Source organism: Alcaligenes sp. EGD-AK7, assembly GCF_000465875.3.
GTDB lineage: Bacteria > Pseudomonadota > Gammaproteobacteria > Burkholderiales > Burkholderiaceae_B > Alcaligenes > Alcaligenes phenolicus.
This window is the reverse complement of record NZ_AVOG02000034.1, coordinates 113,046-301,352: the sequence shown is the minus strand read 5'-3', so window position 1 is coordinate 301,352 and position 188,307 is coordinate 113,046. Positions and strand designations below refer to the sequence as shown.

The window sequence follows — 188,307 nt, the reverse complement described above, 5'->3', positions numbered from 1 at the left end:
GCCTTTAGCCATGGCAGACTCCTGAAGGGATAGAACGATATAGAGAAGAGAGATGTGGTGCCCATGACGCGGATCGAACGCGTGACCTCTCCCTTACCAAGGGAGTGCTCTACCACTGAGCCACATGGGCATTCAACTTCAGCCGAGAGTGGCTAAAGATTTTTACCTGGAGCGGGTGAAGGGGATCGAACCCTCGTCTTAAGCTTGGAAGGCTTCTGCTCTACCATTGAGCTACACCCGCAGACTTTTCTTCACCCTCTCCTAAAGTCGCCTTGCTGGCTGACTCTAGAAAAGTGCTGGTGGTGGGAGTTGGATTCGAACCAACGTAGGCGCAGGGCCAACAGATTTACAGTCTGCCTCCTTTAACCACTCGGACATCCCACCCGAAGCGAAAATCGAATTATGGACATGTTTTAAGAGGTCGTCAAGCCTTTTGGGAAGAAAACTGAATAATTCGATGAATTTTTTAAAAAAACTGGATTTTGGGTGCTTTTCTTACTGGTTTTGTCACTGTTTTCAGGCGTCAGACATGCCGCTTTTGAATGCTTTCAAAACTGGGAAATCACGGTGAAATACGGGTAAACACATAGATTTTTTTCTGTTTTCAGCGCTTATTTTTGTAAGCAAAAGATACGAAACCGGATTTTTCACTTTTAATCCGGCTCTCGGACGTCTTCCCTGCTCTGTTCCCTGACTTGCTTGGAGTTCCTCTTGCTGTTTTCCACTGGCCGGGGCACAAGCACCATGCAGCCATGAACTACCTCCAGAAAGAAGCTTGGATTGCTGATGAACTTTACTTAGGAAGGAGCAATCCATCATTCCAGAAGTTGTTCCAGTTCAGCTCCCACCAACTGCTTCTTTTTTTTTCAGCCAAATACTGCTCAGTAGCAGAACACGGGGCATGGCAAAGAAAAAGCCGACCTCAGGTCGGCTTTCTACATCAACTGCATCGCTTTCAGCGTGGCGCGGGCCTGACTTAATCGTCCGTTTGCTCCAACAAAGACGACAGCCCCTGCTTTTCCAGCAAAGCATTCAAATGCTCCCAGCCATGGAAAGCAATCTGCAACTGGCCCTTGTCCTTGGCACCGACCTTCAAGGTCACCTTGGTACCCAGGTGGTCAGACAGCACCTTTTCAAAGCGCTGTACGTCGCCATTGCGGTTCGCCTTGCTCTGGGCCTGCTTGCTGGCAGGCTCGTCATCCTCGTGCAAAGCACGGGCGACCAGCTTCTCGGTTTCACGCACCGACAGACGGCGGGCAATCACCTCGTTGGCCAACATGATCTGACGGGCAGCGTCCACAGCCAGCAAGGCACGAGCGTGACCCATATCGATGTCGCCGGCCAGCAGCATGATCTGCACAGGCTCTGCCAGGTTGATCAGACGCAGCAGGTTGCTGGTAGTCGAACGCGAGCGGCCAATCGCCTGAGCCGCCTGCTCATGAGTCAGACCGAACTCGTCCAGTAAACGCTTCACACCTTGCGCCTCTTCCAGCGGATTCAGATCTTCACGCTGGATGTTCTCGATCAGTGCCATGATGGCGGCGTTCTCGTCGCCTACCTCGCGCACCAGAACGGGCACTTCTTCCAGACCAGCAATTTGCGACGCACGGAAACGACGTTCACCGGCGATGATTTCGTATTTGCCCTTGTCCTTACCAGACAGAGGACGCACCAGAATAGGCTGCATCACGCCTTGTGCGCGAATGGACTCGGCCAGCTCGTTCAAGGCGCCCTCGTCCATGCGAGTACGCGGCTGATACACCCCAGCCTTGAGCAGTTTGACGGGCAGGTTGGAAGGTGGGCCATCGCTCACCGTCGCTTCGCCCTTTTTCCCGATGGTTGCGATAGCGCCTGCGTCTGCGCCGAGCAAGGCATCCAAGCCTCGACCTAGACCTTTTGGTTTTCGTGTAGCCATGCTTACATTCCTATTGATTCTTGTGTGCCTTATGCCTTGTCGCTGCGGGATTCTTTCTTCAAGCGCTTGATCAGCTCTTTACCAAAGTCCATATAGGCCTTGGCACCCCGGGAGTTCTTGTCATACACAATACCTGGCATACCGTGGCTTGGCGCTTCAGCCAAACGTACGTTACGTGGCACCACCGTCTTGAACACCTTATCGCCAAAGTGTGTCTCGATCTGATTGGAGACTTGCTGCTGCAAAGTTACGCGGCCATCAAACATCACCCGCAGCAAACCAATCAACTCCAAATCCGGGTTGATATTGCGATAGACCCGTTTAACCGTGTTGACCAGATCCGACAGCCCTTCCAGCGCAAAGTACTCGCACTGCATGGGGATGATGACCCCGTGAGCACTGGCCAAACCATTTAACGTCAGTAAGGACAAGGTAGGCGGGCAGTCGATCAGCACAAAATCGTAATCGTCCAACACCTGAGCCAGAGCCTGTTTAAGTTGTTGCTCACGCTCTTGCATCTGGATCAGGTCGATTTCTGCGCCCGACAGCTCCCTATTGGAAGGCAGGACGTCATAGCCACCTGTTTCTGAATGTATCTTTACGTTAGCAATGCTTTCGTCGCCAATCAGGACTTGGTACAAATTACCAGACAGGCTGTTTTTATCAATACCACTACCCATGGTGGCATTGCCCTGAGGATCCAGGTCAATCAATAAAACCTTTTTCTTCAGCACAGCAAGAGCAGCTGCCAAATTAATTGCTGTGGTCGTCTTGCCTACCCCGCCCTTTTGATTCGCAATACAAAACACATAGGCACGGGGAGATTTATCGTCTTTTTTACTCATGATTATCCTTGCTGCACCAACCACACTAGACAACGCTGTGCCTCTAGCTCCGGTACGGTTAATGATTCTATTCGTTCGACCCGCCAGTTACTTTCAGATTGCAATGCCGCTATTTCTTGATCAGGTTCTTTACCCTTCATAGCCGCAATGCGTCCACCTGGACGAACATGCTTGCCTGCCAAATTTACGAAATCAAGCAGCGAAGAAAAAGCTCGGGAAACCACAATATCTGCCTGCATGGGTTCCAGCTGCTCTACACGCACATGCATCGCCGACAAATTGGGCAAGGCCAAAGCACCAACCATTTGTCGAACAAATGCCATTTTTTTCTCGACAGCATCGATACAGGTAATGTTCCACGTGGAACATGATGCTGCCAAAACAACTCCCGGCAAACCTGCCCCTGAACCTACATCCACAATCTTTACCGATTCTTGCCCCTGTGTATTGTTGCCGGCCAGATAGTTCTGAAACGGACGGACAATCGACAGGCTATCAAAAATGTGTTGCACCAGCATTTGATCTGGGTCACGCAGGGCGGTCAGATTATAAGTACGGTTCCAACGCTGCAACTGATTTATGTAATCCAGTAGCTGGCGTACCAGGACAGGGTCCTGATCCAGACCCAAATCCAGCAGGGCCTGATTCAGGCGTTTTGAAAAAATATCGCTCATGCCGTTTGTTTGTTCTTTTGCTTGCGCTTCAGGTGTACCAACAATAAAGAAACCGCCGCAGGTGTCACACCTTGAACACGCCCGGCCTGGCCAATGGTTAAAGGCTTGGCAGCCTTCAAGCGTTGGCGCACCTCAATCGACAATCCCTTGATGTCGTCGTAATCCAGGTCCTCTGGAATGGCTTGCTCTTCCAGTGCTGCCTGACGAGTCACCTCATCCTGCTGACGCGCCACATAGCCCGCATACTTCACCTGAATTTCCACCTGCTCCACATGCACCGGATCTGCCAGACCTGGGCCTGCTACAGGCATGCCTTGGTCATTCAGCACAGCCATCAACTTGGCGTAGTCCACTTCGGGACGCTTGAGCAAATCGAAGAAGGAGTACTCCCGTTCGATATTTTTACCTAACAGTGCATTTGCTTGTTCGGCAGGCAAATTGCGGGGGTTCACCCAAGTACCCTTCAAGCGTTCAATTTCACGTGCAACCGCATCGCGTTTGCGATTGAAATGATCCCAACGGGCATCATCCACCAGGCCCAACTCCCGACCAATTTCAGTCAATCGTTGGTCGGCATTATCCTCCCGCAGACTCAAACGGTATTCGGCACGAGACGTGAACATACGGTAAGGCTCGGTCACCCCACGGGTAATCAAATCGTCTACCAACACACCCAGATAGGCTTCGTTGCGACGTGGATACCACTGCTCTTTCTCTTGTGCCAAACGCGCTGCGTTCACCCCGGCCAACAAGCCCTGAGCGGCGGCTTCTTCGTAACCTGTCGTGCCATTGATCTGACCGGCAAAGAACAAGCCACGAATCTGTTTGGTTTCCAGCGTGGGGTACAGGGATCGAGGGTCAAAATAATCGTATTCAATCGCGTAACCTGGACGCATGATGCGGGCATTTTCCAAACCAGGCAGGCTGCGCACCATAGCCAACTGGATATCGAAAGGCAAGCTGGTCGAGACACCATTGGGGTAGATCTCGGTCGTGCTCAAGCCTTCAGGTTCCAAAAACACTTGATGGCTGCTCTTGTCCGCAAAGCGATGAATCTTGTCTTCGATAGACGGGCAGTAACGCGGACCAATGCCCTCGATAGTGCCTTGGTCGCTATACATAGGCGAGCGATCCAGCCCGGAACGGATGATGTCGTGGGTACGCTCGTTGGTGTGCGTAATCCAGCACGGCATCTGCTGAGGATGCATGGAAACATCGCCCATATAAGAGAACACCGGAATCGGGTCGCTATCGCCAGGTTGGACTTCCAGGCGGGAGAAATCGATGGTGTTGGCATCAATGCGCGGAGGGGTCCCTGTCTTCAACCGCCCTTGCGGTAACTGCAGTTCCCGCAAACGATGCGCCAAGCTGATGGACGGCGGATCCCCTGCCCGGCCCGCAGAATAATTATTCAGGCCTACATGGACCAGACCATTCAAAAAAGTTCCTGCTGTCAGAACCACAGATTTGGCTTTGAATTCCAAGCCAATCTTGGTCACAGCACCCACAACCCGATCACCTTCCACAATCAAGTCTTCGACTGATTGCTGGAACACCATCAGGTTGGCTTGGTTTTGTAGAACCTCGCGAATAGCCTTGCGGTACAAAGAGCGGTCCGCCTGAGCACGAGTGGCGCGCACGGCCGGGCCTTTGGAGCTATTCAGAGTACGGAATTGAATACCGGCGTGGTCGGTAGCCAACGCCATTGCCCCGCCCAGCGCATCCACTTCCTTGACCAAATGCCCCTTCCCAATCCCCCCAATAGAAGGGTTGCAGGACATCTGCCCCAAGGTATCCATATTATGGGTTAACAATAAGGTAGACACGCCGGTTCGAGCTGCCGCTAAAGCCGCTTCGGTACCAGCATGTCCGCCGCCTATGACAATAACGTCAAACTCTTCGGGATAAATCATGTCAGAACAGCTAAAAAATAAAAATCAATTATACGATTACCAGCGGAGTATGTTCCACGTGAAACACATGGAACCAATATCTGTTCCACGTGGAACACAGTTTTTTGCGTAAATACCACTGTGGATAACTTTGTGGAGAAAGGGACGCTTTTTTATCCCCAGGCCACCTTGGGAAGCACAGGCAGCGCTTGCAAAGATTTTCTTCAGCCAGAACTCCCCACGGAGCGAAGCCATAAAAGGCGCGCTTATCACTCTTAAATCCCCTAAAAGGGGCTATCTAAGCCAGTACCTCACAACAGGTGGATAAAAGCAGCCCAAGCAGGCAGCAAAATTGTGGATAACAGAGCAATAAAAAGAAATACTGCCCGAAGACCACATCCACCGTTCTACAGTGTGGCGATAAGGAAATTTCCGCTGGCCTGCGGAGAATATAAGGTGTCGATTATGTAATCCGACTACCTTGGCTACAAGAAAAAAGTGTCCTATGCGCAAAAAGACAGCTACCCAGATAGAACAGGATTTACTTGAGACGACAGATACTTTGAAGAAACAACAGCAGCACCTTTAACGCCTAGCTTAAAACCTGGGACTTAATCGAGAGGCCGAAGTTAAGACACAGGTCTAGCCAGAAAACTCCCGCAGCTACAACACGAACCTGCAGCGCGAGAGCTGAGAAAGGAAAACAGCAGGAGAAGCCGGGCTCGGAACCTATATAGGCAATAGCTATATCAATGTAAGAAACCGATCCTGAGTGCTCAGTTCCACGATCAACAGATACGCGCAGAATCTATGGTATTTTCGACAAGAATTTGTCTGATACTTCGCCACCCAACTTTTTACTCAAATCTGAAGCGCGGGTGCATTTTTATTATTCATATCAGTAGACCCATGCAGATCACATCCAAGCTCCCTTCTGTGGGCACCACCATCTTTACAACCATGAGCCAGCTGGCTCTGGAGCATAAGGCCATTAACCTGGGACAGGGCTTTCCAGACTTCAATCCGGATCCAGCCCTGATTGAGGCTGTGCACCAGGCCATGCTGGATGGCATCAACCAATACCCTGCCATGGCTGGTTACCCTGCCCTGCGAGCCGCCATTGCAAGCAAGACGCAGGCTCGGTATGGCCGCCTTTACAACGTGGATACGGAAATCACCGTCACCAGTGGCGCTACTGAGGCCTTAATGGCCAGTTTCCAGGCCTTTGTGCACACAGGCGATGAGGTCGTCGTAATCGAGCCCTTCTACGATCTGTATATCCCCGCCATCGAGCTGGCCGGAGGTACCCCTGTTGCTGTCCCCATGACAGCACCTAGCGAGGCTGTACCCTACTACCGCGTCGACTGGGACCGTGTGGAACAAGCCATCACCAGCAAGACCCGTATGCTGGTAATCAATTTCCCACACAACCCAACCTGCACCATCTTGCAGCCCCAGGATCTGGACGCGTTAGAGCAGATTGTAGAAAAGCATCCTTCCTTGATCATCTTGTCCGATGAGGTCTATGAACACCTGACCTTCGATCAGAAAGAGCATCTGAGCCTTGCTACCCGCCCTCTCCTGGCAGAACGAGCAGTAATCGTTTCTTCCTTTGGCAAAACCTTCCACGCCACAGGTTGGAAAGTAGGCTACTGCTGTGCTCCTGCCAGTCTCAGCACGGAAATTCGCAAGGTCCACCAATACACCGTCTTTACCGTTCCTAGCCCCTTACAGGCTGGTTTAGCCACCTATATGCAGGATCCAGCCACCTGGGAGAGTCTGCCCGCGTTCTACCAGGAAAAACGCGATCATTTGCATCAAGGTCTGCAGAACACCCGTTTCACTCCTATGCCCAGTGAAGGGACTTTCTTCTTGCTAGCCAGCTACGAACACATTTCGGAGCTGTCCGAGCTGGATTTTGCCAAGCATCTGAACCAGAACTATGGCGTAGGCGCGATCCCCGTGTCTGCCTTCTACCTGAATCCCAATTCTGAGCAGGCTAACCATCGTTTGCTGCGTTTTTGCTTTGCCAAGCAGCTCAACACCCTGGACCAGGCTATTGAACGCCTGAAAAAGGTCTAAAGGCTCTTTTCCCTACCTTCATCAAACCGCCGTCAGGCGGTTTTTTTGTGTCCTGATTTTTGTGGACAAGTGCAGTCGTCGCAATCTTGCCTAAATCTGTCACACAAGCCCTGCAACGGCGACGTAAAACAGCAAGCATTGTCCGAAGCACAAACCATCTGTCGTAAACCACAAAACCCGCATCTTGTGCCCCACAGAACACCAAACGTGAAACAGGCAATACAGCCTTCCAGCGCTGTCCTGTTGATAACTTTGGGGGTAAACCTGATTTTTTGCCCAGTTATCGCTTCTTTTCCTTTAAGAAAAGTAAAAATCAGCCAGCTCGCAGGCCTTCCTGTTTCAGTTCATGTTGCTTGCAAAAAAACAGGCCTCAAAGTTAAAACCACAAAAAATATAGATATAAAACAAGGACTTATTTCAATATCACAAGCTTCGAACAGACTTTGCAACTGTGAAAATACACAGGTCACCAAGCCTCTTCGAGCACCACAAGATACGAGCAAGCACAAACCAACGCTTTACCCACAAAATGTGGATAAGTCAAAAATTCAAACAAGATTGACCTAGTACAAGCTCCAGGCGCAACAATCCCTGCAGCCATAGCAAACTCTTGGCCAAACATGTCGTCCAGGTAGAACACCCCTCTTTTGCCACCCCGTTCCTTTGTTTGAGTTTTTCTCATGTTGAAAGAAAACTCTGAGAACAGACGACAAAGTCGATCTTGTATGGTTCTGAAAATAAATTTTCAGCCTTTACCGCTCATATTTCTGTATGCAAAAGCCGCATAAGCCAGCTTTGAGCGAGATCGTGATTTTTGTTCATGGACTGCATCTTAGTCGAGAACTTTTAGCTTGCAAAGGGCATGGAGCTGGCCTGCAGAGACTTGAACTTATCTTATATAACAAGCACTTAAATCTTTTATTGGAATTATTAGATGGAGCCCTGTTGATAAGTCGAACAAGTGTCTTTAGCAGCGTTAAAACAAGAGCTTAGCGCTTTTTTTTCCGGGGATAGATCTAACGCTTACCGGTGGATGGTTTAGGTACAACTTTTAGACTTCACAAAGAAGTACCTACTTATGCCTTATGTATCCACACCCTGTTCACAATGCTCTTCCTAGAGCTTATCCACAGCAAAGAAAATTGTAACAGCGGAATATAAAGTGAATTTATCGGGTTGCTTGGGTAAATCCGGTGTCTGTCATGATGATTTTCTCTGGCCAACGCAAAGCGGCCAGGTGAAAAGCGGAGCCTTCAGGTGCCTGGTCCTTGCGGCGATCGCGCCAACGAGCCCCTACGGAAAAATCCACGCAAAACGTGTTTTTCTTTGCTCCATGCCAGGAAAATGGATCTATATCCTTGAATAATAAGGAATATTTAGACATTTTCGCTGTTGGTTGAGGGAAAAGCTGGCGCCAATAGTGGCCAAAAACGACAGGAATATCGTCCTGGTAGCTGTTCCACCAAGGAGTTCGGTCGGAAAAACGCCAACGGTTGCCAGCAAAAAACGGACGATCTGCGGGTCCTTCAGTGCCGGAAGTCAGCAAACGGATGGGGTTGAAGTCATTTTTGACCAAATCGTAGTCAATGTAGGCCTGCAACAAAGGCATCAAGGCCTTTGGGTCTTCAATTTTTTCTTTCCATTCTTGTTTTGCCGCTAGATATTTATTCAGAATTCCTTTTTTTTCTGCATACGTATCAGCTTTACGCTCACATTCAAAGAAAAAATCAAGAAAATCTTCGCTTTTAACCGATCTAATTGCATCAATAGCAGGATTATTCCAGGCTGCATGCACAATTCTCAGATCATTTCTTTCCAATACAATGGGTAGTGAGCTTAAAAACTTCCGGATTTTATCTCTATTTTGAGGTTTTGCACGCGTAAATGGAGAGTAATTCTTTAAATCTGATTGATAACGCTGATCAAAATACCAACCTGATCCATCTTTTGCATCGTCTATCAGTAGATTGATTTCATGATTACCTAATATTCCTTTTGCTTTATTATTATTTATCAAGTACTTAAGGTATTCAATTACAGCAGGGCTATCAGGACCTCGGTCACAATAATCTCCCACAAATATCAGGCTACGTTTCTCTGGATGAGAGCCATCTTCCTGGTAACCCAAATTTTGGATCAGTTGTTGCAAGGCCTGGAGCTCTCCGTGTACATCACCGATGATGTCTAAAGAACCAGCAGGTAAAGGCTGTACAAGAAAGTTGGGCATGGGTGAAGAGATCTTTATTTAATAATAACTATATATATAACTGGTAATGGATAATGGGTGTCTGTGGATAAGTGGCATAGATAGAAATTAACCTTTAATTTCAGCAACTTATTGATTACTTCTGCCTGTGCACCACCCCGATGGAGTCGGTGGACCGAAACTGGACAAGATTTGAGGCCTGGCCAGACAGGCAACTTATCCCCCTTTCATCCACAGCAGGTCCACAGCAGGCCTTCTTGGAGCTTATCCACAGGGGCCCAGAGCCAGTAGCTGCCTCAAATATAGCTTTTTTGCCCAGTCCCTGACCGATTTTCTGGCCGGATCTCGCCCGCCTGGAGCATCTGGATGAGCGGATGTCGGTGTTTGCACCAACATCATGTTGAAGTGCGAATTAAGCCCTTATAATATCCACAAATTATTCACTTTCTTATTAACCGCTGATTTCACCAGATTTTATATTTCCATTTCTGGTTTAATCTATTTTGTTAATAAAATTGTGGATTTCTTTGTTATCCAAACCCTGTGGATAAGTTCGATTATCACGATTGTTATTTGCTTTCTCGATCTAAACAAAACCCTGTTTTTGTAATTCAATATCGTGGTTTTGTTTTTATTTCAGTTTTTATTTCTTTTTTCAAAAAATAAAAAATTATCAATCCGAATTTTTAATTTTTGTCTGGATTGCTTTCTCCTTATTTATCTATCTTTTATTTGGAATGGCCTCTTTTTTTATTAATGGGCTTCCTTAGAAAAAACAGAAACTAATCAATCATTTGAGTCTGTTTATCTCTATTCTCCAGTCGCTTTATTTAAGTGTTTCTTGATTCCTTCCCGAGTTTTTTTAGATAAAGTTTGCTTATTTTTAATAAAAAATGACTTCAAGCAGAGTAATAAGTATTGAATGATCGGGTTTAGCGGTGGAACCTATCTGCCGACCCGACCCGACCCGACCCGACCCGACCCGACCCGACCCGACCCGACCCGACTGCGGCGGCCAGGCTGTCTTATGGAAGTCTGGGTATTTGCTCAGTATTGGATATAAACCCAGTCCTATGTGCCTGTTTCCCGGCACTCCCTCCCCTGCCCAAGCACTAGCACGCTTTATTGATCGTTCTCTGTCCGTATGCCAAACGTGGCTTTTTGGCGATAGTGGGCAATTCGTTTTGTCAGCTATCGACTTTGATAGGACAATCTGCTCACCGTGGAACTTTCGGGGCGTTTAGGTCGACAAAGCCATGGGTTTGAATCGCAAACTGCTGTCAAAGTGAGGCGAAACCGGCACTTGCTTCAGTACATGGACAACGTAATTCTGCCTTGGCCCGTGGAATCACCCACTTATCTTCAAGGGGTATGTTTTTTCCTTGTGGGCAGCAAGGGTATTCTCCTGCTAGCCCGTGGCTTGTATCGCTATAAGAAATAGCGCGAAATCTCCCCTCATGTAACAATTGCCGCCAAGGCTGTTTAATCCTTAAGTATCGTCTCGCTACTCTCCCTGTACTTCATGTCTCAACCGAATATCGAAGAAGCCGCTCAGGACTGGCACGGCTTGCTCCAGAAAGTGCCCCTGGCGGTCCGTGCTCATGTGCTGACTATCACTCAAGATAATCAGGACGAGCTTGCGACCCACTTTTATACGCATATGCTCAAGCACCCTGCCGCACAGGTGTATCTCTCGCATGATCAGGTACACAAGCGTTTGCATCGCTCCTTGCGCAGTTGGTTGGTACAGCTGTTTTCGGTGGATGAGCACAGTGATATGCAAGATCAGGTCAAGCTGCAAAATCAGGTTGGCGAGGTCCATGCTCGGGTTGGGGTGCCGGTTCACCTGGTGCTGCGTGGTGCACGCTTGCTCAAGGGGCGTTACGCCCGCTTCCTGTTTGAATCTTCGACTATTAGTTCCGAGCAGGCCTGGGAGTGCTATCGCTACATTCAGAACTTCATTGATCTGGCGATGGAGCTGATGAGCCATGCCTATGCCAATTCGCGTGAGCGTAAATCCCGTGCTGAAGAGTCCTATCGCCTGTTTGCCATTGTGCAGAACGTAGCGGCCGAGCGTGGTCGACAGCGAGCCGCGCTGCTGGATTGGGAAAATCTCTTCATGTTTGCGATGGCGGTCAACAATGGTGTGACGCCTGCCCCGCGAATCGGAGATTCGGACTTCGGTATCTGGTTCAAGCACAAGGGCGCGCATGCCTTCCAGGGCACGGTAGAGAGTCGTGAGATCCTGGACTTGATGAACCTGATTGATACCGAGCTGATGCCGGCTTTCGAGCAAGGGGACGCGAAAGGACAGGTTCTACGCTTGCATGAGCTGCGTGATCGAACCCGAGCCATTGGTTTGCACCTGGATCGCTTGTTCGAGCAGCAAAACGAGCTGGAGTCGGGCCGGGACGTGCTGACCCGCCTGTTAAGCCGTAAATACCTGCCTGTCGTGCTTAGCCGTGAAGTGGGCTATGCCCAGCAGCGGGGATCGCGTTTTGCGCTGCTGGCCGTGGATATAGACTTCTTCAAGCGGGTTAATGATACCCATGGCCATGATGCCGGTGATCGTATCCTGCGTCAGTTTGCTGAACTGCTCAGCAATAGCGCACGTGCCGGTGACTACGTGTTCCGCCTTGGGGGCGAAGAGTTCCTTCTGGTCTTGGTCGACGTGGATGCGGATGGTGCGATGCGTGCCGCCCGTAATTTGCGTCTACGTATTCATGCGGAGACCTTCCGGGTTGTGGATGGCGAAAGCATGAGTATCACCGCCAGTATTGGTGTGGCCTTGTACGACGGACACCCGGATTACGAGCGTACGCTGCGCCGGGTTGATCGCGCTTTGTATCAGGCCAAAGAAGAAGGCCGCGACCGGGTTGTATACGTCTGATGGGACGGGCTTGCCCGCCCTTTTATGTCGTATGGCGGCAACCTGTGCTACAAGTGCGTATTGTTTTGTTCCTGCCAGTGTTTGGTGCCTGATTCCTGACAGTTGCGCGGCCTTTGAAGTGGTGGCCCCGGCCGGATGTGGCGCGTGAAACACAATTACATTGAATGGCATAAACGCTTTGGCCCCAGGCTGAAGCAGGATTTGTTTGCGAGCTGATTTTATGCATCCCCGTTTGGCTGTTCTTCCCCAGTACCTGCTCCCTAAACAGGCTCTGACCCAGTTTCTAGGCGGTTTGGCCTCCAAGCCCATGGGCGGGCGCACGACCTGGGCTATCAAGCGTTTTATCGACCGTTATCAGGTCGACATGAGCGAGGCAGAAAACTCCGACCCAGCCAGCTACGCCACCTTTAACGAGTTTTTTGGTCGTGCCTTGCGTCCTGGTGCCCGCCCTATCGCGGAGACGGCCTTGGTCAGCCCGGTTGATGGTGCCATCAGCCAGTTGGGGCCTATCCAGGGTGCCGAGGTGTTCCAGGCGAAGGGGCATAGTTACTCGACGACGGCTTTGGTAGGCGGAGACGCTCAGGAGGCTGCCCGCTATCAGGATGGGCTGTTTGCGACCCTGTACTTGAGTCCTAGCGACTATCACCGGGTACATATGCCTTGTGCGGGTGTGCTCAAGCGCATGATTCATGTACCGGGCGATTTATTCTCGGTCAATCCGACGACGGCGCGCGGTGTTCCCGGCCTGTTTGCCCGTAATGAACGTGTGGTCTGCTTTTTTGACTCCGAGCAAGGCCCGTTCGTGTTGGTGCTGGTGGGGGCGACGGTGGTGGGCAGTATGGTCACGGTTTGGCATGGTGTGGTAAATGCCTCGCGTGACGGCAAGATCCACGAGTGGAACTACGAAGGTCAGAATATCGCCTTGCAAAAGGGGCAGGAAATGGGCCGATTTCTGCTGGGTTCCACGGTGGTGATGCTGTTCCCCAAAGAAAGCGCCTATCGTTTTGATCCGAGCTGGCAGCCGCAAGGCGTAATCCGCCAAGGTCAAGCGATGGGCTATCAGGGCTAAACCCTGTTTTCTAATGAATAAAACCTGTGTTCAAGTGGACACAGGTTTTTTTTTGTCGTCGGGTCGCCTAAAGGCTCGGCGCCTCCGGCAAAAATTCCCCCTTTTTTTTGGGGGGGGGCAGCAAGCCGAAGGCGTTGTGTGGGGCTTTTTTTGACGGTTCAGCGCTTAAAAGTAATCTGTATTCAAGAGGTCTGTGGAGTGAGTATGAAAAGGTGGGGGGCGATAGTGATCAAGATTTTGGTCCTGTTATTGGTCTTGGCGGTAGCGGCCTGGGGCGCGCTGGCACTACAGTTTCAGTTGTCAGCAGGTCTGGGGCGCTGGCTGGCATTGGCTGGCTGGGTAGCGGTGGCTGGATTGAGCCTGTATGCCTTGAGCAAGGGCAAGAGCTGGCTCTTTGCACCCCAGGCGTTGGGCTTTCTGGTGTTGGTAGTCTGGTGGAGCAGTATTGCGCCCAGCAACGACCGGGAATGGGCGCCTGATGTGGCCAGAATGAGTTACGGCGAGGTAAATGGTTCCGTGGTGACTCTGCACAATGTGCGTGACTTTAACTGGCGCAGCGAGACCGATTTTGATGAGCATTGGATTAGCCAGGACTACGATCTGCAGACGCTCAAATCGGTAGATATGTTCCTTTCGTACTGGATGGGCCCGGTGATCGCTCATACCCTGGTGTCTTTCGGGTTTGAGGATGGCCGCCATGTGGTGTTTTCGGTAGAAATACGCAAGGAAAAGCACGAGGCATTTTCTGCGATAGGCGGTTTTTTCAAAGAGTTTGAGTTGAGCTTGATTGCGGCAACAGAGCAGGACATTGTGCGTACCCGTAGCAATGCGCGCGGCGAAGACGTGTATATGTACAGCGTGGAGTTGGCGAAACCTGCCATGCAGGCCTTGTTCTTGTCTTATGTGGAGCAGGGCCAGCAATTGCAGACTACTCCCCGTTTCTACAACACCTTGACGGCTAATTGCACCACCATTGTTTACGACATGGTCTCCAGGATCGTGGACGGGATACCGTGGGACTGGCGTGTGCTGGCTTCGGGCTATTTGGCCGAGTATGTGTATGGTCTGAATGCTTTGGCGCCAGGCCATAGTTTCCAGGAACTGAAGCAACTGGGCTACATCAACCCGAGAGCCTTGTCGCAGCAGGAGGGGCAGGATTTTTCTGCTTTGATTCGACAGGATTTGCCTCTCGTAAAGCCTTTTTAAGGCTGCTTTAGGCGCTTTTGTTCCACGTGAAACATATGTTTTACTTTATACGATCTGAAAATTAGAGCGTATCAGGAATAAAAATAATAAATAAAAACCCCATCATATGAAAATCATGTGATGGGGTTTTTTAATCCCTGTACCCTGTTTTTCAGATTGCAGATGCGATAGAAAATAATTATTTTTGCCAAATGCGTCAGGGCCGTTCATGGACAGCTTAAGGAGTGGCCCGCCACTGCACCAACTGCTCCAGCGTCGTGGTGTTGCCACCACACACAACGACCAGAATGTTGCTGTACGGAGCCAGGGCCTCATGATCCAGGTAGAGAGTCGACAAAGCCGCGCCACATGCGGGTTCCACCAGAACGCGATGATCGGTCAGAAAGCGCAGGCATGCGCTGACGGCCTGAGCATCGCTGACCTGAACGCAGGTGGTGGGATGAGATTGGCTAATGGCGTAGGCCTGATCGCAGACGCGTGGTGCAGCCAAGGAGGTGGCAACCCCACTGACTTCGCCAAGTGTGATGTGCTGGCGCTGCCTTACCGACTCGCCCAGGCTGGCGGTGCCCTGGGTTTCTACCGCAATAATCGGGGTTTTGTCCCAACCCTGCTCCCGCAGGCCTTGGGCCATCCCGCATAGCAAGCCACCTCCGCCTACAGCCAGCAAGACGGCATCCGGCTGTACGCCCATTTGGGCCACTTCTGCGATCAGGCTGGCGTGGCCTTCCCAAAGCAAGGGGTCATCAAATGGGTGAATCAGGGCGTCGTCTTCTTGCACCAGGGTCAGCGCATACTCATGAGCTTCCTGCCAGTTCTTGCCGATTACGTGCAGCTCGGCTTTTTCCCGTTGAATCAAGCGTCTGGCGTGTTCGCTAGTGGTTTCGGGGACGACAACAAGGGTGGGCATGGTCAGGCGGCGTCCGGCATAGGCAACGGCAATTCCGGCATTGCCTCCCGAAGAAATGATAAAGCGCTTCTTTCCTTGCTGGGCATGGTGCTGACACAAGTGGCCAATACCGCGAATTTTGAATGATCCGCTAGGTTGCAGCGCATCCATTTTTAACCAGATTTGTTTGCCAAGCTGCTCGCTCAAGGCGTGTGAAAAAATGAGCGGTGTCTCAAGGTGAAGAATCATTTCTTATCGTTCCAGATTTTATAGTGATCTGAGGGAGCGCGTTAGGCGCTCCGAGCGCTGTTCACCACATTTTATCGGTCTGAAACACGTGTGGCTAAAGATCCTGGGCACGGTTTTGTGACGACCAGGACAAGCGGGCGGAAAATTGTTTGGAAAGGATGCTTATATCATCGGGCCTGGATTTTGTAACTGTTCTTGTTCTCTGCGCTAAGTCCCTTTATTAGCGTTTAATGTGAGGCAGCTTACTAACTAACTACGTGTCTGCACCTACTTACAATTTTGCTTCGTCTGGACTGTAGTGTTCAAGCTAAATCAAGGGCTTATCTGATAAAATTCCAGATAAATCGCCCGACTCAAGACCCCTTTCCGTAGGGAATTCAGGCCCGGTCTTAAGCGTTTAATTTTAAGTGCATGATAAGCACCGAAACTCATTCCAATCACTCGGGCCATAAAGCAGTGTTGTTTTTTGCTTTGCCTGGGCGGAATAAAAACAATAATAACCAGAACTTATTTCTAGAAAGGACGCTGTGGTAGCGGTTCTTAAAGGAATAAAGATTTTGTTATGAAAACTGCCACCAGACCTGCTGATATTTATATGCGTTTTTTGCAGCTCGCCGATTCGCTGCATACCCTGCCTTGCTTGCCTTGCCTGGACCCTCTTGAAGAGCGGATCCTGGTGCTGGTTGCCAAGGCATCGAAAGACTGTTTGCGTTTGTCGGTGCGCGATGTCATGGCCGTAGAACGGCTGGGATCGCCCGCGACTATTCATACCCGCCTCAAATCCATGCGCGAGAAAGGCTGGATCGTCCTTAGTGATACGGAGGACACTCGCCGCAAACAAGTGGATTTGAGCCAGGCTGCCCTGCTGCATTTTGATCGTCTTTCTGCCTGTCTTTTAGAGGCGGCAAATGTTTGATTGATCAAATGGCGCGGCCTTGCACCCGTTGTAATTGCTGAACCCGCAAAAAGAAGCGTTTGGCATCAGGTAAATAAGCGGGAAGCGCTCGGGTCCAACTAATGGAATGCAAACAGGCGTTTGCAAAAAGCGCTCGCGTGTCTGGTGCTTTAAAAATGGAAAAGATAGGCGGCATTAAAACAATGCCCTGTTCCGCGGATTTACCTGCCTTCAAAGAGTCTATTTTTCTATACTGGGGACTCACCTTGAATTCCATGCCTGGAGGCAGAATGCGCTTACCCATCTATCAGCTTGATGCCTTTACTGACACCTTGTTTGCAGGCAATCCTGCCGCCGTGGTGTTGTTGCCCGAGTTCCCTGACGATGCCTTGATGCAGTCGATTGCGCAGGAGAACAATCTTGCCGAAACCGCCTTTCTGGTGCCACAAGGCCAGGACTTTCGCCTGCGCTGGTTCACCCCTACGGTAGAAGTGCCCTTGTGTGGACACGCAACATTGGCCAGCGCCGCCGTTGTGCTGCAGCATGTGCGTCCCCAGGACAGCCAGGTGGTGTTCCATACGCTAAGTGGTGCTTTGACGGTGCGTCGTGACCAAGACAGCTATGTCATGGATTTGCCTGTGCGCCCGGTTCACCGTGTGGATGACAATCCTTTGCTGGAGCAAGCCTTGGGCACCAAGATTACGCAACTGTGGCGTAATGACTTCACCCATCTGGCTGTATTGGAAACGCAAGAGCAAGTGCGACAGCTGCAGGTGGATGCGGCAGCCATGCTGGCCAGTGGCTGTGACGGATGCATTGTGACAGCGCCGGGCTCGGGCCAGTTTGATATTGTCAGCCGCTTTTTTGCTCCTGGTCACGGTATTGAGGAAGATCCGGTTACGGGCTCGGCCCATTGTGCTTTGCTGCCGTACTGGGCTCCTATCCTGGGCAAAACTCATTTGCTGGCGTATCAGGCTTCTGCCCGTGGTGGTGTATTGGATTGCACCTTAACGGGTGACCGCGTGTTCTTGAAAGGCCAGGCCGTCCTGTATATGGAAGGACACATCCAGATCGCCTGAGACGATGCCAAGCGGTTTAAATGGGCATGGCGGTGCCGTGCCTGTATTGGTAACTCCCTTCCCTTGTTTTTGGCCGATCAGCGCAGTAGTCAGCAAGACAGGCTGTACATTTTTCTGGCCTTCTTTATTGCGACTTTTTATGGTTTTTTGATCTCTTATGATTCCTGTCGCTCCATTTTCTTTGCTGTTTCTGCTGATTATTACGCTCGGGCCGCTTGCCTTGATTATTGTGCTGGTCTGGGTGGTTTTGCTTTTAGTACAGCCACAGAGCCGGGCAAACTTTAAGAAAAAACCCTGGCCACGCGTACTTGTTTTGCTTCCTTTGCTTGTATTGGCGCTCTATTACAGTTATTTCCAATGGGAGGTCTATCAGTTCGATAAACGTCAGGCACAGGAGCTGGCTAGTCGGCAGCATGTTTTAAAAGAGCCTGGCCGTTTTGCCGGAATTGATATGCCAGCCGGAACAGAGCTGGAGTTGAGTGTGTGGGGCGACCCGGACAGCGTGTCCTGGGCTCGTTTCCCGGAGGCGGTCATGGTAGGCAATGCTCCAGTCCTGTCTTTCAAGCGCCTCCGGCCCGATTTGCAGAACTCCAGCTGGAAGCTGCATCTGGCAGGCGATACGGAATTGGAGGGCTGGCAATGTGATGGCAGCCAAGTGCTTGAAATGGAACAAGATCCCATGGCAGAGCACGGTTTTCGTTTTGTCAGCTGCTTTTTGGCTAAAGGGAATCAGATCAGGGGCTGGAGTCCCTATGCGGCGGCTTCCAATATGAACACAGCCCCGGATTTTGTTCTGGATCTACCTGCCGGCACTTTGGTTCAGGCAAGGCCGGATGGGACTTTGTATGTCAACGGTGAGCGGGATCAGGACCGTTGGATGGTACGTGTAGAGGAAGAGGGTTTACAGGTTCAGGCATGGAATCTGCCTTTGGAGCGTGCTTATTTCTCAGTCGATAAAAATAAAGGTCTACTTTATCTCTCGCATGCTCAATTGGCTCGAGAATTTCAATTCGGCGGATTTAGTTATCCAGCCGGTACGCGTGTGTCGACGCCCAACTATCGCTTTTACCCGCAGTGGCCACTTTTATTGAGAATGGTATTGCCTGCGGATGACGAATCGGATCAAAGAAAAGAACAGGTTCATGACCTGCTTAGTGGCCAAGTTTTGGACGGTTTTCACTAGTTAACGACCTGATTCCGGCTTTTTTTACCTGTAATCTGCAGTTTTTCTGTGGTGAGTGTAATTAAATAAGGCGAATTTGTTTGGAATGGGTCAATTTGAGTTAATGTAAGCATTTGAAGCGAATGTATAAAATAAAAACGTATCGTTTTCAAAGGTGGAATTTAGAGGGTTGGTGGCTGCTGGTTTCGTTTTTTAAGGTTTTGGCCTTGAGCGGAAGGGACAATCCGTCGGACTGAAACCGCCCTATTGCTGGCTTAACTGAACAAGGTTAGATGCCGCTATGACGACATATCAAGGGGAACTGCTGGAGCATACGCAGGCCCACGCACAGGCTGCTTACTGGTTTACTCGCTTGAACTCGGGCGAGGCTACCGCAGCTGAATTACGGGAATTTGAGGATTGGCGCCGTGACAATCCTGAAAACGAACGTTCATATCGATATATTTGCTATTTTTGTGACGCCAGCCTGGATGCGTCCGAGCATGAGATACGCCGTTTATTGGCTGGCTCGGGGGAAAAGCCAGCGTTGCTCAAGCCCTATCACCGTGGTTTGCTGGCGGGTTTACTGGTGTTGGCCTTGGCGCTGACCGTGTTTTTCTCCTGGCCCGAGCCGATATTGCGAGAAGAGCACCTGGTATCGGGGGCTCAAATGCTGGAGCAACGGTTTGTTGATGGGGCCGTGCTGCGCTTGGGCCCGGATTCAGCCCTTGAAATCCGTGAATACGAGGACAGATTGAATCTGCAGCTTTTACGTGGACAGGTCACGCTGTTGCTGGCTGATCCCACACCAAAGAGTGTGACGGTCTTTTCCAGCTTTGCGCAGGCTCGCAGTAACAAGGGGCAGTTTTCGGCTTTTCTGGACAGCGATCAAATGAAATTTGCTGTGGATACTGGATCGGTCGAAGTATCTAGCGGGACATGGTGGCGTCGACAGACTCGGGTCTTGATTCCCGGTCAACATATTGATGTGGATCGATGGTCTGGAATGAAACGGGTTCAACCCGCTCCTGTATCTCCGAATGAGGCCGACTAACAGTCGGCCTCTTACGTTTCAGAGCGTTTAGAACATCCAGTTCAGGAATAATTTACCGTTTATATCGGCACGGCTCTCCCCTAATAAACGGGTACTGGCCGACAGACCTAAACGCAGACGCTCGGATTGCTGCAAGCTGATGCTGGTGCCCAGCGCCAAAGCATGGCTATCTACCCGCGCGTAGCGACCATCAAAACTCACGGATGGGGCACTGGCAAAGGCCGCTTCCTGGGTCTGGTTACGGCTTAGCAAAGCCTGCTCCCAAGCAATCGATAAGGACGTTTGCAGTTGGCGATCCTGGCTTAAATTCCAGTTTTGACGCAGGGCCAGGCCAATGGAAGCCTGCAAGGCATTTTGGCGGCTGGCGCCCAGGCGCAGACGGCTGGCGGCATCGCCACTCTCTTCCAGTCCAGGGCGCCGGTAATGGAGGTAATCCAGAGCCAGAACCGGCCCGATGCTGCCGTTCTCGCCCAGCGTCCAGTTGTAGCCAGTCTGTACACCGAGCGAGAAGGTATGCCCTGTCCAATCCGAGGAGGGACGTGCTTGATAGCCCGCAAAGCTGATGTTGCGGTTCATCTTGCCCTGTTCGATACCCACACGTAGTTGGGCCAAGCCATTCCAGCCTTCCTGGCTGTAGCCACGGTAGCGGGCATGCACCCCCAGGCCCAGACCGGTCAGCTTGCTCTTGGCCTGGAAGGGGGCGTCTACGTTGACACGCTGCTCGTTGGCATTACCATGCACCCCCAGGCTCCAGTCACTGCCTTCAGCCCGGTGTTCCGCCCCCAGCATTACCCCATAGGTCTCGCTGCGGTGGTCAACATCGTTGTTACCCAGTTGCCAGTGGTAGCGGCCCCCATAGGTCTGGATGAAGCTTTGCCAGCCGCTCTTGTTGATACCGTCGGTTTGGCGCAATTGTTCGGATACCAGTTGTTCGCGACGCAAGGCGGCAGCGGTTTGGGCAGCGTAAGATCCTCCACTTAATTGGTCCAAAGCCAGGCCAATATCGCTGCCATCAGTCCGAGAGAAGTCCATGGCCTGATACACCGCTGCCAGGGACTGATTGCCCGAGGAGGCTTGTGCCAGGCTGGTACCTACCGAGGCTGCATTGGGTGAAGCAGCATATTGCGCATAAGCGTCCTGATTACGGCTGACGGACCAGCCATTGCCGGTACTTTCTACATTCAGGGTGGGGGATGCCAGCGTGGCATTGAGCGCAGCAAACTGCCCTTGTGTCTGGCTGGCAGTGAACACCTTGTCCTGATTCAGTGTCCAGCCGTTCTGATACCAGTCTGGCTGCAAGTCCACGTGCAGTTCACCATCCAGCTGCGCCAAACCTTGCACATCAATATGATCGTTCTGCGTGGTCGAGGCCTCCACCAGAATCCGGCCATCGGCACCTTGGACAAAGTTGCCCTTGATCGTCATGTTCCCGTAGGAATTCCCAGGGCTGAGTGTGCCGTTATTGGTGAAGTTGTATTCAGGGTTGATCGTGAATTCGCTATTGCCGTACAGGGTGGCACCCCGATCTACTCGCAAGCCATACAACTCGTGTTGTCCATTCAAAGAGGTTGCGCCCCCGGCAATGACAACAGCCAGATTGTTTTGACCTTTGATATTGCCGTCATAACGCATCTGGAAGTTAGGATCAGCCGCCTTGGTGGCACGACCGTTTTCATCGGCCTTTTGACCGAAGCTGATGCGGGTCAGGAGCAGTTGCTGGTCAGAGTCGCGACGGTTGTAGTCCGAGGTGATGTCACCAGTAATTTGCGCGCCCTGCAAGATATTGATGTTCTGCACCCAGGCATTGTCTGCGATATGGATGGCTGCTTTCTGGCCCGACAAGGTGCCGGACAGATCGTAATTGCTGATCAAGGCACCTTGCAAAATGGTCGGTACAGCTTGTAGCTGGCCATCCACTACGACTAGCCAGGAGCCGTGATACTCATCGTCGCTACCCATGGCGTTCTGGCCGAAGTCAAACAGGGCTCCGATGCCAGCTTGGCCATCTGCCCGGACCTCACCTTGCTGAACAATATTGTGATGACGTCCATAGCTGAATTGCAGGCCGCGGCCATACCAGCCCTGGGCATGAATACGCGTGGCTTCGGGGATAAGGAGAGTGTTTTCGCTACCATCCACACGTACGCCTACGCCTCCCGGCCCGGCTGTCAGTAAATCCGCCGCCTGGGTAATGATGTTGCGTTCGCCATAAATGTGCAGCCCCAAGCCTTGCGTGGCCATATTGTATTGACCGGGCAGGTAGGCCGTGCCGTTTGCATTGCGGGCAAAGTAGCCATTGGTATTGTTCAGGGTGACACCGTCCCCATAGACCGAATAGCCAAAGAAGTTGCGACGATCAATGCTCAGCCCAATATCCTGCAGGGTGGCAAGCTCGGCTTCCATCAGATTCACATAGTTGCGATAGGTCTGATGGCTCATCAAGCTGTTGCGCAGCTCGGTGTGGCTCATGTAGTTGCGATCCACTCCGTATCGCGGTTGGTCATGAACGTTCAGGATGCTGACGGGGATGCCCGGCATGGCGCCATTCAGGACTTCCTGTACATGATCTCCAGTGAAGTAGCCCTTGTCTTCGCGCAGGTCAAAAGCGGCAGGATCATATGGGTTGGTGCAGACCGAGCACAGGATTTTCTGTCCGGGGCTGGGGGCTCGACCCTGGTCATCGCGCAAGCCCAAGGCCCAGGGGCTAAGGTCATTCAGGAAAAAGGGATCGGGTGGATCAAAGCTGTTTTCAGGCAGGTTGTCGGTGACTGTATTGCTGATGCCCAAAGCATGCGCCAACTCGTGGAAAATGACTGCGTTGTAGTCCGCCTTGCCAGTTAAGGGCAGTTGGCTTGGATTGACGGGGGCGGTATCCAGATCCAGCTTTCCGACGCTGATAACCGCATCGGGGTTGTTTGGGTCACCCTGGAAGATTCCGTGCAAGCGTGCTTGCAAGGCCGACAGGACGAAGTTGGGATGATCAGGGTTACTTAGTTGGGCACCATAGGCATTGGCGTTCTTGTCATTCATGGTGCCCAAGTTGATCACAGCCGGTGTGTAGCCCGCCGGCAGGTCAAGGATTTCGGCCCAGCGCTCCAGTGCGGCACGAATTTTCAGCCGACCATTCTCGTCAATATTCCAGGGGGAAACGCGTGGATTGGATTGATCCGACGTATCGTAACCGCCATCATCCGGCCCATAGATCCGCAACTCAAAGGCTTGTTGACCTTGTTTGTTCAGAATGAATTCTGTCTCGTAGGCATAAGCGCTGCCGGCCCAGCTCAAGGCCAACAGGGTGTGGCCTAGTAGTGCTTTGATTTTGAAGTCCATGGGGTTCAGATAAAGAGAAGACAATGGTTAGGAGGCACTTTTCGTATAAAAGTAAATAAAAGTGTCTTTTCTTGCTACTTATTTCTGAGCTGTGCCGAACAGCTGAGTAAAAGGCGCAACACTTGGTGAACACATCACGGTAAAGAACTACCGGGTTTCAGCCGTAACCCTCTAGGGGATGATGTGTACAAGAGAGGAAAGTATGACCATAGAGATCAGTGGACAGGGTTTAATGCATAGACAAACTATGCCTGTGGCCGAACCATTAAACGCGTCGGCCATGACGCCCCCTGTGGTGCCCGAGCAGGAAGAGTCTGGTTCCATAGACTCATCGGGACGTATCAAGGTGCACCTGTCTCCCATGGGCAAAGATCTGTCGTTGACCAGTCAGCAAGCTCAGAAAAAAGGCCGCGACAAGGACATTGATGACAGCTCTTTGCCTGACGGAGTCAAGGACATACTTAAACGTATCCGCGACCTGAAAGAGCAAATTCAGCAAAAACTGATGGAGTTGCAACGTATCCAGGCCAGCGACAAAGGTAGTGAAGCCGAAAAGAAACAGGAGCTGGAGCGCGTGCAAGGCGAGCTAACCAGCTTGAACGGTGCTCTGTCCAGTGCCCACGCCATGTTGAACAAGGTTATGGACGACGTTGAGCTGGATGGAGATAGCCGTATGGAAGTGGCAGATTTGTTGATGAAGTAAGAAGCCGTTCGACTGGCTTCGGGAGTCCTTGGGGGCGCGGGTGGTTTGTTCGGGCGCAAGCCTGTATGAACCATTGACTGCGCCCTTTTTTGACTCTGGACAGCCAGGGGCTGCCGTCACTGATGCTCAGGGCTGGTTTGCCACCGTCAAGGCCTGCGTAATTTTGTGGTTGAGCTGATGTGGAGACATCAAATCCGCCGTGACCTGTGCTTTGGTACGAATGATGTAGGCAGTCGAAGGATTCAAATCAATGCAATACACCACCAGCGATCCGCCCCCTAGGGGAGCCGCACCAATATAAACCCCTAACTGTTCGCTGGCTGCCGGGTCATTGCGCTGCTGGTAGCCTTCGCCCGCGGCGGTTTGCTGAACGGTATCCAGGCACTGGGCCACGCTGAGACGGGAGATGGAGCGCTGTTCCGCCTCCAATTCCAGAGGCATCCATTCTTGAGCTTGTACTGCCCAAGCGCCATGAAGCAAAGCTGCCATCAAAACCCACTTGTTGAGTGTGTGCATGATGTCCTCCCGCAGGAGACGATGGAATACCCAGCATAGTCCTGATCGATGAGGACGAGCTTTGATAGGGCTTAATTCAGGGATGAATTTCGGGTTTTTACTGAGGTGGGGGCCTGCTCGCAGTAGTAGGGGTAGGCAAGTATCCGGCAGTCGGCTTGAAGAAGGTTCCAGGCCTTCTTCCTTTAGCTGCTAGTGTGGCTCTTGGTCTTTCTGCTTGTGGGCTGGAAGTTTCCCTGTTTGTTTCAGCAGTTTCTTTTCTTCTGTTTTGACGCGACGTTCCAGCTTTTTAATATCTTCCTCGGCAGGGAGCTGCTCAGGCTGGATACCGCGCTGACCCAGCATATCGCGCACGCTGCGGTTGTTCTGTTCATGCTCGCGGGTGATCGACGTCTCGCCATGTAGCTGCTCTTGCGTGACGTTGTGATTCGTCATTTCCGTGGCGAGGTTCTTGGCGGCAATGGTTAGCGTAGGCAGAAAGTCAGCCAAGGGGCGGGTTTGAATAATGCCGTAGCGGTCTTTCATCATCTGGGTGGTGTGCCCACCAAATAGCGCCGCATCCCCTTTTGATCGGATGCGGCCAAAGCCTTTGTCGTCTACCCCATGTTCATAGAGGTTTTGCGATAGTGTCCTTTCGGACTCGCGAAGGCGTTCGCGGGCATCCAGTCTGGCTTGCAGACGCATGCGATCTTCAATCAGCTCCTGCTTGCGGGTCTGGATGGCGAAGTAGCTTTGAGCAAAGGCAATCGCCGGCTTGCGTGGGTCGCCGTTCTGGGCGATGAGGTAACAGGCATAGCGGGTGAGCATGATGTCTTCTATCGAACGATCTGCTCCGCTGCCAATCTGGACCATTTTCGTGACGCCACGAAAATGGTCCCCTTCTTCGTAACCCGTTGTTTTACAAGACTCTACCGCCCGGTCGATCGCCGTCTTGAAGTTCTCCCAACGCACATAGCCTAAAGGCTCCATCAAGTCGCGGGCGAACCAGAACTCCACGCCCTCTTCTGGGATGGTGTGGCTCAAGCCGTCGAACTGGTTTGTTAGCTGCGTAATGTCTTGAGATTCCACTTGATGTCTCCGGGTTGTATGACACTTGCCATCACGTCGCCAAAAGCCTTGTCTGGTTCTGGGGCCAGTGCGATGAGACACCGAGGACGTTCAGGCCTGCATCACTTCCCAATACAAAAACTGGAGAAAATCTCCCCCAGCAAATCATCGCTGCTGAACTCGCCGGTAATCGAGCACAGATCCAGATGTGCCAGGCGGAGCTCTTCTGCAAACAGATCCAATACCTGATCGCTGTGTGTGGCGTGTTCCGCAGCCAGGCCCAGGTGGTACTCCGCGCGCTCCAAGGCCCGCAGGTGTCGTTCTCGTGCCAGCCAGGGGGACTCACTGCCGGGGTTCCAGCCTGCGATATCCAGCAAGGTGCGGCGCAGCGTGTCCAGACCGATGTCCTTACGGGCAGAAATCGGCAGCACGGTGGCGCCGCTTTCTTGTGCCGGCAAGGCCGCCTGTTGCTCAGCTGTCAGCAAGTCTATCTTGTTATAGACGCGCAGCACGGGTACGTGTGATGGCAGGCGAGTGGTAATGGCACTATCGAGCTCGTCTTGCGGGTTGCGAGCATCGAGCAGGTGCACGATCACGTTCGCCTTGGCGATTTCGTCCCAGGTTCGGGCGATACCGATGCGCTCTACGGTGTCCTCGGTTTCACGCAGACCAGCGGTGTCCACGATATGTAGCGGGATGCCATCGATGTGGATCAGCTGCATGACGCGGTCGCGGGTGGTGCCGGCGATGTCGGTCACGATGGCCACATCTTCACCGGCCAGGGCGTTGAGCAGGCTGGATTTACCCACATTGGGCTGGCCTGCCAGTACAACGTGCAGGCCCTCGCGCAGGATCGCCCCTTGACGCGAATGCTGCAGGATGCGTTCCAGCTCGTCCTGTATGCCTTGCAGGGTGGCCGCCGCCTGATACTTTTCCAGGAAGTCGATTTCTTCTTCGGGGAAATCCAGCGTAGCTTCTACCAGCATGCGCAGGTGAATGATACGGTCGGCCAGGGCGTTGACGTTGTTGGAAAACACGCCGGATAGGGACGCGACGGCACTGCGGGCCGCGGCTTCCGATGAAGCGTCAATCAAGTCGGCCACGGCCTCGGCCTGGGCCAGGTCCAGTCTGTCATTCAAGAAGGCGCGCTGGGTGAACTCGCCAGGCTCGGCCAGGCGCAGGCCCTGATCTTTACCCGCTTCCAGGCAGCGATCCAGCAGGCGGCGCAGAACAGCCGGGCCGCCGTGGCCCTGCAGCTCCAGCACATCTTCGCCGGTATAAGAATGCGGGCCTTTAAAGAACAGCGCGATGCCCTCGTCGATTGCCTCGCCTTGTGCGTCCTTGAAGGGCAAAAAGTGCGCATGACGCGCTTGCAGCGTACGGCCAAACAGGGTCTGGATCAGAGCATCAAGCTCCTTGCCGGACACACGGATGACACCAATACCACCCCGGCCGGGGGCGGTGGCAATAGCCACAATAGGGGAAGAACTGGACATGGGCAGATCGATCAAAGAGGCAGAACAGAGCCGTATTGTAATGGAGCAGGTGGATGGTTCGGGCTTGGAGCGTTAGCCCTTGTTGGTATCTGAAATGCTTGCTTTTATGTACTTGTGGCCCAGGCTCTTGAGAATCAGGCAATCAGGCAATCAGGCAATCAGGCAATCAGGCAATCAGGCAATCAGGCAATCAGGCAATCAGGCAATCAGGCAATCAGGCAATCAGGTAATCAGGCAATCCAGCAGACATCTGGGCTATCTAATCGGGGACAAAGCAAATAAACGAGCTCTTTGGTATGCCACCAAAGCGTCAAAAGCTAACTGTCTACGCCTCTTGAGTCTAATGATTGTTCACACAAACCACCAAGATCTCCACGCTTTCCCCGTGTTCGCACAGGTACAAGTGGCCCAGATTGCTTTTGAAGTAGATGCTGTCGCGCGCCTGCAGCACGTGGCGGCGCCCGTCCTGAAACTGCATGGTCAACTGCCCTTCGATCACAAAAATAAATTCTTCGCCTTCGTGCTGGCTGAAGTCGCTGGCATCGCGTGGTTTACCGGCCAGGACACGCCCGTGCATGGGCGTCATTTTCTTGTTGATCCATTCCGATGCCAGCATGCCGTATTCATAACGATGCGCATGGTAGGTCACGGTACGTGAAGCCCGTCCCACCAGAATATCCATGCCGGATTCATTTTGATCGCGAGGTGTCTTGAACAGGTCGGACAAATCCATCTTCAAGGCCCGGCTGACGGCCAGAAATTTTTCGTAGCTCAGGCCAATCAGGCCGCGCTCTGCCTTGGACAGGGTGGACAAAGACACATTGGATAAGCGTGCCAACATCAGCAGGGTCAGGCCCTGTCGTTTGCGTTCATCACGTATGCGCGCCCCCATGGCTGTTTTGCTCAATAAGTTGGGGGCGGTGTTGGCTAAGTCTTTTGTCATAACCTAAAGAAGTAAAAAACCATCTTCTTATAAATAATATTAATTTTCTTATAGGAAAACTCTGTCCTATTGTATAGAACTACACGTTTTACGCTGGGAGAAAGAAGGCATGACTGCGTTGTTTGATCCTACTGCTTATCCCTCTACCTCGGTGGAATGGATACAGAAACTGATTGCTTATGATACGACAAGCCGGGAATCCAACCTGGAACTGATTCATGACGTGCAGGCCTATTTGCAGCAGCAAGGGCTGGAAACTGTGCTGACGCATGACGCCAGCGGCCGCAAGGCCAATCTGTTCGCTACGATTCCGGCTGCCGATGGCACGCGTACTGGTGGCATTGTTTTGTCGGGCCATACCGATGTGGTGCCTGTCGATGGCCAGAACTGGAGCAGTGACCCTTTCAAAGCCGAGATTCGCGACGACCGCCTGTATGGCCGCGGTACTTGCGACATGAAAGGCTTTGTCGGTGTGACCTTGCAATTGGTTCCTGAAATGCTGGCGACCAAGCTGTCCAAACCCATCCACCTTGCCTACTCCTACGACGAAGAAGTGGGATGTGTGGGCGCGCCAGTCATGATTGATGACTTGGTCCGCCGTGGCGTGAAACCGGAAGGTTGCGTGGTGGGTGAACCCACCAGCATGCGCACTATCGTGGCGCATAAAGGCATTAACGCCTATCGCTGCCGGGTGCACGGTCATGCCGCGCACTCCTCGCTGACCCCCAAGGGTGTGAACGCGATTGAGCATGCCGCCCGCATCATTACCGCCATCCGTGATCTGGCCGACGACTACAAGAGCATGGGCCCTTATGACCATGATTTTGACGTGCCCTTCACCACTTTGCAGACCAGTATGATTCGTGGCGGTATCGCCTTGAATACCGTACCTGACCTTTGCGAGTTTGAATTTGAATACCGCAATCTGCCCGGCGTGGACCCTGAGCCGATCTTGCAGGAAATCCGTGAGTTCATTGACCTGAAAGTCCTGCCTGCCATGCGCCGCGAGCATCCGGATGCTTTGGTGGAGCTGGAGAAACTGGCCAGCGCTCCCGGCCTGAATCCTGAAGAACAAGCAGCCATTACCAAGCTGGTGCGTGAACTGACGCGGGACGACACGGTGCGCAAAGTGGCCTATGGCACCGAGGCAGGTCTGTTCCAGCAAGCCGGTATCCCTTCGATTATCTGTGGTCCCGGCAATATCGAGCAGGCCCATCGTCCCGACGAGTACGTAGAACTGGCGCAAGTGGAGCAGTGCGAGCAGTTCTTGCGCGCTCTGATTCGCAGCCAGGCTGTGGCCTCTTAAAAATAGACAAACAGGTTTCAAGGCAAACCCATGACAACAGAAAAAGTTACCAAGGAAAATGTGGTGCAGGCGCATGAGCGTCTGCGTCCCTATGTGCACCAGACGCCCGTGTTCGATTACCAGACCGGGCGTCTGGACAGCGCCGTCAATTTCAAGTTCGAGCATTTGCAGGCCTCGGGCACGTTCAAGGTACGCGGTGCTTTCAACAACTTGTTGAGCTTGTCCGAAGATGCACGCCAGCAAGGGGTGACTTGCGTTTCTGCAGGTAACCACGCCGTGGCCGTGGCCTATGCCGCCCATCAAATCGGGGTGAAAGCCAAGACAGTGATGATCAAGACGGCCAGCCCGGCGCGCGTAGCCCTGTGCCGCGAATATGGGGCCGAGATCGTCTTTGCTGACAATGGCGAGCAGGCGTTTGAACTGGTGCGTCAGATAGAGAAGGACGAACAGAAGACCTTCATTCATCCGTTCAGCACCTACCCCACCGTGTTGGGAACCGCCACGCTGGGCTACGAATGGTTGCAGCAAGCGGGCAAGCTGGACGCGGTGCTGGTGCCCATTGGGGGCGGTGGCTTGGCCGCCGGTGTGTCGGCTGCTGTCAAGCTGTGGCAGCCTGATTGCGTGGTCTATGGCATCGAGCCTGTGGGAGCAAACGTCATGGCGCTTAGCCGCCAGGCTGGCGAGCCGCAAAAAATCGGCGCCATGCAGTCCATCGCAGACAGTCTGATGGCTCCGCATACTGACGAGTTCAGCTTCCGTGTGTGTCAGGACAATATCGATACGCTGGTGACCGTCAACGACGACCAGATCCGTGCTGGGATGCACTTCCTGTTCAACGAATTCAAGATGGCTACTGAACCGGCTTGCGCTGTAGCCACAGCCGCCTTGATGTTCCCCTTGCGCAAACATCTGGCTGGGCAACGAGTGGGCGTGCTGTTCTGCGGCTCCAATACGGATACCGACACCTTTATCCGCCATATCACCACGCCACTGGCGCAAGGCTAATTATGCAGCTAAGCGTCTATGTAGCAAAAGCTCAGGAAGTGTATGAAGGGCTGGATATGGGGGCGGCGATTGATCTGATGCGCCAGGGTTTTGTCGCCATGCAGCAAGGGCGTATTGACCAGCCCTTGCGTACGATTGTGCGCAGCCATTTGTCCAGCGGCTTTCTGGGCATGATGCCTGCCTGCATCAACATGCCGGAGATTTATCCCGAGCCTTTGTACGGTGCCAAGATGGGCACCCTGTTTCCAGACAATGTGCGCCTGGGTAAGGACCCCCATCAAGGCTGCGTGCTCTTGATGAGCGGCTTGACCGGCGAAACACGTGCCATTCTGGATGCCAGCAGCGTGACGGCCTTGCGTACCGCAGCGGTCAGTGGCCTGGCCACCGACATGCTGGCGCGCCCGGATGCCAGTGTGCTGACCTTGTTTGGTGGCGGGCATCAGGCCTTGTGGCAGTTGCGTGCCGTGGCGCAAGTGCGTCGCTTGAGCAACGTATTTGTGATTACCCGCTCCGCACAGTCGGCTCAGCATTTTATTGAGGAAGCCCAGGCGTATCTGGATTGCCCCTTGATAGCTGGAGTCTCGGCCCAGGAAGCCGTGTCTCAATCGGATATGGTACTGACGGCCACCAGCTCTGCCACGCCTGTCTTGCAGCGCGAATGGCTGCGCCCTGGCACGCACATCACTGCCATGGGTTCCAGCACACCCGCCAGCAGTGAACTGGATGGCCCCACCATGACGGCAGGCCGTTTGTTTGTGGACCGTGCGCAATCCACTCGTAACGAGTCGGGCGAGTTCTTGAATGCGTGCAAGCAGGGCTACTTGTCGGCGGATACCGAGTTGAACGAGCTGGGCGCCGTTCTGGAGGGGCAATCCGCAGGCCGCATCAACAATGAAGAAATCACGATTTTTAAATCCTTGGGCTTGGCATTCGAGGACGTATTGACGGCTGCCGCCTTGTTAAGCCGTCATGCCGCACAAGGAAATGGACGAGTAGTAGAACTTTAATAGCGTCATCAAGAGGTAGGGAGACAAGTAATGAAAAAGAAATGGGCGCAGGTGTTGCTGGGAACGGCGTTGGCCTTGGCAACAGGCATGTCTGTTGCCAGCAAGTTGCCGGACACCATACGTTTGGTCGTAGGTTATCCGGCCGGAGGAACAGCGGATGCCGTCGCGCGGGTGTATGCCGAGCAATTACGTGAAAAGCTGGGTGTGAATGTGGTGGTGGATAACCGCGCAGGCGCGGGCGGGCAGGTTGCCGCTCAAGGCTTTTTGCGCTCGCCTACCGATGGCTCGGTGCTGTTGGTCGCCAATAATCACATGATGACCACCCTGCCCCTGACCGTAAAAACGGTCAGCTACGATCCAATAAAAGATTTTGCGCCGGTAGCCGTGATCGCCAAGTTCGAACATATCTTTGTGGTCGGTAAAACCACGCCTGCCAATACCTTGCAGGAGTACGTGAAGCTGGTGCGCAAAGAACCGGAAAAGTACGGCCACTATGGCATTCCCGCCCCCGGCAGTGCCCCTCAGTTCATTGGCTACAGCATCGCCAAGAAGAACGATATCCAGATGTCCCCCGTGCCTTATAAAGGGGGTGCCCCTTTGATCAACGACCTGCTGGGTGACCATATACCCGCTGGCGTGGATGCGGTGGGCATGATTACCGAACACGTTGCCGCCGGTTCGGTGCGGGTGCTGGGGATTACCGGCGCGGAACGCCTGCCTATCTTGAAAGACGTGCCCACCTTTGCAGAAATGGGCTATGGCGACCTGAAAGCGTCGGGCTGGATGGGGATTTTTGCCCCGCTGGGCATGGAGCCGGAGATGGTCAAACAGTTCCAGGACGCCTTCAATGAAGTGTCCAAGCTGCCACGCATTGAAAGCGCGATTGTGCCCATCGGCTTCCGACCCGAGTCGGGCGATGCGCAGGAGCTATCGCGCATTGTTCAGAACGACCTGGACACTTGGGGACCCATCATCAAGGAGTCGGGGTATTTGCAGCAGTAAAACTCAAGGATGTGGAAAAACGCCCCGCAAGTTTGAGTGTGGGGCGTTTTTGCTTCTACGTGTAGTGTTCTAACCGCTCTGAACAAGTCGATGTTAGCAAGACCCGGACACGCCCCTGTCAGATTGCGCTTGAGGTGCACGGAATGCATATCCCGAATCCAGCACAAACTTAATTAACCGGCGTACACAACTCCACCACAATGCGCTCCGGTGTTTGCACATAAGACACCACCTGTCCCCAAGGCTTGTCCTGCGGCGGCGCCAGTTCCGTGCCCCCTTCTGCCAGCGCCTTGGCATGAGCGGCAGGTACATCATCGCAGACCAGGGCAATTTCGATGCCCAGCGGCACTTCTGACGCGTGCGGTGACAAATGGCCTTTTGGGTAGTTCATGTAGGCCAGCATTTCCCCCGCAAAGGCCAAGGTGGTTTGGCCGGTTTCCAGCTCGCCGTACAAGCCGGTTTCATGCAGCATTTTGGTGGTCAAGCCAAACGCGCGGTTGAAGTAATCCAGTGCCTGGCCGACGTCGGGAACGTAGATGATGGTGTAGCCAAATTTCATGGTGGGGCTCGGTAGGAAAACGCAGGGCCAGTGCAAAAAAAAATCGGCTCCCCGATTGTAGATGGGGAGCCGATTCTTTGATGGCTTAAACAGCCCGGTCAGGGTTTAAAGCTGACCGCGTTTTGTCAGTTCTGCTTTGACACCTGCACCGTAGGCAGGATCTGCCTTGGTGAAGTGACCCAGCTGACGCTCGATGATTTCCTTGGGAACACCGGCCATGGCGTCGGCAATATTGCTGAACAGACGCTGCTTTTCTTCGTCGTTGAACAGGCGGAACAGATTGCCGGGCTGCGAGTAGTAATCATCATCCACGCGGTGATCCCAGTGATCTGCCGGCTGGCCGTCCAGCGCCAGAGGCGGTTCGCTACGGGGAGCCTGTTGCCATTCGCCCTGGCTGTTGGGCTCGTAGTTGATCGTGCCGCCGTTATTGTCGCCAGTACGCATGGCGCCATCGCGGTGGTAGCTGTGGAACGGGCAACGCGGTGCGTTCACTGGCAGCAGCCCGTGGTTCACGCCCAGACGGTAACGCTGGGTGTCGCCGTAGGAAAAGATACGACCTTGCAGCATGCGGTCGGGCGAGTGACCAATGCCGGGCACCAGGTTGGCAGGCGTAAAGGCGGCTTGCTCCACTTGGGCAAAGTAGTTGGTGGGGTTCTCGTTCAACTCCAGCATGCCCACATCGATCAGCGGGAAGTCGCCATGTGGCCAGACCTTGGTCACGTCAAAGGGGTTGATGTGGTAGGTGCGTGCCTGCTCTTCGGTCATGATCTGAATGCGCAGAGCCCAGCGTGGGAAGTTGCCCTTTTCAATGTTCTCGTATAGATCGCGCTGCGAACTCTCGCGGTCCTGGCCCACGACTTTGGCGGCTTCTTCATTGGTGTAGTTGGCAATGCCCTGCTGGGATTTGAAGTGGAACTTCACCCAGTGGCGCTCGCCCTTGTCGTTGATCAGGCTGTAGGTGTGCGAACCGAAGCCGTGCTGCTGACGAAGGTTACAGGGCAAACCGCGGTCGCTCATCAAGATGGTGACCTGGTGCAAGGACTCGGGCGACAAGGACCAGAAATCCCAGGCGGCGCTCATGTTGCGCAGGTGGCTGCGCGGGTCGCGTTTCTGTGTGTGGATGAAGTCGGGGAACTTCAGTGGATCCCGTATAAAGAAGACAGGAGTGTTATTGCCCACGAGGTCCCAGTTTCCGTCTTCTGTATAGAATTTGAGGGCAAATCCTCGAACGTCGCGTTCTGCATCGGCGGCTCCTGCTTCACCTGCTACGGTGGAAAAACGTAAGAAAACGGGTGTCTTGCTGCCTGGCTTGAAGACCTTGGCCATGCTGTACTTCGTGATGTCGTGCGTGACGGTAAAGGTACCGAAAGCGCCCGAGCCTTTGGCGTGTACGACACGCTCCGGGATGCGTTCTCGGTCAAAGTGAGCCAGCTTCTCCAGCAGCCAATAATCCTGCATCAGGACGGGACCACGAGGGCCTGCCGTCATGGAGTTCTGGTTCTCCTCAACCGGGCGGCCAGCGGCGGTTGTCAGGGTTTTGTTGCTCATTGTGTTTCTCCGTTGAAGCTGACCCGAACCGAGGGGGGCGGGTCGTTTTAAGAAGTTGAGATCAGTCTACTTGCCTTGGTCGAAATAGTTAAATCAAATGATTTTAGTGAACAAATAGCTTTTTGCTATCAAGACGGTTTTCATCCCGATCATAGCGGTAAGTAGAAACGCTGCGCATGAATTTTCTATGAGCAGAATCTGAAAAGTTAATCAATGTTTGTAAATACGGGCCTTTAGCGAGGTTGGGCAGGATCGTTCCGAGTGATCTGGCATGGGTAGCAGGCAAAAAAAAACCCCGCTAAACGTAGCGAGGTTTTTTGTGTCAGAGCGAATTAGCTGTTGGCTGCTTTCGCGCTGTTCTTTTCGATCTGCACCATGATGTAGCGCTGCTGGGCAATGGACAGGATGTTGTTCACGCACCAGTACAGAACCAGACCGGCGGGGAAGAAGAACATCATGCCACCAAAGACCAGAGGCATCAGCATCATGACTTTGGCTTGCATTGGATCAGGCGGGGTGGGGTTCAGCTTGATCTGCAGGAACATGGTACCCATCATGATGGCGGGCAGAATCATCCATGGGTCGCGTGCGGCCAAGTCGTGAATCCACAGAATCCAGGGTGCACCGCGCATCTCGACGCTGCCCAGCAGCACCCAGTACAGCGCAATGAACACAGGGATCTGAACCAGCATGGGTAAACAGCCACCCAGCGGGTTGATCTTCTCGGTGCGGTACATCTCCATCATGGCGGCGTTCAGCTTGGCCTTGTCGTCACCGAACTTCTCGCGCAGGGCTTGCATGCGTGGCGCAAATTGCTTCATCTTGGCCATGGAGCGGTAGCTGGCGGCCGACAGCGGGAAGAACACCAGCTTGATCAGCACGGTCAGCGCCACAATGGCCCAGCCCCAGTTACCCAGCAGGGAATGCAGCCAGGTCAGCAGCTTGAACAGCGGCTTGGAGATGATGGTCAGCCAGCCGTAGTCCACCACCAGATCCAGACCGGTAGCCAGTTGCGACATGGCTTTCTGGTCTTGCGGGCCTACCCACAGGGAGGCGTCCACAGCCTTGCTTTGGCCAGCGGCGATAGAGCCGACCGATTCCAGCGTGCGCACGGCGTACAGATTGTTGCCCAGCTTCAGGATTTCGTTGGTGCGTTGCAGATCCTGGGCAGGAACCCAGGCGGTTGCAAAGTAGTGCTGCACCATGCCGATCCAGCCGTTATCCACGCTGCGCGCGTAGGTGGCCTTGTTCTTGTCGATGTCCGAGAAGGTGATCTTCTGGAATTTGTCGCCGCTGGAGTAAACCACAGGACCGGTAAAGGTGCTGTACAGGCGGGAAGAGTCGGGTGGGTTGTTGCCGTCGCGAGTCAGTTGCAGGTACAGGCGTGGGTCAATCGCGGCGCCGGTATTGTTCTGGATGTCGTGACGAACCTGGATGTCGTAGCGACCCTTGTGCAGCGTGTAGGTCTTGGTGACTTTCACGTCGTCCGAAGTCGCTTCAAACACCACGTCCAGCGTATCGCCCGTCATGCTGCGCTGGCTCGAGACCAGGGTGAACGGGGTCAGGTGGTTGGGCAGGTTCTGGCCAGAGGCACCCACAATACCGGACTGGGCCAGGTAGGTGGAGGCGGGCGAGTTATCCAGCAGCACCATGGGCTGCTCGGGGTTCTCGGGCGAACCGTACTTCAACAGCTCGGCCTTGATCAGCTGGGCACCTTCGGTGCTAAAGCCCAGCTTGTAGACGTCTGTCGTGATGTCGATAGTTTGCGCTGTGGCAGACACCGCGCTGTTGCTCGAAGGCAAGGCAGCAGACGCAGTCGGCTCTTGAGCAGCGGGAACACCACCGTTTGCGGCAGGTTCGTCGGAGGCTGCTGGCGCTTGTGTGGTGGCTGGGGTGGAAGCGAACAGCGATGGTTTGCCGTTGTATTCCTGCCAGTTGTTCCACAGCAGCAGCAGTGCAAAGGAGAAGATCATCCATAGGATGGTGCGTCGGATATCCATAGCGCCTGTATCACATTTATAAAGCTGAGCAAAAGCTTAGCAGTTTAACGTAGCTGGTCAGCAAACAGGGGGTTGCCTTGAAAAACAAGGCGCAGACCAGGACGATTTCAGAAAGTGTTGCGGTCTTCGGGCGTGCGAGCGGGCACAGGATCATGCCCTCCCTTGCACCAGGGATTGCAGCGGCAGATGCGTACACCACCGAGCCATAGCCCTTTGAGCGGGCCATGAATTTCAATGGCCTGCAAGGCATAGTTGGAGCAGCTGGGAGTAAAGCGGCAGTTTCTACCGATCCAGGGACTCAGAAAAAACTGGTAAAAGCGGATCGGTGCCGAAGCCAGTTTGCGCATCATGGCCGTACCTTGGAGAACAAGGTGTCGGCCTCGGTGCGAACCAGTTGCTTCAGGGCAGTCAGCGACACCTGGGGTACCTTGCTGTGCAGCCTGAAGACATAGGCGGCATTGGGCAAGCCTTCACGTTTGTGGCGGAAGGTTTCGCGCAAGATACGCTTGATGGTGTTGCGGGTGACGGCGCGGTTGGCAAAGCGCTTGGGGACGATCAGTCCCAGACGGGCGCCTTCGGTCTGGTGTGGATCTTCGCCACGAGAGCGAGTGACCACGAACAAAGCCCCGCGACCTACGCGTTGCCCTTTAAGAGACTGTGCGTATTCGGTGGGGCTATGTAAGCGAGCCGTAGCTGGAAAGGAGGCACGCATGATGCGTATCGTGGGAGTCGGGCTTTAGATAATAGATCCATCACCCTGGGCCCCGCATCCCGACATGGCTTATACAGCCAGACGTTTGCGACCTTTAGCGCGACGTGCGTTCAAAACAGCGCGGCCACCGCGAGTTTTCATGCGAACGCGAAAACCGTGGGTACGCTTGCGACGGGTAACAGAGGGTTGGTAGGTGCGTTTCATGGTGTATCCAAAAAAATGAGCCGCCAGAAATCGCAGAAAATCTCCACCCCGACAGCGCAAACGCTTGGGATCTGGCAACAGAAAATCGTGTTAAGCCCGTCATTTCAGCAAATTCTTTCTGTTGTGTCAATTATTTAGCCCGATATTACGCAACTAAATTTGTTAGCCTGTGGATAACTTGGCACAGCTCAGGGTAGAATCGAGGTTTACAGAAGTGATGACCGATGAATGAATTCTGGCAGTCCTGCGTTCAGAAATTGGAGCAGGAGCTTCCCCCCCAACAAATAAGTGCGTGGATACGTCCACTGGTTCCCCTGGACTTCGACAGCGAAGCCGGGGTGTTGCGCGTTTCTGCTCCTAATCGTTTCAAACTGGATTGGGTCCGCAAGAATTTCGCCACTCGCATAGAGGAACTGGCTTCGGATTTCTACGAATGTCCCGTAACGGTTCAGTTCGAGCTGCCCTCGGCCAGCGCGGCGCCTCGTCGCGCCCTGGCCGATCGTGCCGCTCCTGCGCCTGCAGGCAGCCCCGCCGGTGAAAACCTGGCCCCTCCTGTTGCCAACCCGGCCATGACGGCGGTGGTGGATGCGGTACAGGATCGTTCGCGCCTGAACGCCGAACTGACTTTCGACAACTTCGTGACGGGTAAAGCCAACCAGCTGGCACGCGCAGCGGCCTTGCAGGTGGCCGAGAACCCCGGTGTCTCCTATAACCCACTCTTTCTGTATGGCGGTGTGGGTTTGGGCAAGACCCACCTGATTCACGCGATCGGCAATGCGCTGGTCGCCAACGGCAATGGTGTGCGGGTACGTTACGTCCATGCCGACCAATACGTGTCGGACGTGGTCAAGGCATACCAGCGCAAGGCGTTTGACGAGTTCAAGCGCTACTACCATTCGCTGGACTTGCTGCTGATTGACGATATTCAGTTTTTCGCCGGCAAGAACCGTACGCAGGAAGAGTTTTTCTACGCCTTTGAAGCGATGGTGGCTCAGCGCAAGCAGATCATCATCACCTCGGATACCTATCCCAAAGAGCTGGCCAATATTGATAGCCGCCTGATCTCGCGCTTTGACTCCGGCCTGACCGTGGCCATCGAGCCGCCCGAGCTGGAAATGCGCGTGGCAATCTTGTTGCGCAAGGCTCAGGCCGAAGGCATTGCCATGCCCGAAGAAGTGGCCTTCTTCATTGCCAAGCATCTGCGCAGCAACGTGCGCGAGCTGGAAGGGGCGCTGCGCAAGGTTTCGGCCTACGCGCGTTTCCATGGCCGCGATGTCTTGACGGTGGAGGTGTGCAAGGATGCACTGAAGGATTTGCTGTCGGTCTCCAATGGGCAGATCACAGTGGAAAATATTCAGAAAACCGTGGCCGATTTTTATAAAATCAAGGTCGCGGATATGTACTCCAAGCGCCGCCCCGCCAATATCGCCATGCCGCGCCAGGTGGCCATGTATCTGGCCAAGGAACTGACCCAAAAGAGTTTGCCGGAAATTGGCGATCTTTTCGGTGGTAGGGACCACACTACGGTGCTGCACGCGGTGCGCAAAATCTCGGATGCACGCACCAAGCAAGCCGAACTGAATCACGCATTACACGTACTGGAACAAACTCTCAAAGGATGACCATGCAACTCGTTCAAGCTACTCGCGACGCATTGCTAAAGCCCTTATCCACAGTAGTTGGCATTGTGGAGCGCCGCCATACTTTGCCGATTCTGGCCAACATCCTGCTGCGTAAAAACGGCTCTGATGTCTCTTTCCTGGCAACCGACCTGGAAGTGCAGATCACCACCAATGCCGACTTTGGCGTGGGTGAGGACAATGCAGCCACCACGGTGGCGGCCCGCAAGCTGCTGGACATTCTGAAAGCCCTGCCCGACTTTGGCGATGTGCGCCTGGGCCTGGACAGCGGCAAGCTGACCATCCAGTCCGGCAAGAGCCGCTTTCAGTTGCAGACTCTGGAAGCCGCTGATTTTCCAGTGCTGAACCTGCCAGAGCAGTGGGACGTGTCCTTGAGCATGCCCCAGCGCACTTTGAAGCACCTGTTCAATACGGTGCACTTTGCCATGGCGCAGCAAGACATTCGCTACTACCTGAACGGTATGTTGCTGGTGTTTGAACCCGGCCTGGTACGTACGGTTACCACGGACGGTCACCGTCTGGCTCATAATGCCACCGCAATTGACGGCGTGCAGGAGCGTCACGACATCATCGTGCCGCGCAAGACGGTGCTGGAAATGCAGCGTTTGCTGGGCGATACCGACGATCTGGTCAACATTGATGTGTCCAGCCGTCAGATTCGTTTCCGCTTTGGCGATGTGGAGTTGGTCTCCAAACTGGTTGAAGGCAAATTCCCCGACTTTGCTCGTGTGATTCCTTCCAACTACACCCGCCACTTCGATGTCAGCCGTGAAGTGCTGCAAGGCAGTTTGCAACGTGCTGCCATTCTGACCACCGACAAACTGCGTGGCGTGCGACTGCAACTGTCGCAAAACCAGCTGAAGATTTCTGCTTCCAACGCTGAACAGGAAGAAGCCGTCGAAGAGCTGGATATTGATTATGAACACGAAAGTCTGGACGTTGGCTTTAACGTCAGCTACCTGCTCGATGTGTTGGCCAGCATCAAGGACGAAACGGTCCGCTGGTCTGTGCAGCCCGATGCCAACGCCTCTGTGTTGATGACGCTGCCCGAGCAAGAAGACTTCAAGTACGTGGTCATGCCGATGCGCATTTAATGCAGCATGTTTGACCGGTATGGCCCGCCGGGCCATACCCGCTTGAAGCAGACAGGCTATTACAAGGTTTTATGCTATGACCGATCAAACCACGACCACCCAGCCAGCCGATTACGGCGCTGATTCCATCAAAATGCTCAAAGGCCTGGAGGCCGTGCGCAAGCGTCCAGGCATGTACATCGGGGACACCTCCGATGGCACCGGCCTGCACCACATGGTTTTCGAGGTGGTGGATAACGCGATTGATGAGGCCTTGGCCGGTCATTGCGACGATATCGTCGTCACCATCCACTCCGACAACAGCATTTCGGTGTGCGATAACGGCCGCGGTATTCCAACCGATATCCACAAGGACGACGAACACCAGCGCAGCGCCGCTGAAATCGTCATGACCGAACTGCACGCCGGCGGTAAATTCGACCAGAACTCCTACAAGGTGTCTGGCGGTTTGCACGGTGTGGGTGTGTCTTGTGTGAACGCCCTGTCCGAATGGCTGTTGCTGACCATCTGGCGCAATGGCAACGAACACCAGGTCGAGTTCCGCCGTGGCGAGCGCACTGCGCCCCTGGCGGTGACCGGTCCTGCAGAAGGCCGCACGGGTACTTGCGTGCGTTACCTGGCCGACGTGGAAATTTTCAGCAATATCGAATACCACCACGAGATCCTGGCCAAGCGCCTGCGCGAGCTGTCCTTCCTGAACAATGGCGTGAAGATTCGCCTGGTTGACGAGATTCAGGGCAAGGAAGAAGACTTTGCCTTCCTGGGCGGCGTCAAAGGCTTTGTGGACTTCATCAACCGCAACAAGACCCCGCTGCACCCTAACGTGTTCAGCGTGGCAACCGAGTCCAATGCTGGCGGTACGCCAGTATCGGTTGAAGTGGCCATGCAGTGGAATGATAGCTACGCTGAAACCGTGCTGTGTTTCACCAACAATATTCCCCAGCGCGACGGTGGTTCCCACCTGACCGGTCTGCGTGCGGCCATGACCCGCGTGCTGAACAAGTACATTGCCGACAACGAACTGGCCAAGAAAGCCAAGGTCGACACCTCCGGTGACGACATGCGCGAAGGCCTGGTCTGCGTGCTGTCGGTGAAGGTGCCCGAGCCCAAGTTCAGCAGCCAGACCAAAGACAAGCTGGTGTCCAGCGAAGTGCGTCCCGCCGTGGAAGAAGCCGTGGCCCGCACCCTGGAAACTTGGCTGTTGGAAAATCCGAACGACGCCAAGGCCTTGTGCGGCAAGATCGTGGAAGCAGCCCGTGCCCGTGAAGCGGCCCGTAAAGCCCGCGAAATGACCCGTCGCAAGAGCGTGCTGGAAGGCGCTGGCCTGCCCGGCAAGCTGGCCGACTGTCAGGAAAAAGATCCCGCCCTGTGCGAACTGTACATTGTGGAGGGTGACTCCGCAGGCGGCTCGGCCAAGCAAGGCCGGGACCGTAAATTCCAGGCCATTCTGCCGTTGCGCGGCAAGGTGCTGAACGTAGAAAAAGCCCGTTTCGATCGTCTGATTTCCAGCGAGCAGATCACCACCCTGATCACCGCCCTGGGTACCAGCATCGGCCCGGACTTTGATATTGACAAGCTGCGTTACCACCGCATCATCATCATGACTGACGCGGACGTGGACGGTGCTCACATTCGTACCCTGCTGCTGACACTGCTGTATCGTCAGATGCCCGAGCTGATCGAGCGTGGCTATGTGTACATCGCGCAGCCGCCCTTGTTCAAGGTTAAGGTTGGGCGTGAAGAGATGTACCTGAAGGACGAGGCCGAGGAAGCGGAATTCATGTTGAAGCTGGCCCTGCGCGATGCAGTGCTGACGCCATCTGAAGGTGCAGCTCCCATCACAGGCGAAGCCTTGTCCGACTACGCTCATCGCTACGTGAAGGCCAAGGCCGTGATTGAGCGCCTGTCGCGTCATATGGACGGCGATGCCCTGTCAGCATTGGCTGAAGGCGTGAAGTTGAACTTGGACTCGCAGGAAGCCGCCGAACAAACTGCTAAGGATTTGGAGAAGGCCCTGTTCGACGAAGCTGCCCCCACCGTCGTCAAAGTCTTTGCCGCCTTTGATGAAGGGAGCGAATCCTGGCGTGTGGTGGTGCAGCGTCTGCACCATGGCAACATCCGTGTCACGGTGTTTGACCGCAACTTCGTGCGTGGTGGCGATCACCAAACTCTGGCCCGCGCTGGCGAGACCTTTGCCGGTCTGATCGGTGATGGCGCCATGGTGGCTCGTGGTGAAGGCGAGAAGCGTCGTGAGACCGCCGTGGATGACTTCCGTGAAGTCATGCAATGGCTGTTGACCGAAGCCGAACGCGGGCTTAGCAAGCAGCGCTACAAAGGTTTGGGTGAGATGAACCCCAGCCAGCTATGGGAAACGACCATGGACCCCACTGTACGTCGTTTGCTGCGTGTGCAGATTGCTGATGCTATCGATGCGGATCAGATCTTCACCACGCTGATGGGTGATCACGTTGAGCCACGTCGTGCCTTTATCGAGTCCCATGCCTTGCAGGCGGGGAACCTGGATATTTAAGGCTGTCGGTGTTCACAGTTCCTGAAAGCTGTTCGGTTTGATGAAAACTGATCTCAGAAATTTGTGGAAAACCTCGCAGTGATGCGGATAAGAAAAATGGGCTCCGGCGTTCTTGCTGGGGCTCATTTTTTTGGTGATGACGGATGAGCTCTGAGTCTTAAAGATTCAGCGTCTTTCGGCAGGCTTAATTAATTTTTGTCAGTAGACACTGACTGATCAATTGCCAGGTGGGTTGGTGGCAATGGCGTCACGCGCCAGGAATGGAAAGGTGCGGAATCAAGCTGATGTGGTCTACTTGCAGTGATACACCCTGCTTCAGAACGAACTAAAAGAAGAGGCGTGGGGATCTGATGGTGGCACCTGACGTCGGCCTTGCAAGGCCTCTTGATCGATCGTAAAGACGCTGTAAATTATTCAATAATTCTTTGTTTGGAAATGGAATGCGACTGGACAAGTTTCTTGGTGAGAGCACGGATCTGAGTCGCTCAGATGCGCGTAAAGTGCTTAAAAGCGGAGAAATCACCGTCAATGGCGAGGTAGTGACCAAAGGCACTCACGTTGTACAAGAGGGTGATGTAGTGTGCTGGGATGATGAGCCGCTTGCCCTGATTGGCCTGCGTTACATCATGCTCAACAAGCCCGCCGGTTACGAGTGCAGCCTAAAAAATAGTGCTTACCCGTCTGTGATGATGCTGATCGATGTAGAAAAGCGCGAGCGCTTGCACACCGTCGGTCGATTGGATGTGGATACCACCGGGCTGATTTTGATTACGGATGATGGCCAGTGGACGCATCGTATTATCTCGCCCCGCCATCAATGCGATAAGGTCTACGTGGCGACCTTGGCAGAGCCTTTGCCTGATAATGCAGAAGAACTGTTCAAGGCCGGTATCTTGTTGAATGGCGAGGACAAGCCGACGCTGCCAGCCGTGCTGGAACGCATTGATGAACGTACCGCAAGGCTAACCATCCAGGAAGGGAAATACCATCAGGTGAAGCGTATGTTTGCTTCTCTGGGGAATCTGGTTCAAACCCTGCATCGTGAGCGTATTGGCTCTCTTTCTTTGGACGACAGTCTGGAGCCGGGAGAGTCGCGTTACTTGACCCCCGCCGAGGTGCAGCAGTTTGTAGAAGAGGGTTAAGCTCCCGGCCCTTGGTTCTGCTTGGGACCATTCAAAGGCCCAGGCCTTGACGTCCTGACTCTGGGAAGCCAGTCATGAAAAAGCGCTCAAACATCGTTTGTTTGAGCGCTTTTTTGTGCTCGCATCCATCGTCAAAGGAGCTGGTGCACTGCCTTACTTAAGCGTCTTGCGCATGATGCTGGTGCTGTGCTCAAAGCCCAGCTGTTCATACAGTGCAATGGCCCCCAGATTATTGCTCAGGACACCCAGCTCGATATAGTCCAGCTTGCGCACCTGCGACCATTCCTGGGCCGCCTGCATCAGCTGTTTGCCCACTCCCATTCCCCGTGCTGATTTCGTCACGACAAGATCAATGATGTAGGCAAAGTCATGCGGTGTGATGCAGTTGTACGGCGGTGTCTTTTGCTGCTGAACAATGATGAAGCCCAGAATCTGGCTGTCCTTGTCCGCCACAAACAAGGCGGTTTGATCCGACTCGATCATGGTCTGGATGAAGCCTTCGTCTTGCCGTGCCTGCAGGTAGTAGCCTGGCTGCAGCGTATGCATATGGGCAAACAGCTCGGCGTACACATCTCCGATGGCGCCAATGTCAGCAAGTTGGGCGGGGCGTATTTGAGGCATGGTTCGGGCTCTTGAGAAGTAGTAAAAGACAGGCGTGTCTCAATGCTAGGTCGGCCAGGAAAGAGAGGCAAATCTTATGGTCATGGATGACCCCGCAGGGATCAAGGATAATCAATGTTGCCCCTGTACTGCTTGCCTTTGGGCTGGCGTTTGACAGCCTGGTCTTTGCAGCCATCTTTAAAGCGGTGCTTTAGCATGTTGCTTGTTTTGTACGAATCTACTTGGCGTGAAGTTGACCATGACTGAAAGCACGACCGATGCCCGTCTTGTTTACAAGGCCGCCTGCCATTGCGGTACGGTCCGTTTTGCGGTGAAGTTAAGTGATGGATTACGTTCCGCACGCCGTTGTAATTGCTCGTATTGCCGCATGCGCGGTGCCGTGGCGGTATCGGCTGATTTGGCGGATATTCAGGTCGAGCAAGGCCAGGATGCGCTGACGCTTTATCAATTCAACACAGCGCAGGCCAAGCATTTTTTCTGTTCGCATTGCGGCATTTACACCTTTCATCAGCGTCGCTCAAATCCTGAGCAATACGGTGTCAATGTGGCCTGCATTGAAGGTATGAGTCCTTTTGATTTTGCAGAGGTGCCTGTCAATGAAGGGTGCAGTCACCCTAAGGATCGTCCGGGCGGTGGCAGCCTGATCGCAGGGTGGTTGCGCTATGAGGCCAACCCGGACCTGCCCGAAGGCTGATTACCCCCCCTACATGTGCGGGTGTTTCGTCGCGGCATAGGTCTTTCAGGCCGCAGGCAAATCCATCTGCTGCCTACGCAAGAAATACGAAGCCTCCGCCAGCTTCAAGAATCCCACCATTTCAGTACGCGCGTACTCAGGGTCCCCGCTGGTCAGGGCTTTGCCTCACTATCCAGCTAAATACATGCCCAGGCCATGACTTTTCCATATAAATACATAGGCTAAAGTCCGTACAAATAAACCGACAGGTCACGTCGGTGTTTTCCCTTAAATTCAGGCGTATTCCCCTGTGGGCGCTGGTTATAAGGTCATTATCAATCCATATTTCCATAGACAAGTATCGGCTCCTTATTATATTGTTCGTATCAAAAAACAATTATGTCCGGTCAATTAATAGGAGCAGGTCCATGAAAAACGGGATACGGGGTGTACTGGCAGCAGCAGGGATGGTGGCCGCGCTGGGCGCGCAGGCTCAAACGCTCAAGCTGGGTGTGGTAGGAGGCATGACAGGTCCAGGCGCGCCCTGGGGGCTGGCTATTGATGGTGGCGTGAAAATCGCCGTGGATGAAATCAATCAGGCCGGTGGCCTGGAAGTGGGCGACAAGAAGTACAAGGTTGAAGTGCTGACTTACGACGACCACTACAAGGCAGCAGATGCAGTAACCGCCACCAACCGTCTGATCGATCAGGATGAAGTGAAATACATTATCGGTCCTATTGGCTCGGCCTCGGTCATGGCCATGAAGCCGATTACCGAGCGCAACAAGGTCATCATGCTGTCCAACAGCTACTCGACCGAAGTGCTGGATGCAAACACGCAATACATGTTCCGCGTGCTGCCTACGCAGTACGAATACAACCGTCAGCTGATCGGCTGGTTGAAGCAGGAACGCCCCGAGCTGAAGCGTCTGGCGATCCTGTCGCCTAACGATGCCACCGGCTGGAGCACGCAAAAGATCCAGACCGCTGCATACAAGGACGCCGGTTACGACGTGGCTGAAACCAAGTTCTTCGAGCGCTCGCAAAACGATTTCCGCACCTTGCTGACCAGCATTCTGGCCAAGAATGTGGACTTCATCGAGCTGGACACCGTGCCACCTGGCCCGGCCGGGATCGTGATACGTCAGGCACGTGAAATGGGCTTCAAAGGCCAGTTCACCAAGTTTGGTGGCAATAACGTGGCTGAAACCGTGAAGTCTGCCGGTGCGGACAATGCGGAAGGAACCTTGGTGTATTTGTCTGCCGATCCGTCCAGCGAACCGTACCAGAAGCTGAGCCAGGCTTACGCCAAGGTCCACAGCAACAGCATGGATGACTTCGTTTTCTACTTCTACGATGCCACCCGCCTGCTGTTCAAGGCCATTAACGAAGCTGGCACCGTGGACGATACCGATGCCGTGCGTGCCCGCATTGAAGCCAATAGCAGCTTTGATGGTATTCAAGGCGCGATTGTGTGGGGCGGCAAGGATGTCTATGGAGTGAACCACCAGATCGCCACCCCGGCCTACCTGGGTGTGATCGAGGGCGGCAAGGCCAAGGTCATCAACAAGTTCGACGCCCGCTAATTACCGGTTTTGTTTCAGTACGCACTCCGCCACGGCGGTGGAGTGCACCTTGATACGGTTAGCAATTATGCAGATCGCAATGCAAATCGCCATCATCGCCCTGATGTCCACGTTCGTGTACGCCCTGGTAGCCCTGGGTTTCACGCTGGTGTTTGGCATCTTGCGGGTGGTGAACTTCGCTCACGGCGAGTTCTACATGCTGGGCGCTTACGCCATGTATGTGTTTTATGGTCAGTTTGGCTGGCCCTACCTGCCCTCTATCGCGGCCGCTGCCGTGCTGGTGGGGTTCCTGGGTTTACTGGCTGAACGTGGCCTGTTCCGTCGCTTTGTGGGCGACGAGATGGGCGGCATGATCATGTCCCTGGCTTTGGCGATTACCTTGCAGGCGGGGATCTCGCTGCTGTTCTCGGTGGACGAGCAATCGGTACGCCGTCCGGTGGAAGGTGCATGGCAAATTGGCCAAGCCTTTTTCGCCAAGGATCAATTGCTGATCGTAGGCATGAGTGTGCTGGCGCTGGCCGCCTTCTATTTTCTGATCGAGCGCACCCGTATCGGCATGACGATACGTGCGGTGGCGCAGGACCGGGAAGTGGCACGTCTGCAAGGCGTCAGTTCCTGGAAGATCATGGCCTTCACCTTTGCCTTGAGCTGCGGCCTGGCCGGTTTGTCGGGTGCCCTGATGGCGCCGGTCTACACCGTGCACCCCTATATGGGTGAAGCCGTGGTGGTGAAAGCCTTCATTATTGTGGTTCTGGGTGGTCTGGGCAGCTTGCCCGGTGCAGTGGTTGCCGCCCTGATTCTGAGTGTCACCGAGGCCGTGGCGTCCACCTTCTATAACGCGACCGTGGCCACCATGCTGTCCTTCCTGATCGTGATGGCCGTGTTGCTGGTCAAACCCAGCGGTTTGATGGGGAAATCGTCATGAGCGCGATCAAAACTGCTTCTTTCTATCCGCGTGATGGCGCCCTGCAATGGGTCTGGCATGCCGTTGTGGTCGCGGTGCTGCTGGGCTGGCCCGTGTGGGCCGGACAGCCTCGCTTTGCCCTGCATCTGGCCATCATGGTGTCGCTGTACGCCTGTCTGGCTATGAGCATGAATCTGGTTTTGCGCATCGGCCAGCTTTCGCTGGCGCATGGCGCCTTGTTCGGGCTGGGGGCGTATGCCTCGGCCATTTTGAGTCGGGATTATGGCTGGTCCTTTCCAGCCGCGTTTTTGGGCGCCGGAGTGCTGACGGCAGCATTAGCTGTGATCACCGGCCCTATTTTTATGCGTATCAAGGGTGTGCATTTCGCACTCTTGACCTTCGCCCTGGGCGAAGCCGTGGTGCTGTGCTTTATCGAGTTCCACGAACTGTTTGGCGGCAATAACGGCTTTGGCCAGATTCCGGCCCTGCAAGCCAGCTTGCCGATTCCTGAAGGGCGTTACGGGGTTTATCTGGTGACGGTCAGCTTTGCCTTGGTGGTGTATTTCGTGCTGCGGGCCTTGTACCGCCGCGAATGGGGCATGGTGGCGGACTCCCTGCATCAGAACGAGCAACTGGTGCGTTCCGGTGGTTTGAATGTGCTGCGCTTTCGGGTCAGTGTGTTTGTCCTCAGCGCCTTGATTGCCGGTTGGACGGGCAGCTTGTACGCCCACTATCAAGGCTATATCTCGCCCGATTCCTTCGGGTTCTGGACAGCGGTGAATGCCGTCATCATGAATGTGCTGGGTGGTGTGGGTGCTCTGGCTGGAGCCGTGGTGGGGGCTGCAATCCTGATCCCCCTGCCCGAGTTGCTGCGCGACTTGCAGCAGTACCAGCGCCTGATCTATGGCCTGACTTTGATTTTGCTGCTCTTGTTCATGCCGCAAGGTTTGGCGGGTCTGTGGCGTAAGTGGCGCGGCGCGCGCAAGGAGGCAGCATGAGCGTGCAATTGAATGTTCAGGGTCTTAGCCGACATTTTGGTGGGATCCGCGCGGTGGACGAGGTGTCCTTCAGCACGGCTCCCGGTCAGATTACCGGCGTGATCGGCCCCAACGGCGCCGGTAAAACCACGCTGTTCAATCTGATTGCCGGTACGACCAAGCCCAGCGCGGGTGCTGTCACCATGGATGGTGCCGCGATTACGGGTCGCCCGGCCGCGTCCTTGGCGCGCCAGGGTCTGGTGCGTACCTTCCAGATGACGCATGTATTTGCAGGCCACACGGTATTTGAAAACCTGTATCGCGCGGCTCTGTTCCGTCAGTTTCCTTCGCCCTGGTCGCTGTTCAACCCTTGGGGTGTGCGTCGTGGCCGCGAAGAGGCCGCGCGACAGGCAGAACAAGCCTTGGCCTTGATTGGCCTGGAGTCTGTAGCCGATGAGCAGGCCGATTCGTTGGCCTACGGTTTACAGAAGATTTTGGGTGTGGGTATGGCCCTGACAGCCATGCCCCGCCTTCTTTTAATGGATGAGCCCGCTGCTGGTTTGAACCCGGTGGAAACCGTGGCTATGGCCGACCTGATTGAACGCATCCACGCCAGTGGCATTGATGTGGTGGTGGTCGAGCACGATATGGGCCTGGTGATGCGCCTGTGCCAAAAGCTGGTGGTGCTGGTTAACGGTCGTTTGCTGGCCGAAGGCCCGACCGCACAAGTGCGTCAGGACCCGCGGGTGATTGAAGCCTATCTGGGTGCGGATCTGGATAAGGAACCTGGTCTGGAACCAGCCGTGGAGGTCCGCGCTGCGCAAAACGGGAAGGGACACTCGGCTTCGGTCTCTACGACTGGTCAGGGAGCTGCCAAGGTCAGCAAGCCTGTGCCCATGTTGGAAATCAAGGACTTGAGCGTGTCCTATGGCGCAGTACGGGCCTTGGACAAGGTCAGTTTTGCGGTGGAAGAAGCCAGTGTGTGCGCCGTGATCGGAGCCAATGGAGCGGGTAAATCGACCCTGATGAAAGCCATTAGCGGTCTGGTGCCGGTTGCTGGGGGAGAAATCCTGCTGGAAGGCCAGCCTATCCAGAACTTGAGTGCAGAACGCCGTGTGAATCTGGGTATTGCCCTGTCTCCTGAAGGCCGTCGCCTGTTCCCGGAACTGACGGTACGCGAGAACCTCTTGATGGGGGCCTATCTGCGTCGCGATCAGGTCGACATTACGGTGGATCTGGAACGTATTTATGGCTACTTCCCGCGTCTGCTGGAGCGCGAGCAAAGCCAGGGTCGCCACCTCTCGGGTGGCGAGCAGCAAATGTGTGCGATTGGCCGAGCCCTGATGTCCCGGCCCCGCCTGCTCTTGCTGGATGAACCCTCCCTGGGTCTGGCCCCGGCGGTCACCTTGGAAGTGGCCCGTGCGATTCGTCAGATCAGCCAGGACGGCACCACAATTGTGCTGGTGGAGCAGAACGCTCGCCTGGCGCTGAAGTTGTCGAATCACGCCGTTGTGCTGGAAACCGGGCGCTTGAGTCTGGCGGGCGACAGCAAAGACATCATGAATAACCCACAAATTGCAGCAGCCTATCTGGGCCACGCCGCAGAGGCTTCGCATCATGCCTAATATTTACCAGGTCGCCATGTTTAATGCCGAGCGCTACCCCGACAAGGTAGCGGTTTCGGACGAGCGCCAGGCCTTGTCCTTTGCTCAGTTCTGCGCCCGTGCGCGCGCCTTGTCGGCCTATTTGAAAGGTTTGGGCGTACAGCCGGGGGATCGGGTGGCCATCATGACGCCCAATTCCATCGATTATCTGGCCTTGCTGCATGCCACAGCCGTAGGCGGTTTTTCTCTGGTGCCGGTGAACACCCGTTACGGCGCCGCCGAACTGCGTTACTTGCTGGATGATGCCCAGCCTACCGTGTGCATTGTGGACCCGGCCTACCGTCCCTTGCGCGAGCAGATCGAGTCTGAAGGCGGCTTGAACAGCGCCGTGCAGTGGCTGGAGCATTTGCCTGAGTCCTTGCCCGATCACCGTGCGGATGATCCGGTGCAGCACCGCTTTGGCCGTGTGGGGGATGAAGATGTAGCCATCATCATGTACACCTCGGGTACGACCTCGGCCCCCAAGGGAGCCATGCTGACACACGGCAATCTGTCGGCCAATGCGGTGAACTACATCATGGAGCTGGGCATTGATGCCAACAGCCGCTCCTTGCTGGCGACACCCTTGTTTCACATTGGCGGCTTCGGAGTGGTGAATGGCCCCATTCTGTATGCCGGTGGCAGCTTGCATGTGGTTCCGCGTTTTGAGGCCGACGCCGTCATGGACGCACTGCGTCTGTACCAGCCTACGCATGTGTTCCTGTTGTCGGCCATGTGGGTGGGCTTGACCGATCACCCTGAGTTTAAAGAGCTGTCCTTGCCCGGTGCCCAGTTTGTGCAAACTGCGGCTGCGCCTTTGGGCCAGTGGCGTCAGGATTTGATCCGCACCGTGTTTCCCAATGCTGAATTCAGCTGGGGCTTTGGCATGACGGAAAGCTGTGTCACCACCATCAAGAATCGCTACACGCAGGAGATTCTGGAGCATCCCGGTTCCATCGGTTACCTGTGGCGGCATGTGCAGTATCGACTGGTTGATGCCGACGGCAAGGTGCTGCCCGATCAGCGCGGGCCGGGCGAAATGCAGGTGCGTGGCCCGACCGTGTTCAAAGGCTATTGGCGACAGCCCGAGCTGACTGCCCAGGTGCTGGATGCCGATGGCTGGCTGCACACGGGCGATTTGATTCGGGTGGACGATGAAGGCTTTGCCTATTTCATGGGCCGCAGCAAAGATATGATCAAGACGGGCGGCGAAAACGTGGCCGCGCTGGAAGTGGAAAACTGTCTGGCCAGCCACACCGATGTGCGCGAGGCCGCCGCCTTTGGCCTGCCCCACGAGTATTCGGGCGAAGAGCTGGTTGCTGCGATTGTGCCTGCCAATGGCCGTGAGCCGGATGTGGAAGTCTTGCGCGAGTTTTGCCGGGAAAAATTGTCCGGCTTTAAAGTACCCAAACGCATCTTTATTGTGGATTCCCTGCCCCAGTCCTCTTCGGGCAAAGTGCAGAAGTTCCTTCTTCGACAAAGGTATGTCTGATGCTGACGTCTTTATCTCTGTTTGACCCTGCTGTGCTGGCTGCCTGGGCCAAGCGCGCCCGCGCCGATGATTTTGTACGGCAGCACAGTGTTCTGGCCGATGTTTGCGTGGCGCTGCGCAATACCGACACCGGCGAGCATAGTTGGCTGGCCGTGTCCGAACAGGATGTGCAGGCGGGCACCGGCCCGCGCGAGGTGCCGTTCTGGCTGGAAGGCGATAGTGCTGCTTTTGCGGATCTGGCCCAAGGCTTTCCATTTAACCGCTTGGTGCGCCAGCACCGTCTGGTTGTGGGAGGCGATTTGCGCGCCTGTGTGCAGAACTGGATGTTGTTGTACGCCCTGACCCGTCTGACGGGCGAGCTGGAGGTCTGAGCATGCCTTATGTGACAACTGCGGATGGTATCCGCGCCTATTACGATCTGGCCGGTTCCGGTCCGGCCTTGGTGATGGTGCACGGCGCCAGTCAGGACAGTCTGTCCTGGCAATATGTGCTGGACCACTTTGCGCCCTTTTATACGGTGTATGCCCTGGATTTGCCCGGTCACGGCAAGAGCGGCATGCCATTGGGTGGACCTCATACCGCCACCCCGCAAAACGCTCAGTATCTGCTGCAATTTCTGGATGCGGCAGGTATCCAGAATCCGGTCTTGATGGGACACTCCATGGGCGGGGGTGTTGTCGCCCAGGCCGCTGCCATGGCGCCCGAGCGTATTCGTGGCCTGGTGCTGGTCGATGGCGCTTCGGTGAACGTAGTGAAATCTTCCGGCTATAACCCGCGCATTCTGGAGATGGCGCGTATCAATCCGGGCGACTGGTTTGAAGTGACCTTTCGCACCTTGATGGGCACCCTGTCCGACCCGGCCCGTGCGCTGGAAGTGGTGACGGATGCCCGTCGTTGCATTCCGGCGGTGGCCTTTGCGGATATCTGCGCTTTTGGTGGTTTTCGCATGGAACAGATTCTGGACGATATCCGCTGCCCGGTGGTGATTGTGGAAGGCAGCGAGGACTGGTCCGTGCCGCCAGAGTCCGCCAGAGAGGTCGAACGCCTGCTGCGAGAAGGCAAAGTTCCGGTGGAATATATAGAATGGCCGGGCATCGGGCATTTTCCCCAAAGTGAATGTCCTGAGCAGTTCACCCGCGACACCCTGGCTGCGATGCGCCGCCTGTCTCTTTAAGCTGAAAACCGTATGGCAAACACCGAATCCCAGTCCAGCGCCAAGCCAACCCTGTATCAGAACATGAGCGATCGCTTGTTGGAGCTGATCCGTTCGGGCCATTACCCCGTCGGTTCCAAGCTGCCCACCGAGATGGAGCTGTGCGAGATGTACGGGGTCGGTCGGCACACGGCGCGTGAAGCCATACGCAAGCTGACTGATCTGGGTTTGATCGAGCGGCGTCGCCGTGCCGGTACCACAGTAATACGTCAGCATCCCAAGCCGCAGTTTGGTCTGGCGCTGGATACCACGGACCAGTTGCAGCGCTATCTGGAATTTACCGATTTGCACGTGCATAAAAAGGCGGTTTGTGTGGATAAGCAGCCACCTGAAACCGCGCTGGACGGTGAGCCGGCAGATTGGGTGAAGGTGGAAACCTACCGCAGTGTGCCGGGCAGCAAGCGCGGCATTTCCTGGACAGATATTTATCTGCGCAAGGAATACCAGGCGGTAGCTGACCTGATTTCCACCCAGCCCGGTGGTGTGTATCCGCTGTTGGAGGAGCACTGTGGCGAAGTGGTGGAAACCATCGAGATGGAAATCTCCGCCTCGCGCTTTCCCCCGCATGTCGCGCGCTTTCTGGGCTACGAGGACTCCGATCCGGCGCTGCTGATTATCCGTACCTTCCGCAATCTGGCGGGCAAGGTCATGGAAGTGGCCGTCAGCTTTTACCCACCTTATGAATTCCGCTACGTCACGCGCTTGTCGCGCAGTGATGGGAGCCATCGCTCGCAGAGCTGATTTTTCCGAACCTTTGGGGAGACATTCATGAAACGCAAATATGGCCGTAGTGTGACGGTCAAGGTGACGGGCGACCATGCGCTGGTGCGCTTTGATCGCGGCGTGAACCGTAATGCTATTGATCAGGACACCTTGCTGGCCTTGACGCAGGTGGCGCAGGATCTGGCCTTGTCGCTGGAGATTCACACCGTGGTGCTGACCGGGGCCAAGGATATTTTCTCGGCCGGGATTGATCTGAAAGACCCGCAAAAGTGGAACGACGAGCAGGCAGGCTTGCTGGAACGCCGTGATGTGGCCCAGCGTGGTGCGCGTTTGTGCCGTTTGTGGGAAGAACTGCCACAGCTGACCATTGCCGCCATTGAAGGCGCCGCCGTGGGTGGTTCGGTTGCTCTGGCGCTGGCGTGTGATTGGCGTGTGGCATCGCAGTCATCCTTTTTGTATTTACCTGAAGCCAAGGTGGGCCTGAACATGGGCTGGGGCGCCATTCCACGCATGGTGAACATGCTGGGTGCCGCTCGTACTAAACGTGCCATCTTGCTGGCCGAACGCTTCGGTGCTGAACAGGCGCTGGACTGGGGTCTGCTGGATGAGGTCTGCGAACCCGGTCAGGCCGTGGCGGTGGCACAGTCTTTGGCCAAGCGGGCTTCGGAGTCGCCTGCGGCGATTATCCGCATGACCAAGGAGTCGGTGAATCAGGTCGCCAATGCCATGAACCGTCTGGGCATTTATATGGATGCCGATCAGGCGCTGGTGTGTCGCGACAGTGTAGAAGGAGCCCAGGCGCGTGCGGGTTTTTTGTCCGCTGGTCGAGCCTAGATAAAACGGCTCTGCTTGGGGGCGGTCAGCGGACCGGCGACCAGGGCGGGAGAAGGTATTTTGTCGGACCGCGCTTGAGTGCGCTGCGGGCGCATCGCTTTTGATGTTGCAGAGGTCTGAACAATAAGTCCCACACCCAGCTTGGCTTGCAACCCAGAAGTTGGAGACTGCTCCAACCTTTGGGGGGGCATGACTACGTATGATGAGCAACATAAGCTGGACGTGGCCCAGCCCGAGCCTTGGTGAGACAGCCCTTTGCCTTGTTTTGATGCCAAACAGGTCACGTCGGCCTGTGGGGCGGCACAATCTGCGTGGCGTTACTGTGCGCAAATAGTGTGTTACGTGCCCCTATCCGCGTTTGCGGACAAGGGGCTATCTACATCGAGGTATCAGGCGGTTTGACGCTCTTGTGCCAGTCGTCCCATCCCTTGCGGAAATAAATCCAGGCCAGCTGTCGCCACCAGATCCCAGAAGCCAGCAGGCGAGCTGGACACGACAGTGACGCCCAGTTTGTCCTCGACCTGACGTACGGCTTCCAGCGATACCAGGCCTCCGCAAGACAGCAGCAAACCTTGTGCCTGACCGGGGGCCTGCTCTTGGGCGATGTCCCACGTCTTCAGACACAGGTCTACCAGCTCCTGCGTGCTGATTTTCGACATGGCCGTGACGTCGTTAACGCCTAGTCCATAAGCGCAGACGGCCTGGATCTGGTTCTGGCCCAGAAATCGGACCAGGCGCTGGTTTACGTCATCAATATAGGACGAGGCCACCGCTACCCGTTCGATGCCGCTGACACGCAGACCGCGCAAGATGGCATGGCTCATGGTGGAGCATGGCAAGCCGGTGGATTCATGCAGGCGGGCCACCAGTTCTTCGTTAAAGTCCGAGCCACGGTAAAAGCTCAGCGATGTTCCCATCAAGGACACGGCCTGGGCGCCACGGGCAGCCAGTTTCTGGGCTGCTTCCACCACCTGGTCAATAACCTGGTCATAGCCTTCCTTGTCCACCGAACTGAGCGCCAGACCTTGGGCGATGAAATCGATTTCCGGGTACATTTCCGGACCTTCCGGAGGCACCAGACCGGCGGCTGGCGGCACGATCAGGCCAAGTACGGGGCGCTGGGCGCCAGAGTTGTCAGTCGTCATAACAGTAGCTGCTTGTTTCATTGTTTAAAGTCGAGTTGGGCGGTCTTGATGACATTGGCCCAGCGTTCTGTTTCTTCACCCAGCCATTTTTCGGTGGCCTGGGCATCTTGATAACCGGCTACCGAACCTTGGGCCAGAAAGGCATCCTGTACTTGCTTTTGCTGCATGCTGTTTTCCAAGGCCTTGCTGACGGTGGCGATCAAGGCCGGGTCCACGTTTTGTGGGGCCAGCATGAACAGTGACGGTGTCACGCTATAGCCAGGAATGGTTTCCGAGACGCTGGGCAGATCGGGCATGCCGGGGAAGCGGCGCTCGGACAAGGTGGCCAGCAGACGAATGCGGCCGGAGTTGGCCAGGCCAATCGAGGAAGCCAGGCTGGCAAAGGACATGGACACTTCACCGGAGGCCAGAGCCTGACTGGCGGGAGCGCCACCGCGGTAAGGAACGTGCACCAGTTCGGTTTTGGTCTGCAAGGCGAACAGTTCACCACCCAGATGGTGCACCGAGCCTACGCCCACCGAGGCGAAGGTTTCTGTTTGAGGGGGCGCTTTGCGAATGGCCTCGATCAATTCGGCCACGGTTTTGACAGGGCTGTCGCCCGGAACGGCCAGCGCCAGATCAGACTGGCCCACCATACCGATAGGGGCGAAGTCACGCTGCAAGTCGTAGCGCAGAGCCGGGTAAATATACGGGGCGACCAGCAAGGAGGTATCGGCAAACAGTAGCGTGTTGCCATCGGCCTGGGATTTGGATACGTAGTCGGCAGAAATGGTGCCGCCTGCGCCGGATTTGTTTTCCACAATTACGGTGCGGTCTAGCTCCTTGCTTAGCGCCTGAGCGGTGACGCGGGCCAGGGTGTCGACCCCGCCGCCAGGGGCAAAACCCACGACAAGGCGAATGGGTTCGGCAGCGTGTAAAGCGGCCACAGGGCTTAATGTCAGGGCGAGCGCAGCCAGCGCACGCCGTGTGAAACGGCTTGCAAACATGAGAAAGTCTCCTCGGTATGAGTGGTAGTTTTTTTAGCTAATTATTAATTCAGTGCCGCATATAAAACCCGGCTAAAGGGTTGAGCTGGGCGTTTAGCCAGCTATAGCGCTCGCGCTTGTCGAACTCCCATTTCTCGGGATGGGCTTGGGCGACACGACGCAGGGATTCGGCCCCGGACAGCACATGGCTGGCCGCTGCCTGCATGGCGCTGGGGCCGTCACGTTGGGCCAGGGCCTGGGTCAGTGCCTGATGTTCATGCCAGGACTGCTCCATGCGGTTTTCCTGATCCAGATGGCGGTGGCGGTAAGGGTTGGTCAGACGGCGCAGATGTTCAATTTGCTGCACCATGAAGGTATTGCCGGCAATGCTGTGAATCAGGGCGTGCAATTCGGCGTTGTACGTGGCGTAGTCAGCCAGGCTTTTGTCCTGCAGGGCCTTGGCACCGCGCTTTTGCAAACGCTCCAGTTCGCGAATCTGGGCATTGCTGATGCGGTAGGCCGCCAGTTGCGTACAGGCACCTTCCAGCAAGGCCAGGGTTTCCAGCATTTCTTCCAGTTCTTCAATGGTGTGCTGGGTGACAAAAATCCCGGCGCGTGGGGCGATGCGCACTTGCCCGGTGGCCGCCAGTTGCAGCAAGGCTTCGCGCACCGGGGTGCGTGATACCCGGAAAAACGTGCACAGCAAGGATTCATCAATGGCGCTGCCCGGCGGCAGATCACCGCTGGCAATGCGGTGCTCCAGTTCGATTCGTACCCGGTCGGTATTGCTAAGCGTCATGTCTGTCTCCCAAGCCTTTTCCTGTTTTTTAGGCTTAAATGATTCTAGGGAGGGGTTTTTGATATATCAATTAAGGCTTATCCGAGGGTAAAGAAAGTTTTGCCCCGTTTTGATTCGGGAAAATTTCACGGATAATCATTTTTTGCCCCCCCCTCTGCCCCTGTTCGGTCATAGGGGAAAGCACGCTATTTTTCGGATAAAAAAACCATGAGCGAAGAACGTAAACCGCTGGATGCGTTGGCCAGCGGCGCCATGCTGGTCCTGTGCCTGATCTGGAGCTTTCAGCAGATTTTGCTCAAGGCCACGGCCAATGACATGGCGCCTATTTTTCAGATCGGTTTGCGCTCGGGTGTGGCCTGTGTGCTGGTGGCTTTGCTGGTTCTGGTGCGCACGCACAAGCTGGCCTTCACCGAAGGGGCCTGGAAGCCGGGGCTGATGGCCGGTTTGCTGTTTGCGCTGGAGTATTTGCTGCTGGGTGAGAGCCTGCGTTTTACCTCCGCAGCGCACGTGGTGGTGTTTTTATATACCGCGCCCGTGTTTGCGGCTTTGGGCCTGCATATTCTCTTGCCGTCCGAGCGTCTGGCCCGCTTGCAATGGGTAGGGATCGGGCTGGCGGTGGCGGGTATCGCCATTACCTTTTTGGGCCCGGCCAGCATGGACGGGGCTGATCTGGGACGCATGTTGATCGGGGACTTGATGGCCTTGGCAGCCGGAGCCTTGTGGGGCTTTACCACCGTACTGATCCGCAGCACGCGCCTGTCTGCTGTGCCGCCTTCGGAAGCCTTGCTGTATCAGCTATTCAGCGCTTTTGTGATTTTGATGGTGGCCGCTGTCGTGACCGGGCAAACCGATATTCATTGGTCAGGCCTGTTGGGTGCCAGCCTGGTGTTCCAGTCTGTGGTGGTGGCGTTCTTGAGTTTTCTGGTCTGGTTCTGGTTGCTGCGTAATTATCAGGCGTCGCGCCTGGGGGTGTTTTCCTTCGCAACCCCTTTGTTCGGTGTTTTATTCGGCGCTTTCCTGCTGGGCGAGGCCATAGAACCCCGTTTTGTGATGGGCGCTTTACTGGTGTTGATGGGCATTACCCTGGTCAGTGCCTATAGCTGGATCAGTCAACTGCGACGTCGCAGAGCCTGATTGAAGCAGCGAAATGATGCGAACGGTCTCAAGGCGCAATGCGTTGTCGCAAGCTGCTCTTTAACCATCGGCAAAACTGGCGGGCCTCACTTTGCTGTGGTGATTGTGCGTTGACATAGGCCATGTAGCTTGCGCCCGTGGCCACCTGGCCAGGGCCGAATTCTCGCAGGACGCCATCGCGTAGATGATCCATCACCAGTAAACGCGGCACAACCAGAAATCCGGAACCGGCAATGGCCCCGGCAATCGCGAAAAACAGGTGATCGTAGGTGGCGCTCATCAGTAGCCGCGAAGGCTCAATACCCTGATCCAAAGCCCATAAACCCAACATGTCCGGTCGTGAGCGCGCGGTCACCATAGGCCAGTGTTCCCAGGCCTGCCCGCTGTGCTGCTGGATCAAGGCAGGTGCTGCCACGCATACCAGCTCTTCGCGTATGAGCTCCCAGCTTTCGCTGTCGGGCAGGCTCAAGTCACGGCTGATCAACACATCAAACTCTTCATTAGGACGGGGTGGCGACAGATTGGTGATCAGATCAATTTGCATATGGTGCTGGGCGGTGAACTGGCCAAGCATGGGCACCAGCACCGTCATTGAAAAGCTGGGCATGGAGGTGCGGACTCGCAGCCTTTCATGCTGATCCTGTTGATGGGTGATTTGCTGAATGGCCATCTCCAGGGTAGCCATGGCATCTTTGACCGTGTCATACAGCTGCAGGCCGGCTGCCGTCAGCTCAATATAGGGGCCGCGCCGAATGAACAGAGCCTGTTTGCTGACTTTTTCCAAGGTGGCGATATGTCGGCTAACTGCGCTTTGGGTGATCCCCAGGCTTTGGGCCGCTCGGGTGAAATTGCCTTGTCGGCCCACCGCGACAAATACGCGCAAGGGAACCAGAGGAACATTCTCAAGCATGATTAAAACTCATGATAGGGTCACGGTTAGCAGGGGGTGGAAGTAGGGTGTAACAGAACGGTCATCTAAGATAAATACCATGATTTTCATGCAATTTTATTGAAATTACAGGAAATAATCATGCAAAACCGTTTCCCTTATCTATCCGCTTTGCTCATGCTTTCCTGCTTGGGTACGGGGGCTGCCAAGGCGGATGAAGTGGTGTTGTACTCCTCCAATAACATCGATGTGGTGAACACGGTGATCGAGCAGTTCCGTCAGGTTCACCCCGAGATATCGGTGTCCGTGGTGCGGGCTGGTTCCGGTGCCTTGATGCAGCGTATCAAGGCCGAAGCAGAGCAACCCTTGGGCGATTTGTTCTGGTCCGGTGGGTTTTCCACCTTGTCGCAGTATGCCGAGTACCTGGCGCCCTATTCGTCGCCCGAGGCCAGTGCTGTAGGTGCCCAGTATCAGGGAGCTGAGCAACGTTGGTTGGGTACCAATACCCATGTCACGGTGTTGATGCTTAACGAGCGGCAGTTGGGCAAACTCAAGGCGCCTGACAGCTGGGCGGATCTGGCTGATCCGGCCTGGAAGGGCAAGATCGTGATTCCAGATCCGGAGCGCAGCAGCTCTTCTTATGTTGCCTTGTATGGCCTGCAGGATTTGATGGGCCAGGAGGTGTTTGAGAAGGTTGTGCGCAATGCAGTGGTGGTCGGAACCACCTCCGGTGCCTACGAGGGCGTTGCCAATGGCGAGTTCGCGGTTGCGGTAACGATGGAATATGCCGCCTATCAATATGTGGCCGGTGGTCTGGATACGATTGACCTGGTCTACCCCAAAGAGGGCACTTTCCTGTCGCCGGAAGGCATGGCCTTGATCAAGGGCGGGCGTAATCCCGAATCCGCTCGCAAGCTGTATGACTTCCTTGCCTCCCGCCCTGCGCAGGAAGAGGTGTTCAAAAGCGCGTTCCGTCGCCCTTTGCGCAGCGATATTGCCGTCAATACGCTGACAAGCTTGCCTGCCATGGATCAGATCCGTGTGCATGCGCTGGATGATGATCGTATGGGTGCGGATCGTGAAGACTTCCTGGCACGTTGGCGTGCACTGGTTTCCCAACGCTAGGCGGGACTGGTATGCAGATACATCTATCAGGTATTGAGCAAAGCTACGGCTCGCAAACTTTGTTTCACGGCTTGGATCTGGACATCCCCAGTGGCTCCTTGTTTACCCTGCTGGGGCCATCGGGTTGTGGCAAGACGACCTTGCTGCGCATGCTGGCCGGGTTTGTGCGCCCTGATCATGGCAAGGTGCTGTTCGGCCAAACAGACATGACGCGAGTGCCTGTGCATAAACGCAATGTGGGCATGGTGTTTCAGGATTACGCGCTGTTTCCGGATCGCAGCGTGCTGGATAACGTCAGCTACGGTTTGCTGGCGCGTGGCCAGTCTCGCTCCCAGGCTCGTGTCCCCGCTTTGGAAATGCTGGCGCGCGTGGGTTTGAAGGACAAGGCAGATGCTTTGCCGTCGGCCTTGTCCGGTGGGCAGCGACAGCGAGTGGCCATGGCACGCGCTTTGGTGATCAAGCCCGATCTGCTCTTGCTGGATGAGCCCTTGTCTGCCCTGGATGCAAAGCTGCGCACCGATCTGCGCGAGATGCTGCGGGACCTGCAGCAGGAAGCCGGCATTACTACCGTGTTTGTGACGCATGATCAGGAAGAAGCGCTGAGCGTGTCTGATTACATTGCCGTCATGGATAGAGGCTGCGTCCGCCAGGTCGGGACGCCCGAGCAGATCTACCGCTGCCCTGACAACAGTTTTGTGGCTGATTTTGTGGGAGGGGCCAATCTGATCGAGCTGCAGGAGGAGCTCGGCCAGGCTGCAGATGGCTGCCGCCGGTTCCGTACGGCGGGGGGCATTGTGCGTATTCAGTCTGTCGGACGTTTTACCGAGCGGACGATGTTGGCCTTGCGGCCTGAAACTCTGAGTGTGGATGCTGTGCGCCCGCTGGGCGAGGGTGACATTGCGGCGCGGATTGAGAGCGTGGATTACCGGGGTCCCAGCACGGCTTATCAATTGCGCACGGAGTTCGGTTTCCTGAGGGCAGTGGTCTGGAATACCGGTGTCAGTCAGAGTTGGGCCCGGGGCGATGCGGTGGTATTGCGCGTTCCCGAATCGGCTCTCTTGGTGGAGCGCACATGATGCTGGGTTCTTTGCGACGCGATCCAGCCTGGCTGATGCTGGCCCTGGGTGCAGTGGCTTTGCTGGGCTACTTTTTGCTATGGCCGGTCCTGTCCATGCTGACCAGCTCCCTGTTCAACAAGGATGGTCAGTTTGGTTTGCACGGCTACGTGCAGTTTTTCTCCGAGCCTGCTTATCGGGAGAGTTTGTTCAACACCTTGTGGCTGGGTGGGGCCGTAACCGTGTTTAGCCTGGTGCTGGGCGCTGGTTTGGCTCTGGCTGCGGCTCGTTTTTCCTTCCCCTTGGCTACTTGCCTGGGCGTCTTGCCTTTGCTGACCTTGGTCATTCCGGACGTGGTGGTTGCAGCAGCCTGGATTGTGGTGCTGGGTAAACAAGGCGTGCTCAATAGCGTGCTGGCTCCTTTGGGCCTGGAGCTGCCTTCTTTGTATTCGTGGTGGGGTCTGGTGTTTGTGATGACCTTGAACAACTACGTGTACGCCTATGTCGCTGTGCTGGTAGGGTTGAAGTCCATGGACCGCAACCTGGAAGAGGCGGGGCTTAGTCTGGGTAGCTCCCCGGCTCGCACCTTGCGCACGGTGACCTTTCCTTTGATGATGCCGGCTTTATGCGGTGCAGCGGTGCTGGTCTTCATGCACGTTATTGGGGATTTTGGCGTTCCGGCCATTCTGGGAGCCCGTACCCCCGTGCTGGCGGTCAAGACTTATAACGAATTTGTCAGCGAAATGGGCGGTAACCCGCAAATGCAGACCACCATGGCTTCTTTGCTGGTGTTTCTGGGTTTGGCCTTGCTGCTGATTCAAAAGTGGGTTGTAGCCCGACGCACCTACCAGATGGAGTCTGGACGAGCTCCGGAGCGCGTGCCCTTGCGTGCCTGGCAGGCCGCTGTGTGCGCCTCTTTGGTATCGATCCTGATTTTGCTGTCAGTGCTACCCGTGATGGTGGTGATTGTTACCGCATTTACGCCCTCTATTGGACCGGTGCTGAAGTATGGCGGCTTTACCTTGAGCCATATGCAGCAAGCTTTGGTGCAGGCACCCGGGCCTTTGTACAACTCCTTGTTGCTGGGCGCCGCAGCGACCAGTGCCGGTGCCGTATTTTCCATCGTGGCCGCCTATCTGATCGTAAAGCGTCCTTCCGGTCTGAGTACAGGTCTGGATGTGCTGGTCATGTTGCCCTTGACGATTGCGGGCACCGTATTGGGCATTGCCTTGATCAATGTGTTTAACAGTGGCTGGCTGGTGCTGACCGGCAGTTGGGTCATTATGGCGCTGGCTTACTTTTTACGCCGGGTGCCCACCAGTGTGCGGGCGGCCATGGGGCCTTTGCATAACTTGCGTAGCTCCATCGAAGAGGCTTCCATCAGCCTGGGCGTAGCGCCGATGCCAACCTTTGCGAAGGTCGTTTTGCCGGTGGTATGGCCTGCCGTGATTGCCGCCACGGTGTTGATGTGGATCACGACCCTGTCGGAATTATCCGCCACGGTGGTTCTGTATTTTGGCGGGATGAGCACCCTGCCTATCGAGGTTTTTCAATTGGTGGACAGTGGGCGTTTGGCACAGGCCAGTGCATATAGCCTGGTGCTGTTGATGGCGATCTTTTTGCCGTTGCTGCTGACCCGTTTCATTTTCAAAGTAAAAGTAGGATGGACACAATGAGCTCTGTGCAATGTCAGGAAGAGATCGCGCTAGCCCAGCGCGTGTTGGGAGCCAAGGCATCGGCCACCAAAGAGATGACGCGTCTGGCCAATCAAATGCGGCAACAGGGGCAGTCTGTGATTACCCTCAGTCAAGGCGAGCCGGACTTTGCGACCCCCGAGCATGTGCGTCAGGCGGCTAAAGAAGCAATTGATCGTAATGAGTCCCGCTATACCGAGGTCGCTGGCACCCTGGCCCTGCGTGAGGCCGTAGTGCGCAAGTTCGAGCGTGACAATGGCCTGCACTTCAGCCCCGATCAGATCCAGGTGGGCTGCGGGGCCAAGCAAGCCTTGTATAACGCCTTGCAGGCCACGGTGCAGGACGGGGATGAGGTCATTATCCCTACCCCTGCCTGGGTTTCTTATCCTGAAATGGTCTTGTTGGCAGGTGGCCAGCCGGTCATTGTGCGTTGCAGTGCACAAGCCGGTTTCAAGCTGCAAGCCGATCAGCTTGAACGCGCCATCACCCCCCGTACCAAATGGCTGATGCTCAATTCTCCGTCCAATCCCAGTGGTGCCGTGTATTCACGCCACGAACTGGAAGCGCTGGAGCAAGTGCTGTTGCGCCATCCGCATGTCTGGGTGATGGCTGATGATGTATACGAAAAAATCCGCTATAGCGACGAACCCTTTGCGACGCCTGCCGCCTTGTCCCCGTATATGGCAGCGCGCACATTGACCATCAATGGTGTCTCCAAGGCCTATGCAATGACCGGCTGGCGGGTAGGGTTCGCCGCTGGTCCGCTGCCTTTGATCAAGGCCATGAATCTGGTGCAGTCGCAAGCGACCTCCCATACCAGCTCCATCAGCCAGGCAGCGGCCGTGGCCGCATTGGATGGCCCCATGGATTTTCTGCCCGAGTTTGTGGAAGCGTTCCGCCGTCGCCGTGACAAGGTGGTAGCCGCGCTCAATGCCATGCCGGGCATTGAATGCGATCTTCCCATGGGCGCGTTTTACGTGTTTCCCAGTTGTCAGGGCGTATTGGGTTTGCGAGACCCTTCCGGTCAGTTGATCAGTACCGACAAGGACCTGTGCATGTACTTCCTGCGCAGTGCAGGGGTGGCTGTGGTACCAGGGTCGGCATTTGAACTACCCGGTCACTTCCGGGTGTCTTATGCCTCCAGCGATCAGGAGCTGGAGGAGGCGATGAGCCGCATTGCCCAGGCCATTGCTCGACTGAGCTGATCCCCTTACGGAGAAATAGTGTGAATAGCAAAAAAAATCAGGTGTTGAAAGAAGCCTTCTCCCAAGGGCGTTTGATGACAGCGATGGCCGCACATAACCCGCTGTCTGCTCGGCTGGCGCAGGATGCCGGTTTCGGAGCGATTTGGGGTAGTGGTTTTGAGTTGTCAGCCAGTTATGCCGTGCCCGATGCCAATATTCTTTCGATGGGAACTCACCTGGAGATGATGCGGGCGATTGCCTCAAGCGTGGATATTCCTTTGATTGCCGACATTGATACCGGCTTTGGCAATGCGGTGAATGTCAGTTATATCATCCCGCTGTATGAAGCGGCGGGTGCCAGTGCCATTGTGATGGAGGATAAAACCTTCCCTAAAGACACCAGCTTGCGAGCGGACGGGCGTCAGGAGCTGGTACGGATTGAAGAGTTCCAGGGCAAGATTGAAGCGGCTTGTGCTGCGCGCCATGACCCTGATTTCTTGATTATTGCGCGAGTCGAGGCCCTGATCGCTGGCCTGGGGCAGGAGGAGGCCCTGACGCGGGGGCTGGCTTACGAGCAGGCGGGTGCAGATGCCATTCTGATTCACTCCAAACAAGCTACGCCAGATCAGATTCTGTCTTTTGTTCAGGCCTGGACCGGCAAGGTGCCGTTGGTGCTGGTGCCAACAGCCTACCCTCAACTGACCGAGGCGGACATTGCACAACTGGGCAAAGTGGGCGTGGTGATTTACGGCAATCATGCGATTCGTGCGGCTGTAGGGGCCATGCAAGCGGTGTTTGCCCAAATTCGTCAGGATGGCGGCATTCAGAATGTGGATTCCGGCCTGCCTTCCGTCAAGACCATTATTGGCTTGCAAGGCGATGCCCATATGCGGCAGATCGAGGCTCGGTTTCTGCGCTAGAAGGGACAGTATTGGGCTTCGTATAATGGCTAATGGCCCGACGGCGGGCCATTAGCCGGATGAATACGATGCCCAAATCTGCACAAGGCCCTATCCCGGTCACATTGTTGACCGGTTTTCTGGGCAGCGGGAAAACGACTTTGATCAATCGCGCTTTGCGAGAAGCGCAGATGGCCGACACCCTGGTCATCATCAATGAGTTTGGGCAGACGGCGCTGGACCATCATCTGGTGGCGCATAGCCAGGAAAATGTGATCGAGGCTATGGGTAGTGGTTGCTTGTGCTGCACCATACGGCGCGATCTGGTACAGACCTTGCGCGACATTACCTGGCGTTTTTCGCGGGCAGGCCAGAGACAGTTCCGACGGGTTCTGATTGAAACGACCGGGCTGGCCAATCCTGCCCCTATCTTGCATACCTTGTTAAGCGATCCGCAACTGACCGGGAAGTACAGCCTGGCGGGTGTGGTGACGGTGGTGGATCTGGAGCATGGGCTGGAAACGCTGGCGCGCCATGCCGAAGCGCGACGGCAGGTGGCCGTGGCAGACCTGCTGCTGTTCAGCAAGCGCGACCGGGTGGATGCAGGGGCGGAAACGGCGCTGCGTGAATACGTGTGCGGTTTGAATCCTTTGGCGCAGCAGCAGATTTTGTCGGCCGCGCAGCCCGTTGCGCCCAGTTTGTTGGGCTTGGGCGAGCAAGCCGGACAAGGTCGGGCCTGGAGCTTGGAAGCGTTCGAGGCATTGGGGCAAGATACTGGCGATCACGATCACGATCACGATCACGATCACGATCACGATCACGATCACGATCACGATCACGATCACGATCACGATCACGATCACGATCACGATCACGATCACGATCATGTGCATAGCCATAGCCATAGCCATAGCCATAGCCATAGCCATAGCCATAGCCACGGCACGTGTACCCTGGCTGGCAACGGCAACGGCAACGGCAACGGCAACGGCAACAGTCAGCCCAGCAGTCTTGAGTCTGCTCACTTGCATGGAGCAAGCTCCAACGAGTCCGCGGTCGGCCTGCCTGATGTTTCCCGCCATGGAGATTCCATCTACTCGTTAAGCGCCCTGTTCCCCCAAGCTCTGCCCGCCGACAAACTGCAATCCTGGTTGTCGGATCTGTGCCAGTGGGCAGGCCCTCGCCTATTGCGCCTTAAAGCTGTTCTGCCCGTCCAGGGCATGGACCAGCCGCAGGTGATTCATGCCGTGCAACATCAGTCCTATCCTTGGCAGGCCGTGCCGCAGTGGCCCTGGCCGGATCAACAAGGGCGCATGGTAGTGATCACACAGGATCTGGATTTCCAGGAGCTTTGGGCGCGGTTGCAGGCTTTGGATACGGCGGTTCGAAAGACGGATTGATACTCGCAGAGTCCGAGCCTGTCTTGGCCGGATTTTCTCTAGTCGTTGACTTCGAGCCTTTTTTGATCGGATTTTCCTGAGTCGCCGGGAGCTTGCTGGAGCATTGTCTCCTGGTTATCCGAACCGGCTTTCCACCGCTGCGGCAGACAGCACCCCAAAGCCGAAAAAAAGGACGCCTAAGCGTCCTTTTCAAAAGCCTTTGGGCTAACAGAGTTTATTGGGGCTCTACGCCCACTTTCTTGAACAATGCGGCCCACTGGGGCACTTGTTGCTCCACCTTGGCTTGCAAGGCAGCCGGGTTGGCTTCTTTGTCCATGACCGTTGCGCCCAGGGTGGCCATGCGGCTTTGGAAGTCCTTGTCGGCCATGCCGGCTTGAAGCGCTTTTACCAGGGTATCCACGACAGGCTGGGGTGTATCTTTTGGTGCCCACATGCCGTGCCAGATGCCTACTTCAAAGTCCTTGAAACCAGACTCCTGCATGGTGGGCACGTCCGGGAAGGTCGGGACGCGCTCGCGGCTGGTGACAGCATAGACCTTCACCTTGCCGGATTTGATTTGCTGGGTGGTGTTGGTGGTTTGGTCACACATGATGTCCACCTGCTTGCCCATCAAATCCGCGATGGCCGGGGCGGTGCCTTTGTAGGGCACGGTCAGCAGTTCAATACCCAGTGCCTCGGTGAACATGGTGCCGCACAGGTGGCTGGCCGCGCCAATCCCGGCGTTGGCCAGGGAAACCTTGTCCTGGTTGTCCTTCAGGTACTGCACCAGCTCCTGAATGTTGTTGGGTGGGAAGTCCTCACGGGCAATGATGGTCATGGGAACGTCAACGACCAGACCGATGGGAGACATGCCGTTGATGGCGTCATAACCGGGCTTTTTGTACAGCGAAGGGGCGGTGGAAAAGCCGATGTGCATCAGCAGTATGTTGTAGCCATCCGGCTTGGCGCGGGCGACCTGGGAAGTGCCAATGGAGCCACCTGCCCCGCCTTTGTTTTCCACCACAATGGTTTCACCCAGAACTGGGCGCATGGCTTCGGCCAGAGCGCGTGCCACGTTGTCCGTGGGACCGCCCGCCGCAAAAGGTACCACCATATTGATGGGGTGGTCCGGATAACCGGCTGCCTGTGCGGTAACCGAGCAGGCCAAGGCCGCGCCCAGACTGACAAACAGCTTGTTTAATGCAACAGCCATAATGCCTCCTTGATAAGGATTACTTATTCTTTTGGGAGATACTTGGGTCCGGTCGCTCTGTGTTGCGAAGCGTTGCAGGAGTGGCTTTATTCTACTGAGGGTGGACGTGTTTCTTTTTCAGGTCTAACCCTAGTAAGGGGCCTGAATGGACTAGGGGAATATACGGGGGCTCGCATGGCGAGCAAGCCACAGCCAGAGCTTGTGGCTTGCCAAGGTGCCTGCTCAGGCAGAGGCTGGTTTATGCAGTACCGGCGTCAGATAGGCGATGATGGAAACAGTCAGTGCGGCGGTGGCGATCAGACTGCAGAAGATCATCAGGCCCTGGTCCAGACCCAAATGGTCGGCCAGCCAGCCCAGACCCAGAATAGGCAGGATGGCACCCAGATAGCCGGTGATCAGGTAGGTAGACGTCAGGCCGGCACGCTGATGCGGGGGCGAGACACGCTGCACGATGGACATGCCGCCGTACATGCACAGGCCGTGGCCAAAGGCGGTCAGCAGCACGCACAGGATGAATAACAACGAGGAACTGGCCCACAGATTGATCAGCAAGGCGATACAGGCCAGGGTAAAGGACAGCAGACCCACGATGACGCTGCGCTTGGCGGGCCAGCGGCGGATCAGCAGCTGGAAGCCCGAGGACAGGAACAGAATAATCCCGATGGAAAAGCCGCTGGTGGCCGGGCCGTGCCAAGGCACCATTTGTGCCATGAAGCTGGGGGCCAGAGAGGCGAACAGGCTGAACATGGCAAAGGCGCAACAGGCGGACAAACAGCCAATCAGATAAGGGCGGCGCAGATGGGTGGCGGGCAGTGTCAGGCGCGGCATCCAGGTGCGCCAGTTGGTCTTTTGCGGTACCGGCTGTTTGCTGGCAATGGGTTTGATCTGAAACAGGGCATAGATGGCCAGCACGCCCAGGGCCATGGAGGGGATATAGCTGGAGAACAGTGGATTTGGCACCCACTGTGCAATCAGGCCGCCTACGACCGGGCCCAGGCCAAAACCAAAGGCCAGCATCAGTGAGGTGGTAGCGGCAGCACGTTGCACGTCTCCGCCCCGGTTAAATTGCCCCAGACCGATGGAGGCTGAAGTCACAATCATGCTGGAGGCCATCCCGATCATGATGCGGCTGAACACAAAGCTGCCTACATCCCAGGCAAAGGCGGACAGGGTTACGCCGCTGGTCACCAGAATCAGGCCGGTACGCAGCACGGGCATAAAGCCTTTCATGTCGCTCAAGCGGCCCAGAAACAGCAGGCCCGTCAAACCAGCGGCCATATAGGCCACGTACAGTTGGGTAATGTGACTGGCGTTCAGGTCCCAGCGGTCCTGATACAGCGGGTATAGCGGGCTGGCCAGGGCCGTGCCCATCACCCCGATACACATGGCGATACTGATCCACACGTAGGGGTCCCACTTGCTCTTCTTGCACGCCGGGCGCGCAGCCGCAGGCTTGTCAGCAGCCTTTTGCTGGGCTGGATGGTTCAGGTTCTGTTCGACCCGTGCTTTTTGCAGGGTCCGAGCGGGGGCGCTGGCGTGAAAGTCCTTGCAGCTTTGGGAGTCTCGCCAGCTTTCATGCAGCACCCATTGTCCTGGGGGCTGGTCTTTGCGCAATACATCGAAGCGTAAACAGGCGCTGTTGGCCCGGGCTTGTCCAGCCAGCGAGTCTACATAAGCGGCCTGTGCCTGAGGGTCCAGATCGGTGAAATGGTAGTTTGTAGTGCGAAAGTACGTATCGCCCATACGGCGCAATCCTTGACAGCGAAATCATTCGGGACCATCAAGGATACTCTTTCGTGTCTGCACTGACATGGCAATTCGCTGACACTAGGCTGGCTGGCGTAAATCCAGATGTATATCAGCTACACGCACAATTTCGGCTTCGTGGTCCGGGTCGCGCCAGGTGTCCTGACAGGCCATCTGGTGCCAGCGCTGCATGGCAGGCAATTCCAGTATGCGATTCATGTAGTCCTGACAGGTTTCGTCCAGTTTCAGACCATAGGTTTGCAGGCGAAATACCACGGGAGCGTAAAAGGCATCGACGGCGCTAAAGCGCTCTCCGGCCAGGAAAGGGCCGCCAAAACGGCTCAAGCCTTCTTGCCAGATGGTTTGCAGGCGTTCCAGCTCGCCTTGCAGACGCATGTCCTGCTGATGGTGGTGGGCGCGCAGGGCGACGGCAAAGGGGCAGAGATTTCGCAAGGAAGAAAAGTTGGCGTGCATTTCTGCACTGGCGCTGCGCGCCCAGGCGCGGGCAATGGGGTCTATGGGCCAGACGCCGGGATGCTGTTCGGCCAGGTATTCGGCAATAGCCAGACTGTCCCAAATGATCTGCCCATTGGTATGTAGCACAGGTACTTGGCCCGCCGGTGCCATTTCATGGAAAGCCAGGGTGCTGAAGGAGGGGCCAAAATTGAACCAGCGTGCGTCAAAGTCTATGCCCAAGTGGCTCATTAATAACCAGGGGCGCAAGGACCAGGACGAATAATGGGGATTGCCCAGAACAAGGGTATAGCTTTTTGAGGGTTGCATGGCGGCAAGCTTTCACGAAGGTGATGGTGTTTGCACTTTAGTAGGCTTTGTTCTGCTTGGGTAGTACCAGTGCCGGCTGAGCGTTTTGGTATGCTGGTTTTTTTTGCGGATTTGGGGAGCGGTGTGCATGGCGTATGACCTGGAGAAACGGCTGGTGATTGGGCTGGCTTCCAGCGCTTTGTTTGATCTGAGCCAGTCCCATCAGGTCTTTCTGGAGCAAGGTGAGGCGGCGTATCGTGATTACCAGCTGGCGCGCGAGCATGAGCCCCTGAAGCCGGGCGTGGCTTTTTCCTTCATTCGGCGCTTGCTGGCCCTGAATGATCTATCGCCCGACGATCCCTTGGTCGAGGTCGTGCTGCTGTCTCGTAATGACCCCAATACGGGTTTGCGGGTGATGAATTCCATTCGCCATCATGATCTGGACATTACGCGGGCGGTGTTTCTGCAAGGGGGCGACCCCAGCCCTTACATCCAGCCGCTGTCCATCAGCCTGTTCCTGTCGGCCAATCAGGAAGACGTGCATCGGGCGGTGCAGCAAGGCTATCCCGCAGGTCAGGTTCTCAATTCTTCTTACGAGGATGCTTATGACGACCAGCCCATTCGAGTGGCTTTCGACTTTGACGGAGTGATCGCGGACGACGAGTCCGAGCGCGTGTATCAGCAGGAAGGTGGTTTGCCGGCCTTTTTCGAGCATGAAGTGCGTTTGGTGCAAAAACCGCATAATCCCGGCCTGTTACAGGCGTTTTTGCTGAAATTAGCGCACATTCAGGAAGTGGAGCAATTGCGTCAGGAGCAGGATGCCAGCTATGTGCCGCGTCTGCGGATTGCGATTGTGACGGCACGCAATGCACCGGCTCACGAGCGTGTCATCAATACCATCCGCAGCTGGGGTATTGAAGTGAACGAGGCCTTCTTTCTGGGTGGCATTGAAAAACGTCGGGTGCTGGAGGTTTTGCAGCCCCATATTTTCTTTGATGACCAGACCACCCACCTGATTCCCACCGCGCAGACTTTGCCGTCCGTGCATATTCCGTTTGGGGTGGTGAACCATCCGCCAGTGAAAGTGGTGGTGCCGGAGAAAAAGAAAGGGCGGAAACAGGCCAGGACAAAGCCGCGAACTGATGCTTGATCAGGCGCGGCTTGGTTCTTGGGGGCACCCAGTCCTCAGACTTGGGCCAGGGCGCGGCTAACGGCGCGTGCAGCGGGCTGGATCAGGCTGGCTAGCGCTTCGGGGCTGATCGCCTCAAAGCGTTCCAGCGTACCCAACAAGGTCAGGCTGCCGAAGATACGCTTGGCATCATCAAAAATAGGCGCGGAAATACCGCCTATGCCCGGATTGATCTGCTCTTTGGTGATGCAATAGCCTGCACGGCGCAGTTCCTGCATATGGGCGGAAAATGCCGGCCACTCCCTGCCCAGGCGCTGTACATAATCAATTTCCTGGTTTTTCTCGTACAAGCGGCGCAGATGGCGGGTGGGCAGGTAAGCCGTGACGATACGGGCTGTGGAGCTGCGGAACATATCCATGGTGCGGCCCCGGCCAAACAGCAGCTCGAAACGCTCTGGCCCGGTTTCCTGATGGGTGGTCAATATGCGTTCGCCATATTGCTGGCCGATCAGGACGTCCAGTCCGGTCTGCTCGACCAGCGAACGCAGCAAGGGGCGGCAACGGCTGACCAGCGGATCAAATTCGCGGATCAGCAGATCCATTTCTATAAACCGGGGCCCCGGCGCGTAACCTTCGGGACTGCGTATCAGCAGGCCGCTAGTGCATAACTCTTTCAGGTAGCGATAGGTTGTCGCGGGAGGGTAATTCAAGCGAGCGCAGATGGTTTCCACATCCAGAACCGGAGTGTCTGCACCGTACAAGTCCAGAATTTGCAGCATGCGTCTTAGACTATTCATGTGCCCTCGTAGAAGCGGAGTTGTTGGTTCTCTATTCTAACCATGCTGCGGCGTGTCAGTGGAGCGCAACATCGGGCATTGGCCGGGTCTACTGGTTTATACCTAAACCATCAGATTATTCGAAAATTATTCTCAGACTGCGGTAATAATCTGAGGCATAAGCGGGTCTGTTATGCATTTGCTTACACATGGCCTACTCCTTTTGTGGCGTCGGGTTCTACGCGGGCCCGGACCCGGTTTTTTTGAGGCGGACATGGATCAGGCTCAGCCCAGTCAGGTGTCTTTAGAGATCAAGAATGTGCTGTTCATCATGTGTGACCAGTTACGTGCAGACCACCTGTCCTGTTATGCCCCTGGGGGCGCATTAAAGACCCCCAATCTGGATCGTCTGGCCGCCATGGGTGTGCGCTTTGATCGTGCCTATGTGAACTCTGCCGTCTGTGGCCCGTCGCGGGCCTCGTATTACACCGGCCGCTATCCCTTGTCGCACCGGGTCACCTGGAATCGCGTTCCCCACCCCATCGACGAGCTGTATCTGGGCGATTATCTGGCCCAGTCCGGGCGAGACTGCCATCTGCTGGGCAAGACCCATCACGTGCCGGACCCGGCCGGTGCCAATGCCCGACGCTTCCAGGTTCAGCCCGAGGCGGCCGAGCGCTTCTGGCAAGGCGGCTTTACGGCGATTGAACGCTATGACGGTCACTTTGAAATGGGCCCGGATAGTGAATACCGCCAGTATTTGCAGGCTCAGGGTTACGACAGCGAGCGTCCCTGGGAAGACTATGTGATTGGCAGCCAGGATGCCCAGGGTCAGTTTGCCTCCGGTTGGTACATGCGTAATGCCAGCCTGCCAGCACGGGTACAGGCGCAGGACTCTGAAACCGCCTACTTCACCCAGCGGGCCATGGATTTCATCACGGCCAAAGGCGAAGAGCCCTGGGCCTTGCATCTGTCTTTCATCAAACCGCACTGGCCTTATAAAGCGCCAGCGCCCTACCACGATCGCTTTGGCGCGGAAGACGCCTGTACGCCCTTGCGTGCAGGGCACGAGCGCCAGAATGCACACCCCGTGCATGCGGCCTATCAGCAGCATGAAGAATCCCTGTCTTTTGCTCAGGACGAGGTCTGGCGCACGATCAAGCCTGTCTATATGGGCCTGGTTCAACAGATTGATGATGAAGTCGGCCGTTTGCTGGACATGCTGGAACAGCAAGACCGCCTGAAAGACACCCTGATTATTTTCAGTTCTGATCATGGTGATTTGCTGGGCGACCATTGGCTGGGCGAGAAAGAGTATTTCTTTGAAAACGCCATACGCGTTCCGCTGATCGTGGTTGATCCACGGACTTCAGCGAATGTCACACGTGGTCAAAGCAGTGATGCTTTTGTCGAGTGCGTGGATGTCACCCCTACGATTCTGGATGCCTTGCACCTGCCCGCCCAGGAACACCGGGTGGAAGGCCGTTCGCTGATTCCCTTGTTGCACGGCCAGTCCGACTGGGCACGTGAGTACACCGTGGCCAGCCTGGATTACGCCTATCGGGAAGCCCGCCAGATTCTGGGCCGTGGCGTGGATGAATGTCGTGGCCTGATGCTGCGCGATAGCGACTATAAATACATACATTGGCAAGGCTATCGGCCACAATTATTCGACTTGAAGCAAGACCCTGACGAGCTGCACGACCTGGGCGCAGACCCGGCGTATGCAGCGGTTTGTCGGCGGATGAAAGAAGGCCTGCTGGACTGGCATGACACCCTGAAAGGGCGTGCCAGCGAGAGCTGGGCTGCGGTAGAGGATCGTACCAATGCGCATGAGCGCATGATGAATATCTTGATTGGACGATGGTAAATGCGCTGCGGGGGGCTACCAGTCGGTGGCGGGCCGCAATCAATAACGATAAGGAGTGGACAATGAAGCAGCTTAAAAATACGACGCTGGCCCTGTTGTTGGCAGGTGTGGGTGCTTTGGCCCCGATGATGGCTCAAGCCGCCTGGCCGACTACGGACCAGGTGCGTATTGTGGTCCCCTACCCACCCGGCACCGAGCCTGACATTCTGGCCCGCGATCTGGGTGTGCATCTGAACAAGGCCACCGGCAAGGTCTTTGTGATTGAAAACCGTCCGGGCGCCAACGCCATTATCGGTACTGACAATATCGCCAAAGCCAAGGGGGACGGCTCGGCCCTGCTGATGGTCGATAGCCTGGCGGTATCGACCAACCCGCTGCTTTACAGCAACCTGCCCTACAAATGGGAAAAGGACCTGAAGCCGGTCACCACAGTCGCTGGCGTGAACCTGTACCTGCTGGTGCGTAATGATTTCCCGGCCAAGGACTACAAGGAATTCATCGCCCAGGCCAAGAAAGCCAATGGTGATACCAATGTGGGCACCGGTGGCCGTGGGCACGTCACGCACCTGGGTATGGGCTTGCTAGCCCGAGAAGAAGGGGTGAACTTCACCTACATTCCCTACAAGGGCATGGCCCCGGCGACAAACGCCATTCTGGGCGGTGAGACAGATGCCATGCTGGTCGGTGGCATTCTGGCATCCCAGCACGTAGATGGCGGCAAGGTGCGAGTCTTGGCGGTAGGCGCTGACAAGCGTACTGAACTGCTGCCAAATGTGCCGACGGTGCAGGAAGCAGGTGGCCATGCCAACAGCATTCCGACGACGACTTTTGCGCTGTTTGCCCCCGGCACCACGCCGGATGACACCGTGAAAGAAATTCAGGAAAAGGTGGATGCTGCCCTGAAGACCCCCGAAATGCAGGCTGCCTTCAAGAGCCGTGGTCTGGCCCAGTTCTTCACCACCCCGGCCCAGACGCTGGAGCGCGTGCAGAACGACTCCAAGGTCTATTCCGAGCTGATCCCTACCCTGGGCATTCAGCCTGAGTAATGGGCTATCTGGCAGAGCCATACATCTGATCAGTAGCCTGGCTGCTGACGGTTATGGCTCTGTGAAGCCTCAAGGTTGGAAAGGATAAAAAAACACCACACACGCCCCGTTCAGGTGAGGCGTGTGTGGTGTCTCTTGAATCTGGAAGTCGCTACAGACCAGGTTCAGAACGCCAAGCCCGCGCCATGCAGGGTTAGAACCGATAGTGTGGCCGGGCGGGCTGCGTTTTACTGATCGTTGTAGTCGTGCTGCTCGGAGATCAGACGCCGCAAGGTGGTTTTGAGGGCGCCGACATCCAGCGGTTGCAGGCGCTGCACCACTTCCTGCTCGTGCAGGCGAGCCTTGGCAATCAGGCCGGAGATCAGCGTCTGGCCTTCTTCGGTGATGCGTACCAAGGTGATGCGTCGGTCCACATCGTGGGCCACGCGGCGCAGCAAACCTTGCTTTTCCAGGCGATCGAGCAAGCGCGTGACGGTGGGTTGCTTGGTGGTGGCAATACGAGCCAGATGGCCGATGCTCACTTCGCCCGCGCCGGACAGGGTGGACAGCACACGCCATTCGGAAATGGACAAACCGTTGCTTAGCACCACTTCATGGAATTCGGCAGAGATCAGCTGGCTTGCCTGGGCCAACAAGGCGGGCAGGTAGTTTTCGACAAAGACGGTGTCGTGTTCGGTGGGGCTCATGGTGCTTATTGTCATTACAGGCTAATGGGTGCCGCAAGGCAGCAACAGGGCTCACTATAACCAAGCTGTCCGCTCGCGTGTCGCAAATAATTTAGCTACTTTACTAGGGAAAACCATGAGAATGGATATGTTGAGATATAAACATATTCCGATGAAAATAAATACCATGTTCACAATGAGCGGTAAGTAAGGAAAGAAAAATGGCTGAGCGATCGTTTGTCGAAGAAGTCAAAAAGCTGCGCCTGGGTGATGGAGACGTATTCAGTGGCGAAGGCATCCTGGCGGTGACCAAGGCCCTGCTGGAATCGGGCGTGTCCTACGTGGCCGGTTACCAGGGTGCGCCTATCTCGCACTTGATGGACGTGCTGGCCGATGCCCAGGACATCCTGCAAGAGAACGGAATCCGTTTTGAAAACAGTGCCAGCGAGGCAACGGCGGCGGCAACGCTGGCTGCGTCGGTTAACTACCCGCTGCGTGGCGCCATCACTTTTAAAGCAACCGTGGGTACCAACGTGGCCTCGGACGCGCTGGCCAACCTGGCCTCCGGCGGGGTCAAGGGCGGTGCGCTGATCATTGTGGGGGAAGACTACGGCGAAGGCTCGTCCATCATGCAGGAGCGCAGCCACGCTTTTGCCATGAAATCGCAAATGTGGATGCTGGACCCCCGTCCCAACCTGCCCTGTATTGTGCAAGCAGTTAAAGACGGCTTTGATCTGTCCGAAGCGTCCAACACCCCCGTGATGTTGCAGCTGCGTATTCGCGCCTGTCACGTGCATGGTCAGTTTGTGGCCTCGGATAACCGCCGCGCCAAGTTCACTATCAAAGAAGCCATGGAGCAGCCCACACGCGACATCAATCGCATTGTGTTGCCGCCTGCCAGCTTCCTGCATGAAAAAGAAAAGATCGAACAGCGCTGGCCTAATGCCGTCAAGTTCATCGAAGAGCGTCAGTTGAATGAATTCTTTGCTGATGGCGCCGATGACGTCGGTCTGATCGTTCAGGGCGGTGGCTACAACACCGTGATCCGTGCTCTGGAACACCTGGATATGGCCGACGTGTTCGGCGAATCCAAAGTGCCGATGTACGTGATGAACGTGGCCTACCCGCTGATCGAATCTGAAATCGTCCGCTTCTGTGAAGGCAAGCGTGCGGTGCTGGTGCTGGAAGAAGGTCAGCCCAACTTTGTTGAACAGAACATCTCCGACATCGTGCGCCGTCACAATGTGGATGTGACCTTGCACGGCAAGGATCTGTTGCCTCTGGCCGGTGAATACAACACCGCCACCATGTTGAAAGGCCTGCGTGCCTTCATGGAAAAATACGAGCGCATCGAGCCCCTGCCAGCCCGCAAACCACGCGTGATCCCGATGAAAGTCGAGACCGTGGAGCGTCCCAAAGCTGAGCAAGCCAGCCTGGTGGAAGTGGAAGCGGCTGAAGTCAAACCCTTGGGCAGCCTGGACGAGAACGTTCACGCCCGTCCGCCAGGGTTTTGTACCGGCTGTCCCGAGCGTCCTATCTTTACCGCTTTGAAGCTGGTGGAGCGCGAGCTGGGCGAGCACCACGTGTCGGCTGACATTGGCTGTCACCTGTTTTCCATTCTGCCGCCCTTCAACCTGGGTAACACCACCATGGGTTACGGCCTGGGTGGCGCCGGCTCGGCTGCCTTGAACGTGGATTCGGACAAGCGTGCGATCTCGGTCATGGGTGACGGTGGTTTCTGGCACAACGGTTTGACCAGTGGTATTGCCAACGCCGTGTTCAACCGCAGCGACAACCTGACCATTGTGATCGACAACAGCTACACCGCGGCTACCGGTGGTCAGGACATTCTGTCCTCCAAGGCCAAGAACGAAACGCGCAGTACCGGTCACCTGATCGAGAAAGCCGCGCGTGGCGTGGGTGTGGAATGGCTGCGCATGATACGTCGTACCTACGACTTGAAGACCATGACGGCAACCCTGCGTGAAGCCCTGACGACCAAGGAAAAAGGTCCCAAGGTGCTGGTGGCGCAAAGCGAATGTATGTTGAACCGTCAGCGCCGCGAGAAAGGCCAGGTGCGTAAAGCCGTGGCGGCGGGCGAACGCGTAGTGCGCGAGCGTTTTGGTGTGGATCCGGATACGTGTACCGGCGATCACTCCTGCATCCGCTTGTCCGGTTGCCCGTCGTTGTCGATCCGCCCCAATCCGGACGCCCTGCGTCAGGACCCAGTGGCGAACGTGATGAACAGTTGTGTGGGTTGCGGTCTGTGTGGTGAGGTTTCCCACGCCGCGATTCTGTGCCCGTCTTTCTACCGTGCACAAGTAGTCAGCAACCCGACTGGCTGGGACAAGTTCCGCGAAAAAACCCGCCGTAGCTTTATCGGCTGGTTGCAGCGTCGTGACGCTGCCCGTCGTGAACGTCTGGCCTTCTAAGCACACCCGTAGAGATTTTTATCATGCAGATCAAACCAATCAAGATTGCTATTTTGGCCATGGGTGGCGAAGGCGGCGGCGTGTTGGCCGACTGGATCGTCAACCTGGGCGAACAAAACGGCTACTTTGCACAGACCACCTCGGTGCCGGGCGTGGCCCAGCGTACCGGCGCCACGATTTACTACGTGGAACTGTTCCCGCACTCGGCCGCCGTGGATGGCAAAAAGCCTGTGCTGGCCCTGATGCCCATGCCCGGTGACGTGGATGTGGTGCTGGCTTCCGAGCTGATGGAAGCCGGTCGCGCCGTACAACGTGGCCTGGTCACAGAGGACCGCACCACGCTGATCGCTTCGACTCACCGTGTCTATTCCATTGCCGAAAAATCGGCCATGGGTGATGGCCGTGTGGACGACAATGCCCTGATTGCGCACGCAACCCAGGCTGCCAAGCGTTTTGTGTATTTCAATATGGAAAAAGCGGCCGAGGATTCGGGCAGCGTAATTTCCGCCGTGCTGTTTGGCGCATTGGCCAGCACTGGCGTGCTGCCCTTTAGCCGCTCGCAGTTTGAACAGACCATCGAACGCGGTGGCGTGGGCGTCAAACCCAGTCTGAAGGCTTTTGGTGCAGCTTACGCCCGTGTCGCTGAAGGCGATGCTGGCAAGGCCGATTCGGAAAACAAGCCGGTTGATATGGCGACGCTGGCCCCCCGCGACCCTGCAGTGGCCAAGCTGATTGACCGCGTCCGTGCCGAAGTGCCCGAGCAGGCCCAGCCTATCGTGGTGGAAGGTGTGCGCCGTGTGCTGGATTTTCAGGACGTGGCCTACGCCAATCTGTACCTGGACCGCCTGAAAAAGATCAGCCAGTTTGCCCGCCCTGACGATGTGGCCCTCATTCGCGAAACCGGCCGCTACCTGGCGCTGTGGATGTCCTACGAGGACGCCATTCGCGTGGCCGAACTGAAAACCCGCTCCAGCCGTTTTGACCGTGTGCATAAAGAAGTGCGCGCTGCCGACGGCCAGATCGTGGCGATCAACGAATACATGCACCCCCGCGTGGAAGAAATCAGCGAGATCCTACCGTTTGCCAGCGTTGGCCGTTGGTTGATGCGTCCTACCTGGGGCAACAAGCTGGTGAAATCGCAGACCAAATCCGGTCGCGTGATTCAAACCAGCTCGGTGCGCGGCTTCATTCCTTTGTACCTGCTCTCGGGCTTCAAGCGCTGGCGTCGTCGTACGCTGCGCTACCAGGCTGAGCAGCAGCGTATTGAAGGCTGGTTGAAGCAGATCGAACAGGCTGCCGATGCTCATCCGGCCCTGGCTCTGGAAATTGCTCAGTGCCAGCGTTTGGTCAAAGGGTATGGTGATACCCATGCCCGTGGCTTGCGTAACTACCAGACCGTGATGTCGGCTCTGGAGCGCAACCCCAGCACCCTGTCACCTGCCATTTTGGGAGCCTTGCGCGATGCGGCTTTGGCCGACGAGCATGGCGTCAAGCTGGAGGCTGCACTGCGCCAGTATGCACTGGTGTAAGGGCGACACCGGGCCGCTTTCGGGCGGCCTTGGTGAAAACCCTTGAGGAAGCGTTTTTATCCCGCCAAATACTTTATTTCTAAAATATTCATAGTAGAATATAAATTCGGATTGGCACTGCGACCAAGGCCCTGAAAGCCAGACATCCCGTGTCTACTTGGCCACTTGTTCAAGCAAGAATATCCCGCCTGTTGGTCAAACTGAATTAGCCAAAGCTTGGGGGAAAAAAATATGAATCAAAGCGAAGCAGCACTCGAATTTTTGGTAGAACCGGCCGATGCCGGCTTTGAAGGCCGCGTCGGTCCCAAGGACCCCGCCAGCCTGAAATTGTGGTTGCGCATGCTGACCTGCACCAAGCAGATCGAAGACGAAATTCGTCGCCGCTTGCGCCAGAATTTTGATATTTCGCTGGCCCGTTTCGACTATATGGCCCAGCTGTATCGTTACCCGCAGGGCCTGAAGATGGGCGAATTGTCGCGCTATCTGATGGTAACCGGCGGCAATATTACCGGACTGACTGATGAGCTGGCCCGCGAGGGCATGGTGTCTCGCCAGAGCAGCCCCACCGACCGACGTGCTTGGGTGTTGCGTCTCACCCCCAAGGGCAAGAGCAGTTTCGAGGCGATGGCCCAGGCCCACAGCGACTGGATTGCGGAAATGTTTGAAGGTCTGGGCACGGAAGAGGTCGTGCACATCCATCAGCATCTGGGCCTGTTGCGGGTCCATCTGCAAAGCGCTGCTGGCTAGCATAAGGTGTATCCTGCCAGGCCTGTAAGCCAGGCAGGATGCGGATAGCGTCACGAACAGGCGCACAAAACACTTGCTAAAAAGGTGTCTACAACATGGTTTCCAAGCTGTACGAACAAGAACATCGCATCCGTTTTTCGGAATGCGATCCAGCGGGTATCGTTTTTTATCCGCAGTACTTTGTGATGTTTAACGACCTGATGGAAGCATGGATCGACTCCATGACCCCCGAGGGTTTTCACAACATGATCGCCAGCAAACGGGTGGGCATGCCCTCGGTGCATATCGAAGCCGAGTTCAAGTCCATCAGCCGTATGGGTGATGATGTGGTGATGAGCCTGGGTGTGGAACGCATTGGCAATAGCTCCTTGACGCTGCTGTTGCGCTGCATCGGTAAAGACGGTGTGTTGCGTATGCAAGTGCGCCAGACCGTGGTGACCACCTCGCTGGAGACGCACTTGGGTATTCCTATCCCTGATTTCCTGCGCAACCCCATGCAAGAGTATGTGATTGCCCAGCCAGAAAGCAGCAAGGCTTGATCTAGTTTGAAGTAGTAGCAGGCAGTGTGCAGGTCAGGTATTTTTTTTGATTTAAATAGTTGACTTGTATAATATTTATTAATAAATATACTATGCTCAGAAGCATGTATTCAGACCATACGGACATATCATGAATATCGTATGTATTGGCGGAGGCCCAGCCGGCTTGTATTTCGGTTTGCTGATGAAGTTGCAAAACCCTCAGAACGAGGTTTTTGTCATCGAGCGCAACCGACCGTACGACACCTTTGGCTGGGGTGTGGTGTTCTCGGACGCGACCATGGAAAACCTGCGTGAAGCTGACCCTGTGTCCGCGCAGACCATCGGTGATGCGTTCAACCACTGGGACGACATTGAGTGCCATTTCAAAGGTAGCGCCGTGCGCTCCAGCGGTCATGGCTTTATCGGGATTGGTCGCAAGAAATTGCTGAACATCCTGCAGGCTCGCTGTGAAGAAGTGGGCGTCAAGCTGGTGTTCGAGACCGTGGTCACGGACGAAGCTGAACTGGCCCGCAAGTACAACGCAGATATCCTGATTGCTTCTGACGGCATCAACAGCGCCATTCGTACCCGCTACGAAGACGTGTACCAGCCCGATATCGACACCCGTAACTGCCGCTTTGTGTGGCTGGGTACGGAAAAAGTGTTCGACGCCTTCAACTTCATTTTTGTTGAAACCGAACACGGCTGGTTCCAGGCTCACGCCTACCGCTTCCAGGATGGCCTGTCCACGTTCATCGTGGAAACGCCTGAAGAGACCTGGCAGAAAGCCGGTATTGGCGAAATGTCGCAGGAAGAGGCCATTGCCTACTGCGAGAAGCTGTTTGCCGACCACCTGGATGGCAACAAGCTGATCAGTAACGCGACTCACCTGCGCGGTTCAGCCATCTGGATCCGCTTCCCACGCGTTATCTGCAACAAGTGGGTGCACTGGCAAGATTACGGCACCGGCAAGAAGGTTCCTGTGGTGCTGATGGGCGATGCCGCTCACACCGCTCACTTCTCCATCGGTTCCGGCACCAAGCTGGCTCTGGAAGATGCCATTACGCTGGCCCAGCACATGGACCACGAGTCCATGGAAGAGGCCCTGAAAGATTACGAAGCCGCTCGTAGCGTGGACGTATTGCGCATTCAGAACGCCGCCCGCAACTCGACCGAATGGTTCGAGAACGTGGCCCGTTACGCCAATATGAAGCCCGAGCAGTTCACCTACTCCATGCTGACCCGTTCGCAGCGCATCTCGCACGAGAACATGCGTATGCGTGACGCGGCCTGGCTGGAAAAATACGAGCGCTGGATGGCGACCGAAGCTGGCATGAAGCTGGCCGACGGTGAAAAGGCTCCCTCGCCCATGTTCACGCCCTTCAAGCTGCGCGACATGCAGTTGAAGAACCGTGTCGTGCTCTCGCCCACGCTGATGTACAGCGCCAAGGACGGCATGCCCGGTGCCACACACCAGGTGCATTACGGCAGCCGCGCCATGGGTGGCGCTGGCCTGATCATGGCTGAAATGACGGCCGTGACGCCTGAAGGTCGTGTCACTCCCGGTTGTACCGGTCTGTGGAACGATGAGCAGGCCAATGCCTGGAAACCTGTGGTGGCTTTCGCCCACGAACAGGGTGCCAAGATCGGTGTGCAACTGGGCCACGCTGGCCGTCGCGGTTCGACGCAGCTGGGTTGGGAAAAAGCCAATCAGCCGCTGGCTGAAGGCAACTGGCCTTTGGTGTCGGCCTCCGCCCTGCCTTACCAGGCTGGCGTCACTGCCGTGCCTGCCGAGATCACTCGTGCCCAGATGGACGAAATTCGTGACGCCTTTGTGGCCGCCGCCAAGCGCGCTGACCAGGCTGGCTTTGACTGCATTGAATTGCAAGCCGCCCACGGTTACCTCTTGTCCAGCTTCATCTCGCCACTGACTAATCAGCGTAGTGACGAATTTGGTGGTAGTCTGGAAAATCGCATGGCTTACCCGCTGGAAGTGTTTGCCGCTATCCGTGCCGTCTGGCCAGAGAACAAGCCCATCCTGGTGCGTATCTCGGCAACAGACTGGGCCGAAGGTGGCAACACGGCGGACGACGGTGTGGAAATTGCCCGCCTGTTCAAGCAAGCCGGTGCCGATCTGATCGACGTGTCCTCGGGTGAAGTGGTGCTGGAGCAGCAGCCAATTTACGGCCGCATGTACCAGACGCCATTCTCCGACCGTATCCGTAACGAAGCCGGTATCGCCACCATGGCGGTGGGTTCGATCATGGAAGCGGATCACGCCAACAGCATTATTGCTGCAGGCCGTGCTGACCTGTGCGCCCTGTCGCGAGGCTTTCTGGCCGATGCGAACTGGCCACAACGTCAGGCTGCGGAGCTGGGTTACACCGACCTGGCCTGGCCCGTTCAGTACGAATGGGGCAAGGACTGGTTGCAGCGCCAAATCAAACGTGCGCCAGTGGCCCAGGACGGCCCTGCCAAGTCATAAAACACGAAAGGAGACAGCATCATGTCGGAAGAACGTTTTGACACCCACCGCGAAAGCGTGCTCGGTCGTGCAGATGTTGAGGACACGCCCGAACTGGTGAAGTACTACCAGGATTTGACTCAGTTTGAGGCCGGTGCCCTGTGGACCGTGGCCAACAAGATCGAGCCCTGGGAGCCCAAGTCCGAATCCGTGCCTGTGGTCTGGCGCTACCGCGACCTGCGCGATTACGTGTTGCGTTCGGTGGATCTGGTCAGCCCTGAAAAGGCCGGTCGTCGTGTGATTTACCTGAACAACCCCGGTCGCCAGGAAGTCTCGGCGGCGGTGGGCTGGCTGTACTCCGGTTTGCAGGTCATGAAACCGGGTGAAGCGGCTTCCGCACATGCGCACTCCTCCTCGGCCCTGCGTTTCATCATGGAAGGCCGCGGTGCCTACACCATCGTGGACGGCCACAAGATGACCTTGGGCGCCAACGACTTCGTGCTGACGCCTAACGGTTGCTGGCACGAGCACGGTGTGGAAGCTGACGGCCTGCCTTGCATCTGGCAAGACGGTCTGGACATTCCGCTGGTCAACGCCCTGGAAGCCGGTTTCTACGCGGTTCACCCGGATCTGACCCAGGCCATTACGCACCCCGTCAACGACGCGGTGGGTATCTGGGGTGGTCGTGGTCTGAAGCCCACCTTGCACGACTGGCAAAAACCGTACTCGCCCCTGCTCAAGTACGAGTGGGAGCCCACCTACGAAGCCTTGTCGGCCTACGCCAAGGTAACGGACGGCAGCCCCTTTGATGGCGTCATCATGGACTACATCAACCCGCTGACCGGCGGCCCTGTCATGGCCACCATTGGTGCCAGCATGCAGATGCTGCGCCCCGGTGAACACACCAAGGCCCACCGTCACACCGGCAGCATTATTTACCAATGCGCCAAGGGTGAAGGTTATTCGATCATCAATGGCAAACGCTTTGACTGGCGCGAACGCGACATTTTCTGCGTACCATCCTGGATGTTCCATGAGCACGTGAACGGCTCCTCGTCTGATGACGCTTGCCTGTTCTCGTTCCATGACCTGCCCGTGATGCGTGCCCTGAATCTGTACCGCGAAGAAGCGCTGGCAGAGAACGGCGGCCATCAGGTCCTGCTGTAAGACTACTTGTTTAACTTATTTGGACGGCCTGCCAAGGCGGGTCGACCCGATTTATTCAAGCCATCTGCACAAGATGGCCCAATCTGGAGATAGAAATGCGTCTTGTAACGTACCGTAGTGAAGTTGCTGCCGCTGGCCGCTTGGGTGCCATTGTGGGTGATTTGGTGGTTGACCTGGGTTACCTGGGCGACGCCACAGGCCACATGCTGCCTGACAATATGCTCGATTTCATCGACCTGGGCCCAGCCGCTGTGACTTCCACGGCTCGCTTGCTGGAAACCTACGCCGACGATATGCCTTTCGGTGTGGCGCTGCCCCTGGCCAACGTCAAGCTGTTGGCTCCTATCCCACGCCCACGCAAGAACATCTTTGGTATCGGCCTGAACTACGTGGAACACGTAGCCGAATCCAGCCGTACTCTGGACACCTCCAAAGAGCTGCCCAAGCAGCCCGTGATTTTCTCCAAGCCACCAACCACTGTGGTTGGCCCTGGCGATGCCATCGAGCACAACAAGAACATCACTCAGCAAATGGACTGGGAAGTGGAACTGGCCGTGATCATGGGCACCCGTGCTCAGCGCGTGGCCAAAGAAGACGCCCTGAAGTACGTGTTCGGTTACTCCGTCATGATCGACGTGAGCGCCCGCGACTGCCGTCGTGCCGGTCAGTGGATCTACTCCAAAGGCCAGGACACCTACGCTCCTTTCGGCCCCGTGATCGTGACCGCTGACGAGCTGACCGACCCGCACAACCTGAACCTGAGCCTGACTCTGAACGGTGTGACCAAGCAAAGCTCCAACACCAAGCACATGCTGTTCAACGTGAACGACCTGATCGCTGACATCAGTGCCGGTATCACGCTGGAACCCGGTGACATCATTGCTACCGGTACCCCAGAAGGCGTGGGCGCTGGCCGTGATCCTCAAGAGTGGATGTGGCCTGGTGACGTAGTGCACGCTGTGGTTGAAGGCATTGGCGAACTGCGCCACCCCATCGTGGACGTCACCCCCCAAAACTAAGTAAAGGAGAGCATGATGCTGGAATTGCGTCAGTTCAAGGCCGCCGCCGTTCAGGCAGCGCCCGTGTTCCTGGATACGAATGCGACTATTGAAAAAGTATGTCGCCTGATCAACGAAGCGGCCGATAACGGTGCCGAGCTGATCGCCTTCCCCGAGGTGTTCGTCTCCGGTTACCCCTACTGGAGCTGGGTGATGAACCCGATCGACGGTAGCCCGTGGTTCGAGCGCCTGTGCAAATCGGCCATCGAAGTGCCCGGTCCCGAGATCCAGAAGGTTGCGCAGGTTTGTCGCCAGCGCAAGGTCAACGTGGTGTTGGGTGTGAACGAGCGCAGTCCCGTTGGCATCGGCACCATTTACAACACGCTGGTCACCATCGGCGCTGACGGTCGCATTCTGGGCCGTCACCGCAAACTGGTTCCCACCTGGGCTGAAAAGCTGACCTGGGCCAACGGCGATGCGTCCTCGATGCGCGTGCATGACACCACTATTGGCCCTCTGGGTGCCTTGGCTTGCGGTGAAAACACCAACACGCTGGCTCGTTTCAGCCTGTTGTCGCAAGGTGAACTGGTACACGTTGCCAGCTACATCGCCTTGCCCGTGGCACCGAAAGACTACGACATGGCGGAAGCGATTCGCCTGCGTGCTGCTGCTCACTGCTTTGAAGGCAAGGTGTTTACGGTTGTGGCTTGCTCGACGGTTTCCGAGGAAATCATCGAAGCCATGTCGGCCAGCCACCCTGAAGCACGTGATCTGCTGGCTCGTCCCAACAGCGCGTTCTCGGGCATTATTGGCCCCGATGGCCGCGTTCAGGGCGAAGCACTGATCGACAAGGAAGGCATTGCCTACGCCGACATCGATCTGTCGCGCTGCATCCAGCCGCGTCAAATGCACGATATCACTGGTCACTACAACCGTTTTGACGTGTTTGACCTGCGTGTGAACCGCAAGGCTTTGACTCCTGCCCGCTTTTACGAAGGCGACGCAGCGTCCCAGCCAGACCTGAATCCTGCCGAGTTCTCCGTTCTGGACGACAAGGAAGCGTAAGAAGGTTCAAGACGGTCCCTTTCCCTGTGTGGATCGGGACCGTTTTTTGACAGGTCTCTTTGCTCAAGCGACCTGCTCAAAAAAAACCGTCGTGGCTTTGCCGCAGCGGTCCAAGATGCAAGCTGCCTTTGTAAGGAAGGCGGTGCCGGGCCTGAAGGAGCGGGCTGTTTTAACGGCTGGTCCCTATCCTGCGCCATGCAGGGCAGGCAACGATAACGACGACATAAGACCCAAGTAGGAGATGAAATGAGCGACAAGAACCCATTGGCAGCCTTTATCCAGGCGATCGACAGCAAGCAGGTCCGTTTTGTGGATCTGACCCAGACTCTGTCTCCCAGCTTCCCCGCCTTGCAACTGCCCCCCCAATTTGGCCAGACTGCCGGTTTCTCGATTGAGCGCATCAGCCAATACGACGAGAACGGCCCAGGCTGGTACTGGAACAACTTCACCTGTGGCGAACACACCGGTACCCACTTTGACGCGCCTGCGCACTGGATTTCCGGCAAGGACCATCCAGACAACACGGTCGACACTATTCCAGTGGACAACTTCCTGCGCCCTGCCGTGGTAGTTGATGCTTCTGCTGAAGTGGCCCAGAACGAAGACTTCATCCTGACCTCCGAGTTCCTGTTGAACTGGGAAGCCAAGCATGGCCGTATCCCTGAAGGCGCCTGGGTGCTGTTTCGCACCGACTGGTCTAAACGCGTGAACGACGCCGAGGCCTTCCTGAACATGCGTGAAGACGGTGCTCACACGCCTGGCCCAGCTCAGGAAGCGGTAGAGTGGATGATTCACGAGCGCAAGGTTCACGGTTTTGGCGTTGAAACCATCAACACCGATGCTGGCCAATCCTACTCCTGGCCTATTGGCTACCCTTGCCACACTCTGATGCACGGTGCCAACCGTTACGGTCTGCAGTGCCTGTGCAACCTGGATCAGCTGCCCCCTCAAGGTGCACTGATCATGTCGGCCCCGTTGAAGATTGAAGGCGGTTCCGGCAGCCCATTGCGCGTGGTCGCACTGGTTGCTCAGTAAGTAGAAAACGGTGGGGAAGTGGCAGAACTGTGTACCATGCGGTTCTGCTGTTTTCTCACCTAGTGGTTTTCCATTATATTCGGCAGTATATATTTATCCGTAAACTATTCATCAATAAAATAAATTCACAAAAGAATGAATAGAGATCCAGCCATACAGCCAGTCTTGGTGTCAGGCAGCCGGTTTTAGCGGAGACAGTAGACGAGCCTTACGCAGCCTTTTTCAGGTTACGCGATACCGTCCCATTGCCCCCTGCGGCGCTACATCATGCCACGGCTTGGCCTTTTTGGCTGGGTAATTGATGTAGTCATGCTCAATGGTAGGCACATGATGGATACTTTTGAACTCGTTATCCGGGACATCCAGAACGCATCCCCGCTGATTCGCAGTTTTACGCTAGAGCCTGCCCAGGCCGGTTCCCTGCCCGCGTTTGCGCCGGGTTCGCACCTGCAGGTACAGATTCCTGATCTGAACGATCACCGCTGCTATTCCCTGATTTCGCTGGACGCCGACACGGCACAGGGTCCGACCTGTTATCGTCTGGGCGTGCGCCTGGAAGACAACAGCTCGGGTGGTTCGCGCTTCATGCACAGCCTGAAAGTAGGCGATACGCTGCGCGTGGCTGGCCCCAAGAATGATTTCCCCTTGCATGCTGCCGCTGAAGGCGAAACCGAAACCGTGCTGATTGCCGGTGGTATCGGTATCACCCCCATTGCCAGCATGGCCGCTGCCTTGCATCACCAGGGCCGCCCTTATCAGCTGCACTATGCCGGTCGCAGCGTGGAACAACTGGCCTTTCTGGATGAGCTGAGCGCCCTGTCCGGCCCGGCTCTGCGTCACTACGCGGACGACAGCGAAGGCCGTTTCTGCCTGAATACCCTGCTCGACGGTCTGTCCAAAGACCAGCACATCTACGTCTGCGGCCCCAAAGGCATGATTGATGCCGTGATTGAAGCCTGCAAGCAACGTGGCTGGCCTGGCGACCATGTGCACTTCGAGCTGTTTGTGACGGCTGCTCCCCAGGAAGGCGACCAGCCTTTTGAAGTGGAACTGCGCCAAAGCGGCGTGACCCTGCAAATTCCCGCGGACAAGACCATTGTGGACGTGATGGAAGAGCAGGGCCTGGACCCCATGATCGACTGCAAACGCGGCGAGTGCGGCGTCTGTACCTGTGATGTGATCGAAGGCGAGGTTGACCACCGCGACTACTTCCTGAGCGACTCGGAAAAAGCCAGCAACAAGGTCATCCAGATCTGTATTTCCCGCGCCAAGACCCCGCGTCTGGTGCTGGATCTATAAGCCCAAGGGCGACGGAGAACATGATGGAAAAGTATCGTGATAATCCCCAGGCCATCCGCGAATTGGTACGCGAGGCCGAGGTCCACAAGGATTTGTACATCAACCAGGAGCTGTTTGAACTGGAGATGGAGCAGTTGTTCGTCAATACCTGGGTCTACGTTGGCCATGCCAGCCAGGTGCCCAATAAAGGCGACTTCTACACCACGACGGTCGGTACTGAATCGGTCATAATGGTGCGCCATACCGATGACAGCATCCGCGTGCTCTACAACCGTTGCCCGCACAAAGGTGTGCAAGTGGCGGGCGAGACCTGTGGCAACACGGGTAAATTCTTCCGTTGCCCCTACCACGCCTGGACGTTCAAGACGGACGGCTCCCTGTTGTCCATCCCTTTGAAGAAAGGCTACGAGAACACCGGCTTTGAATGCACCGAAGGCAGCAAGGGCATGGCCGCAGTACAGAACGTCAAGGTGTACCGCGATTTCGTGTTCTGTCGCCTGGCCGATGAAGGCATTGGCTTTGAGGAATTCTTTGGCGAGTCCCTGAGCACCATCGACAATATGGTGGATCGCTCCCCCGAAGGCCGTCTGGAAGTGGCCGGTGGCGTGATGCGTTACATGCACCAGTGCAACTGGAAAATGCTGGTCGATAACCAGACCGATACCTGTCACCCCATGGTGGCGCACGAGTCCTCGGCGGGTACTGCTGTGAAAGCCTGGGAAGCGGCCCCTCCGGGTACGCCCAAGCCCATGGCCGTTGAATTGTTTGCCCCCTTCATGTCGCCTTACGAGTTCTACGAAGGCATGGGCATTCGCGTGTGGGAAAACGGTCACGGCCATACCGGCGTGAGCAATTCCATTCACGCTGATTACTCCGAAATTCCGGGTTACTGGGACCAGATGGTCGAAGCCTACGGTGAGGAGCGCGCCAAAGCCATTTTGGGCGATACGCGTCACAACACTTGCTACTTCCCCAACATCATGGTCAAGGGCCCGATCCAGACCTTGCGTTTGTTCAAGCCGCTGGCCGCTGACAAAACCCTGGTGGAATCCTGGACCTTCCGCCTGGTGGGTGCACCCGACACCTTCCTGGAACGCACCCTGATGTACAACCGCCTGATCAACGCCCCGACCTCCATGGTCGGTCACGATGACCTGGAAATGTACGAGCGTGCCCAGCACGGTTTGCAGTCGCGTGGTCGCGACTGGATGAACCTGGCCCGTCTGGTGGAAAAAGATGAAGACCAGCAAAAGAACGTGGTGATCAACGGCACCAGCGAAATGCAGATGCGCGCCCAGTTCCGCGCCTGGTTGAAGTTCATGCTGCCCGAGCAGCAGGCCAAGAAAGAAGAGGAATAACCATGAGCGAAATCAGCCGTCAGGCCCTTATCGATTTTGTGTATGCGGAAGCCCGCCTGCTGGATGAGCAGCGCTACGAGCAATGGCTCGACCTGTTCACCGAGGATGGCTACTACTGGATGCCGCTGGTGCACGATCAGCAGGACGCCCGTTTGCACGCGTCCCTGATGCACGAGGACAAGCTCTTGCTGCGTATCCGTGTGGAACGTCTGGCAGGCCGCCGTACCTTTTCCCAGCAGCCCAAGAGCCGCAGCCATCACCTGCTCCAGCAACCCACTGTGGAAAGCATGGACGAGGAAAAAGGCGAATACACCGTGCGTTGCGCCTTCCATTACACGGAAACGCGTGGCGACAACCAAGATATCTATGTGGGTTGGAATACCTACACCCTGGTGCGCCAGGACGACGCCTTGAAGATCCGTCTGAAACGGGTGGATCTGCTCAATTGCGACGCGCCTTTCGGCAATATCCAGTTGTTTATGTGACAGGACAGGAGAATTTTTGATGGCCAACACCACGGTCTACCAGGCTTTTCGAGACACCGCCCAGAAATGGGGCGACAAGCCCTTTGTATGTACCCTGCCTGAGACCGCCGAGATCTACGGTATTGAAGCGGGCGAGCTGACTTATGGTCAGGCGCTGGAGCGTATCGACGCCTTGCGCGCCGGCTACGCCGCTGCTGGCTACGGCCACGGCCACCGCGTCGGCATCCTGCTGGAGAACCGCCCCGTGTTCTTCCTGCACTGGTTCGCGCTGAACAGCCTGGGCGTGTCGATTGTGCCAATCAATCCTGATTTGCGCGCTGCCGAGCTGGAATACCTGATCGGCCATTCGGAAATGATCATGGCCATTGCCCTGCCCAGCCGTCACCAGGATCTGGTGGAAGCAGCTCAGCGTGCAGGCCAGCCCTTTGCCATCATGGCCGACGGCGATGTGCCACCCATGGTAAGCCGCGCCGCCGCCCGTTCCTGTGACATTCCTGACGAACACAGTGAATGTGCTCTGTTGTACACCTCCGGCACCACAGGCCGCCCCAAGGGCTGCATGCTGTCCAACCAGTACTTCCATTACGCCGGTGAGTGGTACCGCGACATTGGTGGTCTGGCTTCGCTGGAGCATGGCAAAGAGCGCATGCTGACTCCGCTGCCCCTGTTCCACATGAATGCCATGGCCTGCTCGACCATGGCCATGGTCAAGACCGGCGGTTGCCTGATCTCCCTGGACCGTTTTCACCCACGCAGCTGGTGGGATTCGGTGCGCGAATCCGGCGCAACCGTGGTGCATTACCTGGGTGTGATGCCTGCCATCCTGATGAAGGCCGAGGCCAGCGAAAAAGACCGTCAACACAATGTGCGCTTTGGTTTTGGCGCTGGTGTGGACCGTGGTCTGCATCCTATCTTTGAAGAACGCTTTGGTTTCCCCCTGCTGGAAGCCTGGGCCATGACGGAAACCGGCGCGGGTGCCAGCATCATCGCCAATCACGAGCCCCGCTTTATCGGCACCTCCTGCTTTGGCAAGGAAATGCCCGTGGTGGAAGTGCTGTTGCGCAAGGACGATGGCGAACCCGCTCAAGCCGGTGAAAACGGCGAATTGCTGGTGCGCTCGGCCGGTGACAACCCACGCTACGGCTTTTTCTCCGGCTACTGGAAAGACCCGGCAGCAACCGACGAAGCCTGGGAAGGCGGCTGGTTCCACACGGGCGACATTGTTTGCCGCGACGAACAAGGCTATCTGCACTTTGTGGACCGCAAAAAGAACGTGATCCGTCGCAGTGGCGAGAACATCGCTGCCGTGGAAGTGGAAAACATCATGCAGCAGCACCCGCTGGTGCGCTCCATTGCCGTGGCCGCCGTGCCCGACGCCATCCGTGGCGACGAAGTGATGGCGCTGGTGGTGCCGCACAACCCAATTGAAACCCAGGAACAGCGCGAACAGGCTGCCCAGGAAATGGTGCAGTGGGGCCTGACCCAGCTGGCCTACTTCAAGGTGCCCGGCTACGTTCTGTTTGTGGATGCTTTGCCGCTGACTTCGACCAACAAGATCCAGCGCGGTGAACTGAAAACGGTTGCTCTGGCTGCGCTGGAAAACCCGGCCTGCGTGAACACGAATCACCTGAAAAAACGTCAGGAGGCCTAAGCCCATGGCCTTGCCGCAAGCAGCCCGCCAGGGCTATGACGATGTGGTGCTGGTCGCCCCGGTGACCATCCCCTACGAGCGCCATTCCGAGCAGACCGCGCATTGGTGGCTGGGTGCGGCATTGGGCCAGTTGCTGGCCCAATCCGGCCTGAAAAAAGCCGATGTCGATGGTGTGTGTGTATCCAGCTTCACGCTGGGTTCGGACACTGCCGTAGGCGTGATGCAGCATTTTCAGATGAGCCCACGCTGGCTGGACCATATCCCCATGGGTGGGGCCAGCGGTGTGGTGGCCATGCGTCGTGCGGCCCGCGCCGTGCAGTGTGGCGATGCGTCCATCGTGGCGTGTATTGCGGGTGATACCAACCACCGTGAATCCTTCAAGAACACGGTGTCGGGCTTTTCCCGTTTCTCGCAGGATGCCGTCTACCCATATGGTGCCGGTGGCCCCAACGCCAGCTTTGCGCTGCTGACGGACTACTACATGCGTCACTACGGTGCCACGCGTGAAGATTTCGGCAAGCTGTGCGTCGCCCAGCGCGATAATGCGCTGCGCAACCCGCATGCCCTGATGAAAAAACCGCTGACGCTGGAACAGTACATGGAGGCGCGCGTCATTGCCGATCCCATCCACTTGTTTGACTGCGTGATGCCGTGTGCCGGAGCCGAAGGCTATCTGGTCATGCGCCGTGAACAGGCCGAAGCACTGGGCCTGCCTTATGTCCGTATCCGTTCTACCATCGAGCGTCACAACGCTTTCCCTGAAGACCCTGTGCAGCATCGCGGTGGCTGGGCCATGGACAAGGATGCGTTCTACGAACATGCGGGCCTCACCCCGGCAGACGTGGATTTCATGGAAACCTACGATGACTACCCCGTCATCAACGTCCTGCAGTTTGAAGACCTGGGATTCTGCGCCAAGGGCGAAGGCCCGGAGTTCATCCGCAAGAACACTTTTACGGTGGACGGCAGCTTTCCCTTCAATACCAGTGGCGGACAGCTATCGGTAGGCCAGGCCGGTGCAGCAGGCGGCTACCTGGGTCTGGTTCAGGCCTTGCGCCAATTGACGGATACCGCAGGCGACACGCAAGTGGCCAATGCCCGCATCGGCCTGGTGTCCGGCTTTGGCATGATCAATTACGACCGCGGCATTTGTACTGCTGCGGCCTTGCTGGAACGGGGGCAGTGATGAGCGATACCCAAATCTTGCCACCGGGTGCACGCAGCGCCACGGCAGCCGGACTGACCGAAGCCGCCCAACGCGGCAAATTCGCCCTGCAAGTGTGCCCGTCCTGCGGCACGGTGCAGTATCCCGCCCGCGATGTGTGCGGCCATTGCTTGCACACGACGCTGAACTGGCAGGCCGTTGCCGACACGGGTGTTCTGCAGGCCACGACCACCTTGCATCACAGCAATGAACCCTACTTTCAGGCACGACTGCCCTGGCATATCGGCACAGTTGCCCTGGATTGCGGCCCTTTTGCCATCGCCCACTTGCCCGAAGGCGGGCAGGCGGACGAGAAAGTGCGCCTGAGTCTGGAGCTGGATGCTGGCGGCGTAGCCGTGCTGGTGGCGCGCCCTGCGCCCTGAATTTGCCTGGAGACAATCAAGATGACACAAGCTCAATACACCGCCATTGTGACGGGCGGCAGCACCGGTATTGGTGAAGACATTTGCCGCAAGATGCTGGATCAGGGTTACACCGTGATCAGCATGGCGCGCAATGTCCTGCCCTGGACGCACGAGCGTCTGCACTGCGTGCAGGTGGATTTGCTGGATGCAGCAGCAACCGAGAAAGCCGCCAAGGATATTGCCGAACGTTTTGAAGTGACCCACTTCATCCACAATGCGGGTGTGATCTGGCCCGCCTTGCTGGACGAGGTCAAGCTGGAAGACTTGCAGGGTCTGACACAGATTCACCTGGGTGCAGCCTTGCAGATTACCCAGGCGGTGGTGCCTGGCATGCGCGAGCGCCACTTTGGCCGCATTGTGCTGATGTCTTCGCGGGGTGCGCTGGGTCTGCAAACCCGTACCGCCTACGCTGCTACCAAGGCAGGCATGTTGGGCATGGCCCGTACCTGGGCGCTGGAACTGGCGGACCAAGGCATTACCGTCAACGTGATTGCCCCCGGCCCCATCACCACCAATATGTTCTACGACGTGGTCGAAGCCGGTAGCGAACGTGAAGCCAAACTGGCAGCCGCGATTCCTGTGAAGCGTCTAGGCCGTGCGGATGACATCAGTCGCGCCACCATGTTCTTCTCGGACCCTGAAAACAGCTTCATCACCGGCCAGACCCTGTATGTCTGCGGTGGTGCCAGCGTGGGTACGCTGACGATTTAATGTCGATGGGAGCATTGTAGCCTCGCTCCGATTTGGTGTTTTAGTATTCATTGTGAGCTAGCTGCCTTTTAGGCAGCTAGCTTTTTTTTGTAAGTTGTATTTGGATTTCAATGGAATATTGCTTGATATTATCCGTTCAAAGGTTCTCATTTTTAGTAATAATTATCAGATAAGAAAATCAATTTATCTAATTTTTTCATATTTGATTTCCCCTTTATTTCTTGAAATAATTTGTCCTAGGTCAAAAAATATATTTTACGGATATGTTTCAGAGTGAGGGAGTAATGAGTGTTGATTTAAATTTTAGGCTGCAAAAACATAGATTCAGCCCAGATATACTATTAGATATCAAAAAATTGTATAAATTAGATAATTATCACTCTATTTTTGCTCTGTTTTCTAACTATTTTTTTGTGGTGCTATCTTTTTTTTAGCCGAAAAATGGTTTTTTTTAGCTCCTTTGTCTATTTTAGTTATAGGGGCTAGGCAGAGGGCTTTAGCAACGCTGCTTCATGAATCTAGTCATCTTGTTCTTGCTAAAAATAGAATATTAAATAGAGCTATAGGTAGTTTTTTTCTGGTTGTTTGGTTTTTCAAACATGGGATTCTTATAAAAAATCACATGTCCTGGATCATCATATTTTTCTTGGTAATAAGCATAGGGATCCTGATTATTCTTATTATATTTCTTCTGGTGTTTACAACAAGCAGACTAGATTAGGTTTTTACTTAAATTTTTTTATAAAACCTATTTTTCAAATTAATTTTTTTGAAAATTTACGATATTTAATTGGGCATAGATTATTAAAGAATTTAAGTGGTTTTGATCTATTCTCTATGCTTCTTTCTTTGTTCGTTTTTGGGGCCATTGGTGCATATTTTGTAGGCTGGTATTTTTTCTTATTATATTGGCTTCTCCCCTATTTAACTGTTTTTCAAACTATTAGTTGGTTTATTGAAACTGCTGAGCATTATCCTCTTGTAGGTAAGGCTGAAGTTGATTTGTATGCTTCTAGAAACAGGTTTGGTAATGTAGTAGAGAATTTTTTTACTGGCATTCATAATGAGCGATTTCATCTCGTACACCATCTTTTTCCAGCTATTCCTTTTTGGAATATGAGGAAAGCGCATTCTATTTTGCTCAGAGATGGTAGCTATTTTTCTGTTAACTCTAGATTTGGTGGAATTTTTTCTTCTACTACTCACTCTCCACCCTTATGGTTAAGTAATTCATTTCAGGTTAATAAAAAGGATTAGTTTTGTTTTCCTTGAGATCAGGTATATTTTTTGCATTTCTAGCTGCATTTCTTAATTCTACCATTGCTATTTTTAGCAAATTCTTATTGCTTGAGATGGATGGTGCGTTGATTGCATTTTATCGAGCATTGCTAGGGGTGGTGGTTTTATGGGTTTTTTTTCCAAGGCGTTCTAATTTTCCTTCCGATTGGCGCGTAGTTCTGATTTGCGCATTTTTTGGTATTTTTTGTTTGTTTTTTTTTGAAACAAACGCTTATCAACATGACTCTGCTGCTAATGTGGTTTTTTCTATGATGGCTTGTGCGGCATTGAGTGCGTTTGCTCTGGAGTCCTGGTTTGCTCGTCGCTTGCCTTCGAGGGGGCAGTTGCTTGGCATCGTTTTATGTTTGCTCGGGCTTACCTTTTTGTTTGATTTGGCTAATCCCCAAGGTCTTCAAGGGATTGGTATGGCTGCGCTGGCTGGTTTGGGCTACGGCTTGTTTACGGTATTGGCGAAGCGTTGGGGTTTAGGTAGTGGTATTTTTGTTACGCGATCACTGTTAATGGCCGGATCTATATTTTTATTTTTTCCTGCTGCTCAAGTAGGCTTTGTACTACCTAGCCAAGAGGCTTGGGTGTTGATCGCCTTATTGGCAGTTGTGCCGTCTATGCTGGGCTTTTATTGCACAATACGAGCTGTTTCATTGACGTCCGCCTCTAAGGTCCAGGTATGTGAATTATCCGAACCTGTTTTTGTGATGATTGCTTCATTACTGATCTTTCACGAGCAGCCCACGGTAATGAGCTTGTTAGGGGCCGCGGTCATTTTGATCGGTATTTATCAGTTCGCGCGCTCGTAGAGCGGGCGGGGATAGCGACTGCCTTAACAGGCGGAATCTATCAACTCCGTCCTTCAATGTCTGGATCTATGCCTGATATTGTGGGGGGGCTGTTCCATTAAATGGCCTTTTTATGCCCCCAGGCGTACTTCGAGCAGACTGGTTGGAGAGGGGGCTGCATGAAGCCAAACGGACCTTCCGGTGGCCACTTTTTTCCCCTCCGTAAAGCCAATGTTTGCCTGCCCTCCGTAGAGTAGAGTCAGTCGTCACGGCTGCTGCGGCAGAGTTCCGCTGCTCCTGCACAGGACAAGTGCACTTGTTGCTGGCCATATTTCTTGCCATGTGAGATAGAAACCACGAATCCATGATTTTGGATGGAATTAAGGGTTTCTTTCTATTTACCTGGATTTGTTCATCTATAAACTATTTAGAACAGAAATATAACAATGCGCGTCGATTTTTCGAGGTGCATGATGACCCAAAAAACGGGCCTTCGCCGGCCAAAAAGAGTGGAGCTGTAATGAACGACGATCTGCCAGGAATGGAGCTGGTGCGTTCACGTGGAGTAGTACGAGTTGTAGAGACAATTCTGGATGCTGCCTGTGTGGTCATCTTGATCCTGATGACAGGGATCACTACCGTGGACGTGATAGGCCGGTACGTATTTCACGCCCCTTTGCTGGGCGCTTATGAAGCCAGCGAACTCTTGCTGGGTGTGCTGATTTTTGCGGCCTTGCCGCGTGTTACCTGGCACCAGCAACACTTGACCGTCAGTTTGATTGACGCCTGGCTAGGTCCAGTGGCGCGTCGTATCCAGCAATTCGTGATCAATGTGGTCTCTACCGTCATGTTGGCCGTGTTGACTGTCTACCTGTGGAGTCACGCCAACGAGCTGGCCGACTACGGCGATATGAGCAACGCCTTGCAAGTGCCCATTGCCCCGTTTGCCTACATCATCGCCACCATGACCGGCATTGCCACTGTGGCTTCCCTGTTCAAGATTTTTAGCTCTCCAAGCCGATAAAGACGGAGTTTTTTCATGTTGATTTCTATTATCGGACTGGCTGTCCTGCTGGGTAGCTTATTTCTGGGTTTGCCCATTGCCTGGGGCATGTTGCTGGTTGGTACGCTGGGTTTTGCCTTCTTTACCGGCATGGAAGCGGCCTTGACCATGGCGGCGCAGACCAGCTACGACACGGCCATGAGCTACAGCTTTACCGTGCTGCCGCTGTTCATCTTGATGGGTAATCTGGTCAATGCCTCGGGCTTGTCCAAGGACCTGTACAAAGCCGCTCACGCCTTTATTGGTCACCTGCGTGGTGGTCTGGCGATGGCCACGATTGTTGCCTGTGGTGCCTTTAGTGCACTCTGTGGCTCCAGTATGGCCACCACAGCGGCCATGGGTCGTGTGGCCATGCCCAATATGCGCAAGTACAACTATGACGATCGTCTGGCTACCGGCAGTATTGCGGCAGGCGGCACCCTGGGCATTCTGATTCCGCCCAGCGTGATGATGGTGGTCTACGGGATCTTGACCGAAACCGACATTGGCAAGCTGTTTGCCGCCGGCTTCCTGCCCGGCATGATTGCCATGCTGATGTACCTGATCACGGTGATGATCATTACCGCGATCAACCCGAATCTGGGCCGTCCTGGCGAAAAAGCTAGCTGGCGCGAGCGCTTTGAGGCGACCAAAGGCGTGATGGCCATTACCGTGCTGTTCATCGTCATCATGGGCGGTATTTACGGGGGTGTCTTCACCCCGACAGAAGCGGCGGGTATTGGCGCTGCAGCGACCTTCTTGCTGACCCTGAAGCGTCGTGGCTGGCAGCCTCGCATGTACCTGACGGTGCTGATTGAAGCCGCTCAAACCACGGCCATCATGTTTGCTTTGGTGATTGGTGCGCTGGTCTTTACCAACTTCCTGACCGTGGCTGGTTTGCCTAATCAGTTGCTGGGTTTCATCCAGGGCATTGATGTGTCGCCCATTGTGGTGATTCTGATCATCTGCGCGATTTACCTGGTTCTGGGTTGTTTCCTGGAAACCATGTCCATGGTCATGCTGACGGTGCCTATCTTCTACCCGATTGTGGCCTCTCTGGGCTTTGATCTGGTGTGGTTCGGCATCATCGTGGTGGTGGCTGCTGAAATCAGTCTGATTACCCCTCCGTTGGGTCTGAACATTTTCATGATCAAGAACGTGATGCCCGATGTTCCTTTGGGCACCATTATTCGGGGTGTGACTCCCTTTGTAATGATGGATATCGTGCGTTTGCTCTTGCTGGTGTTTGTCCCCTGGATTGTTCTGGTTGTCCCGAACAGTATGTAAACCCGGCCCGGATGCAGTTGTGATCCGGGCAGCAGTAAAGCCGCTGGGTGTGCAGGTCCAGGACCTGTTTACTGTCCCATCAAGTGGCCTGGACGCCGGGCTGTAGTGGCCCGGCAGCAAAATAATTTACGAGGAGTCGAGATGCGTGTTTTCAAAAAATTGGCCTTGAGCCTGGGCCTGGCTGCAGCAGCCCTGGCACCGACCATGCCTTCGGTTGCGGCTGAAGTTACCACCCTGCGTTTTTCCCAGTGGATGCCTCCAGGCCACTTTATTGTGACCAATATGTTTGAGCCCTGGGCTCAGGAAGTGGAAAAAGCTACCGAAGGCCGCGTGAAGGTGGAGTTCATCAACGCGCTGGGCAAGCCGCAAGCTCACCTGGATCTGGTGCGTAACGGTATTGCTGATATGGGCATGTCGGTACACAGCTACACGGCTAACCGCTTCCCGCTGATCGAGTTTGCCGAACTGCCCTTCACCACTGATGACGGCGGCGTGAACTCGGTGGCTTACTGGCGCACTTACGAAAAATTCATGATGGGTGCCAACGAGCACAAGGGCGTGAAACTGTTGGGTATGTGGACCAGCCCTGCCACCGTGATCTTCACCAGTCAGGACAATGTGCAAAGCATTGATGATCTGAAAGGCAAGAAGCTGCGCTCGCCTAGCCCTTTGTTTGATGCGATTGGCAAGGCCCTGGGCATTGTGACCGTGAACGCGCCTGCTTCGGACAGCTACGAAATGCTGTCGCGTGGTGTGATCGACGGTATGTACTTCCAGTATGATCAATTGGATAACTGGAAACTGGACAAGCTGGTCAAGACTGCCGTGTCGGTGCCCGGTGGCTTTGGCAAATCCAGCCAGTACATGTTCATGAACGAGCGCAAATGGAACAGCCTGTCTGAAGCCGACCGCGCTGCTATCGAGAAGATCAGCGGCGAATGGATTGCCAACGACTTTGGTTCCAAATGGCAGGCTGCCGAACAGCAAGCCATTGAGAAGCACACCGCAGCTGGCCTGAAAACACTGCGCATCCAGGGTGAAGCAGCAGACCAGATGAAAGAGCGTCTGGCCTTTGTTGAAGAAGACTGGATCAAAGCGGCCGACAAGAAGGGCATTGACGGTAAAGCCGCTCTGGCCTACTTCCGCGAGCAGATCAAAGAGCTGAGCGCTGCCAAGTAATACGCAGCAAGAGACACACTACAGTCTTGGCCCCGCTTTCCTTTGGGAGAGCGGGGTTTTTTTATGTTTTTGGGAGGGGCTGTTGTGAGGGCAAAGGATAGGCAGCCGGGTTGCTGCTGTAGTCATTGTGGACGCTTCTCCCTGTAAAACGCCGCTTCAGGCCCTGGGGGGCTGGCAGGGCTGAACACTTGCCGGTGCTGCGCACCGGTGCCCTGGTCAAGAGAGAGCTACGGGCGCATCCTGAACTCGCCGGGTACTTGGTCCCCCGGACCAAGTACAAGCGTCCGGCTCAAACAGCAGGATGCTTGCATCCCTACGCTCTCCCTTGCCTGCGGCAAGTAGTCTGACTCGCCCTGCCAGTCCCCCAGGGCCTGAATCGGCTTGCAGCGGAGGAAATGCACAAGTCCTCAAGCTTTAAGGCGTGGGCGGTGGTGCCCCCGTCTCCAGGTCATAGTGCTGATTGACGGCATATTCATTGATCACCGCCTTGCTGCGGAAGTATCGGGCCATGGCCTTGGGGTCGAGGTGCATATCGAAGCGATCCCGCGAACGCAACGTGGGCAGGAAAAAATACTTGGGTAGCTTTACGTGATGACGCTGATGCTTGTGGGCATCGGCCAAGATAGTGCGTCGTACCTGATCCTGCTCCCAGGTGCCGTGATAGCTGCGCAACATTAATCCGCTGGATACCAGCCATAGCGTGCCGCAGGCCCCCAAGGTTACTAACAGGTTGCGCTGCATGGGTATAACGCGTTGCCCTTGCGCCAATAAATTATGTCCGTAAATAGACAAGGCCACCAGCAGATACATCAAGCCGCCATTCAAGGCTCGCTTGGGGATATTAGGTGCCAGAACCAGAATGGCATTGGCCAGAAGCGATGCGCCAATGAGCAGCCACATTGCCCGGCGTACAGATTCAGAAGACGCAGGCCCTATGGCAAAACGCCAAACCAGCATCACTAGAATCACCCCCCAGTACCGCAATAGGGCGTCCGGGAAACGGCGACCAAAATGCTCCCCAATGCGCCATAACAAAGGCTGGTCATACCAATGAGCAAAGACCTCTGCGCGTACTTGATTGCCCGGCGCCAGGACCAATACGGCGACTCCCAGCCCCATACAGAGCAACCAAACCAGATGCCATGAACCGAGCGAACCTGTGCGCTGAAAGTGCCTTAGGCCCAGATACGCCAGCAAACACCAGCTGATAATGCCGGTGTTTTCATTGGAACAACCGGCCAGCAGGCCCAGAAGGCAGAGCGCCAAGCCTGTGATCACAGAGGGCTTGCCCCCCTTTTGCAAGTAGTAAATAAAGGCCAGCACAAAACCAAAGTTGAACAGATTGGGCCACAGGTAGTTGGCGGCGCCTACCAACCAGAATGTGGTTTGCCCCAGATGGGGGTTGACCAGCCAATACAAGGTGAACACCAGCAGCAGTAAAGACGGGCGCAAGGCTCGTCCGGCCAGTTGGGCCCCCAGTGCTGTCAGTACCGTGACCAGGCCAAACAGGGCCGCTGTATTCAGTGTGGCTTTCAGCCATCCCGGAGCCAGCGTGAGCATGGCGCTGGAGAGCGTATCCGAGACCAGACGACCGCTCCATTGCAGGTAATGTTGCTTGATCGACGTCCATGCAATGCCTTTGTTGGCGTAGTTGAAGTCGTCCGAGATCATGGGGGTGAGCCAATAAATGGCCCACGTAGCCATCACGGCCAGCACCGCAAAAGTAATAAAGGCCCAGGCACCAAAACGGTGGCCGAGCAGGGCCTGGCTGAATCGGGATTCAGCAAAAGAGAGAGTTGGGCTCATCGAGATGAAGCGGCGTGTTTGTGGCCAGGCCAATGACGACGGTATTACACATCGCTCGCCGTCCTGGGTGTTCAGGCCCAGGTGATATTGATTATTCACTGGGCGGGAAGCGAAGAATTATCTCAGATACCCGTTGAAACACAGCGTTTAACCACTTTGCTGATCGTCATCCTTTAAATCTAAACCAAATCGGGGTTTTCCCTGCTTTTGCGGCTTCTTGCGCTTATTGGCTAGGCGCTGCGCAAAGTGGATATACCGACAAAAAGAGCACTTCTACCATTGGCTCCATCGTCATACCTAAAAAACAAAAGGAGAACGGACGTGGGGGACATCAATAAAAAAATAGCAGCAGTGGTTCTGGGTGCAGGGGTATTGGGCGCCGGCCCGGCCTGTGCCATTGAAGGTAATGGTCTGCCTATTTATCCCGATGGTTTGGAAAACTTCATGAGTGGCGCCCTGCCGCCGCCCGGTGTGCACTTGCTGATGTACGGCGGTGCCATGCGTTACGACTCGGTGCGTGACAAGAATGGCGACAAGTTGCCTATTCCTGACTTCAAGGTCGATGTGGCAATGGTTGCGCCGCGTCTGGTCTGGGTGACGGACCAGCAGGTGTTTGGTGGCCAGTTGGCATTTCATGCTCTGGCTCCCCTGCTGACCGTCAAGGCACAGGCCGCTGGTCAGTCCCAGCGCCGTAGCGGTCTGGGTGACGTGGTGTTTGGTCCGGCCTTGGGCTTTCACCCCAGCGAGAAAATGCACTACATCCTGGGAGTGGATTTTGTCGCCCCGACTGGTCGCTACAAAGTGACCGACAGCGCCAACCTGGGCCGCAACTACTGGGCCATTCAGCCCGCCGCTGCCTTCAGCTACATGCAGCCCAGCGGCATCAACTGGGATTTGAAGATGATGGTGGACTTCAACTTCCGCAACAGCGACACCGAAACCCGTACGGGTAAAGCCATTCACGCCGACTACGCCGTGGGTTGGGGTTTTGGCAATGGCCTGGTGCTGGGGGTGGGTGGTTACGCCTATCAACAGATTGAAAGCGACCGTGGCCCCATGGCCGGTGACAGCAAGGCTCGTGCCTTCGCCATTGGTCCCAGCCTGCGTTACGCCAATGACAAAGGTCTGCTGATTACGGCCAAGTACCAGCAGGATCTGGGTGTGCGTGGCCGTCCTGAAGGAAAACAATTTTTTGTAAAAGTAGCGGTTCCGTTCTAAGGGCCCGCGGCAGGAGAGCGAGATGAAAGGATTGAAAGACAAGGTAGTCATCGTCACCGGCGGCGCAACACGTGTTGGCGCAGGCGTGGTCGAGGTGCTGATGGGCTATGGCGCACGTGTGGCCGTGTTTGATATTGATGCCGCAGGTGGTCAGAAAGCCGTAGGCAACGATGCTGCCAAAGCCAAATTCTGGGAAGTGGACATTACCAGCGATCAAAGCCTGAATGCCTCCATCGAGCAGGTGAAGGCGCATTTTGGCCGTGTGGATGGTCTGGTCAATCTGGCTTGTTCCTATCTGGATGAAGGCATGGCTTCCAGCCGTGAAGATTGGCTCAAGGCCTTGGATATCAACCTGGTCAGCGCGGTGCAGGCTGCCAAGGCTGTGCGTCCCTTGCTGCCGCGTGGCGGCTCCATCGTCAATTTCACATCCATTTCCTCCTCGATTGCTCAAACCGGGCGCTGGTTGTACCCGGTCTCCAAGGCCGCCTTGTTGCAACTGACACGCAGCATGGCGCTGGACTTTGCGCCTGACGGTATCCGTGTGAACTCGGTCTCGCCCGGCTGGATCTGGTCGCGTGTGATGGACGAGCTGACTGGCGGCGATCGCGCCAAAACCGACCGCGTGGCCTCGGCATTTCACATGCTGGGCCGCGTGGGCGATCCCCAGGAAGTGGGCGAAGTCGTGTCCTTCCTGCTCTCGGATTCCGCCAGTTTCGTGACCGGTGCCGATTACGCCGTTGATGGCGGCTACTCGGCCATGGGACCCGAGCAAGGTGTACCCGCCATTCCCAAGTTGGCTGAATAAGAAAAACCGGGACGCCGCCGGGGTGGCGTCCTTAGCTCCCTCAGAAGGAAAAAATCATGCGTAAAGTTGCTATTGTGGGCGCTGGCCAGGCTGGCATGCCCGTTGCATTCGGTCTTTTGGCCAAGGGCTACGACGTAGCCGTTTTCACCAACCGCAGCCCCGACGATGTTCGTGGTGGCCGCGTGATGTCCAGCCAGTGCATGTTTGCCGAGGCGCTGGACGTAGAGCGTCGCCTGGGCCTGAATTTCTGGGACGACGAGTGCCCGCCTGTACAAGGCATCGGCTTTGCCCTGCCCAACCCTGAACAGCCTGACACCAAAGCCGTGGACTGGAGCGGCCGTCTGGATCGTGAAGCGCAGGCAACTGACCAGCGCGTGAAAATGCCTTACTGGCTGGAGCTGTTCGAGCAGCGTGGCGGCAAGCTGATCATGGAAGACGTGGGCGTGGCCGAACTGGAGCGCATCACCCAGGAGTACGACCTGACCATGCTGGCTGCCGGTAAAGGCGAAGTGGTCAAGCTGTTCGAGCGTGACGATCAGCGCTCCATGTACGACAAACCTCAGCGCGCCCTGGCCCTGACCTATGTACATGGTCTGGAGCCTACGCCTGAGTACTCGCGCGTGTCCTTTAACTTCATCCCCGGTGTGGGCGAATACTTTGTGTTCCCCTCGCTGACCCTGTCCGGTCCCTGCGACATCATGGTGTTCGAAGGCGTGCCCGGTGGCCCACTGGATCGTTTCCGCGATGCCAAGACGCCCGAAGCTCATTTGGAGCAAAGCGTTTCTTTCCTGCGCGAATTCCTGCCTTGGGAAGGCGACCGAGCCCGTAATGTGGAACTGACCGACGCCCAAGGTTACCTGTCCGGTGCTTTCCCTCCCACAGTTCGCAAACCTGTGCTGACGCTGCCTTCGGGCCGCATGGTGCTGGGTCTGGGTGATGCCGTGGTCGTGAACGACCCTATTACCGGCCAAGGTTCCAACAACGCCGCCAAAGCCGCCCAGGTGTATCTGGACAGCATTTTGCAACGTGGCGAAGGCGCGTTTGACCGTAACTGGATGCAGGAAACGTTCGAGCGTTACTGGGATTACGCCAATCTGGTGGTGCGCTGGACCAACTCCATGTTGAAGCCACCAACCGACTCTTCTTTTGCCTTGTTGACCTCGGCTCAGCAATCGCCCGCCCTGGCTCATTTCCTGGCCAACAGTTTCAACCACCCGCCGGTTCTGTTCCCGGCCTGGGAAGATCTGAGTGCCGCTCAGGCATTGATCGAGAAGACTCGCAGCCAATCTGTGGCTGCCTGATAGATAGTATTCAAGGAGACGTATCATGACCCCCACCGCAACGCTGCAAGACTCCTCGTCCCAAACCGCTGCCCAGCGGCAGGCCGTGTCTGCCCAAGCGTTGGCAGCCGCTGACGCCAAACCCACACCGTCCAATCTGAATGTGGTCGATAGCCGTGCGTTTCGCCAGGCACTGGGCCATTTTCCAACGGGTGTGGCCATTGTCACGACTCGTTGTCCCGATGGCCGGGCGGTGGGTCTGACCATCAACTCCTTTACGTCCCTGTCGCTGGAGCCGCCCCTGGTGATGTGGAGCCTGGTGAATCACTCGCCCAGCCTGGAAATTTTCGAGAAGTGCAGCCACTTTGCGATCAACGTGATCAGCCAGGAACAAGTGCCCGTGGCCCTGGGGTTTGCCAACTCCCAGGTCAAGGACAAGTTTGCCCTGGTCTCGCATGTGGATGGTGAAGAAGGCGTGCCACTGCTGGACGACTGTGTGGCGACCTTTGTGTGCGAGAACTACCGTCAGCACGAGGGTGGTGACCATACCTTGTTTATTGGCCGTGTGGTGCGCCACACCACGCTGACCGAACACGAGCCTGCGGTGTTTCATCGTGGCCGTTTCGCCAACCTGACCACGCCTAGCGGAGACCGTTGAAATGAGTGATGCGCACAGCGCTGATGTAGTCATTGTCGGCAGCGGGATGAACTCCCTGACCTGTGCCGCCTTGTTGGCCCAGCGGGGTTTGTCGGTGACAGTGCTGGAGCGCAATGCGGTGGCCGGGGGCTGCATCCGTACGCAAGAGCTGTTCCCCGGTTTTACCCATGATGTTCTGTCCAGTTGGTATCCCCTGTTCATGGGTGGCGCGTCGTATGCCGCCCTGGCAGAGCCCTTGGCCAAAGCCGGTCTGGAGTTTGTCAAAGGCGAATACAGCACGGGTCTGGCCATTCCTGGTGGCCCATCGCTGGCCTTGCGTCAGGATATGGACGACACCGTACGTCGCTTCAATGACTTGATGCCGGGTGAAGGCGATGCCTTGGGTGCCATGGCGGCTCGCATGTTTGGCCCGGATGCCGGTTTGGTATTTGGCTTGCTGGGCGGTGAGCCTTACCGTTGGCCCATGGCCAAACTGGCCTTTGGTGCCTGGCGCGAGCGGGGGCTGGATGGCTTGATGTCCTTTGGCTCGCAAGCGCTGGAAAGCTTTCGGCGCTGGGCCATGCGCGAACTGCGCAGCGATCTGGCCCGCGCCATGATTGCTCCCTGGGTGCTGCATAGCGGTTTGGGCCCGGATGAAGCCAGCTCGGCCCTGATCGGCAAGCTGACGTTCAGTGCCGTGGTCAGTGGTGGTATGCCTGTCGTCAAAGGCGGCAGTTATCAGATTGTGAAAGCCTTTACCCGCATCATCGAAGAAGCTGGTGGCGCGGTACTGACCAATTCCCATGTGGATCGCGTGTTGGTGGAAGGCAATAAGGCGACGGGCGTGTGCGTCGGTACGCAGCGCTATCTGGCGCGTCGTGCCGTGGTGTGTAACGTGACGCCGGGTCAGTTGTATGGCGACCTTTTGCCTGAAGTTGAACCCGAGTTGTTGAAGTCCGCCCAGGATTATCACTATGGCCGTGGCGGCATGCAGATACACTTTGCCTTGAATTCCCCGCCCGACTGGGTGGACCCGGAGCTGCGCCATGTCCCTATGGTGCATGTGACGGAAAGCATGGAGCAGGTGTGTTCCTCGGTGGTCACGGCCAGCAATGGCTACCTGCCTGCCAAACCGACCTTGGCCGTGGGCCAGCCGGTAGCGGTGGATGTGACTCGTGCACCGGAAGGTCACTGGATTCTATGGGTACAAATGCAGGAGCTGCCGCGTCACATCAAAGGCGATGAAGCGGGCGAGATTCCTGTGCCAGCGGATGGACGCTGGAACGAAGCCGTGCGCGAGGCTATGGCCGATCGCGTTCAGGCTCGTCTGGAAACCGTCATGCCTGGCTTGGCCGCCAAGATTATCGGGCGTCGTAGCGTCAGCCCGGCGGATCTGGAAGCCTTGAACATGAATCTGGTGGGGGGCGATCCGTATAGCGGGGTGTGCTCACCGGATCAGTTCTTTTTCATGCGTCCTTTTGCAGGACACAAGAACGCGCGCAATGGCAACACGCCCTGGCGCAATCTGCATCAAATTGGTGCGTCGGTGCATCCAGGCCCTGGCTTGGGTGGTCAATCCGGCTATCTGGCAGCCCAGCGTATCTTGAAGGGGTGAGAGGACGGGTGAGGCGGTCAGCTTAGTGCTGGCCGCCGCGCACTCGTTGCAGGGTCTCGCTAGGCGTTTCGCCAAAGCGGCTGCGGTATTCGGCGCTGAAACGGCCTTGGTGGGCAAAGCCCCAGCGCATGGCCAGGTCGGCCAGCGTCAGGTGAGGCTCGTTGGAATGGATCAGTTCGTGGCGCAGACGGTCCAGACGAACCTGGCGCAGGTACTGCATGGGGCTGACGCCGTAGTGGTCTCTGAAGGCTTGCTGCAAGGTGCGGGAGCTCACGCCCGCAATGGTGCTGAGTTCGTCTACCGTGACCGGCAAATGGGCCTGCTCATGCAAGTGGCTGGCTACTTTCTTCAAGTGGCGCGGCAAGATGCGGGCGGGGTTCAGGGCCTGAATCTGAGCCGGTGGGTGCAGATCCAGCAAGGTTGTCACCGCCAATTGCTCCAGCTGGTTGATAATCAACGGCGAGCGCCGGATGTCTTCGTAGTTGCGTGCACAGTCCAGCACGTAGCGCAGCATGATTTGCCAGGAAGGCTGGGTGTGAGCTTCCAGGCGTACCGGAAACAGCAAACCTTGCGGGCCTACGTCCAGGCCCATGCCACGGGCAGCCTGCTCCACCAGGTTGCGGTCTATCTTGAGCATTAATTGCTCATTATTGGCGTGCCAGACCATGTCCACATCCTCGTTGGGATTCAGGATCGTGGCGGCGTAGGGGCTGGAGTCCACGGTTTGGCCACCGCAGCGAATTTTGGCGGTGCCGTATTGGGGCATCTGGACCAGGTAGAAACCGGCCAGGTGATCGGGTTGTATGTGTACGTCGGCGCCATAGCCCAGGTGGCTCAAGGCGACCTGACCAAACTGGGCGTGTCGCAGCCGGGTTTGCAGGGTCTGGTCGGCACGTAGCTGCTTGAGCTGGTGCGACTTGAACATATCGCTGACAGATTTGCGCACGTGTTCCAGGTCAGCAGAAGCTACACGTGCCCAGTGATCGGGCTTATTTTCCATGTTTCATGTGCCTAGATGGTTCTGAAAGGCAGGAAGGATACGTAAAACCTTGAGTTTCAACGGTTTGCAGCGGCTTTATTTTAGTTGTAAAGTATATCAGTGGGCCACCGGGATTTCCCGCAGTCCCGTTTAGTTTGTTGTGTTTATTAACAGAGAGAACCGTGCAGAAAGACTTTCACTTCTACGAACCCACACAAGGCCATGGACTGCGCCACGACCCGATCAGTTCTATTGTGGGTCCCCGTGTCATCGGCTGGATTGGCACCAAAAGCAAGGAAGGTGTGCTGAACCTGGCTCCATACAGCTTCTGCAACGTGTTCAACTATCGCCCGCCTGTCATCGCTTTTTCCAGCGTGGGCTACAAAGACAGCGTGCGTAACGCAATTGAAACCGGCGTCTTTACCTGGAACCTGGCTACCCGTGATCTGGCCGAACCCATGAACATGACCAGCCTGGAACAAGATGTGCGCGAGTTTGAAGTCGCGGGCCTGACGCCTGTGGATTCCCGCCTGATTGATGCCCCCCGCGTGGGCGAGAGCCATGCCTCGCTGGAGTGCAAGGTGACGACGCACTTTCAGTTGAAAGACTCGGAAGGCAAGGATCTGAACACCTGGATGGTGCTGGGTGAAGTGGTCGGCGTGCATATGTCGCCCAACAGCATCGTGGACGGCATTTACCGTACCGCGATCCCACGTCCGATTCTGCGTGGTGGTGGTCCTGGCGATTACTTTGAGATTACGGACCTGGCCTTGTTTGATATGCCACGTCCCAAGTCCTGATAGCAGGGCTGTAGTCAGAAGCCGCTGGTTGGCGGCTTCATTAGGATGGTTGCAAATGCATAACGGCGCCGCAAGGCGCCGTTTGCTTTATGTCTGCTCAGAGTGTGGCCGAAGTCTTAGGGCGGTTTTGCCTTTTAGCCTTTGGACGAACCGCCCGCTGCCAGGAATTGCGCCAGGCGGGGGCTGCGTGGCGACACCAGCACTTCTTCTGGCGGGCCTTCTTCCTCGATTTGACCTTCGTGCAGATACACCACCTTGCTGGAGACGTTGCGAGCAAAGCTCATTTCGTGCGTAACCACCACCATCGTGCGCCCTTCTTCGGCCAAATTCTGCATAACGCGCAGAACTTCGCCCACACGCTCGGGGTCCAGTGCCGAGGTTGGCTCGTCAAACAGCATCACTTCAGGTTCCAGCGCCAGCGCCCGGGCAATGGCCACGCGCTGCTGCTGGCCGCCTGACAAGAAGGCCGGGTATTGTTTGGCCAGATCGCGCGACAGGCCCACCTTGTCCAGATACAGCTCCGCTTTGGCAATGGCCTGCGCCTTGTCCATGCCCTGGACATGAATGGGCGTGGCGGTAATGTTTTCCAGCACCGTCATGTGGGACCACAGATTGAAGTGCTGGAACACCATGGCCAGGCTGGTGCGCAGGCGCTTGAGCTGTTGTTTATCTACCGCAACCAGTTCATCCGTTTTGGGGTCCAGACGGGTTTTCAGTTCCTCGCCCTTGATGACGATACGGCCGGAATTGGGCGTTTCCAGAAAGTTGATGCAACGCAGAAACGTACTTTTGCCCGAACCACTGGAACCGATCAGGCTGATGACATCGCCCGGCTCCGCGCTGAGAGAGACTCCCTTGAGGACCTCCAGGGAACCATAGCGTTTGTGAATATTCTCGATGAGCAGGTTGGGCATGGAAAACGGTATCGTATTGAAAATAAAAAAGACCGGCGCGACGCGGCAGAGGGGATTACAGCACAGACTGGCCGTCAGGCAAATCATTGATGCTGTGGTTTTCCCGTACAAATCTGTGGGTCTAAACGGATTTGCGCGCATTTCTGGGTTTATGATGCAGTCTTTCCCGCAGCCCTGATCGGGCTAAGGGCGCAGCGCAAGCCGCGTTTTAGCCAAGCTTAGGTGTCCGTTACAGGGGACCTGTTTCTAGAGAGTGTTGTCATGAAAAAAGTGGTCCGTGCCAAGCTGCATGGTATCAAGGTGACCGGTGCCGACTTGAACTATCACGGCTCGATCACCCTGGATCCTGAAATCTGCGAACAAGCGGGCATTTTACCCATGGAGTTTGTGGAAATCTGGAATAAGGACAGTGGCGCCCGTATTTCTACCTACGTGATTTTCGGTGAACCCGGCTCGCGCTGTGTGGTCCTGAACGGCGCGGCGGCCCGTACCTGTCAAAAGGGCGACACCGTCATCATCTGTGCAACCGAATACGTGATGAACTCCGAAGACCTGTATTCCCTGCGCCCTACCGTGCTGACCTTCACGCCGGAAAACGAAGTGGATGAAGTCATGCACTACGAAGTGGCCAAGACCGCCCAGCGCGATTACGACTTCCGCGTGGTTCGCGACGACCGCCCTCGTGGTGCCGAGCGCCCACTGGCTCGTGTGGATGTGGACGCCCTGTCCGCAGACCTGCGCTCCCGTGGCCTGGATGATCGTGCCATTGCCGACATCCTGTCCTGCCACCTGGCCGATTTCGCGCCTGCGAACCAGAACTGATTGAATGTCACCGGGCCGCATCAGGCCCGCTGATGGCTTTATTGAAAAACGCGGTGTTCACTGCCTCTGGCAGCAAACACCGCGTTTTTTGCTTTAGCCCGTTCGTGGCCCAATGACTTCTGGCGCTCCAGCCTGAATATGGCGTTTCGTGCAGCGCCGTAGTGCCGCGTATCGTCAGACCACAAGATACCCAGAGCGCTGCGATCAGAGCGCTTGAGTACCTTGTTCATCACGTTCAGCGTCAATATTGGGCGCGTAGCGTCAGCATCACGTTGCGTGGGTCGCCGTAGTAGTTGTAGGCGCGTTCGTGGGCAATATAACGGTAGTACTTCTTGTCGAACACGTTGTTCAGGTTGAGGGTGGCTGAAACTTTGGGCGTGAAGTCGTAGCGCACCATCAGATCAGCCACGGCGTAAGGATTTTGTTCGATACGGATCGTGCCGGCCGTGTTCTCGTACAGGAACTTGGTCTGCCACGTGAAGCCACCCCCCACTGTCCACTGGCGCAACGAGCCTGGCAGGCGGTAAGAGGTAAAGAGCTTGAACATATGTTCTGGCGTGCGCGTGTTGAAGGGCTTGCCCTGGTTGGCCGCATCTTTCACGTACTTGGTGGTGTTGTAGGTATAGCCAGCCGTCAGATTCCAGCCTGGGGCCAGTTCACCTGTCAACTCCGCCTCAATCCCTTCGCTGCGCACTTTGCCTGAGGCAATCGAGCAGTAGTCGCTGGTGGTGTAGGGGCACGGTTTGGGGCCGTCCAGATCGGTCTGGGCGCGGTTGGTTTCTTCGATACGGAAGGCCGCCAGCGAAGCCTGCACGCGGCCATCCTGGAATTCACCCTTGATACCCGCCTCGTAGTTGGCACCCACGATGGGCTTGAGCAAGGAGCCGTTGCGATCGATGGCGTTTTGCGGACGGAACACGTCGGTATAGCTGGCGTACAGCGAGTAGTTATCGTTCAGATCGAATATCAGACCGGCGTACGGTGTGAACTCGCCACTGACCTTGTAGCTCGAGGAGGCCGTGTTGGCGCCGGTGAGCAGATTGGTGCTGTCGCTGCTGTAGTCCCACCAGCTCCAACGACCACCCACGATCAAGGTAAGCGGATCGGCAAGACTTAGACGAGCAGCAGTATAGATGCCCGACTGCTTGGTGGTGGTGGCGGTGCGCGATTCATAAGGCCCAATATTGGGCGGAGGCAGCGAGGTGGGGTCCCAGTTAAAGACATCGGGCCGGATGCGGGCGTATTCACGCAGCGGCACCTGGTCGGTTTCGGTGGGATTGCGGCGCATGTTCGCACCTACTACCAGCTCATGCTTGCGGCCCAGTAAGGAGAATGGGCCCGAGGCGTACAGGTCCACGCTGGTCTGGGTGCGGTTCAGGCTGCTGGCTCGTGCGTAGTTCAGGAGTGGGCCCTGGTGCGTGTTGCGGTCCACGCCCGCGCCCGAGGCGGACAGAAACACCGTGTCTACGTCGTAGTGCTGGCGGTTGGCCGACAGCTTGGTCTGCCAGCCGTTGTCCATCTCCCAGGTCAGGTCGCCGAACACGGTGGTGCTGCGGGTGGCCCGGTGGTTCCAGTCGGCACCCAGGTAAGTGCTGCGTGGCAGTTCGAGATCGCCGCCATCGTCAAAGAAGACGACGCCAGTGCCGTTGGGCGTACCCTTGGTGCGCTGATGATCCACCCCCACGGTGGCCGTGATCGAGGGAGTGAAGTCGTATTGCAAGACGCCATACAGCACTTCCTTGCGTTCCTTGACGTGATCCACGAAGGAGTCGCGGTCGTCGTGCACGGCCACCACCCGCCCACGCAGATCACCGCTGTGGTTGAGTGGACTGGAGACGTCGGCTTCCACACGATAGCTGTTCCACGATCCCACCATCGCGCTGCCGCTGGCGGCAAATTCACGGGTGGGTTGCTTGCGCACCAGATTGAGCGTGCCGCCCGGGTTGCCGGCCCCCTGCAACAGACCCGCCGCGCCGCGTACCACTTCCACACGGTCGTAGATAGCCATGTCGGCGGCCGCTTCCGAGCCGCCTGCGCCCAGCGAGACAGGCACGCCGTCAAGCTGTGCCGTATCCAGCGAGAAGCCGCGGATCTGATAAGTCGTGCCCAGCACTTCGCCTTCCTGCACCTTCACGCCGGTGGCTTGCTTGAGTGCGTCGTTAAGCGTGAGCAGACCCTGGTCGTCGAGCCGCTGGCGCGTGATCACGCTGACCGACTGCGGGGTTTCACGTGCGGACAGGTTCATGCGCGTGGCCGAGCTTGCCGATGCGTTGGTGTAGCTGCCTGTGCCTTCGGTCCTGGGATCGAGTTGTCCACGTACGGTTACGGTGCTCAGCTGGGTGACGTCACCGGCAGGTGCCTCTGGGACTTGGCGCAGATGGTAGCTGCCATCCGAGCTGGCAATAGCAGTCAGGCCAGTACCGGCCAACAGTGCATCTAGCGCGGCCTGGGGCGAAAACGTGCCGGAAACGCCTGGGCTGTTTCTGTCCCTGGCCAGCTCACCGGCTCCAGCGACCAGTACGCCGGATGCGCTTGCAAAGCGAGCCAGCGCTGTGCTCAAGGGGCCTGCTGGAATGCTGTAGCTTTGTTGTTTGGCAGACGCACTATTGATGGTTTGGGCGTGGGCTTGAGGATGCCAGCTTGCCAGGCTCAATGCACCGCTGGCCAGGGCGAGTTGCAGCACGCAGGCCAAGGGGCTTAGTTTGAAACCGGGTCGGAAAAAGTGCATGGCACCAAAAGAGTTCGCCCCTCGGGCGACAGGCTGGGAATAGCCGGGCATGATGAATTCTGCTCCTTGGAAGCGGTGTAGTCGGCGAGAGCGAGCCGGTTTGCATGTGTCCTGGTCAGATTCTGGTTTTGTGCCAGGAGACGGGTAAAACGATGCCCTCATCAGGTATATCGAACACGCCGAGGAAAAGCGGAACTCGGAAAAGTGGAAATAGCCGGTTTGAAGCATTGGGCCGCTTGAATAGGCCCGTAAACCGGCTTGTCATGCACGGCGGCTGATGCCCGTGAATGTGTGTCTGAATCAAGGTCAGTGCTCGGCCAGTTCAATGCTGACCCACCAGGGCAGGGTTCGTTTGATGCGAATGGGCAGCACCCCTTCCAGCATTCTCAAGGCCCGGTCCGGATCGGTGGAGGGATAGCTGCCAATCACAGGCAGCTGGGCCGCCTCGGGTGAAACGCTAAGGTGGCCGCCGCGATAGCGCTGCAATTCGCGCACGACCTCGATCAAGGGTGTGTTGTCGGTGACGAGGATGCCTTTGGTCCAGCTTTGTCGCTCGGGCAGGACAGCAGTGGTAGCCGCAATCGCGGTACGCGAAAGCTGTGTCTGCTGACCGGCATGGATAATGTGCTGCTGGCGCTTGTTTGCCGTGTCCACCTGTACCGCGCCTTGATACACCGCCAGAAAAGTCTCCTGACCGTCCAGTCGCACCGTAAAGCGTGTCCCCAAGGCACGCAGCAAGCCTTGACGGGTTTCGACCAGAAAGGGCCGTGCAGGATCGGCCGCTGTATCGATCAGAATTTCACCCTGAACCAGGGAGAGCAGCCGTTGATTGCCTCGGTAGTCGTGGTTCATTGCAGTGTCGGAGCTGAGCCAAACGGTAGAGCCATCGGGCAAAGTCAGTTGATGGACTTCACCACGGGCGGTGCGATGCTCGGCTGACCAGGCCATTACTGTGCCGGGCAAGGACGTATGTTGCCAGGCCAGCCAACTGCCCAAACTGCTGCCTGCCAGTGTGCCCAGGCCCAGCAGCAATTGGCGGCGGCGTCCCATTCGTCGGTTGGCCAGGCAATAGCTTTGGACGGCAGCCTGGCGGCTGTCGCTGCTTTGTATCGGTTCAAAGCGGCCACTGATGCGCTCTACATACTGCCAGGCCTTGCGATGCTCGGCCTGAGCGGCCAGCCAGCGTTGCCAGCTTTGTCGATCCTGGGCCGAGGCCTCGTCCGAGCGCAGCAGGGCAAACCATTCGGCGGCCTGCTCCAGCGCGTCAAATGAAGGCTCCAGCGTATCGTCGGGATGCAGTTCGGAAGTGCTCATAGGGGGGCGTACAGGCAATCAGCGTGGCTCGGGCAGGCTGGACGCCTGATGCACGGGCATGTCAGAGGCGGTATGGCGGGCTTCCAGCTTCAGGCAGCACAGCATGGCCTGGCTAAGGTATCGGTGCACCATGCGTGTGGACACGCCCAGCGCCTCTGCAATTTCCCGGTTGCTCATGCCGTCGGCCATGGCCATGAAAAAGGCATTGCCCACTTTGGCAGGCAGGGTGCGCAACATGCTGTCTATCTCTTGCAGGGCTTCCAGCACCAGGGCCTGGTGTTCGGCAGAAGGAACCAGGGCGGCCGGGCGGTTGGCCAGCTCTTCCAGCCAGGCTTGTTCAATCTGACGGCGTCGCCATAAGTCCACGCACATGCCATTGGCCATGAGCCGCAAATACACACGGGCTTCGGGTTCGCTGCCGAATTGACGGGGTTTTTGCAGCAGTCGGACAAAAACGTCTTGGGCCAGATCGGCCGCATCGAAGGAATTACCTAGCCTGCGTCGTAGCCAGCTATGCAACCAGCCGTGGTAATTCCGGTAGAGCGATTCCGTGTCGGGTGAGAAGGCGGCATTGTGCATGATGCGTTCCAGTGGTGCCTGCTCGACCAGAAAAATGGTAGAGGATCGGGCAATGAGAACTGAGAATAATTCTCAATTATCAGAAAAAACCGCCCATTCGGCAAGTTGCCGTGGGCGGTTTTACTGTTGGCATCGCAAGCGATCAGGCCTGATCGCGCCCTTCTTCTACAGCATGACAAGCCACTTCTTGCGGCCCGGTTTGCAGCAAAGCCGGGGCTTCGCGGCGGCAGCGATCATTGGCCAGCGGGCAGCGTGGATGGAAGGTACAGCCCGATGGCGGGTTCAGTGGATTAGGCACTTCACCGGCGACCGGGATGCGGCTTTTGCCCGCTCCGCTCATGTCAGGAATGGCTCCCAGCAACATGCGCGTGTAGGGGTGGCGAGGCTGCGCGAACAAATCGTCGCGTGGCGCAATTTCCACAATCCGGCCCAAATACATGACGCCAACCCGGTCGGCCACGTGATGCACCACGGCCAGATTGTGCGAGATGAACAGATAGGTCAGTCCCAGTTCGCGCTGCAAATCCTTCATCAGGTTCAGGACCTGTGCCTGCACCGACACGTCCAGCGCCGAGGTGGGCTCGTCACAGACGATGAATTCGGGTTGCAGAGCCAGAGCACGGGCAATGGAAATACGCTGGCGCTGGCCGCCGGAGAACTGATGCGGGTAGCGCTGGGCGTCGCTGGGGTTCAGGCCCACTTGCGTCAGCAGCTCGGCCACTTTGGCCTCTTGCTGGGCGCGGCTCATGTCCGTGTGGGTAACCAGTGGTTCGGCAATGATGCGGCCCACGCGCCAGCGCGGATTCAGGCTGGCATAGGGGTCCTGGAAAATCATCTGACGGCGTTTGCGCATGGATTTTTGGCTGGCCTTGTCCATGGATTTCAGGGACTGGCCGTCAAACAGAATCTCGCCGCGTGTCAGCGAATACAGGCCCGTCAGCAAACGGGCTACGGTGGATTTACCGCAGCCGGATTCGCCTACCAGGGCCAGGGTTTCACCCTTGTTCAGAGTGAAGCTGACACCGTCTACTGCGCGCAGATTTACCTTTGGTTTGCGGTAGACCAGGCGTTCCAGCAAGGGTGGGGACACATCGAACCAGCAGGCAGCGTCCTTGACCTGGACCAGGGCTTGTTTAGGGGCGCTCATGCGGACTCCTGTGCATGCAGCCAACAGGCCGCCTGTGTTTGTGGGGGAACAGGCAACAGCTCGGGGCGTTCGACCAGGCAGCGATCAAAGCGACGATCACAGCGTGGATTGAAGGCGCAGCCGGGCGGGATGGCGTTCAGGCGCGGCATGCTGCCGGGGATTTGCTCCAGACGCTCCAGCCCCGCGTGCAGATTGGGAATGGAACGCATCAAGCCACGGGTATAAGGGTGGCTGGGGTTCTGGATTACATCCTGTACAGGGCCGATCTCGATAATGCGACCGGCGTACATCACGGCCACGCGGTCGGCAGTTTCCGCAATCACCCCCATATCGTGGGTAATCAGCATGACCGAGGTGCCTTGCGAGCGACAGAGTTTTTTCAGCAGGTCGATAATCTGCGCCTGAATGGACACGTCCAGTGCCGTGGTGGGTTCGTCCGCCACGATCAGCTTGGGCTCGGCCGCCAGGGCCAGCGCAATCACCACCCGTTGGCGCATGCCGCCGGAGAACTGGTGCGGATAGTGGTCGATACGCTCGCGCGCTGCCGGAATGCCGGTAGCTTCCAGCAATTCGATGGCGCGTTCCTGTGCCTGTTTCCAGGACAGAGGCAGGTGCGTGACGATGGTTTCAGCCAGTTGATGACCCACGGTATAGAGCGGGTTCAGCGAGGTCAGCGGGTCCTGGAAAATCGCGCCAATCTTGCGGCCACGAATCTTGCGCATCTGGTCCTGGTTCAGATTGTCGATGCGCTCGCCTTCCAGCAGGATCTGGCCGCCGCTGATGCGACCGGGGGCATCGAGCAAACCAATAATGGAGGAACCCGTCAGGGATTTGCCGGCACCGGACTCGCCCACCACACCCAGCACTTCGCCGGGGGCGATGGAAAAGGACACATGATCCAGGGCTTGGAGCACACCACGCCGGGTCGGAAATTCGACACACAGGTCTTGGACAGTTAAGAGTGCAGTCATGGCTTAGCTCAATTTGGGGTTCAGGGCGTCACGCAACCAGTCGCCCAGGAGGTTGACCGACAGCACCAGCAGCACCAGCATCAGGCCAGGGAAAATCGTGATCCACCATTCGCCCGAGAACAGGAAGTCGTTACCGATCCGGATCAGGGTGCCCAAAGAAGGCGAGGTGGCCGGAACGCCGACGCCCAGAAAGGACAGCGTGGCTTCGGTGATGATGGCGGTGGCCAGATGCACGGTGGCCAGCACCAGCACGGGGCCCATCACATTGGGCAGCACATGGCTGAACATGATGCGCGGGGAGGACACGCCAATCACGCGGGCAGCCTGTACGTATTCACGGTTTTTCTCCACCAGCGTAGAGCCACGCACGGTACGGGCATATTGCGGCCAACCGGCCAGCGCAATCGCCCCGATCAGCACCGGGAAGGCGACTACATCGTGCATGTTCAAGGGGAACACGGCACGGGCCACCCCGTCGATCAGCAAGGCAATCAGGATGGCCGGGAAGGACAACTGCACATCGGCCACACGCATGATGAAGGCATCCACACGGCCACCGGAGTAACCGGCCAGCAGGCCCAGCACAATGCCGACCACCATGGACAAGGCTACCGAGGCCAGACCGATCAGCAAGGAGGTGCGCGTCCCGTACAACAGGGCCGAATACAGGTCACGCCCCTGGCTGTCTGTTCCCAACCAGTATTGGGGCGAACCGTTTTCCGACCAGGCCGGGGCCAGCAAGGCATCCATCAGATCGATGGAGGTTAGATCGAAGGGATCGTAAGGAGCCACCCAGCGGGCACCCAGCGCGCCGATAAACAGCAGCAAGGCCATGATGGTGGCCGCAATGGCGACGGGCGAGTGACGCCAGGACCAGACCAGATCGCTATCCCAGGCGGTTTTCAATTTAGCGAACATATTAGTGCCCCTTGGCGCCCGACAATTGGGTGCGCAGACGTGGATCGACCAGGAAGTACAGCAGGTCTACCAGCAGGTTGATCACAACAAATACCAGGGCAATCAGACAGAGATAGGCCGCCATCACGGGGATGTCGGCAAATTGCACGGCCTGGATAAACAGCAGACCCATGCCCGGCCATTGGAAAACGGTTTCCGTCACGATGGCAAAGGCGATGATGCCGCCCAGTTGCAGCCCCGTGATGGTGATAACCGGCACCATGGTGTTTTTCAGGGCGTGGCCAAAGTGGATGGCGCGTTGCGACAGGCCACGGGCACGAGCAAATTTGATGTAGTCGGCGCGCAGTACTTCCAGCATCTCGGAGCGCACCAGACGCAGGATCAGCGTGAGCTGGAACAAACAGAGCGTGATGGCGGGCAGGATCAAATGCTTGATCCCGTCCCAGCTAAGCAGGCCGGTACTCCACCAGCCAAACTTCAGGACTTCTCCCCGGCCATAACTGGGCAGCCAGCCCAATTGCACGGAGAAGATCAGGATCAGCAAGATACCGATCAGGAAGGTGGGCAGTGATATGCCCAGCAATGAAAAGGCCAGAATGCTTTGCGCCATGAAACCATTACGCTTCAAGGCGGTGTACACGCCCAGTGGCAGGCCTATCAGCAAGGCCAGTATGGCGGCCACCACGGAGAGTTCTACGGTGGCAGGCAGGCGGTCTTTGAGCAGGGTGGAAACCGGTTGGGCTTGCCGCAGGGACAGGCCAAATTCGCCTTGTACGGCCTGGGACACGAAGCGTCCGAATTGCACGGGGGCGGGTTGGTCCAGCCCCAGGCTGGCACGCAGTTCCACGCGATCTTGTTCGGTGGCGTCCTGTCCCAGCATGATGGTGACCGGGTCACCAATGTAGCGGAACAGCACAAAAGCCAGAAGGCTGACCGTCAGCATCACCAGAACAGCCTGGATCAGACGGCGAATAATAAATACCAGCATAGGCGGTCTCCTGGTAGAGCGCGGGGATCACTCGCGACCAGTGTCGTCCTTAATGTGTAGAAAGGGCCCGGCAAGGGGGCTGGTGTAGAAACGGATGACTACAGCGTAATGGGAACCAGCCCCGCACGGAGGCGGGGCTGGGGTATGAAAACAACTTAGTCGATGGTGGTCCATTGGGCCAGCATGCGGTTGTCCGCACGATGTACCACGTTGACCTTCTTGGCCATGGCCCAAGGAATGATCTGGTCATGCAGGGGAATGTGGCCCACTTCCTTGGCATGAATTTCCAGAACCTTGTGGATGGCCGCATCGCGCTTGGCGGTGTCGGTTTCGGTCTTGATCTGGTCGATCAAGGCGTCCACTTCGGCGTTTTCGTAGCCACCAAAGTTAAAGGAGCCGTCAGCGCCCTCGCCCTTGCTGTGCATCAGGCTTTGCAGGGTGTACAGCGCATCAAAGGTCGGCACGCCCCAGCCAAACATATAGGCGCTGGAGTCAAAGCTTTGTACCTTGGGGAAGTAGGTGGCGCGTGGCATGGCGTTCAGGTTGGCTTTCACGCCGACCTTGGCCCACATGCCCACGATGGCCTGGCAGATGGCTTCATCGTTGATGTAGCGATCGTTCGGGCAATCCAGGGTGAAGGTCAGGGAATTGTCGTAACCGGCTTCTTTCAGCAGTTCCTTGGCACGATCCTGGCTGTAAGGCAGGCGCTGGGCCAATTCCTTGGTGTAGCCGTGAACCTGAGGGGCCACCATGGTGCCGGTGGGGGCGGAAGAACCGCGCATCACGGCTTTCTTGATGGCTTCAATGTCGATGGCCACGTACAGGGCTTCACGCACACGCTGGTCAGCAAAGGGGTTCTTGCCCTTGATGCTGCTGTACTTCAGTTCCGGATTCTTTTGGTCCAGACCCAGGTAGATGGTGCGGTACTCGTTGCCTTCCACAATCTTGGTTTGCTGGCGCAGACGCTGCAAGTCCTGCGCAGGCGGGTCCAGAACCAGGTCCACTTCGCCCGACAGCAAGGCGGCGGTACGGGTGGCGTTCTGCTTGATCGGGACGTAGATCACTTCGGTGACATTACCCACCTTGTTGCCCTTGTTCCACCATTCTTCGTTTTCGACAAAGACGGTGCGCACGTCCACTTCACGCGACTTCAGCTTGTAAGGGCCGGTACCGTTGGTGTTGCGAGCCGAGTAGGTTTCTTCGTTCTTGTTGAAGTCCTGGGGCTGGGTCACATTATTCTTTTCCGACCAGGCCTTGTTCATGATGAACACACTGGTCAATTGGCGCAGCAGAACCGGGTTGGGCGCGGCGGTGATGATGTCCACCGTCTTGTCGTCCACTTTTTCAGCCTTGACGATGCCGTTCACGTAGGCCTTGAAGTTGGACGTAGGGGCCATGGCGCGCTGAATGGAGAACACCACGTCATCGGCGGTAAAGGGAGCGCCATCGTGGAATTTCACCCCTTCGCGCAGCGTAAAGCGCCACACAGTAGGTTCGCGCTGTTCCCAGGCCGTGGCCAGGCTGGGCACAATCTGGAAATCCTTGTCGTAGTCCACCAGCGCCTCATAGACATACATGCTGCCTGTGATCGTGAGGTTTTCGTTCTGTGCGTGTGGGTCCAGAGTCATGAAGTCGCCCTGGCTGGACCAGGTAAGCGTTTTGCTGTGGCCCACCAAGGGCAGGGCGACCAGAGCTGCCAGCGCAGCAGCCAATACTGTTTTTTTCATGAAAACCTCCTGTTGGGGTGCTGGGAGTCAGCTGATAATGAGGCTGCATAGTAACCGGGCGCTTGCTACCGATTCAATACGTAGTTTCAGCCTGCTGTCAGCTTAATGATGTTTAGTGATTTATATCATCCCGGCGCTTATTCAGTGGCTCTCGGTGCACCGCTGACTTGTCGCTATAATGGTGTACATATATACAGTTAACAGGCTGATCAAGGTGGCGGCACAAGAAGAAAAACCTCTGGAGCGGCGTATTGCTCATGTGGATATGGATGCGTTTTATGCCTCGGTGGAGCTGCTGCGCTACCCGCATTTGCGCGGCAGTCCCGTGGTGATTGGCGGGCGCAGTGCTGATGCGCCCAGGCAATTGCCCGATGGCAGCTGGCAACATGCCCGTCTGGCCGATTATGTTGGGCGCGGGGTGGCCACGACTTCGACCTATGAAGCGCGTCAGCTGGGTGTGTTCTCGGCCATGGGTTTAATGAAGGCGGCCCAACTGGCCCCCGATGCCATCTTGCTGCCTGCCGATTTCCAAGCTTACCGCCATTATTCGCGCTTGTTTAAACAGGCCGTAGCCACGGTCTCGGACCATATCGAAGATAGGGGTATCGACGAGATCTATGTGGACCTCAGCCATAAAACCGAAGACAGCCACGAGCTGGCTGAGCAGATTCGACAAGCCGTGAATCAGGCTACGGGCCTGACCTGTTCGGTAGGCATCACTCCCAACAAATTGCTCTCCAAAATTGCCTCAGAACTGAACAAGCCCAATGGGGCCTGTGTGCTGACCATGGACGATGTGCCTACCCGCATCTGGCCGCTGGCTGTGGGCAAGATCAATGGCATTGGTCCCAAGTCGGTCGTGAAGCTGACGGAAATGGGCATACAGAAGATTGGGGAACTGGCCGCTACACCTGCAGAAAAATTGCAGGAACAGTTTGGCCTGCGCTACGCGCAATGGCTAATGGCCGTGGCTCAAGGCCAGGACGAGCGCCCTTTATCCACCGACCGCACGCCTAAATCCATCAGTCGTGAAACCACCTTCGAGCGTGATCTGCACGTGCGCATGGATCGGTCCCGCCTGTCTGCCGTGCTGGAGTCCCTGTGTGAAAAGCTGGAGCAGGATTTACGCAAATCCGCCATGTGCGCCCAAACCATAGGCATCAAGCTGAAGTTCGAGGACTTCAAAACCGTGACGCGCGACCTGTCCCTGCCCGCTCCCGTGCTGGCGGCGGATGCCATTCTGGCTGCTGCCCGCCAGAATCTGAAACGCGCCGTGCTGGACAGACGCTTGCGCTTGCTGGGTGTGAAAGCCAGCGCTCTGCTGCCCATCAGTGAAATGCCGCAGGAGCAGCCTCGTCAACTGGATCTGGACGGTTTGTTTTAGGCAGGCAGATCTTTGGAAGGCTGCTTGGAAGACAGGTTTTATACAAACGCGTCCCGGCGACTCCCACCCCGATACCGTGCAAAGATTTCAGGCTTAAAACGCTTTGGCGCCTGCCAGGGCGCGGATGTGTACCAGAAAAGGGACAATCCACGGCCAGATGGCCATTGTCCCAGGCATAAGCGTCCTGCTGGGGGTGTGCTGCGTTAGAATTAATTGTCCAGCCGCCGGGCTGGTTTATTTTTTCTTCTTTCATTTTCATCAAGGTTTGCCGTTATGGAATTCGATCGGGCCGGTGTACGTGCATTAATGGAAATTACCCAGCGTCCGGAGTTGGTCTTTGTGCGAGGAGAAGGTTCCTGGCTGCAAGATCACAACGGCAAGCGATACCTGGACACCGTCCAGGGCTGGGCCGTGAACGCGCTGGGCCACAGCCCTGCCAACGTGATCAAGGCGATCACCGAACAAGCGTCCAAATTGATCAACCCCTCGCCTGCGTTCTACAACGAGCCCTCTATCGAGCTGGCCAAACGCATCGTGGAACACTCCTGCTTTGATCGCGTGTTCTTTGCCAACAGTGGTGGCGAAGCCAACGAAGGCGCCATCAAGCTGGCGCGCAAATGGGGTCAGATCAACAAGAACAACGCTTACAAGATCATTTCTTTTGAGCACTCTTTCCATGGCCGTACCCTGGCTACCATGTCCCTGTCTGGCAAGCCCGGCTGGGATCGCATGTTTGCTCCACAGGTCGACGGCTTTCCTAAAGCCAAGCTGAACGATCTGGAATCCGTGCGCGCGCTGATCGACGATCAAACCGTGGGCATCATGCTCGAACCCGTACAGGGCGAAGCCGGTGTTATTCCCGCTACCGTGGAATTCATGAAAGGCCTGCGCGCTCTGGCTGACGAGCACAAGCTGCTGCTGATCGTGGACGAAGTGCAAACCGGCATGGGCCGTACCGGCACCATGTTTGCCTACGAACACTCGGGCATCCGTCCTGACATCATGACCCTGGGTAAAGGCATTGGTGGTGGCGTGCCGTTGTCGGCACTGTGCGCCCGCGAAGAAGTGTCCTGCTTCCAGCCAGGCGACCAGGGCGGTACCTACAACGGTAACCCCCTGATGACCGCTGCTGGCGTAGCCGTGTTCGACGAACTGGCTGCTCCTGGCTTCCTGGAGTCGGTCAACGCCCGCGCCAAGCAGCTGTCCGAAGGCCTGCTGGCCATTAGCGCCAAGTGGGGCATGAATGGTGAGCGTGGTGAAGGCCTGTTGCGTGCTCTGATCCTGGATCAGGACGACGGCCCGGAAATCGTGGCTGCTGCTCGCGACCGTGCTCCAGAAGGCATGTTGCTGAACTCGCCACGTCCTAACCTGCTGCGTTTCATGCCAGCTCTGAACATCACGGCCGACGAAATCGACCTGATGTTGGCCTGGCTGGACGAAATCCTGGTCAAGGTTCGCGGCTAAGCGGCCAGCTTGCTGTACAGAAATCCGCCTTCGGGCGGATTTTTTTTTGGTCTTGAGAGGCTGCAGACGTATGTGGGTAGCACCGCGCTGCTAACTTGAAACGCGCATGAAATATCACAAATGCCATCGTTGGCGGTATTTAGTTTATTTTCAAAAATAATATAAATATCAATAACTTGAGGTAATTTCATCCAGCAGTTAGCCAGCATAAGTAAATGATTGTTCTGTTGTGGTGTCAGGAGAATGGAGTCGATGTAATAGAAGCTTCCAAGATTTGCCTGCAAGCGCAGGCCCACCCCGTGAGGCACTGTTTACCATGCTCCAGCAACTGTCCAAACTCATCGTAGCTAGTGCCCTTGTGCTGGCTGTTTCTCCGGCCATTGCCGCCGATTCTTTACGCATTGGCGTGGTGCCGGGCGCCTATGCCGATTCCATCAATGCCGCGGCCAAGGATGCCAAGGCCCAAGGCATCAATGTCGAGGTGATCGAGTTCACCGACTGGACCACGCCCAATGTGGCAGTGGATAACGGCGATATTGATATCAACTACTTCCAGCACCAGCCTTTCCTGAAAAACGCCATCGAGAAAAATGGCTACAAGCTGGCCAGTGCGGGTACGGGCATTCTGGCTAATGTGGGTGTGTATTCGCTCAAGCATCAGGCGGTGGACCAGGTCCCTCAGGGCGGTAAGGTAGGCATTGCCAACGACCCCGTGAACCAGGGGCGTGGTCTGCTCTTGCTGCAAAAAGTCGGGCTGATCAAGCTCAAGCCAGAGGTCGGTTATCTGGGCAGCCTGGATGACATTGTCGAGAACCCCAAAAAGCTCAGCTTTGTGGAAGTAGAAGGCCCGCAGCTGGTGCGTATTACGGGGGATGTGGATATTGCCCAGGGCTATCCGCATTTCATCGTGGCGGCCAAAGCCTTTGATCCTTCCAGTGGTCTGGCCTACTCCGGTATTGAAGATACGCAGTTTGCCATTCAGTTCGTGGTGAAAGCGGACCGTACCAACGATCCTGTCATTCAAAAATTCATTTCCATCTATCAAAACTCGCAGTCTGTGCGTGACGTGTCGCGTGCGGCATTCAATAACGACGAGCGCCTCTACACCCTGGCCTGGCTGAATGCACAAGGAGGGGCGAAATAATGGCTGCGATCTTCTCCTCTCGCCTGCAGCGTTGGGCGCTGGGCATTCTGTTTGCCGCTGCCCTGCCGTTCAGCAGCTCTGCCGCCGTGATCAAAGTGGGCTCCATTCCCGGTGCAACCTCGGATGCGGTGCAAGCGCTGATCCCGGAAGGCAAAAAGCAGGGTCTGGATATTCAGTTGGTGGAATTTACGGATTGGACGCTGCCCAACGAGGCCGTCAACAACCGCGATATTGATGTGAATTTCTTCCAGCACGAAGCCTTTTTGAACAATGCCATCAAAGAGCGTGGCTACGACCTGGAATTGATTGGTCTGGGCTTGCTGCAAAACATTGGCCTGTACTCGAACAAGTATCAGTCTCTGGACCAGGTTCCCAAGGGCGCAACCGTGTCCTTGCCGAATGATCCGGTCAATCAGGGCCGTGGCCTGTTGCTGCTGCAAAAAGCGGGCCTGATTACCTTGCGCCATGGTCTGGATACCGGGGCTACGGTCAATGATGTGGTGGACAACCCCAAGCAGCTCAAGCTGGTGGAAATTGAAGGCCCGCAACTGATTCATTCCCTGCCGGATGTGGATCTGGCCGTCATCTGGCCCAGCTATTTCGTCAGCGCTGGCCGCAAGGCGGATGCGGGCAAGGCCCTGGTCTATTCCGGCATTGCCGACACCTTTTATGCAATGGGTTTTGTTACGCGCAAAGATCGCGTCAACGACCCTGCCCTGAAACAGTTCGTGGAGCTGTTCCAGCAGTCGCAGGCGGTACGCAACACGATTGCAGACCGCTTTGATCACAACCCCCATCTGTACACCTTGCCCTGGCAAGGCAGCAGCACAGCGAGCAAGTGATATGGCATACACATCAGCACTACGGCGTAATTTGGACGAGTTGCGGGACACCGCCGAACAGGCCGCAGGACAGCGCGAGGTTCACAAGGCCAGTGCGTCTGCCAAAGCGGAACTGGAACAGCAACCCAGCGTCGTCAAGGCAGGCAGCGTGGCTTTTCGCAATCTGTCCAAAATCTATCAGTCCTCGGCCGGCGCCGTGCCTGCCTTGCAGGACATTGATCTGGACATCGCGCCAGGCAGCATCTTCGGCATTATCGGTCGCAGTGGCGCGGGTAAATCCAGCTTGCTGCGCACCATCAACCGGCTGGAGCGCCCGAGCAGCGGCCAGGTACTGGTGGATGGCGTGGACATTGCCCGCTTGAATGAATCGGAACTGGTGCAGCTGCGTCGCCGCATTGGCATGATTTTTCAGCACTTCAATTTGTTGTCTGCCAAAACGGTGTACGAGAACGTGGCTTTGCCCTTGAAGGTGGCCGGGGTGTCGGCACAAGACATTGCTCAGCGTGTTCAGGAACTGCTGCAACTGGTCGGCTTGCAAGATAAGGCCGATACCTATCCCAGTCGTTTGTCGGGTGGGCAAAAGCAGCGCGTGGGCATTGCTCGCGCCTTGGCAACCGGCCCGGAGATTTTGCTGTGTGACGAAGCCACTTCGGCGCTGGACCCGGAGACTACGCAATCCATTCTGAGTTTGCTCAAGGACATTAACCGCCGCCTGGGCATTACCGTCGTGCTGATTACGCACGAGATGAGCGTGATCCGTGAAATTGCCGACCGCGTGCTGGTGCTGGAAAAAGGCCGCATTGCCGAGCTGGGCGAGGTCTGGCGCGTGTTTGGCAAACCGCAGCATGACGCCACCAAGGCACTGCTGGCACCTTTGCAGCACACACTGCCGGAGGACTTGCAGGCATGTCTGGTACAGCAGCCTCCTAAAACTGGCACGTACAGCCGCATCCTGCAATTGAGCTATAGCGGCGAAGGTGGCTGGGAGCCGGATTTGCTGCGCATTGCCCGCAGCCTGCCCGGCCAGCCGCAGCTGGTTCATGGTGGCGTGGACCGCATTCAGGGCCATGCACATGGACGTTTGCTGGTCGCCATTGAGGGGCATGTGAGCCTGCCCGATTTGACATCTTTGACGCAAGGCCCGGCGGCCATCGCGCATCACATTGAGGACATTGGATATGTTGTGGAATCTGAGTATCCCCGCTGAGCGTTACTGGCAGGCTTTTCTGGACACGTTGATGATGGTGGGCGTGTCTGGGGGCATTGCCTTTCTGGCCGGTATACCGCTGGCAGTGCTCTTGATTGTGACGGCCCCCCATGGGTTTTGGGAGTCGCCCAAGATCAACCGGGCGGTGGGTAGCGTGGTCAATGGTTTCCGGGCCACGCCCTTCATTGTTTTGCTGGTTGCGTTGATTCCTTTCACGCGCTTGCTGGCAGGCACCACGATTGGGGTGTGGGCGGCCATTGTGCCCTTGGCAATCAGCGCCACGCCTTTCTTTGCCCGTATTGCCGAGGTCAGCCTGCGCGAGGTGGACTCGGGCCTGATTGAAGCGGCTCAAGCCATGGGCTGCAAGAAGTGGGACATCGTGCGCCATGTCTACTTGCCCGAGGCGCTGCCCGGCATTGTGGGTGGTTTCACCATCACTATCGTGGCTTTGATCAGCTCGTCTGCCATGGCGGGTGCAGTTGGTGCCGGTGGCCTGGGTGACTTGGCAATCCGCTATGGCTATCAGCGTTTTGACACGCAGGTGATGTTGATCGTGATTGCCGTGTTGATTGCTTTAGTGACTGTGGTGCAGTTTGCCGGCGACCGCTACGTGCAATGGCTGCGAGCTCGTTGATCCGCACTTAGCCAGGGGTTGACGCTGCGCGTAATGGCGTCGCCTTTGCGGTGAATGTGATGTTTTTTATTTGCTCGAACGACCTGTCTTGAGCCGTGACGCAGGTGCTGGAAGCTGCGTCTATCCCTACCGTTTTTAGTCATTGAAAAGAGTGCCGTATGAATGATCGGATTACTCAGGGCGGAGCTTTGCCCCAAGCATCTGCAAAGCCGCGTCTGCCCTTGCCCCCCCAACAGCCGCATGTGATTGGCAGTGAAGCCGAAGCCCTCGCCATTGCCCGGCAATTGGCTGCTGAATTTGCCCAAACTGCTGCCGAGCGCGATCGCCTGCGCCAGCTTCCCTGGGACGAGATAGAGCGCTATACCGCCAGCGGCTTGGGTGCCATCACTATTCCCAAAGCCTATGGCGGCCTGGAAGTTTCCAATGAAACGCTGGTACAGGTTTTTGCCATCATCAGCGCGGCTGACCCTTCTCTGGGGCAGATCCCGCAAAACCATTTCGCGCTGATCCAGAACCTGCAAGACACCGGCACTGAATCTCAAAAGCAGCGTTGGTTCAAGGCGGTGCTGCAAGGCGCGCGTTTAGGTAATGGCGGGCCGGAAAAAAAGGGCAAGGCAGCGGTGATTACCGACATCACTGCCCATCTTGCTCGGGCAGCGGATGGCCGCTTGTGCGTTAGCGGCACACGCTTTTATTCAACCGGGGCCTTGTTCGCCCATTGGATTCCTTTCCGGGCTGCGGATGAGCAAGGCCGTGGCGTACAGGTCTGGGTGCGTCGTGATGCGCCCGGCGTGCAGGTGATTGATGACTGGAACGCTTTTGGGCAACGCACCACCGCCAGTGGCAGTGTGGTGTTCGAGCAGGTCCTGGTCGAGGAAGACCATGTGCTGGAAAGCTGGCGTTTTGTGGACAAGCCTTCCCTGTCGGGTCCTATTTCTCAACTGATTCAAGCCAGTATTGATGCCGGTATCGCTCAGGGGGCCTTGCAGGATGCACTGGAATTTGTCCGTAATCGTGCGCGCCCCTGGACCGATTCGGGTGTGGCCAGTGCCACGCAGGACCCTCATATCATTCAGGAAGTCGGGGCCTTGCAGATTGAGGTGGATGCCGCTCAGGAAGTTTTGCTGGAGGCAGCGCGTTTGCTGGATGAGTTGGCCGCCAAGCCCGTGGATGCAGACAGCAGCGCCCGTGCTTCTGTAGCCGTTGCCGAGGCCAAAATCCTGACGACGGAAGCGGCCTTGAATGCCAGCGAACAGCTCTTTGCCTTGGCCGGCTCGTCGTCCACCCGTGCGGCTCATAATCTGGATCGCCACTGGCGTAATGCCCGCGTGCACACCTTGCATGATCCGGTGCGCTGGAAATATCACTTGCTGGGTAATTACCTGCTCAATGGCGCCTCGCCGTCTTATCACCAATGGAACTGAGGCCATGACAACACAGCTTTCTACATCCGTACACATCATCCAGTCCGAGGCCGAAGCGCTGCAAGCCGCCGAGCAGTTTGCACAATCCATTGCCCCCCATGCGCTGGAGCGTGATCGCGACCGTATCTTGCCGCATCGAGAGGTGGAGCAATTCAGTCAAAGTGGCTTATGGGGCATTACGGTCCCCAAAGAATACGGCGGCGCGGGCGTTTCCGCCGATGTGCTCACCCGTGTCGTGCAGCGCATTGCCAAGGCCGATGGCAACTTTGGCCATATCCCGCAAAACCACTATTACGCGTTGGAAGTGTTGCGCGTGGGGGCGACGCACGAGCAAAAGGCCTTTTTCTACGATCAGGTGCTGCAAGGCAAACGCTTTGGCAATGCATTGGCAGAGATCGGCAAGAAGGACTTTGTCCGTCGCACGCAATTGCTGAAAGAACCGGATGGCTGGTTTGTGGATGGCCGCAAATTCTATTGCACGGGTTCGCTGTTTGCACACTGGATTCCCACGCTGACGACCTCGCCTGATGATGGCCGCCTGTATCTGGTTTTTGTACCGCGTGGGGCTGCAGGCGTCACGCTGACAGACGATTGGGACGGCTTTGGCCAACGTGTCACAGGCAGTGGGACGGTGGAGTTCACGCGTGTTCCTGTGCAGCCGCAATGGGTTGTGCCGTTCACGGACTCCTTCGAGCGTCCGACCACCATTGGCCCCTATGCCCAGATCATCCATGCAGCACTGGATTTGAGCATAGGCCAAGGGGCTTTCGAGGCCACCTTGCCCTTTATCCGCGAGCACAGCCGCCCCTGGATTACCGCTGGCGTGGACAGCGCCGCACAGGACCCCTTGCTGCTGCAGGAGGTGGGCAATGTGCATGTGCGTTTGCGTGCCGCGCAAGCGCTACTGGCCCGCGCCGCCCGCTTTGTGGACGCCGCCCAGCAAGCACCGGATGAGGACAGCGTGGCTCAGGCCTCCATTGCCGTTGCGCAGGCCAAGGCTTTGGCGACCAGCGCCAGTGTGCTGGCAGGCAGCAAGTTATTTGAACTGGCAGGCACCAGCGCTACGCAGGCCCAGCATGGGCTGGATCGCTACTGGCGTAACGCCCGAGTCCATACCTTGCATGACCCGGTGCGCTGGAAGTACCACGCCATTGGCAATTACGCCCTGAATGGAGTGCGCCCGCCGCGCCATGGTGCTTTGTGATGCCACCTGGAAAGCTGTGTTTGGGCATGGCTGCAGGGGTGAGGAAGCGTTGCGCAGTATGGCTCAAAGCATGTCAGTAAATACGTTCCAGCAAGACACATATGCGCTTCGATATGGCCTGTTTTCCAGGCCACAGATCTTTCTCTTTTATCTGGATGTTGATTGATGACTATCTCGAAGATTTTGAAAAAACTGACGGCGTTTAGCCTGGTTTCTACTGCTGTTTTGTTGAGCAGCACAGCGACCGCTGCGCCATTGAAAATCGGCGTTGTTCCCGGCATTTTTGCGGACTCGGTAGCCGTTGCCGCGCAGGAGGCCAAGAAGCAGGGTGTGGATGTGCAGGTGATCGAATTTACCGATTGGGCCACACCGAATGTGGCGCTGGATGCGGGCGATATTGATCTGAACTACTACCAGAACAGTAATTACCTGGCCAATGCCGTGCGCGACAAGGGCTTCAAGCTGGTCAGCGTGCAGCCGGGCATTTTGTCTTACCTGGGCCTGTATTCTCTCAAGCACGCCACGCTGGCCGATTTGCCCGATGGCGCAAAAGTGGCGATTGCCAGTGACGCCGTCAACGTAGGCCGTGGGTTGCGTCTGTTACAGCATGCAGGTTTGATCACGCTGCGCCCCGAGACCGGCTTGCTGGGCACTCCCGATGACATTGTTTCCAACCCCAAGAACCTGAAGTTTGTGGAAGTGGAAGGCCCGCAATTGGCACGTGCCACGCAGGACGTGGATCTGGCTCAAGGCTTTCCGTATTTCATCCTGGCCTCCAAAGCCTTTGATGCTACGAAAGCCTTGTCCTTGACCAGTTACGAGGACGACTCCTGGGCGATTCAGTTTGTGGCCCGTAGCGACAAGACGAAAGATCCGCGCATTGCCCAGTTCCTGGAGGTCTACAAAACATCGCCTGCCGTGCGCGAGGCAATCGATCAGTTCTACCAGGGCGAGAAAAAGCTGTATCGCCTGACCTGGTTGCCGCATTAAGCAAGGAGAATGCCCCATGACGCAGCCCAAGAAACACATCCATATCAACGCTTTCAACATGAATTGCGTCGGCCACATCCACCATGGTTTGTGGACGCATCCGCGTGATCAATCCACGCAGTATCACACTCTGAAGTACTGGACGGATCTGGCCCAAACGCTGGAAAAAGGCTTGTTCGACGGCATCTTTCTGGCGGATGTGGTCGGCTATTACGACGTTTACCAGCAAGGTGTGGACTTGACGCTGCGCGAGGGTATTCAACTACCGGTGAACAACCCCTGGCTGCTGGTCTCGGCCATGGCAGCCGTCACGCAACATATTGGCTTTGGTCTGACAGCGTCAGTGGCGGCGCATCACCCTTACACCTTCGCACGCGATGTCAGCACGCTGGATCAGCTAAGCAATGGCCGCATAGGCTGGAACATCGTGACTGGCTATGTGGATAGCGGGGCGCGGGGTTTGGGGCAGGATGGTCTGGATGCACACGATAGTCGTTACGACCGGGCCGAGGACTTTCTGCAATTGGCTTACAAGCTGTGGGAAGGCAGCTGGGAAGATGGCGCGCTGATTGCCGACAAGCAGCGTCGTATCCATGCCCTGCCCGAGAAAGTGCATACCGTGCATCACGAAGGGCCGTTTTATCGCAGCAATGCAATTCATATGAGCGCGCCCTCTCCTCAGCGCACGCCTCTGCTGTTCCAGGCAGGCACCTCGGCGCGGGGGCTGCAGTTTGCCGGGCAACATGCTGAAGGGGTTTTCATCGGTGCGCGGGACCCGGAAGCGGCCAGGGACTCGTCCCGCAAGCTGCGTCAGGCAGCGGTCAATGCGGGACGGCAAGCGCAGGACCTGAAGATTTATGCGGGTGTGGCGGTCGTTACGGGTGCTACGGAAGCCGAGGCTAAAGAGAAGTATGCCGACTATCTGGCCCATGCCAGTTCCGAGGGCGGCCTGGCGCATTTTGCGGCCAGTACCGGCGTGGACTTTGCCCAGTATGACCTGGATGAACCCATCCGCTTTGGCCCCAGCAACGCGATTCAATCTGCAGCGGCCGCAGCCCAGAAACAAGGCTGGACGACGCGTCGCAAGCTGCTGGAGCAATTCACGCTGGGTAGCCGCTACAAAACCATTGTGGGCGACCCGCAGCAAGTGGCGGATGCGCTAAGCACCTGGATTGATGAAGGCGAGATCGACGGTTTCAATCTGACCCGCATCGTTGTGCCTGAAACCTGGGAGGACTTTGCGAGCTACATCGTGCCCGAGCTGCAAAACCGGGGCCGCTATCGCACGGCTTATGAAGGTGGAACCCTGCGCCAGCAACTGTTTGGGCAAGGTGATCGGGTATCTGCCACGCACTCTGCCGCGCAGTGGCGGCATTTGGTGTCCGGTCCGACCCCGGAGGCGGGATCGGATGAGGCGGCTACCTCTGCCTTGCAGGCAAGCTGATTAAGGTGAGAAAGAGCCAGTATCTGCTGCGTTGGATCATTTTTTACGACCCCTTTTATAAGGTCAGGATCATGTTGTCTGCCCGTTTTTCTATTCGTGCCGTGTTTGCCTTGGCAGCTTTGGGCCTAGCGGGGCATGTGTCTGCTGCTGCATTGAAAATCGGCGTCACGCCCGGCTCTTTGGCCGATTCTGTTGCCGTGGCAGCCAAGGAGGCCAAGAAACAGGGCCTGGAGGTCGAGGTGATTGAGTTCACCGACTGGACCACGCCCAATACGGCCTTGGCCTCCGGGGATCTGGATTTGAATTACTTCCAGCATCAGGCTTTTCTGGACAATGCCGTCAAGGAAGGCGGCTATGCCATTGAAAGTGTGGCTTATGGTTTATTGCCCAATATTGGCTTGTATTCCAAGCAGTATTCGTCCTTGGATGCGCTGCCCGAAGGCGCTTCTGTTGGGGTGGCGAGTGATCCGGTGAATCAGGCGCGCGGCTTGCTGCTTTTGCAGACGGCTGGCCTGATTCAGCTGAAAGAGGGGGCAACTGCGCGTGCCTCGATTCATGATGTGACGGCCAACCCCAGAAAGCTGCACATTGTGGAAGTCGAAGGGCCGCAATTGGTGCGCGCAGCCGATGACCTGCCCTTGGTCCAAGGCTATCCAGCCCATTTTGTGAACGCCGGGCAGGCCGAGCTGGCCAGCAAGGCCTTGCAGTATTCCACGGTGGATGATCTGTACTACGCGATTCGCTTTGTGGCTAGAAGCGGCCATAGAGAGGATCCGCGCATACGCCAGTTTGTGGATCTTTATCAAAACTCCCCTGCCGTGGCCGCGCAGATCGACGCGTCTTTTGCGGGAGACAAGAAGCTGTATGCCTTGCCGTGGAAGACGGCGGGTCATGCCTCCATTACGCAGGTTCCTTGAGGGCTGCACATCATGATGACTGACACTGCCGTTTTTACCTCTGATGTTGCGCCACGCCGGACTGTGCCAGAAAGGGCAGCGCCAGCAAGTGCACGAGCTTCCGATCTGGGCGCCTTGCGTGCCCGTTTCGGCGCCCTCTTTCAACGCATTGCCGATACCGCGGCAGAGCGCGAGCACACCCGTACCTTGGCCTACGCCCCCATTCTTTGGCTGAAAGACAGCGGTTTTACCGCTCTGCGCGTGCCGCCTCAATGGGGTGGTAGTGGTGTCTCCATCCCGGTGTTCTTTGAGCTTTTTCAGGAACTGGCCGCGGCCGACTCAAACGTCGCCCAAATTCTGCGCCCTCATTTCGGTTTCATCGACCGATTGTTGATTGATCGGGATGAGGCCACGCAAGCGCAGTGGCTGCCATTGGCAGGCCAAGGGGCGATTTTTGGTAATGCCACGACCGAGACTGGTTTGGGCGCTGTAGGCCAGTTGCAAACCACGCTGGAGCCCGATCCAGAGCAGGCCGGTCAATGGCGTCTGAATGGCCGCAAGTTCTACAGCACGGGCACCTTGTACGCGGATTGGGTCACGGTGGTGGCCCGCAGCACAGGAACGGAGAAGGAGGATGAAACGGTACATGCCGTGGTCGCCACCGATCAGGAAGGGGTGGAGCGTCTGGATGACTGGCATGGCTTTGGCCAAAGGCTGACGGGGTCTGGCACGACGGTGCTGACGGATGTGCTTGTGCCCGAGAGCGCCATCATCCGTTTTCCGCGTCAGGAACCCACACCGTTGCTGGCTTATTTTCAGCTGGTGCATTTGGCGACCCTGGCAGGTATTGCTCAAGCCGTGCAGCGTGATGCAGTGGCCTATGTACAGGCGCGCAAGCGTGTCTTTAGCCATGGTAGTGCGGCGCTGCCCAAGGACGACCCCTTGGTGCAGCATATTGTGGGAGAGTTGGCCAGCACGGCCTATATTGCCCAACTGGCGGTACGTGATGTGGCGGCTCATTTGCAAAGCATTGCGGATCAGCGGCAGGCGGGTGTGGAGGTCTCCCGCGAAACACTGGATGCCCTGGAACTGCGAACGGCACAGGCGCAAGTGGCTGTAGTGGAACCTGTCTTGCGGGCGGCCACGCGCCTGTTTGATGTGGGTGGCTCTACGGCCCTGGAGGAGTCCCGTCGTCTGGATAGACATTGGCGTAATGCGCGAGCTTTGGCTTCGCATAATCCGGTGATCTACAAGGCTCGTTCGGTGGGGGATATTTTGTTGAACGAGGCCGAGCCTGTGTACTACTGGCATGTGGGGACCAAGGGGAGTTGAGCTGATGCGGCCAGAGGCGGGGCCGCCTCTTGGAAACATAAAGGGCATGAATTAATCGTGCCCTTTATGTTGTCAGCCTTGAGCGCGCAGCCTCTCAGGGTAAATCACCGACAAAATAGTACGCTAAGCGCGTGATGAGGCTGGCACCCAGCGATAAAGCGTAGGAACGGATACGTCCAGGTTCTTGGCCACGTCCTTGAGTGGTACACCGCTGGCCAGCAGCTTCTTGGCTGACTTGATTTTGTTGTCGTTCATCTTGGGTTTGCGACCACCCTTGCGGCCAAGCTGCTTGGCGACTTCCAGCCCGGTACGGGTACGTTCGACTGTCAGTTCGCGCTCCATCTCGGCCAGGCTGGCCATGACGTGGAAGAAGGACCGACCAGACGGCGTGCTGGTGTCGATGGAGTCGGTGAGGCTTCTGAACTGGATACCTTGTGTGCGCAGTTCGTTGACCAGATCGACAAGTTGCTTGACTGAGTGGCCCAAGCGGTCCAGCTTCCAGACCACCAATGTGTCGCCCTCGCGCAGCATTTCGAGCGCTTTGACCAAGTCTGGACTATTTGCTCGCGTGCCACTTACCTTGTCTTCAAAGACCCTCTGGCACCCGGCCTGAATCAAAGCTTCGCATTGCAATTCAAGGTTCTGATCTTGCGTCGAGACGCGCGCATAGCCTATCAGCATGGCGTGTCGCCGTCTGCATCCTGACGAACGGCAAGTAACTGTTGAAGCAATTCCGGTAGTGCTGTCTGCACGGTGTCCCACACGACATCGAGGTTGACGTCGAAGTAGCCGTGGGCGATGCGGTTGCGCATACCGCGCATATTACGCCACGGCACTTGTCCATGAGCCTGAGCGAACTCGAGGTCAAGGTAATCCGGAAGACGGTACTTGCTCATACTGGTTGCGCCTCTGCAAGCACTTGGGCACGGACTTTAGGTGGTAGGTCACCGGGCGTCAGCAAATCGACTTGAATACCGAGCAGTGATTCCAGCTCGTCTTGCAGGCCTCCCAGGTCAAACAGCGTCGCACCAGGCATTGCGTCAACCAGCAAATCAATGTCGCTGCCATCCTGGTCGGTGCCATGTAGTACCGAACCGAAGACGCGTGGATTCGCCGTGCGAAAGCGGCTTACGGCTTCACGCACTGCATCTCGGTTCATGTCGAGCACAACAGATGGACGCATGGTCATCCCTTCTTATCAAAACTCATCAAAACGGTAAGTTATCGAGAATGGGATTTCAAGGCCTGGTTCCTCAGATCGAAATTATTACGAGAGTTGAAACAGCCTGGCCGCATTGTCATAAAACAGCTTGTCCAGAATTACATCCTTGAAACCCAGCTGCTGGAAGTCCTCAATACTCTGGCGAATCGGGCGGAAGGTATAGGACGAGCCAAACAGCAATTGCTCGGACAGAAAGCTATTGGCAGCCTGCACATAGCCTTCGTTTCCCGGCTGGAAAATGTACATATCCGGCACCAGATGCACGTTCTCGTGCAGAAAGGCCAGGCCTATGGCCTGCTGCACATTGGGCCAATAGCCGTGATAGACCACCAAAGGCAGATCCGGGAAGGCTTTGGCCACTTTGGCCAGCCCGGCCGGGTCGTTGTAGCGCGGGTCCGGCGTGGTGGGGCCACTCATCAAAAAGACGGGTACTTTCAGGTGGCGCGCCAGTTCGTAAACGGGCCAGTAAACCGGGTCATCGGGGTGACGTGCTGGAACACCAAAACCCGGCTCGATATCAATGCCGGACAAGCCCAGCTCCTTGATGGCGCGTTCTGCCTCGGCCAGGGCTTGCTGCTCGCCTTGCAGAGCCGGATCAATACCGGCAATGCCCAGCAATTCATCGTGTCCGTGCACGATCTGATGAATGGTGTCGTTGGGCAAATGTTGCGACGGTGTGTGGCGGCCTACGACGACCGCTTTACTTAGTCCGGCCTGGCGCACTTCTTCCAGAAAGCCTTCCTGGCTAAGTGACTTTTCAAAGTGAGTATCGCTGCCACGAGTGCCAACGCGGCGATTCAGCCAACGCGCGGTGGCATGTTCTGGCGTACCAGGTTCGGCCCCGAAAAACTTGTGCAGAAAGGCAGGTCGGCAGCGTAGATCGATTATTTTCTGGCTCATGATGCAGAGGAAAGTTGCTGATTTTGAACACCGCGTGCGTCAAAGGCACCGCCGGTCTGGGCGCGATCACTGACGGTGACGGCCCGTTTGCCCAGAAGTGGAAACACCAGCTCGGCAAAGCGTATGGATTCTTCCAGATGGGGGTAGCCCGAGAGCACAAAGGAGTCCGCACCCAGGTCTATGTATTCCTGCAAGCGCTGGGCCACGGTTTGGGCGTCGCCCACCAGTGCGGTGCCTGCCCCGCCCCGTACCAGCCCCACCCCTGCCCACAGATTGGGCGAGACTTCCAGCTGATCGCGACGGCCACCATGCAAGGCCGCCATGCGTTTCTGGCCTACCGAGTCCATGCTGGCGTAGTTGGCCTGTGCTTTGGCAATGTCCTCGTCCGTCAATTTGCTGATCAGACGATCCGCCTCGGCCCAGGCTTCTTCATTGGTTTCACGTACGATCACGTGCAAGCGTACCCCCAGCCTCAATTTGCGACCACGGGCGGCGGCGCGGCGGCGGATGTCCTCAAATTTCTTGCCCACAGCAGCCGGTGGTTCGCCCCAGGTCAGGTAAGCATCGACATGCTCGGCAGCCAGCTCATGGGCGGCGTCCGAGGAGCCGCCAAAGTACAAGGGCGGATAGGGTTTTTGCACAGGCGGGAAGAAGTTGCGGCCATTCTCCACCTTGAAGTGCTTACCCTGAAAATTCACGGTGTCGCCAGAGAGCAATTGACGCCAGATCGTCAGGTATTCATGGGCGTATTCATAACGGGCATCGTGGTCCAGAAACACGCCTTCGGCGGCCAGTTCGGTGGCATCGCCGCCAGGCACTACATTCAGCAGCAAACGGCCATGCAGGGCCTGGTCCAGGGACGCTGCCTGACGTGCGCTGGAGACGGGAGCGCCCAAGGAGGTGCGTAGCGCCACCAGCAGCTTGATGCGCTGGGTAACAGGAACCAGGCTGGCCGCCACCACCCAGGGGTCCAGGCAGGAGGCGCCGGTAGGAATCAGCAAGCCGTCATAACCCAGGTTCTCGCTGGTGACGGCAATGCTGCGCAGATACTCGTTGGTGGGCGCGCGGCCAAAGTCGGATTTGCCCAGATAACGGGTATCGCCCGAGGTGGGCAGGAACCAGAAAATATCGGGTGTGGTGGAGGTGATTTGGCTCATGCTGCCTGCGCCTCCAGAACAGAGTTTCGCAGCGGCAAACGCGTTTGAATACTGTGCAGTACCGGCACGGCCAGATCAACGGTGCGCTGGATGTGCTGTTGCAGGGCGGCGCTGGTGACTTCGCCGTCCTGAATCTCTTCGGGCGTGGCATAGACCCCGATGGGCAGGGTCAGCGCCTGGAAGAAGCTGAACAGGGGACGCAGCTGATGTTCGATGACCAGGGCATGGCGTTGGCTGCCGCCAGTGGCGGCCAGCAGTACAGGCGTGCCGTTCAGGGCATTCATGTCGATCAGATCGAACAGGTGCTTGAGCAGGCCCGGAATGCCCGCGCGAAAGATGGGCGAGCCCACGATCAGAAAGTCGGCCTGCTCAATGGCGGTGATGGCCTGATGCGCATGGGCGGGCAAGGCGTCGGTGGACAGGGCCGCGCCAAGTTCGGGCAGCAGGCTGACCAGCTCGATGTTTTGCACGTCCAGTGCCAGTTGGTCGTTCAGTGTGTCGCGTAGCGCATCCAGCAGCACTTGCGTGCGGGAGGGACGGTGCAGGCTCCCATTCACAATAACGGTTTTCAGAGGGCGGCTCATGGCAATTCCTTGCAGTGAAATCAGAACAAGGTGCCGCCAGAAAACGGGGGCACCTGTGCGAGTCAATGCCTTGTATTACATGCCTGATCGCCGCTGCCACGAAAGACAATTCGCTCATGTGTTTATGGTCGATAAGCGTCCTTACTCTTTTGATTTGCTTATGAAAATCAGTATTGTTGAATGTGAAAAAATGAGCTGCCAAATGGCATGGGCATGAACTGTGTCAGGAGTTCGTCGCCGGTCTTTTTCGGGGTCAAATAAAGCGATCGGAGCGGGAGTGCCAGAACTGGATAGTGCGCCGCTACGTTGTGCCAAAGCTGGATAGTTCGGCACCAAATGGCTTCATAGAATGAAACCAGGTCAATCCGGGGGGATTGGCATCCGACTGTGTGGGAAACACAGCGGCTTTTATTTCTATGAGAGAGACAAGTCATGACTCAAAACAGCACCCCACCCTATATCGACATTGAAAAACGCATCGACAAGGTACGCGACGAATACGCGCTGGTTGAAGGCCACTTCGATACGTCCGAGGAAACCTCCCCCTGGATTCCTTTCGGCCCCAATATCTGGCTGCGTCACCTGAGCTTTGATATTCGCAACAACACCTCGGTGCACATCATGCGCGCTGACAAAGGTGGTTCTTTGGGGCGTCATCGCCACCGCGCTGTGGTGACCGGCTACATTCTGTCCGGCAGCCTGCGCTACGAGGAATACGATTGGGTGGCCCGCGCCGGTCATTACATCCACGAAAGCCCCGGTCGCACGCACACCCTGGTGTCCGACGAAGGCATGGAAACCCTGTTCCACCTGGGCACGCCTATCGAGTTCCTGGACGAGAACGACAACATCCTGGAAATCATTGATGTGTTCTGGATGATCGACCACTACACCAGCTACTGTAAGAAGCACAATCTGCCCATCAACAAGTCCATGTTCATCTAGGACTGTTTGATGCTTGTGTGCCGTGTCTGCCCCGTTTGATGGGGCAGTTCCTTGAAGCGTTGCTGGTAGTAGGCAGAAAACCGCCCCAGATGCCCAAAACCATGCGCCAGTGCCACCTCGGTGACGTTGGGGCGGGGCCGGCTTTGCAGCACCTGATGGGCGGCGTCCAGACGCAGATTGCGTACCCAGCTCATGGGGGACTGTTTGTAGTGACGACGGCACAGCAGATGCAGGAAGCGGGGACTCACACCCGCTGCCTGCGCCAGATCATCCAGTGAGATGTTGCTGTGCAAATGCGCCAATACATAGTTTTTAGCTTGGAGCAGACGCATCTGCCCTGCTCGGGCCGCCGCTCCCATGGACTCATCCACCAGAGTCTGCACGGCTTGTTCATCGGCAGGATGACACAGCAGGAACAAGGCCAGGCTGCTTTCAATATGCTGCGTCCAGTTGGCTGGACGGTCGCCATGTTGCGCCGGTAGCAGAAGCAGGTGTTGGATGAGGTTGGCCCATTGCGGGCCCATACAGGGGTCTAGCTTGTAGACACAGCCTCGGGTCATGCCCTCTTGTGCCAGCGTCTGATGGCCCACGCCATCAAACAAGCTGTAGGGGATCTTCACGATCAGCTGTTCGCAACCGGCTTGCCACAAGGTGCGCACATGGTGGCGAGGGGATACCACCGCAATATCGCCGGGATAGGCGGTTAATCTGTGATGGCCATCGCTGATGAATTCGGCCGTGCCTTGCAAGGGCATTTGCACCAGACAGAAGTCGCCGAAAGCATCGGCCTGGATTTCCACTTCGGCACCGTAGCCCAGCCGCATCAGGCTGATCTGATCAATATCGCGGCGGTACAAGCTGGTGTTGATGCGCCCGCGACCCCAATGCAGGGCATGCCGGGAAATGGCCCGACTCAGTGGCTGATGAGACAGCTCGGCGCTGTGGGAATGAAAGACTGGATGACGGTACAACACCGACAGATCCAAGCCATTTTCTGCCGACATTGGGAACCCCTTGTTCCAGAGCATAAGGATGCGCGTGACCAGCGCCTAGTGTAAAAGTTGAGCGGCTGGGTGGGCATGGGGGCTATCCCTGATCGGGGCTGGTCGGTTTCAGAATATTATTTATTTACAGATAGATAGCCAGTTTTCTATTTTATTTAAGTTTAAAAGAAGCTGTCTGCTTCTTGGTGCTGTGGTTGAGGCTTGAAGAAGTCGGCAGCAGGAGTTTTAACGCCCCTGGGCCCGATCCCCTTTCAAGGTCATGACAGCGCTTTCCACTGTCGCAATCATCTTGCCGTCTTCTCGCTGGATTTCACAGCGGTAATGGCTGATGCTGCGCCCGCGATGCGTGGCCCAGGCATGGGCTTGCAGCCGCTCTAGCCAGACTGGCCGCAGAAAGGTGGCTTTCAGATCAATGCTGGTAAAGCTCTCGCCTTCCTGCATCAAGGTGGAATGGGCCGTGCCGATGGCGGCATCGGCCAGTTCGCACAAGAGGCCGCCATGTACCGTGCCCTGCTGGTTGCCATGCAAGGCAGCGTCTGCGTCCAGTTCCAGCGTGGCGCTGGCTTCATCTATAGCAGTAATACGAAAGTTCAGCAGCTGGGAGATTGCGGTGGGGTAACGCATATGCGTGTACTCACCCTCGGCCAGCGTGTCATCCAGTTGGCGTTGCAGATATTCCAGTACGGGTAAGTGGCGAGATGAACTTGGCATGGTGGCTCCAGTCGTTGCTAGGCGATTTGAGAATGTGGTGCTGGCCGTGAGGGTAGCTCTTGGCGGATCAATACATCGTGAATGATGTTGCCAGTCTTGTGGCTTAGCTTAAAAACGTTAGCCCCGGTGGATTCACGTTTTACACGTAGCCGATCATGTTGTGTTCAGCCTTAAATAAAAGGACGAATAATCAGTTGCAGGCCCAGGGCCGCCAGAAACAGTAGCAAGCATTGCTTGAAGCGGCGCGGGCTGATGCGCACGCGGATCTTTTGCCCCAGCCACATACCCAGTAAAGCCGGAACAATCACCAAGGTGGACATGCCCAGCTGGTTCAGCTTGAACACATCGTGCATGAACAGACCGCCAGCCAGCGCGATGGTGGAGATTGTGAAGGACAGCCCCAAGGCTTGCACCAGCTCGTCTTTATCCAGATTCAGGGCCTGCAGATAAGGGACGGCTGGCATCACAAAAACGCCGGTAATGCCGGTCACCACGCCGGTCACCAGACCAATCAAGGGTGACAGCCAAGGCTCGAAGCGGGGCGACACGGTCAGGGCGGGGGCGATAAGCGCATAGCTTGCATACACCAGCAGCGCGATACCCAAGGCCATGCCCGATAGCTGTGGTGAGGTATTGGCCAGCAGCGTTGAGCCCCAGAGCGTGCCCAGCACAATGGTCAGCATCATGGGCCAGAGCCTGCGCAGCAAAGCCAGCATGGACGGCCCGACAAAGCATTGCCAGACATTGGTGATGAAAGAAGGCAGCACCAGCAAGGCGGCAGCCGAGGCCGGTGACATCATCAGGCCCAGCAAGCTCATGGCTACCGTTGGCAGGCCCATGCCGGTAATGCCTTTGACCATGCCCGCTATCAGGAAGATGGCACTGAGTAGAAGAAGGAAAGAGAGAGATTCGTGCATGCCTGTATTGAAGCGTGGCAGGCAGGTGCACACAATGTGGATTTAAGGCGCTATCCTTCGGTTTATCCGAAGGGTTTTCAGGAGTGGTGATGCGACTGGGTCTGGCCGATCTGCATTTGTTCTTGAGCATTGTGGATGCAGGCAGCATCACACAGGGAGCGGTACGCGCGAATCTGGCTCTGGCTTCGGCCAGCGAGCGTTTGCGCCGTATCGAGGACGATGCCGGCGTTGCTTTGCTGGAGCGCCTGCCACGGGGAGTCGTCACCACAGAGGCAGGCGAGGCGCTGGCCCACCATGCCCGTTTGATGCTGCGTCAGCATGATCTGCTGAAAGGCGAGTTGCAGGATTTCGCTGTTGGAGCGCGGGGGACTTTGCATCTGTATGCGAATACGGCGGCCTTAACCGAGTTTCTACCGTCGCGCTTGGCTCCCTGGTTAGCACAGCGCCCCAATCTGCATATCGAGCTGAAAGAGCGTACCAGCGCAGATATTGTGCGTACGGTTGCCGCCGGTTTGGCCCAGGCCGGTGTGGTGTCGGATGCAGTGCAGGCACCGGGGCTGGTGCTGGAGCCGGTGGCCAAGGATCATCTGGTGCTGATTATGGCTGCGGCTCACCCCTTGGCGGCACACAGCAAATTGAGCTTGCAGGATGTTCTGCATGAACCCTTCGTGGGCCTGATGCCGGGTAATGCCCTGCAAGACCATCTGGACGAACATGCTCGCGCAGCGGGCCATGCTTGGGTGCAGCGCATCCGTATGAAAACCTTCGAAGGGCTGTGCCAGATGGTGGCCCACGGTGTGGGCCTGGGGATTGTGCCGCAAGGCGTGGCCAGCCGCTACAAGCGTCGCCATGGCTTTGTGGCGCGGCCTTTGAGTGACGCCTGGGCCAAGCGCTCCTTGTGCCTGTGTTATCAGGACTGGGGCGCCCTATCCAAACCCATGCAGCGCTTGTTGCAGCATTTGGGGTCTAAGGAGACTGTCTGAGTTCACATTTTTTGTGGACACTTGTTCACGGAGCTGCATGCTTTCCAAACCGCCAGGGGGCAGATGCCAGGCGTAAGGTTCATGCTGATTCCCGCATTTTTTGTCGGATTCAGCGATCTGTTTTTCTATTGGTGGTGCTTTGCAACTCTGTCGTTTGATGACTGGCTCTAATGCTGGAGCTCACCTTCCTTGTTTTCGCTTAACACCCTAGTGGGCCAGGCTGACAAATAGTGAGCGGCCGGTGATTTTATTCCAGCCCTTCCAGTTTGCTGGCAACAAGCGGCTCTTGCGATTCTGCTGGCTCTGCCAAGTTGATCTTCACTCCAATATCGGCCGGTTTCGCGTAGTGCAGGCTGCTGGTCACCAAGGCATTGACACCTGTTGCGGCATAGGCGGCTGCGTTACCTGCATGAATCCCGCCCGCTGCCAGAATGGTGACGTTGGGATGCGCTTTGCGCAGCGCAGGCACAATTTGTGCCAGGGTCTCGGGCGGGACTTTGTCGAACTGCACCACGTCCGCGCCCGCCTGAGCCGCGCTATAGGCTTCATCCAGATCTGCCGCTTCGATCACGATTTTCTTTTCGCACAAGGCGTATTTGTGACGGGCAATCGCCCGGCCCACCTCCTCCCAGCCACCCATCAGCGCGCGGTGCTGGGGGAAGATCAAAATGGTTTCGCCCAGTCCCAGCCGATGCGGCATGGCTCCGCCCGATAGTGTGGCTTTCAAGGCCAGCTTGCGTACCCCAGGCGCATGTTTGCGAGTGGTCAGCACAGCCACCGAGGCATTTACCGTTTGCACGGCTTGCACGACTTGATGTGTCAGGGTGGCGATGCCGCAGGCAAACTCCAGCAGGTTCTGGCCGACCTTCCAGGCGCGCAGCAAGGCTTTGGCGGGGCCTTGTGCCAGCAAAATGGTCTGGCCGGGCATGGCCGCCACGCCGCTGGGGGTGTAGTGCTGAGTCTGACCGCCGCAAGAGCGCACAATCTCGGCCACCTCCTCAGTGCCTGCCACGCGGATATGGTCACGCACGACGTAACGCAGTGTGGTGTTCTGGTTGTGCAGTCCCAGCATGTGGCTGGTCAGATCCAGGTAGGAGGCATCCTCGCCAATCCATTGGTCGATTTGGCTTTGTTCAAAAAAAACCGTCATTTTTGATTCCCGTAGCGCCGCAGCGCCCAAAAGCAGGCTAATGCCGTCAGCCCCAGCAAGCAGGACAGCGCATTGGCACAGTCTGTGTCGCCATCCAGGACGGCGTTGTAGATAGATAAAGACAGGGTTTCGGTACGACCCGCGATATTGCCACCCAACATCAGCGAAATGCCCACTTCTCCCATGGCCCGTCCGCCTGACAGAATCAGTCCGGTGGCCAAGGCAGGACGCAGCAAGGGCAATTCCACCCGGAAGAAGTAGGACCAGGTGCCGTGGCCCAGTGTGGCTGCTGCTTCACGCAGCCGTGGCGACAGGCTGTTCATGCTGTTTTGTACGGGTTTGACCATCAATGGCAGCCCGGCGATAAAGGCGGCGATCAGCAAGGCTGCGGGCTGAAAAACAATATTGGGTGACCAGCCGGTGGCACTGGCCAACCAGCCCTGTCTACCCAAGGCAAGCAGCAGCAAGTAACCGATAACAATCGGTGGGAAAACCAGCGGCAGGCTCACCAGTGAATCGAGTAATCCGTGGCCTGGAAAGCGCTTTCTGGCCAGTACCCAGGCCAGCGCTACCCCCAGAACCAGTTGAGCCACCAAGGTGGCAGTCAGCACATATACACTCAGGCCCAGCGAGCTACTGGAGCAGCTCATCCAGGCGGACATCACAGGCCGTGGCGCTCAAGAATGGACTTGGCCTTGTCCGAGCCCAGGAACTGGGTCCAGGATTGCAAGGCAGGGCTTGCAGGACGGTCCTTGAGCACGGCAAGGCTCAGATCAATCGGGTCGTGACATTGGGCTGGCATGGGCAGGATGGTACCCAGCTTGTCCTTGTGGGCCAGCGCTTCGCTGCGGTTGATGAAACCGGCGTCCACCTCGCCATTGAGCAGGTAGGTGGATACCTGCGGCAGCATGGCGACTTCAATGCTGCGACCCTCGGCCTGGATTTTTTCGCGTTCCATGCAGGTGGTGGCGGCGCGGCCGTAGACAGTTTTCTTGGCATCACCAATGGCAATGCGGGCATAGCTGGGCTGCTGCAAGTCCTGGATGGAATCAATGGTCTTGCCCTTGGGCACGGCCAGCATCAGGGCACCCTGGCTGATGTTCACGAACTGCTGGGCAATGCCCATGGGTTCCAGAAAAAAGCGGTCGCCAATAATGGCGGCAATGTCCGGGTTTTGTTCGCTCTGAGCGCGGACCTGCTGCATATTGCCAAAGCTGCTCTCTACCGTCAGGCCTGTTTCTTTATTGAAGGCTTCCATCAATTCCGTGACGGGTTTGCGGTAGCCTGCGCCAGTAGCGATTAGCAGGTCGGAAGCGTGAGCGGTGGTGGTGATGGCCAGCAGGCAAGCGGCGGAAAACAGCAAAGATTTCATGGGGTTTCCTGTCGGTCAAAATCGTTATGAGTTCGAGTTTATAACGAGATGAGGCAAACAGGGATGTTCGCCAAGCTCCGAAGCCGGAGCCCCGAGACTCAAACCTGCTTGAAAACTTGGAAATGCTGCTTGTGCCGAGCGACGATTCAAATTCCTCTTTGCCGCAAAGCTGGAAACAGGAGACGAAAAAAAATCCCCATCCTGAACCAGCAAGATGGGGATTTTGGGGGTACTGTTACCCGGAGGTGAACTCCGGGCAGTATGGTGTGCTTCAGGCTTGAGCGGCTTTGAAAGCCAGACGCCATTGGTGCAGCAAAGGCTCGGTGTAGCCGTTAGGCTGTTCCAGACCCTTCAGAACCAGATCTTGAGCAGCGCGGAAGGCAAAGGAGCCTTCAAAGTTGCCGGCCATGTTCTGGTAGGCTGGGTCGCCTGCATTTTGCTGGTCAACCACAGCAGCCATGCGCTGCAGAGTTTCAACCACTTGTTCGTGGGTGACGATGCCGTGCAGCAGCCAGTTGGCGATGTGCTGGCTGGAGATACGCAGGGTAGCGCGGTCTTCCATCAGGCCCACGTCGTGGATGTCAGGCACTTTGGAGCAGCCCACGCCCTGGTCAATCCAGCGCACCACGTAACCCAGGATGCCCTGAGCGTTGTTGTCCAGTTCTTCCTGGATTTCCTTGGCGGACCAGCTGGTGTCAGTGGCCACAGGAATGGTCAGGATGCTGTCCAGGTAGTCGTTGGTGTCGCCTTCCAGACCCTTCTGGACGTCGACCACGTTGACTTGGTGGTAGTGCAAGGCGTGCAGCGTGGCAGCGGTAGGCGATGGTACCCAGGCGGTGTTGCCACCGGCCTTCACGTGACCAATCTTTTGCTCCAGCATTTCAGCCATCAGGTCAGGCATGGCCCACATGCCTTTACCGATCTGGGCACGACCACGCAGACCGCATTGCAGGCCGATCTGAACGTTGTTGCGCTCGTAGGCAGGCTGCCAGTCAGCTTGTTTCATGTCGGCCTTGCGCACCACGGCACCCGCTTGCATGCAAGTGTGGATTTCGTCGCCCGTGCGGTCCAGGAAGCCGGTGTTGATGAACACGACACGCTCGGTGGCCTGGGCAATAGCTGCTTTCAGGTTCACGCTGGTGCGGCGCTCTTCGTCCATGATGCCCAGCTTGACGGTGTTGGGAGCCAGACCCAGCAGGCTTTCCACACGGTCAAAGATCTCGCTGGCAAACGCCACTTCGTCAGGACCATGCATTTTGGGTTTGACGATGTACAGCGAGCCGCTGCGCGAGTTCTTCTTCAGTTCCAGATCGCGCATGCCGATCAGGGTGGTGATCACGGCGTCCAGAATGCCTTCAGGGATTTCGCGACCTTCGCCGTCAATGATGGCAGGGTTGCTCATCAGGTGACCGACGTTACGCACGAACATCAGGGAGCGGCCAGCCAGAGTCTGGGTAGCGCCCTTCAAGTCGGTGTACTGGCGATCGTCAGCCAGGCGGCGCGTAAAGACCTTGCCGTCTTTCTTGATTTCTTCGGTCAGCGAACCGGTCACCAGACCCAGCCAGTTGCGGTATGCCAGGACCTTGTCGTCGGCGTCCACGGCAGCCACGGAGTCTTCGCAGTCCATGATGGTGGTCAGTGCGGCTTCCAGAACGATGTCTTTCACGCCAGCCGGGTCGGTCTTGCCGATGGGGCTGTTGGGGTCGATCTGCAGTTCAAAGTGCAGGCCGTTGTGCAGGAACACGATGGCTTCAGGCGCATCGGGCTGACCGCGGTAACCCAGCAGGGTCGAGGCGTCTTTCAGACCGGTGGTGCCGCCGTTTTCCAGGGTGACGCGCAAAGCGCCGTCAGTGATGGTGTAGGAGGTAGCCTGATCGTGGCTGCCTTGAGCCAGAGGAATGGTGTCGTTCAGGAACTGACGGCCAAAGGCGATAACCTTGGCACCGCGCACGGCGTTGTAGCCACCGCCACGCTGAGCACCGTCAGTGTCAGGGATGGCGTTGGTGCCGTACAGCGCGTCGTACAGGCTGCCCCAGCGTGCGTTTACGGCGTTCAGCGCGTAACGTGCGTTCATGATGGGCACAACCAGCTGAGGACCACCTTGTTCGGTGATTTCGGTGTCGACGTTGGTCGTGTTGACCTTGACGTTGGCAGGCGCTTCTTTCAAATAGCCGATGGAGCTCAGGAAGCTCTTGTAGGCAGGCATATCGGTGATGGGGCCTGGGTTGGCCGTGTGCCACTTGTCCAGTTCGACTTGCAAGCGGTCGCGTTCGGCCAGCAAGGCGCGGTTTTTAGGTGCCAGATCATGGACCAGCTTATCGAAACCAGCCCAGAAGGCTTCGGAGGAGATACCTGTGCCGGGCAGGGCTTCTTGTTCGATGAACTGATGAAGCACCTCGGCGACTTGCAGTCGCTGGCAGGAGATTCGAGTGGTCATGTGTACCCTTGCTGATAGTTAAAAGTGATTCGGTACAGTGGCAGGCCAAAACGGCCTTGCTAACTGCAATTACCTGGTCAAGAGCACTTTCAGATCTTGCTGAAATCGCGGGTGACAAGACCCACGCGGCGCCAGGACACAAATGACATCAGAGGGCGAGCAAATGCTTGAAGCGAAAATCATTAAAATACGCTAACCCATTGTAAATTAGCCTAAATACAAGCTAATTTGCGCGATGACGAGCTATGTCTCACACGCATGCCGAGCACACTGCCAGGTTGGATAACTTAAATTATGAAGGACTGACGCTAGCTGGATTTAATACTAAAAGTATTAAGACTACATACTTAATGTATTTACTGGATTTGGGCAAGTCTTATATATGAGGTAGAAGACGTGCCTGACTTCCACTTGCCATCATAAGCTGCCTCATCTGGTCCCGCTTGAAATACCTGATATGCCCGCCAAGCCGCTTGTCTAGCGCCATTAGCATAAAAACAGGGTCTTGGGTCAAGGGCTTGCGCCAGGGCTCGACCTGCCTGATCCCGGAAAAATGGAATTTGCCCAAAACCGGGGTAAAGCTGCCTGTTTAAATGGGGCCTGTGAGTAAATTCAGTCTCAAAACCAACGATAGTCGTGTCCATTGTGTGGACAGTAGGGCTTGTGATTCAGTCAAAAACCAGTAACGACATTTGCTTTGAGTGGGACTGGGTCTGGGTTGCCTTGCTCGGATATGGCAAGACGCTGGGGCGCTAGGCGAGCCATTGCAAAGGTATATGGTTGATGGCTTTAAGCGCAGGCGAAACCGATAGCCGAACATCTGTATTGGGGAGCGATGGTTCGCGAAAGCGGCAGACGGTCAGGCCTGTCTGTTCGGCTGGTACATGAGCGTCAGGATCAGGCGGCTGAATTTGTCATGGAGGCGTGTAGGAGGCGGAACAATAAACAGCTTATGATGCTTGCAGATCTGCTTGTCTTTGTTTCCCCTTGGAATACTTGTTATGTCTGATCCCAGCGGTTTTTCTCGTATCACGTCCACGCCGGACCTGATTCCATTCAATGGCTATCAGGATGCCGGCCAGGCTTTGGAGCAGCTGCGCCATATTTACGACCGCAACACCGCTTTTTTGCGCGACTCTTTTGCCCAGTGTCTGGAAACCGGATTCCCACGCGGGCAGCGTTTCAGAGCCTGCTACCCTGCAGTGCGTTTGCGCGTCGATACCTATCAGGAAGTGGATAGCCGCCTGTCTTATGGGCATGTGGTCGAGCCCGGCGTGTACATGACCACCATTACCGCTCCTGGCCTCTATCACGATTACTTGCTGGAGCAACTGGAACTGCTGCTGCGCAATCACGGTGTGCAGGTGGAAGTAGGGGAATCCTCCGTGCCTATCCCGCTGCATTTCGCCCTGAATAATGGTGTGCAGTCCACGGTGACAACCGTGCCTGAATCGCCCGGTGACACCTTGCGCGATCACTTCGATGTACCGGATCTGGCGTATATGGACGATGCCATCGTCAACGGTACGTGGGAGCGCGTGCATAACGAACCCTTGCCGCTGGCGCCTTTTACTGCGCCGCGTATCGATTACTCCTTGCATCGTTTGCAGCACTACAGCGCTACTCGTCCCGAGTACTTTCAGAACTTTGTGCTGTTCACCAATTATCAGTTTTATGTGGACGAGTTCTGCCAGTGGGCGCGTGAAGTGCTGCAGGCGGATGATCAAGGCTATATAGATCTGGTGGAGCCGGGCAACATCATCACTCCGGCGGGTGCGAATGCATCGACAACCGGTTCGCCTTTGGCTCGCGCGCCGCAAATGCCCTCGTATCACTTGCGCCGTGCCGATCATTCCGGCATCACCCTGATCAATATCGGCGTGGGGCCATCCAATGCCAAGACCATTACCGACCACGTTGCCGTTCTGCGCCCTGCTGCCTGGCTGATGCTGGGCCATTGCGCCGGTTTGCGTACTACTCAGCGCTTGGGTGATTACGTACTGGCACATGGCTATGTGCGTCAGGATCACGTGCTGGACGAGGATTTGCCCACCTGGGTGCCTATCCCTCCTCTGGCGGAAATTCAGGTCGCCCTGGAGCAAGCCGTGGCCGAGGTGGCCGGGCTGTCCGGCTGGGAGTTGAAACGCATCATGCGCACGGGTACGGTGGCGTCTATTGATAACCGTAATTGGGAGTTGCGAGACCACCACGAGCCGGTGCGGCGCTTGTCGCAGTCGCGGGCGATTGCGCTGGATATGGAGTCCGCCACCATTGCTGCCAATGGCTTCCGTTTCCGTGTCCCGTATGGCACTTTGCTGTGCGTGTCGGACAAGCCTTTGCATGGCGAGCTGAAACTGCCGGGTATGGCCAGCGAATTCTATGCACGTCAGGTTGGCCAGCATCTGCATATTGGCATCCGGGCGCTGGAACTGCTGCGCGAGATGCCCAAAGAAAGGCTGCATTCGCGCAAGCTGCGCAGCTTTCTGGAAACGGCGTTTCAATAAGATATTGCAGGCCTTGTTAGTGCCTACGCTCCTGGGTGGGTTGTTGGCTCGTAGCGCTGACAAATTACCTTTAGTGGCTTAAGAAATAGGCCGTGCTACCAAGTGGAGCACGGCCTCTTGGTTTCTTTGAGGACAGCAGATACTCATATGATTAAAGCGTTTCAAGATTTTTATGCCGACAACTTCAGCCATTGCTACGGTTGTGGCAAACATAATCCCGACGGGCATCAGCTTAAGAGCTACTGGGACGGCGACGATACCGTGGCCCGCTACACCCCCAAGCCGATTTACAGCGGTGGCGTGCCCAACCATGTATACGGCGGCTTGATTGCTTCCTTGTTGGACTGCCACGGTACTGCTTCTGCGGCAGCCTTCATCTATAGGGATCTGAATATCGAGATGGGCACCAGCGAGGAGCCGATCCGTTGCGTGACAGCCTCCCTGAAAGTGGAGTTTCGGCGTCCCACTCCAATGGGGACAGAGCTGACGGTACAAGGCAAGCTGCGTGAGCTGGATGGACGCAAGGTCTGGGTGGACCTGTCGCTTAGCGCGAATGGCGAAGTTTGTGCGACGGGTGAAATGCTGGCGATACGCTTCAAGGAATAAGCGGGATTTTTTTGGGGCTCAGCGGTCAACGTGCTTTGACACGGTGTCTTGGACTTGCTGATCGCTCAGAAGGAAGCTGGTTTTTGATATGTGTAGGCTGTAAAGAATGCCCTCAGGTTGTGCCGCCGATTTATGGCATTTCTTTCTTCGAGGGTAACCCGGAGGTTGAAAGTATCCCCACGCTGCGCTCGTAGGCTGCTGCTTTCATGAGGTTTGTTTTGTGCGGGGCAGCCAGACAATAAAAAGCCGGGCCCATTCAGGCCCGGCTTTCAGTCTTTCAAACCCAGCTAATTAGCGGCTGGCAGCAATCGCGTCGCGTGCCTTCTTCACCAGATCCTCACCAATGGTCTTGGTCCACTTCTCGACCACGCCTTCGGTTGCCTTGGCAAAGGCAGCATGTTGCTCTGGAGTCAGGCTGGTGACCTTCACACCGTGGCTTTCGATCTCTTTGAGCAAGGTAGGATCTTCCGCCGTGATGCCGGTACGGGCAATCACGATTTCACGTTTACCGGCTTCAATAGCGGCTTCACGCACGATCTTCTGGTCTTCCTCGCTCCAGGATTTCCACACGTCGCGGTTCACCACAAACACCAGTGGGTCAGACACGTAGTTCCACAGGGTCAGGTACTGCTGCTGCACGTCGTACAGCTTGGCACCGGCGTAAATGGACAGGGGGTTTTCCTGGCCGTCTACAGCCTTATTAGCCAGTGCAGGTTGTGCATCTGCCCAGCTCATTTGCGTGGGGTTGGCACCCAGGGCGCTGAAGGTGTCCATGTACAGCGGCGAACCGACCACGCGCAGTTTCAGGCCCTTCATGTCTTCAGGCTTGGTCACTTCGTGCTTGGAGTTGCTGAGCTGACGGAAACCGTTTTCACCCCAGGCCAGAGGCACCACACCGGCTTTCTCGATGTAGCCAAACAGGTCCTTGCCCACTTCGCCGTTGATCAAAGCGTCGGTGGCTTTGGCATCCGGTTGCAGGAATGGCAGGGAGAACAGGTTCAACTGCTTGATCTGGGGGGACCAGTTGATGGTGGAGCCCACGGCCATATCAATCATGCCTTGGCGAATGGCAGTGAACTCGCGTGTCTGGTCGCCTTGTACCAGCGAGGTGCCGGGGTAGATCTTGATATTGATGCGGCCATCGGTGCGCTCGCGCACCAGGTCGGACCAGATCACCGCCCCTTGGCCCCAAGGGAAAGTGGTACCCACCACGATGGACAGCTTGTACTCGGATTTGTAGGCGGCTTGGGCAGCGGGAACCACGGCCAGGGTGGCGGCTGTACATGCCAGAGCGGCCAGAATGTGACGTAATTTCATGGGTCAGGTCTCCCTTTCTATGAGTTGTGTTTCAGTCTTGTGGTTTTAGTTAAAGCCCAGGTAGCGCGGCAGCCACAGGGCAATCTCGGGTTGTGCGATAACGAGCAGCATGGTCGAGCCCATGCCCAGTAGCAGCCAGCCTACCCAACGCAGGGTGCTTTCCATGGGGACGCCCGCGATACGGCAGGCGACCATCAGGTTGACGGCGACGGGTGGAGTGAACTGGCCCAGAGCCACGTTCAAGGTCAGCAGGACCCCGAACCAGACGGGGTGCCAGCCAAAGTTGTAGGCAATAGGCATGAACAGCGGCACGAAGATCAGGAAGATCGAGATGCCATCCAGGAACATGCCCAGCACAATCAGCATGACAATCATCAGCGCCAGAATGCCGTACTCGCCCAGACCGGAATTGATGATGGCATTGGTGACGGGGTCAATAATGCTCAGGGTGGACAGCGCCCAGGCAAAAATACCGGCCAGTGCCACAACCATCATGATGACGGCTGATAATTCGGCGGCTTCCCGCAGGATCAAAAACAGATCGCGGAACTTGATGGTGCGATGGATGACCATGCCCACGAACAGGCCGTAGAACACGGCCACAACAGCCGCTTCTGTGGGAGTGAACAGACCCAGGCGCATCCCGCCCAGAATGATGACCGGGGCAATCAGGCCCCAGGCGGCTTCTCGCAGGCTGCGCCAGAATGGCGGACGTGGCAGCTCGGCTTCGGCCAATCCCAGCTTGTGACGGCGCGATAGCCAGATGGCCGGAATAATCAGGCCAATCCCCGCCAGAATGCCGGGGAACATACCAGCCGCAAACAGCGCGGGTACGGAGGCTTCGGGCACCAGCACCGAGTAAATAATGAAGGCGATGGAAGGGGGAATCAGAATGTCGGTGGCAGCACCCGCGCCCACAATACTGGCCGCAAAAGGACCGGGATAGCCCGCGCGTTTCATGGCGCCGATCATGACCGCGCCCACGGCAGCGGCGCAGGCCGGGCCGGAACCGGAAATGCCACCCAGGAACATGGCCACGCCAATGGCAACAACGGGCAGCATGCCAGGGCCGCGGCCAACCAGCGCTACCGCAAAGTTCACCAGACGGCTGGCTACGCCCGAGCGGTCAAAAATGGAACCCACCAACACGAACATGGGAATGGCCAGCAAGGGGTATTTGGCCAGACCGGCATAAAAGCTTTGCGGCACGGCCATCAGGCCAAACCAGTGCGTATCCAGGTTGGACATCAAAATCGCAAAGGCACCACCTATACCCAGGGACACGCCCACCGGCACGCCCACCAGCATCAGGCCGATGAAGATGACAAACAGCAAGGTTGCAATCATGATTTAGCCTGCCAACGACGCACCCACATGCCCAGCAAACGCAGGCTCAGGGTAGTGGACAGGATGGGCAGCCACATGCTGTACCACCAGGTCGGGACACCAATGGAGGGCGAGGTATCGCCCCACTCGAACTCGTCCAGGGCCATGCGGCCGGACAGAATGGCCATGCCGACAAAGAACAGCAGGCTCATGCCAATGCCAAACAGGGCCAGGCGGCGTTGACGACGCACCGTGCCCGCATCGGCAAAGACTTCAATACGAATGTGCAAGTGGCGCACACAGGCGCTGGCACCGGCATTCATGGTCAGGACCACCAGCAGAAAGATGGAGATTTCCTCGGTCCAGGCAAAGGAGCTATCGGTCAGATAGCGCACAAACACGTTGGCAAAGGTAATTAAAGCCAGGGTCGCCATGATCAGGACCGAAGCCCAGTCCTCTATTTGCAAAGGAATACGCAGGCCGGATTCGGCGGGCGAGGCGGCGTGATTATCGGGTGTATCTGTAGAACTTGAATCCATGAGGTCTGTCAGATTTGGCAATAAAGCTACATGCTAGCGGTCAAAGACGGGGCTGGCAGTGAGTAATTTCCCCCGGTGCAATAGCACCCGCGGGCCATCATTGGCCTGGGGAGAGACGATAGGGATGGGGGCGAGGGCACACGCAATATGGGGGTTGGTGCTTCGCCTAGCTGATGAGGTCTGAAACCTGGCCCGGCACGACAGATGGGCCTGTGTGTGGCGCTCTGAGAGGCCCGGCTGGGGTGTTGCCGGGCTTGCTGTGCGGGTGATTAGCAAGGGTGCAGGCTGCCGGTGAGGCAGCCTGGGCTAATGCAAGCTGGGGGACAGCTTACTCTTTTTTACGGTCCTTTTTCCCTTTTTTGCCTTCTTTGTCCTTTTTGGAAGGCTTTTTGTCTTTATTTTTATCCTTGTTTTTGGCTTTTTCTTTTTTCTTCTTTTTGCTCTTCTTATCCTTTTTGCCTTTCTCGCTTGAGGATTCTTTATCGCTATCCGCGTCCTCATCTTTCTCCTGATCGGACTCGCCCTTTTCTGCCTGCTTAATGGCAGTGGCCTTCAGATCAGCGGCTTTTTGTTTGGATGAAACCGGCGTTTTGCGGGCCTGTTCCATTTCCGCATCCAATTCTGCGGCCACTTCGCGTAGCTCGTCGGCAACAGCCTGGGAGCGATCTGATTGCAGGGCAATCATGGTGCCACGGCACTGGGGAGCGCCACACAGGCAGCGGTAGTTCTGCTTGAGCTCCTCGGTAATTTCATCGTCGATGACCAGCGAGTAGTCATACAAAAGCTCTTCCCCGGCAGGAATATCGCGCATGGCCACAATAAAGACACGCGAGCCATCGGCGTTCTCGTGACCTTCACAGTTGGGGGCGCAAGAGTGGTTGATCCAGCGTGAATCATTGCCTCCCTGACCACCGTCCACGATTTTGCCATTGCTCAGTGCAAAGAAAAAAGTGTGGAAAGGCTCATCCGGATTGACGGGGAACAAGGCATCGGCCTGTTCCGGCGTAAGCCGCTTGCCAGCATATTGCAGGATGCGCGTTCCGGCTGGAATATCGCGTAGCGCAAAGACGCCGTTGCCATGCAGTTTGGATGGTTTAACGACGTGCCAGGGTTGGCGTTGAGTGACCATGGGGAATCAGCCTGTAAAAGGGGATAAACTGGACGGCGATCTCTATCTTACAAAACATGCAGGGCTACGCAACCATGTCACTTGAAACGACCGCCCACAACGGCGCGCAAATCTTGCTCGAAACCTTGATCGCTCAGGGTGTAGATACCATTTTTGGTTATCCTGGCGGAGCGGTGTTACCGCTCTATGATGCTCTTCATGCCCAACCGCGAATTCGTCATATTTTGGTTCGTCACGAGCAAGCTGCCGTACATGCGGCCGAAGGCTATGCCCGCAGCACCGGCAAACCTGGCGTGGTGCTGGTGACATCAGGCCCCGGTATGGCCAATACCACCTCCGGTTTGCTCGATGCCTTGTGTGATTCTATTCCTGTCCTGTGTATTAGTGGTCAAGTAGCGACCACCGCAATTGGTACCGCCGCTTTCCAGGAGTGCGATGCGATTGGCATTTCCCGCCCTGTGACCAAGTGGAATGCCCAGGTTCGTCGTATTGAAGACGTGGCCTCCTTGACGGCCAAGGCCTTGCGCCTGTGTACCCAGGGTCGCCCCGGTCCGGTGCTGCTGGACTTCCCCAAAGATATTCAGATCGCCACCCTGCCCGCTGCCAGCAGCGACGCGCCGGCCCAGGACGAGGCTGACAGCCTCTTGGCTCCTGCCGCTCCGGCCTCTGCCCAGGAAGCGGCGATTAAACGCGCCGCCGCCATGATTGCGCACGCTCGCCGCCCCGTGTTTTACGGTGGTGGTGGCCTGATCAACTCCGGGGCCGATGCCAGCCACGCCTTCACCAGCCTGGTTCAGGAAACTGGCGCACCTTGCACACTGACCTTGATGGGCCTGGGTGCCTACCCTGCACGTGATGAGCAGTTCGTGGGCATGTTGGGCATGCACGGCACGCTGGAAGCCAACTTGGCCATGCACCATGCGGATCTGATTATCTGTGTGGGCGCTCGCTTCGACGACCGCATTACCGGCCGTCTGTCCGATTTCTGCCCCCATGCCAGCAAGATTCATATTGATATCGACCCCGGTTCCATCGACAAGGTGGTGCGTGCTGATGTGGCTCTGGTGGGTGATTGCTATCCCCTACTGCGCGCCCTGCGCAAAGAGCTGTCGCATCACGAATTGCCCGAAGGTCGCTTGAAAGATTGGTGGCAGCGCATTGGCGTGTGGCGTGCTCAAGAGTGCTTGAAAGTGACGCCTCATAGCGACGCCATCTTGCCGCAGCACTTGCTGCAACGTCTGGACGCGCATCTGGAAGGCCGTGATGCCATCGTCTCTACCGATGTGGGCCAGCACCAGATGTGGGCTGCGCAGTACATCAAGTTTGATCGCCCTCGTCGTTGGCTGACTTCGGGTGGAGCCGGCACCATGGGTTACGGCGTACCTGCTGCGTTTGGGGCGCAGATTGCGCATCCGGACAAGCTGGTGGTGTGTGTCAGTGGTGACGCGTCGGTACTGATGAATATTCAGGAACTGGCCAGCGCTGTGCAGCATCGCACGCCGATCAAGGTGATTCTGTGCAATAACCGCCACATGGGCATGGTGCGCCAGTGGCAAGAGCTGATTCACGATGGTCGTTACAGCCACAGCTACAACGAAGCCATGCCGGATTTTGTGGCCTTGTCGCGCGCCTTTGGTTGGGAAGCCGAACGCGTGGAGCATCCCGATCAGCTGGATGCGGCGCTGGAGCGTTGTCTGGCCCACGATGGCCCGTTCTTCCTTAACGTGGAAGTGCTGGCGCTGGAAAACTGTTTCCCCATGATGCCAGCGGGCTATGGCCATCAACAGGTCATGTTGTCCGAAGATAACTGGTACGTAGAAGAATAAGGTGCCCGGCTGGGACACAGGCGTAAAAACCCCTATGTCCCAGCCCGAGCACTACGCATTAAATACACTGATCCATTCAGACAGGAGGGGCATGCATGATGTACCGTCACATGAAGAACCGTCTTTTGGCCGCAGGTTTGATGCTGGGCTTGGGCCTGGCGGCGGGAGCGGCCACGGCCCAGACTTCCTTGAAGCTGGCTTACGCTTTGTCCACCAGCTCTCACTATGGTGCGGGTGCAAAAGCCTTTGCCAGTGCCTTGGAAAAGGACGGCAACTACACCATCGAGGCCTTTCCCAACAGTGCCTTGGGCGGCGAGCGTGAAGTTATTGAAGGCTTGCAATTGGGCACGATTGATCTGGCCATTGTCTCTACCGGCGCAACCCTGAACTTTGTGCCCAAGACCGGCGTGTTCGATATTCCTTTCCTGTTCCGCGACCTGCAGCATGCCCGCCATGTACTTGATGGCAAGATCGGTCAGGACATGCTGGCTGAATTTCCCAAACGCGGGATTGTGGCGCTGGCCTGGGGCGAGCAAGGTTTCCGTCACCTGACCAATAATGTGCGTCCTGTCACCACCCCGGCTGATGCCAAGGGCCTGAAGATTCGCACCACAGAGAACCCCATCCATATTGCCGCTTTCCGTGAAATCGGTATTCTGGCTACGCCTATGGCCTGGCCGGAAGTGGCAACCGCACTGCAACAGGGCACCATCGACGGTCAGGAAAACCCCTTGTCCGTGATTGTGTCGGCCAAGCTGCCGCAGCTGCAAAAGTATTTGTCGCTGACGGCTCACGTGTATGGCCCGGCCTTGGTGCTGATGTCTCCGGCGGTGTATGACGGCTTGTCCGATCAGGACAAGCAGTTGATGAAAGATGCCGGCGTAACGGCTGCCCAGGCCATGCGTGATTACGTGGACGACATCGAGAAAACCGGCGTGGATGCCGTCAAGGCTGAAGGCATGCAGGTCAATGCAGTTGACCATGCCGCGTTTGCCAATGCGGTAGAGCCTGTTTATCCCCAGTACTACAAACAGTTCGGCCAGGAACTGGTCGAATCTATCCGTCAGACTCAGTAAACGGCATTCATCATGAAAGCTCTGTTGTCCGTTCTGGATAAGGGCCTGTTTCGTCTGGTGTCCTGGGTGACGCAGTTGCTGCTGCTCTCGGCAGTGGCGGCTGCGTTCTATCAAGTGATCGCTCGTTTCGTGCTCCAGTCGCCCGCCGACTGGAGCGAGGCCTGGTCACGTGCCGCTCTGATCTGGACAGTCATGCTGGGTCTGTGTCTGGCCTTGCGTCAGGGTGCCATGCTAAGCGTGGATGTGCTGCGGCTCTGGGTCGGCAAGCGGACTCAGCATTGGCTGGATGTGGCCGTGCTGATTACGTGTCTGGCTTTCTTCGGCCTGTTGACCTGGGTCGGCATTCAAATGACCTGGCGGGTGCGGTTTCAGACCATGCCTAGTCTGGAGTGGTCCATTTCCTGGGTGTATATCGCGATCCCGATTGGTGCCGTGCTGGCCATTTTGGGCCTGTTGGCCCGTTGGCTGGAGAAACCTGCGCCTGCTGTGGTCGATAACACGCAGCTCTAATTCTCAAGACCTGATTCCATGCCTGTAAAGCACCACCGAACTCTGGATGCCTTACGGGCATCTGTTTAGACCGGAGACCGTATCGTGTCCCAGATCATGCTTGTGTCCATGCTGCTGTTTTTTGTATTGACGGTGCCCGTGGCGATTGCCGTGGGGCTGGCCAATATGGCGGGAGTAGCCTGGGAGGGGCGCATGACTTTTCTGGTCATCGCCCAGCAGTTGTATGCAGCTCTGGACAAGTACCCCCTGGTGGCGGTGCCCTTCTTCATTCTGGCAGGCAACCTGATGGAGTCGGGCGGCATGTCCAACCGTATGGTGGAGTTTGCCAAAAGCCTGGTGGGGGGTGTTCAAGGGGGCCTGGCTTGTAGCTGTGTGCTGACCTGCATGATTTTTGCGGCAGTGGCCGGTTCCAGTGTGGCAACCACTTTTGCGGTCGGGGCAATTCTTATCCCTGCCATGGTCCGGCATGGCTACCCGGCACCGTTCGCGGCATCCTTGCAGGCCTCAGCGGCGGAGTTGGGGGTGATCATCCCGCCGTCCATTCCCATGATTCTGTTTGCCGTATCCACGGACACGTCGGTAGGCGAGCTGTTCGTTGCGGGTATTGGCCCTGGCTTGCTGATCGGCGGCGCCTTGATGCTTTATGTGTGGCTGTATGCACGTCGCCATGGTCTGGGTTTGCAGGACGGCGTGGGTCGTTTGGGTGTCTGGACGGCATTCCGTCAGGCGTGGTTGGCCTTGTTGATGCCGGTGATTATTCTCGGCGGGATTTACGGGGGTATTTTCACGCCTACCGAGGCTTCGGCGGTGGCGGTAGTCTATGCCTTGATCGTGAGCATGTTTGTCTATCGCAGCGTTAAATGGGGCGACTTGTCCAAGGTGCTGCATCGTTCCGTGGTGTCCACGGCGGTCATCATGTTCATCATCGCCAATGCGGGTGTGTTTGGCTTCCTGCTCAATCGCACCGGCATTCCGGCTGCCATGGGGATCTGGTTGGGGGAATTGTTCAGTAGCCCCATGATGTTTTTGCTGGGTGTGAACGTGGCCTTGTTTGTGGTGGGCATGTTTGTCGAGACCTCGGCCTCGATTGTGGTGCTGGCACCGCTCTTGCTGCCGGTAGCCATGCAGTTTGGCATTGATCCGGCGCACTTTGGCATCATCATGGTGGTCAATCTGGCGCTGGGAATGGTGACTCCGCCCTTTGGCGTGAACCTGTTTGCCGCCTGTTCAGTGGCCGGGATTTCTTTGGAAAAACTGATACGTCCCCTGCTGCCTTTTGTAGTCGTCATCCTGGCTTGTTTGATGCTGATCAGCTATGTGCCAGAAGTCAGTTTGTGGGCGCGAGACCTGGTGTACCGTTGAAGAATCGTCTGCTTTCCTGAGCGCTGTTCATGAGCTATTTCCTCCTGTTGTTGGTTCACCTTCTGGCTGCGATTTTCTTTATTGGCACCGTATTTTTCGAGGTGCTGATGTTGTCGCCTTTGGCGCGTCAGGTTTCCCGGCCATCGATGCGGGAGTTTGAGTATGCCCTGGGGCGTCGCGCGCGCCGCATCATGCCTTGGGTTCTGTTGTTGCTCTACGGTGCTGGCTTGAGTCTGGCCTGGCAGCATCGGGCCTTGTTTGAGGTCGGCGGCGCTCGTGCCTGGATACTGGGTGTAAAGATCACCCTGGCGCTAAGCGTATTCGGGCATTTTCTATCTGTAATGGTGATGAGCCGACGCAAGACCATGACGGCGCGGCGTTCACGGATTATCCACCTTAGTGTTTTTGCACACGTCCTGCTGATTGTGGTGCTTGCTAAGGCTTTGTTTTACTTACCGCTTTAGTTGCGGTTTTGATGCTGCTGCATTGTGGTTTAGAAGGGTTTTGGCTCTGGAGTAGTGCTTGGGACGGAGCTTGGCATAGGAGAGGTGATTAAAAGCCAGGCTCGAGTCCGTGGGGCGTTGGGGGTGGGCGGGTCAGAGTACTTGCCGCGGGCAGGAGAGAGCGCAGGGGTACAAGCATCCTGCTGTTTGAGCACGACGCTTATGGTTTGTCCGGTGGACAAACCATCGTGCGAGTTCAGGATGCGCCCTGCGCTCTCTCCTGACTAGGGAACCGGTGCGCAGCACCGGCAAGTGCTCAGCCCACCCCCAACGCCCCACGGACTCGAGCCTTCACACCGTTCTAATACCTCGGCCTTGCAACACTGTTTCGGGTGGGTTTGCATTGGCTGTGGCTGTGGCTGTGGCTGCGTGCAGGGTGTCGTGTGCTTTGCACTATGTGTGTGTGTTGTTGTTGTTGTTGTTGTTGTTGTTGTTGTTGTTGTTGTTAGCTTTTCGATGCTTATGCTTGCTTAGCAGCCTATGTTTCGCTCGTTTCTTTATGCCATGCCCAGGGGCGTACATAAGTATTTGGGTGGAATTGAGGTCATAAGGGTAAGAAGCCTTACAGCTTCTGGGCAAAGAACTATTGTGAGCCGTTCAGGGACCGGGTTTGGGTCTCGGGGCGGTTCAGAGTACTTGCCGCAGGCGAGTGCGGGATCCGGGATGCAAGCGCCCTGCTGTTTGAGCCCGGCGTTTGTGGTTTGTCCGGGGGACAAACCACCGGGCGAGTTCAGGGCGCGCCCGGAGCCTGTGCTCGACAAGGGAACCGGTGCGTAGCACCGGCAAGTGCTCAGCCCGGAGACCCAAACCCGGTCCCTGAATGGCGTCTTCACAGAGGCTTCCTTCCCCAGCCTGCAAGCCCTACACGACTGCCCATAAAAAACGGCCCCCAAAGAAGGAGGCCGTTCTTCCAAACAAACCAAGCTTTTTACTCTGCCTTGCTGGCCGTCTTTTTAGCAGCTGTTTTCTTGGCTGCCGTCTTCTTGGCCGCTGTTTTCTTCACTGCTGTCTTTTTTGCCGCTGCTTTGGTCGCCGTTTTCTTGGCTGCCGTCTTGCGCCCTGGTTTCTCAGGACGAGGTTCGAACTCAAAGCCGATCTTGCCGTCTGCCTGACGCACCAGGAAGGCCTTGAACTTGCGGTTGGTACGCGAGGACACGAAACCATCCAGCAGGTCTGTCTTGCCTTCACCCAACAGTTTGGCCATCTGTTCGCGGGTAATTTCCTGCTGCAGAATCACCTTGCCGCTACGGAAGTCGCAGCTCTTGGACGGGCCCACGGACTTCTCGCACAAATAACGCAAGCCGTGCTCAAAGACGGGAGACTGGCACTTGGGGCAGGGGCCGACCGGGGTCTGGCCGCTGAAATCCAGGGCTTCGTCATCATCGTCATCGTTCTGGCCGAAGTCGAACTCCAGCTTGTACTCGTCGGTAATGCGCAAAAGTGCCGCAAAGGGACGACCCATCTTGCTGATGAAACCGGGCAGTGGGCCCAGTTCTTTCTTGGCCAATAGCTCTTCAACTTCAGGCAGCTCAAAGGTGCGACCACCCGGATGCTTACCGATAGAGAAGTCGCAAGCCGTGCAGGCATAACGACGGTAATTTTCTTTGACCACGCCACCACATTTAGGGCATGGCGTCTGCAAGGTCGCGTAATCACCAGGAACCGTGTCGCGTTCGTACTCCTTCGCACGCTTGACGATAACTTGCGTCATCTGCGCGATTTCACGCATGAATACGTCGCGATCCAGCTGACGTTGCTCGATCTGCTTGAGCTGGTGCTCCCATTCGCCAGTCAGTTCGGGCGAAGTCAGTTCGCTAACACCCAGGCCGGACAGCAAAGTCATCAGCTGACGCGCCTTGGCGCTAGGCACCAGCTCGCGGCCTTCACGACGCAAGTAGGCTTCGTTCAGCAGACCTTCAATAATGGCAGCACGAGTGGCTGGCGTACCCAGACCGCGCTCGGACATGGCTTCGCGCAAGGCTTCGTCATCCACCAGCTTGCCGGCGCTTTCCATGGCCGACAGCAGGGTCGCTTCCGTAAAGCGTGCAGGTGGCTTGGTAGCCAGGGCCTTGGTGCTCACGTCTTCAGTGCGAACCTTCTCGCCATCGGCAACCGGCACCAGGGACGCATCTTCACCTTGGGCATCGCGGCCATAAATAGCCAGCCAGCCCGGTTTGACCAGCACTTTGCCTTCGGTCTTGAAGTGGTGACCGGACACCTGCGTAATACGCGTGGTGACGCGGAATTCCGCAGCCGGGAAGAACACGGCCAGGAAGCGACGGCTGATCAGCTCGTAAATCTTGTGTTCGGCATCGCTCAGCTCCCGAGGCACCTGCAAGGTGGGGATGATGGCAAAGTGATCCGAAACCTTCTTGTTGTCGAAAATCCGACGGTTGGGCTTGACCCATTTCTGCTCGACCACTTCCTGCGCAAACGGTTGCACCGAAGCGCTGGCAGGCGTGCCGCTGTCAGCCAGCGCACGCATGGTTTCTTGCACTGTACTTATATAGTCTTCAGGCAGATAGCGCGAATCGGTACGGGGGTAAGTCAGCGCCTTGTGGCGTTCGTACAGCGTCTGCGCCAAGGACAAGGTGGTCTTGGCAGAGAAGCCGAAGCGCGAGTTGGCTTCGCGTTGCAGCGAGGTCAAATCAAACAAGGCGGGCGACATCTGCGTGCTGGGCTTGGATTCCTCGGTGACTACGCCGGGTTGCTCGCGGCACGCGGCCACAATGGTTTGGGCAGCCGTCAGGGACCACAGACGCGAGTCTTTTTTCTCGGGGTCATGCTCGTCTTTGACGAACTTGGGGTCGAACCAGCGGCCGGTGTACAGGCCTGCAGCGGCAATAAAGTCCGCGTGTACTTCCCAGTAATCGCGCGACACGAACTGGCGAATGCGGTTCTCGCGCTCGTTCACGATAGCCAGCGTGGGGGTTTGCACACGGCCCACGGGGGTTTTGAAAAAACCGCCATCCTTGCTATTGAAAGCCGTCATGGCACGCGTGCCATTAATGCCCACCAGCCAGTCCGCTTCGGCGCGCGAACGGGCAGCCGCTTCCAGCGGTTTCATGTCTTCATCGTCGCGCAGGTTTTCAAATGCTTCACGGATCGCCGATTGTGTCATCGAACGTAACCAAAGCCTTTTTACCGGTTTTTTCGCACCGGCGTACTGCATAATGTAGCGAAAAATCAGCTCACCCTCGCGCCCCGCGTCACAGGCATTGATAACAGCGGTGACATCCTTTCGTTTGATCAGCTTGACCAGCAGTTTCAAGCGCTCAGTCGATTTCTTGTCAGTCGGGTTGAGCTCAAACTGAGGGGGAATAACAGGTAGATGTGTGAAGCTCCACTTGCCGCGGACCGGATCATTAGGGGCCACCAGGCCCAGCAGATGGCCGATGCTGGAGGCCAGCACATAGCGATCGCTTTCGAAATAATCACCTTCTCGAGTGAAACCGCCCAATGCCCGCGAGATATCTACGGCGACTGAAGGTTTCTCGGCAATGATTAGTGTTTTATCCATATGATTCCAGTGACAGCAACTGCGCTGCAATGCGCGAAATGATACGAGGTGCTTATCCCTCTATGCAAGTTATGAGACCTGACAAGACTAACGTATGGCCCACAGACTGGCGAGTGTTTCTGACAAAACTGGCTTGGGGTTTGGCCGTTTTGCTGCTCGCTAGTGGTCTGGTGACCTGGATTGCGGCCAATTGGGAAAACTGGGGGCACGTAGCCAAATTTGCCCTGGCTCAAGGCGCCGTGCTGGTTTCTGCAGGGCTGGCCTTGCTGTTTCGCCGACGTTCCGGTGGCTGGGGTCATGATCTGGGAGTGCCGGCTGCTTTGACCGGCCTGGCCGCCGTGGCCACGGGCGGTTTGCTGGCGCTGATTGGCCAGACTTATCAGACCGGCGCAGACCCTTGGCAGCTTTTCGCATTGTGGACTGTGCTGATCATACCTTGGGTATTCACAGTGCGCAGTGTCTTTCTGTCGGTGCTGTGGCTGGTACTGATCAATACCGCCTTGTACTTATGGATAGATGTTGCCCGCTTGGGCTGGTTCGGGCGCAGTTACACCACGCAGACCTTGCTGGCTCTGGCAGTCAATGTGCTGCTGTTGCTGGCAGCCGAAACCATCTGGCGTGCGCGTCATGACCCGTGGCGCATCGTGCCGCGTGTGGCAGCAATTGCGGTGGGCTTTTTCATCGGTGCCCAGGTCATGGAAGGCAACTCCTTGCTGGGACTGGTCCTGTTCCTGGTGCTGTACGGTATTTATCACTACCGCCGCCCGGATTTGCTGATCATGTCCTTGGCCTCGTTCGGCGCGTATGGCTCCTTGAGCATGCTGATTATCGAGTATGCAGGCGATGCGTTCCTGCTGATCGTGGTGGTTATTGTGGGTCTGGGCCTGGGCTTGCTGCGCTTCCTGCAGCAACAGGTCGTCCATTGGCGACGGACTCATGCTGGATCTGAAGCGGCTGCAACCCAAGTACCAGTGAACGCAGCAAGGACAACAAGTCCTGCCGCCCCAACAGCAGAGATCCTGGCCAACGCACAGGCTAGTGTTCAAGCTGACGCTCAGGATAGTGACGAGCATCACCCCTGGTATCTGCGCGTGATCAAGCTGTTCTTATACCTGCTGTTACCACTGATTATTCTGCTGTACCTGGGTGTTTCTCTGGAATTGAGTCTGGAAGCGTTGGGTGTACTGGGCGGCATCATGGCTCTGGTGTCCCCCGTGCTGTTTGCCAAGGCTCACACAGTACCCAGCCAGGATCTGGTCGGCGGCTGGGTTGCGTGTGCGTTGCTCTTGCTGAGCGTGCCGGTTATGGACTTGCGCTACCCCTGGCCACTTGAGGCCAGCGCCATGATAGCCGTCGTGATCAGTACCTTGCTGTACAGGCTTGCCAAAGGCCAGTTCGTATTGCGCATGTTGCTGGTGATTTGGGCACTGGCCGCGATCGAGTTTCTGGTGATCGAGCGCTTGTTTGATCGCTGGACCATGATGCCTTATTGGGTGCTGGAAATGCCCGCGGCATTCATGTTTTTTGCCGCCTTGTGGCTGGGGCATCTTTATTTGCGTGGTGAGCGCAAGCCGCATTTCTGGCTGCCCTTGTTCTGGTCCTTGCTGCTCGCTTCCCAGATTCATCTTATTTGGGCGGGCACACTGTTTTATTCCATGCCCTTTTGGGACGAGTCGCGGCCGTACCTGACCGTAGCTGGCTTTCTGCTGGCCATGGCTCCTTTGGCAATACTGGCGTTTTATTGGCGCGGTTGGCGTGACCAACCCCTGGTCTATGGCATTGCCTTGCTGGGGATGGCCGCTTTGTGCGCAGTCTGGACTCCCTATCCGCCGGTGGCCCTGGCCTTGAGCTGGATTCTGGTAGCTTATGCCTGGCGTTATCTCAGCTTGTTGGCGGTGGCCGTGGCAATGGGCCTGTTCTGCCTCTGGCGTCTGTATTACATCCTGAATATCAGTTTGCTGGACAAGGCCGAGCTGTTGCTGGCAACCGGGGTGGGATGTCTGGTCTTTGCCTATTTGGGTCAGTTGAGCCGCAAGAAGGCAGGGACGGCAGCAAGCTTGCAGGACGCGCCCAAAGGTATGGTTGCCAGCGTTCTGCTGGGGACCATGCTGGTGCTGGGTGTGGCCAACGTGGCCATCGTGCAAAAAGAACGTATCTTGAGCGATGGTCAGACGGTGTTGCTGGAACTGGCTCCGGTGGACCCCCGTTCGCTGATGCAGGGCGACTATATGTCCTTGAACTTTGCCCTGTCGCAGAACTTGTCTGCCCTGTCCTGGGGCTTGCCCAAGGATGCGCTTGCCAAGATGGACGCTCAGCAATGGGTTGTTGTGGCGGTGCAGCTGGATGAGAACAAGGTGGCGCAGTTCAAGGGTGTTTATCTGGAGCAGGACGGCCAGGAGCGTCTGTGGAGCGAAGAAGGCCCTGTGGCTGAACCTTCCGATGTGATGCGCTTGCGCATGCGTCGTCACCGCAGTAACTGGACGCCTGGAACAGATGCCTGGTTCTTCGCTGAAGGCTCGGCAGATCGCTTCGATGCCGCCCGTTATGGCGAGTTTGCGGTGGTCGAGGATGGCCAAAGCCTGCTGCGCGCGATGCTGGACAAGGACAGAAAGGAAATCAAGTAAGCCTGAGCTGAACAACTGCGTTCAATAGCCTGTAGCCGGATTGTCTCTAATAAAGACAATCCGGCTTTTTTGTATCTGGGGTTTGTTTCGCTAGAGGCAGCCAAGCCAGAGCCAGTCAGCAGCAAGCCTAATCAAAAAGGCCCGAGTCCGATGTGGCGTCGGATTCGGGCCTTGGCTTTTTGTGTTGAAGGACCCTCTTTATCGGGGCCGGTTCTTGAACAAAAAATAGGTTCCTGTGTATCAGCTTAGTGGGACTGACGGGTGGAGTCGTCGCTGAGCAGCTCTTCAAAGATCAGGTGATCGATTTCGGCTTCGTGGCTCCACAAAACCATCAGGGCGACAATTTTTATTTTGTCCAACGAGACCGGGCTTTCGTCCACCGTCATGGCGCTTTCAATCAGGATTTCGCGCAGGTGGGCGGTAAGAGCGCCGGAATTTTGCAAAAAGGTGATGAAACCCATGGCATCAGCGCCCAGCACATGTTGTTCGTGCTCAGAAAAAATACGCTGACTGTTGGGACTGAGTTGAGCCGTAGGCTGACACTGCTGCGAGGTCTCGCCCAGTGCATGTAACCAGCCCAGTGCGTCGTTGATGTCCTCGTCTTCAAAGCCAATAGCGGCCAATTTGTGGGCCAGAACCTCCGCCTTGGGACAGGACTGGGGGTTGTAATACGTCTCGAATAGATAAACCAGGATATCAAACATGGGTATAAGGTTGCCGTCCTAAGTGATTAAAAAAACTGCGTGATTTCGGTAACCAGTGACCAAACTTTACGCTGATTTGCGGTAGGGGGCAAATGGGGTGTTCAGGGGATGGATGGGTCTTGCCTTGCGCATCCAGACTGCTTTTTGCCTGGGTCTGCTCTGGCAGACGCCCTTTGCGGCGGGGCGTCTTTATGATTGAAACATAAATCGATTGTTGGGGCAGAAACTGTCGTTTATTTGAAACCCTGCAAGTGGGACCGCAGCGGTTGAAAGGCCACTAAACTAGCTGGCATCCGCATCCGCATCCGCATCCGCATCCGCATCCGCATCCGCATCCGCATCCGCATCCGCATCCGCATCCGCATCCGCATCCGCATCCGCATCCGCATCCGCATCCGCATCCGCATCCGCATCCGCATCCGCATCCGCATCCAGCCTCGGCTCGTGGCTCAACTGTTCGGGCTTGGCTCCGCAGGCAGCGGGAAGCGCTGCGCCCACGCACTGATGGCCTGGCTCCAGAACTCGTCCAGGGTGTTCGCAGCCACGGGAGCAAACCCCAGAAAGGCCCAGACGCGTTGCAGTGTCTCCATAGGATGCTCCAGGTCAAAGGCCGGGGCATGGTTCTGTTTGGAGAGCTTGCGGCCTTGCTCATCGCAGGCCAGCGGCACGTGCAACGTGCGCGGTACAGGCAGGCCCAGGACTTTCTGCAGTACGCGTTGGCGGGCGGTGGAGCTGAGCAAGTCGGCACCGCGTACAACATCGGTGATCTGGCTGTCTGCATCATCAATGACCACAACAAACTGGTAAGCCCAGAGCTTGTCGGCGCGCTTAAGGATGTAGTCCCCTACTTCTTTGGCTACGTCCTGTTGCTGCGGCCCGGCCCAGCGATCGGTGAAGTGTTCCACCCCTTCCGGGACACGCAGCCGCCAAGCACGGATGGCACGGTCTACCGGGATGCCGTGGCGGCAGGTGCCTGCATAGGGATATTCGTGCGAATCCGGCGCGACTGGCAGGGAAGCCGCCAGAATTTCCTGACGGGTGCAGGCGCAGCCGTAGACAAGATCTCGCTCGCGCAGGCCATCAAACACTTCCTGGTAGCGTGCCAGCCGCTGGCTTTGCCAAAGCACCTCGCCATCCCAGCGCATGCCCAGACCTTGCAACTGCTGCATGATGATCTGGTCAGCCCCTGCGACCACGCGTGGCGTGTCTATGTCTTCAATGCGCAGTAACCAGCGCCCGTTCTGGGCGCGTGCATCCAGGTAGCTGGCCATAGCGGCCACCAGTGAACCCTCGTGCAAGGGACCACTGGGACTAGGCGCAAAGCGACCACAGTAAGGGGTAAGGGGCTGGGCGGTCATGAGTCGTTCTTAACGGCAAGAGCCCCTGGACGGGGGCTCTTGTTAGTGCGACTTTACGCCTATTTTTCCAGCCCGGCAATGCGTTTTACACGGGCTGGAAGGGAGGAGTTTCAGCTCTCCATGGTGACCAGTTCTGCGCCCTCGGGCACTTGATCTCCCACGGCAAAGAACAGCTCGGCCACGGTGCCATCAGCCGGTGCCTGAATGGAATGTTCCATCTTCATGGCCTCCATGACCAGTAGCACATCACCCTGCTTGACGCTGTCACCAGCGCCCACGTTCAGGGCAATGATCTTGCCGGGCATGGGAGCGGTCAGACGGCCGCCGTGGGCTTCCTGGCTGTTGGTACCGGCGCTGGCCAAGGTGTCGATCACGGCCAGAGTCCAGTCCGAACCGGCCTGGGCAACTTGTAGATGGTCGCCATCTTGCAGCACCTGGGCGCGATATTCGACCTGATCCAGCCACAGACGTAAGGTCAGGGTTTTGGCCAGACCAGCGGTTGTCTCGGCTTGCCAGCGCAGCACGTGTTGAGCTTCGCCCAGTGTGATCTGCCACTGGTTTTCACGACGTTGTAGTAGTACTTCGTGAGTTTGTTCGCCTAGTTGCAAGGCTACTTTCTGATCGTAGTCTCCGCTTAGACGCCAGGCGTCATGCACCGCCCAGGGGTCGGAGTTGGAGGCTTGTCCGCTCAGACCCTGGTGAGTCAGCACGGCGCAGGCGGCGAAGGCCAGCACAGACGCTGGAACGTCCTGATTGCTGGGGAACAGCGCATCGTGACGGCGTGGGATCAGACCTGTATCCAGATCGGCCTGGGCAAAGGCTTCATCGCCCAGCAGGCGTTGCAGGAAAGTCTTGTTGGTGTGTACGCCGGCCACTTGAGTATCGGCCAGCGTGCGAATCAGGCGACGACGGGCCTGCTCACGATCAGCACCATGGGTGATCACCTTGGCAATCATGGGATCGTAGAAGGGGCTGATGACGCTGCCTTCACGCACGCCGCTGTCGATACGCACATCACCGGAGGTGAAGGACGCATGGGCGGGGTACTGCAAGCTGCGCAGTGTACCGATGGAGGGCAGGAAGTCCTTATCGGGGTTTTCTGCGTAAATGCGAACCTCAATGGCGTGACCATTGATGCTCAGTTCTTCCTGCTTGGCAGGCAAAGGCTGGCCATCGGCCACACGCAGCTGCCATTCCACCAGATCGTGGCCCGTAATCAGTTCGGTGACGGGGTGCTCCACTTGCAGGCGGGTATTCATTTCCATGAAGTAGAAACGCCCGTCCTGCTCGGCAATGAACTCCACCGTGCCTGCACCCACATAGTTCACGGCGCGTGCTGCTGCAATGGCCGCTTCACCCATGGCCTGGCGACGCTCGGGCGTCATGCCGGGGGCGGGAGCTTCTTCAATCACTTTCTGGTGACGGCGCTGTACCGAACAATCGCGTTCGAACAAGTACACGTACCCACCGTGCTGGTCACCAAAGACCTGGATTTCGATGTGGCGTGGCTTGGTGATGTAGCGCTCGATCAGCACGCGGTCGTCACTAAAGCTGCTGGCAGCTTCGCGCTGGCAAGAGCGCAAGGCCTCCAGGAACGCGCCGGACTCTTCCACAATGCGCATGCCCTTGCCGCCACCACCGGCACTGGCCTTGATCAGCACGGGGTAGCCGATCTGGTCGGCTTGTTTGTGCAGAAAGTCGGGGTCCTGATTGTCGCCGTGGTAACCGGGCACCAAGGGTACACCGGCTTTTTCCATCAGGGATTTGGCGGCGGACTTGCTGCCCATGGCCGCAATGGCTTGAGCGGGCGGGCCTACAAAAATAATGCCGGCTTCTTCACAAGCGCGAGCAAAGTGCTCGTTCTCGGACAGAAAACCGTAGCCAGGGTGGATGGCATTCGCGCCAGTGGCACGGGCGGCTTCCAGAATGGCGTCGATCTTCAAATAACTGTCGCGTGGCTCGGGGCCACCGATGCGCACGGCTTGATCACAAGCACGTACGTGCTGGGCGTCGGCGTCCGCGTCGGAGTAAACCGCAACGGTACGCAGCCCCAGGCTGCGGGCAGTGGCGGCCACCCGGCAGGCAATTTCACCGCGATTGGCTATCAGCAGGGTCTGAAACACAGTGTCTCCTTGTCTTACATGCGGAACACGCCAAAGCGGGTGTCTTCAATAGGGGCGTTCAAGGCGGCGGACAGGCCCAGGGCCAGAACGCGCCGGGTATCCGAAGGCTGGATGATGCCGTCATCCCACAGACGCGCGGTGGCGTAGTAGGGGTGGCCTTCATGTTCGTATTGCTCACGGATGGGGGCCTTGAAGGCTTCTTCTTCCTCGGCACTCCAGGTCTGACCACGGGCTTCCAGGCCATCACGGCGCACGGTAGCCAGCACGCTGGCCGCCTGTTCACCACCCATGACCGAGATACGGGCATTGGGCCAGAGGAACAGCAGGCGTGGGCTGAAGGCGCGGCCACACATACCGTAGTTACCGGCACCAAAGGAGCCGCCCAGAATCACGGTGAATTTGGGCACGGCCGCGGTAGAGACAGCAGTCACCAGCTTGGCTCCGTGGCGAGCGATCCCTTCGTTTTCGTACTTGCGGCCCACCATGAAGCCGGTGATGTTCTGCAGGAACACCAGAGGCGTCTTGCGCTGGCAGCACAGTTCGATGAAGTGGGCGCCCTTCTGGGCCGCTTCGGAGAACAGAATGCCGTTGTTGGCAATGATGCCTACAGGCATGCCGTGGATATGGGCAAAGCCGGTCACCAGCGTGGTGCCAAAGCGGGCCTTGAATTCATCAAAATCCGAATCGTCCACAATGCGGGCGATGACTTCGCGCACATCGTAGGGCTTGCGGGTGTCGGCAGGGATGATGCCGTTCAGCTCTTGCGGGTCGTAACGTGGCTCGCGGACTTCTTTCAGCGGCCAGGGCAGTTTCTTCTCACGGTTCAGGCGGCCTACGCAGCGGCGCGCCAGCTCCAGCGCATGCAGATCGTTTTCCGCCAGATGGTCAGCTACGCCGGACAGACGGGTGTGTACATCGCCACCGCCCAAGTCTTCGGCGCTGACCTCTTCACCGGTTGCGGCTTTGACCAGTGGAGGGCCACCCAGGAAGATGGTGCCCTGGTCGCGCACGATGATGGATTCATCACTCATGGCTGGAACGTAGGCACCGCCAGCGGTACACGAACCCATCACGACCGCAATCTGGGCAATGCCCTGGGCCGACATATTGGCCTGGTTGTAGAAGATGCGGCCAAAGTGGTCACGATCCGGGAACACGTCTTCCTGATTGGGCAGGTTGGCCCCGCCCGAGTCCACCAGGTACACGCAGGGCAGATTGTTCTGTTGGGCAATTTCCTGGGCACGCAAATGCTTTTTGACGGTCAGCGGGTAGTAAGTACCACCTTTGACCGTAGCGTCGTTGCAGACCACCACGCATTCAATGCCTGCGATGCGGCCAATGCCGGTGATGATGCCTGCGCCCGGGGATTCGTTGTTATAGACATCCTGGGCAGCCAAAGGCGAAAGCTCCAGGAAAGGGGTGCCGGGATCAAGCAGACGTTCGACGCGTTCACGGGGCAGCAGCTTGCCGCGACCCACATGGCGTTGCCGGGAGGATTCGGACCCACCCAAGGCGGTTTTCTGTAGCTTTTGGCGCAGATCAAGGATCAGGGCCTGCATGATCGAGGCGTTGTCCTGAAAGTCTTGGGAACGCGGATTGATGCGGGATTCAATAACTGACATGGCGTGCCTGGAAAGAGAACAGAGAAAAGCCCATAAAATCAGCCGGGCCGCAGCCCGGCTGATGAGCTTGCTTTAAACCAGCTCGACGGCCAGGGCGACAGCTTCGCCACCGCCAATGCACAGCGAGGCAATACCGCGCTTGCCGCCGGTCTTGCGCAGTGCGCCGATCAAGGTTGCCAGAAGGCGAGCACCCGATGCACCGATGGGGTGACCCAGGGCGGTAGCACCACCGTGGATGTTGATCTTGTCGTGCGGGATGTTCAGCTCTTTCATGGCAGCCATGGTCACCACGGCAAAGGCTTCGTTGATCTCGAACAGGTCAACGTCAGCCACGCTCCAACCGGTTTTATCCAGCAGTTTCTGGATAGCAGCGACTGGAGCGGTCGTGAACCAGGCCGGTTCTTGCGCGTGCTGGGTGTGAGCCACAATGCGGGCCAGCGGTGTGGCACCCAATTCCTTGGCTTTTTCTTCGGTGGTGATCACCATGGCGGCGGCACCGTCCGAAATGGACGAGGCGTTGGCAGCGGTAATTGTGCCGTCTTTCTTGAAAGCGGGACGCAGCGTGGGGATCTTCTCGGGCATGGCTTTGGTGGGGGCTTCGTCCTTGGCAACAACGACATCACCCTTGCGGCCAGCGATGGTGACTGGCGCAATTTCCCATTCAAAGCTGCCGTCATCGCTGGCTTGGCGAGCGCGGCGCAGCGACTCCAGCGCGTAGGCGTCCTGCTCTTCGCGGCTGAACTCGTATTTGCTGGCGCAATCTTCGGCAAATACACCCATGGCGGTGCCACGGCTGTACGCGTCTTCCAGGCCGTCCAGGGCCATGTGGTCATACACGGTGGAGTGACCGTAGCGGTAACCTTCGCGGCCTTTCAGCAGCAGGTAGGGAGCATTGCTCATGCTTTCCTGACCGCCAGCCACCACCACGTCCACGCTGCCTGCCTTGAGCAGGTCGTGGGCAAACATGGCGGCTTTCAGACCGGAACCGCAAACCTTGTGAATGGTGGTGCAAGCTACACCCTGGGGCAGACCGGCGCCCAAGGCAGCCTGGCGTGCAGGAGCCTGGCCCTGACCGGCTTGCAGCACGTTACCCATGATCACTTCGTCGACCTTGTCGGCCTGAATGCCCGAGCGCTCCATGGCCGCCTTGATGGCGACGGCGCCCAGTTCGTGGGCGGCCAGATCGGACAGGCTACCCATCATGCCGCCCATAGGGGTGCGGGCGATCGAGACGATGACAACGGAATTAGTCATGAAAGACTCCTGGTTGCAAAGAGGAGACCGGCCCGCGTTTGGCAAACTCGTGCAGCTGCCGATCTTTGTTATACGGAAAAATATTTTCGATCCGACCTTGCGTCACTCGCAAGCGGCACTGAGTCCACCATTCAGGCTCCAGCAGTTCTGCATGGTGGGCCATGAAGGCTTTGCGAATACGAGGGTCGGTCAATAGAAAGTAGCCGAATTCTTCGGGAAATACATCGTTCGGGCCGATGGGATACCAGGGTTCGCTGGCCATTTCGGCTTCTTCATTTGGTGCAGGCGGAATGGCGCGAAAGTTCATCTCGCGCATGTGCTGGATTTCGTCGTAGTCATAGAAGACGACGCGGCCCAGACGAGTCACACCAAAGTTCTTGAACAACATATCGCCGGGGAAGATGTCGGCGGCGGCCAGTTCCCGGATCGCCTTGCCGTATTGCTCCACGGCGGCGTTCAGGGCGGGGTCGCTGGCTTTGTTCAGATACAGGTTCAGCGGGGTCATGCGCCGTTCAATGTAGACGTGGCGCAGCAAGATGGTGTCCTCGGACTCTTCCAGCAGGCTGGGCACTTCGCGGCGAAGTTCTTCCAGCAAGGCTTGCGAAAAGCGTGCCTTGGGCAAGGCCACCTGGGCGTAGTCCCAGGTGTCGGCCATGCGCCCGACACGATCATGTTTTTTAACCAGCTGGTATTTGCTGCGTACCGTAGCGTGGTCCATGCCCTGCTTTTGAATCCGGTCGCGGATCAGCTTGAACACATAGGGGTAGGACGGCAGGGTAAATACCGTCATTACCATACCGGCAATACCGGGAGCCAGATCAAAGTGATCGTGCGAGTGCGACAGGTGGTGCAGAAAGTCGCGGTAGAACAGCGTCTTGCCCTGCTTTTGCAGACCGATGGCGGTGTACAGCTCGGCCTTGGGCTTGCGCGGCAGCAGGCTGGACAGAAAGTCCACGTAGGCCGATGGCGCTTCCATATCGACCAGAAAATAGGCGCGTGTAAAGCTGAACAGCGTGGACAGGTCGTCCGTGGTGTGCAGCAAGGCGTCTATATACAAATGTCCTGATGGGCGATGCAAAATGGCAATCGAAAACGGCAGCACTTCACCCTGATTGATCAGGCGGCCCACCACATAGGCGCCCTTGTTACGAAAGAACAGGGAGTTCAGCACCTGAATCTGGCAGTCCGAGCCAATGCGCGAGCCATAGCCACGTGGCAGACGGCGGCACAGTTGACGCACGGCCATACGAGCCAGCGTGCGCACATCGCGCGGCAGGTCGGCAAAGGGGGCGGCCAGACCGAAGTCGGCCAGCATACTGGTCAGACTGGCTTCCAGACCTTCTTCGGTGGGGTAATAGACCCGATACGAAGGCAGCGCGCCGTCCAGATAATCCGTGGCAACGGCTGGGCGCACGAAAATGAATTCGTTGCGGAAGTAGTGCCGATGCAGCACGCGGCAGGAGACGGAGTTGAAAAAGGTCTCCGCACATTCTGGCTGACGGTGACCCGAGAGCAGGCGTACAAACTCCGCCTTGGCCTGCAACCACAACTGCTGCTGGGCCTCGTCCAGATGGGCCGGATCGGAAGGCGTGGGCTGATGCAAACGCAGATTCTGGCTAAGCATGGCCGCGCATTCGCGCACCCGTGTCGCGTAGTACTCGATACGTTCGCGCGAGAGCTGCTGAATACCATGCCAGTCGCCTGATTCGTACAAAGACTTGGCGCGCTGGGCGCTGTAGCGAAACAGCGCATAGTGGCGATTGAACCCATCCAGCATGGCCTGGGCCACCTGGATAGCCGTCATCCCCGGTTTTTGAACCGGGGTAATGACGGTGGTTTCGCCAAAATCAGGGTTGGACATGCCTTTGCCTTTTTAGGCGGTTTCGGCGAACAATTCGCGGCCGATCAGCATGCGGCGGATTTCACTGGTGCCCGCGCCGATCTCGTACAACTTGGCATCGCGCCACAGGCGGCCTGTGGGGAATTCGTTGATGTAGCCGTTGCCGCCCAGAATCTGGATACCTTCACCAGCCATCCAGGTGGCTTTTTCAGCGCTGTACAGGATGGCGGCTGCGCAGTCTTTACGCACAGAACGTACATGGCCTGCACCCAGACGGTCCAGATTCTTGCCCACGGCATAGCACAGGGCGCGGCTGGCTTGCAGGGTGGTGTACATATCGGCCACCTTGCCTTGAATCAGCTGGAATTCGCCAATGGCCTGGCCGAACTGCTTGCGGTCGTGGATGTAAGGAATCACCACGTCCATGACGGCTTGCATGATGCCCAGCGGACCACCGGCCAGCACGGCGCGTTCGTAGTCCAGGCCGGACATCAGCACTTTGACGCCACCATTGAGTTGGCCCAGCACGTTTTCTTCAGGGACTTCACAATCCTGGAACACCAGCTCGCCTGTGTGGCTGCCGCGCATACCCAGCTTGTCCAGCTTTTGGGCAACGGAGAAACCGGCAAAATTCTTTTCGATCAGGAAGGCGGTAATGCCGCGTGCGCCGGCTTGCGGGTCCGTCTTGGCGTACACCACCAGGGTGTCAGCGTCCGGGCCGTTGGTAATCCACATTTTGGAGCCATTGAGCACGTAGCGATCGCCCTTCTTTTCGGCGCGCAGCTTCATGCTGACCACGTCCGAACCGGCACCGGGCTCACTCATGGCCAGAGCACCGATATGCTCGCCGCTGATCAGTTTGGGCAGGTATTTCTGCTTCTGGGCTTCTGTACCGTTGCGGTTGATCTGGTTCACACAGAGGTTGGAGTGCGCGCCGTAGGACAGGGCCACCGAGGCGCTGGCACGGGAGATTTCTTCCATCGCGATCATGTGAGCCAGATAGCCCAGGTTCGCACCACCGTATTCTTCGCTAACGGTCATGCCCAGCAAACCCATCTCACCGAACTTCTTCCACAAGTGCATGGGGAACTGGTCATCGTGATCCAGTTGAGCCGCTAAGGGGGCAATTTCGGCCTGGGAGAAGTCGGCGACAGCGTCGCGCAGCATGTCCAGGTCGGAGCCAAGATCGAAATTCAGGCCGGGCAGGCTCATGAGACACTCCGTGGAAATAAATGGGTTGTGGAATTGTATTTATATTACGTTTACGTAAACGTCATATATATGGGTTTTCCCTTATCGGGACTCCAACTTCAACTGTTCGCTCATGGTGTGACAGATGTCGAGCTGGTCCTGAATCTCCTGCAAGGTCTGATCCAGGTCCTGCCGCTGACGCTCCAGGCGCAGGCGGTGCTCGTTCAGGACTTCCTGATAGTGCTTAAGCTGGGAGGCCGTGTCCATCGGGGATTCATACATATTGATCAGCCGCAGAATCTCCGATAACTGCAGCCCCAGGCGCTTGCCACGCAGGGCCAGCTTCAGGCGGGCACGATCGCGGGGCTGATAAATGCGCTGTGTACCTTGGCGCAGCGGGCTCAAGATCCCTTGGTCTTCATAGAAGCGCAGGGTACGAGGCGTGATGCCAAACTCGTGCGCCAGATCCGATATTGTCCAGGTTGTCGTTGTCATTTTTAGTGTGATTTACGTAAACGTAAACTATCATGCCATAGAGCTAGAGAGGGAACTAGGGCCTTTTAGTATGGACAGCCCTTACGCCCTACAAGAGCCATTCATTGGAGCGAGCATGAATCCTAACGAACAAAAATTGAATTATCCCTGGGCAGATACCCTGCCCCCAGCGGGTGGCAGCCTGGAAGTCGCGCCGGGGGTGCGTTGGCTGCGTATGCCTTTGCCTTTTGCGCTGGATCACATCAATTTGTGGCTATTGCGCGACCAAATCGAGGGGCGGGAGGGCTGGACCATTGTGGACTGTGGCGTCGCCCGTCCCGAAGTGCGCGAGCTGTGGGAACAGGTTTTCCAGAACGAGCTGGAAGGCTTGCCCGTGCTGCGCGTGATCGTTACCCATATGCACCCGGATCATGTCGGTTTGGCGGACTGGTTGTGCCAGCGCTGGAATGCACCTTTGTGGATCAGCATGACGGACTACGCGACCGCCAAGCTGTGGTCGGGGACAGGTGGACGCCAGACTGGCGCGGAAGCCGGTGGCCCGAATGGTGTGGCGGCAGAAGCGCATTTTGTCCGTCATGGCCTGCAAGATGAGAAAGCCCGTGAGCAGATTCGCAGCCGTGGGGATTACTACCCTTCGATGGTGCCTTCGGTGCCCGAGCGTTTTGTGCGCTTGATGGATGGTCAGCGTGTGATGATTGCCGGACGCCCCTGGCGTTTGATCGTGGGCTACGGCCATGCTCCCGAGCATATGTCCCTGTATTGTGAAGAACTGAAGGTGCTGATCTCCGGTGATATGCTCTTGCCGCGTATCTCCACCAATATCAGCGTGTTCGATACCGAGCCCTTTGCGAATCCTTTGCCTTTGTATTTGAACTCCCTGCTGTCCTATCAGGATCTGGCCCCGGATACTTTGGTGTTGCCTTCGCATGGCAAGCCTTTCCGTGGCATGCACGAGCGCATTCGTCAGCAGCAGGAGCATCACGCCGAGCGTCTGGAAGAAGTGTTGGAAGCCTGTGCCCAGCCCTGTACCGCCGCCGATATTCTGCCTGTGCTCTTTCATCGCAAGCTGGACTCGCATCAGATGACCTTTGCCATGGGCGAGGCCATTGCTCACCTGCACGCCTTGTATTTTGATGATCGTTTGCGTCGTGCGATGGGCGAGGATGGGGTTTACCGTTTCCAGCGCATTTAAACACTGGGGCGCCTCTTAATAAGAAGGGGCAATATAGCGACTGTTGGCAGAGGCGACCGGGCCCGCTCGCCTGTGGTAGCGTAGAGCTTTTCTTGCTACCGCCTGCCAACACTATGAGCTCTGATCTCGCCCTGGACACCGCCTTGCAACATACGGGTCTGGCCCCGTTCGATCCGCATACCGATGCGGCGCCGGTGGCCGTGCCCATCATGCGCACCAGCACGGTGCGCTTTCGCAATCTGGACGCTCTGGATCGAGCCCAGGCGGACAAGGCAGATCCCGAAAAACGCTCGGTTACCTACGGGCGCTCGGGCATGGATACCCACGCTGCACTGGAGCAGGTGTTCTGTCAGCTGGAATCTGCCACCCAGGCTTTGCTGGCACCGTCCGGCATGGCAGCGATTACCTTGGGTTTGCTGGCACTGCTGGATTCTGGCGATCACGTGCTGATTGCTGACAGTGCTTATGGTCCGGTGCATTATCTGGAAAAGACCGTGTTGCGCCGGATGGGCATACAGGCCACGTTCTGTGCACCGACCCCCGAGGAAATGGCCCGTCATCTGCAAGACAATACCCGCATGGTGTACGTGGAGTCACCCGGCTCCTTGTTGATGCAAATGCTGGATATGCCCGCCTTGGCGGAGTTTGGTCGCAAGCACGATTTGCTGCTGGTTACTGACAACACCTGGGGCTCGGGCTATATCTACCGTCCCTTGGAATTGGGTTTTGACGTGTCTATCGTGGCTGGGACCAAGTATGTGGCAGGCCACTCCGATTTGATGTTGGGTGCAGTCATGTCCGCAGATCCAGCCATCAACAAACGCCTGCACGACAACCACTATGCGCTGGGTTTTTCCATCAGTGCCGATGACGCCTGGTTGGCATTACGCGGTGTGCGTACCCTGCCTATTCGTATGCGTGAAAGCGCCGCCAATGCGCTGGCTGTGTGCCAATTTCTGGATAGTCGCCCTGAAGTTACCCGTATCTATCATCCCGCTTGGCCACAAGATCCTGGCCATGCCTTGTGGCAACGTGACTGCACCGGCTCTAACGGTATGTTGTCGGTGCAGCTACGACTGAACAATGCGCAGGCACGCGCATTCGTAGATGCCCTGACCCTGTTTGGTATTGGCTTTTCCTGGGGTGGTTTTGAAAGCCTGGTGCAGTTGGTGGATACGGCGTTTCTAAGTGGTCATAGCTACTGGCAGGACAGCCAGGACAGTCTGGTGCGCCTGCATATCGGTTTGGAATCGACCAAAGACTTGTGCGCTGACCTGACGCAGGCTTTTGAGACGGCGGCGCAGGCTTAGGCCTTTCACTGACTGCTCCAGCCAGGGACGCACCTTGGCTTTAATAAATGGCCCAGACTTGCAATGACGTTGGAATCCCGTACCTTCTTGTAAGCCGCTGTTATCGAATTACTTACGAGTTACCGGCAGCTAATAGATCACAGATATAGAAACGCCAAGGGCCCTCAAAACCGGAACAAAACCAGTCTTGAGGGCCCTTGGCTGTATGGCTCAGCCAAACCGCTGATTAGCGGTTGGTGACCATCTTCACCAGCTCTTGAGCTTTGGTGATGCTTTCGTCGTAACCATTGGCCAGTGCAGGGGAAGTCACAAACTTGCCGCCTACTGCCAGACTAGGTGTGCCCTGAATCTGGTAGGTGTTGGACAGTTCGTTGGCTTTATTGGCCTTGGTCTGCACGCCAAAGGAGTTGAAGGTCTGCTCGAAGCGAGCCTTGTCTACGCCTTGTGCGGCTGCCCAGGCCGTGATGGTCTTTGCATCAAAAATGCGCTCACGTTTCTGGTGGATGGCTTCAAACACCTTGGGATGCAGGTCCAGACGGTCCATGGCTTCCAGGGTGTAGTACAGCTTTTGCAGATCAGTCATGCCGGCATTGAAGGCAACAGGCACACGGCGCAGTACGACGTTGTCTGGCAGGGTCTTGGACCAGGCTTCGACCTTGGGTTCCAGGATGGCGCAGTGTGGGCAGCTGTAGGAGAAGAACTCCAGCACTTCGGTTTTACCGACGCTGTCCGAGGGCTGAGCCGCAGGCAGGGTAACGTAGCCTTGGTCGGCTTGTTGAGCCAGCGCGCTGGTGGCGGGCAACAAGGTCGCCCCAGCCAAGAGACTGGCACCGACCAGGGATCGTACAAACAATGCGTTCAGCTTCATGAATCAATTTCCTTAATGGGGAAGATGAGGTCTATGACCTGTGCAATGGCGGAAAAGTTCACCTTGGGGCTGCCTTTGGCACAAATTGCTTAGGGCCGGACCACCGAAGTATCAATTTTTTCCTCGGCCAGACGGCTGCGTGCCCGGTTCATTTCGTCTATGCCCTTGAAGGGGCCCATGCGTACCCGGTTCACCGTGCTGCCATTGACCTGTGCACTTTGCACTGAAGCGTCAAAGCCTAGCATCAACAAGCGGGCCTTCATGGCTTCGGCGTCCGCATTGTTGCGAAATGCGCCTGCTTGCAGGTAGTAGGGGGTGGAGGTGGTGGCTGGCTTGGTCGCCGCCGGGGGCGCAGCCGGAGCTGGTGTGGCGGGTTTGCTGGTGGCCGGTGCCGGGGTGCTTGGAGCGGCAGGCGTTGTGGCCGGAGGCGTTACCGCAGGAGCGGTATTGCGGGTCTCTGGCTGGCGAGCTGGTTCCGTACCCATGGCGGGCAAGGTGGCGATCAGATCACCCAAGGCGTCCGGTGCAGCAGGCTTGGACGGGATGCTGGGCAAATTCACGGGGGGCAAGGTCAAACCGGGAATGGTGTCGCCCGGCGGAGGAGTTTGTCCACTGGAGCTGCCATACAGGTCCCGGTTCGGGTCCAGCAAGTCTCGCCCTTCAGGCAAGGCAACGGTAGGTTTGTCCCGGCTGGCCTTGTCCACAAAGGGCATGGGCACTTTGGTGACAAACAGGGCAACGGCGACCGCCGCGCCCAGACCCAGAATCAGGCCAATCAGAATGCCGGTATAGGTACCGCCGGAACTACTGGATTTTTTACGTGCTCTTGCCATATCTGCCTATGGGTTTACATACGTTCGGGTGCGGACACACCCAGCAGGTTCAGACCATTGCGAATGACTTGGGCGCAGGCCTGGGCCAGACGCAGACGGGCCAGACGCAAGGTGGTGTCGTCTACCGACACGCGTTCGGCGTTGTACCAGGAGTGGAAGTCCGCCGCGCAGTCGCGCAGCCAGAAGGCAATGTGGTGAGGAGCCAATTCGCGAGCGGATTGGGCCAGCACATTGGGGTATTCGGACAGGCGTTGCAGCAGGGCGATTTCGGTGGGGGCGGTCAAAGGCGTGATGTCGGCCTGAGGAACCTGATCCAGCAGTTCTGCCGACTGGTTCAACACGGAGTTGATACGGGCATGGGCGTACTGGATGTAGTAAACCGGGTTTTCTTCGCTCTTGGACAGGGCCAGATCGATATCGAATACGAACTCGGAGTCGGCACGGCGCTGGATCAGGAAGAAGCGCACGGCGTCCTGGCCTACCCATTCGATCAGGTCACGCAAGGTGACGTAGCTGCCTGCGCGCTTGGAAATTTTCACTTCCTGGCCATTGCGCATGACTTTGACCATCTTGTGCAGGATGTAGGCCGGGAATTCCTTGGGGATACCCAGACCCAGACCTTGCAGGCCAGCGCGTACACGGGCAATGGTGCCGTGGTGGTCGGAGCCTTGAATATTGATGGCGTGGTGGAAACCGCGTTCCCACTTGGCCACGTGGTAGGCCACGTCCGGCACGAAGTAGGTGTAACCGCCTTCGGATTTGCGCATTACGCGGTCTTTGTCGTCGCCTGTGCCCAGTTCCGTGGTGCGCAGCCACAGCGCGCCGTCCAGCTCATAGGTGTGACCGGCGTCGATCAGGGCCTGCACGGTTTTTTCAACCTTGCCGGAGGTATACAGCGAGCTTTCCAGGTAAAAGTTGTCGAACTTCAGGCCGAAGGCTTGCAAGTCCAGATCCTGCTCGCGGCGCAGATAGGCCACGGCAAAGCGGCGAATGTCTTCCAGATTGTCCAGATCACCACTGGCGGTGACGGAAGCACCATCGGCAGCCTGAACGGTTGCGCCGGCCAGGTAGTCGCGGGCGATGTCCAGGATGTAGTCGCCTTTGTAGCCGTCAGCAGGGAATTGCTCGCTGTCGGGCTCGATGCCACGGGCACGGGCATGCACGCTGGTGGTCAGGTTGTCGATCTGGTTACCGGCGTCGTTGTAGTAGAACTCGCGGGTTACGTCGTAGCCTTGGGAGCTGAATACGCGGCACAGCGAGTCGCCCAGCGCGGCTTGGCGGGCGTGGCCCACGTGCAAGGGGCCGGTCGGGTTGGCCGACACGAACTCCACCATCAGCTTTTCCTGAGTAGGAGCAAGGTGACCGAAGCGATCGCCTTGCTCGGCAATGGTCTTCAGGACGGCCTGGTGCGTGGCGGTGGACAGACGAAAGTTGATAAAGCCCGGACCGGCAATTTCCGCGCCTGCCAGCAAAGCGGCGGCGTTCGGATCAGCCAGGAGGGTATCGACGATTTGCTGAGCCAGCTCGCGCGGGTTGCGACCGGCTGGTTTGGCCAGTTGCATGGCAATATTGCAGGCAGCATCACCGTGCGCAGCCACTTTGGGGCGCTCCAGCGTGATGTTGGGTTCAGCCTGGGGCAAGATGGCACGGACGGCAGCCTGGAGGCAGGCGATTAATTGAGATTGTTGCTCAGCAAGCATAGGAAAGGTCTGGATTGGTAGAAAGACAACTGCGGCGTGTGGAACACGCCCCAGATGGAAGGCGCGACATTGGCCCGCCGGATAGCCCCACATGATAGCGTGATTTGACGCCAAATTCTTTTCAAGAAGCCTGGCGCTCCCATCCCAGGTGGTTATGTAACCACGTATCGTAAGCGTCCATGTCTACCCAACCCACTTGATTTCCGGGACGGATGCGCCAGCTGTTATGGCGTTTGATCACGGTTTCAATGGATTGTTGGGTAGCCTGCCCCAGACGTGGATGCAGGTCCTGATACATCAGGTTTCGACCCGCTCCGTGATAGTCCACACCCCGCAAACTGCCTTTAGTCAGTCGCAGCCCAGGCAGGCGCATGTCCAGTAATACAGGGTGAAGGACGCTAAGGTCTGTGTGCGCCAGTTCCGCCAGCGTCAGGCCCGTCGCCCTGGCCTGCCAATGCATCCAGGCCAGCGCTACCTTATCCAGATCGCTGATGGTTTCTTCGTCTTCATCAGGCAGCACACCGCCGCCAATTTGGCTGTGCGCGCCGATAAAAGGCATTTCCACGGTATTCATGGCCTCTGCCAGGGCGCTTAAAGGGAAGTAGGCGCGGTGTTCATGCATGGCGACGGCATGAGCAACCCAGCTCCAGGCGTCAGACACACCCAGGCGGTATTGGGAGTTGCTGCCGCCTCCCAGCCCGAACTGGGCCACGGTGTCGAACAGCCCTAAAAAACGGGGCGTGATGCAGGCACGGATGGCGCCGCGCTGCGGATCATTCAGCACAAACCAGCCCTGCTGCACGTGGTCCAGAATTCGATTGGAAAAGTCTCGTGCCAGTGCCGCTCCCCGAGAGAAACCCAGCAAGTCCACGGGTACAGCGTTAGGAGCCGGGCCTTGTTCCTGCATGCGATTCAGAAAATTGTTCCATTGCGACTCCAGAATCTGCCCTGCTCGCCAAGCAGTCAGTGCATCCCAGTTCAGGGTGACTGGATCACCCGGCCCTGCGGCATAATGCACCGCCCCATCCTGATACAACTGCGACAGTTTCCACACATTGCTATTGGTAATAGGAGCCTGTCGTGTGCCATCAAAGGCGAACAGGAGCAGGCCGGTGGGATCAATATGACGCAAAGGCTGTTGCTGTGCGTAACCCACGGCCTGGGTTTGTGGCCAGGGCCCCAACGGGTCCGCTTCCAGATACTGTCCGTGATCGGGTAGATAGGTACGCAAGAGATTGTCGTGCCAGCCGGTAGCCGATTCCGCGTACTGCCCCGGCAGACGTAGATTGAATTCCAGGGTTTCAAGCAAAGGTTCGGCCTGTCCTAAAGGGTTCAGGTCGGCAGCCCAAACCGGCTGGGTTTGCTGATCGCTAATCAGCCGCACAGCTCCCATCAAATCACTATGCAGGTAATACAGCTGCCCTTGTCCGTCTGGCTGATAAACAATCATGCCTATTGGTGTCAGCCCGGCATACAGATAGCGCCGGGAGATGAGCTGGCCGGGTGTAGCTGGTAAATCCAGCTCAGCCATTAATTGCTGGCCGTGAAAGAAGAAGGCACGCTCCTGATTGCCTTGCTGGCGCCAGATGCGTTGGCCAAAGGCATCGTGCCGGTATTCGACCAGTGTGGAGCTTGCTGTTTGCACACGCTTCAAGCGACGGTTGGGGCCGTAGTCCAGATTCAGGTTTCCGACGGCTTTCGCCGTGCCGGAGGAAGAACGCTGAATGGAGGCGGCTGGCTTCGGGTGGCGTGCAGCAAGGCCACCGTTGTGGCTCCAGGCCAGCCACTGTTCGGGTTCTGTCTGGTCCTGGCGGAAAGCGATGAGCCGGCTTTGGGCGTCGTAGTGCAACAGCCAATGACGGGTTTGCTGTAGCAGCGGGTATTCATGACGATCCTCCAGCACCCTGCCTTGGGCATCCAGACGGCGGGCTTGTGTCCAGGCAGGTTTGCCATCCGGCTGCAAAAGCATCAAATCCACTGCTTGCCCGGTGCTGTTCGCATGGCTGATCAGTTGAAGGCCATTGCCCCAGGCATAGCCCACCTCTTGTGCGTGGATCACGGTCTGGCTTTGCCCGGTTTGCTTGATCCACTCCAGAGACAGCAATCGTCCGTTTTTGTCCCAGTGATAGCGTAGCTGGCCACCTTCCGGCAGGGTGTGCCGCGTCAGCTTGCGCTGCTCGTCGTACTCAAAGCGCTCGGTCCAGCGTTGGCCGGGACTATGGCGGCGTTCCAAGCGGCGCTCTTGTAGTAAACCGGCCCGCAATTTGAGCCATTGCGTTTCTGTGGGATGACGAATACGCAGCGCGCCAGGCCCGAGCCAGTCCAGCTCACTGCGTTCAGTGTCCTGACCTTGCTGATGCTCAAGACTGCTCAGGCGTCCCTGTTGGTCGTATTGAATTTGGAGCGCGCCTCCTTCGGCATATTCGAGGTGCGTCAGTTTGCCATTCGGGTTCCAGCGCCGTGTTTCGCTTCCATGCTGGCTGGTTGCCCAACTTTGCAAGCGCCCTTTTTCATTCAGCTCCAAACGTAATGCTCCCCAGCCGCCCTGCCTTTTCTCCAGTCGAGAGAGCGTTCCATTTGCCCGGCGTTGCGCTGTCCAAGGTCCGGCCTGCAACCAGCGCCCTTGTGGGTCATATTGCCATTCCGTGCTGTGGGCCGGACAGTCCCTACACAAGCGGCTTTCCAGTTTTTGTAGCCGCTGCAGGCCTTGATGGTCTCGGTAATGGAAGCGATGTCGCTCCGTACCTATGGACCATTCGCTCAGACCCGGCTCATAGCGTGCCGTCCAGTCTTGCTTGAAGGCGTGGGAGATCAACCTATTGACTCGGCCTTGGGCGTCGTACTCCCATTGTTGGATTGGCTGAGGGGCTTGCCCCGGTGCTTGCAGGCTGCTGCCACCCAAACGGTGCGACCAAGGTGTGGGGGCTGGATGATAGAGACGTTGCATGCCGTCCGGACGGCTGACGCTGGCCAGCCAGATTTGTTGATTCTGCCGCTCCAGAAGCAAGCGAAATGGCCCGGCCGGGGTTTTAATATTGATAGCCGTAGCCGTAGCCGTAGCCGTAGCCGTAGCCGTAGCCGTAGCCGTAGTTGCCTCCGTCGTCGCTGCTGCTACTGCGGCCGTTCCCGCTGCCCTTACCGCCCTTGTGACATGGGTCAGGGAACTGGTTTTAGTTTGGGATTGAACCTGTCCTGATGCCTGAACTTGAGTTTGGTTTTGTCCTGGTTCTTTGCTCTGTTCCACCCCTGGTAGCGACATCGACTCCTGCGTTTGGCTTTTCCAGTCAAACACCAGCGCTTGGCCCAAATGATTACGGACAGTGTTAACCGCATACGCCTGCGGATGCGTGCCCGCAAAACGTTCTATATCCAGCCACTGCTGGGTAGATATACGCACATGGATTAACCAGCCCTGCTCATCAAACCGCAGAATCAAACCATTCGGCCCTTGCCAGAACCAGCCCGAACTTTGCCGCTGTGCAGGTGGGTACAAGCGCGTTTGCCTTCCATCCGGCATGAACAAGGCATGGCCTTGCTGCCGCAATTGCAGGTCGTAATTCAAGGCCCAGCCAGTTTGCCCAAGTGTCGGCGTGGGGTTTCGCCCCTGCCCATTCCAATGGCGCTGCAATTGCAGCAAAGGCCAGGCCTGGCTTAGCGGCAGGTCTGTATCGCTTTGGTAT

Annotated in this window: 162 protein-coding genes, 3 tRNA genes and 1 pseudogene (1 of these 166 cut by a window edge); 91 read left to right on the top strand and 75 right to left on the bottom strand. The window is 56.6% G+C overall.

Annotated elements, in window-relative coordinates; all coding sequences use genetic code 11:
* Window positions 1-55: 55 nt before the first annotated feature.
* The 8 genes from N879_RS14370 to mnmG all read right to left on the bottom strand — a co-directional run bounded on the left by N879_RS14370 (window position 56) and on the right by mnmG (window position 5,347).
* Window positions 56-130, bottom strand: a tRNA-Thr gene (locus N879_RS14370).
* A gap of 37 nt (window positions 131-167) precedes the next feature.
* Window positions 168-241: transfer RNA gene (locus N879_RS14365), tRNA-Gly, on the bottom strand.
* Window positions 242-297: 56 nt separating this feature from the next.
* Window positions 298-384, bottom strand: a tRNA-Tyr gene (locus N879_RS14360).
* 132 nt (window positions 385-516) lie between these two features.
* Window positions 517-819: a hypothetical protein gene (locus tag N879_RS20470; protein WP_128831707.1), complete on the bottom strand. Its 303-nt coding sequence runs from the start codon at window positions 817-819 to the stop codon at window positions 517-519.
* Between the two features lie 157 nt (window positions 820-976).
* A complete protein-coding gene (locus tag N879_RS14355; protein WP_009462421.1) occupies window positions 977-1,915 on the bottom strand; it encodes a ParB/RepB/Spo0J family partition protein in 939 nt (312 codons plus the stop codon).
* Window positions 1,916-1,944: 29 nt separating this feature from the next.
* Window positions 1,945-2,760, bottom strand: a complete 816-nt coding sequence (locus tag N879_RS14350) for a ParA family protein (protein WP_021447168.1) — start codon at window positions 2,758-2,760, stop codon at window positions 1,945-1,947.
* Window positions 2,761-2,762: 2 nt separating this feature from the next.
* Window positions 2,763-3,434, bottom strand: a complete 672-nt coding sequence (gene rsmG, locus N879_RS14345) for a 16S rRNA (guanine(527)-N(7))-methyltransferase RsmG (RefSeq protein WP_009462418.1) — start codon at window positions 3,432-3,434, stop codon at window positions 2,763-2,765.
* On the bottom strand, window positions 3,431-5,347 hold the full coding sequence (gene mnmG, locus N879_RS14340; RefSeq protein ID WP_009462417.1) for a tRNA uridine-5-carboxymethylaminomethyl(34) synthesis enzyme MnmG: 1,917 nt from the start codon (window positions 5,345-5,347) through the stop codon (window positions 3,431-3,433). The genes rsmG and mnmG overlap by 4 nt, the downstream gene beginning before the upstream one ends.
* A gap of 888 nt (window positions 5,348-6,235) precedes the next feature.
* Here mnmG and N879_RS14335 point away from each other — a divergent pair.
* Window positions 6,236-7,408, top strand: a complete 1,173-nt coding sequence (locus N879_RS14335; protein WP_021447167.1) for a methionine aminotransferase — start codon at window positions 6,236-6,238, stop codon at window positions 7,406-7,408.
* Window positions 7,409-7,546: 138 nt separating this feature from the next.
* On the top strand, window positions 7,547-7,975 hold the full coding sequence (locus tag N879_RS20465; protein ID WP_128831706.1) for a hypothetical protein: 429 nt from the start codon (window positions 7,547-7,549) through the stop codon (window positions 7,973-7,975).
* 601 nt (window positions 7,976-8,576) lie between these two features.
* On the opposite strand, the gene N879_RS20095 is transcribed toward N879_RS20465, so the two are convergent.
* Window positions 8,577-9,635 (bottom strand): metallophosphoesterase, encoded by a 1,059-nt coding sequence (locus tag N879_RS20095; RefSeq protein WP_031232828.1) that lies wholly within the window; start codon window positions 9,633-9,635, stop codon window positions 8,577-8,579.
* Between the two features lie 1,501 nt (window positions 9,636-11,136).
* Between N879_RS20095 and N879_RS14320 the strand changes: the two genes are divergently transcribed.
* The 3 genes from N879_RS14320 (at window position 11,137) to N879_RS14310 (ending at window position 14,779) form a co-directional block, all read left to right on the top strand.
* Window positions 11,137-12,504 carry a diguanylate cyclase gene (locus N879_RS14320; RefSeq protein ID WP_009458322.1) on the top strand — a complete coding sequence of 456 codons (1,368 nt, stop codon included), beginning with the start codon at window positions 11,137-11,139 and terminating at the stop codon, window positions 12,502-12,504.
* A gap of 220 nt (window positions 12,505-12,724) precedes the next feature.
* Window positions 12,725-13,573 carry an archaetidylserine decarboxylase gene (asd, locus tag N879_RS14315; protein ID WP_009458320.1) on the top strand — a complete coding sequence of 283 codons (849 nt, stop codon included), beginning with the start codon at window positions 12,725-12,727 and terminating at the stop codon, window positions 13,571-13,573.
* A 204-nt stretch (window positions 13,574-13,777) separates the two neighbouring features.
* Window positions 13,778-14,779 (top strand): Lnb N-terminal periplasmic domain-containing protein, encoded by a 1,002-nt coding sequence (locus tag N879_RS14310; RefSeq protein WP_031232826.1) that lies wholly within the window; start codon window positions 13,778-13,780, stop codon window positions 14,777-14,779.
* A 217-nt stretch (window positions 14,780-14,996) separates the two neighbouring features.
* Here the strand turns inward: N879_RS14310 and N879_RS14305 are convergent, their stop codons facing one another.
* The gene (locus N879_RS14305; protein ID WP_009458318.1) at window positions 14,997-15,914 is read right to left on the bottom strand and encodes a pyridoxal-phosphate dependent enzyme; all 918 of its coding nucleotides are present in this window, start codon (window positions 15,912-15,914) and stop codon (window positions 14,997-14,999) included.
* A gap of 562 nt (window positions 15,915-16,476) precedes the next feature.
* Here N879_RS14305 and N879_RS14300 point away from each other — a divergent pair.
* Window positions 16,477-16,830, top strand: a complete 354-nt coding sequence (locus N879_RS14300) for a MarR family transcriptional regulator (RefSeq protein ID WP_021447165.1) — start codon at window positions 16,477-16,479, stop codon at window positions 16,828-16,830.
* A gap of 4 nt (window positions 16,831-16,834) precedes the next feature.
* Here N879_RS14300 and N879_RS20460 read toward each other — a convergent pair whose 3' ends face one another.
* Window positions 16,835-17,113, bottom strand: coding sequence for a hypothetical protein (locus N879_RS20460; protein ID WP_039942407.1), 279 nt, complete (start codon window positions 17,111-17,113; stop codon window positions 16,835-16,837).
* Between N879_RS20460 and N879_RS14295 the strand changes: the two genes are divergently transcribed.
* The 3 genes from N879_RS14295 to N879_RS14285 all read left to right on the top strand — a co-directional run bounded on the left by N879_RS14295 (window position 17,100) and on the right by N879_RS14285 (window position 20,104).
* Window positions 17,100-17,888, top strand: a complete 789-nt coding sequence (locus tag N879_RS14295) for a PhzF family phenazine biosynthesis protein (RefSeq protein WP_009461400.1) — start codon at window positions 17,100-17,102, stop codon at window positions 17,886-17,888. The genes N879_RS20460 and N879_RS14295 overlap by 14 nt on opposite strands.
* A gap of 157 nt (window positions 17,889-18,045) precedes the next feature.
* On the top strand, window positions 18,046-19,071 hold the full coding sequence (locus tag N879_RS14290) for a hypothetical protein (RefSeq protein ID WP_009461402.1): 1,026 nt from the start codon (window positions 18,046-18,048) through the stop codon (window positions 19,069-19,071).
* A 280-nt stretch (window positions 19,072-19,351) separates the two neighbouring features.
* Window positions 19,352-20,104 (top strand): DUF4880 domain-containing protein, encoded by a 753-nt coding sequence (locus N879_RS14285; protein ID WP_009461404.1) that lies wholly within the window; start codon window positions 19,352-19,354, stop codon window positions 20,102-20,104.
* Window positions 20,105-20,131: 27 nt separating this feature from the next.
* On the opposite strand, the gene N879_RS14280 is transcribed toward N879_RS14285, so the two are convergent.
* Window positions 20,132-23,434, bottom strand: a complete 3,303-nt coding sequence (locus N879_RS14280) for an autotransporter outer membrane beta-barrel domain-containing protein (protein WP_021447164.1) — start codon at window positions 23,432-23,434, stop codon at window positions 20,132-20,134.
* Window positions 23,435-23,666: 232 nt separating this feature from the next.
* Here N879_RS14280 and N879_RS14275 point away from each other — a divergent pair, with 232 nt between their 5' ends.
* The gene (locus N879_RS14275; protein ID WP_230940663.1) at window positions 23,667-24,137 is read left to right on the top strand and encodes a hypothetical protein; all 471 of its coding nucleotides are present in this window, start codon (window positions 23,667-23,669) and stop codon (window positions 24,135-24,137) included.
* Between the two features lie 126 nt (window positions 24,138-24,263).
* Here N879_RS14275 and N879_RS14270 read toward each other — a convergent pair whose 3' ends face one another.
* From N879_RS14270 to N879_RS14255, 4 genes are all read right to left on the bottom strand, one after another.
* On the bottom strand, window positions 24,264-24,653 hold the full coding sequence (locus tag N879_RS14270; protein ID WP_021447163.1) for a DUF6180 family protein: 390 nt from the start codon (window positions 24,651-24,653) through the stop codon (window positions 24,264-24,266).
* Window positions 24,654-24,842: 189 nt separating this feature from the next.
* Window positions 24,843-25,718, bottom strand: a complete 876-nt coding sequence (gene dinD / locus N879_RS14265; RefSeq protein WP_009461412.1) for a DNA damage-inducible protein D — start codon at window positions 25,716-25,718, stop codon at window positions 24,843-24,845.
* 101 nt (window positions 25,719-25,819) lie between these two features.
* Window positions 25,820-27,193, bottom strand: a complete 1,374-nt coding sequence (gene mnmE / locus N879_RS14260; protein WP_009461414.1) for a tRNA uridine-5-carboxymethylaminomethyl(34) synthesis GTPase MnmE — start codon at window positions 27,191-27,193, stop codon at window positions 25,820-25,822.
* 340 nt (window positions 27,194-27,533) lie between these two features.
* Window positions 27,534-28,136 carry a helix-turn-helix domain-containing protein gene (locus N879_RS14255; RefSeq protein WP_022983402.1) on the bottom strand — a complete coding sequence of 201 codons (603 nt, stop codon included), beginning with the start codon at window positions 28,134-28,136 and terminating at the stop codon, window positions 27,534-27,536.
* 109 nt (window positions 28,137-28,245) lie between these two features.
* On the opposite strand from N879_RS14255, the gene argE reads away from it, so the two are divergent.
* Genes argE through N879_RS14235 form a run of 4 tightly spaced genes read left to right on the top strand, consistent with a single transcriptional unit; the run spans window position 28,246 to window position 32,456 of the window.
* Window positions 28,246-29,442 (top strand): acetylornithine deacetylase, encoded by a 1,197-nt coding sequence (gene argE, locus N879_RS14250; RefSeq protein ID WP_009461417.1) that lies wholly within the window; start codon window positions 28,246-28,248, stop codon window positions 29,440-29,442.
* A 30-nt stretch (window positions 29,443-29,472) separates the two neighbouring features.
* Window positions 29,473-30,447: a threonine ammonia-lyase gene (locus tag N879_RS14245; protein ID WP_009461419.1), complete on the top strand. Its 975-nt coding sequence runs from the start codon at window positions 29,473-29,475 to the stop codon at window positions 30,445-30,447.
* A gap of 2 nt (window positions 30,448-30,449) precedes the next feature.
* Window positions 30,450-31,454 carry an ornithine cyclodeaminase family protein gene (locus N879_RS14240; protein ID WP_009461421.1) on the top strand — a complete coding sequence of 335 codons (1,005 nt, stop codon included), beginning with the start codon at window positions 30,450-30,452 and terminating at the stop codon, window positions 31,452-31,454.
* Window positions 31,455-31,484: 30 nt separating this feature from the next.
* Window positions 31,485-32,456, top strand: coding sequence for a tripartite tricarboxylate transporter substrate-binding protein (locus N879_RS14235; protein WP_009461423.1), 972 nt, complete (start codon window positions 31,485-31,487; stop codon window positions 32,454-32,456).
* 169 nt (window positions 32,457-32,625) lie between these two features.
* Here the strand turns inward: N879_RS14235 and N879_RS14230 are convergent, their stop codons facing one another.
* From N879_RS14230 to rpmH, 6 genes are all read right to left on the bottom strand, one after another.
* Entirely contained in the window at window positions 32,626-33,015 is a 390-nt protein-coding gene (locus tag N879_RS14230) for a VOC family protein (protein WP_009461425.1), read from the bottom strand.
* A 105-nt stretch (window positions 33,016-33,120) separates the two neighbouring features.
* On the bottom strand, window positions 33,121-34,563 hold the full coding sequence (locus N879_RS14225) for a catalase (RefSeq protein WP_009461427.1): 1,443 nt from the start codon (window positions 34,561-34,563) through the stop codon (window positions 33,121-33,123).
* A gap of 332 nt (window positions 34,564-34,895) precedes the next feature.
* Window positions 34,896-36,563, bottom strand: coding sequence for a membrane protein insertase YidC (gene yidC / locus N879_RS14220; protein ID WP_009461429.1), 1,668 nt, complete (start codon window positions 36,561-36,563; stop codon window positions 34,896-34,898).
* Between the two features lie 107 nt (window positions 36,564-36,670).
* A complete protein-coding gene (yidD, locus tag N879_RS14215; protein WP_021447161.1) occupies window positions 36,671-36,913 on the bottom strand; it encodes a membrane protein insertion efficiency factor YidD in 243 nt (80 codons plus the stop codon).
* The gene (rnpA, locus tag N879_RS14210) at window positions 36,910-37,275 is read right to left on the bottom strand and encodes a ribonuclease P protein component (protein WP_009461433.1); all 366 of its coding nucleotides are present in this window, start codon (window positions 37,273-37,275) and stop codon (window positions 36,910-36,912) included. The genes yidD and rnpA overlap by 4 nt, the downstream gene beginning before the upstream one ends.
* A gap of 69 nt (window positions 37,276-37,344) precedes the next feature.
* Window positions 37,345-37,479, bottom strand: coding sequence for a 50S ribosomal protein L34 (gene rpmH, locus N879_RS14205; RefSeq protein WP_003800771.1), 135 nt, complete (start codon window positions 37,477-37,479; stop codon window positions 37,345-37,347).
* Between the two features lie 224 nt (window positions 37,480-37,703).
* Here rpmH and dnaA point away from each other — a divergent pair, with 224 nt between their 5' ends.
* The 4 genes from dnaA to N879_RS14185 all read left to right on the top strand — a co-directional run bounded on the left by dnaA (window position 37,704) and on the right by N879_RS14185 (window position 43,885).
* Window positions 37,704-39,101 carry a chromosomal replication initiator protein DnaA gene (gene dnaA, locus N879_RS14200; protein ID WP_009461437.1) on the top strand — a complete coding sequence of 466 codons (1,398 nt, stop codon included), beginning with the start codon at window positions 37,704-37,706 and terminating at the stop codon, window positions 39,099-39,101.
* A 2-nt stretch (window positions 39,102-39,103) separates the two neighbouring features.
* Entirely contained in the window at window positions 39,104-40,213 is a 1,110-nt protein-coding gene (dnaN, locus tag N879_RS14195) for a DNA polymerase III subunit beta (RefSeq protein WP_009461439.1), read from the top strand.
* A 76-nt stretch (window positions 40,214-40,289) separates the two neighbouring features.
* A complete protein-coding gene (gene gyrB / locus N879_RS14190; RefSeq protein ID WP_009461441.1) occupies window positions 40,290-42,743 on the top strand; it encodes a DNA topoisomerase (ATP-hydrolyzing) subunit B in 2,454 nt (817 codons plus the stop codon).
* A 440-nt stretch (window positions 42,744-43,183) separates the two neighbouring features.
* Window positions 43,184-43,885: a pseudouridine synthase gene (locus N879_RS14185; protein ID WP_009461443.1), complete on the top strand. Its 702-nt coding sequence runs from the start codon at window positions 43,184-43,186 to the stop codon at window positions 43,883-43,885.
* Window positions 43,886-44,038: 153 nt separating this feature from the next.
* Here the strand turns inward: N879_RS14185 and N879_RS14180 are convergent, their stop codons facing one another.
* Window positions 44,039-44,506, bottom strand: a complete 468-nt coding sequence (locus N879_RS14180; RefSeq protein WP_009461445.1) for a GNAT family N-acetyltransferase — start codon at window positions 44,504-44,506, stop codon at window positions 44,039-44,041.
* A 238-nt stretch (window positions 44,507-44,744) separates the two neighbouring features.
* Here N879_RS14180 and N879_RS14175 point away from each other — a divergent pair, with 238 nt between their 5' ends.
* The 10 genes from N879_RS14175 (at window position 44,745) to N879_RS14130 (ending at window position 54,551) form a co-directional block, all read left to right on the top strand.
* Window positions 44,745-45,200, top strand: coding sequence for a GFA family protein (locus tag N879_RS14175; protein WP_082453670.1), 456 nt, complete (start codon window positions 44,745-44,747; stop codon window positions 45,198-45,200).
* Between the two features lie 407 nt (window positions 45,201-45,607).
* Window positions 45,608-46,765, top strand: a complete 1,158-nt coding sequence (locus N879_RS14170) for an ABC transporter substrate-binding protein (RefSeq protein WP_009461449.1) — start codon at window positions 45,608-45,610, stop codon at window positions 46,763-46,765.
* Window positions 46,766-46,844: 79 nt separating this feature from the next.
* On the top strand, window positions 46,845-47,690 hold the full coding sequence (locus N879_RS14165) for a branched-chain amino acid ABC transporter permease (protein WP_021447158.1): 846 nt from the start codon (window positions 46,845-46,847) through the stop codon (window positions 47,688-47,690).
* A complete protein-coding gene (locus tag N879_RS14160) occupies window positions 47,687-48,667 on the top strand; it encodes a branched-chain amino acid ABC transporter permease (RefSeq protein WP_021447157.1) in 981 nt (326 codons plus the stop codon). The genes N879_RS14165 and N879_RS14160 overlap by 4 nt, the downstream gene beginning before the upstream one ends.
* Complete coding sequence (locus N879_RS14155; RefSeq protein ID WP_021447156.1) at window positions 48,664-50,271, top strand: ATP-binding cassette domain-containing protein; 1,608 nt, start codon at window positions 48,664-48,666, stop codon at window positions 50,269-50,271. The genes N879_RS14160 and N879_RS14155 overlap by 4 nt, the downstream gene beginning before the upstream one ends.
* Window positions 50,264-51,781: a class I adenylate-forming enzyme family protein gene (locus N879_RS14150; RefSeq protein ID WP_009461460.1), complete on the top strand. Its 1,518-nt coding sequence runs from the start codon at window positions 50,264-50,266 to the stop codon at window positions 51,779-51,781. Before N879_RS14155 ends, N879_RS14150 begins: the two co-directional genes overlap by 8 nt.
* Complete coding sequence (locus N879_RS14145; protein WP_021447155.1) at window positions 51,781-52,152, top strand: hypothetical protein; 372 nt, start codon at window positions 51,781-51,783, stop codon at window positions 52,150-52,152. The genes N879_RS14150 and N879_RS14145 overlap by 1 nt, the downstream gene beginning before the upstream one ends.
* A gap of 2 nt (window positions 52,153-52,154) precedes the next feature.
* Complete coding sequence (locus tag N879_RS14140; protein ID WP_009461464.1) at window positions 52,155-52,955, top strand: alpha/beta fold hydrolase; 801 nt, start codon at window positions 52,155-52,157, stop codon at window positions 52,953-52,955.
* A 12-nt stretch (window positions 52,956-52,967) separates the two neighbouring features.
* Window positions 52,968-53,735, top strand: coding sequence for a GntR family transcriptional regulator (locus N879_RS14135; RefSeq protein WP_009461466.1), 768 nt, complete (start codon window positions 52,968-52,970; stop codon window positions 53,733-53,735).
* Window positions 53,736-53,762: 27 nt separating this feature from the next.
* A complete protein-coding gene (locus N879_RS14130) occupies window positions 53,763-54,551 on the top strand; it encodes an enoyl-CoA hydratase/isomerase family protein (protein WP_021447154.1) in 789 nt (262 codons plus the stop codon).
* A gap of 389 nt (window positions 54,552-54,940) precedes the next feature.
* Here N879_RS14130 and N879_RS14125 read toward each other — a convergent pair whose 3' ends face one another.
* From N879_RS14125 to N879_RS14115, 3 genes are read right to left on the bottom strand one after another with little or no spacing between them, the layout of a single operon-like run.
* Complete coding sequence (locus N879_RS14125) at window positions 54,941-55,696, bottom strand: arylmalonate decarboxylase (protein WP_009461470.1); 756 nt, start codon at window positions 55,694-55,696, stop codon at window positions 54,941-54,943.
* Between the two features lie 17 nt (window positions 55,697-55,713).
* A complete protein-coding gene (locus N879_RS14120; RefSeq protein ID WP_009461472.1) occupies window positions 55,714-56,682 on the bottom strand; it encodes a Bug family tripartite tricarboxylate transporter substrate binding protein in 969 nt (322 codons plus the stop codon).
* Window positions 56,683-56,731: 49 nt separating this feature from the next.
* Complete coding sequence (locus tag N879_RS14115) at window positions 56,732-57,460, bottom strand: GntR family transcriptional regulator (protein WP_009461474.1); 729 nt, start codon at window positions 57,458-57,460, stop codon at window positions 56,732-56,734.
* 207 nt (window positions 57,461-57,667) lie between these two features.
* Between N879_RS14115 and N879_RS14110 the strand changes: the two genes are divergently transcribed.
* Entirely contained in the window at window positions 57,668-58,594 is a 927-nt protein-coding gene (locus tag N879_RS14110) for a DMT family transporter (RefSeq protein ID WP_009461476.1), read from the top strand.
* Window positions 58,595-58,622: 28 nt separating this feature from the next.
* On the opposite strand, the gene N879_RS14105 is transcribed toward N879_RS14110, so the two are convergent.
* Window positions 58,623-59,504, bottom strand: coding sequence for a LysR family transcriptional regulator (locus tag N879_RS14105; protein WP_009461478.1), 882 nt, complete (start codon window positions 59,502-59,504; stop codon window positions 58,623-58,625).
* Between the two features lie 120 nt (window positions 59,505-59,624).
* Between N879_RS14105 and N879_RS14100 the strand changes: the two genes are divergently transcribed.
* The 6 genes from N879_RS14100 to N879_RS14075 all read left to right on the top strand — a co-directional run bounded on the left by N879_RS14100 (window position 59,625) and on the right by N879_RS14075 (window position 66,840).
* Window positions 59,625-60,608 carry an ABC transporter substrate-binding protein gene (locus N879_RS14100; protein WP_021447152.1) on the top strand — a complete coding sequence of 328 codons (984 nt, stop codon included), beginning with the start codon at window positions 59,625-59,627 and terminating at the stop codon, window positions 60,606-60,608.
* 11 nt (window positions 60,609-60,619) lie between these two features.
* The gene (locus tag N879_RS14095) at window positions 60,620-61,684 is read left to right on the top strand and encodes an ABC transporter ATP-binding protein (RefSeq protein ID WP_021447151.1); all 1,065 of its coding nucleotides are present in this window, start codon (window positions 60,620-60,622) and stop codon (window positions 61,682-61,684) included.
* Complete coding sequence (locus tag N879_RS14090) at window positions 61,681-63,339, top strand: ABC transporter permease (protein WP_021447150.1); 1,659 nt, start codon at window positions 61,681-61,683, stop codon at window positions 63,337-63,339. The genes N879_RS14095 and N879_RS14090 overlap by 4 nt, the downstream gene beginning before the upstream one ends.
* Complete coding sequence (locus tag N879_RS14085) at window positions 63,336-64,562, top strand: pyridoxal phosphate-dependent aminotransferase (protein ID WP_009461480.1); 1,227 nt, start codon at window positions 63,336-63,338, stop codon at window positions 64,560-64,562. Before N879_RS14090 ends, N879_RS14085 begins: the two co-directional genes overlap by 4 nt.
* Window positions 64,563-64,582: 20 nt before the next feature.
* Entirely contained in the window at window positions 64,583-65,461 is an 879-nt protein-coding gene (locus tag N879_RS14080; RefSeq protein ID WP_009461482.1) for a phosphonopyruvate hydrolase, read from the top strand.
* A gap of 68 nt (window positions 65,462-65,529) precedes the next feature.
* Complete coding sequence (locus tag N879_RS14075; protein WP_021447149.1) at window positions 65,530-66,840, top strand: CobW family GTP-binding protein; 1,311 nt, start codon at window positions 65,530-65,532, stop codon at window positions 66,838-66,840.
* Window positions 66,841-67,054: 214 nt separating this feature from the next.
* On the opposite strand, the gene N879_RS14070 is transcribed toward N879_RS14075, so the two are convergent.
* The 3 genes from N879_RS14070 to N879_RS14060 all read right to left on the bottom strand — a co-directional run bounded on the left by N879_RS14070 (window position 67,055) and on the right by N879_RS14060 (window position 70,561).
* Window positions 67,055-68,032: a tripartite tricarboxylate transporter substrate binding protein BugD gene (locus N879_RS14070; protein ID WP_009463834.1), complete on the bottom strand. Its 978-nt coding sequence runs from the start codon at window positions 68,030-68,032 to the stop codon at window positions 67,055-67,057.
* Between the two features lie 222 nt (window positions 68,033-68,254).
* Window positions 68,255-69,775, bottom strand: a complete 1,521-nt coding sequence (locus N879_RS14065; RefSeq protein WP_021447148.1) for an MFS transporter — start codon at window positions 69,773-69,775, stop codon at window positions 68,255-68,257.
* A gap of 84 nt (window positions 69,776-69,859) precedes the next feature.
* Window positions 69,860-70,561, bottom strand: a complete 702-nt coding sequence (locus N879_RS14060; protein WP_031232823.1) for a glutathione S-transferase — start codon at window positions 70,559-70,561, stop codon at window positions 69,860-69,862.
* A gap of 127 nt (window positions 70,562-70,688) precedes the next feature.
* Between N879_RS14060 and N879_RS14055 the strand changes: the two genes are divergently transcribed.
* Entirely contained in the window at window positions 70,689-71,690 is a 1,002-nt protein-coding gene (locus N879_RS14055; RefSeq protein WP_009463830.1) for a 5'-nucleotidase, read from the top strand.
* A 35-nt stretch (window positions 71,691-71,725) separates the two neighbouring features.
* Here N879_RS14055 and N879_RS14050 read toward each other — a convergent pair whose 3' ends face one another.
* Window positions 71,726-72,466, bottom strand: a complete 741-nt coding sequence (locus tag N879_RS14050; protein ID WP_031232822.1) for an IclR family transcriptional regulator — start codon at window positions 72,464-72,466, stop codon at window positions 71,726-71,728.
* 253 nt (window positions 72,467-72,719) lie between these two features.
* Between N879_RS14050 and N879_RS14045 the strand changes: the two genes are divergently transcribed.
* Both N879_RS14045 and N879_RS14040 read left to right on the top strand, forming a co-directional pair.
* Window positions 72,720-74,315, top strand: coding sequence for a sulfatase-like hydrolase/transferase (locus N879_RS14045; RefSeq protein WP_009463829.1), 1,596 nt, complete (start codon window positions 72,720-72,722; stop codon window positions 74,313-74,315).
* A gap of 62 nt (window positions 74,316-74,377) precedes the next feature.
* Window positions 74,378-75,361, top strand: a complete 984-nt coding sequence (locus N879_RS14040) for a Bug family tripartite tricarboxylate transporter substrate binding protein (protein WP_009463828.1) — start codon at window positions 74,378-74,380, stop codon at window positions 75,359-75,361.
* A 227-nt stretch (window positions 75,362-75,588) separates the two neighbouring features.
* On the opposite strand, the gene N879_RS14035 is transcribed toward N879_RS14040, so the two are convergent.
* On the bottom strand, window positions 75,589-76,047 hold the full coding sequence (locus N879_RS14035; RefSeq protein ID WP_009463827.1) for a MarR family winged helix-turn-helix transcriptional regulator: 459 nt from the start codon (window positions 76,045-76,047) through the stop codon (window positions 75,589-75,591).
* Between the two features lie 200 nt (window positions 76,048-76,247).
* On the opposite strand from N879_RS14035, the gene N879_RS14030 reads away from it, so the two are divergent.
* The 21 genes from N879_RS14030 to N879_RS13935 all read left to right on the top strand — a co-directional run bounded on the left by N879_RS14030 (window position 76,248) and on the right by N879_RS13935 (window position 100,700).
* A complete protein-coding gene (locus N879_RS14030) occupies window positions 76,248-78,458 on the top strand; it encodes a thiamine pyrophosphate-dependent enzyme (protein WP_009463826.1) in 2,211 nt (736 codons plus the stop codon).
* A gap of 23 nt (window positions 78,459-78,481) precedes the next feature.
* Entirely contained in the window at window positions 78,482-79,987 is a 1,506-nt protein-coding gene (locus N879_RS14025; RefSeq protein WP_009463825.1) for an indolepyruvate oxidoreductase subunit beta family protein, read from the top strand.
* 231 nt (window positions 79,988-80,218) lie between these two features.
* The gene (locus N879_RS14020) at window positions 80,219-80,734 is read left to right on the top strand and encodes a MarR family winged helix-turn-helix transcriptional regulator (RefSeq protein ID WP_009463824.1); all 516 of its coding nucleotides are present in this window, start codon (window positions 80,219-80,221) and stop codon (window positions 80,732-80,734) included.
* 95 nt (window positions 80,735-80,829) lie between these two features.
* Window positions 80,830-81,273: an acyl-CoA thioesterase gene (locus tag N879_RS14015; protein ID WP_009463823.1), complete on the top strand. Its 444-nt coding sequence runs from the start codon at window positions 80,830-80,832 to the stop codon at window positions 81,271-81,273.
* Between the two features lie 130 nt (window positions 81,274-81,403).
* Entirely contained in the window at window positions 81,404-83,740 is a 2,337-nt protein-coding gene (locus N879_RS14010) for a bifunctional salicylyl-CoA 5-hydroxylase/oxidoreductase (RefSeq protein ID WP_009463822.1), read from the top strand.
* A 21-nt stretch (window positions 83,741-83,761) separates the two neighbouring features.
* Window positions 83,762-84,886, top strand: a complete 1,125-nt coding sequence (locus N879_RS14005; protein ID WP_009463821.1) for a cupin domain-containing protein — start codon at window positions 83,762-83,764, stop codon at window positions 84,884-84,886.
* A 95-nt stretch (window positions 84,887-84,981) separates the two neighbouring features.
* The gene (locus tag N879_RS14000) at window positions 84,982-85,905 is read left to right on the top strand and encodes a fumarylacetoacetate hydrolase family protein (protein ID WP_009463820.1); all 924 of its coding nucleotides are present in this window, start codon (window positions 84,982-84,984) and stop codon (window positions 85,903-85,905) included.
* A 15-nt stretch (window positions 85,906-85,920) separates the two neighbouring features.
* Window positions 85,921-86,949, top strand: coding sequence for a carbon-nitrogen hydrolase family protein (locus tag N879_RS13995; RefSeq protein WP_009463819.1), 1,029 nt, complete (start codon window positions 85,921-85,923; stop codon window positions 86,947-86,949).
* 246 nt (window positions 86,950-87,195) lie between these two features.
* A complete protein-coding gene (locus N879_RS13990; protein ID WP_009463818.1) occupies window positions 87,196-87,984 on the top strand; it encodes a cyclase family protein in 789 nt (262 codons plus the stop codon).
* 330 nt (window positions 87,985-88,314) lie between these two features.
* Window positions 88,315-89,283 (top strand): PDR/VanB family oxidoreductase, encoded by a 969-nt coding sequence (locus N879_RS13985; RefSeq protein ID WP_009463817.1) that lies wholly within the window; start codon window positions 88,315-88,317, stop codon window positions 89,281-89,283.
* A 23-nt stretch (window positions 89,284-89,306) separates the two neighbouring features.
* A complete protein-coding gene (locus N879_RS13980; protein WP_009463816.1) occupies window positions 89,307-90,641 on the top strand; it encodes an aromatic ring-hydroxylating dioxygenase subunit alpha in 1,335 nt (444 codons plus the stop codon).
* Between the two features lie 2 nt (window positions 90,642-90,643).
* Window positions 90,644-91,126 carry an aromatic-ring-hydroxylating dioxygenase subunit beta gene (locus tag N879_RS13975; protein ID WP_009463815.1) on the top strand — a complete coding sequence of 161 codons (483 nt, stop codon included), beginning with the start codon at window positions 90,644-90,646 and terminating at the stop codon, window positions 91,124-91,126.
* A gap of 19 nt (window positions 91,127-91,145) precedes the next feature.
* On the top strand, window positions 91,146-92,777 hold the full coding sequence (locus N879_RS13970) for an AMP-binding protein (RefSeq protein ID WP_021447146.1): 1,632 nt from the start codon (window positions 91,146-91,148) through the stop codon (window positions 92,775-92,777).
* A 4-nt stretch (window positions 92,778-92,781) separates the two neighbouring features.
* Entirely contained in the window at window positions 92,782-93,963 is a 1,182-nt protein-coding gene (locus N879_RS13965; RefSeq protein WP_021447145.1) for a thiolase family protein, read from the top strand.
* A complete protein-coding gene (locus N879_RS13960; RefSeq protein WP_009463812.1) occupies window positions 93,963-94,364 on the top strand; it encodes a Zn-ribbon domain-containing OB-fold protein in 402 nt (133 codons plus the stop codon). Before N879_RS13965 ends, N879_RS13960 begins: the two co-directional genes overlap by 1 nt.
* A gap of 21 nt (window positions 94,365-94,385) precedes the next feature.
* Entirely contained in the window at window positions 94,386-95,117 is a 732-nt protein-coding gene (locus N879_RS13955) for an SDR family NAD(P)-dependent oxidoreductase (protein ID WP_009463811.1), read from the top strand.
* Between the two features lie 585 nt (window positions 95,118-95,702).
* Window positions 95,703-96,374 carry a fatty acid desaturase gene (locus tag N879_RS20090; RefSeq protein ID WP_200914606.1) on the top strand — a complete coding sequence of 224 codons (672 nt, stop codon included), beginning with the start codon at window positions 95,703-95,705 and terminating at the stop codon, window positions 96,372-96,374.
* Window positions 96,375-96,376: 2 nt separating this feature from the next.
* On the top strand, window positions 96,377-97,213 hold the full coding sequence (locus N879_RS13950) for a DMT family transporter (protein ID WP_022983398.1): 837 nt from the start codon (window positions 96,377-96,379) through the stop codon (window positions 97,211-97,213).
* 499 nt (window positions 97,214-97,712) lie between these two features.
* Complete coding sequence (locus N879_RS13945; protein ID WP_009464436.1) at window positions 97,713-98,216, top strand: TRAP transporter small permease; 504 nt, start codon at window positions 97,713-97,715, stop codon at window positions 98,214-98,216.
* A gap of 15 nt (window positions 98,217-98,231) precedes the next feature.
* On the top strand, window positions 98,232-99,521 hold the full coding sequence (locus N879_RS13940) for a TRAP transporter large permease (RefSeq protein ID WP_021447142.1): 1,290 nt from the start codon (window positions 98,232-98,234) through the stop codon (window positions 99,519-99,521).
* A 141-nt stretch (window positions 99,522-99,662) separates the two neighbouring features.
* The gene (locus N879_RS13935; protein ID WP_009464173.1) at window positions 99,663-100,700 is read left to right on the top strand and encodes a TRAP transporter substrate-binding protein; all 1,038 of its coding nucleotides are present in this window, start codon (window positions 99,663-99,665) and stop codon (window positions 100,698-100,700) included.
* Window positions 100,701-101,114: 414 nt separating this feature from the next.
* On the opposite strand, the gene N879_RS13930 is transcribed toward N879_RS13935, so the two are convergent.
* Window positions 101,115-102,506, bottom strand: coding sequence for a DUF6056 family protein (locus tag N879_RS13930; RefSeq protein ID WP_021447141.1), 1,392 nt, complete (start codon window positions 102,504-102,506; stop codon window positions 101,115-101,117).
* 330 nt (window positions 102,507-102,836) lie between these two features.
* Between N879_RS13930 and N879_RS13925 the strand changes: the two genes are divergently transcribed.
* From N879_RS13925 to N879_RS13905, 5 genes are read left to right on the top strand one after another with little or no spacing between them, the layout of a single operon-like run.
* Window positions 102,837-103,724: a SphA family protein gene (locus tag N879_RS13925; RefSeq protein WP_031232820.1), complete on the top strand. Its 888-nt coding sequence runs from the start codon at window positions 102,837-102,839 to the stop codon at window positions 103,722-103,724.
* Between the two features lie 22 nt (window positions 103,725-103,746).
* On the top strand, window positions 103,747-104,529 hold the full coding sequence (locus tag N879_RS13920) for an SDR family oxidoreductase (protein WP_009461225.1): 783 nt from the start codon (window positions 103,747-103,749) through the stop codon (window positions 104,527-104,529).
* A gap of 56 nt (window positions 104,530-104,585) precedes the next feature.
* The gene (locus N879_RS13915) at window positions 104,586-105,830 is read left to right on the top strand and encodes a styrene monooxygenase/indole monooxygenase family protein (protein WP_009461224.1); all 1,245 of its coding nucleotides are present in this window, start codon (window positions 104,586-104,588) and stop codon (window positions 105,828-105,830) included.
* Window positions 105,831-105,855: 25 nt separating this feature from the next.
* Window positions 105,856-106,467, top strand: coding sequence for a flavin reductase family protein (locus tag N879_RS13910; protein WP_009461223.1), 612 nt, complete (start codon window positions 105,856-105,858; stop codon window positions 106,465-106,467).
* Between the two features lies 1 nt (window position 106,468).
* Window positions 106,469-108,061 carry a phytoene desaturase family protein gene (locus N879_RS13905; RefSeq protein WP_009461222.1) on the top strand — a complete coding sequence of 531 codons (1,593 nt, stop codon included), beginning with the start codon at window positions 106,469-106,471 and terminating at the stop codon, window positions 108,059-108,061.
* A gap of 22 nt (window positions 108,062-108,083) precedes the next feature.
* Here the strand turns inward: N879_RS13905 and N879_RS13900 are convergent, their stop codons facing one another.
* The gene (locus N879_RS13900) at window positions 108,084-109,061 is read right to left on the bottom strand and encodes an AraC family transcriptional regulator (RefSeq protein ID WP_009461221.1); all 978 of its coding nucleotides are present in this window, start codon (window positions 109,059-109,061) and stop codon (window positions 108,084-108,086) included.
* A gap of 161 nt (window positions 109,062-109,222) precedes the next feature.
* Here N879_RS13900 and N879_RS13895 point away from each other — a divergent pair, with 161 nt between their 5' ends.
* On the top strand, window positions 109,223-109,840 hold the full coding sequence (locus N879_RS13895; RefSeq protein WP_009461220.1) for a flavin reductase family protein: 618 nt from the start codon (window positions 109,223-109,225) through the stop codon (window positions 109,838-109,840).
* A gap of 134 nt (window positions 109,841-109,974) precedes the next feature.
* Here the strand turns inward: N879_RS13895 and N879_RS13890 are convergent, their stop codons facing one another.
* Window positions 109,975-110,754, bottom strand: a complete 780-nt coding sequence (locus N879_RS13890) for an ABC transporter ATP-binding protein (RefSeq protein ID WP_009461219.1) — start codon at window positions 110,752-110,754, stop codon at window positions 109,975-109,977.
* Between N879_RS13890 and N879_RS13885 the strand changes: the two genes are divergently transcribed.
* Window positions 110,753-110,932 (top strand): hypothetical protein, encoded by a 180-nt coding sequence (locus N879_RS13885; protein WP_021447139.1) that lies wholly within the window; start codon window positions 110,753-110,755, stop codon window positions 110,930-110,932. The two genes, N879_RS13890 and N879_RS13885, sit on opposite strands and share 2 nt — an antisense overlap.
* 83 nt (window positions 110,933-111,015) lie before the next feature.
* Window positions 111,016-111,576, top strand: coding sequence for an aspartate 1-decarboxylase (gene panD / locus N879_RS13880; RefSeq protein WP_009461218.1), 561 nt, complete (start codon window positions 111,016-111,018; stop codon window positions 111,574-111,576).
* Window positions 111,577-111,817: 241 nt separating this feature from the next.
* On the opposite strand, the gene N879_RS13870 is transcribed toward panD, so the two are convergent.
* The 8 genes from N879_RS13870 to N879_RS13835 all read right to left on the bottom strand — a co-directional run bounded on the left by N879_RS13870 (window position 111,818) and on the right by N879_RS13835 (window position 121,948).
* Window positions 111,818-114,355: a TonB-dependent siderophore receptor gene (locus N879_RS13870; RefSeq protein WP_009461216.1), complete on the bottom strand. Its 2,538-nt coding sequence runs from the start codon at window positions 114,353-114,355 to the stop codon at window positions 111,818-111,820.
* Window positions 114,356-114,610: 255 nt separating this feature from the next.
* Window positions 114,611-115,618, bottom strand: coding sequence for a FecR domain-containing protein (locus tag N879_RS13865; protein WP_009461215.1), 1,008 nt, complete (start codon window positions 115,616-115,618; stop codon window positions 114,611-114,613).
* An 18-nt stretch (window positions 115,619-115,636) separates the two neighbouring features.
* Entirely contained in the window at window positions 115,637-116,197 is a 561-nt protein-coding gene (locus N879_RS13860) for a sigma-70 family RNA polymerase sigma factor (RefSeq protein ID WP_009461214.1), read from the bottom strand.
* A 142-nt stretch (window positions 116,198-116,339) separates the two neighbouring features.
* Window positions 116,340-117,344, bottom strand: a complete 1,005-nt coding sequence (locus tag N879_RS13855; RefSeq protein ID WP_009461213.1) for an ABC transporter ATP-binding protein — start codon at window positions 117,342-117,344, stop codon at window positions 116,340-116,342.
* The gene (locus N879_RS13850) at window positions 117,341-118,315 is read right to left on the bottom strand and encodes an ABC transporter ATP-binding protein (protein WP_021447138.1); all 975 of its coding nucleotides are present in this window, start codon (window positions 118,313-118,315) and stop codon (window positions 117,341-117,343) included. The genes N879_RS13855 and N879_RS13850 overlap by 4 nt, the downstream gene beginning before the upstream one ends.
* Window positions 118,316-118,318: 3 nt before the next feature.
* Window positions 118,319-119,233: an ABC transporter permease gene (locus N879_RS13845; RefSeq protein ID WP_009461211.1), complete on the bottom strand. Its 915-nt coding sequence runs from the start codon at window positions 119,231-119,233 to the stop codon at window positions 118,319-118,321.
* Between the two features lies 1 nt (window position 119,234).
* A complete protein-coding gene (locus N879_RS13840) occupies window positions 119,235-120,221 on the bottom strand; it encodes an ABC transporter permease (protein WP_009461210.1) in 987 nt (328 codons plus the stop codon).
* 155 nt (window positions 120,222-120,376) lie between these two features.
* On the bottom strand, window positions 120,377-121,948 hold the full coding sequence (locus tag N879_RS13835) for an ABC transporter substrate-binding protein (RefSeq protein ID WP_009461209.1): 1,572 nt from the start codon (window positions 121,946-121,948) through the stop codon (window positions 120,377-120,379).
* Window positions 121,949-122,162: 214 nt separating this feature from the next.
* Between N879_RS13835 and dinB the strand changes: the two genes are divergently transcribed.
* Both dinB and N879_RS13825 read left to right on the top strand, forming a co-directional pair.
* Window positions 122,163-123,332, top strand: a complete 1,170-nt coding sequence (dinB, locus tag N879_RS13830) for a DNA polymerase IV (protein WP_009461208.1) — start codon at window positions 122,163-122,165, stop codon at window positions 123,330-123,332.
* Window positions 123,333-123,605: 273 nt separating this feature from the next.
* Window positions 123,606-124,796 (top strand): acetylornithine transaminase, encoded by a 1,191-nt coding sequence (locus N879_RS13825; protein ID WP_009461207.1) that lies wholly within the window; start codon window positions 123,606-123,608, stop codon window positions 124,794-124,796.
* Here the strand turns inward: N879_RS13825 and N879_RS20455 are convergent.
* On the bottom strand, window positions 124,793-125,104 hold the full coding sequence (locus N879_RS20455; RefSeq protein ID WP_009461206.1) for a hypothetical protein: 312 nt from the start codon (window positions 125,102-125,104) through the stop codon (window positions 124,793-124,795). The two genes, N879_RS13825 and N879_RS20455, sit on opposite strands and share 4 nt — an antisense overlap.
* 8 nt (window positions 125,105-125,112) lie before the next feature.
* Here N879_RS20455 and N879_RS13820 point away from each other — a divergent pair, with 8 nt between their 5' ends.
* The 10 genes from N879_RS13820 (at window position 125,113) to N879_RS13770 (ending at window position 135,913) form a co-directional block, all read left to right on the top strand.
* Window positions 125,113-125,940: a MetQ/NlpA family ABC transporter substrate-binding protein gene (locus tag N879_RS13820; protein ID WP_031232816.1), complete on the top strand. Its 828-nt coding sequence runs from the start codon at window positions 125,113-125,115 to the stop codon at window positions 125,938-125,940.
* Window positions 125,940-126,782, top strand: coding sequence for a MetQ/NlpA family ABC transporter substrate-binding protein (locus tag N879_RS13815; protein ID WP_009461204.1), 843 nt, complete (start codon window positions 125,940-125,942; stop codon window positions 126,780-126,782). The genes N879_RS13820 and N879_RS13815 overlap by 1 nt, the downstream gene beginning before the upstream one ends.
* A 1-nt stretch (window position 126,783) precedes the next feature.
* Window positions 126,784-127,989: a methionine ABC transporter ATP-binding protein gene (locus tag N879_RS13810; protein ID WP_021447134.1), complete on the top strand. Its 1,206-nt coding sequence runs from the start codon at window positions 126,784-126,786 to the stop codon at window positions 127,987-127,989.
* Complete coding sequence (locus N879_RS13805) at window positions 127,961-128,623, top strand: methionine ABC transporter permease (protein WP_009461203.1); 663 nt, start codon at window positions 127,961-127,963, stop codon at window positions 128,621-128,623. Before N879_RS13810 ends, N879_RS13805 begins: the two co-directional genes overlap by 29 nt.
* A gap of 158 nt (window positions 128,624-128,781) precedes the next feature.
* Window positions 128,782-130,047, top strand: a complete 1,266-nt coding sequence (locus N879_RS13800) for an SfnB family sulfur acquisition oxidoreductase (protein WP_009461202.1) — start codon at window positions 128,782-128,784, stop codon at window positions 130,045-130,047.
* Between the two features lie 4 nt (window positions 130,048-130,051).
* On the top strand, window positions 130,052-131,251 hold the full coding sequence (locus N879_RS13795) for an SfnB family sulfur acquisition oxidoreductase (protein ID WP_021447133.1): 1,200 nt from the start codon (window positions 130,052-130,054) through the stop codon (window positions 131,249-131,251).
* A 165-nt stretch (window positions 131,252-131,416) separates the two neighbouring features.
* Window positions 131,417-132,241 (top strand): MetQ/NlpA family ABC transporter substrate-binding protein, encoded by an 825-nt coding sequence (locus N879_RS13785; RefSeq protein WP_009461199.1) that lies wholly within the window; start codon window positions 131,417-131,419, stop codon window positions 132,239-132,241.
* A 16-nt stretch (window positions 132,242-132,257) separates the two neighbouring features.
* Entirely contained in the window at window positions 132,258-133,685 is a 1,428-nt protein-coding gene (locus N879_RS13780; RefSeq protein WP_009461198.1) for an LLM class flavin-dependent oxidoreductase, read from the top strand.
* A gap of 71 nt (window positions 133,686-133,756) precedes the next feature.
* Window positions 133,757-134,602, top strand: coding sequence for a MetQ/NlpA family ABC transporter substrate-binding protein (locus tag N879_RS13775; RefSeq protein ID WP_051359135.1), 846 nt, complete (start codon window positions 133,757-133,759; stop codon window positions 134,600-134,602).
* 12 nt (window positions 134,603-134,614) lie between these two features.
* A complete protein-coding gene (locus tag N879_RS13770; protein WP_021447131.1) occupies window positions 134,615-135,913 on the top strand; it encodes an acyl-CoA dehydrogenase family protein in 1,299 nt (432 codons plus the stop codon).
* Window positions 135,914-136,036: 123 nt separating this feature from the next.
* Here the strand turns inward: N879_RS13770 and N879_RS13765 are convergent, their stop codons facing one another.
* The 6 genes and pseudogenes from N879_RS13765 to msuE all read right to left on the bottom strand — a co-directional run bounded on the left by N879_RS13765 (window position 136,037) and on the right by msuE (window position 139,776).
* Window positions 136,037-136,594, bottom strand: coding sequence for a recombinase family protein (locus tag N879_RS13765; protein WP_009461194.1), 558 nt, complete (start codon window positions 136,592-136,594; stop codon window positions 136,037-136,039).
* A pseudogene (locus tag N879_RS13760) lies at window positions 136,588-136,773 on the bottom strand (HepT-like ribonuclease domain-containing protein); the annotation flags it as partial. The pseudogene N879_RS13760 and the gene N879_RS13765, both read right to left, overlap by 7 nt.
* Window positions 136,774-136,805: 32 nt before the next feature.
* On the bottom strand, window positions 136,806-137,096 hold the full coding sequence (locus N879_RS13755) for a nucleotidyltransferase family protein (RefSeq protein ID WP_009461192.1): 291 nt from the start codon (window positions 137,094-137,096) through the stop codon (window positions 136,806-136,808).
* An 84-nt stretch (window positions 137,097-137,180) separates the two neighbouring features.
* Entirely contained in the window at window positions 137,181-138,035 is an 855-nt protein-coding gene (locus tag N879_RS13750) for an amidohydrolase family protein (protein ID WP_021447129.1), read from the bottom strand.
* Window positions 138,032-139,192 (bottom strand): FMNH2-dependent alkanesulfonate monooxygenase, encoded by a 1,161-nt coding sequence (gene ssuD, locus N879_RS13745; RefSeq protein WP_021447128.1) that lies wholly within the window; start codon window positions 139,190-139,192, stop codon window positions 138,032-138,034. Before ssuD ends, N879_RS13750 begins: the two co-directional genes overlap by 4 nt.
* On the bottom strand, window positions 139,189-139,776 hold the full coding sequence (gene msuE, locus N879_RS13740; protein WP_009461190.1) for an FMN reductase: 588 nt from the start codon (window positions 139,774-139,776) through the stop codon (window positions 139,189-139,191). Before msuE ends, ssuD begins: the two co-directional genes overlap by 4 nt.
* A 432-nt stretch (window positions 139,777-140,208) precedes the next feature.
* On the opposite strand from msuE, the gene N879_RS13735 reads away from it, so the two are divergent.
* The gene (locus N879_RS13735; RefSeq protein ID WP_009461189.1) at window positions 140,209-140,721 is read left to right on the top strand and encodes a 2,4'-dihydroxyacetophenone dioxygenase family protein; all 513 of its coding nucleotides are present in this window, start codon (window positions 140,209-140,211) and stop codon (window positions 140,719-140,721) included.
* Here N879_RS13735 and N879_RS13730 read toward each other — a convergent pair.
* The 3 genes from N879_RS13730 to N879_RS13720 form a co-directional block, all read right to left on the bottom strand.
* Window positions 140,718-141,725, bottom strand: coding sequence for an AraC family transcriptional regulator (locus tag N879_RS13730; protein WP_009461188.1), 1,008 nt, complete (start codon window positions 141,723-141,725; stop codon window positions 140,718-140,720). The two genes, N879_RS13735 and N879_RS13730, sit on opposite strands and share 4 nt — an antisense overlap.
* A 225-nt stretch (window positions 141,726-141,950) precedes the next feature.
* Window positions 141,951-142,436, bottom strand: coding sequence for a PaaI family thioesterase (locus N879_RS13725; RefSeq protein WP_009461187.1), 486 nt, complete (start codon window positions 142,434-142,436; stop codon window positions 141,951-141,953).
* 170 nt (window positions 142,437-142,606) lie between these two features.
* Window positions 142,607-143,353 (bottom strand): sulfite exporter TauE/SafE family protein, encoded by a 747-nt coding sequence (locus N879_RS13720; protein WP_031232810.1) that lies wholly within the window; start codon window positions 143,351-143,353, stop codon window positions 142,607-142,609.
* 89 nt (window positions 143,354-143,442) lie between these two features.
* Between N879_RS13720 and N879_RS13715 the strand changes: the two genes are divergently transcribed.
* Window positions 143,443-144,336, top strand: a complete 894-nt coding sequence (locus N879_RS13715; RefSeq protein ID WP_009461186.1) for a LysR family transcriptional regulator — start codon at window positions 143,443-143,445, stop codon at window positions 144,334-144,336.
* A 247-nt stretch (window positions 144,337-144,583) separates the two neighbouring features.
* On the opposite strand, the gene modD is transcribed toward N879_RS13715, so the two are convergent.
* The 4 genes from modD to N879_RS13695 form a co-directional block, all read right to left on the bottom strand.
* A complete protein-coding gene (gene modD, locus N879_RS13710) occupies window positions 144,584-145,486 on the bottom strand; it encodes a ModD protein (protein WP_009461185.1) in 903 nt (300 codons plus the stop codon).
* A complete protein-coding gene (gene modB / locus N879_RS13705) occupies window positions 145,483-146,136 on the bottom strand; it encodes a molybdate ABC transporter permease subunit (RefSeq protein ID WP_041202946.1) in 654 nt (217 codons plus the stop codon). The genes modD and modB overlap by 4 nt, the downstream gene beginning before the upstream one ends.
* A gap of 11 nt (window positions 146,137-146,147) precedes the next feature.
* Window positions 146,148-146,858 (bottom strand): molybdate ABC transporter substrate-binding protein, encoded by a 711-nt coding sequence (gene modA, locus N879_RS13700; RefSeq protein WP_021447124.1) that lies wholly within the window; start codon window positions 146,856-146,858, stop codon window positions 146,148-146,150.
* A 271-nt stretch (window positions 146,859-147,129) separates the two neighbouring features.
* A complete protein-coding gene (locus N879_RS13695; protein ID WP_009461182.1) occupies window positions 147,130-149,295 on the bottom strand; it encodes a malate synthase G in 2,166 nt (721 codons plus the stop codon).
* 1,001 nt (window positions 149,296-150,296) lie between these two features.
* Here N879_RS13695 and N879_RS13685 point away from each other — a divergent pair.
* Window positions 150,297-151,799, top strand: coding sequence for an AMP nucleosidase (locus N879_RS13685; RefSeq protein ID WP_009461180.1), 1,503 nt, complete (start codon window positions 150,297-150,299; stop codon window positions 151,797-151,799).
* Window positions 151,800-151,946: 147 nt separating this feature from the next.
* A complete protein-coding gene (locus tag N879_RS13680; protein ID WP_009461179.1) occupies window positions 151,947-152,405 on the top strand; it encodes a PaaI family thioesterase in 459 nt (152 codons plus the stop codon).
* A gap of 291 nt (window positions 152,406-152,696) precedes the next feature.
* On the opposite strand, the gene N879_RS13675 is transcribed toward N879_RS13680, so the two are convergent.
* The 4 genes from N879_RS13675 to N879_RS20980 all read right to left on the bottom strand — a co-directional run bounded on the left by N879_RS13675 (window position 152,697) and on the right by N879_RS20980 (window position 156,716).
* On the bottom strand, window positions 152,697-153,722 hold the full coding sequence (locus tag N879_RS13675; protein WP_009461178.1) for a DctP family TRAP transporter solute-binding subunit: 1,026 nt from the start codon (window positions 153,720-153,722) through the stop codon (window positions 152,697-152,699).
* A 45-nt stretch (window positions 153,723-153,767) separates the two neighbouring features.
* Entirely contained in the window at window positions 153,768-155,069 is a 1,302-nt protein-coding gene (locus N879_RS13670) for a TRAP transporter large permease (RefSeq protein WP_009461177.1), read from the bottom strand.
* Complete coding sequence (locus tag N879_RS13665) at window positions 155,066-155,587, bottom strand: TRAP transporter small permease (protein WP_009463614.1); 522 nt, start codon at window positions 155,585-155,587, stop codon at window positions 155,066-155,068. The genes N879_RS13670 and N879_RS13665 overlap by 4 nt, the downstream gene beginning before the upstream one ends.
* A gap of 328 nt (window positions 155,588-155,915) precedes the next feature.
* Window positions 155,916-156,716, bottom strand: a complete 801-nt coding sequence (locus tag N879_RS20980; RefSeq protein WP_009463613.1) for an SET domain-containing protein — start codon at window positions 156,714-156,716, stop codon at window positions 155,916-155,918.
* Between the two features lie 56 nt (window positions 156,717-156,772).
* Between N879_RS20980 and ilvB the strand changes: the two genes are divergently transcribed.
* The 5 genes from ilvB (at window position 156,773) to N879_RS13635 (ending at window position 161,954) form a co-directional block, all read left to right on the top strand.
* Window positions 156,773-158,542: a biosynthetic-type acetolactate synthase large subunit gene (gene ilvB, locus N879_RS13655; RefSeq protein ID WP_009463611.1), complete on the top strand. Its 1,770-nt coding sequence runs from the start codon at window positions 156,773-156,775 to the stop codon at window positions 158,540-158,542.
* A gap of 110 nt (window positions 158,543-158,652) precedes the next feature.
* The gene (locus N879_RS13650; protein WP_031232808.1) at window positions 158,653-159,618 is read left to right on the top strand and encodes a TRAP transporter substrate-binding protein; all 966 of its coding nucleotides are present in this window, start codon (window positions 158,653-158,655) and stop codon (window positions 159,616-159,618) included.
* A 12-nt stretch (window positions 159,619-159,630) separates the two neighbouring features.
* The gene (locus tag N879_RS13645) at window positions 159,631-160,128 is read left to right on the top strand and encodes a TRAP transporter small permease (protein ID WP_009463607.1); all 498 of its coding nucleotides are present in this window, start codon (window positions 159,631-159,633) and stop codon (window positions 160,126-160,128) included.
* 84 nt (window positions 160,129-160,212) lie between these two features.
* Complete coding sequence (locus N879_RS13640) at window positions 160,213-161,490, top strand: TRAP transporter large permease (protein ID WP_009463605.1); 1,278 nt, start codon at window positions 160,213-160,215, stop codon at window positions 161,488-161,490.
* 29 nt (window positions 161,491-161,519) lie between these two features.
* Window positions 161,520-161,954, top strand: coding sequence for a CopD family copper resistance protein (locus N879_RS13635; RefSeq protein ID WP_009463604.1), 435 nt, complete (start codon window positions 161,520-161,522; stop codon window positions 161,952-161,954).
* A gap of 967 nt (window positions 161,955-162,921) precedes the next feature.
* On the opposite strand, the gene N879_RS13630 is transcribed toward N879_RS13635, so the two are convergent.
* The gene (locus N879_RS13630) at window positions 162,922-165,513 is read right to left on the bottom strand and encodes a DNA topoisomerase III (protein WP_009463602.1); all 2,592 of its coding nucleotides are present in this window, start codon (window positions 165,511-165,513) and stop codon (window positions 162,922-162,924) included.
* A gap of 113 nt (window positions 165,514-165,626) precedes the next feature.
* Here N879_RS13630 and N879_RS13625 point away from each other — a divergent pair, with 113 nt between their 5' ends.
* Window positions 165,627-168,137 carry a GDYXXLXY domain-containing protein gene (locus tag N879_RS13625; protein WP_009463600.1) on the top strand — a complete coding sequence of 837 codons (2,511 nt, stop codon included), beginning with the start codon at window positions 165,627-165,629 and terminating at the stop codon, window positions 168,135-168,137.
* A 245-nt stretch (window positions 168,138-168,382) separates the two neighbouring features.
* Here N879_RS13625 and N879_RS13620 read toward each other — a convergent pair whose 3' ends face one another.
* The 9 genes from N879_RS13620 to N879_RS13585 all read right to left on the bottom strand — a co-directional run bounded on the left by N879_RS13620 (window position 168,383) and on the right by N879_RS13585 (window position 178,724).
* The gene (locus tag N879_RS13620; protein WP_009463598.1) at window positions 168,383-168,841 is read right to left on the bottom strand and encodes a DUF494 family protein; all 459 of its coding nucleotides are present in this window, start codon (window positions 168,839-168,841) and stop codon (window positions 168,383-168,385) included.
* Window positions 168,842-169,123: 282 nt separating this feature from the next.
* Window positions 169,124-169,294 carry a hypothetical protein gene (locus tag N879_RS20675; RefSeq protein WP_021447123.1) on the bottom strand — a complete coding sequence of 57 codons (171 nt, stop codon included), beginning with the start codon at window positions 169,292-169,294 and terminating at the stop codon, window positions 169,124-169,126.
* The gene (gene gluQRS / locus N879_RS13615; protein WP_009463595.1) at window positions 169,291-170,199 is read right to left on the bottom strand and encodes a tRNA glutamyl-Q(34) synthetase GluQRS; all 909 of its coding nucleotides are present in this window, start codon (window positions 170,197-170,199) and stop codon (window positions 169,291-169,293) included. Before gluQRS ends, N879_RS20675 begins: the two co-directional genes overlap by 4 nt.
* 110 nt (window positions 170,200-170,309) lie before the next feature.
* Window positions 170,310-172,322: an acetyl/propionyl/methylcrotonyl-CoA carboxylase subunit alpha gene (locus tag N879_RS13610; protein WP_009463593.1), complete on the bottom strand. Its 2,013-nt coding sequence runs from the start codon at window positions 172,320-172,322 to the stop codon at window positions 170,310-170,312.
* A 14-nt stretch (window positions 172,323-172,336) separates the two neighbouring features.
* Window positions 172,337-173,944 (bottom strand): carboxyl transferase domain-containing protein, encoded by a 1,608-nt coding sequence (locus tag N879_RS13605; RefSeq protein ID WP_021447122.1) that lies wholly within the window; start codon window positions 173,942-173,944, stop codon window positions 172,337-172,339.
* A gap of 72 nt (window positions 173,945-174,016) precedes the next feature.
* On the bottom strand, window positions 174,017-175,198 hold the full coding sequence (locus N879_RS13600; RefSeq protein ID WP_021447121.1) for an acetyl-CoA C-acyltransferase: 1,182 nt from the start codon (window positions 175,196-175,198) through the stop codon (window positions 174,017-174,019).
* Window positions 175,191-177,002, bottom strand: a complete 1,812-nt coding sequence (gene aceK / locus N879_RS13595) for a bifunctional isocitrate dehydrogenase kinase/phosphatase (RefSeq protein ID WP_051359137.1) — start codon at window positions 177,000-177,002, stop codon at window positions 175,191-175,193. Before aceK ends, N879_RS13600 begins: the two co-directional genes overlap by 8 nt.
* A gap of 69 nt (window positions 177,003-177,071) precedes the next feature.
* Window positions 177,072-178,250: an isovaleryl-CoA dehydrogenase gene (locus N879_RS13590; protein WP_009463589.1), complete on the bottom strand. Its 1,179-nt coding sequence runs from the start codon at window positions 178,248-178,250 to the stop codon at window positions 177,072-177,074.
* 81 nt (window positions 178,251-178,331) lie between these two features.
* Window positions 178,332-178,724 carry a MerR family transcriptional regulator gene (locus tag N879_RS13585; protein WP_009463587.1) on the bottom strand — a complete coding sequence of 131 codons (393 nt, stop codon included), beginning with the start codon at window positions 178,722-178,724 and terminating at the stop codon, window positions 178,332-178,334.
* Between the two features lie 115 nt (window positions 178,725-178,839).
* On the opposite strand from N879_RS13585, the gene N879_RS13580 reads away from it, so the two are divergent.
* Together N879_RS13580 and metC are read left to right on the top strand one after the other, a co-directional pair.
* Window positions 178,840-179,916, top strand: a complete 1,077-nt coding sequence (locus N879_RS13580; protein ID WP_009463585.1) for an MBL fold metallo-hydrolase — start codon at window positions 178,840-178,842, stop codon at window positions 179,914-179,916.
* A gap of 113 nt (window positions 179,917-180,029) precedes the next feature.
* Entirely contained in the window at window positions 180,030-181,226 is a 1,197-nt protein-coding gene (gene metC / locus N879_RS13575) for a cystathionine beta-lyase (protein ID WP_009463583.1), read from the top strand.
* A gap of 226 nt (window positions 181,227-181,452) precedes the next feature.
* On the opposite strand, the gene N879_RS13570 is transcribed toward metC, so the two are convergent.
* The 4 genes from N879_RS13570 to N879_RS13555 form a co-directional block, all read right to left on the bottom strand.
* Entirely contained in the window at window positions 181,453-182,094 is a 642-nt protein-coding gene (locus N879_RS13570; protein ID WP_009463582.1) for a thiol:disulfide interchange protein DsbA/DsbL, read from the bottom strand.
* 89 nt (window positions 182,095-182,183) lie between these two features.
* Window positions 182,184-182,927: an SPOR domain-containing protein gene (locus N879_RS13565; protein ID WP_021447119.1), complete on the bottom strand. Its 744-nt coding sequence runs from the start codon at window positions 182,925-182,927 to the stop codon at window positions 182,184-182,186.
* A gap of 14 nt (window positions 182,928-182,941) precedes the next feature.
* Complete coding sequence (argS, locus tag N879_RS13560; RefSeq protein WP_009463578.1) at window positions 182,942-184,627, bottom strand: arginine--tRNA ligase; 1,686 nt, start codon at window positions 184,625-184,627, stop codon at window positions 182,942-182,944.
* Between the two features lie 121 nt (window positions 184,628-184,748).
* A protein-coding gene (locus N879_RS13555) for a phospholipase effector Tle1 domain-containing protein (protein WP_021447117.1) crosses the window boundary here: on the bottom strand, window positions 184,749-188,307 show its 3' portion. It continues 197 nt past the right edge of the window; only the last 3,559 of its 3,756 coding nucleotides appear in the window; the start codon falls outside the window, past its right edge; it ends in the stop codon at window positions 184,749-184,751.

Bases quoted from the DNA above. Each gene is read 5' to 3' on its own strand.
- N879_RS20470 (WP_128831707.1), bottom strand. From the start codon at position 819: ATGATGGATTGCTCCTTCCTAAGTAAAGTTCATCAGCAATCCAAGCTT.
- N879_RS14355 (WP_009462421.1), bottom strand. From the start codon at position 1,915: ATGGCTACACGAAAACCAAAAGGTCTAGGTCGAGGCTTGGATGCCTTG.
- N879_RS14350 (WP_021447168.1), bottom strand. From the start codon at position 2,760: ATGAGTAAAAAAGACGATAAATCTCCCCGTGCCTATGTGTTTTGTATT.
- rsmG (WP_009462418.1), bottom strand. From the start codon at position 3,434: ATGAGCGATATTTTTTCAAAACGCCTGAATCAGGCCCTGCTGGATTTG.
- mnmG (WP_009462417.1), bottom strand. From the start codon at position 5,347: ATGATTTATCCCGAAGAGTTTGACGTTATTGTCATAGGCGGCGGACAT.
- N879_RS14335 (WP_021447167.1), top strand. From the start codon at position 6,236: ATGCAGATCACATCCAAGCTCCCTTCTGTGGGCACCACCATCTTTACA.
- N879_RS20095 (WP_031232828.1), bottom strand. From the start codon at position 9,635: ATGCCCAACTTTCTTGTACAGCCTTTACCTGCTGGTTCTTTAGACATC.
- N879_RS14320 (WP_009458322.1), top strand. From the start codon at position 11,137: ATGTCTCAACCGAATATCGAAGAAGCCGCTCAGGACTGGCACGGCTTG.
- asd (WP_009458320.1), top strand. From the start codon at position 12,725: ATGCATCCCCGTTTGGCTGTTCTTCCCCAGTACCTGCTCCCTAAACAG.
- N879_RS14310 (WP_031232826.1), top strand. From the start codon at position 13,778: ATGAAAAGGTGGGGGGCGATAGTGATCAAGATTTTGGTCCTGTTATTG.
- N879_RS14305 (WP_009458318.1), bottom strand. From the start codon at position 15,914: ATGATTCTTCACCTTGAGACACCGCTCATTTTTTCACACGCCTTGAGC.
- N879_RS14300 (WP_021447165.1), top strand. From the start codon at position 16,477: ATGAAAACTGCCACCAGACCTGCTGATATTTATATGCGTTTTTTGCAG.
- N879_RS14295 (WP_009461400.1), top strand. From the start codon at position 17,100: ATGCGCTTACCCATCTATCAGCTTGATGCCTTTACTGACACCTTGTTT.
- N879_RS20460 (WP_039942407.1), bottom strand. From the start codon at position 17,113: ATGGGTAAGCGCATTCTGCCTCCAGGCATGGAATTCAAGGTGAGTCCC.
- N879_RS14290 (WP_009461402.1), top strand. From the start codon at position 18,046: ATGATTCCTGTCGCTCCATTTTCTTTGCTGTTTCTGCTGATTATTACG.
- N879_RS14285 (WP_009461404.1), top strand. From the start codon at position 19,352: ATGACGACATATCAAGGGGAACTGCTGGAGCATACGCAGGCCCACGCA.
- N879_RS14280 (WP_021447164.1), bottom strand. From the start codon at position 23,434: ATGGACTTCAAAATCAAAGCACTACTAGGCCACACCCTGTTGGCCTTG.
- N879_RS14275 (WP_230940663.1), top strand. From the start codon at position 23,667: ATGCATAGACAAACTATGCCTGTGGCCGAACCATTAAACGCGTCGGCC.
- N879_RS14270 (WP_021447163.1), bottom strand. From the start codon at position 24,653: ATGCACACACTCAACAAGTGGGTTTTGATGGCAGCTTTGCTTCATGGC.
- mnmE (WP_009461414.1), bottom strand. From the start codon at position 27,193: ATGTCCAGTTCTTCCCCTATTGTGGCTATTGCCACCGCCCCCGGCCGG.
- N879_RS14255 (WP_022983402.1), bottom strand. From the start codon at position 28,136: ATGACAAAAGACTTAGCCAACACCGCCCCCAACTTATTGAGCAAAACA.
- argE (WP_009461417.1), top strand. From the start codon at position 28,246: ATGACTGCGTTGTTTGATCCTACTGCTTATCCCTCTACCTCGGTGGAA.
- N879_RS14245 (WP_009461419.1), top strand. From the start codon at position 29,473: ATGACAACAGAAAAAGTTACCAAGGAAAATGTGGTGCAGGCGCATGAG.
- N879_RS14240 (WP_009461421.1), top strand. From the start codon at position 30,450: ATGCAGCTAAGCGTCTATGTAGCAAAAGCTCAGGAAGTGTATGAAGGG.
- N879_RS14235 (WP_009461423.1), top strand. From the start codon at position 31,485: ATGAAAAAGAAATGGGCGCAGGTGTTGCTGGGAACGGCGTTGGCCTTG.
- N879_RS14230 (WP_009461425.1), bottom strand. From the start codon at position 33,015: ATGAAATTTGGCTACACCATCATCTACGTTCCCGACGTCGGCCAGGCA.
- N879_RS14225 (WP_009461427.1), bottom strand. From the start codon at position 34,563: ATGAGCAACAAAACCCTGACAACCGCCGCTGGCCGCCCGGTTGAGGAG.
- yidC (WP_009461429.1), bottom strand. From the start codon at position 36,563: ATGGATATCCGACGCACCATCCTATGGATGATCTTCTCCTTTGCACTG.
- yidD (WP_021447161.1), bottom strand. From the start codon at position 36,913: ATGATGCGCAAACTGGCTTCGGCACCGATCCGCTTTTACCAGTTTTTT.
- rnpA (WP_009461433.1), bottom strand. From the start codon at position 37,275: ATGCGTGCCTCCTTTCCAGCTACGGCTCGCTTACATAGCCCCACCGAA.
- rpmH (WP_003800771.1), bottom strand. From the start codon at position 37,479: ATGAAACGCACCTACCAACCCTCTGTTACCCGTCGCAAGCGTACCCAC.
- dnaA (WP_009461437.1), top strand. From the start codon at position 37,704: ATGAATGAATTCTGGCAGTCCTGCGTTCAGAAATTGGAGCAGGAGCTT.
- dnaN (WP_009461439.1), top strand. From the start codon at position 39,104: ATGCAACTCGTTCAAGCTACTCGCGACGCATTGCTAAAGCCCTTATCC.
- gyrB (WP_009461441.1), top strand. From the start codon at position 40,290: ATGACCGATCAAACCACGACCACCCAGCCAGCCGATTACGGCGCTGAT.
- N879_RS14185 (WP_009461443.1), top strand. From the start codon at position 43,184: ATGCGACTGGACAAGTTTCTTGGTGAGAGCACGGATCTGAGTCGCTCA.
- N879_RS14180 (WP_009461445.1), bottom strand. From the start codon at position 44,506: ATGCCTCAAATACGCCCCGCCCAACTTGCTGACATTGGCGCCATCGGA.
- N879_RS14175 (WP_082453670.1), top strand. From the start codon at position 44,745: ATGACTGAAAGCACGACCGATGCCCGTCTTGTTTACAAGGCCGCCTGC.
- N879_RS14170 (WP_009461449.1), top strand. From the start codon at position 45,608: ATGAAAAACGGGATACGGGGTGTACTGGCAGCAGCAGGGATGGTGGCC.
- N879_RS14165 (WP_021447158.1), top strand. From the start codon at position 46,845: ATGCAAATCGCCATCATCGCCCTGATGTCCACGTTCGTGTACGCCCTG.
- N879_RS14160 (WP_021447157.1), top strand. From the start codon at position 47,687: ATGAGCGCGATCAAAACTGCTTCTTTCTATCCGCGTGATGGCGCCCTG.
- N879_RS14155 (WP_021447156.1), top strand. From the start codon at position 48,664: ATGAGCGTGCAATTGAATGTTCAGGGTCTTAGCCGACATTTTGGTGGG.
- N879_RS14150 (WP_009461460.1), top strand. From the start codon at position 50,264: ATGCCTAATATTTACCAGGTCGCCATGTTTAATGCCGAGCGCTACCCC.
- N879_RS14145 (WP_021447155.1), top strand. From the start codon at position 51,781: ATGCTGACGTCTTTATCTCTGTTTGACCCTGCTGTGCTGGCTGCCTGG.
- N879_RS14140 (WP_009461464.1), top strand. From the start codon at position 52,155: ATGCCTTATGTGACAACTGCGGATGGTATCCGCGCCTATTACGATCTG.
- N879_RS14135 (WP_009461466.1), top strand. From the start codon at position 52,968: ATGGCAAACACCGAATCCCAGTCCAGCGCCAAGCCAACCCTGTATCAG.
- N879_RS14130 (WP_021447154.1), top strand. From the start codon at position 53,763: ATGAAACGCAAATATGGCCGTAGTGTGACGGTCAAGGTGACGGGCGAC.
- N879_RS14125 (WP_009461470.1), bottom strand. From the start codon at position 55,696: ATGACGACTGACAACTCTGGCGCCCAGCGCCCCGTACTTGGCCTGATC.
- N879_RS14120 (WP_009461472.1), bottom strand. From the start codon at position 56,682: ATGTTTGCAAGCCGTTTCACACGGCGTGCGCTGGCTGCGCTCGCCCTG.
- N879_RS14115 (WP_009461474.1), bottom strand. From the start codon at position 57,460: ATGACGCTTAGCAATACCGACCGGGTACGAATCGAACTGGAGCACCGC.
- N879_RS14110 (WP_009461476.1), top strand. From the start codon at position 57,668: ATGAGCGAAGAACGTAAACCGCTGGATGCGTTGGCCAGCGGCGCCATG.
- N879_RS14105 (WP_009461478.1), bottom strand. From the start codon at position 59,504: ATGCTTGAGAATGTTCCTCTGGTTCCCTTGCGCGTATTTGTCGCGGTG.
- N879_RS14100 (WP_021447152.1), top strand. From the start codon at position 59,625: ATGCAAAACCGTTTCCCTTATCTATCCGCTTTGCTCATGCTTTCCTGC.
- N879_RS14095 (WP_021447151.1), top strand. From the start codon at position 60,620: ATGCAGATACATCTATCAGGTATTGAGCAAAGCTACGGCTCGCAAACT.
- N879_RS14090 (WP_021447150.1), top strand. From the start codon at position 61,681: ATGATGCTGGGTTCTTTGCGACGCGATCCAGCCTGGCTGATGCTGGCC.
- N879_RS14085 (WP_009461480.1), top strand. From the start codon at position 63,336: ATGAGCTCTGTGCAATGTCAGGAAGAGATCGCGCTAGCCCAGCGCGTG.
- N879_RS14075 (WP_021447149.1), top strand. From the start codon at position 65,530: ATGCCCAAATCTGCACAAGGCCCTATCCCGGTCACATTGTTGACCGGT.
- N879_RS14070 (WP_009463834.1), bottom strand. From the start codon at position 68,032: ATGGCTGTTGCATTAAACAAGCTGTTTGTCAGTCTGGGCGCGGCCTTG.
- N879_RS14065 (WP_021447148.1), bottom strand. From the start codon at position 69,775: ATGGGCGATACGTACTTTCGCACTACAAACTACCATTTCACCGATCTG.
- N879_RS14060 (WP_031232823.1), bottom strand. From the start codon at position 70,561: ATGCAACCCTCAAAAAGCTATACCCTTGTTCTGGGCAATCCCCATTAT.
- N879_RS14055 (WP_009463830.1), top strand. From the start codon at position 70,689: ATGGCGTATGACCTGGAGAAACGGCTGGTGATTGGGCTGGCTTCCAGC.
- N879_RS14050 (WP_031232822.1), bottom strand. From the start codon at position 72,466: ATGAATAGTCTAAGACGCATGCTGCAAATTCTGGACTTGTACGGTGCA.
- N879_RS14045 (WP_009463829.1), top strand. From the start codon at position 72,720: ATGGATCAGGCTCAGCCCAGTCAGGTGTCTTTAGAGATCAAGAATGTG.
- N879_RS14040 (WP_009463828.1), top strand. From the start codon at position 74,378: ATGAAGCAGCTTAAAAATACGACGCTGGCCCTGTTGTTGGCAGGTGTG.
- N879_RS14035 (WP_009463827.1), bottom strand. From the start codon at position 76,047: ATGAGCCCCACCGAACACGACACCGTCTTTGTCGAAAACTACCTGCCC.
- N879_RS14030 (WP_009463826.1), top strand. From the start codon at position 76,248: ATGGCTGAGCGATCGTTTGTCGAAGAAGTCAAAAAGCTGCGCCTGGGT.
- N879_RS14025 (WP_009463825.1), top strand. From the start codon at position 78,482: ATGCAGATCAAACCAATCAAGATTGCTATTTTGGCCATGGGTGGCGAA.
- N879_RS14020 (WP_009463824.1), top strand. From the start codon at position 80,219: ATGAATCAAAGCGAAGCAGCACTCGAATTTTTGGTAGAACCGGCCGAT.
- N879_RS14015 (WP_009463823.1), top strand. From the start codon at position 80,830: ATGGTTTCCAAGCTGTACGAACAAGAACATCGCATCCGTTTTTCGGAA.
- N879_RS14010 (WP_009463822.1), top strand. From the start codon at position 81,404: ATGAATATCGTATGTATTGGCGGAGGCCCAGCCGGCTTGTATTTCGGT.
- N879_RS14005 (WP_009463821.1), top strand. From the start codon at position 83,762: ATGTCGGAAGAACGTTTTGACACCCACCGCGAAAGCGTGCTCGGTCGT.
- N879_RS14000 (WP_009463820.1), top strand. From the start codon at position 84,982: ATGCGTCTTGTAACGTACCGTAGTGAAGTTGCTGCCGCTGGCCGCTTG.
- N879_RS13995 (WP_009463819.1), top strand. From the start codon at position 85,921: ATGCTGGAATTGCGTCAGTTCAAGGCCGCCGCCGTTCAGGCAGCGCCC.
- N879_RS13990 (WP_009463818.1), top strand. From the start codon at position 87,196: ATGAGCGACAAGAACCCATTGGCAGCCTTTATCCAGGCGATCGACAGC.
- N879_RS13985 (WP_009463817.1), top strand. From the start codon at position 88,315: ATGGATACTTTTGAACTCGTTATCCGGGACATCCAGAACGCATCCCCG.
- N879_RS13980 (WP_009463816.1), top strand. From the start codon at position 89,307: ATGGAAAAGTATCGTGATAATCCCCAGGCCATCCGCGAATTGGTACGC.
- N879_RS13975 (WP_009463815.1), top strand. From the start codon at position 90,644: ATGAGCGAAATCAGCCGTCAGGCCCTTATCGATTTTGTGTATGCGGAA.
- N879_RS13970 (WP_021447146.1), top strand. From the start codon at position 91,146: ATGGCCAACACCACGGTCTACCAGGCTTTTCGAGACACCGCCCAGAAA.
- N879_RS13965 (WP_021447145.1), top strand. From the start codon at position 92,782: ATGGCCTTGCCGCAAGCAGCCCGCCAGGGCTATGACGATGTGGTGCTG.
- N879_RS13960 (WP_009463812.1), top strand. From the start codon at position 93,963: ATGAGCGATACCCAAATCTTGCCACCGGGTGCACGCAGCGCCACGGCA.
- N879_RS13955 (WP_009463811.1), top strand. From the start codon at position 94,386: ATGACACAAGCTCAATACACCGCCATTGTGACGGGCGGCAGCACCGGT.
- N879_RS13945 (WP_009464436.1), top strand. From the start codon at position 97,713: ATGAACGACGATCTGCCAGGAATGGAGCTGGTGCGTTCACGTGGAGTA.
- N879_RS13940 (WP_021447142.1), top strand. From the start codon at position 98,232: ATGTTGATTTCTATTATCGGACTGGCTGTCCTGCTGGGTAGCTTATTT.
- N879_RS13935 (WP_009464173.1), top strand. From the start codon at position 99,663: ATGCGTGTTTTCAAAAAATTGGCCTTGAGCCTGGGCCTGGCTGCAGCA.
- N879_RS13930 (WP_021447141.1), bottom strand. From the start codon at position 102,506: ATGAGCCCAACTCTCTCTTTTGCTGAATCCCGATTCAGCCAGGCCCTG.
- N879_RS13920 (WP_009461225.1), top strand. From the start codon at position 103,747: ATGAAAGGATTGAAAGACAAGGTAGTCATCGTCACCGGCGGCGCAACA.
- N879_RS13915 (WP_009461224.1), top strand. From the start codon at position 104,586: ATGCGTAAAGTTGCTATTGTGGGCGCTGGCCAGGCTGGCATGCCCGTT.
- N879_RS13910 (WP_009461223.1), top strand. From the start codon at position 105,856: ATGACCCCCACCGCAACGCTGCAAGACTCCTCGTCCCAAACCGCTGCC.
- N879_RS13905 (WP_009461222.1), top strand. From the start codon at position 106,469: ATGAGTGATGCGCACAGCGCTGATGTAGTCATTGTCGGCAGCGGGATG.
- N879_RS13900 (WP_009461221.1), bottom strand. From the start codon at position 109,061: ATGGAAAATAAGCCCGATCACTGGGCACGTGTAGCTTCTGCTGACCTG.
- N879_RS13885 (WP_021447139.1), top strand. From the start codon at position 110,753: ATGGAAAACGGTATCGTATTGAAAATAAAAAAGACCGGCGCGACGCGG.
- N879_RS13890 (WP_009461219.1), bottom strand. From the start codon at position 110,754: ATGCCCAACCTGCTCATCGAGAATATTCACAAACGCTATGGTTCCCTG.
- panD (WP_009461218.1), top strand. From the start codon at position 111,016: ATGAAAAAAGTGGTCCGTGCCAAGCTGCATGGTATCAAGGTGACCGGT.
- N879_RS13870 (WP_009461216.1), bottom strand. From the start codon at position 114,355: ATGCCCGGCTATTCCCAGCCTGTCGCCCGAGGGGCGAACTCTTTTGGT.
- N879_RS13865 (WP_009461215.1), bottom strand. From the start codon at position 115,618: ATGAGCACTTCCGAACTGCATCCCGACGATACGCTGGAGCCTTCATTT.
- N879_RS13860 (WP_009461214.1), bottom strand. From the start codon at position 116,197: ATGCACAATGCCGCCTTCTCACCCGACACGGAATCGCTCTACCGGAAT.
- N879_RS13855 (WP_009461213.1), bottom strand. From the start codon at position 117,344: ATGAGCGCCCCTAAACAAGCCCTGGTCCAGGTCAAGGACGCTGCCTGC.
- N879_RS13850 (WP_021447138.1), bottom strand. From the start codon at position 118,315: ATGACTGCACTCTTAACTGTCCAAGACCTGTGTGTCGAATTTCCGACC.
- N879_RS13845 (WP_009461211.1), bottom strand. From the start codon at position 119,233: ATGTTCGCTAAATTGAAAACCGCCTGGGATAGCGATCTGGTCTGGTCC.
- N879_RS13840 (WP_009461210.1), bottom strand. From the start codon at position 120,221: ATGCTGGTATTTATTATTCGCCGTCTGATCCAGGCTGTTCTGGTGATG.
- N879_RS13835 (WP_009461209.1), bottom strand. From the start codon at position 121,948: ATGAAAAAAACAGTATTGGCTGCTGCGCTGGCAGCTCTGGTCGCCCTG.
- N879_RS13825 (WP_009461207.1), top strand. From the start codon at position 123,606: ATGGAATTCGATCGGGCCGGTGTACGTGCATTAATGGAAATTACCCAG.
- N879_RS13820 (WP_031232816.1), top strand. From the start codon at position 125,113: ATGCTCCAGCAACTGTCCAAACTCATCGTAGCTAGTGCCCTTGTGCTG.
- N879_RS13815 (WP_009461204.1), top strand. From the start codon at position 125,940: ATGGCTGCGATCTTCTCCTCTCGCCTGCAGCGTTGGGCGCTGGGCATT.
- N879_RS13810 (WP_021447134.1), top strand. From the start codon at position 126,784: ATGGCATACACATCAGCACTACGGCGTAATTTGGACGAGTTGCGGGAC.
- N879_RS13805 (WP_009461203.1), top strand. From the start codon at position 127,961: ATGTTGTGGAATCTGAGTATCCCCGCTGAGCGTTACTGGCAGGCTTTT.
- N879_RS13800 (WP_009461202.1), top strand. From the start codon at position 128,782: ATGAATGATCGGATTACTCAGGGCGGAGCTTTGCCCCAAGCATCTGCA.
- N879_RS13795 (WP_021447133.1), top strand. From the start codon at position 130,052: ATGACAACACAGCTTTCTACATCCGTACACATCATCCAGTCCGAGGCC.
- N879_RS13785 (WP_009461199.1), top strand. From the start codon at position 131,417: ATGACTATCTCGAAGATTTTGAAAAAACTGACGGCGTTTAGCCTGGTT.
- N879_RS13780 (WP_009461198.1), top strand. From the start codon at position 132,258: ATGACGCAGCCCAAGAAACACATCCATATCAACGCTTTCAACATGAAT.
- N879_RS13775 (WP_051359135.1), top strand. From the start codon at position 133,757: ATGTTGTCTGCCCGTTTTTCTATTCGTGCCGTGTTTGCCTTGGCAGCT.
- N879_RS13770 (WP_021447131.1), top strand. From the start codon at position 134,615: ATGATGACTGACACTGCCGTTTTTACCTCTGATGTTGCGCCACGCCGG.
- N879_RS13765 (WP_009461194.1), bottom strand. From the start codon at position 136,594: ATGCTGATAGGCTATGCGCGCGTCTCGACGCAAGATCAGAACCTTGAA.
- N879_RS13755 (WP_009461192.1), bottom strand. From the start codon at position 137,096: ATGCGTCCATCTGTTGTGCTCGACATGAACCGAGATGCAGTGCGTGAA.
- N879_RS13750 (WP_021447129.1), bottom strand. From the start codon at position 138,035: ATGAGCCAGAAAATAATCGATCTACGCTGCCGACCTGCCTTTCTGCAC.
- ssuD (WP_021447128.1), bottom strand. From the start codon at position 139,192: ATGAGCCAAATCACCTCCACCACACCCGATATTTTCTGGTTCCTGCCC.
- msuE (WP_009461190.1), bottom strand. From the start codon at position 139,776: ATGAGCCGCCCTCTGAAAACCGTTATTGTGAATGGGAGCCTGCACCGT.
- N879_RS13735 (WP_009461189.1), top strand. From the start codon at position 140,209: ATGACTCAAAACAGCACCCCACCCTATATCGACATTGAAAAACGCATC.
- N879_RS13730 (WP_009461188.1), bottom strand. From the start codon at position 141,725: ATGTCGGCAGAAAATGGCTTGGATCTGTCGGTGTTGTACCGTCATCCA.
- N879_RS13725 (WP_009461187.1), bottom strand. From the start codon at position 142,436: ATGCCAAGTTCATCTCGCCACTTACCCGTACTGGAATATCTGCAACGC.
- N879_RS13720 (WP_031232810.1), bottom strand. From the start codon at position 143,353: ATGCACGAATCTCTCTCTTTCCTTCTTCTACTCAGTGCCATCTTCCTG.
- N879_RS13715 (WP_009461186.1), top strand. From the start codon at position 143,443: ATGCGACTGGGTCTGGCCGATCTGCATTTGTTCTTGAGCATTGTGGAT.
- modD (WP_009461185.1), bottom strand. From the start codon at position 145,486: ATGACGGTTTTTTTTGAACAAAGCCAAATCGACCAATGGATTGGCGAG.
- modB (WP_041202946.1), bottom strand. From the start codon at position 146,136: ATGAGCTGCTCCAGTAGCTCGCTGGGCCTGAGTGTATATGTGCTGACT.
- modA (WP_021447124.1), bottom strand. From the start codon at position 146,858: ATGAAATCTTTGCTGTTTTCCGCCGCTTGCCTGCTGGCCATCACCACC.
- N879_RS13695 (WP_009461182.1), bottom strand. From the start codon at position 149,295: ATGACCACTCGAATCTCCTGCCAGCGACTGCAAGTCGCCGAGGTGCTT.
- N879_RS13685 (WP_009461180.1), top strand. From the start codon at position 150,297: ATGTCTGATCCCAGCGGTTTTTCTCGTATCACGTCCACGCCGGACCTG.
- N879_RS13680 (WP_009461179.1), top strand. From the start codon at position 151,947: ATGATTAAAGCGTTTCAAGATTTTTATGCCGACAACTTCAGCCATTGC.
- N879_RS13675 (WP_009461178.1), bottom strand. From the start codon at position 153,722: ATGAAATTACGTCACATTCTGGCCGCTCTGGCATGTACAGCCGCCACC.
- N879_RS13670 (WP_009461177.1), bottom strand. From the start codon at position 155,069: ATGATTGCAACCTTGCTGTTTGTCATCTTCATCGGCCTGATGCTGGTG.
- N879_RS13665 (WP_009463614.1), bottom strand. From the start codon at position 155,587: ATGGATTCAAGTTCTACAGATACACCCGATAATCACGCCGCCTCGCCC.
- N879_RS20980 (WP_009463613.1), bottom strand. From the start codon at position 156,716: ATGGTCACTCAACGCCAACCCTGGCACGTCGTTAAACCATCCAAACTG.
- ilvB (WP_009463611.1), top strand. From the start codon at position 156,773: ATGCAGGGCTACGCAACCATGTCACTTGAAACGACCGCCCACAACGGC.
- N879_RS13650 (WP_031232808.1), top strand. From the start codon at position 158,653: ATGAAGAACCGTCTTTTGGCCGCAGGTTTGATGCTGGGCTTGGGCCTG.
- N879_RS13645 (WP_009463607.1), top strand. From the start codon at position 159,631: ATGAAAGCTCTGTTGTCCGTTCTGGATAAGGGCCTGTTTCGTCTGGTG.
- N879_RS13635 (WP_009463604.1), top strand. From the start codon at position 161,520: ATGAGCTATTTCCTCCTGTTGTTGGTTCACCTTCTGGCTGCGATTTTC.
- N879_RS13630 (WP_009463602.1), bottom strand. From the start codon at position 165,513: ATGGATAAAACACTAATCATTGCCGAGAAACCTTCAGTCGCCGTAGAT.
- N879_RS13620 (WP_009463598.1), bottom strand. From the start codon at position 168,841: ATGTTTGATATCCTGGTTTATCTATTCGAGACGTATTACAACCCCCAG.
- gluQRS (WP_009463595.1), bottom strand. From the start codon at position 170,199: ATGACCGCCCAGCCCCTTACCCCTTACTGTGGTCGCTTTGCGCCTAGT.
- N879_RS13605 (WP_021447122.1), bottom strand. From the start codon at position 173,944: ATGTCAGTTATTGAATCCCGCATCAATCCGCGTTCCCAAGACTTTCAG.
- N879_RS13600 (WP_021447121.1), bottom strand. From the start codon at position 175,198: ATGACTAATTCCGTTGTCATCGTCTCGATCGCCCGCACCCCTATGGGC.
- aceK (WP_051359137.1), bottom strand. From the start codon at position 177,002: ATGACGGCTATCCAGGTGGCCCAGGCCATGCTGGATGGGTTCAATCGC.
- N879_RS13590 (WP_009463589.1), bottom strand. From the start codon at position 178,250: ATGAGCCTGCCCGGCCTGAATTTCGATCTTGGCTCCGACCTGGACATG.
- N879_RS13585 (WP_009463587.1), bottom strand. From the start codon at position 178,724: ATGACAACGACAACCTGGACAATATCGGATCTGGCGCACGAGTTTGGC.
- N879_RS13580 (WP_009463585.1), top strand. From the start codon at position 178,840: ATGAATCCTAACGAACAAAAATTGAATTATCCCTGGGCAGATACCCTG.
- metC (WP_009463583.1), top strand. From the start codon at position 180,030: ATGAGCTCTGATCTCGCCCTGGACACCGCCTTGCAACATACGGGTCTG.
- N879_RS13570 (WP_009463582.1), bottom strand. From the start codon at position 182,094: ATGAAGCTGAACGCATTGTTTGTACGATCCCTGGTCGGTGCCAGTCTC.
- N879_RS13565 (WP_021447119.1), bottom strand. From the start codon at position 182,927: ATGGCAAGAGCACGTAAAAAATCCAGTAGTTCCGGCGGTACCTATACC.
- argS (WP_009463578.1), bottom strand. From the start codon at position 184,627: ATGCTTGCTGAGCAACAATCTCAATTAATCGCCTGCCTCCAGGCTGCC.